This window comes from Gordonia sp. PS3, from assembly GCF_041950545.1.
GTDB classification, from domain to species: domain Bacteria; phylum Actinomycetota; class Actinomycetes; order Mycobacteriales; family Mycobacteriaceae; genus Gordonia; species Gordonia sihwensis.
On the sequence record NZ_CP169524.1, the window covers coordinates 3,201,682 to 3,427,592 of the forward strand.

The window sequence follows — 225,911 nt, forward strand, 5'->3', positions numbered from 1 at the left end:
CAACTGCTTCGGCGCATGGCGGCCGACCGCACCGTGCGCAGTACCGGTGCCGCATGACCGACCGCACCCTCATTCTGATGCGGCACGGCAAGTCCGCCTATCCGGACGGTGTCTACGATCACGATCGCCCGCTGAATGAGCGCGGGATGCGGCAGGCGCAGCTCGCCGGACGATGGATGACCGAGGACCGCCTCGCCGTCGATCAGGTGCTCTGTTCCACCTCGCTCAGGACGAGGATGACCCTCGAACAGACCGGCGTCGCCGCGCCGGTGGAGTTCATCGACGATCTGTACGGCGGGACGCCGTCGGAGGTGTTCGAGGCGGTTCGGATCCACACCCCGCCCGAAGCGTCCACCGTGCTGGTGGTGGGGCACTTCCCCGGCATGCCGGAGACCGCCCTGAGCCTCGATCCGGCCGGCGAGATCGACCGGTTTCCGACCTCCGCCTACGCGGTGCTGCGCATCGGTGTGCCCTGGGATCGCCTCGGGCTCGACGTGGACGCCGACGCCCGGCTCCTCGCGTTCCGGGTACCCCGCTGACCGCGGGGTTCTCCACGGTAACGTCGGCCGCATGACCCACACGATCACCGCACCGACCGACGTGGACCTGGTGCACCTGCGTCGATGCATCACTCTCGCCCGCGAAGCGCTCGACTCGGGCGACGAACCGTTCGGCTCGCTGATCGTCGATGCCGAGGGCATGGTCCGGTTCGCCGACCGCAACCGGGTCGGTGCCGGCGACCACACGCGGCACCCGGAGTTCGCGATCGCCCGGTGGGCGGCGAAGAATCTGACCGAGGAACAACGAGCCGCGGCCACCGTCTATACCTCCGGCGAACACTGTCCGATGTGTTCGGCGGCGCACGCGTGGGTCGGGCTGGGGCGGATCGTCTACGCGGTCGGCGCCCGCCGGCTCAGCACCTGGCGCACCGAGTGGGGTCTGCCCGAGGGCCCGGTCGCGGCCCTGCCGATCAACGAGGTCGCACCGGACGTCCCCGTCTCCGGTCCGGCCCCCGAACTGGCCGACGAGATCCGCGAGTTGCACGCTCGTTCGGCCGGAGTGAACCTCACCTGACCCGCGCCGGAATCCGGCGGCCGCACTGCCGCCGGATTCACTCCGGGTCGAGCAGTTCCAGCCGCACCGCGAGCAGTCTGATCGGCCGGTCGATCTCGAAGGCGTCGAGCAGATCGTCCGCGACAGCCGCGATCGCATCGAGAGACGTCGTCGGAGCCGGCAGCTTACGCATCTTGGTTCTGGTGAAGAATGTGGCCGTCCGTACGGTGAGGCCGACACGGAACGGGGTGCGCCCCTCCGCGACCACCTGTTCGAGCACCTCCTCGGTGAGGGCCCGCACCGCCTCGTGCAGTCGGCCGGGATCGGTGAGGTCGGTGTCGTAGGTCCGCGCCTTCGAATGCGACTTGGCGATCCGCGGCTCGTCGGAGATCGCGTCATCGCCTCCGCCCCGGCACAGCACGTACAGCCAGTCGCCCTGGTGCGGGCCGAACATCGCCGTCAAGTCGTCTCGATCGGCGGCGGCGAGCTGCGCCACAGTGTCGATTCCCGCGGCCGACAGCTTGGCCGCGGTCCGCGATCCCACACTCCACAGTTCGCGGCAGGGACGGTGGTTCATCAGCGAGGCCCAGTTGCCGTCGTCGAGCACGAAGACCCGCTGTTCCTCGCCGGCCTCCGGACTCCGGACGGCCTGCTTCGCGAATCCGGTCGCCGCCTTGGCACGCTGTTTGTTGTCGGAGACGCCCACGCAGCAGTCCAACCCGGTCGCCGCCACCACCGCTCGTCTGATGCTCCGCGCCGTCTCGATGACGTCGGCGGCACTCAGCAGACGCGGGCCCGCGCGGTCTTCGATTCCCAGATAGGCCTCATCCCAGCCCCACACCTCGAGTGCATCGCCGAATCCCCGGAGGACGTCCATCACGCGCTCGGATGCGGCTTCGTACTCCCCCATGTCGAGCGGGAGGAATACCGCGTCGGGCGCCTTCTTGCTCGCGGCGCGCATCGGCATACCTGCCCGTACTCCGTCCGCGCGCGCCTCGTACGAGGCGCAGGTCACCACCTGCCGGGCACGCGTCGGATCGCCGTCCCCGCCGACGATCACCGCCTGTCCGACCAACTCCGGTCGCCGCTGCCGCTCCACGGAGACCTGGAACTGGTCGAGGTCGACGTGGAGCAGCCATCGGTAGCGGGTCGGGACACCCATGCGTCAACTGTATGGGAACACCGGCGGGCGGATCAGCCCGCGAGGGCGGGCTCGGTGGCGGAAGTCTCCGGCGCGGGCTGGTCGCTCGCAGGGGTCTCGCTCGCAGGCGTCCCGGCGGCGGGCTCCTCAGACGGCGAATCCTGGGTCGGCGTCTCCTGGGACGGCGCGGGCGCGACGATCTCGATCGGGGCCGGCTCCGGAGCCGGGTTGACGATCATCGGAGGCAGATTCGTCGACGGTTCGCCGACGACCGCGTCGTCGAGCGCACGCTCGGGAGCGGAGGTGGTGACCGCGGCGAGGGTCGCCGTGTCGTCATCCTGCGTCGGCTCGGCAGGACTCCCCGGCCCTGTCGGCCCTGTCTGCTTCGCAGTGAGCCCGTCGATCAGGTTCTTGGCGAACTTCACGTCGTCGCCGATCGTGACAGTGTTCAGGTAGTTGCGCAGTGTCCCGATGGGATCGAAGGGGTTGTCGAGGCTCAGGGTGCCGAGTCCGAACGGATTGTCCACCTGCACCAGGCTGATCTTCGGCAGTAGGCCGGCGTGCGCACCCTGAGTGATCCTCGTGATCTGCGGCAGTCCGATCAGGTTCGGGCGAGTGCTGCCGTTCACCTCCACCGGCGGGAAGAACACGATCTGGTGTCCGAGCCATTCCACGGTGATCGGGTTGCGCAGTCCGTAATCACTGGTCAGCCAGTGCGCGGTGACGGTCCGCTCCACCACCGGATCGAGGATCGGCGCACCGGACTCATCGGTGGCCTGCTCCATCAGCTGCTTGCCGTCGGGACCGAGCTTGGGCTTCTTCACCGACCTGGTCTTGGTCTCGGTCTTCTGCTCGCCGGTCTCCTCGTCGATGACGGGAGCGCCGTTCTCGTCGACGACCGGCGCCTGGTACTCCTCATTGACCCACTCGTACACGCCGACCATCCGCGGCGCGGTCTTGACCCGCATCACCTGCTTGCCGTCGGCATCGAGCTTCGGGGTCACCCCGTCGGCCTCGAACACCGGTTCCTTGGCGTACACCGTCTGCACGTCCTTGGTGAACCGCACGAAGTCCTTGGCGAACTTGATCCGGTCCTCGCCGGACATCAACGCCTTGAGCATGTCGGCCACGAACGGAGTGTCCATCATCGAGCCGAGGTCGCCGTCGCCCGACAGCAGCGGTGCCATCTGCTTCAGCAGCGCATCGTTGCCGAAGAGCAACGACGTGACGTCGGTCAGTCCCCACTGCTCCTGGCGGTGACCGCCGTCGGTGACCGGACGCAGATCCTTGTAGTAGTCGAACGTGCCGAGGGCGTTGGTACACGAACCGAGGCCCTCCGCCGTCGCCCGCGTCTGGAAGCCGAAGCAGGCCACCTCCTTCAGACCCGGCAGGTTGCCGTTGATGCCGTCGACCAGATCGAGCATTCCGGCGGCGTCGGCCCCGGCCTCACCCGCGAGGCTGGAGTCGAGCAGACCCGCATTGCGCAGCTGGGTGAAGTCGAGTTCCTGTCCGAACCAGGTGAACTTGATGTCGCTGGTGTCCATGTTCACCGCGGACGCGAGACCCAGCTGCGACTGCGCGGTCGACGTCCGCCCGTGATCGGCGCCGGCGAGCGCTACCGCCAGCGCGTTGGCGGTCTGCGCGAGCGCAGTTCCCCCGCGCATCGACAGCGCGACGTTGATGCCGTCGCCGACGATGGTGGAACTGCCGATCGGCTTCACCGGAGCAGGCAGATCCTGCGGCTGGGTGTAGTCGTACTTGTGGTTGGTCAGGTATTCGGCGAGCTTGAGCGCCTCGGTGCGCTTCTCGAGATTGAGATCCTCGCCCTTGGTGACCTTCGTACCGCCGACGAAGAGGCAGCCGCCCAGCACCGTGTTCTTGATCGATCCGTCGTTCTGGAGGCATCCGTCCTTCGCCGCCCTGTTCACCGGCAGGGCCGCGTCGCGCTGGATCTCGGCGTAGGTCTTGTACTTGTCGAACGCGCCCGGATCGACCCTCGGCATGCCCAGCGCGGAGGCAGCGCCCTTCACGAAGTCCCTGCCGAGGGTGACGCCGCCGAGGATCTCGAGCAGGTTCCGCTCCCCCATCCGGTACTTGACGACGAGCAGGTTGATGTCGTCACCGAGGTCGAGCACCATGTTCTCGGCCGCCTGGCCGACCTCGAGAGTCTCGGGCAGCACCAACGCGACGCCCGTTCCGTTGGAGCCCTTGCAGTCCGCGATCGCCTGCGGCGGGGCCGCCGGATCGAACTCCGTGCTCTTCGACGAGTCCGGACCGGTCGCGAGCGCACCCGTCCGGCACATCTCGACGAATTGGGAGACCATCGGATCGTCGAGCATGCCGAGGATCGCGTTCGGGTCCAGATCGCCCAGCCCGGCGATCGCGGTGGTCGAGGTCTCCGCGAAGGCGTGACCCGCGGGAGCCATGGCCGCACCTGCACCCAGAGCCGCGACGGCTCCCACCGCAGCGATCCCCTTCTTCAGCCGGCGTCGGCGCGCGCCTTCGGCGCGATCGAGTGCGCGGCGCTGCGCACGGTTCATGGGCTCAGTCACAGTTCTTCTCCAGAAGGGGGCGGATCTCTTCGCAAATCGGTCGAATCATAATTCGTGCCAGATTCCGGGTTCGTTTCGGCTGAACGGACGACGTGGCACGAATCTGACTTCGCCCAGGTCGAGGTGGCACAAATCCATTCCTCGCGAACGCACGCCGGCGACGGGGGCCGAGTCTCGCGACTCTATCGATTCAGAAACGACCGGCTTTGCCGGTTTCCCATCCGTCACACCCGTCTCGTACGGTGCCCTGTATGGCAGGAACTCGCACTACTCGACGCATGCCCTGGATCGCACGCCTCGCGATCATCGCCCTCGCCGGCACGATGGCGCTCCTGGTGCTGCCCGCCGCTCCGGCCGATGCGGCGCCCCGCGTGACCGCGGAACAACGGATCAGTGCCACCGTCAGCCTGATCTCGGTGTACTCGCCGTCGATGCATCGCACGATCCGCGCGCACGTGTTGCATCCCGCCGGACGGCCGAGCGGACTTCCGACTTTCTACATGCTGCCGGGCGCCGGCGGTGCCGAGGACGGGATCTCCTGGTACAACAACACACCGGTTCGCCGGTTCTTCGCCGATAAGCGCACCAATGTGGTCCTGCCGATCGGCGGACGGTTCTCGATGATGACCGACTGGATCTCCGACGACCCGATCCTCGGCCGCAACAAGTGGCAGACCTTCGTCAACCGGGAGCTCCCCGCAGCGGTGAACCGAGCCTTCCGCACCAACGGAGTCAGCGCACTCTCGGGTGTCTCCATGTCCGCCGGTCCGGCACTCGACCTCGCGACGCAGGCGCCCGGAAAGTACCGCGCCGTGGCCGCGTACAGCGGCTGTCCCGGCGCCGCCGATCCGCTCGGCACCATCGCGGCCACGGCGATCGTCGCCCGCGGCGGCGGCAACGTGCTCAATATGTGGGGACCTCCCGGCGGCCCGGCCTGGCGTGCCCACGATCCAGTGCTCAATGCCGCCAAGCTGCGCGGCACCGCCGTCTACCTGTCGGCGGGTTCGGGCCTGCCCGGTCCCGTCGACGGTGATCCGCTGCGCACCGGCGGCGGGCTCGTCGGCGGCAACATCATGGAGGCCATCGCGCTGCGGTGCACCACGAATATGGCCGACCGGCTGAGCGCCCTGGGTATCCCGCACACCTTCGTGCACCGGCCCGACGGCGTCCACACCTGGGGCCTGTTCTACGCCGACCTTCGCAATTCATGGCCGATGATCGCGCGCGCGATCGGCGCCTGAGCGCACGCCGCGCTCATTCCCGGGCGAGTTCCTCCGCACGTGGCGCCAGAGCCCGCGTCACGGAAGCGAACTTCGCGACGAGCTCCTTGCCGAACAGCAGCTTGACGATGCCCGACGCCGGGCCGGTGATCTCGAAGTGCGACTCGTACCGGCTGCGTCCGTCGCCGAGGTCCACCACGGTGTGCCTGCGCAGGCTGCGCACCGCGCCGAACGGCGCGGGCTTCATCCGATAGGAGAACGACCGGCCCTCGTCGACGGCGTCGATGTACTCACGCGTCCGCTTCAGCCCGCCCGGACCGAGCCGGAAGCGCATGTCGATCGGATCGCCCGGCCGCAGGGTGGATCGGCACTCCACCTGGAAGGGATTCCATTCGCCGTACGCATCGAAGTCGGTCAGCACCTGCCACACCACGGCGGCGGGAGCGTCGATGTCGATCGAACTGTCGGTGATCAGAGCCATGCGGCCATCGTAGAACACGTTCTAAATCGGCGGCGTTCGCCGGGTCGAGGCACGATACGACGAGGGTCCCGCCTCCGGATGGAGACGGGACCCTGCGTTCGGTCGGATCAGCGGAAGTCGCTGCCGAAGCCGTAGTCGTCCAGCGGAACGGCGGCACCGCTCGGGGCACCGAAGGTGCCGTCCGGGCTGTAGTAGGTGTCGTCGTAGGTCGGCAGGGCGTACGCCGCTGCGCGGGCCTCCTCGGTCGGCTGGACCTCGATGTTGCGGTAGCGGTTGATACCGGTACCGGCCGGGATCAGCTTACCGATGATCACGTTCTCCTTGAGGCCGACGAGCTTGTCGCTGCGGTTGTTGATCGCCGCATCGGTCAGCACGCGGGTGGTCTCCTGGAACGACGCCGCCGACAGCCACGAATCGGTGGCCAGCGAGGCCTTCGTGATGCCCATGAGGACCGGTCGGCCGGCAGCCGGCTCCCCGCCCTCGGCGACGACGGCCCGGTTGGCCGCCTCGAACTCGGCGCGCTCGGTGAGCGAACCGGGCAGGAACTCGGTGGCGCCGGAGTCGATGATCGTCACACGGCGCAGCATCTGGCGGACGATCGTCTCCACGTGCTTGTCGTGGATCGACACACCCTGGCTCCGGTACACCTCCTGGACCTCGTTGACCAGGTGGATCTGCACCTGACGCGGGCCCATCACGCGGAGCACCTCGTGCGGATCGGCAGCGCCCTCGAGGAGCTGCTGACCGACCTCGACGTGATCGCCGTCGGCCAGCAGACGCTCGCTGCCGTCCTCGTGGCGGAACACGCGCAGACGCTGACGCTTCGACAGCTTGTCGTACACGACCTCGTCGCTCCCGTCGTCCGGGATGATCGTGATCTTGTAGAACCGGTCGTCGTCCTCCATGCGGACCCGGCCCGAGACCTCGGCGATCGGGGCCTTGCCCTTGGGGACACGGGCTTCGAACAGCTCGGTGACTCGCGGCAGACCACCGGTGATGTCGTCACCGACGCCACCCTGGTGGAAGGTACGCATCGTCAGCTGCGTGCCGGGCTCACCGATCGACTGCGCCGCGATGATGCCGACGGCCTCGCCGATGTCGACGAGCTTGCCGGTGGCCATCGAACGGCCGTAGCAGTGCGCGCACACGCCGGTGCCGGTGGCACAGGTCAGGACCGAACGGACCTTGACCTCGGAGATGCCTGCCGCGAGGAGAGCCTCGATGGCCGGATCGCCCAGGTCGTGCCCGCGCTCCACCACGACGTTTCCGTCCGCGTCGACCGCATCGGCCGCGAGCGTACGGGCGTACGCCGAGGTCTCGACGTGGGCGTCGCGGATGATGCTGCCGTCCGGCTGCTTCTCGCCGAGCGGCACCACGATGCCGCGCTCGGTGCCGCAGTCGGTCTCGCGGACGATGACGTCCTGCGACACGTCCACCAGACGACGGGTCAGGTAGCCCGAGTCGGCCGTACGCAGTGCCGTGTCCGCCAGACCCTTACGAGCGCCGTGCGTGTTGATGAAGTACTCGGCAACGGTCAGGCCCTCGCGGAACGAGGACTTGATCGGGCGCGGGATGAACTCACCCTTCGGGTTCGTCACCAGGCCCTTCATACCCGACAGGTTGCGGACCTGGGTCATGTTGCCCGTGGCACCCGACTTCGGGATCATCGTGATCGGGTTGTCGTCGGGGTAGTAGTCCTCGAGCGCCTTACCGACCTCTTCGGTGGCCTGCTTCCAGATCTCGACCAGGGCGTCGCGACGCTCGTCGGGGGTAAGACCACCGCGCTGGAACTTGCGCTCCAGACCGTCGGCCCGCTCCTCGTAGCGCTCCAGGATCTCTGCCTTGGCCGGCGGCACCAGAACGTCCGACATCGAGACGGTGACGCCCGAGCGGGTGGCCCAGTAGAAGCCCACGTCCTTCAGCTTGTCGACGGTCTGCGCGACGACGATCATCGGGTAGCGCTCGGCGAGATCGTTGATGATCACGGCCTGACGCTTCTTCGGCATCTGCTCGTCGATGAACGGGTAGTCGCGCGGCAGCAGCTCGTTGAACAGCACACGTCCCAGGGTGGTGACGGTCTCCCACGGCTGACCACGGGTCCAGCCCTCCGGGAACAGCTCCGCCTCCACGTCGGCGGGCGGACGCTGGTCGGTCAGCCGCACCTTGATGCGCGACTGGATGGTCAGCGCACCGCGGTCGACGGCCATGATGGCCTCGGCCGGGCTCGAGTAGACGCCGCGCTCCACGTCGCCGTCCGTGGCACCGGTGTACTCGCCGGTCAGACCGTCCTTCTGGGTGGTCAGGTAGTACAGGCCGGTCACCATGTCCAGACGCGGCATGGCCAGCGGGCGGCCCGATGCCGGCGACAGGATGTTGTTCGAGGACAGCATCAGGATGCGGGCCTCGGCCTGCGCCTCCGCGGACAGCGGCAGGTGCACGGCCATCTGGTCACCGTCGAAGTCGGCGTTGAACGCCTCACAGACCAGCGGGTGCAGCTGGATGGCCTTGCCCTCCACCAGCTGCGGCTCGAAGGCCTGGATGCCGAGTCGGTGCAGCGTCGGCGCACGGTTCAGCAGAACCGGGTGCTCGGCGATGACCTCTTCGAGGACATCCCAGACGGCGGGGCGCTGACGCTCCACCATGCGCTTGGCCGACTTGATGTTCTGGGCCTGGTTGAGATCCACCAGACGCTTCATCACGAAGGGCTTGAACAGTTCCAGAGCCATCAGCTTCGGCAGGCCGCACTGATGCAGCTTGAGCTGCGGGCCGACGACGATGACGCTTCGGCCCGAGTAGTCGACGCGCTTGCCGAGCAGGTTCTGACGGAATCGGCCCTGCTTGCCCTTGAGCAGATCGCTCAGGGACTTCAGCGGGCGGTTGCCCGGCCCGGTGACCGGACGGCCGCGACGGCCGTTGTCGAACAGCGCGTCCACCGACTCCTGCAGCATCCGCTTCTCGTTGTTGACGATGATCTCGGGAGCACCGAGGTCGATCAGTCGCTTGAGACGGTTGTTGCGGTTGATGACACGGCGGTACAGATCGTTCAGATCGGAGGTCGCGAAGCGGCCACCGTCGAGCTGAACCATCGGGCGCAGTTCCGGCGGGATCACCGGCACGGCGTCGAGCACCATCGCCTGGGGCGAGTTGCCGGACTGCTGGAACGCCGCCACGACCTTCAGCCGCTTCAGCGCGCGCAGCTTCTTCTGGCCCTTGCCGCTGCGGATCGTCTCGCGCAGCGACTCGGCCTCGGCCTCGATGTCGAAGTTCTCGAGCAGCTTCTTGATGGCCTCGGCGCCCATCGAGCCGGTGAAGTACTCGCCGAAACGGTCCTCGAGCTCGCGGTACAGACGCTCGTCGACGATCAGATCGCCCGGGGTGAGCTTGGTGAACTTGTCCCAGATCTCGTCGAGAGCCTCGACCTCGCGGTTCGCGTGGTCACGCATGCGCTTGAGCTCACGCTCGGCGGCGTCGCGGACCTTGCGCTTGGCGTCGGCCTTGGCGCCCTCGGCCTCGAGCTCGGCCAGATCGGCCTCGAGCTTCTGCTGACGCTCGGCGAGAGCGGCCTCGAGATCGTCGAGGATCGCCTTGCGCTCCACACCGATCTCGGCCTCGCGGGTCGAGAGCTCGGCGTGACGCAGCTCGTCGTCGACGGCGGTGATCACGTAGGCGGCGAAGTAGATGATCTTCTCGAGATCCTTCGGCGCCAGGTCGAGCAGGTAGCCCAGCCGGCTCGGCACACCCTTGAAGTACCAGATGTGCGTGACCGGAGCGGCCAGCTCGATGTGGCCCATGCGCTCACGGCGCACCTTGGCCTTGGTCACCTCGACGCCGCAGCGCTCACAGATGATGCCCTTGAAGCGCACGCGCTTGTACTTGCCGCAGTAGCACTCCCAGTCGCGAGTCGGTCCGAAGATCTTCTCGCAGAACAGGCCGTCCTTCTCGGGCTTGAGCGTGCGGTAGTTGATGGTCTCCGGCTTCTTGACCTCACCGTACGACCAGTTGTGGATGTCGTCGGCCGTCGCAAGGCCGATCTTCAGTTCGTCGAAAAAGTTGACGTCGAGCACTAGTTGCCTTTCAGTGTCTCTTCTAGTCAGGTGAGGATCAGTTGGCGAGATCGTCGACCGTGGCGGACTCGTTGCGCGACAGGTTGATGCCAAGGTTGGCAGCAGCGCGCTCGAGGTCCTCGTCGTCGGTGTCGCTCATCTCGATGGCGGTGCCCTCGCTGGAGAGGACCTCCACGTTGAGGCACAGCGACTGGAGCTCCTTCAGGAGCACCTTGAACGACTCCGGGATGCCCGGCTCGGGGATGTTCTCGCCCTTGACGATGGCCTCGTACACCTTCACGCGGCCGACGACGTCGTCCGACTTGATGGTCAGCAGCTCCTGCAGGGTGTAGGCGGCGCCGTAGGCCTGCATCGCCCAGCACTCCATCTCACCGAAGCGCTGGCCGCCGAACTGGGCCTTACCGCCGAGCGGCTGCTGGGTGATCATCGAGTACGGACCGGTGGAACGCGCGTGGATCTTGTCGTCCACCAGGTGGTGCAGCTTGATGATGTACATGTAGCCGACCGAGACCGGGTACGGGAAGGGCTCGCCGGAACGACCGTCGAACAGCGTCGCCTTGCCGTCCGGACCCACCATGACCTCACCGTCGCGGTTCGGCAGGGTGGAACCGAGCAGACCCGCGAGCTCGTCGTCCTTCGCACCGTCGAACACCGGGGTCGCGGTGTTCGTGTTCGGCGGAGCCGAGTGCATCGCCTCGGGCAGGCGCTTGGCCCACTCCTCCTCGAGCTTCTCCGTGTCGATGTTCCAGCCGGCCTTCGACACCCAGCCGAGGTGGGTCTCGAGGATCTGGCCGATGTTCATACGACGCGGAACACCGTGGGTGTTCAGGATGATGTCGACCGGGGTGCCGTCGGGCAGGAACGGCATGTCCTCCTGCGGGAGGATCTTGCCGATGACGCCCTTGTTGCCGTGGCGGCCGGCCAGCTTGTCGCCGTCCTGGATCTTGCGCTTCTGCGCCACGTAGACGCGGACCAACTCGTTGACGCCGGGCGCCAGGTCGTCGTCCTCGTCGCGGCTGAACGTGCGGACACCGATGACCTTGCCGGTCTCGCCGTGCGGCACCTTCAGCGAGGTGTCGCGGACCTCGCGAGCCTTCTCACCGAAGATCGCGCGCAGCAGGCGCTCCTCCGGGGTGAGCTCGGTCTCGCCCTTCGGCGTGACCTTGCCGACCAGGATGTCGCCGTCGCGGACCTCGGCACCGATGCGGACGATGCCGCGCTCGTCGAGATCGGCCAGCACCTCGTCGGAGACGTTCGGGATGTCCCGGGTGATCTCCTCGGCACCGAGCTTGGTGTCGCGGGCGTCGATCTCATGCTCCTCGATGTGAATCGAGGTGAGCACGTCCTCTTCCACGAGGCGCTGCGACAGGATGATCGCGTCCTCGTAGTTGTGGCCCTCCCACGGCATGATCGCCACGAGCAGGTTCTTGCCCAGCGCCATCTCGCCCTGGTCGGTGCAGGGGCCGTCGGCCAGGACCTGACCGGCCTCCACCCGCTGACCCTCGTCGACGATCGGCACCTGGTTGGCGCACGTGCCGTGGTTGCTGCGCTCGAACTTGCGCAGACGGTAGCTGTCGCGCGTTCCGTCGTCGGCCATCACCGTGATGAAGTCGGCGGAGACCTCCTCCACGACACCGGTCTTGCCGGTGACGATCACGTCGCCGGCGTCGACCGCCGCACGCAGCTCCATGCCGGTGCCGACCAGCGGCGCCTCGCTGCGGACCAGCGGCACCGCCTGGCGCTGCATGTTGGCGCCCATCAGCGCACGGTTGGCGTCGTCGTGCTCGAGGAACGGGATCATCGCGGTGGCGACCGACACCATCTGGCGCGGCGACACGTCGAGGTACTCGACCGACTTGGCCGGAACGAACTCCACCTCGGCGCCCTTGATGCGGACCAGGACGCGCTCGTCGGTGATGGTGCCGTCGGCGTCGTAGTTGGTGTTGGCCTGACCGATCAGGTAGCGATCCTCCTCATCGGCGGTCATGTACTCGATCTCGTCGGTCAGCACACCGTCGACCACCTTGCGGTACGGGGTCTCGATGAAGCCGAACGGATTCACCCGCGCGTACACCGAGAGCGAACCGATCAGACCGATGTTCGGACCCTCGGGGGTCTCGATCGGGCACATGCGGCCGTAGTGCGAGGGGTGCACGTCGCGGACCTCGAGGCCGGCGCGCTCACGCGACAGACCGCCCGGACCCAGCGCCGAGAGACGACGCTTGTGCGTCAGCCCCGACAGCGGGTTGTTCTGGTCCATGAACTGCGACAGCTGGCTGGTTCCGAAGAACTCCTTGATGGCCGCGACCACGGGGCGGATGTTGATCAGCGTCTGCGGGGTGATCGCCTCGGCGTCCTGGGTGGTCATGCGCTCACGCACCACCCGCTCCATACGCGACAGGCCCACGCGGATCTGGTTCTGGATCAGCTCACCCACGGTGCGGAGCCGGCGGTTGCCGAAGTGGTCGATGTCGTCGACCTCGACCGGCACCTCGACGCCGCCCGGGACGGTCATCATGGTGGTGATGTTGGGGTCGGCCTCGTGCAGGCGCACCAGGTACTCGACCGTGGCGATGATGTCCTCGGTGGTCAGCGTGGACTCGCCGACCATCGGGTTCGCCGTGAGGCCGAGCTTCTTGTTGATCTTGTAGCGGCCGACGCGAGCGAGGTCGTAGCGCTTCTCCTTGAAGAACAGGTTCTCCAGCAGGCTCTCCGCGGACTCCTTGGTCGGGGGCTCACCCGGACGCAGCTTGCGGTAGACCTCGAGCAGGGCCTCGTCCTGATTGGTGGTCGCGTCCTTCTCCAGGGTCGACATCATGATCTCGGAGAAGCCGAAGCGTTCGGCGATGTCCTCGTTGGTCATGCCGAGTGCCTTGAGCAGGATGGTGACCGGCTGACGACGCTTGCGGTCGATGCGGACACCCACGGTGTCGCGCTTGTCGACGTCGAACTCCAACCAGGCGCCGCGGCCCGGGATCACCTTCACCGAGTGCAGCGTCTTCTCGGTGGTCTTGTCGATCGTGGAGTCGAAGTAGACGCCGGGGCTGCGGACCAGCTGGCTCACCACGACACGCTCGGTGCCGTTGATGATGAAGCTGCCCTTGTCGGTCATGATCGGGAAGTCGCCCATGAAGACGGTCTGCGACTTGATCTCACCGGTGTTGTTGTTGATGAACTCCGCGGTGACGAACAACGGCGCCGCGTAGGTCATGTCCTTGTCCTTGCACTCATCGATCGAGGCCTTGACCTCGTCGAAGTGCGGATCAGAGAACGACAGCGACATCGAGGACGAGAAGTCTTCGATCGGCGAGAGTTCGCGGAGGACTTCCTCGAGTCCGCCGACCGGGTTCTCCTCACCCCGTGCAATCGCCTTTGCGCGCCACTCGGGCGTACCCACAAGCCATTCGAACGAGTCGAGCTGCAGATCCAGCAGACCCGGAACCTCGAGCGGCTCGTCGATCTTGGCGAAGGAAGCGCGGTGCGGCGCGCCCGGGATGATTCCCGCTGTGGTTGAGGTGGACTGGCGGTCGAGTGCCAAGATGCGTCCTTCCAACACGAAGTTTCTCGGTGCGTGGCCATGGTGGCCTGCGGTGGTCGTGCGACCTGCACAAACATCACACCCGAGAACCGTCCCCGGAGGGAGGGCTGGAAGGATGATCGATCAGCGGACAGGAGGCAGCCAGCGCAACGTCCAACTGTATCAGATATCTATGGCAATGGGTATACCCCTGCCGGAGAATGATTGTCGACGGCTGCCTACCTGGAGACAATCAACTTGTGACAGCGTGACGTGCCGAGGCTGTCACGTCAAGCGAAACGCGCCGAATCGGTCAGAAAAGCCTGTTCAGCGCCCTCGATCAGAACTGTCCGACTTCGCTGATCTTCCAATTCCCGCCATCGTCCTTGGTCAAGGTGTACTGGACATGCGGCACCTGGGAGTCGGCGATCACGCCGTCCCGCGAGGTGCTCACGATCAGTGTGCCGACCACCACCGCGCGATCATCGGTGAGGTCCGACAGGCCGAGAGCGTCGATCTGGCACTCCGACGCCGTCTTGGACTGTTCGATGACACTGCGGTTCGTCTTCAAGAAGGTCTCGAACTGGTCGAGCGCTCCCCCGGTGAAGGTGTCGCGGGTGGACGCGGCCCACTGGTCGAGCTTCTTGTAGTCGAACTGGAAGGGCGCGCACGCGCCGGCCCGCGCCTGGCTGAGCACCTTGTCGGTCTCGCGCTGGTCGACGAACGCACGGTTATCGCTCACGGTGACACCGGGGTGGAATGCGAGGACGGTGGCGATGACACCGAGTACGACGGCGACGGCCCCGGTGATCGCCGCGAGCCGGAGTGTCGACGAGGTGTCGCGCGGGGGGCGCCCCTGGTTCAGGGCAGCGGCGGCGGCCTCGTCCCGGGCCGCCTTCTGCGCGGCCACCTGGCGCTTGCGCTCCACACCGGACACGGTGGTTCCGGCGGTGTCGACGGGCTCGGTAGGAACCGTCGAGTGCTGCATCTGCTCGTCTGTGTCGGCCTGAACCGGCCTCGATACCGTGACGCGCGGCGCCGCTCGGCCCGCGACCTTCGGTGTCCGCTTTCCGGAACCGGGCTTGTTCGGACGTCCGCCGGCCATCAGTTTCCACCCTCCTGCAGCTGCGAGTCCTGCGACTGGTCCGCGGTGCCCTGGCCGGGCGCGGTCGACACCCCGGAGCCGGTGTCGGTGTAGTCGATCGGGTTCAGCGCGACCACCTTGGTCGCCTTACGCACACCGTCGACGTCGACCATCGTCAGGAGAAAGCCCATCTGTTGCTGCGCGACGGGCTGATTGGGGATCGTCGATGCGACGTTCGCGAACACCAGAACGGTGGCGGTGTCGTCGTCGGTGCTCAGCTCCGTGGTGGCGCTGCGCGTGATACGCGACTCGAGTTTGCCGACCTGTCCCCCGGAGGCCGCGACACGCTGCTCGACGTCGGCCACGACGCCGGTGTTCACCTGCTTGAGGGCATCTCCGGTGAGCGACGACTCCAGACGCTTCTTCCAGCCCGCGGTGTCCTTGGGGTCCACCGCGGTGATGTTGAGGACGGCCTGCTCGGCCGCATCGACCGACTCGTTGCGGAGCTGATCGGCCTCCGAGTCGACCGTGTAAGCGCGGATCCCCGTGTAGCCGAAGTATCCGAGACACACCACCGCAGCGATGAGTGCCGCGACCGCGGCAGCCAGTGCCAAGGAGGCGAAGGGCGACCGCGCGGACGCGTCGTCGGTGTCGGCCTCCTCGGTGCCGCTGGACCACCGGGACCAGAACCGCAGGGAACGTTTCGGCGCGGCTGCGTCGTCCTCGGCAGCATCGTCGACGTCTGCCTCAGCGGTCTCCACCTCAGCGGTCTCTGCCTCAGCGGTCTCTGCCTCAGCGGACTTCACCTCGACGGTGTCCGCCTCAGCGGATTCGGACGCGACGGGAGGCTCGGCGGACGTCGCGGCGTCCACCGGTTCGTCCTGCGGCTGGCTGGTGTCTTCGTGTGTCATCGAGCGCAACTGTAGTCATCGCGAGGCACGCCGTGCCAATCCGTCGCCGCCGCGGAGACGGCGACGGATCGGCCGGGCGTCACTTCGGATGCACACCCATCAGAGCGGCCAGCTGGGTCGCGAGCGGATTCAGGTTCAACTTGTCCGGATCCTTCTTCGGCGTGTTGTCCCACGGCTGTGCGATGTACGGATTCGCCAGCGCGGCGCGGTTGGCACCGCGGACCGACGTGGGGTTCCCCTCGGGCACGTTGCAGTTGGCCTTCGTGTTGAACGGGAAATCGTCGTAATTGACGTCGAAGTTCGGGTTGCGCTTCTTCATCTCGGCGATCATCGCCCACGTGCTCTCGTAGCCCTTGGTGCAGCTCACCGGGTTGCCGGTCTCCAGAACGATGCCGAAGTGGATCTGGCCGTCGCCGGGAGCGGCGCTGTGGCTGCCCGCCGACAATGCCGACAGCATCGCGAAGGTGGCACCGGTGGCGAACGAGGCCGGCGCCGCCGCGTGAACGGTTCCGCCGAGCTGATGGATCAGCTTGGTGGTATCCGCACCGTTGTCCTGCAGGAAGGTCGAGAGCGCGGTGCCCGCCGGCGGGCCGTTCGTCAGAATGCGGCGGATCGCCGGATCCGAACTCACCAGCTGGGCGGAGACCCGGTCGAGATTCTTCGACCATGCGAGGATCTCGTCGGACTGGTCGGCCTGCGTCGACAGCACCACATTGGAGTTCTGCAGCAGCTGCGTGATCGGTTCGATGTTCCGGACGCCGTCCTTCGACAGCTTGTCCAGGGACGAGATCAAGTGCGTGAGGTCCTCGCCCTTGCCGTTGAACGCCGTGCCGAGTTCACGGATCACACTGCTCAGCTGATCGACCGGAATGGTCTTGGTGAGGCTGATCGTGTCGGCGATGACGTCCTGCAGCTTCGGGGGCGTCTCGGCGCCCTGGATGCGCGATCCGTTCTCCAGGTAGGGCCCCGCGCTCGTCTTGGGCTGCAGGTCGATGAACTGCTCACCGATCGCCGATCGGTTCGCCAGCACCGCCTGAGCCGAGGCGGGGACCTTGGGTGCGCCGGAGTTCATGTCCAGCGTCACGTCCACGCCGTTCGGCACCATCTTCATGTCACCGACCAGACCCACCGGCACTCCCCGATAGGTCACCTCCGCGTTGGTGAAGATGCCGCTCGCGTCGGGCATGTGCAGGGTCACCTTGTAGGTGGAGACGCCGACCAGCTTGTCGAGCCGGGCGTACTTGGCACCGACGTAGACGATCGCCAGCACACCGATCACCACGAAGACGATCAGCTGAATCTTGACGAGACGACTGGTCACTGGTCACCACCTCCGAGCATCCGCAGCGGCCCGTCCAGGAAGTTCTCGTCTCCCGACGGCATCGGCGAGTACTGAGCCTTCTTGTCCGACGACTTCTTCTGCACCGAGTTCTTCTGGCCCGACTTGCTCTGGGCGGTCCCCGACGACGGATTCATCGGGTACGTGCCACCCGACGGAGGAGTGTTCGGACCCTTCCGCGAGTTGGCCGCCGGCGGAAGCAGCGAGATCGTCGGCCAGCCCCAGCGGGGTCCGTTGCCGTTGATGTACGGGTTGTTCGGGTCGATCTTCGGCGGGCTGACGGTCGGCGCCTGGTACACCGGCTTGCCCTGTCCCACGCCGAGCGCTTCGAGCTGATTCAGCAGCCGGAGGTCGAGGGTCGCGAACAGGTTGGTCGAGTCGCCGTGCACACCGGGCAGCAGATCGTCCGGGAAGGGATGGGTCAGCATCAGCGGCAACGCGGTGACCGCGTCCTGTGCCGACTTCGCGAGCTCCGACAGGATCGGGCGCAGCGCCTTCAGGTCGGTGATGATCTGATCGTGCGCCTTGCCGAGGATGTCGGTGCCGACCTGGCCCAGATCGTCGAGCTTGGTGAGCAGGTCAACGAACTGCGGGCGCTGCTCCTCGAGCACCTTCACACCCGCAGGCAGTTGGTTCAGGATCCGCTCGATCTGAGCCGTCTGCTGATTGGCACGCGCCGACAGCTTGCTGACGCCGTCGATCGCGCTGATGATGTCGTCGCGCTGCTTGTTGAGGCTGTCGATCAACTTCTCCGACTGCTTCAGCAGCGAGCGCACCGTGTTCGGCCGGTCGCCGAGCGCCTCGTTCAGTGAGGTGATGATCGGCTCGAGCTGGTTGATGCCGCCGCCGTTGAGCAGCATCGACAGTGCGCCGAGCAACTGCTCGATATCGGTGACGGTGCGGGTGCGGTCCGATTGGATGGGTTCCGACTCGGGCTGACGCGGCGTCTGCGCCGTCACGCCCTGCGGCTCGGACAGCGCCACGAACTTCTCGCCGAGCAGGTTGGTCTGCTGAACCGAGGCCGAGGCCTCGTCGGAGAGATCGACGCTGTTCTTGACCTTGATCGTCACCAGCGCATCCCAGGCACCGGTGGGCACCTCCACCTTGGTGACCTGGCCGACCGGAATGCCGTCCATCTTCACGACCGACTGCGGGACCAGGTCCAGGATGTTGTTGAACACCACCTTGTAGGTCCGCGGGTTCGACCCCACGTCCACACCGCCCGGCAGAGGTACCGACTGGATACCGGAGCAACCGGTGGTCACCGCGAGAACGGTCGCGAGTGCGGCACCCATACCGGCGACGCGGGCTCGCGTCGACAGTTTCACCTTCATCGCTGTCCTCCAGGAAGACTCGGGTCCGGATTGCCCGGGACGGTACCCGGTGCCGGGTTCTTCTGCTCCTTGTCACCGCTCATGATTCCGAAGGGCAGCACCGGCAGCACCGGTTCCAGAACGCCCTTCGTGATCTGCGTGGCGACGTTCTTGCAGTTGTTGACCAGCGGCGCGAGCTTGCGGCTGAAGTCGACGGCCATCGGATTGCCGGGCAGCAGCTTGCCCAAGTCGAGCAACCGGCAGCCGGCGGCCAGCGGGTCCTGCAACTCCGGGATGTTGACGCGCATCGCGACGGTGCCCGATTCCGCGTCGTAGGCGTTGATCAGGTTGCTGATCGTGACCGGCAGGACGGTGAGGATCTCGAGCAGGTGATCCTTGTTGTCCAGCAGCGCCTGACCCGTCGGCTGCAGGTCGCGGACGGCCTGACCGATCTTGTCGTTGTTGTCGGAGATGAACGTCGCGACATCGCCCAGCGCGTACGACAGGCTGTCGAGCGCCTTGCCCAGCTGGTCGCGCTCGCCGGCCAGGAAGGTGTTGAACGAGGCCATCTGGCTGTTGAACTGCCGGACCTGCGCGTCGTTCTCCTTCAGCGCACCCACGAAGACGTTCAGGTTGCGGATCGTGCTCATCAGGTCGGTGCTGCCGTCGGACAGCGTTCCCGCGGCCTTGGACAGGTTCGTGATCGCCTCGCCCAGCTTCGCGCCGTTGCCGTCCAGATTCTTCGAGAAGACGTCCACGAAGTCCGTGACGGCACCGTTCTGATTCGCGCCCTCGGGTCCGAGCGACTTCGACAGCTTCTGAAGGTTGGCGTAGATCGCGTCGATCTCCACCGGCACCTTGGTCTGCTTGGTCGACAGCGTCACGTCGCTTCCCGCCTGCGCCCCGCCGGAGTAGGCGGGGGTGAGCTGCACGTAGCGGTCGGCGACGATCGACGGGATGATCTGCACGGCCTTGACATCGGCCGGGAGCTTCACACCGCGGTTCACCCGCATGTCGACCTCGACCACATCGCCGCGCGGGGTCACGTCGGTGACCTTGCCGACGTCGACGCCGAGCACCCGGACGTCGCTGCCCTTGTAGATGCCCACCGCGCTGGTGAACGTGGCGTGCACCTTGGTGGTGCCGATCAGGGTCGACGCCCACCAGCCGCCTGCGGCGATGATGAGGACGAGCACCAGACCGAGTGCGCCGTAGACGATGTTGCGCTTGTTGAACAGACCGGAGGTCTGACCTGACTCCGTCATCCGCCGGCCCCCGTTCCACCGTTGTTCAGATTCTTAGTCATGTTCGGCAGCCTGGTCGTGTTCTGCTGCGGCAGTGCGGGCGGCAGCAGGTTGGTGACCGTCGCCTCGAACCAGCGACCGTTGCCGAGCACGTTCGCGTAGACGCGGTAGAACGGCGCCATGTACGTGATCGTGTCGCGCAGATTCTTGTTCTGCCTGGTCAGCATGTCGGTCACGCCCTTGAGGGAATCGAGTGCGGGTCCGATCTGCGCCTCGTTGTCCTTCACGATGCCGCTGAGCGACTTGCTCAGCGTGGTGGTGCTCGCGAGCAGAGCCGAGATGCTCTTCTGCCGGTTGTTCAGTTCCTTGAGCAGGACGCCGGCGCCGGCGATCAGCCGGGTGAACTCCTCGTTCCGGTCCGCGAGGATCTTGGAGGCGTCCTTGGTCGCCTTCAGCAGCCGCTGCACCTCCTGGTCGCGGCTCGCGATCGTGTTCGACAGCCGCGAGATGCCGGTCAACGACGAGTTGATGTCGTCGGCGTTGGTGCCGGAGAAGGCGGCCGACAGCGTTCGCAGCGACTTCGCGACCTCGTCGGTGTCGACGTTCTCGATCTGATCGGCCGCGTCACCGAAGGCCTCGATGACGTCGTACGGCGCGACCGTGTCGGTGAGCTTGACCCGGGGGTCGGCCAGTTCGCTGCCGCGCGGGTTCAGCGCCAGGTACTTCTGGCCGAGCACCGTCTTGATCTGGATAGACGCCTGCGTCTGGTTGCCGATCCAGGTGTTGTTCGCGGTGAAGGTGACGTCGACCTTGTCGTTGTCGAGCGCGACCTCGGTCACCTCGCCCACCTTGACGCCGGCGACACGGACCTCGTTGCCCGCCTTGAGCCCGGCGGCCTCGGAGAACTGCGCGGTGTAGCGCGCTCCCGCGCCCAGCAGCGGCAGGTCCTTCAGATAGAAGGACGACACCGCGGCCATGATCAGGATCAGCAGACCGAGTGCGCCGATGCTCGTCGCACTCCGTCGGCCGGCGAACCGTCGGCTCTTCTTAGGCGTCGTCGGAACTTCCGGCTGCCCGTCGGGTGTGTTCTGTCGGTCGGTCATGCTCACCCCCCGGGCTTCATGTCGCGCCAGCATCGCGTGGCGGCGCTGGTGTAGAGGACGTGGTTGATGTTCGGCAGCGGCACCACCGGCTGCGTCAGCAGGGTGGACTTACCGTTGCCCGCGACGACGTCGATGCCGCACAGATAGAACTGGAACCAGGAGCCGAAGGTCGCGGCCCGGCCGATCTTCTGCAGCTTGACCGGAAGGTTGGTCAGCGCCTTCTCGATGTCGTCATCGCGCGAGTTCAGCTGGTCCGACAGCGACTTGATCCCCGCGATGTCGCCCTGGATGGCCGGTCGCGTCTTGCTCAGGATCGAACCGGTCACCGTGGTCAGGTTCGACACCGACGTGATCGCCGATCCCACCGACCCGCGCTGAGCCGCGAGCCCGGTGATGAGCTTCTCGGTGTTCACCAGGAGGCTGGTGAACTGGTCGTCGTTCCGGTTCACCGTGTTGAGCACCTTGGTCAGGTTGGTGATCATCTCTCCGATCACCTTGTCCTTGTCGGCCAGGGCGTTGGTGAGTCCAGCGGTGTCGCTGATCAGGTCGCCGATGGTGGTGTCCATGTCGCCCTGGAAGACCTTGATCATGGTCTCGGCGAGCTTGTTGATGTCCTCCGGGGTGATCTGCTTGAACAGCGGACGGAAGCCGTTGAACAGCTCGGTCAGGTTCACCGCGTCGTGCGTGCTCTGATGCGTGGGCGAGTTGGTGAAGGTGTATCCGGCGCCGACGGTGTCGTTCGCCGACCCGGGCCCCTTCTCCAGCGCCATGTAACGCAGTCCCGTCAGGTTGCGGTACCGGATGAACAGCTGGGTGCCCTTGGGCAGCCGATCACGGTCGGCGCTGAATCCGACGAGCGCCTTGTTGCGGTCGGTGATCTCCACGCTCTCGACCTGGCCGACGCGGACGCCCGCGATGCGCACATCGTCGCCGGGGTTCAGCATGGCCGCGTCGTCGAACACGGCTTTGAAGCTCGCCTTGCCGCCGGAGCCGGCGTTGGCGATGGTCAGACCGAGCATCGCGGTGGCGAAGATCGTGATGAGGGCGAAGATGATCAGCTTCACCAGGGGTGCGACGACGCCTCTCATTTGACGGTCACCTGCGCTCCCTGCAGCGATCCGGCACCGATGGAGGTGACCCACAGCGGCACCTGCTCCGGGCTCACACCCGACGACGCCCCGTAGAGCACCTGCATCTGGCGCTGGTAGTCGGTCTCCGACACGGTGCCGCTCGGCGTGCCGCTGAACTGCGGCTGAGGCAGATCCGGCCAGGTCTTGGGACCCGGGTTACGCGACGGCGGCTGGTACGAGCCGTCGGGAACACCGCCGCCGGGGTACTGCGGGAACGGGCGGCCGTTGGTTGCGGGCTCGTAGCAGCGGGCGGGCGGATCCACCCACAGCAGCCGGGGCTCGTCCTGGTTGGGCAGGTACCGGCCGCGCGGGTTCACGAACTGCAGGTTCACGTGGACGCCGGGGTTGGCGGTGCCCTTGCCGACGATCGGGCCCACCTTCGGGACGATCGTGGCGAAGTTGTGGAACATGCAGCCGAAGGTCGGCGACTGGCGCGCCGCAGCCTTCAGGAAGGGCTCGGAGTCGATGAACAGGTTCAGCATGTCCTTCTTGTTGGCCTTGAGGAACTTGGTCGTGTCCACCGCGGCCACGCTCAGCGTCTGGATGGTCGACCGAAGATCGCCCTGCCGCTCCACCACGGTGTTACCGGTGATGCGCAGGTTGTCGAGCGCGTCGATGATGTCCGGCACCGCTTCGGAGTAGGTCTGCGAGAACGACGCCAGTCCGCGGATGGTGCCCTGCAGATCGGTCATGTTCGCGTTGACCCGCGTGAAGATCGTGTTGAGCCGATCGACGATCTCGCCGATCTGGTGGCCCTTGCCGCCGATCGCCTGCGAGATCGCGCTCAGCGTCACGTTGAGGTCCTCCGGCGGGATCGCCTTGATGACCGGGAGCAGCGCGTCGAAGAGATCCTCGACCTCCTGCGAGTTGCCCTTCGGGTCGGTCAGGATCACCGATCCGTCCTTCAGCGTGCCGCCGTCCGAGCTCTCCGGGATTTGCAGAGCGATGTACCGCTCACCGAACAGTGTCTTCGGGAGCACCCGGGCCGTGGTGCCGTCGGGGAGATTGTGCATCTGGTCGGGATTGATGCCGAGTTCGACGTTGACCTTGCCGCCGGGCTCCACGTCCACATTGCGCACCGAGCCGACGACCACCCCGTTGGCCTTCACGTCGGCGTTCTTGACCAGCGAGTTGCCCGCGTTGTCCGTACGCAGCGTCACCGTCGAATAGTCGTCGAACGTCCCCCGGAACTTGAGCACCGAGACCGCCAGCAGACCGATGACGACGACGAAGAACAACAGGCCCAGGAGCCTGCGTTTGAGCGTCCCCACGTTTCCTAACCTCCCACTCGGATCGACGTGGTCGTACCCCAGATCGCCAGGCCCAGGAAGAAGTCCATCACCGCGATCAGCACCAGCGCCGTTCGCACGGCGTGACCGACGGCCACACCCACGCCGGCGGGCCCGCCGCTGGCGAAGTAGCCGTAGTAGCAGTGGATCATGATGATGACGAACGCGAATATCAGCACCTTGCCGAACGACCACAGGACGTCGACGGGTGGCAGGAACAGATTGAAGTAGTGGTCGTACGAACCGGTCGACTGACCGTTGAAGACCGTGTTCACCACGCGCGAGGCGAGGTAGGCGGCCATCAGGCCGAGCACGTACAGCGGGATCACTGCGATGAAGCCGGCGATGACCCGGGAGCTGACGAGGAATGGAATCGACGGCACTGCCATCACCTCGAGCGCGTCGATCTCCTCGGAGATCCGCATTGCGCCGAGCTGAGCGGTGAAACCGCAGCCGACCGTCGCCGACAATGCGAGACCGGCCACCAGGGGTGCCACCTCACGGGTGTTCACGTACGCCGACAAGAAGCCGGTCAGTGCCTGCGAACCGATCTGGTCGAGGGCCGCGTAGCCCTGCATACCGACCACGACGCCGGTGAATCCCGACATCAGGACCATCACGCCGATCGTGCCGCCGATGACGGCCAGACCTCCCGAACCGAAGGCGACCTCGGCCAGCAGGCGCATCACCTCTCGGGTGTAGTGCACCAGGGTCCGCGGGATCCAAGCGAGCGTGCGCGCATAGAACGACATCTGTTCGCCGGCGCCGTCGAGGAGCTTGAGCGGACGCCCGAGCTGCTTGCGGGTCTCGTAGAGCAGGTACTCCGGCCGGCTCTTGGCGATCGTCACACCACGAGTCATCACTAACCTACCTTCGGCGGAACGATCTGCAGGAAGACCGCAGTAATGATCAGGTTGGCGAAGAACAGCAGCAGGAAGGTCACGACGACGGACTGGTTCACCGCGTCACCGACGCCCTTCGGGCCGCCCTTCGGATTGAGGCCCTTGTAGGCCGCGACCACACCCGCGATCACACCGAAGATCACTGCCTTCAGCGTCGAGATGTATAGGTCGGGCAACTGAGCGAGCGCGCCGAACGAGGCGAGGTACGCACCCGGCGTACCGCCCTGCACGACCACGTTGAAGAAGTAGCCACCGCCGATGCCGACCACGGCGACGAGGCCGTTGAGCAGGACTGCGACGAGCACCATCGCCAGCACGCGCGGCACCACCAGCCGCTGGACCGGGTTGATGCCGAGCACCTCCATGGCGTCGATCTCCTCACGGATGGTCCGTGAGCCGAGATCGGCCGCGACCGCCGAGCCAGCGGCTCCCGCGACGAGCAGCGAGGTCACCAGCGGCGATCCCTGCTGCACGACGACGAGCACCGACGCCGCACCCGTGTACGACTCGGCGCCGAGCTGCTTGATCAGCGAGCCGGTCTGCAGCGAGACGATGGCGCCGAACGGAATCGCGATGAGCGCGGTCGGCAGAATCGTGACGCTGGCGATGAACCAGGCCTGCTGAATGAATTCGCGCAACTGGAAAGGCCGCACGAAAAGCTGGCGGGCGACGTCGACGAACAACTGGACGATATTGCCGGTTTGGGCAAGCGCGCCCTCACCGGCCTTCGCCAGTTTGTCGACGCCACGCGAGGTGGCACTCGTCATGCCTGGGTACTCCCCTGTCCATCAGACTGGTTGACGGCGGTCTCGATCGCAGCGGTATCGATCGGTTGCGTCTGAGCATCGTCAGCCGCGGTGGCGAGAACGTCGGTCGGACGTTCGATCACCTGGGTGTCAGCCTGGTCCTGCGCGGCCTGTACTGCCGCGGGGTCGCTGAAGTCGGTGTTGGCGAGGGCCACGAGCGTCGCAACGGACTCGGGGGACTGCGCGGCGCGCTCGTCCTCCTCGGCGATCGACGCGCGGATCGCGGCCTGAGCGTTCTCCGGCAGCGAGGGCAGCATGGCCAGCACGTTCGCGCGGTGGCGGATGGCCGCCTTGCGCACCGGCATGCCGGGGTTCGGCTGCACCTGCGCGATGATCTCGGAGAAGTCGTCCTTGGTGCCGCCGCCGGAGATACCCGCGGCCTGCATTGCCGCCTCCGCCGCCGCGACCGCCTCGTCCTTCTCCTCGGACATGCCGATGGGACCGAACCGGTCGCCGGAGAGGAACTGCTTGACCACCGGCTGCTCCGAGGTGAGCAGCTGCTCGCGCGGGCCGAACATGACGAGTTCCTTGCGGAACAGCATGCCGATGTTGTCCGGAATGGTGCGGGCGATGTTGATGTTGTGCGTGACGATGAGGATCGTGGCGTCGATCTCGGCGTTGATGTCGATCAGCAGCTGCGAGATGTATGCGGTTCGCACCGGGTCGAGGCCCGAGTCCGGCTCGTCGCAGAGGATGATCTCCGGGTCCAGGACCAGTGCGCGGGCCAGGCCGGCGCGCTTGCGCATACCGCCCGAGATCTCACCGGGAAGCTTGCCCTCGGCGCCCGCGAGACCGACCAGCTCCACCTTCTCCATTACGATGCGGCGGATCTCGTCTTCCTTCTTCTTCGTGTGTTCACGAAGCGGGAAGGCGATGTTGTCGTAGAGCGTCATCGAGCCGAACAGGGCGCCGTCCTGGAATAGGACACCGAACAGCTTGCGGATCTCGTAGAGTTCCTTGGCGGAGCACTCGGTGATGTCGGTGCCGTCGATGACGACCGAGCCCTGCTCTGGATGCAGCAGGCCGATCAGCGTCTTGAGGAAGACCGATTTACCGGTACCGGACGGACCGAGCAGGGCGTTGACCTCTCCGGCGGGCAGCGTCAGCGAGACGTCTCGCCAGATGTTCTGTGAGCCGAACGACTTCGTCAGTCCCTCGACCTTGACCTCAACACCCACAGTGTTCCTCCAGACCTTTCTAGGTACCACGTAGGTGAGGCGAGGCGCCTCGCTCCCCCTACAGAGTCTTCGCAGCCACCGACCTGGGACGGCTGTGGCTGCGGTCACTCTAACGCACCAGAGGTTCAAGTCACACTTCGGAGTCGGGAGCCGAACTCTGCTCCGAAGTTGCTGTACCCGCTAGTAACATCTTGGTGGCCTGAGAATACCCAAAGAAGCGGCGTGGTCCAAAGCGAACGCCGATCTGAAGCGAGATACCCGTCACACCAGCGGAAAGTGTGCCCAGCGGCCCCTCAGTGGCCCGCGATGTCGGCCCGGCCCCGGCGCCGCCTCGGGCGAAGACCACCCGCCCTGGGGTCGTTCAGCGGCCGCTCCGGCGGTCGCTTCGGCCGTCTCGACAACCGCCTGAGAGAACGACGAAAGCGGGGCTCGCAGGTATCCCTGCGAGCCCCGCCTCGGCGATCGCCTATGCGGCGATCTCGTGATCGTCGATCAGATCACTTGAGCGAGATCGAAGCGCCGGCCTCTTCGAGCTTGGCCTTGGCAGCCTCGGCGTCTTCCTTGCTGACCTTCTCCAGGAGAGCCTTCGGGGCACCCTCGACGAGATCCTTGGCCTCCTTCAGGCCCAGGCCCGAGACGACCTCGCGGACGACCTTGATGACCTGGATCTTCTTGTCGCCGGCCGACTCGAGAACGACGTCGAACTCGTCCTGCTCGGCAGCGGCCTCGGCAGCGGCGGCCGGAGCACCGGCGGCGGCGACGGCGACCGGAGCGGCAGCGGTGACCTCGAAGACCTCTTCGAACTTCTTCACGAAATCGCTGAGCTCCAGCAGGGTCAGTTCCTTGAACTGCTCGATGAGCTCGTCAGCGGTGAGCTTCGCCATGATGGCGTCCTTCCGTTAGATCCCCGCCGGAACGGGGGCGCCTGCGTCGCAGGCTGGTTCATGGGTGATCGGCCGGAGCCGAAGTGGAGAGTGCAGTGAGCTACGCGGCTTCGCCGCCGGCTTCCTGCTTCTCCTGCAGGGCCGCGGCGAGCCGCGCGACCTGCGATGCGGGCTGGGTGAACAGCCCTGCGGCCTTTGCCAAGTTGCCCTTCATGGCGCCCGCCAGCTTTGCCAGCAGGACCTCACGGGTCTCCAGGTCGGCGATCTGCTCGATCTCCGCCACGGACAGCGCACGGCCGTCCATGAAGCCGCCCTTGATGACCAGGTTCTTGTTGTCCTTGGCGAACGTCTTGATCGCCTTGGCGGCCACAACCGGCTCACCTTCGATGAAGGCGATCGCGGTCGGACCGGAGAACAGGTCGTCGAGACCCTCGAGGCCCGCCTCAGCAGCGGCGCGCTTGACGAGGGTGTTCTTGGCGACGGAGTAGGTAGCGCCTTCGCCGAGCGAGCGACGCAGCTCCTGGAGCTGCGGCACCGTCAGTCCGCGGTACTCCGTGATCACAGCAGCGGTGGAACCGTTGAACTGCTCGGTGATCTCTGCAACTGCAGAGACCTTGTCAGCCTTAGCCATACTTCGCCTCCTCTCGTGTCACATTCGTCGTGCCCCGGCGTACCGGGGCACCTCTGTCCAGAGAATGCGGTGGGAGGCGGGGGCGCTCGACGAGGGGTCCGCGAGAAATGAAAAACGCCCCGGGCAGGAGGCACGGGGCGCGCATAGCACGGCACAAAGGCCGTGAGATGGTCTCACCACGTTCATCCTGCGTGGGCCGCCGACTCGCATCGGGCCTTCGATCGGAAACGCTTCCGACAACCAACGGTCTCTGGTTGAACTGACGCAAAGTGTCCGACCTCGTCGGACTCATTGCACCGGCTAATAGGCTAACCGGCATGAGCCCCGATTCCAAATCGGCCGAGGTGCAGGCACAGGACCGAGCCGCCGCCGCACAATCCGCGATCGCCGCTCGCCACCTGCGCCGGGTCGGCGGCTGGCTGCCGTTCACCCGCATCGGCCGGGTCGCCTGGCCGATGCCCGGACGACCGCTCTCGCGCGAGCGCCTGACAGCGTCATGGAACTACTGGTGGCAGGCCCATCTGGTGGACCTGCTCGTCGACGGCGCCGTCCACCGGGAGGACCGGCGCTGCGCCGACGACGCCGCGGCGCTGCTGCGCGGGATCTGGGTGCGGAACGTCGCGCACTGGACCAATGCCTACTACGACGACATGGCGTGGCTGGGCCTGGCTCTCGAACGCGCCGGTCGCCATCTGCACGACACCGCGGGCGCATCGCACCGCCGGGCGCTGCACACGCTGCGGGACCGGATGCACGACGCGTGGTCACCCGAACTCGGCGGCGGAATCCCCTGGCGGACCACCGACTCGTTCTTCAACACCCCCGCCAACGGTCCGGCCGCGATTCTGCTGGCCCGCACCGGCCGACCCGACCGTGCCGTGGAGATGGCCGATTGGATCGAACGCGAACTGCGCCTGCCGTCGGGATTGATCGCCGACGGCGTGTGGTCCCGGCCGGACGGCACGCGTGAGCTGGACTCAACGGTCTTCACCTACTGCCAGGGCGTCGCCCTCGGTGCCGAGACCGAGGCCTTTCGCCTCACCGGTTCACCCGTGCACCTGGACCGTATCGACCGGATCCTGCGAGCAGTCGGCGACCGCATGACCGTCGACGGTGTGATTCGCGGCGCCGGCGGCGGGGACGGCGGCCTCTTCGCCGGCATCCTCGCCCGCTATCTCGCACTGGTCGCGACAGACCTTCCCCGTGAGGCGGCGGGCGCCGGCGAACTGCGTTCAGCGGCGGCGGGACTGGTCCTCACCGCGGCACAGGCCGCGTGGGACAACCGCGCCACCGACCCGCAGGGACTGCCGGTCTTCGGACCGGACTGGCACAGGCCGGCGCGTCTGCCGGACGCGACCGGCGCCGCGGCGCAGAGGATCGGCGGCGCAGTCAAGTCGTCGAGCGTCCCCGAACGGGATCTCTCCGTTCAGATCTCGGCCGGAATCCTGCTCGAGGCGGCTGTCTCGGTCACGATCGGGTCAAGCGAGCACACCGGTTCGGCAACCCCGGATTAACGATCTGGCTGTGCATCGTTTTAGATTAGGGAGGACGCCCGCGTGACTCACGCCACACCGATGCGCTCGGGCCGACTCCAGCCCGCACTGTGACGAATGCAAAGGGGGGACGTGAGAATGACGCTTCAGTACGACCTGGGCGGCCTGGCCGAGGGGCAGAGCGGATTCGCAGTCCCGCAGGAACGTCCGGCTCTGATCCCGGCACCCGACTACCGCGATGCCGCCGGCGGAGTCGCCGGCCTCGAATGGCGTCGAGCCGTCGACGGGCCGAAGCCCTATCCGCGCGTTCACATCGACCGCAGCATTCGTCTCACCATGAGCGACGGGGTCACCCTGCGCGCCACGCTCGTCCGGCCGGCGAATCGGTTCGGTCAGCCGATCCGCACTCCCCTGCCGGCGATCCTCAACATGAATCCCTATAACCGGGCAGTGCTGGACGGGCTCGACCACGCACTGCACGCTCCCGTGATCGGCAAGACCGTCCAGACCGCCAGCGCGATGATGGTCGCCGACGAGGGGCCGCTCGCCGGCGCCACGCGCATCACGCGCACCTTCTCCAAGGGGCTGTGGGACGTCTTCGGCATCAACCGGAATCTGGTGCGCGCCGGGTACGTACAGGTCCTGGTGGACGTCCGGGGCACCGGAACCTCGCACGGCAAATGGCAGATCCTCGGCTCCCGCGAACAGCAGGACAGCCTCGAGGTGATCGACTGGATCAGCGCTCAGGACTGGTACGCCGACGGCGTCGGGATGACCGGATGGTCGTATTCGGCCATCAACTCCCTGCAGACGGCGGGACACCGCCCCGAGGAACTCAAAGCCGTCTTCGCCGTCGAGGGCAGCGAGGACGTGGTCCGCGACATCTACATCACCGGCGGTATGCCGTCGGCCTTCATCCCGCTGTGGCTGGCACTGGTCAACGGGCTCAAGTGGCTGCCGAACCCGGCCACCGCCGTCGCCGACGTGCTGCGCGGCGACGCGTACCGGTGGCTGTCGGCGCGCGTGAAGTCTCCGGCCACGGAGATGCCGTCGCTGATGTGGGGCTTCCTGACCGCTCGAGACGACCGGATCTTCGACGATCCGTACTTCGCCGAGCGCGATCCCGCGATCGAGAACATCGTGTGTCCCACGTTCACGGTCGGCGGCTGGCACGATCTCTTCGGCCGCAGTGCCACGCGCGTCTACTCCAAGCTGCAGATGGAGCCCGGACGCAAGCAGGCGCTCATCGCCGACGGCTACCACCTCGACCCGGGGTTCGGTCACGAGCGCCCGTTCGCACCGCCCCGCCTCGACGTCCTCCAGCGGGCGTGGTTCGACCGCTGGCTCAAGGGCGTCGAGAACGGAGTCGACGCCTACGGACCGGTGACCCTGGAACAGCAGGGCGGCGCGTGGTCGTGCGGACCGTCGTTCCCCCGGCAGGAGGTGGCACCGCGGCGCCTGTTCCTGACCGAGGGGCCCACCGGAACCGCACTGCACGCGCAACACGACGGCACGCTGCGCAGTTCACCGGCCTCCCGGCGCCGCTCCCTGCGGATCCGGCCGAGCCTGCGCGGATTCGTCTCCCGCGATCTCGCGCAGGTGACCGCGGGCGCCGCCATCGTGCTCGGCGACAGCTTCGCGACCGATGCCCGCTTCCAGGAGGAGGCGGCCCTGTCGTTCACCAGCGAGCCGGTCGACCGGCCGACGCAGGTCTCCGGCGAGATGAATCTGCGTCTGAACGTCTCCACGACGGCGCACGAGGGGATCTGGGCCGTGACGGTCAACGACGTCGCACCCGACGGGACGTCGACCGTGCTGACCAACGGCGCACTCACGGCCTCCAACCGCGCGCTCGACCCGTCGCGGTCCACCTACACCGACGACGGCGTGCTGCTCGACGCGTACCACTACCTGACGCGGTCACGCCGGCTGCCCGTTCCCGCGGACGAGCCGGTCCGCATCGACGTCGACCTCGTGCCCACGGACGCGGTCCTGGCCCCGGGCCACCGGCTGCGGGTGGACGTGTACGCGGCGAGCCTGCCGCGCTATCTGACGATCGTCCCCGACCTGATCAAGGCCCGCGGGCGCCGTCAGCAGCTGGTCCTGGACCCGGCGAAGCCCAGCTACCTGACCTTCCAGACCGACGGCGAGCTCGGTGCCGCCCCGGTGCCGATCGTCGCCGCGACCGCGCAGCGGGGTTAGCGCGCCGACAGTCCGCTGTCGCCGAAGACGACGCGGTAGACCAACGCTGCCTCGGGCCCGAGGACCCGCTCGACGAGCCCGATCAGAGCTCCGACGAACGCCGGACCATGGGCCGGAGCGCCCACCTCGTCCAAGTGATGCGCCAACTCGTGCAGGACGACGAGTTCCCGCAGTGCCCAGCGACCGCCGGCCGAGTCCGGGACGGCGATGGTCGCGGTCGCCCGCTCGTAGTGCGCGGCACGTTCGCCTCGTCTCGTCCGAACCCGGACCGGGACGATCGCCCGAGTGAACTCCGCCCGAACCGACGGCAGGGCCAGAACGCGCCGGGCGTACGCGGAGACGTCGTCCACCGAACCGAACCTCGCCTCCGCGGGCAACGTCAGTTCGGTGCCGGCGAGCTGCACCGTATGCGCGCCGCCCGCCCGCTCGAACATCCGCAACACCAGGCGCTCAGCGTCGTACAGCCGTCGGCGCGTCTGGTCGCGGCTCACGATTCGAGCGCGCCGCGCGGCGCACCGAACTCCCGGTCGGCGCCGATGCGCGCGCGCCGGCCGGCACGGTCGCCGGCCTGGCGCGCGGCCGAAGAGTACCCGGCCGTGGCACTGCTCGCACGCCACGTTCCGCGGGCCTTCGATTCGGAGCGGTAGAAGTCCTTGATCTCCAATTGTTTGTCCCGCAGCGCGACCGCCGAGGAGACCGAGCGCGCCGGGCCGCTCTCGGTCTCGATGCGCACCGTCTCCCGCTGCTGTTCGTCGCGCGCCGCGCGGAGCCGGGTGCCGATCCGTGCCGCGAACGCCGATTGGAAGTTGAGCCGGGCGGTGATCGGCGAGAGCGCCTTCTCCTCGACCACACGTCGACGGCGGTAGCCCGCGGTCTTGGTGACCATCTGCCTGGCAGTCTCCCCCTTGTACGCCCCCGACTTCAGGTACGCATCGCTCGCGGCCACCATCTGAATCACCAGCGACGTGTACAGCGCCTCGCAGGCGTCGATGTCGGTCTCGAAGCCGTAAGCGATCACGAAGGTGGAATTGGACGCCACGTCGCATGTCACATCATTGGCCTGTGCGATCTGCACGAACAACTGCACGTATGTCCGCAGTCCCCGCTTGCCCGCCTTGCCGATCTCGATCTGCCGGGTGATCGGCGCGGCGGCCTTCCTGGCTGCGGGATCGTGCGCCCGGGCCATCGCGAGATCGATCGAGGCCGCCGTCGCGAGCCGCTGAGCGGCCGCCATGAACGCCTCCGCCTCGTGCTCGTTGTCCGTGCCCTCCGCCTGCCGCAGGAGACCGCCGATCCGGGTGAGCAGTTTGTCGTCGCGCATGAGTCACAGGCTATCGGGGCACCGTGACGTCTCCCAGGCCGCTGTCCACAGGCCCACGCGTTCGACGCCGGCGCTGTACGGGCCCTGCGCACAATGCGCGAAAGGCGACTAACGCACACAACCTCGACTGTGATTCACGTTACGACCAGAGTGCTCAAGTGGCGGGTCACACGACCTTCCGGAACTTCACGGCACGAAGGAGCACGCAATGTTGGTAGCGCTCGGGTTGGCGATGGTCGCCACCTTCATGTTCCTGATCATCACCAAACGCGCGACACCGGTGGTCGCGCTCATTCTCGTCCCGGTCGCGTTCGCCCTGTTCGCCGGTGCCGGACTCGGGGTCAGCGACATGATCAAGGACGGCATCGCCGACCTCGCCCCCACCGCCGCGATGCTGTTCTTCGCGATCATCTTCTTCGGACTCATGATCGACGTCGGGCTCTTCGACCCCATCGTGCGCTTCATCGTCCGACTGGTACGCAACGATCCCGCTCGCCTGGTGGTCGGCACGGCGGCTCTCGCAGCCGTCGTCTCCCTCGACGGTGACGGATCGACGACGTTCATCATCACCACCGCCGCGCTGCTCCCGCTGTACTTGAAGCTCGGCGTCTCCCCGGTCGTGCTCACCGTGGTCGCCGGTCTCGCGAACGGCACGATGAACATCCTGCCTTGGGGCGGCCCCACCGCCCGCGCCGCGACAGCCCTCAAGATCGATACGAACGCGGTGTTCCTGCCGATGCTTCCGGCGCTGGCGGCGGGCATGCTGGTGGTCTTCGCGTTCGCATTCCACCTCGGTGTGCTGGAGCGCCGCCGCATCGGGCGGATCGAGATCCGGGAATCGGTGCTCGCCTCATCGCGCGGGGCCGGACGCGACGACATGCCTACCGGCGGCTCTGCCTCGATCACCGCCGCCGAAGCTGTCGGAACGCCGGCAGCCGATTCCTCGTGGGGTTCGGACGACGCGAACGACGGAGACTCGGCGCTCACCGGCGTCCTCGATCCCACCCGGACCACTCTTCGTCCCAAGCTGTTCTGGGTCAACGCGGCGCTGACGGTGGCGCTGCTGGCCGTGCTCGGCGCCGACATCATCGCGATCCCGGTTCTCTTCATGATCGCGGCCGCGATCGCCCTCGCAGTGAACTTCCCGCATCTGAAGGATCAGCAGGAGGCGATCACCCGGCACAGTTCGAGCATCGTCTCGGTAGTCGCCATGGTGCTGGCGGCCGCCGTGCTCACCGGCGTGTTCAGCGGCACCGGAATGGTCGACGCGATCGCTCGGTGGCTCGCGGACGGCATCCCCTCCTGGATGGGACCGCATATGGCCGTGGTGATCGGCGTCCTGTCGATCCCGCTCACCTTCCTGATGAGCAACGATGCGTTCTACTTCGGCGTGCTGCCGGTTCTGTCGAAGACCGCGGCCGAATACGGCATCGATCCGACCGAGATGGCTCGGGCGTCGATCACCGGCCAGCCCTTCCACATGCAGAGCCCGCTGGTCCCGGCGATCCTGCTGCTGGTCGCTCTCGCCGGAGTGAGCCTCGCCGACCATCACAAGCAGGTCCTCTGGCGCGCCGCACTGGTCTCGCTCGCGATGCTCGTCGTCGGCGGATTGATCGGCGCGATCCCGCTGTGACCCGGTGGCACGCGGTATCGCGACACTAGGCTGTCGCCATGCGGTTGCGAACTCAGGTGCTGCTGCTGCAGTTGGTCGTCATCGCGGTCAGCCTCGGCGTCGGCTTCGGCGCGGTGATCTCCGGGGCCGACGACCGGGTTCGCGAAGAGTACGGGCAGCGGGCGCTCGCGATCGCCGAGACCGTCGCCGTCGACCCCGACGTGGTCGCCGGCGTCGGCAGCCACCAGGGCACGTCGCTGCCGGCGACAGACTTGGTCGACGGACCGGTCCAGCGCCAGGCAGAAGCGGTCCGTCGCGCGACCTCCGCACTGTTCATCGTGATCGCGAACGCCGACGGCGTGCGATTGGCCCATCCTGACCCTGTGGAGCTGGGCAAGCACGTCTCCACCGACGCCGACCGCGTTCTGAGCGGCAAGACTGACCTGACGACCGACCGCGGCACGCTCGGCGAATCCGTCCGCGGCAAGGTGCCCATCCGTGGCGCCGGCGGACAGGTGATCGGATTGGTGAGCGTGGGCGTCTCCACCGGTCAACTCGCCGGCGAGTCCCGCCGCGACATCCTGACCACCGTCTGGATCGCGCTCGGCGCCATGGCGATCGGCACAATCGGATCGATCCTTCTCGCTCGGCGCTGGCAGCGCCTCACCCTCGGATTGCAGCCCGACCAACTCGCCGAACTCGTCCGGAACCAGGGTGCCGTACTCCACTCCTTGTCGGACGGCGTGCTGGCCGTCGACGCGACCGGCGTGGTGCGTGTGGCCAACGAGACCGCATGCGAACTCCTGTCCCTCCACCACCCGGTGGGGCGCCCGGTCGACGGCATCGGCCTCACGCCGCGGGTTCGCCGAGTCGTGTCCACTCCGACGCCAGATCCCATCGCCGCCACTGTCGGCGACCGGATCGTCCTGGTCTCGTCGCACCGCATCATCACCGAAGGGCAGGACCTCGGCACGGTGGTGTCGGTGATCGACCGCACCGACTTCGAAGCACTGGCGCGCGAGAACGACTCCATCCAGGTGATGAGCACTGCTCTCCGCGCCCAGCGACACGAGACCGCGAATCGGATGCACGTGCTCGCCGGACTCCTGCGGCACGGGCATGTCGACGACGCCCTCGACTATCTCGACGAACTGACCGGAACCGGCGCGAGCGGCGGACTCGACGGCATCGAGAACGTCACCGAACCCCACCTCCACGCGTTCCTCGAGGCGAAGGCGGCGCACGCCCGCGAACACGGCGTCTCCCTCCGTCTCGGCGACCAGACCTGGGTCACCGGAAGCCTCACCGATCCGGTCACCGTCACCGCCGTGGTCGGAAACCTGCTTGACCGTCGCCGACTCCGGCGCGGGCATCCCCTTCTCCGATCCCGAGCAGATCTTCGCCGAAGGGATCACCACCAAGACAGGCGCGGTCCCTGGCGGCCGCGGGTTGGGGATGTCGATCGTGCGACAGTTGGCGCGACGGATCGGCGGCGAAGTGCGCGTCGCGGACCCTGGAGGCCGCGAATCAGGTCACGGCGCGGTGCTGGTGGCCGGCCTTCCCGGCGTGATCGCGACCGAGCAGACCACAGAGCAGACAGCGGAGGATGAATCTGATGACTGAGACCGACTACGGGGTGCTCGTGGTCGACGACGACTTCCGGGTCGCCGCCCTGCACTCCGCGATCGTCGCCGCGGTGCAGGGCTTCCGCGTGGTCGCTCGCGCGGGCTCCATCGCGGCGGCGCGTACGGCACTGGCCGACCACCCCGAGATCGAACTGGTGCTGCTCGACGTGTACCTGCCGGACGGCTCGGGGATCGACCTGATCGGCGAACTCGATCGCGACTGCTTCGTCGTCGGCGCGGAGACCGATTCAGCCGCTGTCCGGTCGGCGATGCGCGCCGGCGCGCTGAGCTACCTGATCAAGCCCTTCGCCGACGCCGACCTCGCGCGCCGCCTCGCCGGATACATCCAGTACCGCCGTGTACTGGACTCCGCGGACGTCGATCAGTCTGCCGTCGACTCAGCGCTCGGAGCGCTGCGCTTCGGGAAGCCTGCCACCGCCAAGCGCAACGACAACCCCTCACCGACCGAGCAGCGCATACTCGACCTGTTCGGCCCGGACTCGGTGCTCTTCGCCGACGACGTGTCGGCCCGAGTGGGAGTCTCCGCGGCGACCGCTCGGCGCCATCTCGCAGCCCTGGTCGACTGCGGCGCGCTCCGGATGTCACTGCAATACGGCGGAACCGGCCGTCCGCGTCAGGAGTATCGCCGCGCCCGATGACGAGAAAAGGGGGCACCGCCGATCGGCGGTGCCCCCTTTTCTCAGGCTCTGCTGAGGATCAGGCCTCTTCGGTGAAGTTGCGCGAGACCGCGGGATCGACCTGGATGCCCGGGCCGGTGTTGGTCGAGACGGTGACCTTCTTCAGGTAGCGGCCCTTGGCGGCCGACGGCTTGGCGCGCATGATCTCGTCGTACGCGGCGCCGTAGTTCTCGGCCAGCTTGGCGGCGTCGAACGACGCCTTGCCGATGACGAAGTGCAGGTTCGCGGCCTTGTCGACGCGGAAGCTGATCTTGCCGCCCTTGATGTCGTTGACGGCCTTGGTGACATCGGTGGTCACGGTGCCGGTCTTCGGGTTCGGCATCAGGCCGCGCGGTCCGAGGACTCGCGCGATACGGCCGACCTTGGCCATCTGGTCCGGCGTCGCGATCGCGGCGTCGAAGTCGAGCCACCCGCCCTGGATCTTCTCGATCAGGTCCTCGGCGCCGACCTCGTCCGCACCGGCCGCAGCCGCCTCGGTGGCCTTGTCACCGGCGGCGAAGACGATGACGCGGGCGGTCTTACCGGTGCCGTTCGGCAGGTTGACGGTGCCGCGGACCATCTGGTCGGCCTTGCGGGGGTCGACGCCCAGTCGCATGGCGACCTCGACGGTGGCGTCGGTGTTCTTCGAAGACGTGTCCTTCGCAAGCGTCACAGCCTCCAGCGGGCTGTACAGCTTGTCGCGGTCGATCTTCTCGGCGGCGGCCTGGTAGGCCTTGCTCTTCTTGCTCATGTGCTCTGTTCCTTCTCCCCGCCGTATCGGCGGGAGTTAGTGGTTAGTGGGCCGAGCGCGGCCCTCCCACGGGGTGTTTCAGGTATCGGTCTCTCGGATGAGGGATTCAGCCCTCGACCGTGATGCCCATCGAACGCGCGGTGCCGGCGATGATCTTGGCGGCCGCCTCGATGTCGTTGGCGTTGAGGTCCTCGGTCTTGGTCTTGGCGATCTCGCGGACCTGGTCCATGGTCACCTTGCCGACCTTGTTGACGTGCGGCTCACCCGAACCCTTCTGCAGACCTGCGGCCTTGAGCAGCAGCTTGGCGGCCGGCGGGGTCTTGAGCTTGAAGTCGAACGAGCGGTCTTCGTACACGAAGATCTCGACCGGCACCACGTTGCCGCGCTGCGATTCGGTCGCGGCGTTGTACGCCTTGCAGAACTCCATGATGTTCACGCCGTGCTGACCAAGCGCCGGCCCCACGGGCGGCGCCGGGTTGGCCTGGCCCGCCTGGATCTGGAGCTTGATGATTCCGGCGATCTTCTTCTTCTTGGGAGGCATGTCCTCTTGTCCTTTTTCCTACAGATCCGCGCACGCTGGATACGCGGAAGTCTCAATTCTGGTCACAGCGCTCGACGGCTGCGGCGCGAGGTCAGAGCTTTTCGACCTGGTTGAAGCCGAGCTCGACCGGGGTCTCACGACCGAAGATCGAGACGAGCACCTTCACCTTGCGCTGTTCGGTGTTGACCTCGCTGATGGAGGCCGGCAGGGTCGCGAACGGTCCGTCCATGACGGTGACCGACTCGCCGACCTCGAAGTCGACCTCGACGAGGTTCGACGCGGCGGCGGCAGCGGCCTCGACGCTCTCGCCCGCAGCCGCGGCGGCCTTGGCGGCCTCCGCCTTGCGGACCTCGGCGCGCGGCATCAGGAACTGCACCACTTCCTTGATCGAGAGCGGCGACGGACGCGAGGTCATGCCCACGAATCCGGTCACTCCCGGGGTGTTGCGGACGGCGCTCCACGATTCGTCGTTGAGTTCCATCCGCACCAGGATGTAGCCGGGAAGCACCTTGCGGTTGACCTTCTTCGGCTGGCCGTTCTTGATCTCGGTGACCTCTTCGGTCGGCACCTCGACCTGGAAGATGTAGTCGCCGACGTCCAGGTTCTGGACGCGCGTCTCCAGGTTGGTCTTCACCTTGTTCTCGTAGCCCGCGTACGAGTGGATGACGTACCACTCCCCGGGCAGGCGGCGCAGCTGCGCCTTCAACTCGGCGACCGGATCGACGGCTTCGGTGACCTCGGCGTTCTGGTTCACGTCGTCAGCGGACACATCCACCGGCGTGGCCTCGGCGGTCTCGTCGCCGATCTCCGGCGATTCGATCTCGTTCTCCGGGGTGCTCACTGCCCCACGCTCCTTCGTTGGTCACTCGGGCTGGCCGCCCTGTAATAGTTGCCTGTCAGCCGAACACCAGCAGGGTCAGCTTGGCGAATCCGATGTCCAGGCCGGCGATGAACGCCGTGACCACCACGACGAACGCGAAGACGGCGATCACGTAGTTGACCATCTCGTTGCGAGTCGGCCACACCACCTTCCGCATCTCCGACACGACCTGCTTGAGGAAGGTCCAGATGCGGACGAACGGATTGCGGCTGACGCCGGTATCGGTCGCGGCGGACTCGGCGGTACGCTCTGCGACCGCGGTCGCAGAGCCGGCACCCCGACGGCCGCGCGCGGAGCGCTTGCCGCTGGGACGCAGTTCGGCGGAGTCGGACTGGGCGACGTCGTCGACCACCAGATCGTCGTTGACGTCTGAAGAAGCCTTGCGATCTCGCTTGGCCACCTTCTCACCGATCCCTTCGTCTGCTAGTGCCCCGGTGGGCAGGGGCGACAGGACTTGAACCTGCAACCTGCGGTTTTGGAGACCGCTGCTCTGCCAATTGAGCTACGCCCCTTTGCGCGGGCCCGTCGACCCACACTTTGATCCAAGGCTAACAAAACCAACGCGCCACCCTCAGGCAGCGCGTGATTCTGAAGCATCAGACTCAGATGAGTGTAGAGCAAAGCTGCCGCTCGCCCCAACTCGCCCCGACTGGGCGGCGTCAGTTGAACTGCACCAGCGCCTGCGCGCGGCCGAAGATCTTCCGCCCGGACTGCTTGGCGACCAGCGCGATCACTCCCCGCCGGGTCTGCGGGTCGAGAGACTTGACCTTGCCGCCGAAGTCCACCTGCGCCGCGCCGACCGCCGGCACGTAGACCGGACTGGTGAACCGCACGTTGTACTCGTGGATGGCCGCGGGGTCTCCGACGAACGAGCCGATGACGCTGGCACCGAGGCCCATCGTCTGCATTCCATGCGCCACCACGCTCTCGAGGCCGACCGCCTCCGCGACCTCCGGCGAGAAGTGGATGGGGTTCGGGTCGCCCGAGACGCCCGCGTAGTTCACCAGGTTTCCGAGCGTGAGGGTCTTGGTGACCTGCGGGAGTTCCTGCCCCACTTCGAGGGTGTCGAAGTCGATAGCCCCGTACGCCTTGGGCTCCACCACCGGGTCGGGCTCGTCGTACCTGCTGAACGGTCCGTGCACGGTCTTCCCGACCGCGGGATCGACGTCCACCTGCATCATCACTTCGTTGAGCTTCGCGACGAGTCCCGGATCCACATCCACCGAGGGTCGGGCGGCCACCGAGGTGAAGGTCGTCATCACCGGCTCCTCGTGCTGATTCCAGATGATGTTCTTGCTGACGAGCAGGTCGGCGCCCATCGACTGCCGGAACGACTCGAGCGAGACGTCGCAGACCAGCCGGTCGCCCAAGCGCATCGGCTGGTGCATGATCAGCCGCTGATCGGTCTGCATGATCTGCCACATGTCGTATCCGGTGATCACGTCGTCGAACAGCCTGCGTTGCGCGATGAGTCCGAGCACCGAGACGAAGGTCGGGTGCGCGAAGAGCGTGTCGTGGCCGAGCTTCGCGGCCTCTGCCTCGTCCCAGAACGCCGGATGGGAGTCCTGGACCGCCCGCGCATGCCTGCGGATGTCCTGACGACCGACTTCGTAGTAGTCGTCGACGGTGTACTTGAAACCGACCATCGACTTGGTGTGTTCAGCGACCTCCGCCGCGGTCGGATCGCCCATCGGCGCAGCCTCCAGTGGGTTGTCGACCCGAATGTCCTCCAGCTGACCGGTCACGGTGTCTCCTCACTCGGCGCGGTCAGGCCGCACGGCCCCGGCGATCGGTGTGGAACAAGGCCTCCGGGAAAACGATTCGCAACTGATTCGTTACGAAGATTGTCCACTCCGATCGGCTCCGGACAAAATCAAACGAGCCGTCTCACCAAGTGAGACGGCTCGTTGAAATGCTCGGGAGGGGTCGCGGAAGCGACGACGCCTCAGCGCGACTCCTTGTGAGTCTCGTGCTTACCGCAGTTCGGGCAGAACTTCTTCAGCTCGAGACGGTCGGGGTCGTTGCGACGATTCTTCTTGGTGATGTAGTTGCGGTGCTTGCACACCTCGCACGCCAAGGTGATCTTCGGCCGCACATCGGTTGAGGAAGCCACTTTGTTGCCTACTTTCGCGTCTTGCAGTTCTTCGGTCCCACGCTTGGGGGCCGAGGTCCCACCGTGCGCAGGCGGTATGTGTAGCGGTGGGGGGACTCGATCCCCCGACCTCACGATTATGAGTCGTGCGCTCTAACCAGCTGAGCTACACCGCCCTGTTCGGCCGCGACCGAGTCGGTCACAACCAAGCGAGCCCCCTGACGGAATCGAACCGTCGACCTTTTCCTTACCATGGAAACGCTCTGCCGACTGAGCTAAGGGGGCGTGCCGTCCGGGTCCAGCCTGCGAACAGTCCGTAACCGAAGAGCCTCAACGAGGTTACACACACGCTCTCAGTTTAACCAAAACCGCTGGTCACGCCGATTATGCGCGGTGCAAGTCCTCAGTGGCAGATATAGGATTCGAACCTATGTAGCTTGCGCGACGGATTTACAATCCGCTCCCTTTGGCCGCTCGGGCAATCTGCCGTGCCGCCGTCCACGAAACCGCTCCGCTCGCGCGGAGAAGCCGGTGAAGGCAACGGGTAGAAGAATACAACGTACCCCGTATGTCCGCGCAAATCTGCTGTTCAGACCGCTGATAGGCTGGTTCTCATGGCTGATTCTTCGTTTGACGTCGTGAGCAAGGTCGACCGCCAGGAGGTCGACAACGCCCTCAACCAGGCGGGCAAGGAACTCTCGCAGCGCTACGACTTCCGCGGCACCAACACCACCATCGACTGGTCCGGTGAAGAGAAGATCGTGATCACCTCCGACGCCGAGGAGCGCGCCCTGGCCGGCCTCGAGGTGTTCAAGGAGAAACTGATCCGTCGGGACATCTCCCTCAAGGCGTTCGACGCCGGCGAGCCCGTCTCCTCTGGCAAGACTTTCAAGATCACCGGAGAGCTGGTCCAGGGCATCGACTCCGAGCACGCCAAGAAGATCTCGAAGAAGATCCGTGACGAAGGCCCCAAGGGAGTCAAGGCTCAGATCCAGGGCGACGAGCTGCGCGTCTCGTCGAAGAAGCGCGACGATCTGCAGGCCGTCATCGCATTGCTCAAAGGCGAGGACTTCGGCATCGCGCTGCAGTTCGTGAACTACCGCTAGCCCTCACAGCTCGTCAGCGACAGACCCCGAGTCAAGCCGACTTGACACACTGATGACAAGTCGGCTTGACTTCTTGCATGCCCGAAACTCCGTCACCGGTGAAGGCGGCACGCACTCGAGCCGGTCTGCGGCAGGCAGATCTCGCCACGGCGGTGGGTGTCAGCCGGCAGACCGTGGTCTCGCTGGAGCGAGGCGACTACGCACCGTCGGTGTATCTGGCGATTCGGATAGCTCGGACCTTGAACAGTTCGGTCGAAGAGCTTTTTCCGCTACCCGAGGAGCACTGACATGTCACCGCAGACGAAGACCCTTCCCGCGCTCCTGCTGCGCAACACCGACGACTCGTGGGGCGACGAGCGCGAACGGGCCGTGATGCTCGAGGCCTACGCCTACGTGTTCATACTGGCGACGATCCTGCTGTGGACGCTGGCCGCGGTGTCCGCGTGGTTCGTTCCCGCCTGGGTCACCGTGGCCTTCTTCCTCGGACTGCTGATCCCGTCGGTCGAGTGGCAGCGGTACTGCCGGGCTCGCGGCGTCGACGCCCACGCCCTCGCCTACGGCGGCGAGTCGTGGGTGCGCACCGCTCTGATCGGCTGCTACTTCGGGGGCTGCGCGGTCTCGATGGCCACAGCCGTCATCGCCGAAATCGATCCCGGCGACGGCGTCGGCGGGGCCGTCGCCGGAGGAGTCGTCGGGGCCCTCGCCGCGGTGCTCGTCGGGCGCTGGGCGGCGAAGCGGAAGCAGGATCAGAACCGCTGACCGCCGTTGCGCGCCATCTCGTGGAGCCGCGCGATCCGGTCGGCGGTCGGCGGGTGCGTGGAGAACAGGCGCGACAGCTTCTCGCCGGGGCGGAACGGGCTCTCGATCATCAGGTGCGACTGGTTCGCCAGATCCGGCGTCGGAGGCAGCGGTGCGGCGGCGATGCCGCCCGAGATCTTCGAGAGCGCGGATGCGAGCGCCAGCGGATCACCGGTGAGCTCCGCGCCCGACGCGTCGGCCTGGTACTCCCGCGACCGGGACACCGACATCTGGATCACCATCGCGGCCACCGGACCGAGGATCGCGATCAGGATCATCGCCAGCGGGTTGGGCCCGTTGTCGCGGTTGCCGCCGAACGCTCCCATCCACATGGCCATGTTGGCCAGGCCGCTGATCACCGCGGCCATCGCGCCGGCGACGGAACTGATCAGGATGTCGCGGTTGTAGACGTGGGAGAGCTCGTGGCCCAGCACCGCCCGCAGCTCGCGCTCGTCGAGCAACTGCATGATCCCGGACGTGCAGCACACCGCGGCGTTCTTGGGATTGCGCCCCGTCGCGAACGCGTTCGGCGACTCGGTGGGACTGATGTAGAGCGCGGGCATCGGCTGGTGCGCCTGGGTGGCGAGGTCGCGCACGATCCGGTAGAGCTCAGGCGCCTGCACCTCGGTCACCGGCTGCGCGTGCATCGCCCGCAGCGACAGCTTCGCGCTGTTGAAGTAGGCGTAGGCGTTGGTGCCCACGGCGAGCAGAACCGAGAACACCAGGATGTTCGGGTTGTGGAACAACGCACCGATACCGACGATGATCGCGGACATCAAGCCCATCAACGCCGCCGTCTTGAGGCCGTTGAAATGCATGGCACCTCACTGTCAGAAGAACACTGTCCTTAGAACTTCATTCACAGTGGCAAACGTGCAGGACCACCCCGATAGTTCCAGCCGTTACCGCAGTCACTACGCGCGAAGAATACGCGAGTCGCGACGGTCAGCCGACGCGGTCGACCGTATAGCGCACGAGTGAGCTGAAAGCGTCGTTCGCCGGTCCCGCGGGCAGACCGGCGAGGAGCCCGTCGGCCTCGTCGGCCATCGCCTCCAGGCGAGCGCGGGCCTGCTTCATGCCCGCCGAGTCGACGAGCAGGTTCAGGGCCTCGTTCACCTCGCCGTCGTCGACGAGTGGTCGTGCCGCTCCGCTCTGCGGGTCGACGAGGAGCTGCGACAACCGCTCGCTGCCCGGCCCGTCGCCCGCGAGCGCCAGCAGCACCGGCAGCGTGTGGACTCCCTCGCGGAGGTCGGTGCCGGGCGTCTTGCCCGAGTCGCCGCTCACGGAGGCGATGTCGATGATGTCGTCGGAGACCTGGAATGCGGTGCCCACCACGTCGCCGAGCCGGGCGAGCGTGTCGACGGTGGTCGCGTCGGCGCCGGCGGTGTACGCGCCGAAGCGCCCGGCGGTCGCGATCAGCGACCCCGTCTTCTCCCACACCACCTTGAGATAGTGATCGATGGGGTCGCCGCCGGCGCTGACGCCGACGGTCTCACGCATCTGCCCGGTCACCAGTTCGGCGAAGGTGTCGGCGATGATCCGGACCGCCTCCGGACCCAGTGTCGACACCAGGTGCGAGGCCCTCGCGAACAGGAAGTCGCCCGCGAGGATCGCGATCGAGTTGGACCAGCGCGCGTTGGCGCTCGGCGCTCCCCTGCGCAGGGAGGCCTCGTCCATGACGTCATCGTGGTACAGGGTGGCCAGGTGGGTCATCTCGATGACGGTGGCCGAGGTGATGACGTCGTCGCTCCCCGGAGTCGTACCGAAGTGCGAGGCGAGGATCGCGAACATCGGACGGAACCGCTTGCCACCGGCCTTGGCCAGATGGGTGGCGGCTTCGACCAGGATGTCGTCCCCTGACGACAGCTCGCTGATCAACAGATCCTCGACGCGCTGAAGCGACTCCTGCACCTGCCCGGCGAACTCGCCGGTCCCGAGGTCCAGTCCGGCAAAAGTGGACTTCACGTGTTTGGCCCAATCCCATCGGTGATCCGAACGCCGCGGATTCGTCGTTCGGCGACACCAGAAGCGTAACTGCTCACGGCGACAGACATACTGGTCGGGTGACAAGCGCGACGCCCGGCGAAGCCGTTCCCGATTCCGCCGACCTTCTGGTGGTGGGCGCCGGACCCGCCGGTGCGGCGGCCGCAGCCCATGCCGCGGCCCGCGGATCGGATGTGGTGCTGCTCGACGCGGCGGTCTTCCCCAGGGACAAGACGTGCGGCGACGGGCTGACGCCGAGGGCGGTGACCGGCCTGCACCGGCTCGGCATGAGCGCTCTGCTCGACGGCCGTCCCCGCATCCGGGGCCTGGAGCTCAACGGCTGGGGCGCACGGCAGCGGGTCGACTGGCCGGCCGCCGACCGTTTCGGCGCGTACGGCAGCGCGATCGCCCGCACCGAACTCGACGACGCGATCCGCCGTTTCGCGCTCTCGCGCGGCGCCCGGATGGTGTCCGGGGCCAAGGCCGTCGGCGCGCAGCTGGTCGGCGGCCGGATCGAGTCGGTGACCGTGGGACGGGACGGTGAACGGCGTCAGATCCGCGTGCGGGACGTGATCGTGGCGGACGGTGTGCGATCGGCGCTCGGAAAGTCGCTCGGGCGCCGGTGGCACCGCGACACCGCGTATGGCGTGGCCGCGCGGTCGTACGTCGACTCGGGGAGGTCCGGCGACGCATGGATGGGCTCGCATCTCGAGCTCCGCGATCCGGACGGTGCGCTTCTGCCCGGTTACGGCTGGGTCTTTCCGCTCGGCGACGGAACGGTGAACGTCGGGGTCGGGGCTCTGGCCACGGCGGGCCGGCCGGCGTCGATGGCTCTGCGCCCGGTGGTGGAGCACTATGCGCGGATGGTGGCAGGTGACTGGCAGCTGACGTCGGCGCCGCAACGGATCGCTTCGGCGCTCCTGCCGATGGGCGGAGCGGTGAGCGGAGTGGCCGGAGCGAATTGGATGCTGATCGGTGACGCCGCCGCGTGCGTCAATCCGCTCAACGGCGAGGGGATCGACTACGCGATCGAGACGGCCGCCCTGGCGGTCGACATGCTGGAGTCGGAGCACGACTACTCGGTCGCGTGGCCGGGGCTGCTGCGGTCGGAGTACGGTGTCGCATTCGCCGCGGCGCGCCGGGCCGCGGGTCTGCTGACCGTCCCGCAGACGGTGCCGCTGCTCGGCCGGCCCGGGATCCGTTCGGCTCGGCTGATGTCGGCGGTGGTGCGCGTGATGGGCAATCTACTGACCCCGGACGACGCCGATCTCATCGCCCGAGCCTGGCGCGGCGCCGGCCGCATCGCTTCGACTCTGGAGGACCGGCCGCCGTTCAGCTGACCGGTCCGGGACTCACGCGGCGGGTTGCGCGCTCTTCACGCCCCGGTGGATCGCCACGATTCCGCCGGTCTGGTTCTGCCAGGTGACCTCGCCGAATCCGGCGTCGCCGATCATCGACGCGAGAGCGGCCTGGTCCGGCCACGCGCGAATCGACTCGGCGAGGTAGACGTACGCGGCGGGATTGCTCGACACCTTCGTGGCGACGGCGGGCAGCGCCTTCATCAGGTACTCCATGTAGACCGTGCGGAAGGGCTTGAGCGTCGGAGTGGAGAACTCGCAGATCACGAGCCGGCCGCCGGGCTTGAGCACCCGATTGAGTTCTGACAGGGCCAGGGGCACGTCGTTGACGTTACGGAGACCGAATGAGATGGTCGCGGCGTCGAAGGAGGCGTCCGCGAAGGGCAGGTGCAGCGCGTCCGCGGCCACCTTCGGCACCTTGCGGTTCGCTCCTGCTCGGAGCATGCCGAGTGAGAAGTCGGCGGCGATGCACGTGGCACCCGAGGCCGCGAGTTCGACGGTGGACACGGCGGTGCCCGCGGCGAGGTCCAGGACCACGTCGCGCGGCTTCAGGTCGAGCGCGCGGCGGGTGTTGCGCCGCCAGAGCCGGTCCTGACCGAATGAGAGCACCGTGTTCGTCAGGTCGTAGCGGCGTGCGACGCCGTCGAACATCTCGGCGACCTCGGACGGCTCCTTCTCGAGGCTCGCGCGCGTTCCGGCGCCGTGGTCGGTGCTGTCTGTCATGGAGTCCAGCCTAATCGCGGCGTGTGCGGCGCCCGGTCTCGGCCACCCCGACCATGAGGACGATCACCACCGCCCAGCCCGCGGCGATCACCGACAGTGCGGGGACGATCGACAACTGGGCATCGCGGCCGACCGGCCGGGCGAGGTTGTCGGGATCGGTGGTGTCGTAGTCGACGAGGATGCGCTGCCCGGTGGACAGATGCGTGGGGTACAGCAGGCCTAGTTTGGGGTTGCGCAGTACCCCGTCCGGGGTCACGAAGTTGACGGCGGCGTGCAGGCGGTCGGCGGAGATCACCTCGGCGACGGCGGTGGCCTTGTTGGCGTCGATCTTCGAGTCGTTGCGGTAGGCGCCGGCGATGATGACCGCGCCGATGAGACTCACCACGACGCCGACGGCCACCAGCGCGATCTGAATGCGCCGCTGCACTGTCCGGGTCATGACTGCTCAGGATAGTCGGGTGCCGCGTCGAGCCCGGCGGCGATCCGGGCGTGGAGTTCGCGCAGACCGTCACGGTTGGTGCGCACCTCGAGAACTTCGATGCCGCCCTCGGGCGCGGGGCCGGTGAGAGCGTCGGACAGCTCGTCGAGTCGCACGCGGCGGTGGCCGATGTTGAATCCCGCGCACATCGCGGCGAGGTCGGTGCGGTGCGGGGTGCCGAAGATCCGGTCGTAGACGCCGAGGTAGGCGTCGCGCGCGAAACGCGGATCGCCCTGTTCCAGGAGGCCGAAGATGCCGCCGCCGTCGTCGTTCGCGACCACGATGCGCAGATCGGCGGGGCGCGGCTCATCCGGGCCGATGACGAGACCGGTGGCGTCGTGGATGAACGTGAGGTCGCCCATCAGCGCGACGGTCCGTCCGCGGGCCAGGGCCGCGCCTATCGCGGTGGCGTTGGTTCCGTCGATGCCGGCGACCCCGCGATTGGACATCACCTTGACTCCGTCGGCGACGGTGCCCGCGAGCGCGATGTCCCGGATCGGGTTCGACGCACCGACCACGAGCGTGTCGCCGGGCGTCATCGCGGCGGCGACGGCCCGAGCCACGTGTAGACCCGTGCTCTGGTGTGAGGCGTCGAGCTCGGTCGTCACCGCCTGCTCCACCAGGTTGTTGACTCGCGCGGCCTCGTCGAGCCATGTCTGCCGGGGATCACCGGTGGCCACCGCCCGGGTGCCGGTTGCGACCACGTTGCCGGACACGTCGGGCCACCGCGGGCCGGTGGTCAGCGCGAATACCTCCACCGACGGATCGGCGAGCAGCCTCGACACGGAGCGGTGCAGAGTCGGGCGCCCGCAGATGATCGCCTGTTTCGGTCTCAGCTTGCCGAGTGCGAGCGGGTGCAGGGGGTTCGCCGCGCTCGGCGCGGTCGGCTCGGCGACGGTCGGCAGCGCTGCCAGTTCGGGATGAACTCCGGCGCCGTGCCCGGACACCACGACGGTGTCGCGCGAGAGGTCGATCTCCAGGGGGATGTCGAGCTTGCCGACCGGCGCGTGGGTCCACGGAGCGTCGCCGGGGCGCCCGGCGAAACGTCCGTCGTCCAGGACCGAGAGGTCGGTGTCCGGAAGGTCCCCCGCGTCGGGCACCAGCGGCTCGCGCAGCGGGATGTCGAACTGCACCGGCCCGGCGTTGCCGGTGCGCGCGCCGCGCGCAGATGCGAGGACCCGGCCCACCGCCGACCGCCACTGGGAGTTGGTGTCGAGGTCTTCCTCCGCGAGCCCGAGGCTGATGGCGGCGCGCACCTGGGTGCCGAACATGCCGAACTGCTCGATGGTCTGATTGGCGCCCGAGCCCAGAAGCTCGTACGGCCGGTTGGCGCTGATCACGACCAACGGCACCCGCGCGTAGTTCGCTTCGAAGACGGCGGGCCCGGTGTTCGCGACGGCGGTGCCGGAAGTCATCACAATCGGCACCGGGCGGCCGGAGGCCACGGCCAATCCGAGCGCGAGGTATCCGGCCGACCGCTCGTCGATGCGGACATGGAGCCGAAGGCGGCCCTGCGTGTCAGCCGCATGCAGCGCGAAGGCCAGCGGCGCGTTCCGCGATCCCGGGCACAGCACGGCCTCGGTGACACCGCCGCGGATCAGTTCGTCGACGATCACACGCGCCTGCAGGGTGGACGGGTTCATGGATATAGACCCTATGCGCCGGGACGAGGCAGCCGATCCGAAGGTCGGCTCCGACTCCGCGCCCTCCGGAAGCGGCCATGAAATATCGTCGGCACATGGGCTTCTACTCCGAGCACGTGCTGCCGCGGATCATCGTCAAGACCTGCGGGATGCCCGCGATGGACGATCTGCGGCGCCGGGCCTGCGAGCCGCTGTCCGGCGATGTGGTGGAGATCGGTTTCGGGTCCGGCTTCAACGTCGGCCGGTATCCGGCGGATGTGAGGCGTGTCGCCGCGGTGGAGCCGAGTGATACCGGTTGGCTGCTCGGGGCCGCGCGGGTCGCGGCGTCGTCCGTGCCGATCGAGCGGGGTGGTCTGGACGGGCAGCGGCTGCCCTTCGACGACGATTCGTTCGACTCGGCGTTGTCGACGTTCACCATGTGCACCATTCCGGAACTCCCCGTGGCGCTCGCGGAGCTGCGACGGGTCGTCAAACCCGGCGGGATTCTCGCCTTCCTCGAGCACGGCAGGGCTCCGGACCCCGGCGTACGCCGATGGCAGCGCCGGCTGGAGCCGATCCAGAAGCGTCTCGGCGGAGGATGCCACCTGACCCGCGACATCCCCGCAATGTTGGCCGAGGCGGGCTGGGAGATCGTGGCGCTCGACTCCTTTTACGCCGACGCGGCGCCGAAGCCCTTCGCGGCGTTCTCGCTCGGCTGGGCCCGGAATCGGTAGCTCGCGGGTCCGCCGGGTTCCGAAGGTCTTTCCGGTGGTGGGCCCGATTCTTGCCGATGCCGTTCTCGCGGGTGCAGGTGCCGTGCTTGTCCTGCGTGGTGGATGGGGTTGAGGCGCCAGGGGTGGTCGGTGGTGGCTGGTCGCCAGGCCATGCGTCCGGTGTGGGGTCCGTCGGTGAGGATGGTGGTTTCCCATTGGCCGCGGTTGGTGCCGACGGCGCGGTTGTGGCGCCCGCACGCGGCGCCGAGGGCGTCGATGTCGGTGCGTCCGGCCGGGGTGATCCAGTCCGGTGCGTGATGGGCTTGAGTTTGGGCGAAGGGGCGGTCGCAGCCGGGGGCGGTGCAACCGCGGTCGCGCGGGCGAACAACGCCAACCGCTGCGCCTTACTCGCAAACCGAACCCCACGGCCCTGGTAGAGGACCTCGCTGGTGTGATTCCGGAAGACCGCCAGGTGCGGCACAGCCTCGGCAGCGAGCCGCACGAGTTCACCGATCGGAACACGGCTACCTGTCGCGGTCAACGCGATTCCGGCATGCGCGGCGAGATCCTGATCGGTGACGGTGATGACGAGTTCGGCCGGTATCCGGTTCGGTGCACCCAGTCCGCCGCGGGCGAGAACGTAATCGCACAGGGCCAGCAGCGCGTCGTGCGTGCGCTGAGCGGCACTGCGCAGATCCCGGCCCCGCGCCGCGGCGAGAGCCTCGGCGTCGATGCCGTCGGCGTTGATGGTTCCAGTCAGTGAGTCGGGGTCGGCGGGGTTGTTCATGCCGGGTGCGGCCCAGGCGGTGAGGATGACTTCGAACTTGGCGCGTAGTTCCGGGGTCATGGCGCCGCGGACTTTGCTCATGAGTTGTCGGTCTTGCGGGAGGATGGTGATTCCGCGTCGGCGTTGCCGGTCGACGTGATCGCTCTCCTGCCCGTCGGGGTCCAGGTGAGCGAGCAGGCGGTCACCGACCTTGCCCAGATCATCCGGATTCAACCCGACGGCTGCGTCGGCCAACTCCGCCTCGGCACGCGCTTTGACCTCCGGCGAGATGCAGCCCGGTACTTTCGCCAGCACCGCGGAGATCACCAACGCGTGTTCGGCGCCGACAGTCCCGGCCGCCACCGACGCGGCGGTGGCGGGCTTGCGGGGAGGCAGGGTTTCACCTTGAAAGTTGGAGAACTCGCCGATGGTCTCAGCCATCCGCAACCGCCGACCCGCCTCCCGGGTTCCCAGCCGCAGCCCTTGCGACAGGTATTGATGCGGATTCAGGTAGCCGGCGGTGCGGTGCGCGTTGCGGTCGGAGACCTCCACCAGCAGCGCCGCGGAGACGCCGTCCCAGCGTCGCCGAATGCGTTCGGCGGTCTGCGTGTGCGCCAGCAGTTCCGGTTCGGTCTCCGGCGACAGCGAGGTCTCGGCGAGTTTGACCGCCGCGGCATCGATCAACGCCAACAACTCCGCGGGCTGGTCCGGCAGCGCACCAATGGCGACGACAGTCGCGACCGAATCAGTGAACGGATCGGTCATCGCTGTCACCTCCCCCGAGTGTTTCAGCTGGTCACACCATATTTTCTTGACCTACCAGAACACTACCAATCGGGTATGACACAACGGATCGATGAATCGAACAGGCAAGCGGATGGTTCGTGCCGGCGGTGTAGATACCGTGTCGGCGGTCGGGATGCCAGTAGGGTCGACCCCATGAGTCGCGAATTCGACGTCGTCGTGTTTGGAGCCACCGGTTTCGTCGGTGAGCTCACCGCCCAGTACCTCGCCGACCATGCACCGGCGAGCACTCGCATCGCTCTCGCCGGGAGGTCGGAGACCAAACTCGCCGCGGTGCGACGACGCCTCGGCGAGCGCGCGCGCGACTGGCCGCTGATCGTGGCCGACTCGGACTCGCCGTCGTCGCTAGATGCGATGTGCGCACGTACGCAGGTGGTCTGCACCACGGTGGGTCCGTACCTGCGCTACGGCGAGAATCTCGTGATCGCTGCTGCGACCGCAGGCACCGACTACGTCGACCTCACCGGCGAGGTCCCGTTCGTCCGGCACTCCATCGACAAGGCCGACGAACTGGCCACCGCGTCCGGCGCGCGGATCGTGCATTCCTGCGGATTCGATTCGGTCCCGTCCGACCTCGGCGCGTATCTGCTGCACCGAACGATCGCCGAAGACGGCGCGGGCGAGATGACCGACACCACCATGGTGGTGACGTCGCTGCGCGGCGGCGTCTCCGGCGGAACGGTCGACTCGGTCCGGGTGATCGCAGAGATGGCGAAAGACGCGGAGACCAGAAGCCTGATCATGAACCCGCAGGCACTCTCCGGCGGGTCGGGTGAGACTCCGCGCGCGGGCCTCAACTCCGAGCCCAGCGATATGACGCCGGTCGACGCGAAGAAGGTCGACCCGAGCCTGCGGGGCACGCTCGCACCGTTCTTCATGTCGTCTTACAACACCCGCGTGGTGCGTCGTTCGAACTACCTTCTCGACGGTGCGTACGGTGACGCGTTCCGCTACCAGGAGACGATGTCGGTCGGCGGCGTGCCCGGCCTGTCGGCCGCACTGGCCGGGATCGTCACCGTCGGAACCGGAGCATTCCTCGGCGCGATGAGCTTCGCGCCCACCCGCAAGGTCCTCGACATGGTGCTCCCCAAGCCCGGCAGCGGCCCCGGAGAGAAGTCCCGCGAGACGGGCAACTTCGTCACCCAGACCTTCACCACCACGACCACCGGACGCCGGTATCGCTCACAGATGCGCGCGCACGGCGACCCCGGATACAAGGCGACCGCCGTGATGCTCGGCGAGGCATCGCTGGCTCTCGCTCTGGATCGTGATCGGCTCCCCGACCGCGCCGGCGTCCTGACCCCCGCGGTGGCGATGGGCGATGTGTTGATCGATCGCTTGCAGGCGGCGGGTTTCGTCGTCGAGGCGCACGAACTGAAGGCGTGAGCCCGACCCGTCGCGGCTACGCCTGACCGGGCCTCAGCTCGATGAAGAGTGCGTCCATCTCCGCGCACAGGCGGTCGCCGTCATGCAGCGTGCCGCGGACGAAGTTCTTGCGACCGTCGTGTTCGTGCACCCAGGTGCGCAGCACGAGGGGCGTCTCCAACGGAGTCAGTGACCGGTAGTTCACCGTCAGATAGGCGGTCCGCGCCGGCCGGCCGGCTCGCAGAGCCGCAGCCATGCCACCGAGGTCGTCGAAGGCGACCGCGACGTGCCCTCCGTGCGCCACACCGTTGCCTCCGAGATGGAACCGCCGGAAGATCACCTCCGCGTCCACCCCCTCCGGCCCACCGTTGCGCACCTCGTACGGCGGCAGGGTGATGTTGCCTCGCGACGGCAGGTCGATCCGGGTCCCCGACGGTGACGTCCACTCGTCGACGAGGGTCGTGTCGAGCTTGGCGTTGAGCTTCTTGAGGTCCTCGATCACCTCGTCGGCCAACTCGGGGGTCGGCGACGCGTACCGCACCTTGTCCATGAACGTGCGGACCTGCTCGACCATCTCGCCGTAGCTCGGTCCCCCGCGTTCGGTCGTGACCTCGAAGTCGGCGCGGAACCCGCCCTGGTGCGGTGACGTCTCCGACGCCTCTGTGCTCGACTGCTGTTCGGTTGCGCCCGTCATCGTTTCACCGTATCTTCCGCGCGACCGCCTCCTGTGGTCGGCTCAGACTTCTCCCTGCGACAGCAGCCTGTCGATCTTGGTCTCGATACGAGCGAGCCTCTCGTCGTCGGACGACCGCCGGGCGTCGGCGTGGCCGGCGCCGATCAGCAGATCGACGATCTGCCGTCCCACATCTGCCGTGTGCACCGGACGCCCGGCGTATCGCTGGCCGCGCGCGCTGTGCTCCAGCGTCCCGAAGATCATGTCGCGCGCCAGCGCCGACGGAAGCGAGGCGTCCACTTCTCCGCACCGCTTCATGTCGTCGATGACCGCGGTGTACAGCCTCGTGTAGCGGCGGTTGGAATCGATGACGACCGACGCCAGCTCCGTGCCGGGAAACGCCTGGGCGGTGTGGATGTACACCTGCACCAGGTCCCACTGCGTCGCCATCACCGCACACCAATCGTGGACCAGTCGGCGCAGCAGTTCCGACGGCGTCGCGCCGTCCTGCGCCAGAACCGCCTCGGCCTGGCCCTGCAGCCCCTCGTAGAACTCCCGGGTGACGGCGGTGAGCAGGCCGAGTTTGCTGGAGTAGTGCAGGAAGACGGTGCCCTCCGACACTCCCGCACGCCGGGCGATCTCGGCGGTGGTAGCCGCCTGAAAGCCCGACTCCGCGAAGCACTCCGCGGCGGCCGCACGCACGGCGCTGCGCGTGCGGTCGCTCTTCGATCCGGCCTGCCCCCGCGCCGCCGTCACGACGCCGGTCCCGTCTCGCGCATCAGCGGTGCTTGAATTCCGGTTCCCGCTTCTCCACGAAGGCCGCCATGCCCTCGGTCTGATCGGCGGTGGCGAACAGCGAGTAGAACAGGCTCCGCTCGGCGCGGACGCCTTCGGTGAGGCTCGACTCGAACGCGCGGTTCACCGCTTCCTTGCCGTACGACGCCGCGATGAACGACTTGCTCGCGATGGTCGCCGCGACCTCGCGAGCGGTGCTGACCACCTCGTCGGTCGGAACCACGCGCGACACCAGACCCGCCCGCTCCGCCTCGTCAACCTTCATCTGCCGCCCGGTGAGGACCAGGTCCATCGCCTTGGCCTTGCCGACTGCTCGGGTGAGTCGCTGCGATCCGCCGATCCCGGGGATCACGCCGAGGTTGATCTCGGGCTGACCGAACCTGGCGTTCTCGCCGGCGATGATGATGTCGCAGAGCATGGCCAACTCGCAGCCGCCGCCGAGCGCGTAGCCCGCAACCGCCGCGATGATCGGAGTGCGGGTGCGCGACAGTTCGTCCCACGCGCCGAAGAACTGCTGGCCGACCACCTCGCTGAAGCTCTTCGACTGCATCTCCTTGATGTCGGCGCCTGCGGCGAAGGCCTTCTCCGAGCCGGTGATGACGATGGCGCCGATCTCCGGGTCCGCGTCGAAGCCGCGCACGGCCGCAACCACTTCGCCCATCAGTTCGGTGTTCAGCGCGTTGAGGGCCTTGGGACGGTTCAGGGTGATGACGGCGACGCGGCCGTCGGTCTCGGTGAGGATGGTCTGGTACTCGGTCATCTGCGGTTCTCCAATGGCTGTCGGGTGCGGTCGGGCATGAGGTTCACGGGTTCACAATGGTGAGTTCGAGCCCCTCGGGCAGCGGCGCGAAGAAGGCGTCCACGTCGGCCTCGGTGACGTCGCCGATCTCCGCGGGACTCCACGACGGATTGCGGTCCTTGTCGATCACCTGCGCCCGGATCCCCTCGGCCATGTCGTGGCTGCGGACGCATCGCACCGACACCCGGTATTCGCGGGCGAGCGCCTCGTCGAGAGTCGGCAGCGGGTTGCGGAGCGCCCGCAGCGTCACCGCGAGGGTCGTCGGGCTCTTGGCCCGGAGCGTCGCGGCCGCCTTCTCCGCCGCTTCGGTGCCGACGGCCTCGCAGCGGCGGACGATCTCGGCGACGCTGTCGGCGGCGAAGGCCTCGTTGATCCAGTCGCGCTGGGCGTACAGATCGGACGCGGGCGGCTTCTGGGCGTAGGTGGCCAGCGCCTCGTCGACGGTGGTCGCGGAGACGGCCTTGACGAAGGCGTCGAGATCTGCGGCGGGGACGTAATGGTCCGCGATGCCGAGGGCGATGGCATCGGCGCCGTTGATCGAGGCCGCCGTGAGGCCCAGGTACACGCCGAGTCGGTCCGGAATCTGCGAGAGAAGGTGCGTGCCTCCGACGTCGGGGACGAAGCCGATACCGGTCTCCGGCATCGCGAGCCGGGTACGGTCGGTGACCACGCGGGTGTTGGCGTGTGCGGAGACGCCGACACCGCCGCCCATGACGATCCCGTCCATCAGCGCGACGTACGGCTTGGGGAACTTCGCGATCTCGGAATTGAGCTGGTACTCCTCGCGCCAGAACACCGCCGACGGGCAGGCCGTAGCCTCTGCGTCGCCGGCGCCGGCATCGACGAGTGCCTTGGCGTCGCGGTGAATCGACACGATGTCGCCACCGGCGCACAGTCCGCGCTCGCCGGCGCCGGAGAGCACCACCGCCTTCACCGCCTCGTCCTCGCGCCACTTACGCAGCGCGGCCGACATCAGATCCACCATCTCGTCGTTCAGGGCGTTGATGGCCTTCGGGCGGTTGAGGATCAACCGGCCGACGCCGCCTTCCTGCGACACCACGACGGGCTGGTTCATCGAGCCTCCTGCTTCTTGATCGACACGTCCTCCGCGAGAAATCGGAGTGACACTCAGTTTGGAACCTAGCATCTGAACATCGGTAATAGAAGATGGAGGTCGCACTCCCAACGACGGACTTGAGCGCCACTGCATCGGTGCCGGCAGACCACCCCGTCACCGTCGCCGCCCACGCCGACTCGCGCCGACCGGGCTCCAACTAGGCTCGGAAGACATGACGACCGACTCCAGCCCCTTCGACCCGTCCGCATGGCGCACCGTCCCCGGCTTCGAGGACCTCACCGACATCACCTACCACCGGCACACCGGTGAAGGCCGCGCCAACGGCATCGTCCGCATCGCGTTCGACCGGCCCGAGGTCCGCAACGCCTTCCGACCGCACACGGTCGACGAGCTCTATCGAGCCTTCGACCACGCGCGTCGGACCCCGGACGTGGGCACAGTGCTTCTGACCGGCAACGGCCCGTCGCCCAAGGACGGCGGCTGGGCCTTCTGCAGCGGCGGCGACCAGCGCATCCGCGGCCGCAGCGGTTACCAGTACGCCACCAGCCACGATTCCGATGTCACCGCGGCGACCGTCGACGGAGTGGACGAGGCGCGGGTCAAGGCCGAGGGCGGACGACTGCACATCCTCGAAGTCCAGCGGTTGATCCGCACCATGCCGAAGGTCGTCATCGCGGTCGTCAACGGCTGGGCCGCGGGCGGCGGCCATTCGCTGCACGCGGTCGCCGATCTGACCCTCGCGTCCCGGGAACACGCCCGGTTCAAGCAGACCGACGCCGACGTGGGCAGCTTCGACGCCGGTTACGGCAGCGCCTACCTCGCCAAGCAGGTCGGCCAGAAGTTCGCCCGCGAGATCTTCTTCCTGGGCGAGGCCTACGACGCCGAGACCATGCATCAGATGGGCGCCGTGAACCGCGTCGTCGATCATGCAGAACTCGAGAACACGGCCGTCGAATGGGCACGGAAGATCAACTCCAAGTCGCCCACCGCGCAGCGGATGCTGAAGTTCGCGTTCAACCTGACCGACGACGGGCTGATGGGTCAACAGGTCTTCGCCGGCGAGGCCACGCGTCTGGCCTACATGACCGACGAGGCGGTCGAGGGCCGGGACGCCTTCCTGGAGAAGCGTGATCCGAACTGGGACTCGTTCCCGTACTACTACTAGACCCGCCAGTATTGAGACCGCCCGCGCATCCACCTTCTGATTGATCTTGGCCTAACACCAAGACACGGTCCGCGCAGCCGGTCGATCTGGTGAGATCGACGCATGACAGGTGCTCCCCCCGGTTCCACCCTGCCCGCAAACACCTCAGCGCCCACCCGCCGGGACTGGATCGGCCTCGCCGTCCTGTCGGTCGGGCTGGGCCTGATCGTGCTCGACGGAACGATCGTCGGCGTCGCGCTGCCGGCGATCATCAGCGACCTGAGTCTCGACCTCACCGACGCCCAATGGGTCAACAGTCTGTACGCGGTGGTGTTGGCGGCACTGCTGCTCTCGACGGGCCGACTCGCCGACCGCTGGGGTCGCAAACGGATGTTCCTGTTCGGACTCACCGTCTTCGTCGCCGGCAGTCTGCTCGCCGCCGCCTCCGGGTCGGCGGGCACGCTGATTGCGGCCCGTGCGGTCCAGGCGGTCGGCGCGGCGTTCATCATGCCCTCGACCCTCTCCACGGTGAACGCCGTCTTCCGCGGTCGCTACCGGGCCGCAGCCTTCGGTGTCTGGGGCGCGGTGATCTCCGGCGCGGCGGCGGTGGGACCGCTCGCGGGCGGCGCCCTGACCCAATGGGCGTCGTGGCACTGGATCTTCCTCGTCAATCTGCCGCTCGGTCTCGTCGTGGCGATCGCCGCGATCTTCACGGTGTCCGAATCGAAGGGCGGCGACGATCGGCCCGGCGCCGATGTCGACGGCGCGATGCTCAGCATGATCGGTTTCGGCGCACTGGTGTTCGCCGTGATCGAAGGGCCCGACCTGGGATGGTGGACGCCGAAGGGCGAGCTGAAGGTGTTCGGATGGAGGTGGCCCGAGCAGGCGCCGATCTCGATCGTCCCGGTGGCCTTCGCGGTGGCGGCGTCGGCTCTGGTCCTGTTCGTCGTCTGGGAGCGTCATCGCCGGAACAACGGGCGGTCGGCGATCCTCGACCTCCGGCTGTTCGGCCTGCCCACGTTCTCGTGGGGCAACGTCACCGCCGCCGCGGTGGCGGTCGGAGAGTTCGGCATCATCTTCGCGCTGCCGCTGTACCTCGTGAACGCGCTCGGCCTCGACGTGATGCAGGCCGGCCTGGTCCTGGCCGCCATGGCGATCGGAGCCTTCGTCTCCGGCGCCATGGCACGACACCTCGCGGCCAGGCTCGGTGCCCCCGCCGTGGTGCTGCTCGGCCTCGGTCTCGAAGTCGCGGGGGTCCTGATCCTCGTAGTGGTGATCGGGAGCTCCACCTCCGGCTGGATCATCGCGCTGCCGTTGATCCTCTACGGCCTCGGTCTGGGGCTGGCTTCGGCTCAACTCACCGGGACCGTCCTCCGCGACGTTCCGGTGGACGACTCCGGTCAGGCGTCGGCCACCCAGAGCACGGTCCGGCAGGTCGGATCGGCACTGGGCACGGCCTTCGCCGGCGCGGCGCTGTCGGTGGCACTCGCGACGACCCTGCCGACCGCACTCGACCACGCCGGCTTCAGCGGCCCCGCCGCGGACCAGGTGGCCGCCGCCACCCGCGAGTCAGCGGGCACCACCATCACGATGCTGCGCGCCGAGGGGGTCCACAGCCCGCTCGGCGACCGGACCGACGCCGCGGTCGGCGCACTCTCGGAGGGATTCGCCGACGCCACCCGATGGTCGATGGTGGTCGCCGTCGCATTTCTCGCGCTGGGCTTCCTCGGCGCGGCACGACTGCGCCGCGCCGCCGCCGCACCCGCGCGGACCTGACGGGCCGGGCTCAGCCGATGAGTTCCTTCAACACCCGCATGTCCTCCACCCGGCGGTTGTGGGACGCGGCGGCCGGCGAGGCCAGCAGCACGCCGACACCGCTGGCGCGGAACCGCTCGACCTGCTCGGCGACCTTCGACCGCGGACCGATGAGGCTGATCGCGTCGATCAGACCCTGGGGAATCGCCGCGGCGGCCTCGTCCTTGCGGCCGTCCAGATACAGATCCTGGATCAGCGCGGCCTCGTCGACGTAGCCGTACCGCTGGACCAGCGAGTTGTAGAAGTTCTTGCCGCGGGCTCCCATGCCGCCGATGTACAGCGCCGAGTGGTGCCGCACCGCGTTCTCCGCCGCCGCGATCTCGTCGGCGTCCTCGGTGATCAGCGCACTGGCCTGAATGACGATGCGCAGTTCCGGCAGATCCGGGTCGCGCTTGGCCCTGCCTGCCGCCAGCGATTCACCGAAGGCGGCCTCGACGTAGTCGGGGTGGTACAGGAAGGGCTGCAGTTCTTCGAACATCTCGGCGGCCAGTTCGACGTTCTTGGGCCCGATCGCCGCGAGCAGCATCGGGATGCGGTCACGGACGGGGTGGTTGATGATCTTCAGCGCCTTGCCGAGCCCGCTGCCGCCGTCCTCCTTCGTCAGCGGCAGCTGGTAGTGCTTACCGCGGTACTCGACGCGCTCGCGGCGCCACACCTTCCGGCAGATCTCGGCGTTCTCGCGCGCCCGGCCGAGCGGGAAGTCGTACTTGACGCCGTGGAAGCCCTCGATCACCTGCGGACCGGAGGCACCGATGCCGAGAACCGCACGACCGCCGCTGATGTAGTCGAGGCCGGCCGCCGTCATGGCGAGATTGGTTGGCGTGCGCGAGTACATCGGCAGGATGCCGGTCTGCAGTTCCATCGTCTCGGTGCGCGCGGCGATGTACCCGAGCTGACTGACCGCGTCGAAACTGTAGGCCTCGGGTACGGTGACCCGGCTGACGCCGACCCCCTCGAAGTCCCGGAGATTATCGATGGTCTCGCGGAAGTCGCCCGCGTAATTGATGGGCATGCCCAGCGTCATCGGCGTCATGGGCTGATTCTGGCACACGTTTTTCACCGGCGATCGGCGAGACCGCCCGCGTCCGGCCGCCACCTGATCGGAGGCCGCGTTCACCTGCCGGTCACCTCTGTTCCACCGGGACGTCGGAAACAACCGGCAACTCCCGGTGGCGCGAAGCCCACCGACAGATGAACTTTCCGTTAACGCACCTCCGGAGAACAGAAATTAGCAGGTCAGAGCACAAAAGTCGGACCTTGGGCGAGTTGACTCGACCCACGGTTCCCCGGTCATAGTGGTCGCATGACCGCAGAGATGCTCATCCTCGTGCTGTTGATCGTCACAGCCCTCGGCTTCGACTTCACGAACGGGTTCCACGACACCGGCAACGCGATGGCGACGTCCATCGCGACCGGCGCTCTGAAGCCGAAGGTCGCGGTCGGTCTCTCCGCGATCCTCAACCTGGTCGGCGCGTTCCTCTCGGTCGAGGTCGCCGCCACCATCACCAAGGACGTGCTGAACATTCAGCAGACGTCCGGTGACGCCAAGGGTGAACTCGTCGCCGGTCTCGACGCGAACAAGGCGCTGATCATCATCTTCGCCGGTCTGATCGGCGCGATTCTCTGGAATCTGTTCACGTGGCTCTTCGGTCTGCCGTCCAGTTCGTCGCACGCGCTGTTCGGCGGCCTGATCGGCTCGGGTCTGGCGGCGATCGGAACCTCGGGCATCAACTGGCACGGGATCCTCGCGAAGGTGATCGTCCCCGCGCTCTTCGCTCCGGTGATCGCATGCATCGTGGCCTCGGTCGGCACACTCATCATCTACGCCATCTCCAACGGCATCTCGGAGAGCAAGCGCGAACGCGGTTTCCGCAACGGTCAGATCGCCTCGGCCTCGCTGGTCTCCCTCGCACACGGCACCGGCGACGCGCAGAAGACGATGGGCGTCATCGCCCTCGCCCTGATCGCCACCGGTCATTTGGATTCGGGAAGCGTGGCTCACGGTCTGCCGTTCTGGGTGGTCCTCTCGTGTGCCGGGGCGATCGCACTGGGCACCTGGATCGGCGGTTGGCGCATCATCCGCACGCTCGGCAAGGGACTGGTCGAGATCCAGGCTCCGCAGGGCATGGCCGCGGAGGCCTCGTCGGCCGCGATCATCCTCACCTCCTCCGCTGCCGGCATGGCGCTCTCGACCACTCAGGTGGCCACCGGATCGATCCTGGGCAGCGGACTGGGCAAGAAGGGCGCGGAGGTCCGCTGGGGCGTCGCCGGCCGCATGGCCGTCGCCTGGATCACCACACTTCCGGCCGCCGCCGCGGTCGGCGCCCTCTGCTACTGGCTCGCCAGCCTGATCGGCGGCGCACCGGGCGCGATCGTCATCTTCCTGATCCTCGCCGGGCTCTCCGGCTACATGTACTACCGGGCTCAGCAGCAGAAGGTCGACGCCGACAACGTCAACGCCGACTGGGACGAGACGACGAACTCGCCGGTTCCCGCAGCCACCGAACAGTCCTGAACCCAGCTTCCGCGAAAGGCACCTCCATGGACATCGTCTCCGCCATCACCAAGGTTCTCGCCGTCGGGCTGTTGTTCGGCGCCGGTCTGCCCGCACTGTTCGCCGTCGGTATGCGCCTGGAGGCAGCCGGGCACGGCGATCTCGGCAAGCCCGCGAACCCCGTCCTCCGCATCATCGGATACCTGATGTTCGCCCTCACCGCGGCCGTCATCGTCGTCGGCATCCTCTGGATCTGCCGGCAGACCCTGAACTACTACTTCGATCTCAGGATCTTCCCGGACTTCGCCTACAAGAGCTGACCGCTGCGCGACCGCTAAGACACGAGGAGACACCATGCCCCCATCGCTGTTTGAGAACGTCATCAAGTGGATCCGCGCCGGGTACCCCGAAGGCGTCCCCGCCACCGAGTTTCCGCCGCTGCTCGCACTGCTCCGACCGGTTCTGTCGGAGAGCGAGATCACCGATGTGATCCTGAGCCTCGCGCTGGAGCACGGCACCGAGACTCCCGCGACTCCCGAGCGGATCCGCGACGCGATCCACGCCGTCACCGAGCAGGCGCCGTCCGAGGAGGAGACGCGGCAGGTCGCCGCACGACTCGCGGCCGCCGGCTGGCCGCTCACCGATCGCGTCCCGGTATCGGACTGAACGGAGGAGTATGGATCGCCCCTCCTTCCTGAGCGGCGTGGTCCGCTGGCTGCGCGCCGGCTATCCCGAGGGGGTGCCGAGCCGCGACTATCAGCCGCTCTTGGCGCTGTTGCGCCGACAGCTCACCGAGGACGAGATCAGGCAGGTCGCTCTCGAGCTCGTCGACACGCGTGCTCCGGAGCCGATCAACCGGATCGATGTGGGCGTCGAGATCTCCAAGGTCACTCAGGAACTGCCCCGCCAGGAGGACGTCGACCGGGTACGGCAGACTCTGAAGGCAGCGGAGTGGCCCTTCGACGACGAGCCGCTCGCGCCGCCCGATCGGCCCGAGAACCCGGAGGAACCGTCCTGAGAGTCCTGCAACCGCTCGAACTGCCGGCGGGACCGGCCGTCCTCGAGGCCCGCCGCGACCTGCTGGCACTCCTGGACGGCGACGCCGCCTATCTCCCGCTTCCCGTCGGCGACGACGCCGAGACGCAGAGGCTCTCGCACGCCCTGGCGCTCGGCGAGCCCATCGACGACGACGCCGCGCTCGTCGTGTCCACCTCGGGGACCACCGGCACTCCGAAGGGCGCGGTGCACACGGCCGCCTCCCTGCGCGCCTCCGCAACGGCGACGGCCGACGTGCTCGGCGGCCCGGGCAGCTGGCTGCTCGCGCTTCCGCCGCACCACATCGCGGGACTGCAGGTGATGCTGCGGTCCCTCGCCGCCGGTCACGATCCCGTCGTACTCGATCTCGCGGCCGGATTCGACCCGTCCGCACTGCCCGGACTCGTCGCCGCCATGCCCGGTGACCGCCGATACACCTCGCTGGTCCCGACTCAACTGCGCAAGGCTCTCGACGTGCCTGCCGCGGTCGCGGCGCTGGGCCGGTTGGACGCCGTTCTCGTCGGCGGCGCGGCCACCCCGCCGGCACTCCTGGCCCGCGCACTCGACGCCGGCCTGCCGATCGTCCGCACCTACGGGATGAGCGAGACCGCCGGCGGTTGCGTGTACGACGGCGTGCCCCTGCCGGGCGCGACGGTCCGGATCGACGGATCCGGCGGCGCCGAACCCGGCCGGGTGGTCCTCGGCGGCGCGACGCTGGCCCGCGGCTACCGCAACATGCCCGACCACCCGGCGTTCGCCGAACCCGGATGGTTCCGCACCGACGACCTCGGCGTCCTCGACGACGGTGTTCTGCGCATCGTCGGCCGGGCGGACGAGGCGATCACCACCGGCGGCCTCACCGTGGTCCCGCAGGTGGTCGAGACGGTCCTGGGCGAGATGCCCGGCGTCGCCGACTGCGCGATCCTGGGCGTCCCCGACGAGCGGCTCGGCGAGAAGGTGGTCGCGGTGATCGTCCCCGTCCCCGGAGCCCGGCGCCCCGGACTCGACGACGTCCGCGAGTTCGTCTCCGACCGCCTCGACCGCTACGCGGCCCCCCGCGCAGTGTTCACCGTCGGAGAACTGCCGCTGCGCGGGCCCGGCAAGGTGAATCGTCGGGCGTTGCGCGAACGGTTCGCCTGACGCGTCACGCCGCCGCGGGAACGTCGGTCGGTTCCTCGGCGGGGTTCGCCGTGTTCGCGGAGTCCGCCTCCGCGGCACCGGTTTCGGCCGCGTCGTCGGACTGCGACGACGGGGCGGCGACACCGGTCTCGGGCGCAGTCGTCGCGGGCGCACTGCTCTCAGGCGCAATCGCCTCGGGGGCGGTCTCCACCGTGCTCGTCTCGGGAGCCGCATGGCGCGGCCCGTCCGACGTCGCACCATTCCGCTGCTGCGGCTCGGCCCATTCGCCGTTCGCGTCGAGCAGCCGGTGCGCTCCGCCGGAGGAGAGCGGGACGTCGACCACCGGAGCCTTCGGATCCGCATCGCCGGCGGTGATCTCATGAGTCGGATAGAAGGACTCCGCTGCCCGGTCCCACTTCTCCAGCCGCTCCTGGGACACCTGGATCCCGACCGCCCGATAGACCATCGCGGTCAGCAGCGCGAGCGGGTGGTACGTGTCGTAGATCTCGTAGGTGGTGTTCCCCTCGACACTCTGCAAGGTCTTGACGTGCTCGAGGTTCTCGATGTGCGCATAGGTGTACTCGCCCGGATCGGAGTGGATCGCGAGGAAGCCCGCCGCGTTGACCAGGACCGAAGCCACGGGGCGGTACCAGATCCACTGTGTGTGGGCGACGGGATCGCCCTGCACGATGACCTGAACGACCTTCACCTCGGCGGAGTCGGCGGGGTTGCGGGCACCGTCGTTGTCGACTCCGAACAAGCCCATCAGCGGCGTCGCGAACGGGGTTCGGCTCAGCCGCGATTTCAGTCCCCAGGGCCCGCGCGGATCGGAGACGAGCAGGATGGTGCTGTCGGATCCGAGCAGCCCCTCCTCTGCCGCCTGCTCCACGGCGTTGCCCAGTGCGTCGGAACCCTGCGAGTAACCGGTGTAGACCACCACCCGATCGGCGTCCTGGAACGCCCGCATCACGCTGAGGGTGTTCGCGGTGCCGACGTCGCGCGACTGGTCGTAGGTCGGCGCGAAGAAGGGCAGCAGCCGACCCGACTTCCCGGAGATGATCGGGCCGAACGATTCGGGGTAGGTCACGATCGTCGACTCACGGCCCCCGACGATTCCGTTGATCCGCGGATAGCGGACGTCATCCGTCCCGGGAACGACGACGACGTGCGCGTCGTCGTCCGCCCCCTGGACCCAGTCACCGAGCACATCGGTGTACTCGGTGACCGCCGGACCGGCAGTGGCGACCGACGGCAGGAAGACCGGAGTGGGTGTCGCGGCGACCGCGGCGGGCGCGGCCAGTCCGAGACAGATTCCGCAGATCGCCGTCGACGTGGCAAGTGTGCGCTTCATGATTCTCTCCCCCGACGCAGAACTGTGCGTCCGCGGCACCGAGCCTCGGACGCACCTGACAGCATTCTATGAGAACATGCCGTGACCTGCGCGGACAGTCCCTGGAAGAGTGACGGTCGAGTGACCGACACCAGACCTGGGGACACCGGGATGAGATGATGTGGCCTGTGGCAACAGTGACTCAGTGGATCGAAGGCGCACGACCGCGCACCCTGCCGAACGCGATCGCCCCGGTGGTCGCCGGGACCGGCGCGGCCGTCCACCTCGGTGACGTCACCTGGTGGAAGGCCGGTCTCGCACTGGTCGTCGCACTGGCGCTGATCGTAGGCGTCAACTTCGCCAATGACTACTCCGACGGAATTCGTGGCACAGATGACGACCGCGTCGGTCCGCTGCGCCTGGTGGGTTCCCGCCTGGCGAGCCCGCGAGCGGTCAAGACCGCGGCGCTCATCTCACTCGGCATCGGCGCGGTCTGCGGACTCGTCCTCGCCGTGGCGACGGCCTGGTGGCTGGTGCTCGTCGGAGCGGTCTGCATCGCCGGCGCGTGGTTCTACACCGGAGGCAAGCGACCCTACGGCTACCTCGGCTTCGGTGAGATAGCCGTGTTCGTGTTCTTCGGTCTCGTCGCGGTGCTCGGTACGCAGTTCGTCGCCGCGGGCTCCGTGGACTGGATCGGCGCCGGCTGCGCTGTGGCCGTCGGCAGCCTCTCGAGCGGAGTCCTCGTCGCGAACAACTTGCGCGACATCCCGAGCGACACCGAATCGGGCAAGATCACTCTCGCTGTCCGGCTCGGCGACCGCCGGACCCGGACGTTCTACCTGCTCCTCTGCGTGATCCCGGTGATCGTCAGCGTCGCCGTCGCAGTCGTCGCCCCCGCCGCCGCTGCCGGCCTGCTGGTGATCGTCCCCCTCGTCAAACCGGTGCGACTGGTCCTGGGCGGCGCCCAGGGACGCGACCTGATCCCGGTGCTCGCGCTGACCGGCATCGCGATGCTCGTGTGGTCCGTGGCGACGGCGATCGGGCTCGCCCTGACATAGGACGAGCCCGATGGGCTGGCGTCAGCCGGCGGTGGTGCCCTCGGGCAGCAGCGCCGTCACCGCGGCACGCAGGTCGTCGACGGTCGTGGCCGACTCCACCACGGCGGTCGCCGCCGGGTCGGCGCCGTCGAGGATCGCCAAGAGGACTCGTTCCACGGTGAGTTCCCGCTCGTTCTCGGCCCGGGCCGTCATCGCGGCCCTGCGGAGCGCCTCGCGGGCCGCCTCCGACATTCGGCCGCCGCGACCGCGGCCACGCGGACCCCGGCGTCCACGGCCGCCCTCCCAGGCGCCGAACCAGATTCCGTCCGGACCGAACTGGGCCTGGAAACCGGGGCCGTCGAACGATGCCGGTCCCCCATGCGGACGTCCGTGATGGGGCCGCCCGCCGCGGCCGCGGCCGCGCTCGGGGCGCTGCCCCCAGCCCTCCGACAGGTCCTCTCCGAAGCGGTCGCCGACCGCCTCGCGCACCTTGTCGAGGTCGATGCCGATGCTGCGCAGGGCCTCCCGGTCCTCTTCGTAGCGGTCGCGAACGTCCTCGACGGGACCGTCGTCGTCGTTTCGCACCACCTTCCGTGCCTCCGCCAGAGTCAGACCCTGGTCGGTGAGCACGGTGAACAGCGGACTGCGAGCATTGCACAGCATTCCGAGGATCAGGTGGTCGGTGCCGATCTGCCGGCTTCCGAGGTCTTTGGCCTCCTGCACCGCGAACATGAAGCTCGCGCGTGCGTCTGAGTTGAAACGGTCAAACATCGTTGCCGTCCTTTCCGGCCGCTTCCGCGACCTCTCGATACGAGTGCTTCTGATGCACCGCTTGACGACTGATCTGCAGGACATCGGCGATCGCCTGCCAACTCCATCCCTGCGACCTCGCCGAAGCCACATGGACGTCTTCGAGCCGGTCGGCGAGAGTCCGCAACGCCCGAACCACACTCAATCCCGTCGCCGGGTCGGCGCTGGCCGCCGACCGAACCATCGGATCGGGGTTGTTCACGCTTTCGTCTGTGTGCATGATGTCAATTTATCTTGACGGAATTGCCCTGTCAAGAAAAATTGACAATTCTTCAGTCGTCCACAAGCGAAGTCGAGATGTTCATCCGCGAGGCCCGCATCGCGGGCACCCCGGCGCCGAGCAGACAGAGCAGCACCGGGATCGCCACGTAACCGAAGGCGCTCCACTGCGGCGCGTACCGGATGTCGATCGACGTGGTCTGTGTGAGGATCACGTCGGCCAGCACATGCAGTCCGCTGCCGAGTATCAGCCCGGTCACCGCGCCGACCAGCGCGATCGACGCGGCCTCGCTGAGCACCATCCGCGACACGAAGCGACGCGAGGCACCCATCGCCCGCAGCACAGCGAGTTCCCGGCGTCGTTCCAGAACCGAGAGCAGCAGCGTGTTCAGGAGCGCGACGGCCGCGGCCCCGGCGACGATCCACTGGATCGCGACGGTGAAGGCACCGGCCTGCTGGGCGCTCCGCTCGGTAGCGACGAGCGCCTCCTGCCCGGTGTACACATGGACCGGCCAGTCTCCGCGGCCCGGATGCCGCGCCGCGATCGCGGTCAGCCGCTCGCGCACCTGCTCGTGATCGGCGCCCGGCGCCACCGTGACCTGCAGGTAGGTATCGCCGTCGCGCCGGAACCACTCGTTCAGGAGCCGGTTCGCCACCGCGCCCACCCCCGAGTCGATGGCCACGTAGTCGACGATGTCGCGTACCACCAGTTCGCGGTAACCGGACGGGGTCGCGAGTCGAACGGTATCGCCCACCCGCACCCCGAGTGATCGTGCGAGGACCTCGGAGAGCAGGATGCCCCGCCCGGCGAGGGTCTCGCGGACCGCATCCTGCGAGGACTTGCGGACGAACGGCGCCGCGGCACCCGGTTCGAGGCCCTGGAGCAGGACGCGCGCGTCGGCGATGTTGACCGTCGCCCACTGTCCGCCCACCACATCGGTGACGCCGGGAACGGCACGGACCTCCTGTGCGATGGCCGGGTCGAGCGCGGGCCCGAGCGGCATCGAGTCCGCGTCGCGCGAGGAGACGTAGAAGTCGGGGTCCGACAGCCCGGTGAGCGAACTGGAGATCGACCCGATCAGGTTGTTCAGCGAACCGGAGATACCCACGCCGACGGCGATCGCCACCGCCACCGTCATCACGGTGGCCCACACGCGGCGCGGTGCGCGTTCGCTGTTGACCGCGGCGAGCCGGCCGGGTCCGCGCAGGCGGTTCGACGCACCGACCACCGCCCGGACCAGCAACGGCATCAGCGCGAAGCACAGAAGGAGCCCGCCGGCCGAGTAGACGGCGCCGGCGACGATCGCGGCACGTCCCGGCACCGTCTCGGCGACGACCCAGGCCACCGCGATCGTCGCCGCCCCCGCGACTCCGCTCGCGATCAGCAGTCCCGCGGCCGGCGGCCGGGCGTCTGCCGCCTCACCCGGAACCATCGCCTCCACCGGTGCCACCGCGAACACCGATCTGGCCGCCAGGACGGTCGCGCCGACGCATGCGACCACACAGGCGGCCACCGCGACCACCGGTGCGTACGCCGGCAGGTGATACCCGACGGCCACCCCGACGGTCTCGGACGTGTCCGGCAACCGCCCGACGATCCACCGTCCCGCGAGCACCCCGACCGGGACCCCCGCCGCACCGCCGACGAGGCCCAGGACCGCCGACTCGGCCAGGAGATCGCCGACGAGGTGCCTGCGCCGCGCCCCGAGCGCCCGCACCATCGCCAGCGACTGCCTGCGAGAGGCGACCGCCATGTTCATCATGTTGAACACCAGGAAGGCCGCGATGATCAGGGAGACCAGCGAGACGAGCAGGGTGGAATCGTGCGTCACCGAGTTGGCCGTCTCGACCTGCGCGACCCGGAAATCCGGATCCACCACGCTCGCGCGGCCGTCGACCACCCGCGCGACCTGCGCGCGCAACCGGGCCTCCGGGACGCCGGGGCCGGGGACGACGAGGATCGAGTCGACCGCACCGTTCAGTCCGGCGAGACGCTCCGCGAGACCGAGATAGGCGAATACGAACCGTCCGCCGTTCAACGCGGTCGCGGCCTGGTCGTCGACCACTCGGACCACGGCCACCGGGATCCCCGACACGGTCAGTCGCTGCCCCTGGCGCAGACCGGTCGCCGCGCCGACGACGATCCCGTCGTCGAGGCGGTCGGCGTCGATTCCGCCGCCGGAGGCGCCGACGGCCGCGCGCAGCCCGCTCGACAGCGATAGCGCGTTCAGATCCGACCCCAGCAGCACCGTCGGGCGCCCGTCGAGCAGCACGGTGTCGCGCACCAGGGGTACCACGGCTCGGGCGTCCGGCACGTCGCGGCGCAGTTCGCCCGCGATCGCGGCGTCCACCCCGCTGTCGGCGATCGCGGCCACCTCCACGGTCGCGTCGCCGGCCACCGCGGCGCTGAACTCCCGCACCGACTCCGACATCGATCCGTACGTGCCGAGGACGGCCACCAACAGCGCCGAGGAGATCAGCACCACGGCCAGGGACGTCGCCACCCGCAGCTTGTGCCCGGCCAGTTCCCGGAGATTGAGGATCCGGACACGCGTCAGTCCCGCGGCGAGCCCGCCCATGTCAGGCGGGCCGCCCGTCTATCCTGCCGTCGCGGACGGTGACGATCCGATCGGAGACCGCGGCGGCGTTCTCGTCGTGGGTCACCATCAACACCAGGCGGTCGGGTTCGTCGTGCGCCACGGACGCGAGCAGATCGAGCACCTCGGCGCCGGTGCGCGAATCGAGGTTGCCGGTCGGTTCGTCGGCCAGCAGGATCTTGGGACCCATCATGAGCGACCGTGCGATCGCCACCCGTTGCATCTGGCCGCCCGAGAGCTCCGACGGACGGTGGTTCACTCGCCCGCCCAGACCCACTCGGCCGAGCAGTTCCTCGGCACGCGGACGCGCCTTCCGCAACGACTTCGAGTCGAGGAGCATCGGGAGTGCCACGTTCTCCCACGCGGTCAGCGTGGGGACGAGGTTGAAGAACTGGAAGATGAACCCGACCCGCCGTCGCCGGAACTCGGAGGCCTCGTCGTCGCCGAGCGCCGCCAGATCGGTACCGTCCACGCGGATGGTGCCGGAGGTCGGGGTGTCGAGCGCGCCGATGATGTGCAGGAGCGTGGACTTGCCCGCTCCCGAGGGGCCGACCACCGAGACGAACTGCCCGCCGTCCAGGGTCAGCGACGCCCCGTCGAGGGCGCGGACCACCTCCGTGCCCATCCGGTACTCGCGAACCAGTCCCGACGCCTCGACGACGGCCACGATCGCCTCCCTCCGCAGGACTCCGCGACGTCAGCCGGCCGACCACACTCCGGTCTCGAAGAACCGCTCGAGAGCCGCCGTCGGCGGGCCGAGGTCGAGCCGCTGCTCGGCCACCCAGTCGTCGTTGAAGTAGGTGTGATCGTAGCGGTCGCCGCTGTCGCACAGCAGCGACACGACGCTGCCGGAGCGGCCCTTTCCGGTCATCTCACCGATGAGCGAGCAGACACCCCAGAAGTTGGTGCCGGTAGATCCGCCGACCCGGCGGCCGAGACGGTCGCTGAGGAAGCGCATCGCCGCGATCGAGGCCGCGTCGGGAACGGCGATCATCCGGTCGATCACCTGCGAGACGAACGACGGCTCGACTCGCGGGCGGCCGATGCCCTCGATCCGCGAGGCCCCCGGTGAGGTGAGGGTTCCGTCGCCGGTCTCGTATGCGGGCAGGAAGACGGAGTTCTCCACGTCCACCACGCACAGCCGCGTGGGGTGCTGCCGGTAGCGCAGGTACCGGCCGAAGGTCGCCGACGTGCCGCCCGTGCCCGCGCCGACGACGATCCACTCCGGAATCCGATGGCGTTCGGCCTCCATCTGTGCGAACACCGATTCGGCGATGTTGTTGTTGCCCCGCCAGTCGGTGGCCCGCTCGGCCATCGTGAACTGGTCGATGAAGTGGCCGCCGAGTTCGCGCTCGAGTCGCTGGGCGACGCTGTAGATCTCCGAGGGCGAGTCGACGAAGTGACAGATCCCGCCCTCGGCCTCGATGAGCCGCGTCTTCGCGGGCGAGGTGCCGCTCACCATCACCGCGATGAACGGGACGCCGATCAGCTTCGCGAAGTACGCCTCCGACACCGCGGTGGAACCCGAGGATGCCTCGATGACGGTGGTGCCCTCGTGAATCCAGCCGTTGCAGAGGGCGTAGAGGAACAGTGACCGCGCCAGCCGGTGCTTGAGCGATCCGGTCGGATGCGTGGACTCGTCCTTCAGATAGAGGTCGATGCCGTCGCCGCGCGCCGCCCAGTCCGGCAGGTCCACCTTCAGCAGATGTGTGTCCGCGCTGCGCCGCGCATCCGCTTCGATGGTCCGTACCGCCCGGCTGGTCCAACTGCGGTCGTACGTCCGCTCCACAACCCGAGTCGCCACGTCGTACCGTCAGTCCTCGCCGCGCAGCCGAGCCTGCAGGTCGGTGCGCTGCGCCGCCCGCTGCTCATCGACTCGAGCGATCTGATCGTTCACCCGGAGGCGAAGCGACTTGAAGACGACCATGCCCAGGGGCAGCGCGATCAGCACCGCGAAGACCGCCGCGACGAGTACCGGCACCTCGACTCCGACGATCTTGGCGCCGAAGATGATCACCAGCGCGATGACGACGACGAGTGCGAGCCGGGCGATCGTGTACAGCGCCACCGCTCCGGCCAACGTCGTCATGGTCGCAGGGGGCTTCGACCCGGCGGTGCCGGAGTCTTCTCGTTCATCTGTCATACAGCCAGGGTACTGGCGTCGCGCGCCTACCTGCGAATACACCGTTCGTACGACACGATCGGGCAGCGTGGGCAAGGCGAAGAATCGAGGCCCATCAGACATTACGGACTCTTTACCAACGCCTGACTGTTCGAGCAACCAGCACAAATGCGTGTACTTGTGGTGTCTAGCGGCGTACGCGCCCGTGTTACCGAAACGCAGTGACCGAAGCCCAGCTAGGACAAGGAGAACCTGATGACTGCACTCGCCGACAACTCCGCCGACACCGGGATGATCACCCCCGCTCTCGCGACGCAGCACAACCTGACGCCCGGTCAGGTCGCCGCGATGTTCAACGTGAACCCGAAGACGGTGGCCCGCTGGGCCTCGTCCGGCGTGCTCAAGTCGATTCGCACCCCGGGCGGTCACCGTCGTTTCCGCGAGGCCGACGTCGTGGAGCTCCTGAACCGCTCCTGACCTCGCGAGGCCGGAACGTCCTTCGGGATGCCCGGTTCGGGCCGATGCCCGGACCGGGCATCGCTCTTTCTCCGGTAGCCTGGCTGACAGCGATTCCACGCGCGTGCGCGCAGTGGTCGTGCGTCAGGAGGTAGTGCGGTCGTGCCGTATTTGTTCGTAGTCCTGGTCGTGATCGTCGCCGCCTACCTGTCGTGGCGGCTGGTCGAGTCCCGGATGCAGGACCAGACCGGTCGTTCCGACCGGTCCAGCGTCCCCCGCGGACCGGACGACGACCCGGACTTCCTGCGCAGGCTCGACGAACGCTGATCCTGACGGGCGCTGTTCCTACAGTCCGGAGTATTCCTACAGTCCGGCGTAGGAGTGCAGTCCGGACACGACCAGGTTGATCGCGAACAAGTTGAACAGCAGGGCCACGAAGCCGGCGACGTTGATCCACGCGGAGGCGTTGCGCCATCCGGCCGTCGCGCGAGCGTGCAGGTAGGCCGCGTAGATCACCCACGCGATGAACGACACCGTCTCCTTCGGGTCCCAGCCCCAGAAGCGGCCCCACGAGGCCTCGGCCCAGATGGCACCGAAGATGATGCCGAGACCGAAGAGCGGGAATCCGATCACGGTGCACTTGTACGCGGTGCGGTCGAGCGCGTCGGCGCTCGGCAGATGATCGAGCAGCCGGCGCAGCGACGCGCCGACACCGGTGGCGAGCTCGTCCGCCTCGCTCCCGACTGCGGGCCATCGGTTCTTCACCAGGTACAGGATGCTGGCCACACCGGCCACCAGCAGCACGCCCGAGGAGATCGAGATGATCGAGACGTGGATCGCCAGCCAGTACGACTTGAGCGCGGGCACCACGGGCGCGGCCTGCGTGTACAGATAGCGGCCCGCGATGAACATCAGCAGGACCACCGGGATGAGGACGAAGCTCAGCAGCGGCCGCGACTCCTTCCGGCGGAGCACCACCAGACCGGCACCGACACAGGCGACGCAGGTCAACGAGATGAACTCGTACATGTTGCCCCAGGGCGCACGATCGGTCGCCATGCCGCGCAGCACGATCGATCCGAGGTGCGCCAGGAACCCGACCCACACCACGGGGTAGGCCATGGCGGCGAGCCGATCGCCGAGCGACCGCCGCGGCGCGGGTCCGGCGACACGTCCGGGCATCCGGTCGTCGGACGAGGATCCCCCGACGCTCGCACCGACGAGTTCCTCACGGCGTTCGTCCAGTTTCGCGTACCGTGCCGCCGCCAGCGCTCCGAGGAACATCAGCATGGCGATCACGTACACGGTGATGCTGGTGGCGTAGAGCCAGTCCGAGTAACGGGCCAGTGTCTCGTTGACGTAGCCGGCGTCGTCGTTCATGAACGCTTCCTCATCTCATCCCACACCGGAGCCATCAGAGCTTGGCCCGGTTCTTCGGCGCATCCGTCTTGAGCAGTCCGCGAGCCTGCTCTTCGAATCCGTCGCCCCAACCCGCCTGGTCGGTCCTGGCCAGGCCGGCCACTTCTACTACAGTACGTCGTTCATCGCCGTCGGCACCAGGCACGATCCGAGCCCAGATACGCCTGCGCCGGATCATGAGCGAGACCACCAGGCCCGCGACCATCACGATCGCGGAGATCAGCACGCCGGTCTGCGCCGGATTGTGCGAGACCTGAACCGACACCCAGCGCTGGTAGCCGTCGAACCGCACCCGAGTGCCGTCGGGGAGAACGGTGTCCGCCCCCTGCGACAGGTTCACCGACGCCTTCTGCTTGAGCCGGCCCTGATCGATCAGGGTCTGGTCCAGCGAGTAAACGTTCTGCGGACGGCCGGTGTCCAGTCCGGTGTCACCCTGGTACACGCGAATGGCGACCGCGGGCTTGTTCGGAACCGGCGAGACCGAGTCGAGCAGGTTCGCGTGCGGGAACACCGCGTCGGGGGCGAACAGCCCCTCGATCGCGACCTGGTGCTTGCGGCGCTCGTCCTCGTCGGGATACAGGCCCGCCGGGGTGTCGAACCGCACCGCGCCCTCCGACAGCATGGTCTGCGTCGACTGCGGGATGAACGGCGTGGTCTCGGTCCTGGTCTGGCCGTTCGGGAAGGTGACGGTGAACGTCGGAGCGAATCCGTTGCCGAGCACGTACACGCGGTCGCCTGCGATCCTCAGCGGCTTGTTGACCTGGACGGACGTCGTCGGCCAAGTGTTCGGCGGAGCCGTCACATCGGTCGTGTACGCCATCGTGGCGTCGTACATGTCGGGCTGCCCGCTGGGCAGGAACTTGGCCTCGAAGTGGTCGATGCGGATGCAGAAGGGCTTGAGCCCGGTCCCGTCGACCATCGATCCGGACCGGAACGAGTCGTATACGGCGGTCGAGGTGTTGCAGAGCACCTGGTCGCCGTCGGCGACCAGCGTTCGGCTGCCCTCGTACCCGAAGAGCTTGCCGACGGCGATCGTGACCAGCAGCGCCAACAGCGCGAAATGGAACACCAGGTTGCCGAACTCGCGCAGGTAGCCCTTCTCCGCGGAGACCTCCACCGCACCCTTCGGGTACCGCGCCGACGGCTCGATGGTGCGGACCTCGGTCCGCCAGCCGCGCAGATTCGAGGTGATCCGATCGGCCACCTCGGCGGGCTCGCCGTCGACGGTCTCGGTGATGTGCCGGGGCATCCGGGCGAGGTTCCGCGGGGCCTTGACCGGCCGGGTCCGCAGCGCCTTGTAGTGCTCCCAGGTGCGCGGCGTGAGGCAGCCGACCAGCGAGATGAACAGCAGCAGGTAGATCGCCGTGAACCAGGCCGAGGAGAACACCTCGAACAGCTGCAGGCGGTCCATCCAGGTGCCGAGCGTGCCGTGATCGGCGATGTACTTGAGCGTCTTCTGCTCGTTGAGGTCGCGCTGCGGGAGCAGCGCCCCCGGGATCGCGGCCAGCGCCAGCAGGAACAGCAGCGCGAGCGCGGTACGCATCGAGGTCAGTCCGCGCCAGGTCTTGCGCAGCGGGGCGACGACGAACCGCGAGAGGACGGACGGTCGGACGGGCTGGGTCATACGGGCAGCTCCACGTCAGTGATCAGGGACATCCGGATCCAGTCCACGAACTCGTTCCACCAGCCGCCCACCAGCATCACGCCGACGACGATCAGCAGTACTCCGCCGATGATCTGGATGGTCCGCGCGTGCCTGCGGACGAAGCCGAGGCTGCGGACCGCCCAGGCCGAGGAGAAGGCCAGAACGATGAACGGGATGCCGAGTCCGAAGCAGTACGCGGCCACCATCAGCGCACCGCGGACCGGGGTGTTGCCGTCGGTGCTCATCGCGACGCCGATCACGGCGCCGAGCGTCGCACTGCTGCACGGGATCCAGCCGACCGCGAACACCGCGCCGAGGATCGGGGCGCCGATGACGCCGGAGTAGCGGCGCGGCGTCATCCGCTTGTCACGCTGCAGGAACGGGATCATGCCGATGAACACCAGGCCCATGACGATGGTGAACACGCCGCCGATGCGCTGCATCAGCTGCAGCCGGTCGGTGTCCAGGAACACCGAGGTGACGCCGAAGAGCGCGGCGGTGGCCAGCACGTACACGATGGTGAAGCCGAGGACGAAGAGCCCGGCCGCCCCCACCACGCGCCAGCGTCCGGCCTTGCGGTCCTCGTCGGCCCTCACCGCCGGTGCCTCGGCGCCGACCAGCCCGGCGAGGTACGAGAGGTATCCGGGGACCAGCGGCACCACGCACGGAGAGGCGAACGAGATCAGGCCGACCAGAATGCACACCCCGAGCGCGAGCAGCAGCGGGCCGCTGGTGACCGTTCCGGCGAAGGAGGCGCCCAGATCGGCCAGGTGAGTCTCGGTCATTGCGGCGCCGGACCTTCCTCGGCCACCTTGACGACCGCATCACGCAGTTCGTCCTCGGTGATCGCACGCAAGTAGACCTTGGCCGGGCGGTGCTGCCGGTCCAGGATCACCGTCGTCGGCACCACTCCCACCGGGACGCCGAGCGCGGCCAGGCTGGCGCCGCCGTAGTCGTAGATCGAGGGGTACGGGACCTTGCGATCGGTCACGAAGTCCTGCGCGCTCGACCGTGAGTCCCGGAAGTTGATGCCGACGAACTGAACACCGCGGTCCTTGGTCTCGTCGTACACCTTCTCCAAGTCGCGGAACTCGGTACGGCACGGCGGGCACCAGGACGCCCAGACGTTGACGACCATCACCTTGTCCTTGAAGTCCGAGAACTTCACGGTGCCGTCGCCCGTCAGATCCTCGCCGCTGACATCGCCGATGTCACGGCGCGAACCCTGGTCGTATTCGATGACGGTCTTACCGCCCGGAGAGACGAACTGATTGCCGTTCTCCGTCGCGACCGCGTCGTCGCCGGTGCTGCATCCCGCGAGAAGGCCCGCCGCGGCGATGACCGCGCACAGTGCGGCGGCGGTCCGCCGGCCCGGCCTCGCCCGACCGCCGGTCATGCTCCCGTGACCCGGGGGTCCGATTCGCCGGCCGGCTCCGAGTAGACGATGTCGACCAGGGCGTCGTCGTCGTAGATGAGCGTGGTCAGCGAGGCCAGGGAGCACTGCCGCACCCGCGGGTCGTGCCAGAGGCGCTGGCCTTCGAGGAAGCGGCGCAGCGTGTACACGGGCAGCTGGTGGCTCACACAGATCGCCTCGTGTCCGCGCGCCGCGTCACGCGCCGTGCTGGCCGCGGCCAGCATGCGGTGTGCGATCTGGATGTACGGCTCACCCCACGACGGGGTGAACGGGTCCCGCAGCTTGAGCCAGTGCCGTGGCTTGCTGAGCGCGCCGTCGCCGACCGAGACCTTCAGACCCTCGAACTGATTGTCTGCCTCGATCAGATCGGTGACCGTCGTGATCTCGAGGCCGTGAGCCTTCGCGATCGGCGTCGCCGTCTCCTGCGCCCGCTGCAGAGGCGACGCGAAGACATGGGTGATGTCATGGTCGGCCAGCGTATCGGCCACCAGCTGAGCCTGGGCCCGGCCCGTGTCCGACAGCCGGTAGCCGGGGAGACGGCCGTAGAGGATGCCCTCGGGATTGTGCACCTCGCCGTGGCGCATCAGGTGGACGATCGTCTTCATCGGACTCCCTCCCCGGGATTGCTCGCGGCGGCCGCGGCAGCCGCGGCGGCCGGCAGTGCGTCGGCGATGATCGAGAAGGCCTCGTCGTCGAGCGCTGCGGATACGAACCACGCTTCGAAGGCACTCGGCGGCGGGTAGACGCCGCGCGCGAGCAATGCGTGGAAGAACGGTGCGAAGCGCCAGGTCTGGGTGGCCTTGACGCCGTCGTAATCGACGATCGGCGTATCGGCCGGGTCGTCGGGATCGGTGAAGAAGACGCTGAACAGGTTCCCGGCCTTCTGGACCCGGTGCGCCACGCCCGCCTCGGTGAGGGCGTCGCCGATCATCGTCGCGAGACGGTCGGCGTTGGCGTCGAGTGCGGCGTACACATCGGCGGTCGCATTGCGCAGGGTGGCGAGACCGGCGGCGACCGCCACCGGGTTGCCGGACAACGTCCCAGCCTGGTACACGGGGCCGATGGGAGCCAGGTGGTCCATCACCTCCGACCGACCGCCGAACGCGGCAGCGGGCAGCCCTCCGCTCATCACCTTGCCGAAGGTGTAGAGGTCGGCGGCCACACCGTCGAGACCGTAGTGACCGGCCGGGCTCACGCGGAAGCCGGTCATCACCTCGTCCATGATGAGCAGCGCGCCGTTGTCGGCGGTCACGCGCCGCAGCCCTTCGTTGAACCCGGCGACCGGCGCGACGGCGCCCATGTTGCCAGCGGCGGCCTCGGTGATGACGGCGGCGATGTCGGGACCGTGCTCGGCGAACGCCCGTTCCACGGCGGCGAGATCGTTGTACGGCAGGACGAGCGTGTCGTGCGCGGCGGCTCCGGTGACGCCCGGCGAGGTCGGCAGGCCGAGCGTGGCGACACCCGAGCCGGCGTCGGCCAGCAGGGCGTCGACATGCCCGTGGTAGCAGCCGGCGAATTTGACGATCTTGGCGCGGCCGGTGAACCCGCGCGCCAGCCGGACCGCGGACATCGTCGCCTCGGTGCCGGAGTTGACCAGCCGGACGCGCGCGACCGGATCGACTCGGTCGATGATCTCCTCCGCCAACTCGATCTCACCGACGGTCGGCGCGCCGAACGACAGACCCGTCCGGGCGGCCTCTCGCACCGCCTCGACGACCGCCGGATGCGCGTGACCCAGGATCATCGGTCCCCACGAGCAGATGAGGTCGACGTAGTCGTTCCCGTCGGCGTCGGTGAGCTTCCAGCCCTGCGCTCGCGTGATGAAACGCGGATCGCCGCCGACCGACGAAAAGGCGCGGACCGGCGAGTTCACTCCTCCGGGAACCGCCTGCGACGCCCGTTTGAACAGTTGTGCGCTGACGGCGGTGTTCTGCACGGGATCGTCGAGAGGTGCGGCCATGGCCTCCAGTGTTCCAAATCAGAGCCGCTCGGCCCAATCGCTGCCTACTCCGTCACACCGCAGTGCCGGTTCTGAGCATATTCCCAGGTTGGTGCGCTAAAGGGGCCTCAGGCACGCCGCGCTAGCGGATGTGCTGCGCGACGGCATCCGCGATCGCGCGCTGACCGGCTTCATTGGGATGCATGACGATCGGCGAATCGGCGCCGATCTGCGGCTCGATCCATCGCATGCCCCGCGGGCTGCACGCCTCGTGACCGATCGAACGGGCGGCCATGTCGATGTACGTCGCACCGGTCTCCCGCGCGGCCGTGGCGATCGCGCCGTTCAGCGCGGCCTCGACCCGGTGGACGTACTCGGCGTCGCCGTCGGCGATACCGACGGCCGGCCGGCAGGTGGTCTTCTCCGGCATCAACCACGGATAGCCGACGATGAAGACCTCCGCCCGGGGCGCCCTGCTGCGGATCTCCCGCAGACCTGCCGCGACGGCCGGTCCGGTCCCGGCCGAGATCTCTCGGAACGGTCGCCTGCCGAGCGCGCTCCGGCACGGTGCTCCGGTGGGATCGTCCTGGGCCAGCCGGGTGCATTCGCCCACCAGCGTGGTGAACAGGGCGGAGTCGTTGCCTCCGATCATCACCGTCACGTATGCGGTGTCCGGTCCCAGTGCGTCGAGTTGCGGAGCCACCCCGTCGTACTGCGAGGCGCTCAGATCGTCGGTGGTCGCGCCCGCGCACGAGACGTCGGTGACCTTCAGGCCGCGCATCCGCCCGACCGTCTCGCCGAAGTTGACCGCCGACCGCTGGCACATCAGCGGGGAATCCTCCACCAGCGGCGACGTGCCCGCACCGGAGGCGTAGCTGTCGCCCAGATGCACGAGTGCGGGGCGCATCGCAGGCGCTGCCGGCTCGGGATGGTCATGGGGCGTCGCATCGATCATCCACACGGCACCGGCGACGATGGCGACGAGCGCCACCACGGCCACCGATGCCGATACCAGCGCTCCCCGCAGCGTCGGTGTCACAGCCAAGAGTTACCGGTTCCCCTTCGGTGGCAGACCCATCTTGACGGCCAGATGAGCCTCGGTCAGTTCGGTTCGCAGACGGTCGACGTCGCGGGCCCAGGCCTGGACCAGCCGGCCGTCTGCCAGCCGCAGGCCGATCCCCTTCCGGCGGCGCGGCACGGCGTGCAGTTCGCCGAGCGCCGGCGCGCTCTCCCAGTCCTGCGGCTCTACGCCGTTGTTCTCCGGGAAGATCTTGACGATGTCGGCGATGTCGATGGTCTCCGTGCCCTCGCGAAGGGTGGTCTCGGTCAGGTGCATCGACACGTGCTGTCGCGCCGCGACCACCTGGAGCAGGGAGAAACCGACGAGGACCACACCGAAGATGGTGAGCACCTCCCAGTGGATGCGTCCCTTGCCCAGGATCTCCATGACGAGGGTCGCGACGATCAGCACCGGCCCGATCGCGACCACCCACCAACTGCCGCCGGGCTCGCGGAGCAGCGTGGCGCCCGGCTCCCGGTGGTCCTCGCTCCGGTCCGGTGCGGCGTCCTCACTCACCGGGACGACCGTCTCCGGGCGAATCGGGCGCGGAGGGAGCGGACTCGGGTGAATCGGGCTCGGGGCAGTCACCGAGTCGACATTTGAACCAACGGTCGGCCTGCGGACGGTACGCGAGCACCGAGCCGAACAGACCCACCACCGCCGATGCCAGCACCAGGGCCAGACCACCGCTCTGGAAGCCGATGGTCAACGGCAGGAGCATCGCGACCACCACGCACGTCAGAGCCGACAGCGACGACCGCCACTGCACCGCTCCCCGATAGGTCTTGGCGCCCAGCAGGAAGTAGGCGAGGCCGAGCAGCATCACCAGCACGTCGATCGCCAGGACCCCGAAATCGAAACCGAGCTTGATCGCGTCGGCGATCACTCCCAGCACGCCCAGCGCGATCAGCAGGGCACCCGAGATCATCCACAGGCGCAGGGCCCACACCACCAGCGCCGGCCGATCCTTGGGATCGGGCCGCTCCGGCCTCCGTCGAGAAGGAATGTCAATCATCGGGCGCCATTCTGCCGGTTGCGGGAACGGTATGCAGCGACCTCACGGCAGAACGCCGCACTGTCGCGGTGCATCAGCGCAGCGAGGGCGCCCACGGCGCAGACACCGCCGAGAATGGTCGGAACCATTCCCCACGCGGGTGCCTCCGGCAGATCCGAACCGCCCTGGGTGTCGACGAACAGACCGATCACCGCGAAGACCAGTTCGACGGTCAGGAACGCGCTCACCCAGCCGAGGAGCAGTCGGGCCCAGGTCCGGCCGGAGTAGGTGAACCACATCAACAGCGCGGCGACGGCGGTCAGCAGTACCACGATGACCACGATCCCGACGAGCACGGTCACGCCCATGTTCTCGGTCAGCGACGGCTCGTTCATCCGGTCGCTGAGTTCTCGGGCCTGCTTCTCGTAGCTTGCCTTGAGGACGTTGAATCGCGACGCGACGGCGACGATCTGGAAGACGATCACAGCCACCCACAGCTGCACCGCCAGCCGGATCGTCTCCGGTCGTCGCGGTGGCGCGGTCGGGTCCGCAGTCGGCAGTCCAGGAGCGGTCATGACTCCAGCCTAATCACCGGCGGGCGAGTCGACGCGCCACCTCGGGCGCGGCGTACGTCAGCACGATCGACGCACCGGCGCGGGCGATCGACAGCACCGATTCGTCGATGGCCGCGTCGAAGTCGATCCAGCCGCGCTCGGCGGCCGCGGCGATCATCGCGTACTCACCGCTGACCTGGTACGCGGCGACGGGCGCGTCGGTCCGGTCGGCGACGTCCCGGACGATGTCGAGGTAGCTCATGGCGGGTTTGACCATCACCATGTCGGCGCCCTCTTCGAGGTCGGCGAGCAGTTCGCGCGCGGACTCCAGCCGGTTCGCCGGATCCTGCTGATATGTGCGGCGGTCGCCGACGAGTGATGAATCGACGGCCTCCCGGAACGGCCCGTAGAACGCCGAAGCGTACTTGGCTGTGTACGCGAGAATGGTCGTGTCGATGAAGCCCTCGGCGTCGAGAGCGTCGCGGATCGCGGCCACCTGGCCGTCCATCATCCCGCTCGGCCCCACCACGTGCGCACCGGCCCGCGCCTGCGCGACGGCGAGCGACTCGTATCGGCGCAGGGTGGCGTCGTTGTCGACGTCACCGCTCTCGGTCAGCACCCCGCAGTGTCCGTGATCGGTGAACTCGTCCAGACAGGTGTCGGCCATCAGGACGGTCTCGTCGCCGAAGTCCGCCCGCAGGGCCTCGAGCCCGCGGTTCAGCACTCCGTCGGGGCGGTCGCCGGCCGAACCGGTCGCATCCTTGTCCTCGGCTCGCGGTACCCCGAACAGCATGAGTCCACCGACTCCCGCGTCGACCGCGTCGTGCGCCGCGGCGCGCAGCGAGTCGACGGTGTGTTGCACCACGCCGGGCATCGAGGAGATGGGCCGGGGCTCGTCGATGCCGTCGGCGACGAACATCGGGAGCACCAGCTGGGACGGATGCAGCCGGGTCTCGGCGACCAGCCGCCGCATGGCGGGGGTCTGCCGCAGCCGGCGCGGGCGGATGAACGGCCCGGTCATCTCGCTAGCTCACCTCACGACCGCGAACGTCGGGACTTCTTGCGCGGCGGAGGCAGCGCCCCCTCGGCACGCAGCTGTGCGGCGTGTGCGGCCAGCGCGTCGACCAGATCGACGATCGACGCCGTCTCGGGCTGCACGTCCACGCGCAGACCGAACTCGACCGCCGTCTCGGCCGTCTTGGGACCGATGCACGCGACGATGGTCCGTGCGTGCGGCTTGCCCGCGATGCCGACCAGGTTCCGGACGGTGGAGCTCGAGGTGAAGCAGACCGCGTCGAAGCCGCCGGTCTTGATCATCTCGCGCGTCTCGGCGGGCGGCGGTGCGGCGCGCACGGTGCGGTACGCGGTCACGTCGTCGATCTCCCAACCGCGATCGCGCAGGCCCTCCGAGAGCGTCTCGGTGGCGATGTCGGCACGCGGAAGCAGGATGCGGTCCACCGGGTCGAAGACCTCGTCGTAAGGCGGGAACACCTCGAGCAGGCCGAGCGAACTCTGCTCGCCGGTCGGCAGCAGTTCCGGCTCCACACCGAACGAGCGGACCTTCGCCGCGGTCCCCTCTCCGACGCAGGCGATCTTCACACCGGAGAAGGCGCGCGCGTCCAGACCGAACTCGGCGAACTTCTCCCAGACGGCGCGAACAGCGTTGGTGGAGGTGAACACGACCCACTGGTACCGGCCGTCCACCAGGCCCTTCACCGCGCGCTCCATCTGCGCCGGGCTGCGCGGCGGCTCCACCGCGATGGTCGGCACCTCCTTGGGGATGGCTCCGTGCGAGACGAGTCGATCGCTCATGTCGACCGCCTGGTCCTTGGTGCGCGGCACCAGGACCGTCCAGCCGTACAGCGCCCGCGACTCCCACCACGAGAACTTGCCCCGCTGGGTCACGATCTTTCCGACGGTGACCACCAGGGGGCCGTTGAGAGCGTTGCCGTTCTCGTTGAGGGTCGCCAGCGTCGCCTCGATGGTCCGCTGCGCGCAGGTGGTGCCGTTCACGGTGATCGCGACCGGTGTCTGCGGCGCGAGACCGTGCTCGGTCAGCGCGCTGGCGAGTTCGGCGAGGTGGCCAGAGGTGGCGTGCAGGATCAGCGGGCCGGGTGCCGCGGCCAGAGCCGCCCAGTCGACGTCGCCGCGCACGTCGGCGACGGTGTGACCCGATCCCAGCGGCATGCCGGCGAAGCTCGGGACGGCGGAGGCCGCCGGAATGCCCGGCAGCACCTCGAAGGGCACGCTGGTCCGGGCCACGGCGGTGACCTCGGCGAGAACGGCGTCGGAGCTCATCGGGTCGCCCGCGACCACGCGAACGACGTTGACTCCGGTCTTGGCCTCGGCGACGAGCGTCTTGGCGACCTGCGCGGGATCACCGAGCGCGGGCTTGGTCACCTCGGGCGCCTCGGACGCCTGCTCGGCGGCGGCCTTGCGGCCGGCCCTGGTCGGCGCGGGCTCGGCCACGGCGTGCGCCGAACCGATCACCGCGAGCACACCGGCGGGCACGTCGGGATCGACGTACGCGGAGGTCGCGTTCACCAGGACGTTTTGCGCTCGCACGGTAAGCAGATCCGGATTTCCGGGACCCGACCCCACGAACAGGATCCGGCCGGGATTAGCATTCTTCGTACGGCTCATGCGTTCGCACTCTCCTGCCCCGCCCCCGGGGCTGCAGTTCGTTCCTACCCCGCCACGGCGGGATAAAGGTTCTCCTACTGCGCGGGTTCGGCGTGGCCGCGGGCTAGTCCCCCTTGGGGACCAGTGCGGCGGCACCGAGCTCGAGCAGTTCGGCGGCGAGGTCCTTGCCGAGTTGTGCGGCCCGATCGACCGGGCCCACCACCGAAGCCCGGATCACTTCGGATCCGTCTTCGGCCGCCACCACCGCACGGAGCGACAGTTCGGCGAAGATGCGCCCATCGTCGTCGATCGATTCGACCACCTCGGCAAGCGCACCGACCGGCGCGGTGCACCCGGCCTCCAGGGCCGCGAGTACCGCACGCTCGGCGTCGACCGCTGCGCGGGTGGACGGATCGTCCAACTCGGCGAGAATTCTCACCAGTTCGGCATCGTCGGAACGACATTCCACAGCCAGGGCGCCCTGTGCCGGTGCCGGCAGCATGACCAAGGGGTCAAGTGCCTCGGTGACGACATCGGCCTTGCCGATCCGCACCAGCCCGGCTCGGGCTACCACAATCGCGTCCAGCTCACCGCTCGCGACTCTGCCCAACCGAGAATCAAGGTTGCCTCTTAGGGGGCGAATTTCCAAACCGAGACCCAGTGCTCTAAGCTGCGCGGCACGTCGGGGCGACGAGGTGCCGATCACCGAGCCGCTCGGCAGCTCACCGAGCACCATGCCACCACGGCTGACCAGCGCGTCTCGGGGATCCACCCGAGTCGGCACCGCACCCATGGCGAGATCGTCCTCGGGCGCGGTGGGCAGATCCTTGTACGAGTGGATCGCGACGTCGCATTCGCCGGCGCGCAACGCCAGCCGGATCGCGGTGGTGAAGACGCCGACGCCGATCTGCGCCACCGGCGCGGTCGACGTATCGCCCGCGGTGCTGATGATCTTCAGCTCCGCGGGGTGCCCGGCCGCCGTGAGCCGGTCGGCGATGTCCTGCGCCTGCGTGGTCGCCAACAGCGACCCGCGGGTCCCGATGCGAATGGTCCGGCTGGCGGAATCCTGCACGATTGACTCGTCCTGTTCTGCTGGATGTGGTGATGCCTGCGCCGACCGGAGCGGTCAGCGCAGTTCGTCGATGCCCGACTCGGAAGCCGCGACGGACTCGGCCGCCCCGGGCTTGAGTTCGAACAGTTCGCGGAGTGCCTCCGCGTAGTGGTCACCGCGACCGGACGACGCGAGTTGCTTGACCCGAACGGTCGGGGCGTGCAGCAGTTTGTCCGCCACGCGGCGCACCGCTTTGGCCACCTCGTCGCGCTGGCCACTGTCGAGGTCCGGCAACCGGCTCTGGAGTCGCAGGATCTCCGCCTCCACCACGTCCGCGGCCCGCTGACGGAGTGCGGCGACGGTGGGGGTGACCTCCGCCTGACGCTGCACCGCGAGGTACTCGGCCAGCTCGCCCGCGACGATGGAGCGGGCCGCGAGCGCATCGGCTTCGGCCGCGCGGGTCTGGTCGTCGCCGCGCAGACCCTCGATGTCGACGATGTGCACGCCGGGCAGCCGGCCCGCGGCTGGATCCACGTCGCGCGGGAGACCGAGGTCGCAGATCATCAGCGGTGCCACGTTGGTCCGTCGAGTCAGCGCGGAGTGCACGTCGCCCACCTGGACCACCGCGGCCACCGAACCGGTACAGGTGACGACGATGTCGGCGTCGGCCATCACCGTCGCGATGTCGTCGAAAGTGGCTCCGCGCGCGGTGATCCCGTACTTCTCCGCCACCGTCGCGGCGACCTCGTCCGCGCGCGCCGCGGTGCGGTTGACGACGGTGATGTCGGTGACGCCGTCGCCGGCCAGCCGGCTCGTCGCCAGCGACCCCATGGCGCCGGCACCGAGAACGACGGCTCGGCGGATCGGCGCCTGATCGCCCCGGATGGCTTTGGCGCGATGGATGGCCACCGAGACCACCGAGGCGCCTGCGCGGTCGATGCCGGTCTCCGTGTGGACGCGTTTGCCGACCCGGAGCGCCTTCTGCGCCAGCTCGTGCAGCGTGCTGCCCGCCGACTGGTTGTCATCGGCGTCGGAGTACGCGGACCGGATCTGCCCGAGGATCTGCTGTTCGCCGACCACCATCGAGTCAAGACCCGCGGCCACGGTGAACAGATGCTCCACCGCCGCCTCCGAGTACCGCACATAGGCGTGGTCGGTGAGTTCGGCGACCGAGAGCCCGCTGTGGTCTCCGATCACCCTGCCGACGGCTTCGAGGGCGGGGTGAAAAGCGTCCACGACGGCGTAGATCTCGACTCGGTTGCAGGTGGAGACCAGCATGGCCTCCGAGACGGTGCGTGAGGACAACAGCGCGTCGACCAGCTTCGGGCGGTCGAAGTCGGAGACGGCGAGTCGTTCGAGGACCGATACCGGAGCACTCCGATGGGACACGCCGAACAACAAGACACTCACAGTGACACGCCTCCCACCCGCCGTCGCCGGAGACACCTCGATGCCCGCCGACCACCCGCCGGTGCTCGCTCCTCTTTCCAGCCCCGGCCCGGTCGGCCGAGTGGACATACAGTTTTCAGGCTAGATCAAGCGCACAGGCAAATGCACGCTCGCACGCACACCGCGGCCGCTACCGCAGGGCCTCCAGGTCGGCACGCAGACGGCCCTCGTCGACTTCCCAGTAACTGTGCTCGACGCCGTTCAGGACGACCACCGGGAGCCGGTCGCCGTACTCGGCGCGCGGCAGCGGGTCGCCCTCCCGTGCACGTCGATCGACGTCGATCACCTGCATCGCCAGCCCGTAGTCGGCCAGGATCCCCCGCAGTTCCTCTTCGGCGCGGGCACACGCCGAACATCCGGTGCGCGACATCAATTCGACGACTGCTTCCACACCGCGAGTGTACGAAAGATCACCGCCGTCCACCCCGCACGGGCCCGGCGCGACCGGCCCCGTCCCGCGATAGGCTGGACTCCGACCGATTCCGCCCAGGAGAAGGAGGGTGGCCCGTGAGCCGCGACTCGATGGACCGTCCCGATTCGGAGGACCTCACCGCCGAGGAGGCGGCCGAGCTCGAGGCGGACCGGCACGAGGCCGCCGAGTTGGAGGCGGAGCAGTACGACGTGGCGCACGACGACGAACCGCGCGAGGACCGGGACGGCGGCCTGCTCGACGGTCCGGACGGGAGCGAAGCCGGCCGTGCGGAGGAGCGCTCGGAGGATGAGGACGCTCGACGGGTCGGCGAATGGATCTCCCAGCGCGCCGGCCGGTTCCGTCAGACGGCCGGCGAACTCCGCCAGGTGCTCGCCGGCGAGGCCGCCGCGAAGGCCGCGATCGAATCACTGCGCGCGCGGACCCCCGACACGGACGGCGGCCAGGTCACCGACCTGACCGGAGCCGCCTTCTTCGACGTCGACAACACGCTGGTGCACGGTGCGTCGATCGTGCTGTTCGCCCGCGGCCTCGCCGCACGGAACTACTTCTCCTACACCGACATCATGGAATTCGCGTGGCAGCAGGCCAAGTTCCGGATCACCGGCAAGGAGAACGCCGGCGACGTCGCCGAGGGCCGAGACAAGGCGCTGTCGTTCATCGCCGGGCGTGAGACCGCCGAACTCGTCCGACTCGGCGAGGAGATCTACGACGAGTACATCGCCGACAAGATCTGGCCGGGCACCGCGGCGCTCGCCCAACGGCATCTGGATGCGGGACAGCAGGTCTGGCTCGTCACCGCCACTCCGGTCGAACTCGCACAGACCATCGCCAAGCGGCTCGGGCTCACCGGCGCGCTCGGAACCGTGGCCGAGAGCGTCGACGGCGTCTTCACCGGCAGGCTCGTCGGCGACATCCTGCACGGTCCGGGCAAGGCTCACGCGGTCCGCACGATCGCCGTCCGCGAGGGCCTCAACCTCAAACGCTGCACCGCGTACTCCGACTCGCACAACGACGTTCCGATGCTCTCGTTGGTCGGCACCGCCGTCGCGATCAACCCGGACCCCGACCTGCGTGAGATCGCCCGCGTGCGGGGCTGGGAGCAGTACGACTTCCGCACCGCACGCAAAGCGGCGAAGTACGGCGTGCAGACCGCCATGGTGGTCGGTGCCGCGGGCGGCGCGGCCGCGGTCGCATCGAAGGTGCTGCGCCGCAGGTGACCCGGCGGTGAATCCGCGTCCCGTCATCGCGGCCGGGCGCCGCCACTCCGTCGGAGTCCGGCGGGACGGCCGCGTGGTCGCCGCAGGCAGGCCGAATGCTCCCGAGTGCGCCGTGAGCCACTGGCGTGAGGTGGTCGCCGTGGCGGCGGGCAACGTCCACGCCGCTGCCAACACCGGCCGCTCGCACACCGTCGGCTTGCGCGCCGACGGGACGGTGACGGCGACCGGGTGGAACGGCGACCGCCAGTGCGAGGTCTCCGACTGGACCGGGGTCGTCGCCATCGCCGCCGGCTGGCGCCGGACCCTCGGGGTCCTGGCCGACGGGACGGTGGCGGCCGCCGGACGCACCGCGGAAGGTGCGTGCGAGGTGGGCTGCTGGAGAGACGTGGTGGCTGTTGCGGCCGGAGACTGGCACTCAGTGGGCCTCCGCCATGACGGCACCGTGGTCGCGACGGGCAACGATCGTCGCGGCCAGTGCGAGGTCGCGGACTGGCGACGGGTCCGCGCTGTCGCCGCAGGCTCTCTGCACACGGTGGCGGTCACCCGCGACGGCCGGGTGCTGACCACCGGCGAAGGCCTGGCCGAGACGGGCCGATGGCGAGGGATCGTCGACATCGCCGCGGGCAGCCACCACGTGCTGGGAGTCGACGAGCGCGGACGTGTGCTGGCCGCGGGGGACGACAGTCGCGGACAGTGCGCCGTGTCGTCGTGGCGGGATGTGGTCGCCGTCGCGGCGGGCGCGGAGCACAGCCTGGGCCTGCGAGCCGACGGAACGGTCCTGGCGGCGGGCAGCGACGCCGATCACCAGTGCGCGGTGGCCGGCTGGCGGTGCCGCTAGCCGAGGTAGACCGAGCCCCTGCGGCTCAGCATCCGGAAGAGGGTCTGCTGAATCTCCTCGCGGACGTGATCGGTGAGGTCGAAGACGGTCATCGGGTCGTCGGCGGCCGATTCGTCGTAACCGTCGGTCCGGATGGGCTTGCCGAAGTGGATGTGCCACTTGGACGGGAGGGGGATCACCCCGAGCGGCCCCAGCCACGGGAACAGCGGCGTGATCGGGAAGTACGGCAGACCGAGTGCCCGCGCCAGCGGTTTCAGGTCGGCGATCATCGGGTAGATCTCCTCCGATCCGACGATCGAGACCGGGATGATCGGCGCACCGGTGCGCAATGCGGTGGTCACGAATCCGCCGCGGCCGAAGCGCTGCAGCTTGTAGCGGTCCTTGTAGAGCTTGCCGATGCCCTTGTACCCCTCGGGCCACACCGCCGTGAGCTCCCCGCGACGCAGCAGCGCGTCGGCGTCGTCGTTGCACGCCAGGGTCGCGCCCACCCGCCGGGCCAGGTCTCCGACCACCGGCGTCTCGAACGCCATGTCGGCGGCCAGCAGTCGGAGGTACCTGCCCTCGGGATGGTTGTCGCGCACGGCGAGCGAGGTGATCACCGCGTCGATCGGGATCGATCCCGCATGGTTCGCCACCAGCAGGCCGGCTCCGGCGGTCGGCAGGTTCTCGACTCCGGTCACCTCTACACGGAACCACTTCTCGTACACCTGGCGCACTGCCGGGAAGAAGACCGATTCGGTGAAGTGTGGATCGAAACCGAACTCGTCCACCTCGTAGTCGCCGGTGAGCCGTTCCCTGATGAACCCGCTGGTGGCGATCAGCGAGTCCGCAATCGCCCCGCGCAGCCCACCGAGACTGAACAGCGGCGAATGCCGCACCGGTTCGACCGGGGCGGATGGTTCGTCGTGGAGTTCGATGCCCTCGTGGATCGGCGTCACGCCGGCGGCGGGGCGGCCGAAACCGTCGGTGTTCGGATGCCCGGTTCCCGCTGAACGTCGTTGCGCGTTCGGATCCGTGTAGAGCGCGATGACCTTCGCCGTACGCGAATCACCGGGCCGTTCGGCCGCTGCCATCTTCGATACCCCCGCTCTGGAAAACCCTGCTCATATCGTATGCGCGCGACACCGGTCTACTGAAGCCGCGTCGCCGCCGCGACGGCCTGATGCTCCAACGCCCGCCACGTGTCCGACGAGATCACCGGCTCGCTTCCGCCCCGCTCGATGAAATCGTCGAGCGTCTCCAGCGACGAATACCGCGGAACGAAGCCGAGCTCGGTCCGCATCCGGGTGGTGTCGAGAACCCGCCCGTAGGACAGGTACGAGGTGTTCTCCGACCGTATGCCCGGCAGGCCGCCGCCCTGCAGCACGCCCGTCAGCGGCGAGATCAACCCTGCCGGCACCGGAAGTTTCAGATGTCCTGCGCGGTACACCGACTGCGACAGCGTCACCACACCGTCGCCTGCGATGTTGAAGGTGCCCGGACGCCGGTTCAGGGTGGCGTGCTCGAGGGCGGCGAGCGCGTCCTCCTCGTGAAGGAACTGGAACCGGGGCTGACGCCCGAAGGCCGTCGGCACCACCGGCAGCGACAGATACGCGCTCATGCGGGTCCGGATCCGCGGGCCGAGGATCGACTGGAACCGCAGGATCGAGACGTCGATGTCCTGTCGGCGCCGCGCGAGTCCGCGCGCATAGCCCTCCATGTCGATCAGGTCGCGACCGTAGCCCCGCCGCGGCTCCTTGCGCGCCGGCGTGCCCTCCGAGAAGAAGCCCGGGTCGCTGGGCCCCGCACCGTAGACCATCGCACTCGAACGCAGCACCAGCCGCCGCACCGACGGGCTCCGCTGACACGCCGCGCAGACCTGCATGGTGCCGACCACGTTGAGTTCCTTGATCGCGGCGGTGTGCTCCACGCTGTCGAGGATCGACGGCGCCGCGTGCACCACGGTGTCCACGTCGTAGCTCGCGATGGCCTTCGCGATCGCCGGACGCCGGATGTCCAGACGCAGGAAGTCGGCGCGTCCCATCCGGCGCATCAGCACCTTGGTCGGCACTCGGGAGTCGACGGCGACGACCCGTTCGATGTCGGGGTTCGCCGCCAATCGGGTGACCAGGTACCCGCCCAGGAAGGTGGACGCCCCGGTCACCAGCACTGAGCGCGGCGGCTGCTCGCCACTCCGGTCCTCGGTCATGGGCCCACTTTATCGCCGACCCCGCAAAGCACAGAACCCGCCACGAGGGCGGGTTCTGAGTGGCTCACTTGCCGAGCTTGCGGCGCTGGACTCGCGTGCGGCGCAGAAGCTTGCGGTGCTTCTTCTTCGACATGCGCTTGCGGCGCTTCTTGATTACGGAACCCATGGGGTCTCCCTCACGATCGGTACTGATGAACTCATGTGGCCTGGCCCGAGGACTCATGCCGGGCCGTCGCCGACAGGGGTTGCAACCAGGCGACAGCGACCTGACGGATAATCTTACCGATCGGACGAACGTGAGGCTAATCAGCCCCACGCCACCGTTCGGGCGGATCCGCCGGAGAGACGCCGAAACCCCCTCGGCGCGGGGCGCGAGGGGGATCGCAGGCGATCTCGACCGGTCAGCCGGCGTCGAAGTACGAGGTCTCCAAGTATTCGTGCACGGCCTTGGCGTGAACGCGGAACGACCGGCCGACGCGCACAGCCGGCAGTTCACCGTTGTGGACGAGTCGGTACACGGTCATCTTCGACACTCGCATCAGCGATGCGACTTCGGCGACGGTGAGGAACTGCGTGGCGGAGGAGTTGCCGACTCCGCGATCAGTGAATTCATTCCGTTCGCCGGGCTTTTCTGCAGCAGCCATGAAAATACCAACCTTCAGTGCACGCATCGCGGCCACCGGCTTCCCCTCCGGCGGACATCAGACACGTACGTGCTGCTAGCAGCCTAGCGTGACCAATGTGAAAAGTGCGACGTGAGTGGCGGAATCCCAGGGGTGCAACTCGCCGCGCCGACGGCAGATCCCGGATAAGCGCAGGCTGAGGCGCTACTGTTGCTCGCTTGCGGTCTCGGCGCCCAGCTGGACACCTCCGCCCGAACCCTCAACTTCCACTCGACGTGCAGTTTTGGCGCTCGTCTCCGCGCAAGCCAGCGTGGCCTCGTTCACCGCATGCCGCAGGCCCTCGCGCTCGAACGCGCGCAACGCCGCCGCGGTGGTACCGGCGGGCGAGGTGACGGCCGCGCGCAGTTCCACCGGCGACAGTCCCGACTCGCTCAGGAGCAACCCGGCTCCCTTGATCGTCTGCACGGCCAGTTCGCTCGCCTGCGGACGGGTCAGTCCGAGCGCCACACCGGCGTCGATCATCGCCTCCACCATCAGGAAGAAGTACGCCGGACCGGAGCCGGAGATCGCGGTGACGGCGTCCATCAGCTTCTCGGGCACCACCATCACCTTGCCGACCGATTCGAGGAGGCGGACGGTGAGCGCCACCTGGTCGTCTTCGGCGTACCGGCCGGGGCTGACCGCCGACATGGCCTCGTTCACCAGCATCGGCGTATTCGGCATCACGCGGATGACCGGCGAACCGGCGGGCAGCGCCGCCTCGTACCGCGGCGTCGGAATACCTGCGACGAGGGTGACCGTGATCCGCTCCAGTTCGCCGTTGTCCTCGGCGACGGACAGCTTCTGCAGCACCATGTCGACGGCGTCCGGCTTCACCGCGATGAAGACCACGCGCGCCCCCTCGACGGCGTCGGGGATGTCGTCGGAGACCCGGACGCCGTAGTCGGCGACCAACTCGGCCGACCGCTCCGGCGAGCGCTCGGCGACCACCAGGTCTTTGACGGGTTTCCCCGCGCTGATCAGTCCGGCGAGGAGTGCCTCGCCGATCTTGCCGCCACCGATAATCGCGACCCGCTCGGTCATGGGCGATCACTACCTTTCACAGTTTGTCGAAGTCTTGCGTATCAGCGCCGGGGAGAGTCATCGCCCGGCGGGGGTCAGTGCCAGTTGCCGCGAGCGAGCCACCGTCGCACCGGTCGAGTCCACCACGATGTGGTCCTCGGCGAACATCCGCTGCCCCACCTCCTGGCTCTCGGCCGCGAATCGCAGCCATCCGGGAGCGGGGACTCTGGTCAGGTAGGTGGTCAGCTGCACCGTGGGAGCCCAGCCGAACATACCGAGGTTCATCACCACCGGAGGAGACAGGTCGCACACCAGGATCGGGAACCCCGCGCTCACGGCGACGGGCAGGCGGTCGGCGCATTTGGGTCGAGTCCAGCCGCGGACCACCGGGTCGCCGGTCTCGCCGCGAAGCGCCGGGAAACGGTCCATGTCCAGAACCACGTCGAGTGCCGCCCCGAGATGCACCACCTCGCCGACCGGCGTGGAGTAGAGGTCGGCCGAACCCGCCGGCGGGGCGGCCGGCAGGTCAGCGACGCTCGAGTGGCCCCGGTAGCGCGCGTCTCCGTGATCCGGGCGCCCGAGCGTCACCGTGGACGTCACGCAGACGCGCTCGTCCTGGCGCACATCGACTCGCACCAGCGACACGGTCGCGCCGGTCTTCACCAACGACACCGTCACGTCGACCTCCGCCGGATCCGGAGCCCGGAGGAAATCACTCGAGACGGCCAGGACCGCCGCCTGCGGGTCCGGCCCGCCCAGATCGCGGTAGGCACGCTCGGCGGCGGCCGCGACCACCATCTGAACGCTCCCGCCGTGCACCTTGGGCCCGATCGTGAAGACCGGATCGATCCGGGCTCGATAGGCCGCGCGGCCGTCCGAGCTCACCCCGATCGGTTCCAGGTCGGTCAGGGAGGCCAGATCAGTCGTCATGCCGAGTGTCCTTCGGGTCGCGGTGAAGATGGGTGCGGGCGAAGTCCAGAGACCGCGCGAGCATCGCGGCGCGCTCGTTCCGGGTCCGCGCCGATCCGGTGTGCACTTCGAGGATCACGGCGCCGGAGAAGTCGCTGTCGGCGAGCCTTTTGCACACTTCGATGCACGGCTGCGAGCCGTCCCCGGGGATCAGATGCTCGTCGTGGGCGGCGCCGGTGCCGTCGGTGAGGTGCAGATGCTCGAGTCCGGCCCCCATCCGCGTCTGCAGAGCGAGGGCGTCGGCGCCTGCCGTCGCGGCGTGGGAGAGGTCGAGGGTGTAGTGCTCGTATCCGTCCACCGTGGGATCGATGGACTTGCCGAAGGCCGACGCGCTCGGTCCCGGAGACCCGCCCCGCTCTGCCATCCGCCTGGCCGCCTTGTGACCGGCGCCGAACAACCTGTCGGCCCGCATCGGGAACATGTTCTCCACGGCCACCGCCACATCGGAGGAGGCCTCCAGTTCTTTGACGAGATCGTCGAAGCCACGCACGTAGTCGCGCTGCCAGCGGAAGGGCGGGTGGACGACGACCGTCGTCGCCCCCAGGTCTTCGGCCGCCTGCACCGATCGCCGCAGCTTGGCCTTCGGGTCACGTCCCCACACGCGCTGCGAGATCAGCAGGCACGGCGCGTGGACCGAGAGCACCGGCACCTGGTACCGAGCGGACAGATGGGCGACGTGGGCGATGTCTTGGCTCACGCCCTCCCCCCACACCATCAACTCGACCCCGTCGTAGCCCAGATCGGCGGCGTAGCCGAACGCTGCTTCGGTGCTCTGCGGGTAGACCGACGCGGTGGACAGCCCGATCGGGATCGGGAAACGCAGTTGCGACACCGGGACCGACTCAGGCCGCCAGAAGGACCAGTGGCCCGATGGTCACCAGCATTCCGACGCCGAGCGCCAACAATGTGGTCGGCAGATCTCGTTTCCGCAGGACGTGGGCGAAGGTGACGATCGCGAAGATCACCACGACGGCCAGGATCAGCGCCAGGTAGATGTAGCGCTTCCACAGTTCGGTGAAGCCCCAGAACAGACCGGCACCGGCAGCCAGACCGATCACCACCTCGGCGATAAGACTCAGCCAGCCCATCAGTGCGGAGGGACTGTGCGACTTCCTGCGCTTCTCCGACTCCTCTTCGGCGAGGTGTTCGGCACGCTGCTGGGCTTCCATCTCGGCCTGGGCCTCTTCGGCCTCCGCGGCCTCCAGATCGGCGGCCGACGCGACACGGCGATGATCGTCGGCGACGTCGTCGCCGGCCACCGGCTCTGCCGCCGAGTCGGTGATCGGGCTCAACTGCGCGGTACCGACCAGATCGGGGTCCGGCTCCGGGCCCGGATCGGTGACGGCCGACCGGTACTCCAGCGGCGGCAGGTCGACGCCGACCAGATCGTCGCCGGGCACCGGCGCCAGCGGCGACTCGTCATCGTCGCCGACGATGGGGATGATTCCGGTCACCACATTCGGATCGGCGTCGTCTACGGGGTCGGGGAGCTTCGGTGCGGCGGGAACGTGCGACGGCATTCCGGATGCCCCGATGACCGGTCGCGTCGGGCGGTCGTCCTCGTCGGACTTGGGAAACGCGGAACCGCTCGACTCGGATCGAGCGATCAGTTCCGAGACCGTGATCGGCTTCGCGCGTGGTTCGGAATCCTTCGCCATACCTGGGGTACCCCCGTAAAAAGTCGATCGACTAGCCGGTGCTCACCATCGCCCCGGCCGGCTCCGCATCCAGACGACGGAGAATGACGCCCTCCCGCAGAGCCCACGGACAGATCTCAAGTGTATCCACACCGGTGGCCCTCATCGCCGCCTCCGCCACCAGTGCGCCGCCCACGATCTGCGCCGCGCGATCGGCGCTGACCCCCTCCAGATCGGCGCGATCGGCGGCCGTCATGCGCGAGATGAACGCGATCAGTTGACGCAGGCCGCTCACGGTGAGCGTCCGTCGCACCCGCGGCCCGGCACCGGAGGGCGCGGCACCGGTCAGACGCGCCAGCGACCGGAAGGTCTTCGACGAACCCACCGACAGATCCGGCTTCCCCGCGGCACGGAGTTCCTTGGCGGGCTGCTTCAGCTCGGCGTCGAGCCAGTCCCGCAGCACCGAGACGTGACGTTTGCTCGGCGGGTCGCCGGGCAGCCATTCGCGCGTCAGCCGCCCGGCGCCGAGCGGCAGCGACAGCGCGACATCCGGCTCCTCGTCGACCCCGTTGGTCATCTCCAGGCTGCCGCCGCCGATGTCGAAGGTGAGGATCCGGCCCGCGCTCCAGCCGTACCAGCGGCGTACCGCGAGGGAGGTCAGCCGCGCCTCGTCGACGCCTTCCAGTACGTCGACGGTGAGCCCGGAGGCCTTCTTGACCTGGTCGAGGACCTCTCCGGTGTTGGTGGCGTCGCGTACCGCGGAGGTCGCGAAGGCCATCACCTGCTCGCAGCCCGAGGCCTTGGCGATCCGGGTGAAGTCCTTGACTGTCGCGGTCAGCGAATCCGCACCGGCCTTGGTCATCTTTCCGGTGCCGTCGATCTCCTCCGCCAGCCGGAGCACCGCCTTCGTCGAACTCATCGGCGTCGGATGACCGCCCCGATGCGCGTCGACCACCAGCAGATGAACGGTGTTGCTGCCCACGTCGAGCACTCCTAATCGCACCTGACCAAAATTACTGCGCGGCGGACGGCGATGCGAGCCGAAGGTCTACCGTGGAGCGTTGTACCGATGGAGGAACCCCGTGTCTGGCTCTAGTAAGAAGCCCGGGAAGAAGCGGCGGAATGACCGCGTCCCCGAAGTGCCCCTCGACTTCCCGCGCGAGTGGTACGAGTTCGTCGACCCCGACGACGACGAGCACCTGATCAGCGCCGACCTGACGTGGCTGCTGTCGCGGTGGAACTGCGTCTTCGGCACCCCGGCGTGTCACGGAATCGTCGCCGGCCGGCAGTCGGACGGCTGCTGCACACACGGCGCCTACCTGACCGACGACGACGATCGCGAGAAGCTCGCCGCAGGAGTGGCGCTCCTGACGCGCGACGACTGGGAGCTCTTCGACCGCGGTTCGGGGCCCGACCCGCTCGGCGACGACGGCTACCTCGAGGAGGCCGAGGATCTGGAGGGCGAACCGTCGCTCAAGACCCGTCTGCACGACGGAGCGTGCATCTTCCTCAACCGCCCGGGATTCCCCGCCGGTCAGGGCTGTGCGCTGCATTCGATGGCGCTGCGCCGCGGCATCGAGCCGCTGACGGTGAAACCCGAGGTCTGCTGGCAGTTGCCGATGCGCCGCGAGCAGGACTGGGTGAGCAGGCCGGACGGCAGTGAGATCCTCAAGACCACGCTCACGGAGTTCGACCGCCGGGGCTGGGGCGAGGGCGGCCACGACCTCGATTGGTACTGCTCCGGCTCACCCGAGGCGCACACGGGCGCCAAGCAGGTCTTCGAGTCGTACCGGCCCGAATTGATCGAGCTCATCGGCGATGCGGCCTACGAGGTTCTCGCGGCGGCCTGCCGCCGGCGCAACGACCTCGGACTCGTCGCGGTGCATCCGGCGACCGCCGCGGCCACCTCCCGCCGAAGCACCGACATCAAGTACGAACAGCTGTGACCGCACCGGCCCGCTGCGCTGTCAGGGCTCGCTGCTCTGTCAGGGCCCGCTGCTCTGTCAGGGCTCGAACTTGTATCCGAGGCCGCGGACGGTGATGAGATGGCGCGGCTGCGACGGATCGGGCTCGACCTTCGAACGCAGACGCTTCACGTGCACGTCGAGCGTCTTGGTGTCGCCGACGTAATCGGCGCCCCACACCCGGTCGATCAGCTGGCTGCGGGTGAGCACCCGGCCGGAGTTCCGGAGCAGATACTCCAGGAGGTCGAACTCCTTGAGCGGCAGCGTGACCTCCTCGCCCGAGACCGTCACGGTGTGCCGCTGGACGTCCATCCGCACCGGTCCCACCTCGACGACGCCGATGGCGGCGTCCTCGTCGTCGGCCACCACTCCCCCGCGCCGCAGGACCGCGCGGATGCGGGCGATGAGCTCGCGTGCCGAGTACGGCTTGGTGACGTAGTCGTCGGCCCCCAGCTCCAGTCCGACGACCTTGTCGATCTCACTGTCACGCGCGGTCACCATGATGACCGGCACCGCCGACTTGGCCCGGATCGACTTGCAGATCTCGGTGCCGGAGACACCCGGCAGCATCAGGTCGAGCAGGACGATGTCGGGATTGACTCGCTCGAAGGTCGAGACCGCCTCCGAACCGTCGTTGACGATGCTGGCCTCGAACCCCTCTTTACGGAGCAGGAAGGCCAGCGGATCGGCCAGCGATTCCTCGTCTTCGACAATCAGTACGTGCGTCAACTCGTGAGTTCCTCTGCGTTCGTCGACCCGTCGTCGCTCGGTGAAGCCGGGTCGATGGGGATGTACAGGCTGAAGGTCGATCCGGTTCCGGGCCGACTCCACAGTCCGATGTGACCGCCATGACTGGCCGCCACGTGCTTGACGATCGCCAGCCCGAGCCCGGTGCCGCCGGTCGCGCGCGACCGCGCCTTGTCGACGCGGAAGAACCTCTCGAAGACCCGCTGCTGGTCGGCGGGTGCGATCCCGATACCGCGGTCGGTGACCGCGATCACGACCATCTCCTCGTCGTCGAGGTTCACCACCTTGCGGCTCACCGAGACCACCTCGCCCGCGGGCGAGTGATTGATGGCGTTCACCAGGAGATTCGACAGTGCGGTCAGCAGCAGGGTGCGGTCGCCCTGGATCTGCAGTCCGCTGGCCGCATCAGCGACGAGTTCGATCTCGGCGACCTCCGCGGAGACGCCGGCGGCGGCCACCGCATCCTCCACCAGCGAGTCGACGTCGACCGCCTGGAACTCGGGAATCCGGCCCTCCTGCAGGCGCGACAGCCCGATCAGCTCGTTGACCAGCGTGCCCATCCGGGTCGCTTCCTTCAGCACCCGACGGCCGAAGTGCTCCACCGCCTGGGGGTCGTCGCGCGACTCGAGCATCGCCTCGGCCATCAGGCTGATGGCGCCGAGCGGCGTCTTCAACTCGTGTGAGACGTTGGCGGCGAAGTCGCGTCGCGTGGCCTCCACCCGTTGATTGGTGGAGTCGTCGTCGCCGAACACCAGGGCGTACCGCTCGCCGTCTCGGGACGCGAGCCGTGCGATGCAGCGGACGTTCTCCACCTGCCGCGGCATGGTGCGGCCCGTCGACAGGAAGCCCAGCGACGAATGCGGCGGAACGAAATCGAAATGCCGATCGATGCCGGTGACGAAGACCTCGGTGACGGCCTCGGCCACTCCGTCGGCGATCGTGTCGCGAACCATGCCGAGTTCGACGGCGCGCTTGTTGTAGAGGACCACGTTGTGGAACTCGTCGACGGCGACCATCCCGGTGGTGGTGTGCGCGACGATCAGTCCGAGGAGGTCGGGCCTTGACCGGCCGTCGTCGACGATCACCAGATCTTCCAGTGGTGTGTCCTCCGAACCGGATTCGTCAGATCGGGTACTCACCGTGATCGCGTCTTCCGCCGCACGACTCCCTGCTTCGCCTCAACGACATTCGAACAGAATGTGTCCGATCGCCGGACACATCCCGAAGCTTACGTCGGATCGACGGGTGTTCGCAGCCTGGGCGAACAGTTTTCGGCGCTCGTTCACGCCGGGTTCTCCTGGGTTGCGGGGAGATTAACGATCAGGAGACGACGATGTCCGAGTACTCGGGGTGCTTCTCGACGTACTTCTGAACATACGAACAGACGGGCACGACCCGCTGCCCGTTGGCGCGAACGTCCTCGAGAACGTGTTTGACCAACTGGGCCGCGAAGCCGCGCCCGCCGAAGCGCTCGTAGACGACGGTGTGGGTCAGCGCGAGCCGATCACCGTCCTGCGTGTAGTCGATGTACCCGACCTCGACCGGTTCACCGTCTCCGTCGGTCAGATGGGCGCGGTAGCGCTCCTGCACCGAGAGATGGGTGACCTCTAGAGTACCGTCAGTCATACGTACCAATGTAGCGCAGGCCACACCGGCGGCGCCATGCGGATTCGGGCTACTTATTGCCCTGCGCCGCAACGGCTGCCGCACCCGCGGCCGCGGCCTCGGGATCCAGGTACACCCCGCCCGCGGTGGTCGGGCGGAGGTCGTCGCCGAGGTCGTAGCGCAGCGGGTTGCCGGTCGGGATGTTCAGCCCGGCGATGTCGGCGTCCGAGATGCCGTCCAGGTGCTTCACCAGAGCCCGCAGAGAGTTGCCGTGGGCGGCGACCAGAACGTTCTTACCGGCGCGCAGGTCCGCCTCGATGGCCTCGGTGTAGTACGGGATCAGCCGCTCGACCACGTCCTGAAGGCACTCGGTGAGGGGCACCTCGATGCCGGCGTAGCGCGGATCGCCGACCTGGCTGTACTCGCTGTCGGGCGCGATCGCGGGCGGCGGGGTGTCGTAGCTGCGGCGCCACAGCATGAACTGCTCGTCGCCGTACTTCGCCTTCGTCTCCGCTTTGTTGAGCCCCTGCAGCGCGCCGTAGTGACGCTCGTTGAGCCGCCAGTCGCGGACCACCGGGATCCAGTGACGGTCGGCGGTGTCGAGCGCGATCTGCGCGGTGGTGATGGCACGGCGCAGCAGCGACGTGTACAGGACGTCGGGCAGCAGATCGTGTTCCACCAGCAGTTCTCCCGCACGGACGGCTTCCGCCCGTCCCTTGTCGGTCAGGGCGACGTCGACCCAGCCGGTGAACTGGTTGGACGCGTTCCATTCGCTCTCGCCGTGTCGCATCAGGATCAGGGTGCCGTTGCTCATGCCGCATAGTTTCCCATACGGCCGCGGCGGTCGAGCGACCGAGTGACGCGCCCCGACCGCCTACTTCCGCAGATCCTTGCGGAGGATCTTGCCGGAGGCCGACTTGGGGACGGCCGAGATGAACTCGACGGCCCGGACCTTCTTGTACGGCGCGACGCGTTCGGCGGTGAACGCCATGACCTCGTCCGCGGTCAGCTCCGCGCCCTCGGCGACCACGACGAAGGCCTTCGGGATCTCCTCGCCGTCGGCGTCGAGCGCGCCGACCACCGCGACGTCGGCGATCTTCGGATGCGTCAGCAGCAGCGCCTCCAGCTCGGCCGGCGGAACCTGATAACCCTTGTACTTGATGAGCTCCTTGAGCCGGTCGACGATCGTGACGCAGCCGGTCGAGTCGACCGTCGCCATGTCGCCGGTGCGCAGCCAGCCGCCCTCGACGATGGTCTCGGCGGTCGCCGCCTCGTTGTTGAGGTAGCCGACCATCACGTTGGGTCCGCGGACCCACAGCTCACCGGGCTCGGACACGCCGTCGGCGGGGATGTCGATGTCCTCCCCGGTGGCCGGATCGACGATCCGGTTCTCCGAGTTCGGTACGGCCCAGCCGACCGACGACAGCGGTGCCTCGACACCGCGCGTGCCCGTACCGCCGTCGAACGGGATCAGGTGGCTCACCGGCGAGAGCTCGCTCATGCCGAAGCCCTGCAGCATGTGCAGGCCGAGACGCTTGGCCACAGCTCGACCCAGTTCCTCGTCCAGCGGCGCCGCGCCGGAGAGCATGGTGTGCAGCGACGACAGATCGTACTGATCGACGATCGGATGCTTGGCGAGCGCGACGGCCACGGGCGGCGCGATGAAGGCATAGGTGACCTTGTGCTTCTGGATGCCCTCGAGGAACTCGACGAGGTCGAAGCGCGGCATCACGAACAGGCTCGCCCGGGCCTTGAGTGCGGCGTTCAGGAGCACCGTCATGCCGTAGATGTGGAAGAACGGGAGGACGGCGAGGATCACGTCGTCGGACTTCATCCCCTGCAGCGGCTCGATCTGCGCGACGTTGGCGACCAGGTTGCGGTGACTGAGCATCACGCCCTTGGGGTTGCCGGTGGTGCCCGAGCTGTACGGCAGCACCGCGATGTGGGTGGCCGGGTCGAAGCTCACCTCCGGTGCGCGATGCCCTCCGCCCAGGAGTTCGGCGGCGTTCGGATGCCCGGTGGCCGCCTGGCCCTGGCCGTCGAGCACGATCACGGCGTCGTCCGCCAGTCCCACCTCGCGGGCCGCCTCGATCGCGGCCGGCGCGAGCAGTGAGATGGTGATGAGCAGTTTCGCCTTGGAGTCGAGGAGCTGCTTCTTGATCTCGGGTGCGGTGAACAGTGCATTGAGCGTGGTGGCGGTCGCGCCGGAGCGGAGCACGCCGTGGAACACCGTGGCGAACGCCGGGATGTTGGGCGACAGGATCGCGACCACGTCGCCGACGCCGAGCCCGCGCGCCGCGATCGCACCCGCCGCGGCGTCGATCTGTCCGACCAACTGCCGGTACGTGGTCTGCGCACCCGACTTCGAGTCGATGAGCGCGACCCGGTCGAGGTCGTTCTCCTCGAGTCCACCGAACAGGTAGTCGTAGACGCTGACGTTCGGGATCTCGACGTCGGGATACGGCGATGCGAAGCTCATGGTGACCCTTCTGGAGATGACGGGATATTCGACAATGGGCATTGTCGTGTTGATCAGGTCCCCACGCTACCCGACATTCGAGACACTACGACGGGGCTGTTCCGGCGTCGCCGACCGACCACACCGGTTCCGCGTCGGGATCGTCGAGGGGCGCGATCTGCGGCAGATCGTCCTCGTCGATCAGGTGCTCGAAGGCCGCGAGGTTCCGCATCGACTCGCCCCGGGCCTTGCGCCAGGCCCATTCGCGACGGATCGAGGTGAGGAAACCGATCTCGAGGATCTGATTGAAGTCGCCGTCGGCGGCCTCGAGGACCTGGCCGAGCACCCGGTCCACCTCGGTGCGCGAGAGCGCCTCCGCGGAGATCCGCCCCACCAGGTAGATGTCGCCGACGTTGTCGAGGGTGTACGCCACCCCGTAGAGCCGGCGATTGCGTTTGAGGAGATACCGGTAGACGGCCTCGAGGTTCTCGTCCGCGCGGCGGCAGACGAAGGCCTCCACTCGGACCCCGTGCGCGCCGGCGGTGAGCAGCACCGTGGTCTTGAGCTTCCGTTCTCCGGGAAGCTCGAGAACGAAGTGCTCGGACTTCGCACCGCCCGACGACTTCCGGACGTACTCGATGCCGGTCTCGTCCAGAGCGGCGCTCAGGGCCGCGGCCGTCTCGTCTGCGTTCACACCATCACCCTCGATCGGTTCCTCCAGCGTCGGATGCCGAATCGCCCGGCATCGCGTCGAACGTCGCCGCCGAACGCCGCGATCGCTCGGTCGTAACTCTCCAGCAGCGCGTCGGTGGTGTGCTCCCACGAGAACTGCCGCGCGTGCAGAGCGGCCGCCCGCCCCATTCCCGCGCGGCGATCCGGGTCGGCGACGAGTTCGGCGAGGCGGTCGGTCCAGACGCCGATGTCGTGACCGTCCACCAGCACACCGGTGCGGCCGTCGTCCACCGCCACGCCGAGTCCGCCCACGCGCGCGGCGATCACCGGCACTCCGCACGCCTGAGCCTCGATCGCGACCAGCCCGAAGCTCTCCGAGTAGCTCGGCACCGCCACCAGGTCGGACGCCCGGTAGACGTGCACCAGCCGCTCCGGCGGCTGCGGCGGCAGGAAGTCGACGCGGTCGGCGATTCCCAGTTGCCGAGTGAGGTCCATGAGTGCCGACGGCTGGGCCAGTCCGCTGCCCGACGGTCCGCCCACCACCAGCACGCGCAGACGCCCGGAGGAGTCGCCCGCGATCAGCGGCGCCATCGCCGAGACCAGGACGTCCGGCGCCTTCAAGGGCTGGATCCGGCCGACAAAGGTGACGAGCACATCGTTCTGATCCAGCCCGAGCGCGGCGCGGGAGGCCGCTCGGTCGCCCGGGGAGTAGCGGTCCAGATCGGCGCCGGGAACCACCACGTCGATGCGGGAGGGATCGGCGCCGTACATCTGGACCAGTTCGCCGACCTCGGTGGCGGTGTTCGCGACGAGACGGTCCGCTTCGTCGACCACCTGCTGCTCACCGACCACACGCAGCATCGGCTCGGCGGCGTCCCCCGCCGCCAGCGAGGCGTTCTTGACCGCGGCGAGCGTGTGCGCGGTGTGCACGAGCGGCACTCCCCAGCGGTCGCGCGCGAGCCAGCCGACCTGGCCCGAGAGCCAGTAGTGGGAGTGGATCAGGTCGTAGTAGCCGGGCTCCTGGGCGGCCTCCGCCCGCAGTACGTTCGCCGAGAACGCGCACAACTGGCTCGGCAGGTCACGCTTGTCGAGGCCGTCGAAGGGACCCGCGACCACATTGCGCACGGTGACCCCGGGGGCGGCCGCGACCACCGGCGCGTCCGCCGACGACGTGGCACGCGTGAAGATCTCGACCTCCACACCGCGGCGCGCCAGCCTGGTGGCCGTCTGCCAGACGTAGACGTTCATTCCTCCGGCGTCACCGGTGCCCGGCTGCGCCAACGGGGAGGTGTGCACCGAGATCAGAGCGATGCGTCTCGGGGCGGAGCCAGCGGTCATGACCCCAGCCTAATGCGGCCGGCCGCGCTCGACACATGCGCAGGCGGCGACTCATGCGCACTTGAGCATCGCTTCGACATCAACGGCACCCCGGTAATACACTTTCCCGGTAACGATTTTCATTATCTTCCAAAGGAACCTCCCGATGACGAAGACCGGGTCCGCGCGCCGCGCCCTCCTGGCGCCCCTCGCCCTCCTCATCGCCGTCGCCACCGCCGCATGCGGCGGCAACGACGGTCCCGCGCCCACCGACAAACCCGTCGTCGTCGCGTCCACCGACGTGTGGGCCTCCGTCGCGAGCGCGGTGGGCGGCGAACACGCCGACGTCAGCGCCCTGTACACCTCGCCCGACGGCGATCCCCACGAGTTCGAGCCGTCGAGTGCGGATACCGCTCGCGTCCAGGACGCCAACCTCATCGTCATGAACGGCGACCACTACGACCACTTCATGGAGGAGGCGGCCGCCGACGCGAAGGGTGCCGAGGTGGTGGCCGCGGACGTGCGGTCGGACAAGACGCGCGGCAACGAGCACGTCTTCTACGACCTCGCCGCCGTCGCCGACACCGCGAACGCGATCGCGAACGAGCTCGCCGAGATCGCCCCGGCCAACGCCGCCTACTACCGCGACCGCGCCGGCGTCTTCAACAGCCAGATCAACGGACTGCGGGCCGCTCTGGCCGACATCAAGGCGCACCACGACGGCGCCGAGGTGGCGTCCACCGAACCGCTCGCCGCGGCCGTCCTCACCGACGCCGGACTGGTCGACATCGCTCCCCCGGGCTTCGTCGACGCCGTCGAGCAGGGACAGTCGCCGTCGGCCGCCGACCGCGCGAAGTTCGATGATCTGCTGACCCAGCACCGCGCCAAGGTCCTGATCTACAACCGCCAGGCCGTCGACCCGAGCACTCAGGCCGTGCTCGACACCGCCCGCAAGGCGGGAATCCCGGTGGTCGAGTTCACCGAGAGCCTGCCCGAGGGCGTGACCGACTACATCGCGTGGCAGCGCGGCCAGATCGACGCGCTGGCGAAGGCGTTGAACGGATGACCGACGCGGTACTCAGCTTTCGCGACGTCGGACTGCAGTTCGGCGACCGCGTCCTCTGGCGCGGCCTCGATCTCGACATCGCGCCCGGCGAGTTCATCGCCGTCCTCGGCCCCAACGGTTCGGGCAAGACCTCACTGCTGCGCGCGATCCTCGGCCAGACCGAACCCACCACCGGGACCATCTCCGCTCACGGCAGTCTCGGATACGTGCCGCAGCAACACGCCGAGGATTCCGACACGATGATGCTGCGCGGCCGCGACCTGGTGGGTTTCGGCGTCGACGGCTCCGCTTGGGGCATCGGGCTGCGCGGTATGTCCCGTCGGCGCACCGCCGTCGACTCGGCGCTCCGACAGGTCGGCGCCACCGGCTTCGCGAACCGGCCGCTGGGGCTGCTGTCGGGCGGCGAGCAGCAACGGCTCCGGATAGCGCAGGCGCTCACCCGCGACCCGGCCATCCTCCTGTGCGACGAGCCGCTCGCCAGTCTCGATCTCGCGAGCCAGCGGGTGGTGGTCGATCTGCTCGACGCCCGGAGGCGGCGTGATGACACCGCGGTCCTGTTCGTCACTCACGAACTCAATCCGGTGCTGCCGTTCGTCGACCGCGTGCTCTACCTGGCCGGCGGATCGTTCCGCATCGGCGCCGTCGAAGAGGTGATGAACACGCGCACCCTGACCGAGCTGTACGGCAGCCCGGTGGAGGTGCTCCGGATCGGCGGGCGGCTCGTGGTGATCGGAGGCGAGGACGATCACCACTGCGTCGCTCATCAGTATCCGGGCGACGTACTCGGGACCGACGCCGGATTCGCGGTCGCCGGGGAGGATCTGTGATCGCGCCGACGACGACCGTGCTCGCCGCCGACATCGGCAACTTCTGGAACTTCTCGCAGACGGCAGACCTGCTCTCCCGCGGCTTCGTTCAGCAGTCGGTGCTCGCCATCGCGTTGCTCGCGCTGCTCGGCGGCCTGCTGGGTCCGATGATCGTCGCACGGCAGATGAGTTTCGCCGTCCACGGTGCCGCAGAGCTCTCGTTCACCGGTGCGGCCGCGGCGCTGCTCGCCGGCGTGGGCGTGAACATCGGCGGCGTGATCGGCGCGGTGTTCGCGGCCGCGGTGTTCGGGCTCCTGGGTCGCCGCGCGAGGGAACGGGACTCGGTGATCGGTGCCGTCATGGCCTTCGGCCTCGGTCTCGGCGTGCTGTTCCTGAGCCTCTACGGCCGCGTCGGCACCGGCTTCGCACTGCTGGCCGGGCAGGTGGCGAGTGTCGGACGCACCGGACTGATCGCCGTCGCGGTGACCGCGGCGGTCGTGGTGGTGGTGTACGCGATCATCTACCGTCCGCTGATGTTCGCCAGCCTGGATCCGCGGGTCGCCGCGGCGTCCGGCGTCCCGGTGCGGCTGCTGTCGGTGGTGTTCGCGATCCTGGTCGGTCTCGCGGCCGCGCAGGGCGTGCAGATCATCGGCGCCCTGCTAGTGATGAGCCTGCTGATCACTCCGGCCGCAGCGGCGGTCCGGCTGTCGGCCAATCCGACGGTCGTGGTGGTGCTGTCGGTCGTCTTCGCCGGAGTCTCCGCCATCGGCGGGCTCATCCTGTCGCTCGCGCCCGAACTCCCGGTGTCGGTGATGGTCACCACCATCTCGTTCGCCATCTACCTCGTCTGCCGCGTGGTGGGGATGCGGTCGCGCGACTGAGGCGGCGGCCGAGCGACGCTCCTCGACTCGCTCGACCGGCCTGGGACCCTCGGTCCCCTACTCCTCCGGACCGCCCGGATTGCAGCGGCTCGAGATCATCTCCTCGGGCGACACCACGGGACGGTTCGGTTCGATGTTCCAGGTCGGCTTGTCCGGCTGGACTATGCGGGCGAACGTCCAGTGACAGTCGAACTGCGCCTTCATCCCCGGGGTGTCCGCGCCCGGATCGAGTCGAAGGACCTCGCGCCACGCCTCGTCGCCCGCCGTCGGCGACTGCACCCTCCGGCCGTTGGGAGTGGGGGCGATCTGCAGGCTCGGTCCCACTTCGGTCTGCACCCAATCGGCCGACGCGATGTACGGCGGCGGAAGCACCGGCGTCGGGGCGCTGCTCGTGACCGAGGACGAGGCCGTGACCCGGGTCGGGGTCGAGTCCGAAGGCGACACCGCCGACTCGTTCCCGCCGGAACATCCCGCGAGCGCGATCGCGGCGGTGCACGTCACCGCCGCGATCATCGCGGGACGTCTCACGAAGGCTCCCCCAGATGAATTCGGTCCCATGCCTCGCGGCGGTCCCGGTCGGGATCGATCTCCACGCGCGTCGGATCGTCCAGCACCATCACCCTGCGATCCTCGCGCGTATAGCGCGGCCAGTCCGGTGCGGGCACGCCGGTGCGCGCGAGCCAACTCCACATCGACTGCATCGTCGCGGTGATCCGCTTCGTCGACCCCCAACTGCCCGCGGCGGCGAGACCGACGCCGATCGGATCCCGGTACGTGCCGAACACCGCCAGCAGTTCAGTCGCGTGGGTCGCACCGATTCCGGTGGCCTTCAGCAGCAGCGGCGCGTAGTCGAAGCGGTACACGTACGTGGGCGCGTGGTCACTGTGATACCCGGCGAACCGGATCGTCGGGGTCCAGAACGTCGCATCGGCAGCGATCATCACATCGCGGCGCTTGACCGGATAGAGGTTCTGCAGCAGATCGGCGTCGCCGGTGTCGCCGAGCCCCACGAGTGCCTGGTCGCTGTCGGGAAGGATGTTCCAGAACCGGGCGAACAGTTCGCCCTCGTCTTTGTTGTTGCCGATGATGGTCGGGACCGAGATGGTGTTGCCGTCGCGCGCCGCGTCGAGCGGATGCTGCGGGAGATAGTCGCCGTCGACCACCGGGGCGAAGGGAATCGGGTCGGTGAGCCGGGCACCGCGGGTGAAGCCGATCAGCTTGTTGCCCGCGCGCAGCAATTCGGTCGCTGTGGCGCCCCCGAGGACGCGTGCCACCAGCGCCGGATCGTGAGGCGGCTCGTCGCGCTCGGGCCCCTTGCGCCGGGTGGGATCGATCAGTATCCGGACGAACTCGTCGGCGAACAGTCGCGCATTGTCCTTGCTGACGATCAGGTCCGGGGCAGGGCTCTGCGAGATGGCTCCCGAGAACAATCCCTTCGCGGACGGCGTGGACAGCAGCGTGAGCACCGCCGACCCGCCCGCGCTCTCACCGAACACCGTCACCCGCGACGGATCCCCGCCGAACGCGGAGATGTTGCGCTGCACCCACTCCAGACCGGCGACCATGTCGCGCAGCCCCACGTTGGCGTCGAACGGCCGCTCGTCGGTCGAGTACTCGCTGAAGTCGAGGAATCCGAGCGGACCGTAGCGGTAGTTCACCGTCACCACGATCACGTCGCGCGCCCGAGCGAGGTACGCGCCGTCGTAGATCGGCGTCGACGTGCCGCCGAGGATGTAGGCACCGCCGTAGTTGAACACCATGACAGGCCGCGGCGTAGCCGAGACGGTCGACGGCGCGAAGACGTTCAGGGTCAGACAATCCTCGCTGCGCGGCTGGAACTTACCGGCCCCGCGCGCCGTGAAGAGCTTGTCCTGGATCGGTGCGGCCCCGTAGTCGTAGCACTCGAGTACCCCCGGCCAGGGTGTCACCGGGCGCGGTGCGCGCCACCGGTGCTGCCGCACGGGCGGCTCCGCGAAGGGGATGCCCCGCCATGAGATGGTGCCGCGACGCGCTCCGCGCCCGCGCTTGCCGTCGACCGCACCGTCGAGGGTCTGAACCACAGTGTCCATTACTGCCATGGCGTCGACCCTAACCCGAGCGTGGTCATTACCATCGACACCGTGGGCCTCTCTTCTCGCGTCATCGATCTGAACGCCGACCTCGGCGAGGGGGTCGGCGACGACTCGGCGATGATCACCCTGGTGACGAGCGCTAACGTCGCGTGCGGCTTCCATGCAGGCACTCCGCGCGAACTGTTGGCCACCTGCCGCGAGGCGGCCGCCGCCGGCGTGCGGATCGGCGCGCAGGTCTCCTACCCGGACCTGTCCGGGTTCGGCCGCCGTTTCATGGACCTCGCCCCCGACGACCTGTTCGCCGACATCGTCTATCAGATCGGCGCTCTGCGGGCGCTCACCGAATCCGTCGGCGCCACCGTGGAATACGTGAAGCCGCACGGCGCGCTCTACAACGCGGTGGTGCATCACACGACGCAGGCCGGCGTCGTCGTCGAGGCGGCGGCCGCGTCCGGCCTCCCCCTCATGTGCCTGCCCGGATCGGAGGTGGAACGGATCGCCGGCTCAGCGGACGTGCCGGTCATCCGCGAGGCCTTCGCCGATCGCGGCTACACCCCCGAGGGCACGCTGGTGCCCCGGTCCGAGCCCGGTGCCCTGCTCACCGATCCGGCCGAGGTGGCCGCGCGAGTGCTCGAGCTGGCGGAGACCGGACGGATCACGGCGATCGACGGCACGGTGGTGGAAGTGGTCGCCGACTCGGTGTGCCTGCACGGCGACACCCCCGGCGCGGTGGAGCACGCCCGTCGTGTCCGCGCCGCGCTCACACGCGCCGGCGTCGACGTGCGCGCTCGGTGAGAACCCCCGTACCCGCCGACAGCGCCCGCGGGGTGGCCGCGGGATTCGGCGCCTACGCGCTGTGGGGCCTGTTCCCGATCCTGTTCGACGCGATGCTCCCGGCCGGTCCGTGGGAGATCCTCGCCAACCGCATCCTGTGGACGCTCGTGCTGTGCGCCGCTATTCTCGCCGTGCTGCGCGACTGGTCGTGGATCGCGCCGCTGCGCCGACGACCCCGGCTGATCGCCGGCGTCACCGCCGCCGCCCTGCTCATCGCCACCAACTGGGTCGTGTACGTCGCAGCTGTCACCTCCGGCCACACCAGCGACGCCGCCCTCGGCTACTTCCTGAATCCGATCGCCACCGTGGCCCTGGGCGTGGTGCTGCTGCGGGAACGCCTGCGGCCACTGCAATGGGCGGCGGTGGCGGTCGGCGTGGTCGCGGGCGGCTATCTCACCTTCGCCGCGGGCGTGTTTCCGACCACGGCGCTGGCCCTGGCCGCGTCGTTCGCCCTGTACGGGCTGGTCAAGAAGAAGGTCGGCGACACTCTGCCCGCGCTTCACGGACTCACCTTGGAGACGGCGATACTGGCGCCGGCCGCGGCCGTCATCCTGGTGGTCGTCGCATTCACTCCGGCCGGTCTCACGTTCGGTGACGGCGTCGGGCACACCGGCCTGCTGGCGTTCTCCGGCGTCGCGACCGCGGTGCCGCTGCTGCTGTTCGCCGCTGCCGCCCGTCGCATCCCGCTGGTGACCGTCGGGCTGATCCAGTTCGTCACACCGATCATGCAGTTGCTGTGCGCGGTGCTGATCCTCGACGAACACCTGCCGCCCGAACGCTGGATCGGATTCGCGATCGTGTGGGTGGCGCTGGCGCTGCTGGCGACCGACAGCGTCCTCAGAGCTTGGTGGAACCGGCCTTCTTCGCCTCGCGCGTGATCGAGGACCAGGCCTCGCTTCCCCAGGTCCGCGCCGCGGCGGCCCATTCGCGTCCCCTCCGCACCATCGGGCCGGCCTCGGCGGGGATCTCGCCGGCCGGGATCCGATCGCGACCGGGGTGCATCTCCACGGTGAGGAAGGCCGCCGCCACCGCGAGCACGGTGGCGATCAGCGCGAGCCCGCCGAGCACACCGCTGTCGGACATCTCGACGGCCAGGTACCGCGTGGCCAGAAGCAGCCCGGAGAAGGCCGCGGTGCCGAAGACGACCACCGCGAGCCGGTGACGCGACCAGCCCAGTTCGGGGCGGGTGAGCGCAGCCTCGAGCGTGAGGGTGAAGATCGCTCCGGCGAGGACGTCGATCGCGTAGTGGAAGCCGAAGCCGAGGGTCGCGCCGGTGGTGCAGATCAACCAGAACGTGCCGAACACCTTCGACAGCACCGGACCCCGCCATCCGTGCAGGAAGATGCACATCGCCCATGCGGTGTGCAGGCTCGGCATGCAGTTCCGTGCCACGCTCTGGTTGTAGTAGTGCGCCGCGGGATCGCCGATCACCGGCAACTGCTGCGGCCACACGTCCTGCCAGTCCGCGCCCAGCAGCTCATGACCGAAGGCGTAGGTGGGGCCGACGACGGGGAACAGGAAGTAGATCACCGGACCGATCAGCCCGATCAGCAGGAAGGTCCGCACGATGTGATGCCGCGGGAAGCCGTCGCGGGCGCTGTTGCGGAGTTGGAAGAAGGCGATCACCGCCGCGGCCACCGGCAGGTACACGTAGACCTTGCTGAGGACCTCGGTGAGCCACGGGGTACCGGAGACCACCGAGCCGATCGCCCACGACGGGCTGCCGAGGGCCCGGTCGGCGAGTTCGACGTATTCGTCGAGCACGTTCGGGTTGGCCCGGCTCGACAGCACCAGCCACACGTCGCCGACGCGACCCATCACGATCAACAGCAGCCCGAGGCCCACCGCCTTGAGAGTTCCGGCCCGCTCGCGCCCGTGCAGTCGCCATCCCGCGAAGGCGGCCGTGCCGATCAACGCGAACAGGATGCCGTTCCCGACGGTCGGGGCGTTGCCGACGATCAGACGCTGCGTGTTCCAGGCGAGTTCGAGTGCGACGGCCGCGCCCACCACGGGCAGTCGCATCCGCGACGGCATGCACACGAGCGCGAGCAGCATGCCCGCGATCTTGATCTCACCGATCTGCGGCCGTCCCACCAGATCGGTGGCGAGGAGATCCAGCGGTCCGCGCAGGTGGTTCACCCGAGCGACGACCTCGATCAGAATGACGAACCCGACCAGGATTCCGACGATGAGCGCCCAGACACGGCCCGAGAACTCGAGACGGCGCCCCGAACGCAGCTGCGCCCACATCGACCGCAAGGAATCCTCAGCAAACATTCCTTACACGTTAGTAAACGAATACTTAACAGTAGGAATCAGAGTGACGCAATCGTCATTCAACCGAACGAACGACGTGACCCGCAGCACTCAGCCGACGCGGCGTTGCCTGGCGAACTCCGCCAGGACCACACCTGCCGCGACCGAGGCGTTGAGGCTCTCCACCTCGCCCGCGATCGGAATCGACAGGATCGAGTCGCAGTTCTCGCGAACCAGACGCGACAGCCCCTTGCCCTCCGACCCGACGACGATCACCGTGGGGCCCGTGCCGTCGTAGTCGTCGAGCGAGACGTCGCCGCCCGCGTCGAGTCCGACGATCTGGGCGCCCTTCTTGGCCCAGTCGAGCAGGGTGCGGTTCAGATTCGGCGTGGCCGCCACCGGCATCCGGGCCGCAGCACCCGCGCTGGTTCGCCACGCGACGGCGGTCATCCCCGCGCTGCGCCGCTGCGGGATCACCACACCGTGTCCGCCGAACGCGGCCACACTGCGGATCACCGCACCGAGGTTGCGCGGGTCGGTGATGTTGTCGAGCGCCACCAGCAACGGCGCCTGCGGCGCGGCGAGGGCATCCGCCATGAGATCGTCCGGGTGCGCGTACTGGTACTCCGGCACCTGCAGTGCGAGCCCCTGATGCAGCCCGTTCGGCGACATCCGGTCCAGTTCCGGCTTCGCGACCTCGAGGATCGAGATCCCGCGGTCTCCCGCGGTGTGCACCGCCTCCTTGACGCGCTCGTCGGCGTCCACTGTCGTCATCACATACAGCGCGGTGGCGGGCACCCCGGCACGCAGACATTCGACGACCGGGTTGCGGCCCACGACGTACTCGGGACCGCCGTCCTCGGACTTGCGGTGATTGCGACGCCCCGCGGCCTTGGCCGCGGCCTTCGCCTTCTTGTGAGCGGGGTGGTAGGTGCGGTCGACGGCCTTCGGAGTGGCTCCGCGGCCTTCGAGACCGCGCCGGCGCTGCCCGCCGGATCCGACGACCTGACCCTTCTTGCTTCCGGCCTTCCTGGTCGCCCCGCGACGCTGTGAGTTTCCGGCCATCAGTGTTCCTTCGATTTGAGCGCCCACTGGGCGCCGTCGGGGGTGTCGGTCACTTCGACGCCGGCTGCGGCGAGCCGGTCGCGGACCTCGTCCGCGGTGGTCCAGTCCTTGGCGGCGCGGGCCTGCGCCCGCCGCTCCAATTCTGCCTTGACGAGCACGTCGAGCGCAGCGTGAGCGTCGTCATCGACGCCCTCGGCGGCCCAGTGCGGGTCGAGCGGATCGGTCCCGAGGACCGCGGTCATGGCCCTCACCTGCGCCGCGATCTGCCTCGCGCGGCCACCGTCGCCCGACTCCAGGGCGGTGTTGCCCTCGCGGACGGCGTTGTGCACGGCCGCGAGCGCGGCCGGAACTCCGAGGTCGTCGTCGAGGGCGGCGGCGAAGTCGTCGTTCACCTCGCCGACCTCGACGTCGCCGACGCGTTCGGCGACGCGACGCACGAACGACTCGATACGCCGATAGCCGGCCGCGGCCTCGGCCAGCGCGCCGTCGGAGTACTCGAGCATTGACCGGTAGTGCGCGCTCCCGAGGTAGTAGCGCAGTTCCACGGCCCGGGCCCGCTCCAGCATCGCCGGGATGGCGACCACGTTGCCGAGCGATTTGCTCATCTTCTCGCCGCTCATCGTGACCCAGCCGTTGTGCAGCCAGTACCGAGCGAAGCCGTCGCCGGCACCGTGGCTCTGAGCGATCTCGTTCTCGTGATGCGGAAAGATCAAATCCATTCCGCCGCAATGAATGTCGAACTCGGCACCGAGCAGCGAGGTCGCCATCGCCGAGCACTCGAGGTGCCAGCCGGGACGCCCGTCGCCCCACGGCGTCGGCCACGACGGCTCCCCGGGCTTGGTGGCCTTCCACAGCGTGAAGTCACGGGGATCGCGTTTGCCGGTGCCCGCGCTCTCACCCTGGTGTACGTCCTCGAGCCGGTGGCCGGAGAGGCTTCCGTAGTCGGGCAGACTGCGCACGTCGAAGTAGACGTTGCCGTCGGCGGCGTACGCGTGACCGCGCTCGATGAGACGCTCCATGTACTGCACCATCTGGGTGATGAAGCCCGTGGCACGCGGCTCCGCCGAGGGCGGCAGCACACCGAGGGCGTCGTAGGCCCGGGTGAACTCCCTCTCGTGCGTGGCCGCCCATTCCCACCACGGACGGCCCGCTTCGGCGGCCTTGTTCAAGATCTTGTCGTCGATGTCGGTGACGTTGCGGACGAAGAGCACGTCCAACCCGCGGTAGGCGAGCCACCGCCGCAGCACGTCGAACGCGATGCCGCTCCGGACGTGACCGATGTGGGGAACGCCCTGAACCGTCGCACCGCACAGGTACACCGATGCCGTTCCGGGACGAAGGGGAACGAAGTCGCGAACCTCGCGGGCAGCCGAGTCGTAGAGGCGTAGAGTCACGGCCTGCGATTCTACTTGAGGGCCAGCAGTGCGGTGGCCACCGCCGCGATGCCCTCGCCGCGTCCTGTCAGACCCAGTCCGTCGCTGGTGGTGCCGGAGACCGAGACCGGTGCCCCCAGCAGATCGGACAGCACCCGCTGGGCCTCCGCACGACGCGGCCCGACCTTCGGCCGCTCCCCGATGATCTGCACCGAGGCGTTCACCGGAGCGAAGCCCGCCTCGTCGAGAAGGCCGCGGACGTGGCCGAGCATCGCCGCGCCGGTGACCCCGGACCACTCCGGTCGCCCCACGCCGAAGACCGCGCCGACATCGCCCAGCCCGGCGGCCGAGAGCAGTGCGTCGCAGAGTGCGTGAACGCCGACGTCGCCGTCGGAGTGCCCCGAGCAGCCGTCGGCGTCGTCGAAGAGCAGCCCCAGCATCCAGCAGGGTCGGCCGGCCTCGATCGGGTGGACGTCGGTCCCGACGCCGACGCGCATGTCCATCGCAGACACTCAGTGCTCCTGTGCGGTGATGAGCCTGGCCAGTGCCAGGTCGAACTGGGTGGTCACCTTGAACGCCATCGCGTCACCCTGGATCACTCGAACCGGGATGCCCAGGGCTTCGACCAGTCCGGCGTCGTCGGTGGCGTCTGCCTGTGCGTCGTGCGCCCGGCGCAGTACCTGTGCGGTGAAACCCTGCGGGGTCTGCACGGCACGCAACTCCGACCGGTCGGGAGTGTCCCGCACCAAGCCGTCGGCGTCGACCCGTTTGAGGGTGTCGGCGACCGCGATTCCCGGGACCACCGCGTCGGCGCCGCCCCGGAGCGCGGTGACCACCGAGGCGAAGAGTGCCGGCGGGGTTAGAGCCCGGGCCGCATCGTGCACCAGGATCAGTTCCGCGTCGGGCACGGCCGCCAGACCGGCCCGGACCGAATCGCTCCGCTCGGCTCCGCCCGGCACCACGACGGCGTCCGGGACGAGCGCCGCGGCGCGGTCGAGCAGTTCCGGAGGTGCGGCCACGACGATGACGTCGACGACGCCGGACCTGCGTGCCGCCGAGGCGCTCAGCTCGAGCAGCGTGACGCCGTCGAGCTCGACGAACGCCTTCGGCACGGTCTCACCGAGACGTGTACCTCTTCCCGCTGCCGGGATCAGTGCGGCTACCGGGCCACTGCCTGCTGTCAGGACGCCGCAGCCAGGATCTCGTCGAGCATGCTGTCGGCCTTGGCGTCGTTGGTGTGCTGTGCGAGCGAGAGCTCGTCGACCAGCACGCGCCGGGCCCGGGTCAGCATGCGCTTCTCGCCTGCCGACAGACCGCGGTCCTGCTCGCGGCGCCACAGATCGCGGACGATCTCGGCCACCTTGATGATGTCGCCGGAGATCAGCTTCTCCTGATTGGCCTTGAATCGGCGGGCCCAGTTGGTGGGCTCCTCCGTGTGCGGTGCGCGCAGCACCTGAAAGACCTGATCCAGACCCTCCTGGCCGACCACGTCGCGCACACCGACGTAATCGAGCTTGCTGGACGGGATCTGAACTGTCATGTCACCGTCGGCAACCTTCAGGACCAGGTACTCGATCTCTTCACCCTTGATGGTCCGAATGACGATGTCTTCGACTCGAGCAGCACCGTGATGGGGGTATACAACGGTGTCGCCAACTTTGAAATTCAATGTCCACTGCCCCTTTCGAATGTAACCAGTCTAACACGCGAGGGCCGACAGCCTTCTCCAACGGTGCAGGTCAACCGAGGTGCAAGCAGGTGAACGACGGTATTTGCGCCCCGCCTGCCACCTTCGGGAAGCACAGTTGCACGCCTGAACCGAACGGCCCGGCGCTAATATCATCGGGACAATCTGGCGACCCGGGCGAACTTTTCCCGGCCTCGCCAACTACGCTGCGTAGTGAGAGTTCGCATCACCGGCGGACAACGCGACGACCACCCCGGAGGAAATGGTGTCAGTGCTCAATCGGTCCACCCGCCGTCTGGCCTCGGCCGCCGCTGTCGGCGCGCTCGGCATCGCGATCGCCCTCGGCACCACGGCCTGCGGTGCGGGAAAGATCTCGCAGACCGCGAATCAGGAGCCGGCCGTCAACGGCGCGAGCGGATCCATCACTCTGACCCCGTCCGAGTACGACGGCCAGGAGATGTCGAACGGATCGATCGCGATCCGCAATGCGCATGTGCTGTACCCGGTCTCGAAGGCCGACCAGATCTTCGGCGACGGCGGACCGTTCGCCCTCGCGTTCAACATCGCCAACGACAGCCCCACTCGCGTGGTCAAGCTGCAGAGCGTCTCGGCGAAGACCGGCAACATCAAGCTGACGCCGCCGACCTCGACCACCGGCGGCGACCCCGCCTCCATCGCCCCCGGAAAGGCCCTGCTGGCCGGACAGCCGTCCGGCTCGGATCCGGATCTGGCCGCCGGAGCGGACAGCCGCTGGACGGTGGAGCTCACCAACGCCGGCGACACCGTCGCCGCCGGTCTGACCGTCCCGATCACCTTCAACTTCGCCGTCTACGACCTGGGCGGCAAGCAGGTCGAGACCGTGTCGACCACCGTCGACACCCCGGTCGACGGCGGCACGCTCAACGAGCGCCAGGACGTCGTCCGCGACGTGCAGGGCGAGAGCGAGCACTGAGCCGCACCGAACTCCTCACAGCGGCGCCCCGGTCACTCGACCCGGGGCGCCGCTCTTGTCGTACCGGTCGCCTACAGTGTCTGCGTGGCCGGACGGACCGGGTGACGAGCGCGTCGGCGGACAGGGGAAGACATGGCTAAGACCCGATCGGTGTTCCGCTGCTCCGCATGCGGTCACCAGGTGGCGAAGTGGTTCGGCAGATGCCCCGAGTGCGGCGAATGGGGAACCATCGCCGAATCGGCGCCGGCGGCCGCCGCCGCACGCACCGGCACCACGTCGGTGGCACCGTCCAGTCCGGCCGTCCGCATCACCGAGGTGGTCTCCGGAGCGGTGGGCTCATGCCCCACCGGCATCGCCGAGTTCGACCGCGTGCTCGGCCGCGGAGTGGTCCCCGGTTCGGTGATCCTGCTCGCGGGCGAGCCCGGGGTCGGCAAATCGACACTCCTGCTCGAAACCGTGAAACACTGGGCGGCGCAAGGCAAGACGGCCCTGTACGTCACCGGGGAGGAGTCGGCCGGCCAGGTCCGGCTTCGCGCCGAACGCACCGACGCGGTGCACGAGAACATCTACCTGGCGTCGGAGACCGACCTCGCGACGGTGCTCGGACACGTCGAGGCGGTGGCGCCCACCCTGCTGATCGTCGACTCCGTGCAGACGATGGTCGCGACGGGCACCGACGGCGTCACCGGCGGTGTCACGCAGATCCGGGCGGTCACCACCGCACTGGTCTCGCTCGCCAAGACGAGCGGAATCGCCGTGATCCTGGTCGGTCACGTCACCAAGGACGGCACCGTGGCCGGTCCCCGCTCACTGGAGCATCTGGTGGACGTGGTGCTGGCCTTCGAAGGCGACCGCCACTCGTCGCTGCGGATGATCCGGGGCATCAAGAACCGATTCGGCCCCTCCGACGAAGTCGGCTGCTTCGAGCAGCGGTCCGACGGCATCCATCAGGTCAGCGACCCGTCGGGCATCTTCGTACACCACCACGAGTCCGATGTCGCGGGCAGCGCCGCCCTGGTCGCGATGGACGGCCGCCGCGCCCTCGTCGGCCAGATCCAGGCGCTGCTCAACGACACCCAGATGACCTCGCCCAGGCGCGCGGTCTCCGGTCTGGACTCGGCGCGTGTGGCGATGATGCTCGCCGTCGCCGAGAAGCACGCGGGCATCAAGGCCAGCACCAAGGAGGTCTACGCCTCCACCGTCGGCGGGATGAAAGTCACCGAGCCGGCCGCCGACCTGGCGATCTTCCTGGCGCTCTACTCGTCGCACCACAACGTCGCGGTACCGTCGTCGACCGTCGCGATCGGCGAGGTCGGCCTCGCCGGCGAGGTCCGCCGTGTGTCGTCGGTGGGCCGCCGAGTCGCCGAGGCCAAACGGCTCGGGTTCGGGCACGCGATCATTCCCGCCGGAACGCAGGACGAGGATCTGCCGCGCGGAATCCGCATCAGCCGGGTCAACAACCTCCTGGAGGCACAGTCGGCGGCGACGGCGCGGTCGGACTACGCTCAGGCCCCGTTCTGATGCCCTGAGGGATGCACCGCGCGATCGCGGTATCCGGCGAAGTGCTTCTCGAGATCGATGGCGATGAACAGCCCGTGCGCCGCGGCGACGGGCTCCTGGGGATCGCCGAGATGGGCGACGGCGCGCGTGTAGACCTTGCGGCGCACGCCCCCGAGGATCTCACCGGTGAACTGCACGGTGGAGCCCAGCGGAATCGGCTTGGCGTAGTCGATCTCCAGGTGCCCGGTCACCACCGGCATGCGGAGCAGCAGCGGCGAGGTTCCCATCACCTCGTCGAAGGCGGTGGAGAGGAGTCCGCCGTGGATCACGCCGGGACCGCCCTGCATCCAGTCCTCCACCTTCATCGATGCGGACACCGTGAGCCCCTCGCCCGCGATCACGTCGATTCGCAGGCTTACCGGCGCGTCGGCGCCGCATCCGAAACACATGCTGTGATGCAGGTTGATTCGACGGCCGGGCGACGTCGCCTTCGGGTCGCGGGACAGTGGCTCGATGTCTGCGGGCAGCACGAATGAGGTCTTCACGTACCGCTACCCTAGTTCAGGTGACCGACACCGTTATCCCCGAGTCCAGCCGCGCCGAGCAGATCCGTTCCGCGCTCCGCCGCGTGGCTCCGGGGACCGGGCTTCGCGACGGACTCGAACGCATCCTCCGCGGCGGCACCGGCGCGCTGATCGTCCTCGGATACGACGACGACACCGAGCGGCTCTGCGACGGCGGTTTCCACCTCGACATCGAGTTCGCCCCCACCCGTCTGCGCGAACTGTCGAAGATGGACGGCGCCGTGGTGCTCTCCGACGACGGCAAACGGATCGTGCGCGCCAACGTCCAGCTGATGCCCGATCCCACCATCCCCACCGAGGAGTCGGGCACACGGCACCGCGCCGCCGAGCGGACCGCCATCCAGACCGGGGTCCCGGTGATCTCGGTGAGTGCGTCGATGTCGATCGTGAGCGTGTACGTGGGCGGGCAGCGTCGCGTCGTCGAGAACCCGGACGCCATCCTCTCGCGCGCCAACGTCGCGCTCACCACGCTCGAACGCTACAAGTCTCGCCTCGACGAGGTCAGCAGCCAGCTCTCGCGCGCGGAGATCGAGGACTACGTGCTGCTGCGCGATGCGATGAGTGCCGCCCAGCGGATGGAGATGGTCCGACGCGTCTCGGTCGAGATCGACGAGTACGTCCTCGAACTCGGAGTCAACGGCAGGCAGGTGTCGCTGCAGTTGGAGGAGTTGATCAACGACAACGACACGATGCGCGAACTGCTGGTGCGCGACTACCACGCGAGCCCGGAGCCGGCCAGCACCGAACAGGTGCGCCAGATACTCGAAGCGGTGGAGTCGCTCTCAGACGCCGATCTGCTCGATCTGACGATGGTGGCCGGGGCCTTCGGCTACCCGACCTCGCTCGAGGCCCAGGACACCGCGATGAGCCCCCGCGGCTACCGTCTGCTGGCCCGCATCTCCCGCCTGCAGTTCGGCCACATCGACCGGCTCGTCCGTCATTTCGGCACCCTGCAGTCGCTGCTCGCGAGCAGCGCAGCCGATCTTCAGTCGGTCGAGGGCATCGGGAGCATCTGGGCCCGGCACATCCGGGAGGGGCTCTCGCGGCTCGCCGAGAGCAGCCTCGAACGGTTCGACTGACGTCGGATCGCTACTGCTGTGCGGGTGCCTGCGCCGGAGCGACGAAGTTGAACGTGATCGGCGCCGACTCGCGCTCGGCCAGCTTCGCGGTGGCCTGGTAGCCGCCCGCCGCCACCTGGACGCGCTTCTTGGTGCATCCGGGATTGCTGGTGGTGCCCGACCAGGTGATGGTGTCGGTGACCTGCTGGCCCGGCGCAAGAACCTGGATGTTCACGCCTTTGTCCGGCGCGCAGTCCTGCGCCGACCACAGCGTCCGGCTTCCGTCCAGCGTGCGGACGATGACGTTCTGGGCGGCCTTGCCCACGTCGCGCGAACAGGCGGCGAGTCCGCCGTTGGTGGTGACGATCGTGAAGACCGGCTGGTCGCCGACGGTGTATGTGGGCTTGTCCGTGTAGAGCACCACCGACAGGCTCTGGTCGGAGCATCCGGGAGCACCGGCGTCCGCGGCGGGTGCGTCGGACTGCTGCGCGGGCGCGGGGGCGGGAGCCGAGGGCGTGGCACTCGGATCGCCGCCCTGGCCGTGCTCGCCTCCGCCGCTTGGCGCCTCACTGCTCGGCGGGGCGCTCTCCACTGCGGTCGAAGGCGCCGCGGGCTCGGTCGAGGACTTCGCCGCGGCGTTCTTCGAGTCGGGGGTGCTGTCGGAACCGCCGCTGAGCCAGACGATCAGGAGGATGACCACAACGATCGCGACGACCGCCCCGACGCCGGCGACGAGGCGCCGGCGCCAATACACCTCGGGCGGCAGTGGTCCTTGCGGTTCAATCACGCCCTCAACGGTATCGCCGCTCCCCTGTCAAGAGCAGCGAGGCCGTCCGGCGTGTCGTCGATTCCGCCGACCGAGGGCTCACTCGCCGATGTCGCCGATCACCTCGACCATCTCGACCTGACCGTCTTCGAGACGGTACGTGAGGCCGACGACGGCGAGCGTCCCCTTCTCGACCCGGTCGGCGATGATCTGGCTGCGGTCCATCAGCAGATGCACCGTCTCCTTCACGTGCCTGCCGATGAACCCGTAGTAGTCGTCGATGCCCTCGGCGCGTCCGGCCAGAATGCTCGGCATCACCTTCTCGACGATCGTCCGCACGTAGCCGTTCGGGAGGGTGTTGTTGTCGAGGGACTCGAGCGTCGAGCCGACGGCACCGCAGCTGCTGTGGCCGAGCACCACGATCAGCGGAACATTCAGAACGTCGGGGCCGAACTCGATGGTTCCGAGAACCGCTTCATCGAGCACATGGCCGGCGGTGCGGACCACGAACATGTCGCCGAGCCCCTGGTCGAAGATGATCTCCGCGGCCAGCCGCGAGTCGCCGCAGCCGAACAGAACCACGTGCGGCTTCTGGCCGGAGACCAGAGCGGCCCGCTGGTCGCTACTCTGGTTCGGATGAATCGACCCCCCACCGACGAAACGCTCGTTGCCTTCTTTGATGACCTGCCATGCTTGCGCGGGGGTTAAGTTCTCCATGAGCGCAAGTATGCCACCGCGCGATGTACTCGATTGGTTCACCCGTGCCCGTCGACCGCTGCCGTGGCGCGAACCGGGCATACCCGGCTGGCACATTCTGATCAGCGAGATCATGCTCCAGCAGACTCCAGTCGCGCGCGTCCTCGAGCCCTGGCAGGAATGGGTGCGGCGGTGGCCGGTTCCGTCCGCGATGGCCGCCGAGACCACCGGAGAAGTGGTCCGCGCGTGGGGCCGGCTGGGGTATCCCCGGCGCGCGATGCGGCTCCACGAATGCGCGGGCGTCCTGGCCGCCGAGCACGGCGACGTGGTCCCCGACGACGTCGACACCCTGCTCGCGCTGCCGGGGATCGGCGACTACACCGCCCGCGCCGTCGCGTGCTTCGCCTACGGCCGATCGGTCCCGGTGGTCGACACCAACGTGCGCAGGGTGATAGCCCGCGCGGTGCACGGCCGGGCGCAGGCCGGAAATCCCGCCAAGCGCGATCTGGCGGAGGCCGCGGCACTGTTGCCCGACGACGGCACCGCGCCGACGTTCTCGGCCGCGGTGATGGAGCTCGGGGCGCTCGTGTGCACTGCGCGCAACCCGCGGTGCGAGGAATGCCCCCTGCTCGGCAGCTGCCGCTGGGTGGCGCGCGGACGACCCGCCCACGACGGTCCCCCGCGTCGCACCCAGAAGTTCGAGGGCACCGACCGCCAGGCCCGCGGACGGCTCCTCGATGTGCTGCGCAGCGGTCGCGGCCCCGTCGAACGCGCCCGCCTCGACCTCGCGTGGACCGCCGACCCCGCCCAGCGCGACCGCGCGCTCGACTCACTGCTCGTCGACGGGCTCATCGAGGTCAACGACGACGGATTGTTCTGCCTAGCCGGCGAGGCCTGACAGGAAGGCCTCCACCGCGCCCCGGTACACGCCGGGGCGGTCGTCGTGAACCAGGTGCCCGGCGCCGGGAACTCGCAGACAGGCCGACTGCGGGTACCGCGCCTGACCGCCGCGGACGGCCATGTCTGCCATCTGCCCGGGCGGCGTCACGGAGTGCTCCGCCTCCACCAGCAGCGCGGGCACGTCGACCGCCTCCCACTGCGCCCAGAAGTCTCTGGTGCCCCACTCCTCGGCTATCGCTGCCCAGACGGGGATGCTGCCGTGGAGGCGACCGTCGTCGAAGGCCTCGTAGAAGTACCGGCCGGCGACGTCTCCGAACATCGCGACCGCCTCGTCGAGCCCGGCGAATCGTTCGGGCCAGCTGTCGAACCACGGGGCCCAGTCGCCGGTGGTGCGGCCGCGGAAATCCGGCGCCATGTCCTCGACCACGATCGCGCTCACCAGTTCGGGGAACTCGGCTGCCGCGCACCACGCGTGCAGCCCGCCCATCGAGTGACCCACGAGTACGGCGGGTCCGCGGTCGATCCAGGTGATCACCTCTCCGACGTCCGCGACGAACCGCTCGGTGGCGATGTCCTCGGGCGCGGGCGGGCGCGAATCGTCGAACCGGCCCTGATGGTAGGCGGCGTCGAAGGTGAACACTCGTCCGTAGCGGCGCAGCCAGGGAATCTGACGGCTCCAGGTGCGTCCGCGGCCCATCAGTCCGTGCAGCAGAACGATCGCCCCGAGCCCGCCCTCGTCCCTGTCGAGGCCGCCGTAGTCCAGGAGTCCATTCACGACTCTCGACCCTAATCCGGCGGGCGGTTCGTCAGTAGGCTGGACGGCATGGCAATTGTGAAGATCAACGCGATCAAGATCCCCGAAGGCGCCGGCCCCGAACTGGAGAAGCGCTTCGCCGCGCGTGCGGGAGTGGTGGACGAGGCCGAGGGATTCCTCGGTTTCCAGCTGCTGCGTCCGGTCAAGGGCGAGGACCGGTACTTCGTCGTCACGCATTGGAAGGACGACGCGAGCTACCAGGCGTGGGCCGGTGGCGATGCCCGCGCCGCGCACAAGAGCGACCGCAAACCCGTCGCCACCGGAGCCGACCTCCTCGAGTTCGAGGTCGTGATCGAGGTCGAGCCGAAGTCCTGACGGATCGTCACGCACACGTCTTTCGCGCCAAGACGCTGGCAGTGATTTAGAACGTGTTCTAGTATCGAGGAAATAAGGTTTCCCGATACTAGGAGCACGTATGACCGAGCCCATCGAGACCACCCAGCTCTACATCGGCGGGAAGTGGGTCGCACCGCATTCCTCGCAGATTCTCGAGGTGTTCTCGCCCGCCACCGGCGAGAAGGTGGGCTCGGTCCCGCTGGCCGACGAGGTCGACGTTGACAACGCCGTCCGCGCCGCCCGCGAAGCGTTCGACTCCGGCGTGTGGCGCAACACGCCGCCGGCCCAGCGAGCTGCGGTGATCCGTCGGGCAGCGGAGCTGATCAATGAGCGCGGCGGCGAGATCGGCGCCCTCGTCTCGGCCGAGATGGGCGCCACTCCCGGCGACGTCGCGACCCTGCAGCAGCTGGCCGGGACCGGGGTCCTGAACGCCTATGCGGACGCCGCCGACGCATACGAATGGGAGGAGAAGCGGACCGGCCTGTTCGGCGAGAGCCTCGTGGTCCGCGAGCCCGTCGGGGTGGTCGGTGCGATCATCGCGTGGAACGTCCCGCTGTTCCTTTTCTGCAACAAGTTCGGCCCCGCTCTGGCGGCCGGCTGCTCCATCGTGCTCAAGCCCGCCCCCGAGACGCCGCTGAACGCGAATCTCCTGGCTGAGATCTTCACCGAGGCGGGCATTCCGGAGGGCGTGATCTCCGTGGTACCCGGCGGCGTCGAGACCGGCCAGGCGCTCGTCGATCACCCCGACGTCGACAAGATCACGTTCACCGGCTCCACCGCGGCGGGCCGCGCCATCGCCGCACGCTGCGGTGACCAGCTCAAGCGCTGCTCGCTGGAACTTGGAGGCAAGTCCGCGGCCATCGTCCTCGAAGACGCCGACATCGCCGCCAGCGCGCCGATGCTCGTCTTCTCGGGCATCCTGAACTCCGGTCAGGCCTGCGTCGCACAGACGCGCGTGCTGGTCCCCCGCAGCAAGCACGACGAGGTGGTCGACGCGATGGTCGCGGTTGCCTCCACCTTCACCCCGGGACTGCCCGACGACCCGGAGACGAAGGTCGGCCCGATCATCAACGACAAGCAGCACGCCAAGGTCACCGGCTACATCGCCAAGGGCAAGTCGGAGGGGGCCACCGCCGTTCTCGAGGTGCCCGCACCGGAGATCGGCACCGGCAACTTCGTCGGTCCCACCATCTTCACCGGCGTCACCAACGACATGACGATCGCCCGCGAAGAGATCTTCGGTCCGGTGATCAGCGTGATCGCCTACGACGATCTCGACGAGGCCATCGCCATCGCCAACGACTCCGACTACGGTCTCGCGGGCTCGGTCTGGACCACCGACATCGACAAGGGTGTCGAGGTCGCCAAGCAGATCCGCACCGGAACGATGGGCATCAACTGGTACGCGATCGACCCGTCGTCGCCCTTCGGCGGCTACAAGAAGTCCGGCATCGGCCGAGAGAACGGCCGCGAAGGACTCGAGAGCTACCTCGAGCACAAGGCCATCCTCATGCCGATGGGTTACACCTCGTAGCGCTCCCTCCCAAGAGCCGGCGCCCGCCTCCGAATCACCCCGGAGGCGGGCGCCATTTCATTCAGCGCCTGCGGCTCACACCCCAGCGAACGCCCGGACAGTCCGCTCCGCCACAGCCGCGACGTACGCGGCATCGGCGACGTCGTCAGTCATCAGGATCCGGAAGTAGAGCGGACTCGCGGCGGTCTCCAGAAACTCCCGCACATCGGTAGTCGACGGGAGTTCCCCTCGAGCGACAGCGCGCTCGACGATGACACCGCTGCGCAGGAACCGCTCATCCCAGAAGGCGGCGCGAGCGCGGCGTACGTCGTCCTCTGCCACGTCCACCGTCACCGCTGCCTGCACGACCGCGCGAATCGCGCGGTCCCCCAGCGCCTCGACGATGCCCGACAGGAGCAGTTCGAGGTCGCCTCGCAACGAGCCGGTGTCGGGCGTCGCGACGTTCGTGCGAGCGAACCGAGTCAGGATGTCGCCGATGAGTGCCGCTTTCGTCGACCATCGGCGGTAGACGGTCGTCTTGTTGACACCAGCGCGATCCGCGACGTTGGTGAGTTGCAGTCCCGCGTACCCGACTTCCGCGAGGATCTCGAGCGTCGCCTGGTGAACCGCTGCGACCACCCGGGCGGAACGACCGCCCGGACGTCGACGTTCGGATACCGCATCGCCGGTCATCTCCGCTCAGCCCCTTTCATCGCCGCACTCGTCGCACCTCCGGACAAACGCAACTATAGTTGCTTTAAATTCCATTGGCGACCGACGGACGGAGCTTTCGAGTGAACGAGAACGATGTGACGATCACAGCCGTGATCGATGGCCGCAGAGTCGGCCGCGACGAAGTGCTCGCCTGGGAGGCGCGCCGGATCCCGCGAGCCTCAAGGAAACTCGGCATGAAGGCTCCCTCGGGTCCGGTCGAAGATATGCGGCGCGCGTTCTGCGATGGCAAGTTCGAGCTGGGGGTCGATGAGATCCGGCGCCGCCTGGCCCGCGACATCCGACTGTCGGATGCGGTCGCACGCGTCACCGGCGGGCTGTCGGGAGGTCGCAGAGCCACCAGCGTCTGTGATCTGTATGTAGAGGGCGGGGACGCTCAGGGGTTCGTGGACTGGTTCTCGGATGCGGGCCGCGACGATTATGCGTGGAGCATGGTCGTCGCGAGTCCGGACCACTTCATCATCGACAGCACGGCGGACGGCAGGCAGGAGGTGATCGAGACGACCGGTGGCAGTCCCTTCGCAACCCGGTTCTTCGTCGACTACGACGACACCTCCCGGCTGACCACCGCGCGGGATCCGGCGTTCGCACTCGAACTCGCCGGAGTCGCTCGGACCGGCGCGGATACGGCAGTCGGCGGCGTACGTCATCAGCTTCGCGACGACAGGTACGGCTTTCACCTCCGCGCGTGCGTGGAGTTCCCGAAACTCATGGCACCGCAGATGGTTAAAGAACACCGCTGGCATCTCGCGTGCGAGTTCAGCAATTGGATCGAAGGAGCCTTCTCCGCCTGACCGGTTGGACGGGCTCGAGTGAGTGCCGCGGTGGCGGCGGCGCTCGAAGACACTGGCACCGTCCGTACGGACATCGTGTCGAGCGGGCAGGCCGTACGCGGCCCAGCGGATGTCACGCGGTTTCGACTCGCTGCGCTCGCTCAACCAGCCTGGGAAGGGCCACTGGACCAGCCTGGGGGAAAGACCGCTCAACCAGCCTGGGAAGAGCCACTGGACCAGCCTGGGATGGACCCGCTCAACCAGCCTGGGACCAGCCTGCCGAGGGCTTCAACCAGACCGGAGCCGCTCGGAGAGCGGCGCGAGGCTCAGCCCGCGGGCGTCGACTGCGGTGCCGGAGAGCTCGGGGCGCTCGGAATGGGCACGGCGTTCGACGGCGGCGTCTCGCCACCGGACTGCACGTTCTTCTGCAGACTGTCGTCGGTGAGGATGTCGATCTCGTTGATCTTCCAGTCGTCGCCCTGCTTCTCCATGCCGAAGATCAGGCGGCTCTTGTCGACCTGAACGTCTTCGGCATTGTTCCGGGTCGACGACTGGTTGATGAACAGCAGCACCTTCGCGGTGTCGCGGGTGTTCTCCATGACGCCGGAGTCCTGAACCGTCACGACGGTCGAGACCCCCTCCTGCTTGACGCCCTCGGCCACCTTCGACTCGACGATGTGCTTCTGATAGTCCTTCTGGGCCCCGCCCGTGAGCCGGCCCATCGTGGTGTTGATGTGCGCGTCGACGGTCTTCGAGTTCCACGAGAACATGTCCACGACGTACGTCTGCGCAGCCGACAGCGCGGAGTCACGCGCCCGCTCCTGCGCGGCCGCGTTCGCGTAGACGATGCCCAGCGCGATCGTCACGCCGACGACGATCACCACGATCAATCCCAGTACCGGCAGCAGCCAGCGCTGCACTCGACTCATCACGCCACCCAATCGAAGTACGTCATCTTCAGCTCACCATTGATGCGTGTCATGTCCACGCGGGCGCGGAAGGTCGTCGACTCGCTGCTCTTCGGGTCGTTCTTCGGGTGGCCCTCCCAGCCGTACACGATGAGCACCGAGCCCTCGTCCTCGTCGGCCTTCGACACCGCGTCGGCGAGAATCGTCGTCTTGGTGACCAGGTCGCCCTTGCGGACCATGTCCGCGACCTGCTTCATGTTCTCCTGGAACATCTGCTTCGCGCGGCCACTGGTCTTGTCGATCGCGTTCTTGTACATCTGGTCGGCGTTCTGCGGGTCGAGCGTGGTCATCGACACCACCATCTGCTGGGCGAAGGTGGAGTATTCGGCCCGCCACTGCCGCTGCTGCTCGATCTGGTGGTACTGGTAGCCGAACACGCCCGACAGCACCGCGCCGATCACCAGGACGAGCGACGTGAGCACCACCGCGACGATCATCAGCTTCGAGCCGTCGCCGGCCTTCTGCCGCGTGGACTTGCGCACCACACCGCGGCTGCGCCGACGCTCACGGTATCCGGCGCTGCGCTCCACCTCTTCGGGGTCGGGCTCCGGTTCCGGTTCGGCGGCCGGGGCCTCGTCGACCGGCTCGGCCGGCTGCTCGGTCTCGGTCTCCACGGCCGGTTCGGCCTCGGACTTCTTCGGCTTCTTGCGTCGTCGGCTCAGCGGACTGGAGCGGCGGACAACGTCGTCTTCGGGCGAGTTCAGGACTCCACCGTCTTCGTGATCAGGTCGTACCATTTCTGCTTCTTGCCCTGCGCCTGCTGATTCTCAGCGGTCACATAGGTCTTTCCGTCGGGTCCGATGAATTGTCCCGTCTGCGGATCGTAGGTGGTCGCGTAGACCGCCGGCGACGGATCGTAGTCGCTCGGGGTTCCCGGCACCACGCGCCCGGCCGGCTGCTTCGGCAGGTCGGTGCCCGGCAGGCCGTTCGGGAAGGCGACGTTGTCGCGCTTGGAGGGAACGAAACCGGTCTTGCACTCCTCGGGTGTCGGAGCACGGCGGCCCGGATACTCGACGCACGGGAAGTTTCGTGCGCCTCGGACCGCGGCCTGAGCGTCTTGCGGAAGCCGGCAGAGCAGGCCCGGCGGCAGGTCGCGGGCATCCTGCTCTGACGGGAAACGCCATTGGTCGGTCGGCATGAACCCGACAGTACAGGTCGGCGGATCCTGGAAGCCGAGCGTGAAGTTCACGTTGGGACCGTGCCGGTTGGAGCCGGAGTTGATCGCGGTGATCAGCGCGGAGAGCACGCGCGGATACAACACGATCGTCTGCCGCAGATTCGGCAGATACACCGCCTGCGTGTGCGCGGCCACCGACAGATTCGAGATCGCCAGCGGGAACGAGTCACTCATGTCCTCGAACAGTTTCTGCGCCTGCGACGCCACACCGGGACCCTTGGCGAGGATGTCGGTGATGTCGGGGCGGCTGGCGCGGAGCTGATCGGTCACCTTCGTCAGATCCTTGGTCCACGAGCGGATCTGGTCGGCGGTGCGGTTCTGGGTCGCCAGTATCGGCCCGGCCTGATCGACCAGATCGATGGTGGCGTCCACGTTCTTGTTCAACGCGCCGACGAAGAGCACCATCGAGTCCATCAATCGCTGAAGATCCTCACCGGTGCCGTTGAACGCGGTGAAAGCCTCGTCCATCACCGAGCGGAGCTTGGTGTCGCTGACCTGGTTGAGCAGCGCGTCGGCTTGGTCGAGCATCGAGGAGATCTCCACCGGGACATCGCTGCTCGTGACCGTCGCACCATTGCCCAGGTTGTCGCTCGACGGGTTCTTGGGCGGCTCGAAGTTCACGAACTGCTCGCCGACCGCCGAGACGCTGCGGACCGAGGCCGCGGAGTTCGCAGGGATGTCGGTGCCGGAGTCGATCGTCAGCGTCGCCGAGACGCCCGTCGGCGTCAGACGGACGCCGGTGACCTTGCCGACGTCCACCCCGCGGTAGCTGACGTTGGCGTTCTCGTAGAGGCCACCGGTCGACGGCAGTTCCAGCGTCATCGTGTAGGTGCCGATCCCGAACATCTGCGGGAGCCGGATGTAGAACACCGCCATCGCGACCATCGAGATGACCGTGACGATGCTGAAGATGATCAGCTGCACACGGACGAAATGCGTGATCTTCATCAGTTGCCGCCCTGGATCTTCGGAAGCAGGTCGAGCGGCGAGGGATTCGCCGAATTCTGCTGCTTACGCTCTGTCGGCCCCTTCTTCAAGGGCGCCGAGTACGGATTCGCACCCTGCTTGGCCCCACCCGCCGGCTTGCCGACGACGGTCTCCGGCCCGGCCGCGGTCACCGAGGCGACCATCGTCTTGCCCAGTCGGTTCCAGGTCAGGTCGAGCACGAGATCGGAGTTGACGTAGTCGCCCTTCACGATCGTCGGAATCAGATCCTCGACGAACGGGAAGGTCAGCAGGATCCGCAGTGAGTTGGTGAGCGCCGGACCCGTCATCGACAGCTGATCGAGCAACTCGCGCACATTCGGCACGATCGTCTTGATGTCGTCGCTGTTCTCGCGGAGCACCTCGTTGGCGGTGGCCGAGAGCTTGCCGACCCCGTCCATCGCGCTGGTCAGATTCTTGCGCTGATCCACGAGCAGTTGCAGAATCCTCGGGCCGCTCTCCAGCGCACGCTGGACGGTCGGCGTCTGGCGGTTGATCGTCTCCGCCAGCCGATCGAGGCCGGACATGGCGTCGATGATGTTGTCCGTCTGCGTGTTCAAGTCGGAGACCAGGGTGTTCAGCCGCGGGATGAGGCTCTTGAGCGTCCCCTCGTTACCTCCGACGATCTGGTCCAATTCGTGGACCACGTCGCCCATCTGCGACAGTCCGCCGCCGTTGAGGACCACCGACAGCGAGCTCAGCACCTGTTCGGTGGTCGGATACATGCACGGATCGACCGTCTGCGCCGAGGTGATGTCGGGGATCTTCTTGGGATCGGTCTGGGCCAGGTTCTGCTGCTCCGGGCAGTTCGGCAGCGCCAACGAGCCGCCTTCACGGAGATACTGCCCGCTCGGGTGGTCGGGCGGAACGATCGCGATGTGCGACGAGCCGAGCACGCTGGTCATCCCGATCATCGCGTGCGAACCGACCGGCACCTTGACGTCCCCGTTCAGTCGGAGCGTCACCTTCGCGGTCCAGTCGTCGATCGTGATGTCGCCGACGCTGCCGACGGTCGCGTCGTTCATCATCACCGGCGCGTTGCGCACCAGGCCCGCGGCCGACGGGATGCGAGCGGTGATCCGGTAGGCGTCCGAACCCGTTCCCGCGGCGCCGACGGCCGACACCGTGGAGATGGTGCCGCTGCTGCAGCCCGCCATGACGGGGACGACGATGAGGCCCGCACACGCCACGGCGGCGACCAACTTCTTCGACCTCATCAGCCCTCACCTCCGAACGGCACCAGCAGCTTCCCCAGCGGATCGGGATTGGCGTTGCGGCTGGCCGCATCGCGCTCACGCACGCCGGCCTGGGCGCGCTGCTTCACGCTCTCGTTCTGGTAGGTGATCTGGTCCGGATTCGCCGTACGCCCGATCACCGGGTTCGCCATGAAGGGCGGGTAGTTGACCACGACGTCCTTCATCACCGGACCGATGATGTCGACGCACTGCTCGATGTCCTTCTCGGTGTCGCCGGGGCGAGCGGTGGACGCCATCGATCCGCACAGCAGCGTGATCAGGTTGTTGCCCATGCCGAGACCGAAGACGCCGTCGAGCGACCCGGTCAGCGGGTTGTAGATGTTGAAGAAGTTGGCGAGCTGGTTGGGTGCGGAGTGCAGCAGGCCGCGCAGTTGCTCGTCCTTGCGCTTGAGCGTGCCGGTCAGCTGCGCCAACTTGCTCATCGTGGAGGTGACGACGCCGCTGTTGGTCCCGAGGAAGCCCTCGAGCTCACCGACCGCCTCGTTCAGATTCGTCATCGCATCGCCGAGATCGTCGCTGCTGCCTTCGAGCACGCTGCTGACGCTGGCCATCCGCCCGTTGAACTGCACCAACTGCTCGTGGCTCGTCGAGAGTGCGTCGGTCAGCTTCTGCAGGCTCTTGATGGTGGCGAAGACATCGTCGCGGTTGTCCGACAGCGTGCCCATGACCGTCGACATCTGCTTGATCGAGTCGGCGATCGCCTGGCCGTTGCCCGACAGGTTCTTATCCATCACGTTGATGGCGTCGGCGGCGGTGCCCGGCTCGGCGCCGTGCGGGCCGACGGCCTTGGTGAGCTCGTCGAGTTGCTTCTTGACGTCGTCCCACTCCATCGGCACGGCCGTCCGCTCCATCGGGATCGAGTCGCCGTCCTGCAGCTTCGCGCCCTTGTCGTACACCGGAGTCAGCTGGATGAACCGGCCGGACACGAGCGACTGCGCGACGATCACGGCACGCGCATCGGCCGGGATCGGGGTGTCGTCGTCGATGCGCATCGTGACCTTGACATCGCCGCGACGGGTCTCGATGGACGAGACCTTGCCGATATTGACGCCGATCACGCGCACCGGGTCGCCGCTGTAGAGGCCGCTCACCGACGGGAAATAGGCGGTGATGGTCCGCGTGGTCGCCTTCTGGACGCCGAGGAACACCCCGACGGCCAGCAGCACCAGTACGACGACTCCGGCGATGATCGCCCACACTCGTTTCGAGATGCCCACGTCAGCCTCCCGTTCCGTGACGCTGGCTGGGGTTCAGGTCATTGTTGTTCTGCGGTTGCTGCGGGATGGGCGTCGGGTACTGACGCTTGGGCGAGGGACGTCCCACGTCCGGGGCGCCCGCATCCGGCCCCTGGTTCCAGTTCTTCGGGAACAGCGGGTTACCCGAGTACTGGTAGAAGTACTTCGCCGCCTCGGGGTACTTGCGCTGCAGGACCTTCAGGAACGTGCCGAAGTAGTCGCCCCACGTCGGCAGTCCGACGAGCGAGGAGAAGTACGGTCCCGAGCTGACCGCCTCACCGAGGATGTTGGCGTACGGACCGAGGTTGTCGATCGCCTTGCCGAAGTTCTCCTCGTTGTCGTTGAGGATGTCGAGCACGCCGTTGAACTTGTCGAGCACCGGCTTCAGCTGAGCGTTGTTGTCTTCGACGAACCCGGTGATCTCGGCGGTGACGTCCTTGGTCCCCTTGATCACCTGACGCAGCGCTTCGCGGCGGATGTTGAGCTCGCCGAGCAGTGCATTGGCGTCGATCAACATGTCGCGGATCTGGTTGCTGCGCTGACCGACGATCTGGGTCACCCCGCGGGCCTGCCGCAGCAGGTCGCTGAGCGCGTTGTCGCGATCCGCGATCGCCTTCGACAGCCGGCTCACCCCCTCGACGGCCCCGCTGACATTGGCCGGTGTCTTCGAGAACGTCTCGGTGAGGGTTTCCAGCGCCTTGTTGAGCTGATCGGTGTCGGTGGTCGCCAGGGTGGAGGTCGCATCCTCCAGAGCGTCCGACAGCGAGTACGGCGACACGGTCGAGTCCACCGGGATCGACCCGCCGGGCTTGATCCGGCCGGTGCCGATCGGTGTGATCGTCAGATTGCGCCGTCCCAGGACGGTCTCGGTCTTGATCGCCGCGCGGGTGCGATCGCCCATGACGACCGTGTCGTTGAGCCGGAACCTGATCTTGGCCTTGAGTCCCTGATCGGTCTCGGCCAGGCTGATGCCCTCGACGGTGCCGACGTTGACGCCGGCCACCAGCACCACGTCCCCGGTGACCAGACCACCCGCGTCGTCGAAGTAGACGTCGTAGGTGCTGATCTGCGAGAGATACGGCAGCCGGTCCATCTGCATGGCCATGATCACGACCATCGCGGTGATGAGTGCGCCGATGATTCCGACCTGATACTTGGGCCGCCCCGCACGGTGGAAGGGCTTGGTCTCGGCCTGTGTGACGTCGACGTCCGGATCCTGCGACTCTGCGGGCTCGGGATTCACGTTCTCACTCAACTCGCGCACCTCCCGCCCGCTCTGGTCTGATCGCCCATCGCGTCGATCGCCGTGAAGTAGTACTGGGTGTTGCCCGGACCGGGCAGCAGCAGCCGGATACGGCAGAAGTAGATCTGCAGCCAGGCCCCGTAACTGCCGAGGTTGGAGAGCATCTTGAAGTCGCCGGGCAGGCGACCGAGCAGATTGCGGATGAAGGGCTCGGCCTTGAGCGCCTGCTCGCTGGTCCGCCCGAGCGCCGACACCGTCTCCTTGAGATCCGGGCGGGTGGCGTTCATCAGGCTCGCCAATCCGGTGGTGGCCTGGCTCGCCTGGCTGATCGCCTCGCCGTACACACCGCGGTCCTGGGCGAGTCCGGAGATCAGCTTCTGCATCCGGTCCACGCTCTGGTCCAGGCCCTTGTGGTCGGCCTCGAGCGTGGAGAGCGTCTTGTTGAGGTTGTCGATGACGCTGCCGATCAGCTGGTCGCGGTCGGCGATCTTGTTCGTGAACTCCGAGGTGCTGGCGAGCAGCGTGTTCAGTCCCGCGCCCTGCCCCTGGAAGATCGCGATCAGCGAGGAGGTCAGCTGATTGACCTCATCGGGGTCCAGCGTCCGGAACAGCGGCTTGAATCCGCCGAGCAGGTTGTCGAGGTCCAGAGCGGGCTCGGTCTGCTTCAGCGGGATCTGATCGCCCGCCGACAGCGTCTGGCTCATGTCGCCGGTGCCCGGCTGCAGCTCCAGATAGCGGTCGCCGGTGAGATTCTGGTACCGGATCCGGGCCTGCACCGACTTCGGCAGCCGGTAGTTGTCGTTGACCGTGAACGTGACCTCGGCCTGGTTGTCGCGATTGAGTTCCACCGAACTCACGGCACCGACGTCGACGCCCGCGATCTTGACGACGCTGCCGGACTTCATGGCGGAGGCGCTGGCGAAGACGGCGCTGTACTTGTCACTGCTTCCGCCCTGGTAACGGCTGAACACCAGCACCAGGCCGACGAGCACCAGGATCATGGCGAGGGCGAAGGCGCCGAGCTTGATGACGGTCGCGCGGAATGCGCGTGCGCGACTATCCACGGGGGGTACCTCCGAACAGCAACTGGAAGAGCTTGCGCGACTCCACCTTCGGGGTGGTGCGCGGCTGATACGGCTGCGGCGCGTTGTCGATGACGTAGAACGGGATGTGTTCCTTGGACTGCACATCGGTCAGTCCGGCCTGGCAGGTCGGCGGGCCGTCGCCGTGGACCTCGGGCAGGTCCTGCGGGTAGCGGTACGGGTCCTGACCGGGGATCAGTCCGGCGTCGAGCAGCAGCATGCCGTTGCGCCCGCCGAGCAGCGGCGTGGCGATGTCGGTGGCGTCCGACGCCGCGGTGATGAAGCACCGCAGTCCCGGCGCCTGCCTGCCGAGCAGCCGGCTGACCGGGTTGAGATCGGTCAGAGTGGAGATGAGGTTCTTCTTCGACGCCGTCAGCACGCCGTTGACGGTGTTGGTCATGCCGGTGACGTTGATGAGCAGCGCGTCGAGGTTCGCGGCGTTGTCGACCAGGGTGTTCCCGACGACGGTCGCGTTGTCGAGCACGCGCATCAAATCGGGCATCGCGTCGGCGTAGACGTTGGTGGCGCCTGCACCCTCGCGGAGCAGCCGGTTGAGCTCGGGCAGGTGCGGGTTGGTCTTGCCGAGCACGTCCGTGAGCTGGACCAGCGCGTCGCCGATCTGCTTCCCGCGTCCCGAGAGGGCCTCGTCGACGGCGCCGATGGTGACGTTGAGCTTGTCCGGCTGCAGCTCGGCGAGCACGTTGACCAACTGCTGGTACACCGTGTTCAGCTCCACGACCACGTGGTCGGCGGTGATGACCGAGCCCGCCCGCAGCTGTCCCTCCGGCCCGGACTCCGGCACCACGAGGTTCACGGCCTTGGCCCCGAAGATCGTGTTCGACTTGATGTCGGCCTTGACGTTGGCCGGAACCATGCCGATCTGGTCGGAGGCCATGTCGAGCTTGAGTTCGGCCCGGTCACCGAGGGTGGTCACCGAGGCGACGCGCCCGACCTCCACCCCGCGGAGCTTGACCTTCGCGTCGGGATTCATCACCAGTCCCGCGCGCGGCGCGAAGAGGGTGACCGTCTCGGTGCTGGCGAACCATCCGAGGAACTGCCCGGACGCCAGCGCGACGATGCCGGCGAGCACGCCGACCATGATGACGGCTGCGAGCTTCCGGGTGCGGTCGCTGTAGCCTCTGCTGTTCTTCTTCGCCATCCGTTCAGCCCGCCAGATTGAACTTGCCGTCGGCGCCGTAGATCGCGAGCGACGTCAGAAGGGTGATGACCACGACCACGACCAGCGAGGCGCGGACCGCGTTGCCGACCGCCACACCGACGCCGACCGGACCGCCGGACGCGTTGAATCCGTAGTAGGTGTGGATGAGCATGACCGCGACGGCCATGCAGATCGCCTGTACGAACGACCACAGGATGTCCGACGGGATCAGGAACGTGGAGAAGTAGTGGTCGTACACGCCGGAGGACTGGCCGTAGAGCACCACGGTCGCGAACCGGCTGGCCAGGAACGACGCCAGCGCCGCGAGGGAGTACAGCGGAATGATCGCGACCAGTCCCGCGACGATGCGCGTGCTCACCAGGTAGGGCACGGACGCGATCGCCATCACTTCCAGGGCGTCGATCTCCTCGGACACTCGCATCGCGCCGAGCTGAGCGGTGGCCCCCGCGCCGATCGTCGCCGCCAGGGCGATGCCGGCGATCACCGGGACGGCGATTCGCACGTTGATGAACGCGGAGAAGAAGCCGGTGAGGGCCTCGACGCCGATGTTCGCGAGCGAGTTGTATCCCTGGACGGCGATCGTGCCGCCGGTGAACAGGGTCAGGAAGCCGACCACGACCACCGTGCCGCCGATCATCGCGAGCGCACCGGTACCCATGGAGATCTCCGCGATGAGGCGGAGCGTCTCCTTCTTGTAGAGCCGGACGGCACGCGGAATCGAGGCGATCGCGTCCCAGTAGAAGAGGGCCTGATCACCGATCTTGTTCCAGTCCTCGCCGGCGCGCTTGAGCGCGACACGGGCAGTGAGCAGACGGGTAGTACCTGGCAGAACCATCAATTATCCCATCGTCGCCTTGAGACCGACCGCGGTGACGACCACGTTCACGACGAACAGCGCCATGAACGAGTAGACGACGGTCTCATTGACGGCGTCACCGACGCCCTTCGCTCCGCCCTTGACGTTGAGGCCGCGGTAGCAGCCCACCAGTCCGGCGAACAGGCCGAAGAGCGCGGCCTTGATCATGGAGATCACCAGTTCCCCGAGACCGGTGAGCAGCGTGAGGTTGGCGATGAAGGCGCCGGGATTCACGTCCTGCAGATATACGGAGAAGATGAAGCCGCCCGCGATGCCGATGGTGCACACCAGGCTGTTGAGCAGCAGCGCCACCCCGGTCGAGGCGATGATGCGCGGCACCACCAGCCGGTGGACGGGGTTGATGCCGAGCACCTCGAGCGCGTCGATCTCCTCACGGATGGTGCGCGCACCGAGGTCGGCGCAGATCGCGGTGGCGCCGGCACCGGCGACGATGAGCACCGTGACGATCGGGCCGATCTGGGTGATCGTTCCGAGCGCGGCACCGGCGCCGGAGAGGTCCTGCGCACCGATCTCCCGGAGCAGGATGTTGAGCGTGAAGCTCACCAGCACCGTGAACGGGATCGCGACCAGCAGGGTGGGCACGAGTGAGACGCGGGCGATGGCCCACGACTGCTCGACGGTCTCACGCCACTGAAAAGGACGTCGAAAAAGCTCACGGGCGGATTCCACACCCAGGGAGACGAACTCTCCCACGCCGTTCATCGGGGCAGCGAGTCTGCTCGTCAAGGCCCCTCCTCCCGCTCCGATGCTGGCAACCTATCACGTACGAAAATTGTGCTCTGCGTTACAAGCCGAGCCGACACACTCTAAAGAGAGGTGTGCTAGTCCATCAAATCCGAGGCCGAGAATGTGCCGACCTTCTCCGGCTCGGCGAAGTACGCCGAGACGACGTCGCCGAGCGCCTCGGGCGACCACTGGTCGCCGTCCGCGGCGAAGACCTCTTGCACTTTGGGAGCGGCCATCAGACTGACCTTGGGGCCGTAGACTACGAAGACCTGTCCGGAGACATTCTGCGCCGAGGGACCGGCGAGGTAGCGGACCAGGGTCACCACATGCTCGGGCGACAGCGGGTCGACGGCGTCCTCGGGGGCTGCACCGAAGACGTCCGCGGTCATCGCCGTGCGCGCACGGGGACAGATCGCATTGGCGGTGGCGCCGTAGCGGGCCAGTGCGCGGCTCGCGGAGACCGTCAGCATCGAGATGCCGGCCTTCGCCGCGGAGTAGTTCGCCTGGCCGGCGCCACCGAGGAGCGCCGCTTCCGACGATGTGTTGATCAGGCGGCCGTACACGGGCGCACCGGAGGCCTTGGACTCGGCGCGCCAGTGTGCGGCGGCGTTCCGGTTGAGCAGGAAGTGACCCCGCAGGTGGACGCGCTGCACCAGATCCCACTGCTCATCGGTCATGTTGAAGAGCATGGCGTCGCGGGTGATGCCCGCGTTGTTCATGACGACGTGCAGACCGCCGAGGTCCTGCGTCGCGACACGCATGATCTCGGCCGCGGTGGCCGAGTCGGCGATGTCGCCTGCCACCGGAACCGCCTTGCCGCCCACACCGGCGATCTCGTCGAAGACGTCGCTGGAGTCGAGCGCCGACTGAAGGTCGTTCACGATGACGGTGGCCCCGTCGCGCGCGAGACCGATCGCCTCCGCACGCCCCAGACCCGCACCCGCACCGGTGACGACTGCTACCCGACCGTCCAACGACTGACTCACTTCTATCCCTTCGACGCGAAAACTAGAACTTGTTCTAACACAGATCCCTGCGAGCATCCACTCGATCGGGAAATGAGTGTTGTCAGTCGTCGACGATGGACAGTGCCGAGCGGGGGCAGCTGGCGACCACCTGACGCATCTCCTCGCGCCGGGTCTCGGCCACGTCGTCCTGCAGAATCACCAGGTAGTCGTTGTCGTCGAGCTCGAAGACGTCGGGTGCCATACCGACGCAGACAGCGTTCGACTCGCACAGATCGAAGTCGCATTTGATGTGCATCTATTCCTCCTCCGCTTGCAGCCCGAACAGTTGACGGGCTCGCGTCCTACACGTTAGAACGTGTTTCAATACTAGGGAAGCAGTATTGCGCCCCGATTGGGAAACAGCAACGGCGGGAGAGCCATGCGGATCGCCTACACGCAGGAACAAGAGCAGCTCAGGAGCGAACTTCGCGCCTACTTCGACGCCTTGATGACGCCGGAGCGCCGAGCCGCACTCACCGGCGGTGACGGAGAACTCGGAGAAGGCGATGCCTACCGGGACGTCGTCCGCCAGATGGGGCGGGACGGCTGGCTCGCGCTGGGCTGGCCCACCGAGTACGGCGGAGCCGACCGCTCGATGATGGATCAGCTGATCTTCACCGACGAGGCGGCAATCGCGGGCGCCCCCGTCCCGTTCTTGACGATCAATTCGGTGGCGCCGACGATCATGCACTTCGGCACCGACGAACAGAAGAAGTTCTTTCTGCCGAAGATCGCGGCCGGCGACCTGCACTTCTCGATCGGCTACTCCGAGCCCGGTGCGGGCACCGACCTGGCAGCGCTGCGCACCACCGCGGTCCGGGACGGCGACGAGTACGTCATCAACGGGCAGAAGATGTGGACCTCGCTGATCCCCTACGCCGATTACGTCTGGCTGGCCTGCCGCACCGATCCGGAGGCGAGCAAGCACAAGGGGATCTCGATGGTGATCGTGCCGACCACCGCCGAGGGCTTCTCGTACACCCCGGTCCACACGATGGCGGGCGTCGACACCAGCGCCACCTATTACCAGGACGTACGCGTTCCGGTCACGAATCGCGTCGGCGAAGAGGGCGGCGGATGGAGCCTGGTGACCAACCAGCTCAACCATGAGCGGGTGGCGCTGTGCAGTGCCGCCCCCATCCAGACCGCACTGCGGGAGACGCTGGCGTTCGCCACCGCGGAGACCGACGGTCGGCGGCCGGCCGATCAAGCCTGGGTCCGGGCCAACCTCGCACGTGTCCACGCCAAGGTCGAGTTCCTCAAGCTCGTGAACTGGAAGATCGCGTCGATCGCCGCCTCGGGCGGCTCGCCGTCGCCCGCCGACGCCTCGGCGACGAAGGTGTTCGGCACCGAGTTCGCCACCGAGGCCTACCGGTTGCTGATGGAGGTGGTCGGACCCGCCGCCACACTGCGGCAGGGCAGTCCGGGAGCACATCTGCTCGGCCGGCTGGAGCGCTTCGCGCGCACCTCCCTGATCCTCACCTTCGGCGGCGGCACCAACGAGATCCAGCGCGACATCATCGGCATGCTCGCATTGAAGCTCCCGCCGGCCCGCCGCTGAACCGCCGCCGTACTCAAAGGACGAACCCATGGACTTCAACCCCACCGAAGCTGCGACCGACCTCGCCAAGCTGACGTCCGACATCGTCGACCGGCTCAGCCCCGCCGAGCGGGTCGCCGAACTCGAGAGCGATCGCGCGCCGATCGACCGGCGGCTCTGGACCGAGATCGCCGCGGCCGGCCTCCTCGGCCTGGCCGCACCCGAGGCCGTCGACGGCGCCGGTCTCACCACGTTGGAGACCACCGCGGTGGCCACCGAACTGGGCCGCGGCCTGGCCCGAGTGCCGTTCGGTCCGCACGCGGTGGCCGGCGTTCCGCTGCTCTGCGCGCACGCGAGCGACCGGCTCCGATCCGAACTGCTGCCGCGGGCCGTCTCCGGCGAGCAGGTGCTGACCGCCGCGGTCGAGGAGGACGGCGCCTACGGACCCGTCGACGGGCTCACCGCATTCGACGGCTCGGCTCTCACCGGTTCCAAAGTCAACGTCCCCTACGCGGCGGCCGCGGACACCCTCCTCGTCACCGCCGCGAGCGCGGGCGGGCCGCTGATCGCCGTCGTACCCGCGGACCGGTCCGGCGTGCGCATCACCGAGACCGTCACGACCGGTCTCACCCCGACCTATCTCGTCGAGTTCGACGCGGTGGAGGTGGCGGCCGACGAGATCCTCGACGGCGGCGCCGCCACCGTCGATCGAGCACTCGACCTGCTGCGGCTGGCCGTCAGCGCGGACCAGGCCGGCGTGATCGCCGGAGCCCTCGACGCCACCGCCCGTTACGCACGCGAACGAGAGCAGTTCGGAAGGCCGATCGGTTCGTTCCAGGCCGTGGCCGCGCGCCTCGCCGACGGTTACATCGATGTCCAGGCACTCACGCTGAGCGTGCTGCAGGCCGCCTGGCTGCTGTCGGGACTCGCCGACACCGACGCCGACGGGGCCACCGCCGCGGTCGACACCGCCAAGTTCTGGGCGGCCGAAGCCGGACACCGCGTCGCCCACACCTCGGTTCACGTGCACGGTGGCGTCGGTCTGGACACCAGCCACCCGGTGCACCGGTACTTCCTGCGCGCCAAGCAGAACGAATTCACGCTGGGCAGCGCCCCGGTGGTGCTCGCCGAACTCGGCGACCTGCTGACGGCGACGCGGTGATTCGGTGACCGCGCCGCCCGCCGCCGTCACCGACGCCCGCTGCCTGTCGGACCTCTACGCCTCGCTGTCGGAGGTCACCGACCGCGGGATGCATTTCGAGGGCGGGTTCACCCCGTGGCGCGATCACTTCACTGCGACCAGGAAACGTGCTGCGGCGCTGCGCGAACGACTCGATCCCGTCCGTCCTCCGCACGTCGGCGTGCTGCTGCCGAACGTCCCCGAGTTCAGCTTCCTGTTCGGAGCGGCCGCACTAGGCGCGTTCGTCCTCGTCGGGCTCAACAGCACGCGCCGGGGTGCGGCGCTGGCCGCGGACGTGGCCCGGGCGGACTGCCAGATCGTGATCGTCTCGGACGAGACGGCCGAGCTGATTCCGGCGGATCTCCCGGTCCCGGTGCTCAACGTCGACGGCGCCGAGTGGGCCGAGACGGTCTCCGCGGCGTCGTCCGACGGGTTCGCACCGGCGCCCGTGCGACCCGACGATCTGGTGATGCTCATCTTCACCTCCGGCACTACGGGCGACCCCAAGGCCGTGCGCTGCAGTCAGCGCAAGTTCGGTGCGCCGGGAGTGATGCTGGCGCAGCGTTTCGGACTCGGACCCGACGACGTCGCCTACCTGTCGATGCCGATGTTCCACTCCAATTCGCTGATCGCCGGATGGTCGGTGGCGGTGGCCGCCGGCGCGTCGATCGTCCTTCGCAGGAAGTTCTCGGCGACCGGGTTCTGCGAGGACGTGCGTCGGTACGGTGTCACCTACGCGAACTACGTCGGCAAGCCGCTGCGCTATGTCCTGGCCACGCCCGAGCGCGACGACGACGCCCGCAGCACCCTCCGCCTGGTGTACGGAAACGAGGCCGGGGCCGCCGATCGCACCGAGTTCGCGCGCCGGTTCGGCGCGCGCGTGGTCGACGGTTTCGGGTCCACCGAGGGCGGTGTCTCGATCACCCGCACCGCGGACACCCCGGACGATGCGCTCGGGCCGCTCACCGCCCCGAACGCCGTCGTCGACCCGGACACACTCGAACCCGTCGCCGCCGGACGGATCGGCGAGATCGTCAACACCGCCGGTGCCGGACTCTTCGACGGCTATTACGGCGATGAGGAGGCGACGGCGCAGCGCCTGCGCGGCGGCGTGTACCGCACCGGAGATCTGGGATGGGTGGATGACGACGGGTACGTGCACTTCGCCGGCCGTCTCGGCGACTGGCTGCGGGTGGACGGCGAGAATCTCGGTACCCGTCCCATCGAGCAGATCCTGCTGCGCCATCGGTTGATAGCCGACGCCACCGTGCTGGGCGTCCCCGACGACATCGGCGACGCCGTCGGTGCCGTGCTGGTGGCACCGGGACTGACGCGGGAGTCGCTGGTGGAGTTCTTGAAGGCGCAGACCGATCTCGGGCCGAAGCAGTGGCCGACCCTGGTCTGGCTCACCGATTCGCAGCCCGAGACCGCGACCTTCAAGACCGCCCGCGCCGCCCTCGCCGCGTCGCTCGGCGAGCCGACCTGGCGCCTGGCCGGCTGAGCGTCAGGGCAGCAGCGCCATCTCCCGCGCATTCCGCACCGCGACCGCGAGGCGGCGTTGCTGCTGCACGGACAAGCCGGTGACCGATCGCTTCCGGATGCGGCCGCGGTCGGTCAGGAAGCGCCTGAGCGTCTGCGTGTCCTTGTAGTCGAAGGTCAGGTTCGGACCGGCGGTACGCCGTTTCACCTCACGCATCACCAGCTCGCCTTCTGAATGCCGGGCAGCTCGCCGCGGTGCGCCATCTCACGGAATCTGATGCGCGACACTCCCGCTTTGCGGAGGTAGCCGCGCGGCCGGCCGTCGACCGCGTCACGATTGCGCAGCCGGGTGGCGCTGGCGTCGCGCGGCTGCTTCGACAACTCCGCCTGAGCCGCCCGGCGGGCCGCGGGCTCGGCGCTCGCATCGACGACGATCCGCTTCAGCTCGGCCCGCCGCTCGGCGTACCGCTCGACCACCGCGCGCCGCTGCCCGTCACGGACGATCTTCGACTTCTTCGCCATCAGCGGTCCTCCTTGAAATCCACGTGCCGCCGCACGATCGGGTCGTATTTGCGCAGGACGAGACGATCGGGGTCGTTCCTGCGGTTCTTGCGCGTCACGTACGTGTATCCGGTACCGGCCGTCGACCGGAGCTTGATCACCGGCCGCAGATCAGTGCTGCTCGCCATCAGACCCGCTCCCCTCGCCGCCGGATGCGACCGACGACCGCATCGATCCCGTCCCGATCGATCTCCTTGATCCCCTTGGCGCTGACCCGCAACGTCACCCGGCGACCCAGACTGGGCACCCAGTACGTCTTCCGGAACAGATTGGGCTGCCATTGACGCGACGTCCGACGGTGCGAGTGAGACACCGACTTCCCGAATCCGGGTACCGCCCCCGTCACCTGGCATCTCGCTGACATGAAGCCTCCTTACTGACAACTATTCGCATTAATTTCGCCGATGACGGTACAGTGAAATCCGAAATTAATGAAAACCATTACAAGTAAGGAATGAGTCGAGATGCCGCAGGAACGTTCGCACAGAACACCGTTGACCCTGGTCACCGGCCTCGATCGCACTATCTCCGCCAGAATCGCCCACACCCTGGCCACTCCCGGGACCGCGGTGGTGAGCCACGATCTGCGTGACGTCGAGCGCGGCCGCGTCACGCGAACCGTGCATCGGATCGACACCGACGGCCACGACGAGTTCAGTCTCGACGACATCGACCTGGAACACGGATGCGTGTCGTGCACACTCCGACTCGATCTCCTCCCGCTCCTGCGCACCCTGCACCGCGAGACGCAGGTGTCCCGGATCGTGGTGGTTCTCGATCCGGTGGCGGAACCGGAGAACGTCGCGCTCGAGGTCCACCAGACGGTCGTGCACGTGCCGGGGCTGCCACCCGCCCCCGCGGGCGACGACGTGTGCCTGAGCCACACCGTCTGCGGCGTCGACGCGGCACGGTGGCTCGCCGACGCCACCGGCGATCTCACGCTCGCTGAGGCGGGACTCTCGGCCGCCGAGGACGAGCGCACCCTCGCACAGGTGGCCGTCGGGCAGGTGCGATTCGCCGACACCGTGATCGTGGAGCGCGCCGACTCGGCCGCGGGTGCATGGGAGCTCGCACGACTGCACGCCGTGCTCGTCCGGTTGGCGCCGGCCGCGGGAATGCGCACGCTCAACAGCAGGCAGCCGCTCGACGCCGCACTGATGGCGCGGGCGCTCGCCTCCGGCACGGCGGAGTCACCTCACGGACGCCCGCGCCGCCCGTTCGATCCCCTGCTGTCGGGACGACCGGACCTCACCGCCGACTGCGGCGTGGAGCTGATGACGATCGAAGCGACGCGCCCGTTCCACCCTGAGCGGCTGCACGTGGCGCTCGACGCCTTGCTCGACGGCGTCGTGACCGCGCAGGGTCGGCTGTGGATCGCGGCGAATCCGAACGACGTGCTGTGGCTCGACTCGGCCGGCGGCGCCCTGGGCATCCGCCGCGTCGGCACCTGGCTGGCCACCGATCCCGCGGCCGCCGCGGATCCGCAGCAGTCCGCGACGGCGGCGTTCTACTGGGACGACGTGCACGGTGATCGCCACACCAGCATCGTCGTCCTGTGCCATCGGGCCGCGCCCGACGAGATCCGCGCCGCCTTCGACGCGGCGCTCGTCACCGATGACGAACTGGCCGCTGGGCCGCGGGCCCTGGCGAACCTGCCGTCCCCGTTCGGCACCGACCATCGCGACCCGTGCGACGACCTCGAGACCACCGACCGGTCCGCCACCGTGGACCAGACCGAAGGGGAGAACCGATGAAGCCCGGAATCCACCCCGAGTACCGCCACGTCGTATTCCGCGACGCGACCACCGGCACGAGTTTCCTCACCCGATCGACGGCCGCCTCGGACGCGACCGTCGAGTGGGAGGACGGCGAGGTCTACCCGCTGATCACCGTCGATGTGACGAGCGATTCCCATCCGTTCTGGACCGGCACCCAGCGTCTGGTGGACGCCGAGGGCCGCGTCGAACGGTTCAAGCGGCGGTACGGGCTGTAGAGCCGACCCGGACGCTCAGTCCAGGGTGGCGTTCATCCTCGCGACCGCTTCGCGGTACTCCGAGACCAGTCCGTCGATCAGTTTCTCCACCGGGGTGATCTCGTTGCAGCGCCCGACGATCTGTCCGGCCGGCATCGCCACCACCTTCGGGTCGTCGGATGCCGAGATCCGCGCGTGCGCCTCGCCCACCAGGAGATTCTGCAGCGGCATCGGCAGCGGTTCCGGGGCGCCGGGAGCGTCCCACGCGTCGGTCCACGCCGTCTTGAGCAGGCGCGCCGGCTTGCCCGAGTAGATCCGACGCCGGACGGTGTCGCGCGAGGTCGCGGCCAGCAGTGCCTGCTGAACGGTCGACGGTTCGCCCGGCTTGTGCGCGCCGAGGTTGTACTCGGCGGCGGTGAGCCAATAGGTGCCCATCCACACGCCCTGCGCACCGAGCGCGATGGCGGCGGCGATCTGCCTGCCGCTGCCCACACCGCCCGCGGCGAGCACCGGAGCCTCACCGGCGGCGTCGACCAACTCCGGCCAGAGGACCATCGACGTGACCTCGCCGGTGTGCCCGCCGCCCTCATAGCCCTGCGCGATGACGATGTCGACGCCGGCGTCGAGGTGGTGCAGCGCATGCTCCCGCGCTCCCGCGAGCGCCGCGACCGCCACACCGTTGTCGTGCGCGATGCCGATGACGTCCTCGGGAGGCGAGCCGAGCGCATTGGCGATCAGCTTGATCTGCCCGTACTTGCGCGTGTGCTCCATCGCGATGTCGACATGCGAGCGTGCGACCGAGTGCAGCCAGCCGAGCACGCCGGTGTTCACCCGATCGCCGCCGTCCGGCAGCTGCGGCACTCCGAGATCGTCGAGCGTCCGCTCGACGAACGCACGGTGCTCGGGCGGGATCATCGCGTCGAGGTCCATCTTGGATCCCTCGGTGGGGATCTTGGCGGGCATCACGACGTCGACGCCGAAGGGCTTCCCGTCGGTGTTCTCGTGCATCCATTCCAGGACCGCGTCGAGTTCATCCGGCTCGTTGAACCGCACGCATCCCAGGACGCCGAGGCCGCCCGCGCGGCTGATCGCGGCGGCCACCTCCTCGCTGGGGGTGAAGCCGAAGATCGGGTATTCGATCCCGAACCGCTCGCACAATGGGGTTTTCATCGATGTCCTTGTCGTAGAAGAGATTGTGTAAAGGAGATGGTCGTAGAGGCGATGGTCGTAGAAGGGATGGGAGTCACGGGTTCAGAGAGCGTGGTCGGCTTCGCGGGAGCCGGTCACCTCGCGCGCCCACCGATAGTCGGGTTTGCCCGCGGGTGAGCGCTTCACCTCGTCGACGAACCAGACGCTCCGCGGGCACTTGTACCCCGCGAGTTCGGCGCGGACGGCCTCGTTGAGGGTCACCAGGTCCGGCCGGACCCCGTCGCGGGTCTGCAGCACGGCCGCGACCCGCTGACCGAAGCGATCGTCCGCCACGCCCACCACGACTGCGTCGAAGACGTCCGGATGACCCTTGAGCGCGGCCTCGACCTCCTCGGGGAAGACCTTCTCGCCGCCGGTGTTGATCGACATCGACCCGCGGCCGAGCATCGTGATCGTGCCGTCGGCCTCGATGGTCGCGAAGTCGCCCGGCATGGAGTAGCGGACACCGTCGTAGACGACGAAGGTCTCGGCCGATTTGACCGGATCGTTGTGGTAGCGCAGCGGAATGTGACCCGACCGCGCCAGGCGCCCCACCTCCCCGCTGCCCGGCTCCAGACGGCGACCGTCCTCGGCGAGGACGTGAGCGCTCGGGTCGGCCTTCACCGTCGGCGCACCTACCCGGCTCTGACCCTTCACCGCCACTCCCATGCCGCCGAAGCCGGTCTCCGACGATCCGATCGCGTCGACGATGACCGCGTTCGGCAGACACTCCAGGTAGCGGTCCTTGATCGACGCCGAGAACAGGGCCGCCGACGAGGCCACCGACACCACCGTCGAGGTGTCGTAGCCACCCTTCTCGAGTTCTTCGATCATCGGCCGGCCCATCGCGTCACCAGTGATGAACACGACGTTCACACCGTGCCGTTGCACCGCCTTCCACACCTCGGCGGCGTCGAAATCCGGGTAGACCACCGCCTTCCCGCCGGCGAACAGGGACTGGAACACCGCCCACTGGCTGCCGCCGTGGATGAACGGCGGAATCGGGAAGCGCACCAGCTGGCCGCCCTGCGATCCGGTCCGCGCGTGCTCCCATTCGTCCTCGACAGGCCGTCCGGTGTACCAGTCGATCCCGCCCCCGAGCACCCGCCACACGTCCTCCTGACGCCAGACGACGCCCTTCGGCTTTCCCGTCGTGCCGCCCGTGTAGAGCAGGTAGAGATCGTCGTCCGACCGCTCCTCGAAATCGCGTTCCGACGACGACTCGGCGATCGCCGCCTCGTATCCGACGACCGAGACGCCGGCCGCGTCCGAACACTCGGCAGGCGCGTCGGATCCGTCTTCGACGACGATGCGCGCGGTGATGTCGGTGGTCGCATTCGATAACACGTTGCAGACCTTCGCGGCGTACTGGCGCTCATGGATCAGCACCGTCATCTGCGAATCGGTGAAGATGTGCTTCAGCTCGTTCTCCACGTAGCGGTAGTTGACGTTCACCATCACTGCCCGCGCCTTGAAGATCGCGATCATCGACTCGACTGCTTCGATGGTGTTTCTGCTGTACAGGCCCACCGCCTCGCCGGGTGCCACGCCGAGCGACCGCAGCCGGTGCGCCAGCGCGTTGGCCCGGCGATCGAGCTCGGCGTAGGTCAGCGAGCGGTCGCCCGATTCCAGCGCCACGCGGTCGGGCATGAGGTCCACAGCGTGCTCGAAGAGGTCCGCGACAGTGAAGGCCATGCGTCAAAACTAGAACGTGTTACTGTTCGCGGCAAGGAAAACGTCGGGCCAGGAGGAAACATGTCCCCAGAAAGCGCTGCCGCCACCACCGCCGCCGCACCGGAGTGCCTCGTCGAGAAGCGCGGCCACGTGCTGATCGTGACGATGAACCGACCCGAGGCGCGCAACGCACTGTCGGGTCCGATGATGCGGATCATGGAGCAGGCGTGGGACCAGGTGGACGACGATCCGGACATCCGGGTCGCGATCCTGACCGGAGCGGGCGGCTACTTCTGCGCGGGCGCCGACCTCAAGGCCATGAACCAGTCGGCACCTGGCGACTCCTTCGCGAAAGGCGGATGGGACCTCACGCGGCTCCCCGCACTGCTCAAGGGACGCCGGCTGTCGAAGCCGTTGATCGCCGCGGTCGAGGGCCCGGCGATCGCCGGCGGAACCGAGATCCTCCAGGGCACCGACATCCGCGTCGCCGCCGAGAGCGCGAAGTTCGGCGTCTCCGAAGCCAAGTGGGGCCTGTTCCCGCTCGGCGGCAGCGCCGTCCGGCTGGTCCGCCAGATCCCCTACACCGTGGCGGCCGACATCCTCCTGACCGGCCGTCACATCACCGCCGCCGAGGCCAAGGAGTACGGACTCGTGGGCCACGTGGTTCCGGACGGCACGGCGCTGGACAAGGCTCTCGAGATCGCCGACCAGATCGCGGCCAACGGCCCGCTCGCAGTCCAGGCCATCCTCAAGACCATTCGCGACAGCGAGGGCCTGCACGAGGAGGAGGCCTTCAAGATCGACGCCGAACTCGGCGCCAAGGTCTTCGCGTCCAAGGACGCCAAGATCGGCCCGCGCGCCTTCGCCAACCGCGAGAAGCCGGTGTTCACCGGCGAGTAGGAGCGGCTGCGTTGCCCATCGGTCCGTCCCGGCCTACGGTCGTTGCCATGCCGAAAGCGAGCCGCACCGCCGTCCTGGTCTGCCAGGCGCGCGCCGTCGCGGACGGGCGCATCGCGATCGGACGGTTCAGCGATCCCATCGCCATCGACCTGCTCGACGACGACGAGCGCAGAGAGGTCGAGACGGCACGCGGGCCGGCCCCGAGACACTGGCGTGACCGTCCGGCCTATGAACTGCTGACGGCGACCGTGGAGATCCTGGCGGCGCGCACCGTCGCGATCGACGACGCCGTGCGCCAGCGGCGGCACAGCCAACTCGTCGTCCTCGGAGCGGGCCTGGACGCCCGGGCCTGGCGGATGCGAAAGCTGCCGCAGACCACCGTCTTCGAGGTGGACCGCCCCGCATCGCAGGCCGACAAGCGCAGGCGCGTCCGGAATCTGGAGCCGGTCACCGAGGAACTCACCTTCGTCCCGGTCGAGTTCGGCACCGACAGTCTCACCGGCGCCCTGGAATCAGCCGGCCATCGCTCCGAACTCCCCACCACGTGGATCTGGGAGGGCGTGCTGCCGTATCTCACGACGGACCAGGTCCGTGCCACCCTCGCGGACGTCGCCGAACGCTCGGCTCCGGGATCTCAGCTGATAGCGACCTATCCGCAACGCCACACGGTGAGCCGTCCGGCGCACTATGCGCTCAAGACGGTCTTCGCGATCGCCGGGCGGCCCGATCCGATGGGCGAGGAACGCCATGTCTCGGCCTGGAGACCGGCGGCGATGCGCGACCTGCTGGAGGATTTCGGGTTCACCGTCGTCTCCGATCGCGATCTGAAATCGATCGCCGACGACGTCGGCGTCCGGACTCGGCACCCGCGCAGACTGGCGAACGGCCACGTCGTGGTGGCCGAGGTCTCGTTCCCGTCCGACCGCGAGACCTGACGCCCGGGGCTCACCGATTCTGTGATCCGGCTAACAGATCGCCCCCTCGGCGTCGACATACCGGGTACGAAGCCACGCGACGAGCCCGCCGAGGAGAAGCTCATGCCCACCCTGCCGACACATCGTCGTTCACTCCGGACCCGTGTCCTCGCCGCGGCGGTCGCCGCCGCTGCCGTCGTCTCGTCGCTTCTCGCCGGAGCGGGAAGCGCCGGCGCCGTGACACGCGAGTACCCGCTCCACGGCTGCCTCAACGTCAGTCCGAACATCGTCGACATGCCCTACCGGCCCTTCCGCGCGATCGTCGCCGAGTACGCCGGGACCACGTATATCCAGATCGACTACGGCAGCCTCTGGATCGGGGTCGGATACGACTCGGTGGCCCGCCTGGACTGGCACAACCTGCAGACCGGGCGGAAGGGCACGATGATCGACCACAGCCAGGTGCGGCCGCCGAACACCGGGGTGCACAACTTCAGCCTCCCCCGCAGCACCTTCGGGCCCGGCAGAGTGCAGTTGCGGCTGAGCACGGTGAACCGCAACGCACTCTGGGCGATACCCGCGCGCAGCTGCGGCGGCGTGGTGGTCGCGCCCTGAACCGCTCGCCGCTGCGTCGCTAGACCAGTTCGCCGAGTGCTCGCACGGTCTGCACATCGCGCGCGGTCACCATCAGCGTGGTGACCCCTGCGGCCTCCCACAACCCGATCTGTTCGCGCACCTCGTCGGCGGTGCCGACCAGCATCGTCTCGCGGACCATCTCGTCGGGCACCGCAGCCAGAGCCTCCTCCTTGCGGCCGGACCGGAACAGCCGGCCGATGTCGTCGACCGCCTGGCCGTACCCCATACGCCGATAGAGGTCGGCGTGAAAGTTCTTCTCCGCCGCCCCCATCCCGCCGACGTAGAGCGCGGTCGACGGCCGATAGCGGTCGATCGCCGCGGCGACGTCGTCGGTGATCACACACTGAACGGTAGCCGAGATCTCGAAGTCGGCACGCGATCGGCGCGCGCCGGGACGGGCGAAGCCCTCGTCGAGCCACTCGTCGTACATGCCCGCGAGCCGCGGCGTGTAGAAGATCGCGAGCCAGCCGTCGGCGATCTCGGCGGTCTGCGCGACGTTCTTGGGACCTTCGGCTCCCAGCCAGATCGGGATGTCCGCGCGCAGCGGATGGGTGATCGGCTTGAGCGACTTCCCCAGACCGGTGACCCCCTCGCCCTCCCGCCGCGGCAGCGGGTAGTGGGGTCCGTCGCTGACCACGGCGCCCTCGCGCGCCAGCACGTCGCGGACGATCCGCACGTATTCGCGGGTGCGCGCCAACGGCTTGCCGAACGACTGCCCGTACCAGCCCTCCACCACCTGCGGCCCGGAGACGCCGAGACCGATGATGTGCCTGCCGCCCGAGAGATGGTCGAGGGTCAAGGCCGCCATGGCCAGGGTGGTGGGCGGCCGGGCCGACAGCTGGGCCACCGCCGTGCCGAGCCGCAGGGTCGCGGTGGCCGCTCCCCACCAGGCCAGCGGGGTGTACGCATCCGATCCCCAGGACTCCGCGGTGAACACCGAGTCGAATCCCGACTCCTCCGCGGCCACCAACATCTCCGGGACGCCCAGCGGCGGTTGCGCACTCCAATACCCCAGATGTAGGCCAAGTTTCACGCGAGAACCCTTCCGTCGAACCCTTGCGACACATACTAGAACGTGTTCTACTTTGGTGGTGTCCAATAGTGCAACCCACCCGACTCCCGAGGTGCAGGTCCCCGCACCCGAGTCACGAATCCTGTCCGCGAAGCTGACCAACACCTTCGCCTACACACGCTCGCTCGGACCGGTCCTGTCGCAGTTCGCCCTCGCCCTGCGCGACGGCCGCATCGTCGGAAGCCGCGGCTCCGACGGCCGCGTCACGGTTCCTCCCGCCGAGTTCGACCCCTCCTCCGGGGAGCCGACGACCTCGCTTGTGGAGGTCGCGCCGGTCGGCACGGTCGAGAGCTGGTCCTGGCAGCCGGAGCCGCTCGACGGCCAGATCCTCGACCGGCCGTTCGCCTTCGCCCTCATCAGGCTCGACGGCGCCGACACCGCGCTGCTGCACGTGGTGGACGCCGACGAGCCGTCGCAGATGAGCGTCGGCGCACGCGTCCACGCCGTGTGGCATGCGGCGCGCAGCGGAGCGATCACCGACATCGCCCACTTCAGCCTGGGTGAGACACCGGAGACCGCACCGGAGGCGACCGGCGAGATGATCGTCGACGACGCGGGCGACGTCATCATCACCACGCCGATCACCACCGACATCATGCATTCGGCCGCGGAGTCCGAGAGCTGGTACCTCGAGGGCCTCAAGGCAGGCCGTCTCATCGGCGGTCGGGTGCGTACCGGCGAGGTGTACTTCCCACCCCGGTACGTGAGCCCGGCCGACGGCAGCCCGACCGTCGAGCGGGTGGAGCTGCCCGACACCGGCACCGTCACCACTTTCTGCATCGTGAACGTGCCCTTCCTGGGGCAGCAGATCAAGCCGCCCTACGTCGCCGCCTACGTTCTGCTCGACGGCGCCGACATCCCGTTCCTGCACCTGATCCTCGACTGCCCCGCGGAAGAGGTACGCATGGGCATGCGGGTCAAGGCCGTATGGCGTCCCGAGGCCGAATGGGACTACACCATGCGCAATATCAGCCACTTCGCCCCGAGCGGCGAACCGGACGCCGACTTCGACGCGTACCGGAATCACCTCTGAGCGGGAAGGAGCTATTCACATGAGCAACAGCACACTCCCGCGCATCGCAGTCGTGGGATTCGCGCACAGCACCAACGACCCCGCATCGACCGGCACCACCAACGGCGTCGAGATGCTGATCCCCTGTTTCCAGAAGCTGTACGCCGATCTGGGCATCAGCCGCACCGACATCGACTTCTGGTGCAGTGGATCGTCGGACTACCTGGCCGGCCGCGCGTTCTCCTTCATCTCCGCGATCGACGCCATCGGCGCCGTTCCGCCGATCAACGAGTCGCACGTCGAGATGGACGGAGCCTGGGCTCTGTACGAGGCGTGGGTCAAGATCGCGACCGGCGAGGTCGACATCGCACTGGCCTACGGATTCGGCAAGGCCTCGGCCGGCGACTCCGACCGTACGCTCGCGATGCAGACCGACCCCTACACGGTGGCTCCGCTGTGGCCGGACGCCCGGTCGCTCGCGGGCCTGCAGGCTCGCGCAGGCCTGGAGTCGGGCGCCTGGACCGAGGCCGACATGGCGGCGGTCGCCGCGCGCACCACCGGAGCCTCGGTCGAGGAACTGCTGGCCGCCGACTACGTCGCCGATCCGCTACGCGCTCACGACATCGCGCCGTACGCCGATGCCGGTGCCGCCGTGGTGTTGGCCTCCGAGGCCCGCGCCCGTGAGCTGGTCGCGAACCCGGCGTGGGTGACCGGCTGGGATCACCGCATCGACACACCCAATTTCGGTGCACGCGACCTGACGCGGTCGCCGTCCACCGAACTCGCCGCGAACACCGCGTTCGGCGACCGCTCGCGCGATGTGGACGTCGCCGAGATCCACGCCACCTACACGCATCAGGAACTGATCGTCGCGCGCGAACTCGGGCTCGGCGCCCGCACCAGAATCAACCCGTCGGGCGGCGCCCTGACCGGAAACGCCCTGTTCTCCGTGGGTCTTCAGCGCATCGGCTACGCCGCGCACGAGATCCTCGCGGGCAACGCGCGCACCGCGGTCGCTCACGCGACCAGCGGACCGCTGTTGCAGCAGAACATGGTCGTCACACTCGCAGGAGGAGAGAACTGATGGGCCGCAATCGCGTCGCCGTCCTCGGAACCGGCCAGACCAAGTACGTCGCCAAGCGCACCGACGTGACGATGGCGGGCATGGTCCGCGAGGCGATCGACCGTGCACTCGCCGACGCCCACGTCTCGATCGACGACATCGACGCCATCGTGATCGGCAAGGCACCCGATCTCTTCGAGGGCTCGATGATGCCGGAGCTGGCGATGGCCGAGGCCATCGGCGCGGTCGGCAAACGACTGATCCGCGTGCACACCGCGGGCTCGGTGGGAGCGTCCACCGCGATCGTGGGCTCCTCCCTGGTCAGCAGCGGCGTCCACGGACGCGTGCTGGCCGTCTCCTGGGAGAAGCAGTCGGAGTCGAACGCCATGTGGGCGCTCTCGATCCCGGTGCCGTTCACGATGCCGGTCGGTGCCGGCGCGGGCGGATTCTTCGCCCCGCACGTGCGCGCCTACATCAACAATTCGAAGGCGCCGGCGCACATCGGCGCGATGGTCGCCGCCAAGGACCGCCGCAACGGCGCGAAGAATCCGCTCGCGCATCTGCACCAGCCCGATATCACCGTCGAGAAGGTGATGGCCTCGCAGATGCTGTGGGATCCGATCCGTTTCGACGAGACGTGCCCGTCGTCCGACGGAGCGTGCGCGGTGGTGCTCGGCGACGAGCGATCCGCGGACGATGCGATCGCCGAAGGACGCCCCGTGGCGTGGGTGCACGCGACCGCCATGCGCACCGAGCCGCTCTCGTACTCGCACCGCAATGTGGTCAGCCCGCAGGCCGGACGCGACGCCTCGGCCGCGCTGTGGAAGGCCGCCGGGATCACCAATCCGCTGGAAGAGGTGGACACGGCCGAGATCTACGTGCCCTTCTCCTGGTTCGAGCCGATGTGGCTGGAGAACCTCGGCTTCATGCCGGAGTACGAGGGCTGGAAGCTCACCGAGGCGGGAGAGACCGAGATCGGCGGGAAGCTCCCCGTCAACGCGTCCGGCGGCGTGCTGTCGTCGAACCCGATCGGCGCCTCGGGCATGATCCGGTGCGCTGAGGCTGCGATCCAGGTGATGGGCAAGGGCGGCGATCACCAGGTGCCCGATGTCCGCAAGGCCTTCGGCCACGCCTATGGCGGCGGCTCACAGTACTTCTCGATGTGGCTTCTCGGCGCGGACAAGCCCTAGCCGCGCCGCGCGGGCGTCAGACGTACGCCTGCGCGGGCATGTTGTTCTGAACAGCCTCCACCAGGGCGCGCACCGCGCGCGCCACCTCCACCCCGGAGTCGGTCAGCGAGTACTCCGGGTGCGACGGCCTCTCGTCGGACATCGTCCGCACGACGAGGCCGTCGTTCGTCAGCGTCTTCAACGTCTGCGTCAGCATCCGGTCGCTGATGCCCTCCACCTGCTCACGCAATTCACAGAAACGCTGCGGAACGGTCTTCAGCTTGCCCAGCACGAGAGCTCCCCAGCGGCCGGTGACGTGCGAGAACACCTCCCGGGACGGGCACTGCTTCGCGAAGACGTCGAACGGGATCATACCTCGATACTAGCCCTGACCTTTTGCGCTTACGAAAAGTAAGTGATTGAATTCCGGTGACCCCACACATCTCGGTGGGCGAGAACAGAACGATCCCACAAGGAGTCACCTCGACCATGACCTACTTCAAGCAGGGCCAGGGCCTGGCCGTCAGCATCGCCCGGATCATCCTCGGCGTCATCTTCTTCGCCCACGGCTGGCAGAAGTTCTTCACGTTCGGCATGGACGGAGTCAAGGCCAACTTCGAGATGATGGGCGCGCCGGTCCCCGGTGTGAGCGCCTGGCTCGCCGCGCTGGCCGAATTGATCGGAGGCGGCCTGCTGATCGTGGGCCTCGCGGTTCCGGTGGTGTCGGTGATCCTGATCGTCGACATGATCGGCGCGATCTTCATCGCCCACATCGACGCGGGCTTCTGGGCCTCGGACGGCGGTTACGAACTGGTCCTGGGCCTGATCGCCGGCCTGCTGGCCGTCGGTTTCGCCAAGCAGGGAGTGCTGGCCGTCGACACCCACCTCCTCAAGGCGGTCTCCGCGGACAAGGCTCCCGGGGAAGGTCGGCGCCGACAGCTGAACGGCCGTTGATTCCAGCAGCGCATCGAGGCGGCCTCGATACGTCCTCGGCTAGCGCCTCGTCCTACTCGGCTACCCTGGGGCACCGCTAAGGCCAGTCGAGTAAGCGCAGGAGCGAAGCGACGAAGCGCATCGAGACGGCCCCGCGTCAGCCTCGATACGTCCTCGGCTAGCGCCTCGTCCTACTCGACTGCCCTGGGGGTCGCTCCGTCAAGCCAGCCGAGTAAGCGGGCCGTTCCGCCAGGGCAGTCGAGTAAGCGCAGGAGCGGAGCGACGGAGCGCATCGAGACGGGCGTCAGCCTCGATACGGCCTCGGCTAGCGCCTCGTCCTACTCGACTGCCCTGGGGCACCGCTCAGGGCCAGTCGAGTAAGCGCAGGAGCGGAGCGACGGAGCGCATCGAGACGGACGCGGGTCCGTCGGGCGCAGCCGCGAGGCTCGACATGAAGAAGTCCCGGCGACCATCTCGGTCGCCGGGACTTCTTCGCCCGTTACTGCATCCGCAGACCTACTGGGGCCGGAACGACTTCATCGTCGCCTCGACCTCCCAGAACGCGCGGAGCGCCTCCAGGTCTCCGTTCTCGTCCGCCTTGTAAGTGAACACGCCTTCGGCCTCGGAGATGTGGCCGCCGATCCGGGTGACGATGGTGCCGATGTAGGCCACCTCGCGACCACAGATGATCTCCTTCTCGAACTGGAAGTCGATGCTCTCGGTCGGTGCGATCGCCTTGTCCCAGAACGCCGACAGCCCGTCGGCGCCACGATGACCCCGCCCTTCCTCGTCGAACATCGACGGGCCGACCGGATCCTCGACGGATCCGTTCGCGGCGAAGTTCGCCAGCCATGCCGCCTTGTCACGAGCTTCGACGGCCTCCCGCGAGCGCCGCCCGGCGAGTACCGCCGGATGGTTCGCGCGGTCGATGTTCAGATACGCGGGAGAGTTCTGGGTGTCGGTCAAGACTTCGTCCCATAATCGACCTGCAGTTCCTTGATGCCGTTGATCCAGCCGTGACGCAGCCGGCGCGGCTGCTCGAGCTTGGTGATGTCGGGCACCAGGTCGGCGAGCGCGTTGAACATCAGGTTGATCTCCATGCGAGCCAGGTTGGCGCCGATGCAGAAGTGCGTGCCGTTGCCGCCGAAGCCGACGTGCGGGTTCGGATCGCGCAGGATGTTGAACGTGAACGGATCCTCGAAGACGTCCTCGTCGTAGTTCGCCGAACCGTAGAACATGCCCACGCGCTGACCGGCCTTGATGTCGACGCCGCCGACCTGGGTGTCGTGCTTGGCCGTGCGCTGGAAGACGTTGACCGGAGTCGCCCACCGGACGATCTCGTCCACCGCCGTGGCCGGACGCTCCTTCTTGAACAGCTCCCACTGATCCGGGTTGTCCAGGAAGGCGTTCATACCGTGCGTGATGGCGTTGCGGGTGGTCTCGTTGCCCGCGACCGTCAGCAGGATGAAGAAGAAGCCGAACTCCGCCTCGGTGAGACCGTGACCGTCGATGTCGGCCTCGATCAGCTGCGTGACAATGTCGTCGGCCGGGCACTTCTTGCGCTCCTCGGCCATGTTGTAGCCGTAGCCGAGGATCTCCATGTTCGCGGTGAGCGGGTCCGTGGTGAACTCCGGGTCATCGGCGTTCATCATCGAGTTCGACCAGTCGAATAGCTTCATCCGGTCCACTTCGGGCACGCCGAGCAGATCGGCGATCGCCAGCAGAGGCAGGTCGACGGCGACCTGGTGGACGAAGTCGCCCTTGCCCTCGTCCGCGGCCTTCTGAACGATCTCTCGCGCGGCGGCGTCGAGCTTCTCCTCCAGCGCGTGGACCGCCTTCGGCGTGAACGCACGGGAGACCACCTTGCGCAGGCGCGTGTGCTCGGGCGGATCGTGGTTGATCAGCAGGGTCTTCGTGACCTCGAGCTGCTCCGGGTCCATGTCGTCCTCGAAGCGGATGATCACGCCGTTCTCGTTCGCCGACCAGTCGTCGGCGTTCTTCGAGATCTCACGGATGTGCTCGTGCTTGGTGACGGCCCAGTAGCCGCCGTCATGGAAGCCGCCGCCCTTGCCGGGCAGCTGAGCGTTCCACCACACCGGCGCGGTCTTGCGGAGCTCGGCGAACTCCTTGACGGGAATACCCTCGACCAGGAGGTCCGGGTTCGTGAAATCCCACCCCTCCTGATGCATGAACGGACACGTGCCGGACGCTTCAACGCTCTGCGCCTGAGTCACGTCATCACCTCAATTCTCTGGCCATGTTCTCCGGTCTCGATCGGAACGAGAACCCGTTACAATTTGCGTAACTCACACTCTGCCACACTGGATAGACGCGAACAAGAACTTGTTCTAGTTTTGACGGAGAAACGTTTCTCGAACAAGGAGTTGGCATGGGTGTACCGGTGATCGTCGAAGCGGTCCGTACTCCGATCGGCAAGCGCAACGGCTGGCTGTCGGGCCTGCATGCGGCGGAGATCCTCGGTGCGGCACAGCGCGGCGTCGTCGAACGCGCGGGAATCGATCCGGGCCTGGTGGAGCAAGTGGTCGGCGGCTGCGTCATGCAGGTCGGCGAGCAGGGCAACAATGTCACACGCACCGCGTGGCTGCACTCGGGCCTACCGTGGCAGACCGGCGCCACCACCATCGACTGCCAGTGCGGATCCGCACAACAGGCCAATCACATGGTCGCCGGCCTGATCGCGACCGGCACCATCGACATCGGCATCGCTTGCGGCGTCGAATGCATGTCACATGTGCCGCTCGGCGCCAACGTCGGCACGGATGCGGGCCCCCGCCGCCCCGATTCGTGGGACATCGACATGCCCAACCAGTTCGACGCCGCCGAGCGGATCGCCAAGCGCCGGGGCATCACCCGCGCCGACGTCGACGCACTCGGGCTCGCCTCGCAGACCAAGGCCAAGCGTGCGTGGGACGAGGGCCGCTTCGACCGCGAGGTCCTCACGGTCAAGGCGCCCGAGCGCACCAAGGAGGGCGAGCTGACCGGTCAGATCCTCGAGGTGAACCGCGATCAGGGTCTGCGCGACACCACGGCCGAGTCGCTGAACGGACTCAAGGCGGTGATCGAGGGCGGCATCCACACCGCCGGCAACTCGTCGCAGATCTCCGACGGCGCGGCGGCCGTGCTGCTGATGGACGAGGACAAGGCCAAGGCCCTCGGCCTGCGTCCGCGGGCCCGGCTGGTGAGCCAGGCGCTCGTCGGAGCCGAACCGTACTACCACCTGGACGGACCCGTTCAGGCCACCGAACGAGTCCTCTCCCGCTCGGGGATGAATCTCAACGACATCGATCTGGTCGAGATCAACGAGGCCTTCGCCTCCGTCGTCCTCAGCTGGGCCCAGGTGCACGGTGCCGACATGGACAAGGTGAACGTCAACGGCGGCGCCATCGCCCTCGGGCACCCCGTGGGAAGCACCGGCTCCCGGCTGCTCACCACCGCGTTGCACGAACTCGAGCGCAGCGACAAGCAGACCGCGCTCGTCACGATGTGCGCCGGCGGCGCGCTGGCGACCGCGACCATCATCGAACGGATCTGATTTGGAGGCGAGCTCCCGACCGGCCCAACTCGATTCGCCGGTGGTCGCGCGGATCATCAGGATCGGTTCACGGCTCAACACCCGGCTGTACCGGCTCACGCGCGGACGGCTGGGCGGGACCTGGCGAGTCGGTGCCGCGCTGCGCCGCCCCACACCCGTCTGCCTGCTCACCACGACGGGGCGCAAGTCGGGACAGGAGCGCACCGTTCCGCTCCTGTTCCTGCGCGACGGCGAGTCGATCGTGCTCGTCGCCTCGCAGGGCGGACTGCCGAACAATCCGGCCTGGTACTACAACGTGCGCGATGAGCCGAACGTCCGGATCCAGATCGGCCGGGAAGAGCGCAACTATCTGGCGCGAATCGCGGGCGACGCCGAACGCGCCGAACTCTGGCCGCGGCTGGTCGAGATGTACGCGGACTTCGACACGTACGCCGCGTGGACCGACCGCGAGATCCCGGTCGTGATCTGCGAACCGGTGTGATCGCTCACGGCGTCATCGCGGCGATCGGGCCGTCGGACATGATCACGCCGGTGTCCACCTCCGGTCGGGACGTCCGGGAGAGCGACCCGTCGGCCCCGATCCGATAGGTGGTCACCCTCGAGGTCAGCCGTGCGGTCAGCACGTCGATGTCGTACAGGTAGCGCCCGTTCGGGTGCAGGAGCACCTGCCCGGGGAGGGTTCCGGCCGGCCCCGGGTAGGGCGAGCCCGCGATCGGCGTCAGCCGCCCGTCGGCGTGGGCGTTGTACGCGGCGATCGATGTGCCGACCGCGTTCGGGACGTACAGGCGCTTGCCGTCCGGCGTCATGACGATGCCGTGCGGGACGCCTCCGGTGGGGTACGGAGACCCCGGTGTCCGTGTCACGGAGCCGTCGTCGCCGATGCGGAATCCCGACAGTCCCATGGAGAACTCGTCGCTGACGTACAGGAACCGACCGTCGGGCGAGTAACCGGGGGCGACCGGCCCGAGCCCCACCTGCGTCACACCGAGACGGCGGATGCCGCCGCCCGGGCCGAGGGCGTAATTCGTCATCGTGTTGCCGATGTAGCTGACCACGCGCATCCGGGTGCCGCTCGGGTCGATGCCGCCCATACCGACCATGCTGAACCCGTCGACCGGCGCGGTCGGCTTCCCCGTCGCGATCAGCGCACCGCTGCCGGTGACGCGATACGACGTCACCCGGCCGGGGACGCCGCCGAGAACCACGTACAGATACTTGCCGTCGGGCGTGAGCCGGGCGGCCGTCGGCGCGCCGCCCACCTTCACATCGGCACCCGGGATCGGAGTGAGCCGGCCGCTGCCGGAGATCCGGTAACCGCTGACCCCGCCATCGAGTGCGTGCGGAACGTAGACCTTCTCTCCATCCGGACTCACCACGAGCGACAGCACCCCGAGACCGGTGGCGAAGGGGCTGCCCGGGACCGGGGTGAGTGCACCGTCGTCGTGCACGCGCAGGACGCTGATACCCTGGGACGCGGTACCCGCGGTCAGCAGGAAGCGCGGATGCGGGGTGCCGGCGTGTGCCGTGCCCGGCGCCCCGGCGGTCAGCAGGACGAGGCCGGTGAGAAGAGCCGTCAGCCGGACGCGGACACCGTTCGGGAGAATAGCCATGTCAGGACTTTCGCTGTCGGTGGCCCCGAGAGGCGAGGCCGGTTCGGGCTCATCGTCTCCCGGCCTGCGACGCCGGAACTGTCACGATTCCTGCACACTCGTCCGGCTCCTGTCCCGCCGAACTATCCGACGGCGCGGCCGGCACCCTCCCAGAACTGCGCGCGCAGGGCCTTCTTGTCCGGCTTGCCGAGCGCCGTCAACGGCAGCGATTCGGCGAACACGACCTGTTTGGGCGCCTGCACCGCACCCTTGCGTTCCTTGACCGCGGCCTGGATGTCCGCGGCGATCTGCGTCTGCGCCGCGTCCCCGGCATCGGCGTCGGGGCGCAGGACCACCACCGCGGTCACCGCCTCTCCCCATTTCTCATCGGGCACGCCGATCACCCCGACCTGTGCGACCGCGGGATGCTCGGCGACCACGTCCTCCACCTCGCGGGGGAACACGTTGAATCCGCCGGAGACGATCATGTCCTTGGTGCGGTCGACGATGAACCAGAAGCCGTCCTCGTCCTCGCGGGCGACGTCGCCGGTGTGCAGCCAGCCGTCGACGAAGGTCTCGGCGGTCTGCTCGGGCAGCCCGAGATAACCGCCGGCCAGCAGCGGACCGGACACGCAGATCTCACCCGGCTCACCCCGCGCCACGCGGTTGCCCTCCGAATCGAGCAGGGCCGTGCGCAGGAACGCCGACGGGCGTCCGCAACTGCCGAGGCGGGCCTTGTCGTGTTCGTCTTTGCGCAGGTAGCTGATGACCATCGGCGCCTCGGACTGGCCGTAGTACTGCGCGAAGATCGGCCCGAACCGCTCGATCGCCTCCGCCAGCCGGACCGGATTCATCGGCGACGCACCGTAATAGACGGTTTCAAGGGACGAGAGATCGCGGGTGCGGGAGTCCGGGTGGTCCATCAGGGCGTACAGCATCGACGGCACGAGCATGGTGGCGGTGATCCGCTCCCGCTCGATAGTCTCGAGGACCAGCGCCGGATCGAACTTGCTCAGGACCAGCATCGTGCCGCCCTTGATGAGGGTGGGCACGAAGAAGGCCGCGCCCGCATGCGAGAGCGGAGTGCACATCAGGAACTTCGGCCGCTCGGGCCATTCCCACTCGGCCAGCTGGATCTGCGTCATCGTCGACATCGCGCGGGCGGTCCCGATGACGCCCTTGGGCTTTCCGGTGGTGCCGCCGGTGTAGGTGATCGAGACGACGTGGTCGGGATCGAGCACCGCGGCGGTCAACTCTCGGACGGGGTACTCCTGAGCGGCGGCGACGATGTCCACGCCGATGTCGGTGAGCTCAGCGGGCACCGGGCCGAGAGTGAGGACCCGGGTGAGCCCGTCGACCCGCTTCACCAGTTCCACCGCTCGCTCGACGAACATCGGATTCGGATCGATGACCAGCGTCGACACGCCGGCGTCCGAGAGGACGTAGGCGTGATCGTCGAGCGACCCGAGCGGGTGCAGCGCCGTTCGGCGCCAGCCCTGCGTCTGGCCCGCTCCGATCACGAACAGCACCTCGGGGCGGTTCAGTGCGAGCAGCCCGACGGCGGTTCCCGTGCCTGCACCGGCCGCCTCGAAGGCCTGGATGTAGCGACTGATCTGGTCGGCCATCTCACCGCCGGTGAGTTCGGCGTCGCCGAGCTTCAGAACCGGCTTGTCCCGGTGACGGCGCAGGGCCGCGACCATCAGGTCGCCGAGGTGGACGGGGTTGCGCAGCGCGTCGGCCGCAGTCATTTCGGATCCCATGTGCGCAAATACTAGAACGTGTTCTAGCTGACTGGAAGCACTCGATCGAAAACTGTTGCCGCACAGACTCTCTCGAGACGTCTCCGATTCGGGATCCCGTCACGAAAAGAGCGCCGAGATCGCGACCGGCGAAAAGAAGTCCAACCGTTCGGCCGGGATCGGACCTAGTATCGAGATATGACGGATCTGGACCAGGCAGCAACCCGACGAGACATCACCGACGCGCTGTTGACCGCGATGGAGCGGCGGCACGAGGTACTCGACGCGATCGTCGACGCAGAGGATCGCGATGCCGCGGCGACCGCGATCGCCGACCTTCTCGGCAAGTCGAAACTGGGCGCGGAAGCGGTCCTGAACATGTCCTTCTACCAGCTCACCAAGACCGAGCGGCGCCACAACCAGGCCGAACTCGACAATCTCAACGAGGAGATCACCTTCACGCTCGCCGAGCGGCCGGCGAGTTCGGGCGACAGCCTCGACCTCCGTCCCTTCTCCGCCGACGACGACGCCGATCTGTTCGCCGAACGCACCGCCGAACAGGGTGTCGCAGGCGACGGGTCGGGCGCGCCGGCCGGGGACGTCGCAGACGAGATCACCAAGGGCGTCGACCGCGTCGACGCCGAAGACGCCGTCTGGCTGGTGGCCGTGGAAGGCGACCAGAAGGTGGGCATCGTCTTCGGCGAACTGAACGACGGAGAGGTCGACGTCCGCATCTGGATTCGCCCGGAATCGCGCAAGCGCGGCTACGGCACTGCGGCGCTGCGCAAGTCGCGCTCGGAGATGGCAGCGCTGTTCCCCGGCGTCCCGATGGTGGTGCGGGCCCCCAGCGCCTGACGCGGCACCCTGCAGACCCTCAGGCGGGCCCGGTCCACGACGGACCGGGCCCGTCGCCCATTGCGCCGGCCAGCATGGACTCGAAACCGAACCGCAGCGCGTCCAGCGAATCGACCGTCCCCATCTGGTAGCCGATGAGCAGGTACATGGCCACCTGCGCGAACTTCTCCGCCCTGTCGGCGTCACCGATGACCTCGGCCGACGTCTCGCGAATCACCTCCGCGCGCTCCCGGTCGACCTCCGCCAAGTGCGCCAGCACCCCGGAATCGTGGGTCGACCAGACCCGGATCGCCGCTTCGGAGGCACGGTCGAGCCCGAGGCCGACGCCGATCAGGAAGTCGATCCGCTCCCTGGGGTCGTCGACGGCGATCGCGTCTCCGATCGGTCTGCGGCTGTGTTCCTCTCGCCAGTAGTCGATCAGCGCCGACTTGTACTCGGCCCAGTCCGCGAAGGCGTGATAGAAGCTGCCCGTCGTCGTGCCGGCGACCCGGCAGACCTGCGCCAGTTTGAGACCGGCGTGCCCGTGCTCCCCCAGCACCGCCAGGCCCGCGTCCAGAAACCGCCTGCGCGCATGCTCGGACGGCACCGATTGCTTCTTCACCATGCGAACCCGCCTCCCGCACCTGCGACGTGACCCGTTGCACAAAACTATAACTCAACTTACAGTGAGCTCACCGACAGGCAGGAGCCGACCGATGACACTCAAGACGCTGGTCCAGACACCGTCCCGGACCGCGGGCATGGATCCGGAGACCGAGTTCCACGAGATCTACCGTGCCCTGGCCACGTACGAGTTCCCCTGGGACATCAATCAAGCGCTGAGCTTCGCCCTGTTCCGGACGTACGCGGTCCCGAGCATCGGCGACCTCCTCGACCGGACCGGCGAGTTCCGCGACCGACCGCAGAAGCGGTACGACGACACCGCCGTCCTGCTCGAGGTGCCGCTCCTGAAAGGCTTCGACAGCACCGACGGCAGGGCCGCGATTCGCCGGATCAACCAGATGCACAAGATGTTCGAGATCAGCAACGACGACATGCGGTACGTACTGGCCACCTTCGTCGTCGTGCCGGTCCGCTGGATCGCCGATTACGGCAGACGCCCGCTCACCGACGACGAGATCCGCGCGACCGTGCTGTACTACCGGCAACTCGGCAGACACATGGCGATCAAGGACGTACCGGAGACCTACGAGGAGTTCGCAGCTCTGATGGACTCGTACGAAGCCGCCCACTACCGGTCCGGCGGCACCGCGGGCGTCCGCCGCACCGGCGACGCGACGATCGACCTGTTCAAGACCTTCTACCCGGCGCCGCTGCGACCGTTGATCGGCGCCTTCAGTCTGTCGGTGATGGACGACGCACTGCTCGACGCCTTCGGCTACCGGCGTCCGCCCGCCGCGCTGCGGTTCGCGTCGAGGGCAGGCCTCCGAATCCGGGGCCGGCTGGTCTCACTGCTGCCCCGGCGTCGGCGGCCGCGACATGTTCACGATCTGCCCCGGATCAAGAGCTATCCGAACGGCTTCGACATCGAGCGGATGGGCACCTTCGCACCGCCCGGATGCCCGGTCAGGCACTGATCGGACCGCCGATACCCGAGACCTACTCTCCGCGCCAGACCGGTTCGCGCTTCTCGGCGAACGCGCGCGGTCCCTCCCTCGCGTCAGCGGAGGCGAGGACCGTGAGCCCGGCCTCCTGATTGACGGCCCAGGGCTCTTCGGCGCCCCATTCGGGGTCCCACTCCGACCGGCCCTGATGTGTCCGGTAGACGGCGCGTTTGCTGAGCTGTACCGCCAGCGGTGCGTTGGCCGCTATCCGGTGCGCCAACGCGAGCGCGGTGTCCAGGACCTCGGCGGCCGGGACGACGCGGTTGACCAGTCCCCACTCGCAGGCGGTCGCGGCGTCGACCCCGTCGCCGGTGAGGATCATCTCCAGGGCCCGCTTGAGCGGAAGCTGCCGCGCCAGCCGGATCACACCGCCGCCACCGGCGATCAGTCCGCGTTTCACCTCGGGCAGTCCGAAGACCGCGGAGTCGGCGGCGACCACGAGATCGCAGGCGAGAGCGAGTTCGGTCCCGCCGCCGAGCGCCGTTCCGTTGACCGCCGCGATGAGCGGCTTGTCGGTCCAGTGCCGCACCAGCCCCGCCAGCCCCCACTCCGGATGGGTGTCGTCGATGATCGGCTCACCGCGTGCGACGGCCTTGAGGTCGGCCCCCGCGCAGAAGGCTCGGCCCGCTCCGGTGAGCACCACCGCCCGCACCGCGCGATCGGCGGAGGCCCTCTCCAGCGCCTCCCCCAGCCCGGTCGCGACTGCCCCGTCGATCGCGTTCAGCGCCTCGGGCCGGTTCAGCGTCACCACGGCGACGCCGTCGCACGCTTCGTAGCGGACCGATCCCTCCGCGGTCTCAGACATCTGCGAGCCCTCTCAGCGGGCGCCGTATGCCTTGACTTGGACCGGTGAAGCGTCGATCAGCTCGGCGACCACCGGAGTCAGCTCCGCGACCTCCCAGCGCGCGCCCTTGTCGCGCGAGGCCGCACGCTGCCAGCCGTCGAGCACCGTGACGCGGCCGCCCTCGACCTCGAAGAGCCGCCCGGTGACGGAGGCCGACGCCGGCGAGCCCAGCCACACCACCAGCGGCGAGATGTTCGCGGGATCCATCGCGTCGAAGGAGCCGTCCTCCGGCGCCGCCATCTGCGCGGCCATCGCCTCGCCCGCACCCATCGTCATCTGAGTGCGTGCGGCCGGGGCGATGCCGTTGACGGTGACCCCGTATCCGCCGAGTTCGGCGGCCGCTTGAATCGTCAGTTCGGCGATGGCGGCCTTGGCGGCGGCGTAGTTGCCCTGCCCCACCGAGCCGAAGATGCCGGCTCCCGAGCTGGTGTTGATGATCCGGGCCTGCACGCGTTCACCGGCTTTGGCCTGGGCGCGCCAGTGCGCTCCGGCATGACGCAGCATCACGAAGTGCCCCTTGAGGTGCACGCGGACCACCGAATCCCACTCGTCCTCACTCAGCGAGAGCAGCATCCGGTCCCGCAGGAATCCCGCGTTGTTGACCAGCGCGTCGAGACGGCCGAAGGCATCGATCGCAGTCGCGACGATCGCGGCGCCGGTGTCCCAGTCGGCGACGTCGCCCACCGCCGCGACGGCCTCGCCGCCGGCCGCCCTGATCTCGTCGACGACGGCCGCGGCCGATTCCGCCGCGTAGTCGTTGACCACCACCTTGGCGCCGTCGGCGGCGAAAGCGTGCGCGTGTGCGCGCCCGATCCCTTGGCCGGCACCGGTGACGATGACGACGCGGCCCTCATTGGTCTTGTTGCTCAATGCTCTTCACTCTCTCTCGGAAGTCTGCGGCGGTTACCCGACCGTCGCGGTTCTCAGGCGTCGTTGCCGGCGTTCGCGGCGGACAGGAAGGCCGGCTTCTCGCCGCCGCCGTGGACGGTGACGGTGGAACCGGTGATGTACTGCGACAGCGGCGACAGCAGAAAAGCCACCGCGTTGCCGATGTCGGCGGGCCGGGCCATGCGGCCCATCGGGATGGTGGCGCCGACGGCGGCCACCCCCGCCTCGTCGCCGAAGTGCAGATGCGCCAGCTCGGTCTGCACCGGGCCGCAGACCACCGAGTTGACCCGCACCGACGGCGCCCATTCGACGGCGAGCGTCTCGGTGAGATTGTCCAGACCGGCCTTCGCCGCACCGTAGGCGGCGGTGCCCGGGGACGGCCGGTGCCCGCTGACGCTCGACACGTTGACGATGGCGCCGCCGCCGTCCTGGGTCGACATCACTCGGTGCGCGGCGCGCGCGACGATCAGCGGCGCGACGAGATTGAGTTCGACGATCTTCCGGGAGAAGTTGTCGGAGGCATCCGCGGCCGGCGCGAACGGCGAGCCGCCCGCGTTGTTCACCACGCCGTCGAGCCTGCCGTGCGCGGCGACGATCTGCTCGATCATCGAGGCCACCGCATCACCGTCGCGGACGTCGCAGGGATAGAACTCGCGGTCGTCGTCGCCCGGGCGTCGAGCGCAGACGACGGGCGTGGCGCCGAGGTCGTCGAGCACTTGCGCGATTCCCGCGCCCACCCCGCGGACACCGCCGGTGATCAGGACGATTCTCCCTGCCAGCCCCAGATTCACCGGGCCGTGCACTGCTTCGGTCATGGTGCTACTGTAACAAACAACCAAGCATTTGCTTGGGTGGCTCGTCAGAGCCCCACCCAGCCCAGACAAAGGAGTCGGTGTGCCGATCACCACCGCCCGCGCCGAATCCGGCATCGTCACCGTGACGGTCGACTTTCCGCCGGTCAACGCGCTGCCCAGCGCCGCATGGTTCGAACTCGCCGACGCGATCAGTGCCGCAGGCGCCGATCCGGAGACCTCCGTGGTCATCCTGCGAGCAGAGGGACGCGGCTTCAATGCGGGCGTCGACATCAAAGAGATGCAGCAGACCACCGGTTTCGGTGCCCTGATCGACGCCAACCGCGGGTGCGCTGCGGCGTTCTCCGCCGTGTACGACTGCGAGGTCCCGGTGATCGTCGCGGTCAACGGCTTCTGCGTGGGCGGCGGCATCGGCCTGGTCGGCAACGCCGACGTGATCGTCGCCTCCGACGACGCCGTCTTCGGCCTGCCGGAGGTCGATCGCGGTGCGCTCGGCGCGGCCACGCATCTGGCACGCCTGGTGCCGCAGCACCTCATGCGGACGCTGTACTACACCGCGCAGAACGTGACCGCGCAGCAGCTGGTGCAGTTCGGCTCCTGCTACAAGGCCGTCCCACGAGAGGAACTGCTGGAGACCGCGCTCGAGGTCGCCCGTCTGATCGACGCCAAGGACACGCGTGTCATCCGGGCGGCCAAGGCGGCGATCAACGGTATCGATCCGGTGGACGTCAAGACCAGCTATCTGCTCGAGCAGCGCTACACGTACGAACTGAATCTGGCCGGAGTGGCCGACGAGCACCGCGACGCGTTCGTCGAGACCGGTAAGACACTGAAGGGGAACTGACACCGAATGGCCACCAAGACTGACAAGACGTCGAGCCTCGACGACGTGGTCGCCGAACTGCGCGACGGCATGACGATCGGCATCGGCGGCTGGGGCTCCCGGCGCAAGCCGATGGCGCTGGTCCGCGCCATCGCCCGCTCGGATGTGAAGGATCTGACCGTGGTGACCTACGGCGGCGCCGACCTCGGGCTGCTGTGCGCGGCGGGCAAGGTGAAACGCGCGTACTACGGCTTCGTCTCCCTCGACGCCGCACCGTTCTACGATCCCTGGTTCGCCAAGGCGCGTCTGTCCGGCGCCATCGAGGCCCGCGAGATGGACGAGGGCATGGTCAAGTGCGGCCTGGAGGCCGCCGCCGCACGCCTGCCCTTCCTGCCCATCCGCGCCGGACTCGGCTCCGCCGTCCCCGATTTCTGGGAAGGCGAGCTCAAAACCGTCGAATCCCCGTATCCGGATGCCGACGGACGCACCCAGACTCTCATCGCGATGCCCGCGCTCGAGCTCGACGCGGCATTCGTCCACCTCGACATCGCCGATCCTCACGGGAACGCCGCCTACACCGGAGTCGATCCGTACTTCGACGATCTGTACCTGGCCGCGGCGCGGCGCCGCTATCTGGAAGCCGACCAGGTGGTCCCCACCGAGGAACTGGTGGACTCCGTCGCCCGCGAACGTCTTCTGATCAACCGGATGAACGTCGACCGCGTGGTCCACACCCCGAACGGCGCACACTTCACCTTCGCGGGCGGATACGGCCGCGACAACGCGTTCCTGAAGCACTACGCGACCTCTGCGGCAGACGACGAGAGCTGGTCGGCGTTCAAGACCCGCTTCCTCGACGTCGACGAGGCCGGATACCAGACCGAGGTCGCCAAGTGGCAGGCCGAGCAGGAGGAAGCCAAGTGAGCAGTCCCGAGACCACCGCTGTCATCACCCGCGCCGAGTACTGCGTCGCGGCGTGTGCCGACATCTTCACCGGCGCGGGCGAGATCATGGCGTCGCCGATGGCCACCACTCCGCTGATCGGCGCCCGGCTGGCGCGACTGACCACCGAACCCGATCTGCTCATCACCGACGGCGAAGCGCTCATCCTGGCCGACACACCCGCGGTGGGCCAGTCGGGTCCGGTGGAAGGGTGGATGCCCTTCCGCAAGGTGTTCGACGTGGTCGCCTCCGGCCGGCGGCACGTGGTGATGGGCGCCAACCAGATCGACCGCTACGGAAACCAGAACCTCTCGGCGTTCGGTCCGCTGCAGCAGCCGACTCGCCAGATGTTCGGCGTGCGCGGCGCTCCCGGCAACACCATCAACCACCCGACCAGCTACTGGGTCGGGAACCACACGGCTCGGGTGTTCCCGGAGCGGGTCGACATCGTCTCCGGCGTCGGCTTCGACAAGGTGGACGAGCGCAATCCCGCCTTCGACGATCTGAACATCCACCGAGTGGTCACCAACCTCGGCGTTTTCGACTTCCGCGGACCCGGCCACACCATGCGGGCCCTGTCGCTGCATCCGGGCGTGACGCCGGAGGCGGTCGCCGACGCCACCGGCTTCCCGGTGGCCGACCTCGAATCGGCCCCGGCCACCGCGGACCCGACCGACGAACAGTTGCGGATCATCCGCGAGGTCCTCGACCCCAGGAATCTCCGTGACCGCGAGGTCCGGTCGTGACCGCGCCTCACAACGGACCGGCGCCCGCGGCTCCGCTGCCGACTCGCTTCACCGAGCTGGTCGGCATCGACTATCCGATCGTGCAGACCGGCATGGGCTGGGTCTCCGGACCGTCACTGACGGCCGCCACCGCCGAAGCCGGCGGACTGGGCATCCTCGCATCGGCGACGATGACCTACGACGAACTCGAGTTCGCGATCAAGAAGACCAAGTCGCTGACCGACAAGCCCTTCGGGGTCAACCTGCGCGCGGACGCGACCGATGCGGCCGAGCGCGTGGATCTGATGATCCGCGAAGGCGTGAAGGTCGCCTCGTTCGCGCTGGCTCCGAAGAAGGAGCTGATCGCGAAGCTGAAGGACAACGGCCTGGTGGTGGTGCCGTCGATCGGCGCCGCCAAGCACGCGGTGAAGGTCGCGTCATGGGGCGCCGACGCCGTCATCGTGCAGGGCGGCGAGGGCGGCGGCCACACCGGCGGCGTGGCGACCACGCTGCTGCTTCCGTCGGTGATCGACGCCCTCGGCGGCGGCGACGGGACGACGTCGATCCCGGTGATCGCCGCCGGCGGCTTCTTCGACGGTCGCGGTCTGGTGGCCGCACTCGCCTACGGCGCCGAAGGCATAGCGATGGGCACCCGGTTCCTCCTGACCAGTGACTCCGCCGTCCCGGACAGCGTCAAGCGCGAATACCTCAAACGGGGACTGAACGACACGGTGGTGTCGCTCAAGGTGGACGGCATGCCGCACCGCGTGCTGCGGACCGAGCTCGTCAACGCCCTCGAAAGCGGTTCCCGCGCGAAGGCGCTGCTGGCCGCGGCGCGCAACGCCAACGAGTTCAAGCAGCTCACCGGTATGAAGTGGACCACCATGCTGCGCGACGGTGCATCGATGAAGAAGTCGGGCGAGCGGACCTGGCAGCAGATCATCATGGCAGGCAACACCCCGATGCTGCTCAAGGCCGGATTGGTCGACGGCAACACCGACGCCGGCGTGCTCGCGTCCGGCCAGGTGGTCGGCATGATCGACGATCTGCCGTCCTGCGCGGAACTGATCACCTCGATCATGACGCAAGCGCACGCGCGCCTGGCCGCGCTTCCCCGCTGAGCGTCTCCCACGCTCCGCAGACAACGAATCGGCCCCGGCACTCTCTCGAGTGTCGGGGCCGTTTCGGCGGACCGGAACTACTTCTCGGTCGGCGCAGCCTTCTTGGCGGGCGCGGCCTTCTTGGCCGGGGTGGCCTTCTTGGCCGGAGCCGGCTTGCGCGCGGCAGCGGTGCTCACCTTCTTGGCGGCGGCATCGGCGTCGGCCTTGGCCTTGGTGCCGGCCTTCTCGATGTCCGCCGCGGTCTCCTGCAGCTTCTCGGAGACCTCGTCGGCGGCGACAGCCGCATCCTCGACGCGGTCGGCGGCGCGGCCGGCGAGTGCGGCAGCGCGCTCGCCCACGGCACGGGTCTGGGTCGAGACGGCGCCCAGGGCGTCCTCGGTCAGGTCGACGGCGTCGTTGTAGACCTTCTCGACGCGAGCCAGGTTCTCCTCGACGTACGGGGTCTGGCGAAGACGCTCCACGGCGCTCTCGCCGCGCTCGGCGAGCGAGTTGTACAGGCCGGTGGTGGCCTCGATGTAGGGCTCGGCGACCTTGCGCAGTTCGTCAGCGGTCAGCTTGGCGCGCAGTTCCTCGATCGACGGGAACTCGGTCGGCAGATCGGTGATCCGGCTACGGGTCTCGTCCAGGCGGCTCTGGGTGCGCTCGCGCGAGGCCTGGGCGCGGTTCTTCAGCTCGGCGAGGGCGTCCTTGACTTCCTGGACGGCGACGTCGCCGGCGCCGACGACGGCGTAGACCGGGGTGGGCAGAGTACGTTCGGCGGTGCTCATGGCAACTCCTTGCTTGCTTTAACTTGCACCACCAGTGTGCGTCAATGTGCTAGCAAATGCTAGCGCTAGGAGCGTGTGAGTGGTCGATGTCACTGCTACTGAAAGTACTTCCGCCTGCAATAAACGTCGTGTTCACCGTGGTTTCTTGCGCAACTACCACCCGTCCGCTCCAGCGCAACCCTTTAGTTCGCTGCTAGCAGAATCTACGCCTTAGGCGCTTTGTCAGCGTCCATCCGACGCCGCAACCTGCGTGCTGCAGCAACCATGTTGCGGAGTGCCGGTTCCAGTTGCCAGTAGTGCCGCGTCTTCAATCCGCCGTCCGGGTTGGCCCAGAGCCGATCGATCGGAATCGCCGACGCGGCCCGGGTGAGACGGTCGTCGATCGTGTCGATGTCCGGGATCACCGCGCTGCGGCTCTCGTAAACCCCCGGCCCCACCCCGCGCTCGATGGCGGTGCCGTGCTCGGTCAGTTCGCTCAGCACCCAGTCGATGGACCGCGTCGCCACGATCGACGTGACGTCGGCGTCCATCGCGTTGAACGCCTCGACAACTTCGGCGATCGAGGAGTAGCCGAGGTGCGTGTGGATCTGCGTCTCGGGTTTCGCGCCGCCGACCGCCAGTTTGAACGCCGCGACCGCCCAGTCGAGATAGCCTTCGCGGCCCCGTTCGCGCAGAGGCAGCAACTCCCGGATCGACGGCTCGTCGACCTGGATGATCTTGATTCCCGCCCGCTCCAGATCCGCCACCTCGTCGCGGACGGCCAGCGCCAGTTGCTCGGCGGTCTCGTACAGCGGCTGGTCCTGCCGGACGAACGACCGTGCGAGCATCGTGACCGGGCCGGTGAGAATGCCCTTGACGGGCTTGTCGGTCAGCGACTGCGCGTAGGTGATCCATTCGATCGTCATCGGACCCCGCCGCTTCACATCGCCGTAGAGGATCGGCGGCCGGACGTATCGCGAGCCGTATACCTGGACCCAGCCCATGTGGGTGAAGGCGTAGCCCTCCATCAGTTCGGCGAAGTACTGGATCATGTCGTTGCGCTCGGGTTCACCGTGGACGAGGACGTCGAGCCCGATGTCCTCCTGCAACTCGATGACCCGCCGGATCTCCTCGCGGAGCCGCTCGGCGTACTCGTCCCAGGTGAGCCGACCCTGCCCGTAGTAGTACCGGGCGCGTCGGATGTCCGCGGTCTGCGGAAACGACCCCAGCGTGCACGTCGGCACCGGCGGCAGCCCGAGGACTGCGGCCTGGGCCCTCCGGCGTTCGGCGTACGGAGCTCGTTCGCGCTGGTCCGGTCGGATATTGGCGACTCGTTGACGGACCTCGTGCTTGAGCTTGAAGTGGACGGTCGCCGGACGCGTGTACCAGTGTTCGGGCGCCCCCTCGGAGATCGCCTTCGCCAGCGCGATCACCTCGGCGACCTTCTGCTTGGCGAACGAGAGCCGGTCGGCCACATCGCCGGGAAGGTCGGGTTCGATGAGCTTGTCGACCGGGACGTGCATCAGGGTGCACGACGTCGACACGACGAGATCGGGGATCACCTTCTTGATCTGGAGCAGGTAGTCGAGCTTCCCGCCCTTGGCCGCCTTCCAGACGTTGCGGCCGTCGATCACCCCCGCGTACAGCCGCTTGCGGCGGAGCCCGGCGATCTCCATCAGCATGCTCGGCGTCATGGGCGCGGACACGAGATCGAGACCGATCGCCTCGATCTTGGACGCCGCGAGAATCGGGAGCGCCGGGCCCAGATCGCCGTACTCGCCGGTGACGAGGATCCGCGGACGCAGCCCCGCGCCGCCGAGTCGGTCGTAGGCGCGGGCGAGCGCCGCGAGATCGGCGTCGGTGCGGTCGGAGGTGAAAGCGGGCTCGTCGAGCTGAACACACTTGGTGTTCTGCTTGGCCAGCTTCTCGAACAACTCGATGTACACCTCGAGCAGGTCGTCGAGCCGGTCGAGCGGACGGAACCCGTCCGGTGCGTCGGCCGCAGGCTTGCTCATCAGCAGCAGGCTGACCGGCCCCAGCATGATCGGTCGCAGTTCGATGCCCGCTTCCGCGGCGCGCGCATGCTCGTCGAGCAGGTTCTCGCTGAGCCAACTCGCTCGGCCGAGCGAGAACTCGGTGTCCGGGCCGACCTCCGGCTGCCGGTAGTAGTAGTTGGTGTCGAAGTACTTGATCAGCTCCAACGGCGGGAAGTCGGGCTTGCCGCGAGCCATCGCGAAGTAGAAGTCGATCGGATCGAGCTCGGCGTGCAGCGGCTCGAAGCGACGCGGCACCATCCCGAACATCAGCGCGTTGTCGAGAACGTGGTCGTAGAACGAGAAGGTGTTGCCCGGAACCTGCTCGAGACCGGTGGCGGCGAGCTCACGCCACGTCGACTCGGCGAGCTCACGGCCGGCGGCGAGGAGCTTCCCGCGATCGCCGGAGCCGTGCCAGTAGTCCTCGAGCGCGAATTTCAGTTCGCGGCGCGCACCGATTCTCGGGTACCCGAGAATCGATGACCCGTACTCGATGCCGTCAGCGCGTGTCATGGCGCACGCCTACTTGGCCGCGCCGTCGCCGTACTGATAGAAACCGCGACCGGACTTCTTACCCAGACGCCCTGCCTCGACCATGCGCAGCAGCAGCGGCGGCGGCGAGTACAGCGGTTCCTTGAACTCCTCGTACATGCTGTCGGCGATCGCCTTGACGGTGTCGAGCCCGACGAGGTCCGTGAGCTTGAGCGGACCCATCGGATGTGCGCAGCCGAGCACCATCGCCTTGTCGATGTCCTCCACCGTGGCGAATCCGCTCTCCACCATGCGCACCGCCGACAGCAGGTACGGCACCAGCAGCGCGTTGACCACGAAGCCGGAACGGTCGGACGAGCGGACCACCTGCTTGCCGAGCACGTCGTGCGCGAAGGCCTCGGCGCGCTCGCTGACCTCGGTGGAGGTCATCAGCGTGGTCACCAGTTCCACGAGGGGCAGCACCGGGACCGGATTGAAGAAGTGCATGCCGATGACCCGGCTCGCGTTCTCGGTCGCCATGCCGAGCTTCATGATCGGGATCGACGAGGTATTGGAGGCCAGCACCGCGTTGGGGTCGGTCACCACCTTGTCGAGTTCCCGGAAGATCTGTGTCTTGACCTCCTCGTCCTCGATGATCGCCTCGACCACCAGCTGGCGGTCGGCGAAGTCTCCGAGGTCGGAGGTGAATCGCAGGCGCCACGAGGCCTGCTCGCGCTCGCGCTCGGTGAGTTTGCCGCTGCTGACGCCGCGGTCGAGGGAGCGGAGGATACGGGAGCGGCCGGCCGCGGCGAGTTCGCGCGTCGACTCGTAGACGAGGACGTCGGCGTTCGCGCGGGCACACACTTCGGCGATACCTGCACCCATCTGACCTGCGCCGATGATACCGACGCGTGAAATCTTCTCACCTGCCATTATGAAGGCTCCTGAAGTGTTGTCTGACGTGTCGCGCCGCGCGAACGGCGGAGTACTACCTGTTTAGCAATGATCCCGGGGCAGTTGGGGTTCAATACCCCACTGCCCCGGGATCATCACGAGATCGTCAACCTTTCAAGCGAAGGTCGCGTCGGTTCCTAGTGGAACTGTCCCTCTTCGGTCGAGCCCTTCAGAGCCGCGGTCGAGGTGTTCGGGTCGACGGTGGTGGCGATCTTGTCGAAGTAGCCGGCACCGACCTCACGCTGGTGCTTGGTAGCGGTGTAACCGCGCTCCTCGGCAGCGAACTCGCGCTCCTGCAGGTCGACGTACGCCTTCATCTGCTCGCGAGCGTAGCCGTAGGCCAGATCGAACATCGAGTAGTTGAGGGCGTGGAAGCCGGCCAGCGTGATGAACTGGAACTTGAAGCCCATCGCGCCCAGCTCGTTCTGGAACTTGGCGATGGTGTCGTCGTCCAGGTGCTGCTTCCAGTTGAAGGAAGGCGAGCAGTTGTAGGCCAGGAGCTGGTCCGGGTACTCGGCCTTGACGGCCTCGGCGAACTGCTTCGCGAGGGCCAAGTCGGGCTTGCCGGTCTCCATCCAGATCAGGTCGGCGTACGGAGCGTAGGCCTTGGCGCGAGCGATGCAGGGCTCGATGCCGTTCTTGACGTTGTAGAAGCCCTCGGAGGTGCGCTCACCGGTGATGAACGGACGGTCGCGCTCGTCGACGTCCGAGGTGATCAGGGTGGCGGCCTCGGCGTCGGTGCGGGCGACGACGACGGTCGGGGTGTTGGCGACGTCGGCGGCCAGACGCGCCGAGGTCAGGGTGCGGATGTGCTGCTGGGTCGGGATCAGCACCTTGCCGCCGAGGTGGCCGCACTTCTTCTCCGAAGCCAGCTGATCCTCCCAGTGGGTGCCTGCGGCACCCGCGGCGATCATGGCCTTCTGCAGCTCGTAGACGTTGAGAGCGCCACCGAAGCCGGCCTCACCGTCGGCCACGATCGGCACGACCCAGTTGTCGACCGAGTCGTCGCCCTCGACGCGAGCGATCTCGTCGGCGCGCAGCATCGCATTGTTGATGCGGCGGACCACCGACGGCACCGAGTTGGCCGGGTACAGCGACTGGTCCGGGTAGGTGTGGCCCGAGAGGTTCGCGTCACCGGCGACCTGCCAGCCCGACAGGTAGATGGCCTTGAGGCCCGCGCGGACCTGCTGCACGGCCATGTTGCCGGTCAGTGCGCCGAGCGCGTTGATGTAGCTGTCGTCACCCTTGGTGACGCCTTCCCACAGGATCTCCGCGCCGCGGCGGGCGAGCGTGTGCTCCTCGACGACGTTGCCCTGGAGCTCAGCGACCTGCTCCGCGGTGTAATCGCGCTTGATGCCCTTCCAGCGGGGGTTGGTGTCCCAGTCCTGCTGGATCTCGGCGGCGGTACGCGGCTTTCCGACGTTGCTCATAGCCTTCGCTTTCGTTAGAACTGCTCGATCGCAGTGCTTTGAGGGTTTACGGCCCCATCCGATTCTTGCGAACCGGTTGACACCTTGAGGCGATGCCTGACATCAGGTTGCCATAGGGAAAACCTGCAGTTCAATCCCTACATGGATGCAAATAACGGGCATGTTACCGACGGGTTTTGCAAAGCTTGTAAATATTGATGTGTGAACCTCACGGGCCGAATCTCAAAAAAGTACGCGCGTACTGGGAAAACTCGTCGCGGGACGCTCGGCCGCGCGACACCGACCGCGGCACTCGGCGGCTACGGGCACCGCGGCCGAAAGTGCGGCACTTCACAGACGGCGGCGGCGCGAAAGGACGGAAGATCAGCGTGCGGCACGCGTGACGGCGTCTCGAACGAGCCGCACGAACTCGTCGTCGGTCACCGGCGCCGCGACGAGCGCCGAACCCGGAACCACCGCCGCGCGCTCCTGCTCGCTGACGGCGCGTTCGTCGGTCGACAGGCCCAGCTGCAGCGTGACGGTCTCGCCGCTGGGCCGCCGGACCAGGATGTTGCCCATCAGACCCGCGCGGGCGCGGACGGCGCCGCCGGGCAGCGTGGTCACCGAATCGCTGCGCACCAGGAACGACTGCTCCACGGCCGAGTCGCGGAGCGCGGGCAGTTCCACCGTCGTGGTCACGATGTGCGCCCCGGCCAGCGTGCCCTTGCTGGGAACCGCCGTCACGACCGCGCACGGGCCCGTCGTCGCACGACGGTCCGCATCGATGTCGCGGCGGACGCTAGAGAGCAGTTCACTGAAGACTCCGGTGTCCGATCGCGCCACCAGCAGAGCCGAGTTGTCCTCGGTCAGTTGCGGATTGAACTCGGCATCAGCGGTGGGCGCGCACTCCGGCGGGGTGAAGGCCACCGTCTTCGACTGTTCCAGCGTGCTGCGATTCGACACGATCAGATCGTTGACCATCATCGGAACCGCGGTGAAGTCCGGCGGCAGCTGATCGCTGGTGAGCAGCAGGCTGGGCAACGTCGGCTCCTGCGCACTGCCGTCCCCGCATCCGGCGACGCCGATCAGACCCGCGCAGGCGGCCGCGAGTGCGGTGGTACGGGCGAGTGCGGAACGGGACAGAATGGAGCGAAGCACACCGGCACCGTACCCGGCGGAGAGCCGCGGGGAGGGAGGCACATCGCGTGAGCACTGAACACCCGGCCGGCCAGAAGATGTTCGTCGGCGGGCGGATCCGCGGGCTCCGCGCCGACCGCGGACTCTCGCAGCAGGCCCTGGCGGGCATGCTGGGCATCTCCGCGTCGTACCTGAACCAGATCGAGCACGACAACCGGCCGCTGACCGGCCCGGTCCTGGCGAAGATCACCGACCTGTTCGGACTCGACATCGACTTCTTCGACCCGCAGGACGACGTCCGGCTCGTCGCCGAACTGCGGGAGGCACTGCTGGACGAGGACCTCGACTTCGATCCCGCCGCCAGCGAGGCGGGTGAGGTGGCGTCGCTGGTCGGCAGCCACCGGGCGATCGCCGAAGCACTGGTCGGGATCTACCAGCGGTACCGCGTGGTCTCCGAGCAACTCGCGGCGGCGACGGCCGGTCGCGGCGACTCCGGCACGCGCGGAACCATCAGCGCCCCGCACGAGGAGGTCCGCAACTTCTTCTACCAACGTCGCAACTACGTGCACGAACTGGACGAGGCCGCCGAGGACCTGACCTCGCGGATGCGCATGCACTCGGCCGACATCCGCGCCGGCCTGGCCTCGCGCCTCGAGGACCGGCACGGCGTGCGGATCATCCGGCGCGTCGACCTGGGCGACGACGTGCTGCACCGGTTCGACCCCGAGCGGCGCCAGCTGGAATTCTCCGCGGCGCTCTCCGCCGGCCAGCGCACCTTCAAGATCGCCGCGGAACTGGCCTACCTCGAGTTCGGCGATCTGATCGACGAACTCGTGGCCGACGGCGGGTTCACCACAGACGACGCCGTGGCCCTCGGCCGACAGGGGCTGGCCAACTACTTCGCCGCCGCCGCGATGCTGCCCTACGGGCAGTTCCACGGTGCGGCCGAGGACTTCCGCTACGACATCGAACGGCTCTCGGCCTTCTACGCCGTCTCGTACGAGACCATCTGCCATCGGCTCTCGACGCTCCAGCGGCCGAGTCTGCGCGGAGTCCCGTGGACCTTCGTCCGCGTCGACCGCGCCGGGAACATGTCCAAGAGGCAGTCGGCCACCGGCTTCAACTTCTCCTCCAGCGGCGGCACCTGCCCGCTCTGGAACGTGTACGAAGCATTCGTCTCGCCGGGCAAGATCCTGACCCAGATCACCGAGATGCCGGACGGCCGCGAGTACTTCTGGGTGTCGCGCACCGTGGAGCGGCGCGCTGCGCGGTACGGGCAGCCCGGCAAGTCGTTCGCGATCGGCATGGGCTGCGAACTGCGCCACGCCGGACGCATCGTCTACTCCGACGGCACCGAGATCGGCACCGATGCGCGAACGACGCCGATCGGCGCCGGGTGCCGGGTCTGCGACCGTCTCAACTGCCCCCAGCGCGCCTTTCCACAACTCGGTGCCAATCTGGCGATCGACGAACACCGCAGCACGGTTTCTCCGTACATGCCGGGGTGAGCCGCGGCTGGACTACCTTGGGTCGACATGAACACACCTCGCGTCGCCCCCGGCACTCTGCGCGAACTCGGCCCGGTGAACTGGCTGGTGGTCCGCGCGATGGGCCTGGCCACCGGCACCGACGACCCGCACATCTTCGCCACGCTCGGCCGCAGCCGGGGCCTGTTCCGCGGTTGGTTGCACTACTCGTCGCGCATGATGCCGTTCGGCGAACTGTCGCGCAAAGAGACCGAGATGATCATCATCCGCGTCGCCCACCTGCGCTCCTGCGACTACGAGCTCGACCACCATCGACGCCTGGGGGCACGCGCGGGGATCACCGCTGAGGCGTTCGAGCAGATCCTCGAGGGACCCGACGCCGGCTGGGGCGACCGCGAGCGAACCCTGCTGTCGGCCGTGGACGAACTCGTCGCCGAGCGCGACCTGGGCGATCAGACCTGGCAGGCGCTGCGCCGGCACCTCGACGAGCGCCGCGCCGTCGCCTTCGTCCTGCTGGTGGAGCAGTACGACGGGCTCGCGACCACCATCACCGCGCTCCGCGTCCAGCGTGACGAGTTCCGGGGAAGCGGTCGCCGATGACCTCCGTGGCGCAACGACTCATGGGCAACCCGGCGTTCTCGCAGATCTACGAGCGCCTCTGGCGGCCGGTGTTCACCAGGGGCTTCAGCCTCGGCGGATCGCAGACTCTGGACTACGACCGCGCGCTGCGCGCCTACCTGGCCAGGCCCGGCGAACGGCTCGTCCTCGACGTCGCCTGCGGCCCCGGCAACTACAGCCGGGACGCCGCCTCGGGGCTCACGGGCGACGGCCGGTACGTCGGCCTCGACTTCTCCGCGAGCATGCTCGAACAGGCGCAGCGCGATCACCGCGACGACCGCATCGCCTACGTCCGCGGCGACGCCCACCGACTGCCGGTGCCGGACGCGTCGTTCGACACCGTGATGTGCCTCGCCGCGCTCTACCTGATCCCCGACCCGCTCCCTGTGCTCGACGAGATGGCCCGCGTGGTGAAGCCGGGCGGCGAACTGATCGTCTTCACCTCCGTGCGATCGTCGATCGCCGCAGTCCCCGGCGCCGATCTCGTCGCCAGGCTGTCGGGACTGCGGATCTTCGGGCGCCGGGAGTTGCTGGACCGGTTCGACGATCTCGGGATGACACACGTGGAGCAGACCATCACCGGCGTCGGCCAATACGTTCACGCGCGGCGACCTCGCGTCTGACCCCTAGGCAAGCGAACTAGCTTAGGCTAGCCTATTTAAAGGAATTTATTCCGCTGAATAGGCAGGAGTGGTCATGTCCGATCCGCATACAGGAGAGCTCCCTCTGTCCGACCGCCGGGACGAGGATCTGCCCGGCCACTGGCTGCTCGCCAAGGTCGGCAAGCGCGTGCTGCGGCCCGGCGGCCGCGAGCTCACCGCCGCCTTGCTCGACGATGCCGCGCTCGCCGGCGCCGACGTGGTGGAACTGGCACCGGGCCTCGGCAAGACCGCGGTCGAGATCCTCGGCCGCCGGCCGCGGAGCTACCTCGGCGTGGAAGCCGATGAGCAGGCCGTCGCACTGACCGCGGCCGCGATCGGCGACCGCGGCCGAGTGGTTCACGCCGACGCCGACGACACCGGGCTCGATGCGGCGAGCGCCGACGTCGTGGTCGGCGAGGCGATGCTGACCATGCAGTCCGATCGAGGCAAATCCGCCATCATCGACGAGGCGTTCCGAGTGCTGCGTCCCGGAGGCCGATACGCCGTGCACGAGTTGTCGCTGCATCCCGACACCCTGCCGGACGACGCGAAGACCGAGATCCGCAAAGCGCTGGCACGCTCGATCAAGGTGAACGCCCGCCCGCTCACCGAGGCCGAGTGGCGCGAGGCTCTGGAGCGATCGGGGTTCGTCGTCGAGCGCGTGCGGTTCGCGCCGATGGCGCTCCTGGAACCCGCACGGATGATCGCCGACGAGGGTGTGGCCGGGACGGCGAGGATCGCCTTCAACGTGGCCCGCAACCCGTCGGCGCGCAAGCGGATCCTGGGGATGCGCAAGGTGTTCGCGAAGTACCGTGACCAGATGGCCGCCATCGAAGTGATCGTGAGGAAACCCGATGTCGAGCAGTGAGACAGCGGGCAGTGAGACGGCGGCGGCGCCGTTCACCTATCTGACCGGACTGAACGCACCCAACACCGGGGACACCGGGTCGAAGCCGGCGGTGAAGCGGATCCATCGGAGCGATACCGAGACCGTCGTTCGGCTCTCCTTCCGCGCGGGACAGGAGATGCCCGACCACCTCGCCGCCCACCCGATCGTGGTGCTCGGCCAGTCGGGCGCCGTGGACTTCACGGTCGCGGGCGCCACCGTCCGGCTCGAACCCGGCACCGCGATCCGGGTCGACGCCCGGGTGACCCACTCGCTGCACGCGGTCACCGACGGTGCGGTAACACTGGTGATGATCCACGGAAGCTGACATCAGGAGGGGGTCGCCATGCCCGTGCGCCCTCGAGACCGAGCCCGCGCGCTCCTCGCCGACGCCCCGGACGGAATGGACGCGCATGAGGTGGCCGATGCGCTGGGCGTTCACGTCACGACCGCCCGGTTCCACCTGAACAACCTGGTCGACGAGGGTTCGGCCGTCACCGAGACCACCGAACCCCGCGGCGTCGGGCGGCCGCGCGTGGTCTACCGCATCGTGCCCGCCCCGTCCGCCGACGAACTCGTGCACCTGCTGCTGCGCCGCATCGGCGAGACCGAGGCCGAACGCGAACGGGTCGCCGCGGAGACCGGCCGACTCTGGGCACGCGGCCGACGTGGTGCCGACGTCGATGCGGTCGCTGTCCCCGACCCGGTGACGGTGGTCGAGGCGATGCTGACGCGGCTCGGCTTCCGGGTGACCGATGCGCTCAGCGCATTCGGCGAGCACCAGTTGTCGGTCTGCGGCTGCCCGCTGCAGAGCATCGCGTCACGTAATCCCGAGATCGCCCACGGCATCGTCCGCGGCGCGGTGGAGTTCGCACTCGAGCAGGCGTCGCCGGCACTGGGAGGCGCCTATGCCGTCGACGTCTCGCCCGATTCGGCCGGCGACTGCGAACTCGTGCTGCGGTTGTCCGGAGTTCACACCCCTGCAGTTCGCACCACCTGAAGTTCGCACCCCTGCACGCTGACTCGGATGTCAGAACGAGCGGTAGTCGCGCACCGGCATCCGCGGTCCGCGACGGGCCGGCATCCCCGCACCCAGCTCGCACAACCGGATCACCCGATAGCGTTGGCCCGCATACGGTTCCAGCAACTCCAGCATCCCGTCGTCGTCGACCCGCTCGCCGATCAATGCGAGTCCGACGACCGACGGAGTGTGATAGTCGCCCACCGGGACCGCGTCCGGGTCACCGACCGCGCGTATCCGGGTGTGCGCGGCGGTCCACGGGCCGATGCCGCGAAGGGCGGTGAGGCGGTCCGCCTTCCGCTCCACGTCGACCGTCGCGGCGGCTCTGACGGTCCGAGCGCGCACCGGTTCGAGCCCGCTCCGGTGCCAGTCCGACTCGGTGATCTCCCGCCACCTCGGGCGCGGCGGCGGCACCCTCATGTCGGCCGGGACCGGCCCGGGCGCGCGGTCGCCGTATCGGGTCAGCAGATAGCGCCAGGCCCGGTAGGCCTCGTCGCCCACCACCTTCTGTTCGAAGACCGCCGCCACCAGGGCCTCCCAGACGCGGTCGGTGCGCCCGATGCGGAGGTCGGGAACCCGTTCCGCCAGACGTGCGACCGCCCGATCGAGGGGGGTCAGCGCCGCGGGGTCGTCGTGCGCACCCAGCATCGCCGGCACGTTCTCGACGAGCCAGCCCGCGCCGGGCCCCCACGCCCGGGCGAGCACCGAACCGTCGGCGCGGCCCGCGACCGCGAGCGTGCCGGGACCGTCGGGCGTGTGGACCGCGCGCCACACGGATCCGTCGGTCGCCACCCGGTACGCCGGATCGGCCCGCCCCCGGCGGTGCAGTGAGAGCATCGCGCGCACCGGAACACGCCATCCGGGCGTCCACTCGCGCTGCAGCATGCCACCCATTGTGCGCGCGGACCGCAGACGCGAGGGCGCCGCACCGGGTGTCGGTGCGGCGCCCTCGCCGAGCGGATCTGAGCGGGTGTCGCTACAGGTTGATCATGTGACCGATCGCGCCGTGGAAGGTCTCCTGGAGAGCCTCGCTCATCGTCGGATGGGTGTGGACGTTGCGGGCCAGTTCACGAGCGGTGAGGTCCCACTTCTGCGCCAGCGTCAGTTCGGGCAGCATCTCGGAGACGTTGTCGCCGACCAGGTGGCCGCCGAGCAGTTCCTCGGTCTCGGCATCGGTGATGAGCTTCACGAAGCCGGCCGGGGCGGCCAGGCCCTGAGCCTTGCCGTTGGCGCTGAACGGGAACTTGGAGACGGTGATCCGGTAGCCCTCGGCCTCGGCCTGCTCCTCGGTGAGACCGAACGACGCGACCTGCGGCTGGCAGAACGTGGCGCGCGGCATCATCCGGTAGTCGCCCAGCGTCATCGTCTCGGCGCCGGCCATGGTCTCGGCGGCCACGACGCCCTGCGCCTCGGCCACGTGGGCCAGCTGCAGTTTGGCGGTCACGTCGCCGATCGCGTAGATGCCGGGAACGTTGGTGCGCATGTGGTCGTCGATCGCGATGGCGCCGCGGTCGGTGAGTGCGACACCGGTGTTCTCCAGGCCGTAGCCCTCCACCCGGGGAGCGAAGCCGACCGACATCAGGACCTTGTCGACGGTGATGCTTCCGTCGGCGCCCTTGGCGTCCTTGTACGTCACCGTGACGTTGTCGCCGTTGTCGTCGACGCTCTGCACACCGGTGCCGGTGAGAATCTTGACGCCGAGCTTCTTGTAGGCCTTCGCGATCTCCTTCGAGACGTCGGCGTCCTCGTTCGGCAGCACGCGCGGCATGAACTCGATGATGGTGACGTCGACGCCGTAGTTGGCGAGTACGTACCCGAACTCCATGCCGATGGCGCCGGCACCCACGATGACGATCGAGCCGGGCAGATCGCGGGTGAGGATCTGCGTCTCGTAGGTCACCACGTTGTCGCTCAGCGCGACGCCCGGGAGCAGCTTGACGGTGGAACCGGTGTCGATGATGACGTTGTCGAAGGTGATCTCCCGATCTCCGACGACGATCGTCTCAGCGTCGCGGAAGACGCCGTATCCGTCGATCTCGGTGATGCCGTTCTTCTTCATCAAGAAGTGAACGCCCTTCACGATGCCGTCGGACACCTTGCGGCTGCGGTCGAAGGCGGCTCCGAAGTCGAAGCTCACCTCACCGCTGATACCGAAGGTCTTGGCCTCGTGATTGAAGACGTGTGCGAGTTCGGCGTTGCGCAGCAACGCCTTCGAGGGGATGCACCCGACGTTGAGACAGACACCTCCCCACCACTTCTCCTCGATGACGGCGGTCTTCATGCCCAGCTGGGCGGACCGGATCGCGGCCACGTACCCACCGGGACCGGCTCCCAGGACAACTGTTTGAAAATGTTCAGCCACGCAGTTCAGCGTACTTCTCCCCTGTGTGCCACGCAGGTGTCCGGTCACGCTCAGTCACGCATCACAATTCAATCAGTGATTGAAACGCTGATTGAAATGTGATCTGCTCAACAGATGCCCGTCGACCCGACTGCCGCCACCACACGCTCGCGCCTGTTGGACGCGGCCGAACGACTCCTCACCGCCGTGCCCTACGACGACCTGTCGGTGCGGGCGGTGTGCGGCGAGGCCGGCGCCAACCCCGCGGCCGTGCACTACCACTTCGGATCGAAGGAGGCCCTGGTCGCCGCGCTGCTCCAAGACCGCCTCGAACCGGAATGGTCCGACCAGCTCGACACACTCCAAGCGGGTCCGCGCACCGTCACCGACATCGTCGAGGCGATTCTCGACCCGCTCATCGCGTTGCAGGCCGCCCCCGAGACCGCACCCCTGGTCCGCACCCTCGCCCAATTCGTGCTCACTCATCCGCGAGCGCCGTGGGACAGCCGGTGGTTCCAGCTCGACGTGTGGACCGAACTGCTCACCGCCACCGTGCCCGGCCTGGACCCCGACGTCGCACGACGCCGCTGGCGCTTCGCGTTCGGCCTGATGATGACCGAGTTCGCCGCACCCCGGGAGATCTCCCCCGACAACGTCGCAGCCCTGTCCGACTTCCTCATCGCCGGCCTCGCCGGCCTACCGAAAGGCATTCGATGACCACCAGCCCGAATCCGAAAGATCCCGCACCGAGAGCCGGGAACGACCCGCTGAGCCCAGCTGTGCTCGGACCGCTCACGCTCCGGAACCGGATCATCAAGTGCGCGACCTTCGAGGCCATGACGCCCGACGCACTGGTGACCGACGAGCTCATCGAGTTCCACCGCGAGGTGGCCGCGGGCGGCGCGGCGATGTCGACGGTCGCCTACTGCGCGATCGCGCCCGAAGGCCGCACCGACCGCCATCAGATCTGGATGCGACCCGAGGCGGTCCCGGGCCTGCAGCGGCTCACCTCGGCGATCCACGCCGAAGGCGCTCTGGCCGCAGCTCAACTCGGGCACGCCGGGCCGGTCGCGAACGCCGTGTCCAACAGGCTTCCGGCGCTCGGTCCGGGCCGGATCCCCGCGCCGATGGGCATGTCGCTGACCGCGAAGGTCGCGCGCGACGACATCCCCGGACTGGTGCGCAAGTTCGCCACCGCCGCGCGGCTGGCCGTCGACAGCGGGTTCGACGGCTTGGAGATCCACTGCGGCCACAACTACCTGCTCAGCGCATTCATGTCACCGCTGCTGAACCACCGGCGCGACGAATACGGCGGCTCGGCCGTGAATCGCGCCCGGTTCGCCCGCGAAGTCCTCGAAGCGGTGCGCAACGAGGTCGGCGACGAGGCCGCTGTCTGGGCCAAGCTCAACATGTTCGACGGCCTCGGCAAACCCGCCCGCGGACGCGGTGGCAGACCTTGGAGCTGCACCAATCTCGACGATGCGATCAAATACGCCGAACTGTTCGAGAGCGACGGGTTCATCGACGCCATCGAGCCCACCGCGGGGAGTTCGCTGCTGAATCCGATGTACCTGTTCCACGGCGAGCCGCCGCTGGAATCGTTCGCCGAGGCGATGGCCGGACCGGTCAAGACCGGTATGAAGCTCGGCGGCCGTCTGTTCCTGAAGCACTATCCGTACACCGACACCTACCTGCTTCCGCTCGCCCGCGAACTCCGCAGGGCGGTGTCCCTGCCGCTGATCCTGCTCGGCGGCGTGACCGATCACGCATCGATGCGGACGGCGATGGACGAGGGCTTCGACTTCGTCGCGATGGGCCGCGCGCTGCTGCGCGAGCCGGATCTGCCGCACCTCATCGAGGCGGACCCGTCCACCCGCAGCAAGTGCGTGCATTGCAACCTCTGCATGCCGACCATCTACTCCCACACCCGCTGCCCGATCCGGACCGGAGAGGTCCCCGATCCGCTGACCGCCGCAGGCTGATTCCGGCCGTCGCGCGGACCGCGGGACCACCCGCCCCGCGGTCCGCGCGGTTTCCACTGGTCCGCGAAACGTGATAGGCAGGATTAGTCCGTTCGGGTCACTGACCCGAGAGTCGATGGGCCCTACCGGCCGGGGGAAGTGGTAGTCAGATCCGCGGCGCTCCACGTCGCCGCCGTCGAATGAATCCAGTTCGCCCGACCCGAGAAACGACTATCGACAATTCGGAGGTCAGATGACTGACTCGACCGTCTCCACCGACGCCACCTCCACGGCGACGCTCCGGAAGGCGATCGCGGCGTCCGCGATCGGCAACGCCACCGAGTGGTACGACTACGGCGTCTACGCCGCGACCACCACCTACCTCACCCAGGCGTTCTTCCCCGGCCACCTCGGCACCATCGGCACCATGCTCGGCTTCGCCGTCTCCTTCGTGCTCCGGCCGCTCGGCGGCTTCGTCTGGGGACCGATCGGCGACCGCCTCGGCCGCAAACACGTCCTGGCGCTGACGATCCTGCTGATCTCGCTGGCCACCGCGCTGATCGGCGTACTGCCGACCCACGCGTCGATCGGTATCTGGGCTCCGATCCTGCTGATCGCACTGCGAGTGGTGCAGGGCTTCTCGACCGGCGGCGAGTACGGCGGCGCGGCCACGTTCATGGCCGAGTACGCGCCGGCCGACAAGCGCGGACGGTACGGCAGCTTCCTCGAGTTCGGCACCATGGCCGGCTTCGCCTCGGGAACCGCCATCGTCCTGCTGATGAACCTCGGCCTGAGCGAGTCGCAGATGCAGGAATGGGGCTGGCGCATCCCGTTCCTGATCGCTCTCCCCCTGGGTCTGGCCGGCCTCTACCTGCGGTCGCAGCTCGACGATCCGCCGCTGTACACCGATGTGGAGAAGAAGGTCGCCGATCCGGGCGGAATCACCGGTCAGCTGCGTCAGACGCTGGTGCACTACTGGAAGCCGATCCTCATCATGTTCGGCATGGTGGTCGCGCTCAACATCGCGAACTACACCCTGCTGGCCTACCAGCCGCAGTACCTCAAGGGCACCATCGGCCTGAGCGAGGACACCGCCTCGGTGGTGGTCCTGATCGGCCAGGTGGTGATGATGCTGCTCATCCCGGTGTTCGGCATGTGGTCCGACAGCACCGGCCGCAAACCGATGTGGCGGGTCTCCCTCGTGGGTCTGTTCGTCTTCGCGCTGCCGATGTACTGGCTGATGGGCCAGGGTTTCGGATGGGCGATCGTCGGATTCGTCGTGCTCGGCGTCCTCTACATCCCGCAGCTGGCGACCATTTCGGCGACCTTCCCCGCGATGTTCCCCACTCACGTGCGCTATGCGGGCTTCGCGATCTCGTACAACCTGTCCACCGCCGCCTTCGGCGGTACGGCACCCCTGGTCAACGACGCCGTCGTCGACCAGACCGGCTGGAACCTTTTCCCGGCCGTGTACATGATGGCCGCGTGCGTGGTGGGCGGTATCGCCCTCAGCTTCCTGCGCGAGACCGCCGGTTGCTCGATCGCCGGAACCAAGACTCCGGGTGCCGAGCCGGTCGAGGACGCTGTCGAGACCTCGCGGGTGGGCGCGTAGCCCGCCACCGGAAGGCCGCCGCGCCGGCGCCGGTACGTTGGACGCCGTGACCGACGACGATCCGTACCTGTGGCTCGAAGACGTGACCGGCGACGACGCCCTGCGGTGGGTGCGTGAGCACAACGCTCCCACCGTCGCCGAGCTGACCGGCTCGGAGCGCTTCGCCGAACTCGAAGCCGGCGCCCTCGAAGTGCTCGACAACGACGAACGCATTCCGTACGTGCGCCGGCGCGGCGGCTTCCTCTACAACTTCTGGCGCGATTCGGCGCACCCGAAAGGTCTCTGGCGGCGTACCACTCTCGACAGCTACCGCTCCGCCGAACCCGAATGGGACGTCCTGATCGACGTCGACGCCCTCGCCGCGGCGGAGGGTGAGAACTGGGTGTGGTCGGGCGCCACCATGAACCGGCCCGAGTACGACCGCGCGCTGATCTCGCTGTCGCGAGGCGGGGCCGACGCGGCAGTGGTGCGGGAATTCGACGTACTCGCGCGGGACTGGGTGGACGACGGCTTCGTCCTGCCGGAGGCCAAGTCGTCCGTCAGCTGGATCGACCGCGACACGGTGTACGTCGGCACCGACTTCGTCGAGACGCCGGACGGGCTGGCCGCGCTGACCTCCTCCGGTTATCCGAGGACCGTCCGGCGCTGGTCGCGTGGCACCGACGTGGCGGACGCCCCGACGGTCTTCGCGGGCGAGGTGTCCGACGTCGCCGTCGGCGCAGCCTGCGACCGGACGCCCGGCCATGTGCGGCACTTCGTCTCCCGGTCGGTGGACTTCTTCAACGAGATCGCCTACGAACTGCGCGGCGACGAACTCCTCCGCATCGACGTGCCGACCGACTCGCACTTCGACGTCCGGCACGACTGGCTGACCGTCCTGACGCGGTCGCCGTGGACGGTCGACGGCCAGGAGCATCCGGCCGGAGCGCTGCTGCTCTTCGATTACCCCTCGTACCTGTCGGGCGACCGCACCCACCGCGTGCTGTTCACTCCCGACGCGCACACCAGCCTGCAGGACCTCGCGTACACCCGCTCGCACCTGGTGATGGTGACGCTGCACGACGTGGCCACCCGCGTCGAGCTTCTCCGCTTGGGCACCTGGGAGTCCGAGCCGCTGAACGGGCTGCCCGAACTCGCGACGATCGGCGTGCTCGACACCGACCCCGATCACAGTGACGAGATCTGGTTGTCGGCCAGCACCTTCGTCCAGGCCCCGAGCCTGCTCCAGGGTTCCACGTCCGAGGGGGTGTCGGTCATCAAATCGTCCCCCGAGTTCTACGACGCGTCCGCCGTGTCGGCGCAACAGTTCTTCGCCACGTCCGACGACGGCACGGCCATCCCCTATTTCGTCGTCAAACGCGACGACGTGGCGTCCGGTCCCACCCTGCTCTACGGATACGGCGGCTTCGAGAACTCGATGACGCCCAGCTATCTCGGTATCGCCGGGCGGAGCTGGATCAGCCGGGGCGGCATCTACGTGATCGCGAACATCCGCGGGGGCGGCGAGTACGGCCCGGCCTGGCACACGCAGGCGCAGAAGGCCGGCCGACACCTGGTGTACGAGGACTTCGCGGCGGTGGCCCGCGACCTCGTGGGGCGCGGACTGACCACCCCGGCCCGGTTGGCCGCGCAGGGTGGCTCCAACGGCGGTCTGCTGATGGGGGTCATGGCCACCACCTATCCGGACCTGTTCGGCGCGCTGGTGTGCCAGGTCCCCCTGCTCGACATGCGCCGGTACCACCTGTTGCTCGCCGGAGCGTCGTGGATGGCCGAGTACGGCGATCCGGACGATCCGGACGAGTGGGAGTTCATCTCGAGGTACTCGCCGTATCAGCGGCTGAGTGCCGACGCCGCCATGCCCGAGATGCTCGTGACCACCTCGACTCGGGACGACCGCGTGCACCCCGGCCACGCCCGGAAGTTCGCGGCGCGGATGGAGGAACAGGGTCACCCGGTCCGGTACTACGAGAACATCGAGGGAGGGCACGGCGGCGCGGCCGACAACCGCCAGGCGGCGTTCAAATCGGCGCTGGCCTACGAGTTCCTGTGGCGCACAGTCGGAGCCGCGGCTCCGGAGCGCTGACGGAGCCGGCGCACCGTCGCCTCGACGTCCAGCATCGGCCGTCCCCGGGCCATCGGATACCACGCGAAACCGATGAGCAGCGCGCTCGCGTGACCGATCGCCGTGAAGGTCACGGGAGCCACCGCCAGCGGTGCGCAGAAGGCGACCGTCGCCCCGGCGACGTACACCCACCGCCACGGCCGCGGAAACCGGTAGGCCAGGATGCCGATCACCGATGCCATGAAGTAGCTGACCCCGACGTCGATGGCGTAAGTGAGCGACGGATTGGCGTCGCCGCGCGCGATCTCGGCGCCGACGAGCCCCTGGCTGACCAGGGTCGCGAGAATGTGTCCGCTCAGGCCGACGACGACGAACCGCCGACTGCCGAGCCAGCGTTCCGCGGGCACCAGGAAGACGGTGAATCCGACGACGTACGGAATCCAGTACGCGCCGTCGAGCCAGAACAGGCTGCCGAAGATCGCACGGACCGGATCGTGCAGCAGGTTGTCGATGTTCGTCGACCGTTTGCCCAGGATCCGGTCCAGCCGCTGCGGCGACACCCGGTGCGCCACGATGGTGGTGGCCAGCAGGATCACCAGCCACGCGTAGGTGACCGGCGCGCTCCGAATCCATCGCGCGACGGCGCCGAGGCCGCGGCGCCACCTGCTCCGAACGCTGGTCACCGTCTCACGGTAGGCCCGCCGACCACCGCGCGCCAGATCTGCCCGCGAACCGCGCGTGTTAGATTTGCGCCGTCCAGCACGCGATGCCAGACGAGGAAATCCGGTGCGATTCCGGTGCGGTCCCGCCACTGTGGTCTGCCCGGCAGGAGACGATCCCCGCGGGCGGCAGCCAGACCCTCCTGCGTCGCGCCACCGAGATCCCGGGGGCGGAGCCTCCCCGAGGGAGGTCTGCACGTGCGATCACCACGCATCGGCGCCCTGCTCGCGAGCATCGCCGTCCTCATTCCGCTCGGTGCGAGCGCTTGCTCGTCGCCGGCGCCCCGCTCCGCGGGAGCCGCACGCGACTGCATCACCGACTTCGACCCGTCGAAGGACTACTTCCCGGAGAAGTCGACGATCGAGGACGCCACCGGCCTGACCATCGAGTATCACCGCTCGTACCAGGTCGTTACCGTGGCGCATCCGGCGCAGGGAGCGCCGCCCGCGTCGTACGTTCTGGTGCGATGCGGCGCCCCCGCCCCGGAGCTGACCGGAGAACTCGCGGACGCGCCTCAGGTCGAGGTTCCCGTGCGGACCGTCTACGCGGGCTCGACGACGCATCTGCCGGGACTCGCCGCTCTCGGCGCGGCCGATGCGGTGACCGGGGTCGCGACCACCGGCTTCGTCTCCACTCCCGAGATCGTCGAGCGGATCGACGCAGGGAAGGTGCAGCAGTTCACCGACGCCGGCGCCGTCAACGCTGAGAAGGTGATCGCCGGACGCCCGGACGTGCTCGTGACCGACGGCAGCGACAGTCCGGCCTTCGGCAAGATCCGCGACGCGGGCATTCCCGTCCTCGCCGACGCCGACTGGCTGGAGGAGAGCCCACTCGGCCGCGCCGAATGGCTCAAGTTCTTCGCCGCCCTCACCGGCACCGAGAAGCAGGCCTCGAGCGTCTACCAGAACATCAAGTCCCAGTACCGCAGCGTGGCCGACCGGCTGTCGGGAGTGCCGAAGACGCCGGTCCTGCTCGGCTCGATCGCCAACGGCTCGTGGACCATGCCCTCCGGGGGCAGCTACTTCGGCAAGCTCGTCGCCGACGCCGGCGCCACCTATCCGTGGATCGACGATCGCGCCGCGGGCAGCCTGCAGTTGTCGATCGAATCGGTCATCGCCCGCGCCCGTGATTCCGCCGTGTGGCTGCTGAGCGACCCGACGGTGAACTCTGTGGCCGATCTCGACAAGCAGGATCCGCGGTACCGCGCCTTCGCCGGTCCGGCGAAACAAGCGTGGAACAGCACCAAGGCCGTCAATTCCGGTGGCGGCAACGACTACTGGGAGACTGGTGTGCTGCGCCCGGACCTCGTGTTGGCGGACATCGCCGCAATTGCGCACCCGGATCTCTTCCCGGGTCATGCCTTCGAGTTCTACCTCCATCTGCCGCAGCGATGACACCGGTCCGGACCTCGGCGGCAGCCCGGCGACCACGCGCCCGATCCGGGGTCTGGGTCGGACTCGCCGTCGCACTCCTCGCGTCGCTGCTGGTGGCCGCCGCGGTCGGATCGGTCGCGATCCCGCCCGCGGAGACGCTCCGGGTACTGACCGGCGGTCACGCGCTGGACGCGGGGAGCGACTTCATTCTGCGCGAGGTGCGGCTGCCGCGGATCGCGACTGCCGCGCTGGTCGGCGCCGCGCTCGGAGTGGCCGGGCTGCAGATGCAGACCCTGTTCCGGAACCCCCTCGCCGATCCCTATGTGCTCGGCGCCAACTCCGGCGCCAGCCTGGGCGTGGCGCTGGTCGCACTGGGCGGCGGAGTCACCGGCGCCGCGACCTTCGCCGGCGGCCTCGCGGGCTGGGGACGAGCGGGAAGCGTGGTGGCCGCCGCCTTCGGTGCCGCGGCGGTGCTGGGACTGATCCTGCTGTTCGCGGTCTGGGTCCGCAGCGCGGTGACCCTGCTGCTGATCGGCGTGATGATCGGTGCCGTCACCGGCTCGCTCGTCGCAGTCCTCATCGTCTACGCCGATCCCGACTCGGTCCAGAAGTACATGATCTGGGGCCTGGGGACCTTCTCCGCGACGTCGTGGTCCGACCTGCGCGTCGCCGCACCTGTGATCCTCGGTGCCGTCCTGTTGTCGTCGACCTCGATGCGAGCGCTCAACGCCCTGCTGCTCGGCGAAGAGTACGCGCGGTCGATGGGCGTCGACCTGCGTCTCACCCGCACCGTCACGCTGCTGTCGGCCGCGGTTCTCACCGGTGTGGTCACCGCGTACTGCGGACCCGTCGGATTCCTCGGTCTCGTGATTCCGCATCTCGCGCGCGGAGTGTTCCGCACCTCGAATCATCGGGTGATTCTGCCCGGATGCGTCCTCGTGGGAGCGCTGCTCGCGATCTGGTGCGGCATCGTCGCAGATCTGCCGGGTAAGGACAGTTCGCTGCCCCTCAACGCGGTCACCGCTCTGATCGGCGCGCCGGTGGTCATCACCGTTCTGCTGCGCGGTCGTGGGAACGGCGGTGCGGTATGACGGCCGGTCTCACCCTGGCCGGGCTGACCATCGGCTACCGGGGCCGACGGCCGGTCACCATCGCCTCCGATCTGACCGCCGAGGCGCAGGTGGGCCGGTTGACGACGCTGATCGGTCCGAACGGCGCCGGAAAGTCGACACTGCTGCGGACCGTCTGCGGTCTGGAGCGACCACTGTCGGGATCGGCTCTCCTCGCCGACGGCACCGACGTCACACGCATGAGGCCGGCCCGGCTGGCTCGCCGGATCGCGACCGTCGGGACCCAGATCGTCGACCCGGGCCGGCTCACCGCGCGAGAAGTGGTGGAGCTGGGCCGGACTCCCTATCTGGGCGCCACCGGCCGGCTCGGCGCCCATGATCGCCTGCGCGTCGACTGGGCGCTGGAGGCCGTTCGCGCTGCGGCGCTGGCCGACCGCCCCTTCCACGACCTGTCCGACGGCGAGGCGCAGCGCGTCCTCGCCGCCCGCGCCCTCGCGCAGGATCCGGAACTCCTCGTGCTCGACGAGCCGACCTCACACCTGGACGCACCGTCGCGCGTCGAGTTCTTGGATCTGCTGAGCACGCTGGCCCGCGAGCAGCATCTCACGGTCCTGGTGTCGTCCCATGAACTGGAGCTGGCGATGCGCCTCTCGGACGCGATCTGGCTCCTCGCCCCCGGCGGCGTGATGCACACCGGCACCCCGCTCGACGTGGCCTCCTCCGGCGCCGTCTCCGCCGCCTTCGATCGAGGCCGGCTCCGCTTCGATCCGGAGAGGTTCGTCTTCGAGGTGAAGGACGGTTCGTCGCAGCGTCCGGCGGTCGAGCCTCCGCCCGCCGGCTGACCGAGCCTCCCGCCCGCCGGCTGAGCGAGCTTCCCGCCCGCTGGTTGAGCGAGCCTCCCGCCCGCCGGCCGAGCGAGCTTCCCGCCCGCTGGTTGAGCGAGCGCAGCGAGTCGAAACCATCCGCACCCGCACGCCCACCCACCGTGACACACCCCGCCCCCTGCCCTCTCCTCCCGCCGCCTCACTCCAAATCACCACTGTTACCCGCCCCACTCCCGACATACCGGGCTTGCCTCGCTTCCGACCCCTGCGTTTAACATCAGCAAGCACCGACGGTCACGACGTCATCGCAGATCGTCGGCATTCTTCTGCCGTCAATTCCTACGCTCCTGGATGAATCGCGGGCGTTCGAACTCTTCCGACCGGAAAGGGACTGCATGCCGCCGCTCAGTCGTCTCGTGCGCACCAGTTGATCGTCGTGCTGCTGATCGGATTGGTGGCGTCGGTCTACGGCGGCATCCGATACGCGCGCCTCGATCAGGCGGCAGGCGTCGGGGTGTACCACGTGACCGTGCGCATGCCCGACTCCGGCGGACTGTTCGAGCAAGCGCAGGTCACCTACCGCGGCGTCGAGATCGGCCGGGTGCAGAAGATGTCGCTCGTCCCGGGCGGGATCGACGTCACTCTGGCCCTCGACTCGAGCGAGGCGAAGGTTCCGGCCTCGGCGGTCGCCGTCGTCTCCGACCGATCGGCGATCGGAGAACAGTTCCTGGATCTGCAGCCGCCCTCCGACGCGGGACCGTACCTGCGCGACGGCTCGGTGATCGACGAGAACCGGCTGCCGCCTCGGCTCGACGAAGTGGTGCGGTCGGCCATCGACCTGACCGACACGATCCCCGTCGATGCGCTGCGCAGAACCGTCACCGAACTGGGCGCGGCGTTCAACGGCCGCGGAGACGACATGAGCCGGCTCGTCGACTCCCTCGACCGTCTGTCGAAGGAGGGCGTCGAGAGCCTCGACGAGACGATCGGGCTCATCACCTCCGCCGACTCGGTTCTGGCGACCCAGAACGAGCAGTCCGACGAGATTCTGCGCTGGTCGAAGAATCTCGACGCGGTCACCGCGACGCTGGCGTCATCGGATCCGGCGGTCCGCCGGATCCTCACCGACGGTCCGCGCGCTGCGTCTGCGCTCTCCCGTCTCCTCGACGAGACCGGCGACGAGGCCACCGAACTGATCGGCCGGCTCGGCGGGACGGTCCACGCGATCGCTCCGGCGTCCTATGCCGCCGAGCCGACGTTCTGGATGCTCTCGGCACTGTCGGCGGGCAGCCATACGGCGGCCTCGCCCGACGGTTCGATCCGATTCGGAATCGTGCTCGAAACGGGGAATCCGCCGTCGTGCACGCGCGGTTACGAGAGCACCGCGAGATGATCGCCGAGATCAAGCGCAAGAACCCGGATTTCGACCAGCGCTACGACGACTTTCGGTTCAACACCGATGTGCACTGCACGGTGCCGACCGGCAGCCCGACGGCGGTCCGCGGCGCGAACAACGCTGCACTCGCCGATCCCGCCTACGCGCAACCGTGGGATCACACGGCCAAGAAGGATCCGGACAAGTTGAACCTCAACCCCCTCGCCACTCAGCTCGCGCAACTCATGGGCGTGCGACCGCGATCGTGATGGGGGGTCGGGGGTTTCGACTCGCTCCGCTCGCTCAACAAGCCTGAAATAACAAAACACGACCCGCTCAACCCCATGGAAGGGATGCGGCTGGCTCGACTCGACTGACACGGGCTCGCCTTTCCGCTGGTTGAGCGAGCGGAGCGAGTCGAAACCGCCGGACCGACCCCGGTACCGCTACGCGTAGCGTCGTCCCGCCGCGACGCGCGCGATGACGCCCACGACCGCCACCACCGCGCCGGCGACCCCGACGAATAGCGACACCGTCGTGAGGTGATCGGCGATCACCCCGACCACCACCTCGATGGTGGAGCGCGCGGCCTGCTCGGTGTCGGCCAGCCGCTCGCTCACGATGTGCTTGGTGAATGCCGCCAGCCCCCAGCCGGCCACGCCCGCCAGGACCGCACCGACGCCGAGCCACGCGAGGACGGTGCTGCGGCGGTTGGCCACGAGCAGTGCGATGACCGCCGCGATCACGGCGCCGATCACCGTCACCCACGACACGACGTCGATGATCTTTCCGCTGTCTTCGAGCGACCCCGCAGTGATCTGGCTCTGATCGATCGTCACGATCACCGGATGACCGATGGACACGGGCACCGGGATGGGGGCCGACGCGATCACCCGATTGATCATCGGACTGATGTCGAGTTCCATAATGTGCAGGTCGGCGTCCGGTGCCGGAGCGGTGAAGAGCCAACTGTGCTGCTGCCTCGCGACCTCGGAGAAGTCCTCGACGAAGCCGTCGCTGCGCGCGTAGTTCTTCGCGGCGGGCAGTACCAGGTCGCTCGCGACCTTGGATCCGGTGTTCTCCTCCACCGACGCCGCGACCTTCTGGGCGAAGTAGTCCTGCACTTCGGAACTGTGCGCGGCTTCCGCCGCCGAAGAGGTGAACCCGTCCGACGACACGACTCTCTGTGACAGCCACATGCTCGGCACCGCGACGATCATGCAGATCATCGCGACCACGGTGAACAGGCCGGAAACTACGCTTCGCACGGTGCCGAGGCTACCGGGTGATCGCGGCGGACTGCCAAGCCGACGAGGCCGGGGTCATTCACCGATCACATCGCGCGCGCGGCCCACGATCGCCGGATCGGGGACTCCCACCAGCGCCTCGTCCTTGCCGTCGTACTCGTGCAGACTCAGCACGTACCGCATGGCGTTGATGCGGGCCCGCTTCTTGTCGTTGCTCTTCACGACGGTCCATGGCGCGAAATCGGTGTCGGTGTCGGCGAACATCTGCTCCTTGGCCTCGGTGTACGAGTCCCAGCGATCGAGCGACGCCAGATCCATCGGCGAGAGCTTCCACTGGCGCACCGGGTCGATCTGCCGGATCGCGAACCGGGTCCGCTGTTCCAGCGGCGTCACCGAGAACCAGAACTTCACCAGGTGGATGCCATCGTCGACCAGCATCTTCTCGAACGCGGGCGCCTGCTGCATGAACTGCGCGTACTGCGCGTCGGTGCAGAAGTTCATCACCCGCTCCACGCCGGCCCGGTTGTACCAGGAGCGGTCGAAGAAGACCATCTCTCCGGCTGCGGGCAGATGCTGGACGTACCGCTGGAAATACCACTCGGTGGCTTCGCGCTCGGTGGGCTTCTCCAGGGCGACGGTCCTGGCACCGCGGGGATTGAGGTGCTCGTTGAACCGCTTGATGGTGCCGCCCTTGCCCGCCGCGTCGCGCCCCTCGAAAACGAGCAGATGCCGCTGCCCGGTCTGCTTGGTCCACTTCTGCAGCTTCAGCAGTTCGATCTGCAGACGGCGTTTGGTGACCTCGTACTCGCGGCGGCTCATCCGCTCGTCGTACGGGTAGTCCTCGCGCCAGGTGTCCACCACGTTCCGGGTCGGGAGAGTCAGCAGGATGGGATCGTCGTCGTCATCGTCGACGACGGCGAACCCGGCGGTGTTCCGCAGGTCCACGAGGTGCTGCAGAGCCTCGCGCCCGGAGACCAGGCTGAGGTCGGGTCCCACGTGCTGAACGGGGTTGCTGTCGCCGGTGATTCCATCCACGTCCGTCAGATTAGCCCGGTTCGGCGGCTCCGGCACCAGCAGCGTGTCGGGGTCAGCCCGGCGCGCGGTGCACACCCGGCACGAAGCGGACGATCACCAGCAGGATCCAGGTGATCAGGACGTACGGCCACGTGAAGAGCGGCACCTGGGTTCCGAGCATGAGCCGCTCGAGCAAGACCGCCAGCAGTGCTCCGATCACCGCCATCACCCACGGCATCCACCGTCCAGAGAGGAACACGCACGCCATCGCGATCGCGACCAGCACCGACGAGTAGCCGTCGAGTCCGTGATAGTCGCGCAGCGGCGAGGATCCGATCGCGACGGCGAAACCGGCGGCCAGCGCGCTGCCCAGGAGCGCCGCCAGACCCACCCGCCAGCCCGCGACGGTCAGGCCGACGAGGATCAGCAGACCGGAGATCGGATCGTCGATCAGAACCACCTGCGAGATCCCGCTGAGGATCGCGTGCACGGCGACCTCGAAGCGGTTGCCGTCGATCTCCGCCAGCGCGCCCGCGGGCTCCTGCAGCGGCTCGGTGGCGTAGTGGACGGCCTCGGCCACCAGGCAGAACGGCGCCGTCGTCGCGGGCAGCGCGAACTGCGCGAATCCGCGGGCGGCGAACAGCGCGACGAAGGCGACGGTGATCGGACCGCACAGCAATCCGCCGACCACCGTGGCGATCACACCGGCCCAGCCCGCTCCGAGCATGGTGAAGGCCGCCGCACCCACGAGAATCCCGCAGAAGCCGTGCATTCCGGCGCGCAGCGCCGAACCGTCGGGCGACCCGGGGAAGCGGTCGCGCAGGGCGACCCCCGCGGCGGTCGAAGCCGCCAGCCCGATGACGCCCAGCAGCGCCATTCCCCAGTCCGCGACCGCGAATCCCGCCAGGATCAGCAGACCGCACCACACGTTCGGCTGGAAGTAGATCTGACCGATCCCGTTGAGTGCGGTGGCCGCCGCGTCGCGCGGCGACCCGAAAGGTTCGGCCGGAGCGTCCGTCCGCGTCTCGACGTCACTCACTGCGGACCTCCTGCTTCCAGCGGTTCTCGATATCGCCGAAATGCCAGATCGCCAGTGCCGCGGCCCATGCGGCGACGAACACCCCGACGATCACGAATCCCGCGTAGTCCAAGTCGATTCCGGCGACCCACGCCAGCGGCCCGGACTCGACGTGAGTCTCGTCGGCGAGCACCCCGGCCAATTCCACCGTGCCGATCCCGAGAGCCGCCGCCACGGAGATCGAGGTGATCGTGATGTTGTAGTAGACCTTCCGCACCGGCCGTGCGAAGGCCCAGCCGTATGCCGCGTTCATGAACACCCCGTCAGCGGTGTCCATCAGGCACATCCCGGCGGCGAACAGGATCGGCAGCACGAGGATCGCGTAGAACGGCAGGTAGAACGCCGCCGCACCGCCCGCGAGCACCAGCAGGCCCACCTCGGTGGCGGTGTCGAAGCCGAGACCGAACAGCACGCCGACGGGATAGATGTGCCACGGCTTGCGCACCGACTTCGCCAGCCCGCCGAGCAGTCGGTTCATGAAGCCGCGCTTGTTGAGCTGCTCCTCCAGTGCCTCCTCGTCGAACTCACCGCGCCGCATCTCGCGAAAGACCCTGACGATGCCGATGAGCACCACGAGGTTGGCCGCCCCGAGGATCCACAGGAACACTCCCGACACCGACGCCCCGATCACACCGGTGATCGAATGCAGGGTCGACGAATCGTCCTCGATCTGCCCGGCGAGTGCCCGAACGCCCACCGCCAGCAGGACCGTCAGCCCGAAGACGATGGTCGAGTGCCCCAGCGAGAACCAGAACCCGACCGAGAGGGGCTTCGGCCGGGCGGGCAGTCCGTCGGCCCGGCGATCGGCGTCGTCCGCCAGCAGTTTCCGGGTGGCGTTGTCGACCGCGGCGATGTGATCGGCGTCGAAGGCGTGCCGGAGGCCGAAGGTGTACGCCAGCATGCCCACGCCGACGGTGAACTCGGTGTGGGCACCCCCGAGTTGGAAGTGCTCGGGCGCCGCCAGACCCACGAGCATACCGATGCCCACCACGTGCAGGAGCACCACCACCGCGGTCATACCGCCGAGTGACAGGCGGTCGCGCGCCGACAGTCCGCCCCAGAGGGCCTGCAGACGGCGCACCGGTCCCGGCCGGGAGTCCGTCGAGGCGGTCACGGCCGCGCCGCCGACGGATCATCCGCCCGCGCGGGCCTGAGCAGAGAGGAAGGGAGAGTGAAGGAACCGATCCGCACTACCGTCATTCGCGAAGCATAAGCCGGATCGGCCGACTTCGTCTCAGTGCACGTACAATTCGCCCCACCGGAAGCAGCCCCGACCGGTGGTCGTGTCGTAGGTGGCGGCCATGCTGCCCAGGCACGCGACGCCGTCGCCGGTGGCGAACGCTCCGCCCGCCGCTCCGGACACCGCGACCGTGGTACCGCCGCTGCGGCCCTGCGCCACCGACGTGGAGTACGGGCCCATCGTGTACGCGTAACCGTTGCCCCGGTGGATGCCGCTCGCGAGCGCCGACGAATTGACGCCGTTGTTCTGCGCCGTCGCCGTCCCTCCGGTCGTCGCGACGGCGAGCGCCGCACCGTTGTTCGTGGTGTCCTGCGCCGAGGCGCGGCTGCCCGGACCGGCGTTCGCGATGCAATGACTCTGGCCGTTGGCGCGCTCGACGCGCTGGTTGTCGTTCGCGGTGCAGTTGGTCGACGCCGCGGCGTGACCACCGCCCAGCAACGACGTCAGTCCGAACGCCGCGGCGACGGCGGCGATCCCGAACACGACACGAAAGAACAACGACCCGATTCGCATGACTGTCCCTCTCAACAAGACGCGACTGTGCGGCCGCTCACCGGCGCACGATGCAGCCGCCACCCTACTCGCGAGTTTCGCGATTCCAGGTTCCTCACAGCCGATCGTGACCGGACTGATTCCTGCCGTGGCATCGGGCCGTGGTCGCCCCACCCGCAGGCGCGACGCGAGACGACAGAACCCCCGTCCGGGACGGGGGTTCTGTCGTCGAAGTTCGCGTCTACTGTGAGCGTCTCGAGTCCGAGTCGCGCTCAGCTGCGGCGCTTGACCTCCTCGGTGAGTCCCTTCTTGGCGGTGTCGACCGCCATCTTCTGGGCTCGCTTGACGATGAGTCCGGGGAGCTTGATCTTCAGGTCGACGGTGAGGTCGAACTTCACGTGCGTCGTATCGCCGTTCTCGGTGAGCGTGTAGACGCCGTGCTGCTCGCTGAGCTGATCGCTCTCGACCAGATCCCAGGTGCAGGTGTTGTCGGTCCAGGAGTAGTCGAGGGTCTGGTTGTCGGTCATGCCGACCGCACTCACCGAGACCTCCACGCGAGCGGGCCGCCCGTCGGCGTCCTCGGTGAGGATCTTCGCCGACTTGTGCGGGCCCGACCACTCCGGCAGGGACTCGACGTCGAGCAGCACCTCCATCACCAGCGCGAGCGGGGCCTTGAGGTCGAATTCTGTTGATGCAGAGACAGCCATGGACAGAACCTACCCCAGCCGGTGACGATGGACCCGGCCGCCGCCGGAATCTTCACTCTCCTCAGCGCGGTTCCGCATCGGTCACGGTTTCGGGAACGGGGCGTCGAACCAGCTCGTTCAGCGTGAGCACGACGCGGTCGAGCGGCTCGACGCTGCGCCGCGCTCGGCACAGAACCACCGCGCCTTCGATGCCCGACAGGACCGCATCGGCGAGTTCGTCCGCGCGCCGGTCGTCGAAGCCCTCCTCACGGAACCGGGCCGCCAGCAGATGCGTCCACTGCAGAAAGACCTCTTCGCCGGCCTGGGCCGCCTCAGGGTCGCGCTCGCGTGCCTGCGCACCCGCCGCCACCGGGCAGCCGACCTCGAAGTCGGTTTCGATCAGCCTCCGGCGCCAGATGCCGGCGACGGCGGCCACCGCGTCGGGAAGCGGCCGCCTACGGGCGCGATTCAGCTCCGCCCCGAGTACCTCGCCCGCGAAGTAGACGGCCTCGGCCATCAGCTGAGCGCGACCGCCCGGAAAGTGGTAGTAGACCGATCCGCGGGCGGCGTCGGCAGCTGCCAGTACGTCGCCGATCGAGGTACCCGCGACTCCGTGGCGGGCGATGAGGTCGGCCGCGCACCGAACCATCGCGGCCCGCGGCGAGTCCGGCTCCGGCGATCTCACAGCCTCAGGCCTCGAGGAACCGCTCTCGCAGTTCGGACTGCGCGGCGGAGTCGATTCCGAGAGCCTCGGCGAAATACGCCTCCATGCCGCCGTGAACCCGATCCACCTCGTCGAACGCCGCCGCGAGATACTCCGGCCGCACACCCAGGACCTGCCTCAGCGCATCCGCGTCGCCGCCCGCAGCCGTGAACTTCTCGAACACCGGGGCCAGGGCCGGAACCAGACGGTCGTTGGTGAGCAGATAGTCGCTGAAGACGTCGTCGCGGGCGACGCCCATCAGCGACAGGAAGGACGCCGAGGCCCAGCCGGTGCGGTCCTTGCCGGTGGTGCAGTGGAACAAGGCCGGCGATCGGTCCTCGCCGAGGAGCCCCTCGTAGAAGCGGCGGTAACCGGTCTTCGCGCTGTCGAGGGTGATCATCTGGCGATACGTGCCCGCCATCGTCGAGATGGCGCCGCCGCTCTCGAGCACCCGATTGATCTCGGCGACACCCGCCGGATCGGTCAGGACGGTCGCCAGGTTGGCGGGTACGGCGGTCTGCGCATCGGCCAGGACGTCCAGGTGCACTTCGGCGACGTCGGCCCACACCGGGTCCGGCATCGCTTCGGTCTCGCCGGCCGACCGCAGATCGTAGACGGTGCGGAGGCCGAGAGTCGCGGCGATCTCGGCGACCGCCGAGGAGTCGTGAACGATGGTCCGGAAATCGGTGGACCGGAACAGCATTCCGTGGCGGACCGGCCGCCTCTCGACTCCGACCCATCCGCCGAGATCACGCAGATTGGGGAGCACGGGGAACGGACTGGGGGCGCCGGGGACCCGGGTCTGCTGGTCGGTCATGAAGTCTCATTATGCTCAGCCGAGGCTCGGCACGCTGTCTAACATGGCGGATGTGAGCACTCTCCCAGACGCCCACGACGGCGAGCCGCTGACCGATTCCCTCCCCGCAGACCTCGTCGCCGACGTGGACCGGATCATCGACGCCGACACCGACCGGCTGGTGGAGACGTTCAAGGACATCCACCGCGATCCCGAACTCGGATTCGCCGAAGTCCGGACCGCCCGCATCATCGAGCTGGCCCTGCAGAACCTCGGCTTCGACATCACGACCGGGATCGGTACCACGGGGGTGGCCGCCATCTACCGCAACGGCGACGGTCCGGTGGTGATGTACCGCGCCGATATGGACGCACTGGCGGTGCAGGAGGAGACGGGCGTCGAGTACGCGAGTGAGAAGCGGGTCACGCGCGAGGACGGCACCGAGGTGCCGGTGGCCCACGTCTGCGGCCACGACGCGCACGTCACCTGGATGCTGGGGATGGCGCACGCACTGATCGAACTCAAGGACCGCTGGTCCGGGACCCTGGTCCTGATCGGTCAACCCGCAGAGGAGCCGATCACCGGAGCCAAGGCGATGGTGGACGACGGTCTGTACAACTTCATCCCCAAACCGGACGTGTTCATCGGCATGCACACCGCGCCCGCCCCGGTGGGGGTGGTCGTCTCGTCTCCGGGTCCGCGGCTCGCGGGCACCGATCAGCTCGACATCCTCTTCCACGGTGTCGGAGGCCACGGCTCCATGCCGCAGAAGGCGAAGGACCCGGTGCTGATGGCCGCGATGGCCATCGTGGAGTTCCAGACCATCGTGTCGCGGATGATCGATCCGCAGCAGACCGCCGTGCTCACCGTCGGCGCCGTCCACGCCGGCTCCGACAACAACGTGATCCCCACACAGGCCCTGCTCAAGGCGAATCTGCGCTGGTACGACCCCGCGGTCCGGGAGATCATGCTGTCAGCGGTCGAGTCGGTCGCCGACGGGATCGCCAGGACGTACGGGATGCCCGAGGACAAGCTGCCGGAGATCACCCTGAAGGGCGGGTCGAGTCCGCTGGTGAACGACCTCGAGTTGTCCGAACGCATGGCCCGAACGCTCGCGGCGGTCCTCGGCGACCAGCAGATCGTCACCGACATGCCGCGAGCCACCGGTTCGGAGGACGTCCAGCTGCTGAAGGGCCCGTACCCGGAGATGCCGTTCAACTACCTCCTGGTCGGCATCGCGAACCATGAGACCTTCGCGGCGGCCCAGGCGCAGGGCGAGCCGTTCCCGTTCGCTCCGCACAACCCGAACTACCTGGTGGACCTGTCGGCCATCCCCTTCGGCGCCAAGGTCGCCGCCTACTCGATGCTCGGCCTGTTGAACCGGAGCTGACCCCGCGACGCCGAAGGCCGGCCACCCCTTCGGGTGACCGGCCTTCGTTCTGCGTGGAATCGCAGGGGATTCTGAATCAGATCAGAAGCCCATGCCGCCCATCTCGTCGGCACCCGGCATGGCCGGAGCGGCCTTCTCGGGCTTGTCGGCGACGACGGCCTCGGTGGTGAGGAACAGACCGGCGATCGAAGCCGCGTTCTGCAGCGCCGAGCGGGTGACCTTGACCGGGTCGTTGATGCCCGCGGCGAGCAGGTCCTCGTAGGTGTTGGTCGACGCGTTCAGGCCGGTGCCGAGCGGCGAGTTGCGGACCTTGTCCGCGACGACGCCCGGCTCGAGGCCTGCGTTGACGGCGATCTGCTTGGCCGGAGCCTCCAGAGCGACCTTCACGATGTTGGCGCCGGTGGCCTCGTCGCCCTCGAGAGCGAGACCGTCGATGGCAGGCTCCGACTGCAGCAGGGCCACGCCGCCGCCGGCGACGATGCCCTCTTCGACGGCAGCCTTCGCGTTGCGGACGGCGTCCTCGATGCGGTGCTTGCGCTCCTTGAGCTCCACCTCGGTGGCAGCGCCGGCCTTGATGACTGCGACACCGCCGGCCAGCTTGGCCAGACGCTCCTGCAGCTTCTCACGGTCGTAGTCGCTGTCGCTGTTCTCGATCTCGCCGCGGATCTGTGCGACGCGACCCGAGATGGCGTCGGCATCGCCGGCACCGTCGACGATGGTGGTCTCGTCCTTGGTGACGACGACCTTGCGGGCGGTGCCCAGCAGCTCCAGGCCGGCGCTCTCCAGCGACAGGCCGACCTCTTCGCTGATGACCTCGCCACCGGTGAGGATGGCGATGTCGGCCAGCATGGCCTTGCGGCGGTCACCGAAGCCCGGGGCCTTGACGGCGACGGACTTGAAGGTGCCCTTGAGCTTGTTGACGATCAGGGTCGAGAGAGCCTCGCCCTCGACGTCCTCGGCGATGATCACCAGCGGCTTACCCGACTGGATGACCTTCTCCAGCAGCGGCAGGAGGTCCTTGATGGTCGACACCTTGCTCGAGACGAGCAGGATGTACGGATCCTCGAGGACGGCCTCCTGGCGGTCGGCGTCGGTGACGAAGTAGCCCGAGATGTAGCCCTTGTCGAAGCGCATGCCCTCGGTGAGCTCCAGCTGCAGACCGAAGGTCTGAGCCTCTTCGACGGTGATGACACCCTCGTTGCCGACCTTGTCCATCGCCTCGGCGATCAGGTCGCCGATCGACTGGTCGCCGGCGGAGATGCCCGCGGTGGCAGCGATCTGCTCCTTGGTCTCGACCTCCTTGGCCGACTTCAGCAGCGACTCGGTGACGGCCGCGACGGCCTTCTCGATGCCGCGCTTGAGGCCGAGCGGGTTCGCGCCGGCCGCGACGTTGCGCAGCCCCTCGCGGACCAGCGCCTGTGCCAGAACGGTGGCGGTGGTGGTGCCGTCGCCGGCGATGTCGTCCGTCTTCTTCGCGACTTCCTTGACCAGCTCAGCGCCGATCTTCTCGTACGGGTCCTCGAGTTCGATCTCCTTGGCGATCGAGACACCGTCGTTGGTGATGGTGGGGGCGCCCCACTTCTTCTCCAGGACGACGTTGCGACCCTTCGGTCCAAGGGTGACCTTGACGGTGTCGGCGAGGCTGTTCAGGCCGCGCTCGAGTCCGCGACGGGCCTCTTCGTCGAAAGCAATCTGCTTTGCCATTGGTAAGTGATCCTCCGGTAGGGGGTGACACTAAGTCTTCTGGGCCGGACTCGATGCCCGCGACGGACGACCGGGGTGTCTGTTGGACCGATCTCACCGTTCCGACCTGGCACTCACACTCCGTGAGTGCCAGACTCCGTTTTAGCACTCGCATGGTGAGAGTGCAAGGTCTGGCCCCGGAGCTCGACGGCCGCCGCTTCGGCGCGTATAAGCAGGTCAGCAACCACGTCCAGGGCCGCTACCTCTTGGTGCGGTCGAGTCCCAGCTGGTCGGTGATGTAGAAGAACGGATCGGTCTGATCGCTGAGGCCGACGACGTTGGCCGCACCCGGACCGTACGCCGCGATCCGGACCTGCCCGCCGGTGTGCTGCTCCTCCCCCGGCTCGAGCGAGGTCCCGTAGTTGACCGCGATCGGGTCGCCGTCGCGACCGGTCAGCAGCCGGGTGAGTCCGGGCATCGGCAGCTCCGGATGCGGTTCCACCACCTGGCTGGTGTGCGCATGGTCGCCGGTGACGATCACCAGCGTGTTCTTGTCCTTCTTCGCGAAGTCGAGCGCCTTGCTCACCGCATCCGACAACTGCACCGTCTCGCCGATCTGACCGCACGGATCGGCGTCGTGGTTGGCCTTGTCGACCGACCCGGACTCCACCTGCAGGAAGAACCCCTTGTCGTTCTTCAACAGGTCGATCGCCTTCTGAGTCATGTCTCCGAGCTTGGGCGTGGCCGAGGTGAACGCTGGATTGGGCGCGCACCGGACCGGCGGCTGCTCGATGCCGTCCTTGACGGCGGTCGCCTTGTCCCAGATGCGCGGCAGGTTGCCGTCGGCGAAGACACCGAGCACCGGCTTGTCCTGGTCCGCTACGGTCACATCGTGCATCTCGTCCGCCGAGCGGACGATCTGATAGCCGCGCTCCTTGGCCTGCGCCTCGAGCGTCTTCCCCTGGTATCGGCCCGCCGTGGCCGTCTGCGCGAAGGTGGCCCACCCGCCGCCGAACGTGACGTCGGGGCGGGCCGCCAGGAGCTGTTCGGTGATCGATCCCGCGCCGCCGTTCTCGAGCGCGTTCTCCGGGCACTTCTCGGTGGTCTCCTTCGGGCCGTAGCACTTGCGCTGAGTCACGTGGGCCACCTGCACGGCAGGCGTCGCATCCTGCAGCTCGGTGGTCGTGACGTCTCCGGTGCGCAGACCGTTGGCGCGGGCGATCTCCAGGATCGTGCGTTGCGGCACCCCGTTCACGTCGACGCCGACAGCGCCGTTGTACGTCTTCGTCCCCGTCGACCACGCCGTGCCGGAGGCCGCCGAGTCGGTCGTGTAATCGGGCTTGTGGGTGTCCTTGTTCAACGAGTACGTGGTGTAGTCACCGCTCAGCGGAAGCTCGTCGATACCGGGGATCGCGCCGGCCGCACCCCACTGGTAGTTGCGAGCCAGGGTCAGTTCCTGGTTCGCGGTGCCGTCACCGATGATCAGGATGACGTTCTTGGCTCCCGACTTCTGAATCGAATCGGCGATCGCCTGCGTCTGATCCTCCGCCAGCCGCCGGGCACCGCCGTGCACCGTGATGTCGCCGGTGGCCGCGCGCGAGATGTCGACGTCTGCGGCCTTGTCGCCGTCGACGCCGACCGAGCACGCGCCGAGCACTCCGGTGAGTCCGAGAGCTGCTGCCGCGAGTGCGCCCGCTCTGCGGGCCTTCTTCTCCAGGTTCTGAGCCATGAAAGGTATGCCAACAGTCGCATATGAACGGCCGTCGGCCTCGAACCGAACTCCATTCGACGAGCGGGTGCCCGCCCGAGTCGATCCGGCGTACCGGAGGCGAACGCCCGGTGAATCCGCCTGCGGCCCGGCGATCCGGCGTCGACCGCGAGACACGCTTGCTAGCGTCGATTCGTGATTGCGCATGTCGGGTGAGTTGATCGCGATCGCCGTTCTCGGCGTCGCGCTGGCGACGGTCCTGATCGTCGTCGCACTGCGCACGCGCCGAGTGGTGAGCACACCCCACGAGCGCGCCGTGCACGACACCCTGCACACGGCGGCGCTGGCCGCCCGGCCGCTCCGCCGCGGTCTCACCGCCGAGTCGGCGGCAGAGGCGGCCGGCCCGTTGCGGGCGCTCACCGGCGCCGACGGACTCGCGCTCTACGACGCCGAGGGATCGCTCCTGACCTTCGACGGCGACGAACAGCTGTGGACCCCGCCGATGCGCTCGGCGGCCGCCGCGCTGGCCGCCGACACGCTCGCGAACGGCCGCCACTGCGTGCAGCGAGATCCCGCGGACGGCGTCGGTCCCCTGCGCAGTCTCCTGGCCGCGCCGCTGATGGCCGACGGCATCGGCATCGGCGCACTGGTCGTGGCATCGGTGACCGAGCCCGGCCCCGGCCGTATCGGCGCCATCACCGAGGTCGCACGCTATGCGGCCAGCCAACTGCAGCTCGCCGAGCTCGACGCCTCCCGCGCGCGACTGGATCGCGCCGAGGTCCTCGCCCTCCGCGCACAGATCAGCCCGCATTTCATCTACAACGCACTGAACACGATCGCATCCTTCGTCCGCACCGATCCCGACCGCGCACGCGAGCTGATCCTCGACTTCGCCGACTTCACGCGCTACTCCTTCCGCGCCGCGGGCGAGTACACGGTACTGGCCGACGAACTCCGCAACATCGACCGCTACCTCACGCTCGAACGAGCGCGTTTCGGGCCCGGGCTGACGGTGAAGGTTCAGGTGGCACCCGAGGTCCTCGGCGTCGTCGTGCCCTTTCTCGCACTGCAGCCGCTGGTGGAGAACGCCGTGCGGCACGGCCTCGCCGGGCGCCGGGACGGAACCATCTCGATCGTCGCGCGCAACGCGGGACCCGACTGTCTGCTGAGCGTGGAGGACGACGGCGTCGGCATGGATCCGGAACTGCTGCGCACGGGTGCGATCGACGCGCTCGACCCGGCCGGACCGCGAGAGTCCGACGGCGCACACGTCGGACTGACGAACGTCGACCAGCGGCTGCGCGCGGCGTTCGGCAACGACTACGGCCTGGTCGTCGAGACGGCGGTGGGAGCGGGAACCAAAGTCAGCATGCGCATCCCGAAGTTCGCCGCGGGCATCCACGCCGGAGGCCCGGCCGCCGCGCTACGGTTTGACGGACGGGAGGAGAGCAGCCGATGACCGACCTCACCGTGCTCGCCGTGGACGACGAGATCCCCGCCCTCGACGAACTGACCTACCTGCTGAACCGTCACGACGCGGTGTCGGCGGTGCACAAGGCGTCCGACGCGACCCAGGCGCTGCGCGAACTCGCCGAGCGCCGGATCGACGCGGTGTTCCTCGACATCTCCATGCCGGGACTCTCGGGCATGGAGCTGGCGGCGGTCCTGGCCAACTACTCGGCGCCGCCGCCGATCGTCTTCGTCACCGCGCATGACGACCGCGCGGTCGAGGCCTTCGACGTCGGTGCCGTCGACTATCTGCTCAAACCACTGCGAGCCGAACGGCTCGATCAAGCGGTGGGCCGCATCCTCGCCTCCCTCGCCGGCGGCGAGGGTCCGGTCCGGACCGAGGAGCCGGACGAACCCGCCGACGATGTGATTCCGGTGGAGTCGGGCGGGATCACCTCGCTGGTGCAGCGCGACTCCATCTCGTGGATCGAGGCGGTCGGCGACTACGCCCGACTGCACACCGACACCGGCGCGTACCTCGTCCGAGTCACTCTCTCGACCCTCGAATCACGCTGGGGAGGAGCAGGTTTCGCACGCGTTCACCGTTCGTACCTGGTGGCGCTGCCAATGGTGACCGGCCTGCGGTCCACCGGGGCGTCGACCATGGTCCGGGTCCGGGCCAACGGCGCCTCGCCCGCGGTGGAACTGCCGGTGAGCCGCAGGCAGGTGCGCGAGTTGAAGGACCGATTGGTCCGTGACCCGATGCGGACCTTCCGTTCCGGGCGGGACGGCTGATCCGTGGCGCCCGACTCCGCCCGTGAACCGGCCCCACAGCGCGAACGCGTCGTCCTGTCCGAGCGGCGAGGCGCGCGCATGGTCCGCACCCGAGTGCAGGTGGCCGAGCAGACCGGCGTCGGCGAGCATCTGGTCCGCGGACTGGTCCGCGCCCAGTTGGCGCTGGCGCTGCGGCTCGGCGTGGCCGTCCTCGCGATCTTCGTCGCCATCCCGCTGATCGGCGCGACCGTCGAACCGTTCGCCGACGCGACGGTCTTCGGTCTGCGCCTGAACTGGCTGATCCTCGGCCTGCTGCCCCTTCCGCTCCTGTATCTGGCGGGTCGCCTGTACATCCGGCTGGCCGAGCAGGCCGAACGCGACTTCGTCCGGCTGGTGGACGCCGACTCCGACAGCGGCGACGACCCGGGCGGCGGTACGCGATGATAACCGAGCACGTCGCGGCACTGACGGTGGCCGCCGTCCTACTCGCGGCCCTCGGCACCGTCGCGGTCGGCGCCTACGGCGGACGCGGCTCGCGGTCGACGTCCGACTTCCTGGTCGCCTCGCGCAGCATCGGCGCGGGATGGAACGCCGCGGCGATCGCCGGCGAGTACCTGTCGGCGGCGTCGTTCCTCGGCGTGGCCGGATTGGTCGCCAAGTACGGTGCCGACGCGCTCTGGTATCCCATCGGATTCACCGCCGGCTACCTCTCGTTGCTGCTCTTCGCCGCCGCTCCGCTGCGCCGGTCGGGCGCGTACACCGTGCCCGACTTCGCCGAGTTCCGGCTGGCCTCGACTCGGGCGCGCAAGGCCGCGATGGTCGTGGTGATCGTGATCTGCGTGCTGTACCTGGTGCCGCAGTTGCAGGGCGCCGGGCTGACCCTGAACATCCTGCTGCACGTGCCGCCGTGGGTCGGGGTCACCGCGACCGGACTGCTGGTGATCGTGAACGTGGTCGGCGCTGGCATGCGATCGGTGACCTTCGCGCAGGCGATCCAGTACTGGCTCAAGCTCACCGCCGTCGCGATCCCCGCGCTGGTGCTGGCCGCGGTGTTTCTGAACAGCCCGCAGCGCCTCGGCGATCCGCTGCCACCGCGGGTGTCCGCGGACACCACCGTCCGGGTCGACACCCCGGTGGAGGTGACGGTGACCGACCCGGCGGGCGTTCGGGCGACCGGCGACGTGGACCGCGTCGCGGTCGTCGACCAGCCGTTGAGCGCGGGCACGCACCGTCTCGATCGCGGCGCGGTCATCGACCTCGCCGAGGGCGCCGCGACCCCGGTGGTGGCGAACGCGCCGCAGACCGGGTCGGCCTGGATGGAATCGGGCGGCGGCCTGGGCGGGGGCCATCCGCTCTATCAGGTGCTCTCGCTGATCGTGGCGACCTTCCTGGGCGCGATGGGCTTGCCGCACGTGCTCGTGCGGTTCTACACCAATCCCGACGGCCGTGCGGCGCGGCGGACGGCGTTGAACGTGATCGCGGCGCTGGCGGTCTTCTACCTCTTCCCGACCGTCCTCGGCGCACTCGCCCGCGCGTGGGTCCCGCAGGTCTTGGCGACCGGCACCGCCGACGCCGCCGTCCTGCTGCTGCCCGCCTCCGCGCTGCACGGGGCCTGGGCGATCGGGCTGTCGGCGCTCGTGGCCGCCGGCGCCATGGCCGCCTTCCTCGCCACCTCGTCCGGACTGCTGGTCAGCATCGCCGGCGTGATGTCGACCGACCTGATGCCCCCGGGAGTCCGCAGCTTCCGCATCTGCGCTCTGCTCGGCGGGGCGGTGCCGATCGTGATCGCCCTCAACGCCGGGACACTGGAGTTGTCACGGTCGGTGGGCCTGGTCTTCGCGGTCTCGGCGTCCACGCTGTGCCCACTGCTGGTGCTGGGAATCTGGTGGCGCGGACTCACCGCCGCCGGTGCGATCGCCGGACTCTGCGTGGGCGCGACCACGTCCGCGCTGGCGGTCGGAGTAGCGGTGACCGGGGCGATCGACGAGGGTGCGGGCGCCGGCTGGCTGTCGGTGATCGCCGGGTTCCCCGCGGCGGTCACCGTTCCCCTGACCTTCGCCACGATGGTCCTCGTCAGCCTGGCCACCAGGTCGCGGATCCCGGCGGTCACCGGCGCGGCCTTCGCTCGGATGCACGTGCCCGAACGGCTCGGGCTCGGGGTGGAACGGACCCCGTCGGCGCAGGACTGACCGCTACCGTTCATCGGGCGGCGGCGACCGTTCACCGCACGGCCGCCATGGCTCGTCGCTCAGGTCACAGACGACATTACCCGTGACTGTCGTCTCACTCATGCTTTGTGCAGCTACATCCCCGCAGCACACCAGCAAAGGAGTGATCGTGACCGTCACCGATCATGCCGCGCCGAAGGACGTCAGTCCTTCCCAGGACGAGTTCCTCGTCGCGCAGGCCAGCCCAGAGTTCCAGAGGTTGCGCACCGCGCTGCGCCGCTTCGTCTTCCCGATGACCGCCTTCTTCCTCCTCTGGTACGCGGGCTACGTCATCCTCGGAGCCTTCGCGCACGACTTCATGGCCACCCCGGTCTGGGGCAACATCAACGTGGGCCTCATCCTCGGACTGCTGCAGTTCGTCACCACGTTCGGCATCACATTCCTGTACGTCCGGTTCGCCAACCGCGATCTGGATCCGCAGTCGGAGGCCATCCGCGAGAACTTCGCGGACGGCACCTACTCGACGGCCGGAAAGGCGCAGCGATGAACCACGTGCTCGCCGCCGAGACCGTCGGCAACCCGGCCATCAACATCTCGATCTTCGTCGCATTCGTCGCGGTGACCATGATCGTCGTCATCCGCGCCAACCGGAAGAACGCCTCGGCCTCCGAGTTCTTCACCGCCGGCGGCGGGTTCTCCGGCCCGCAGAACGGCATCGCCATCTCGGGCGACTACCTCTCGGCCGCCAGCTTCCTCGGCATCGCCGGCGCGATCGCCGTCTACGGCTACGACGGATTCCTGTACTCCATCGGCTTCCTGGTGGCCTGGCTCGTCGCGCTGCTGCTGGTGGCCGAACTGCTGCGCAACACCGGCCGGTTCACGATGGCCGACGTGCTGAGCTTCCGGCTCAAAGAGCGGCCGGTCCGCATGGCCGCCGCACTCTCGACCCTGGTGGTGTCGCTGTTCTATCTGCTCGCGCAGATGGCGGGAGCCGGCGGCCTGGTCGCACTGCTCCTGGACATCCACGACCGCACCGGACAGTCCATCGTCATCGCCGTCGTCGGCGTGCTGATGATCGCCTACGTGCTGATCGGCGGCATGAAGGGCACCACCTGGGTGCAGATCATCAAGGCGGTCCTGTTGATCGCGGGTGCCGCGGTGATGACCTTCCTGGTCTTGGGCAAGTTCGGTTTCAACGTCTCGGAGATCCTCGGTCAGGCGCAGAACGCCATGGGCGATTCGGCGGACAAGGCCGTCGCCTCGCGCGACGTCCTCGCGCCCGGTGCCCAGTACGGCGGATCGACGATGTCGAAGGTCAACTTCCTGTCGCTGGGCCTGGCCCTCGTTCTCGGCACCGCCGGTCTGCCGCACGTGCTGATGCGCTTCTACACCGTTCCGACCGCCAAGGAGGCCCGCCGCTCGGTGGTCTGGGCGATCTCCCTCATCGGCGCCTTCTACCTGTTCACGTTGATCCTCGGCTACGGCGCCGCCGCGCTCGTGGGCCCGGACCGGATCCTGTCCGCCGCGGGCAAGGAGAACGCCGCCGCTCCGCTGCTGGCCCTCGAACTCGGCGGAACGGTGCTGCTGGGTGTGATCTCCGCCGTCGCGTTCGCGACCATCCTGGCCGTGGTGGCCGGGCTCGCGATCACCGCCTCGGCATCGTTCGCCCATGACATCTACGCGTCGGTCATCAAGCGCGGCAAGGCATCCGAGGACGATCAGGTGCGAGTCTCGCGTCGCTGCATCGTGGTGCTCGGCGTGGTCAGCATCATCCTCGGCATCCTCGCCAACGGTCAGAACATCGCCTTCCTCGTCGCGCTGGCGTTCGCGGTCGCGGCGTCGGCGAACCTGCCGACCATCGTGTACTCGCTCTACTGGAAGCGGTTCAACACCCGCGGCGCACTGTGGAGCATGTACGGCGGCCTGATCTCGTGCATCGTCCTGATCGTCTTCTCCCCCGCCGTCTCCGGCGGCGCCAAGGCGATGATCCCCGGAGCCGACTTCGCCTGGTTCCCGCTGTCGAATCCCGGCATCGTGTCGATCCCGCTGGCCTTCGTGCTCGGCATCGTCGGGACGCTGACGTCGCCCGACCGCGGCCGGCCCGGCCGCAACGCCGAGATGGAGGTCCGTTCGCTCACCGGAGTGGGCGCCGAAGGCGCACTCGCTCACTGACCCCCGATACGCACTGTGCCCCGTCCGCAAGGGCGGGGCACAGTGCGTTCGGCGTGGGCCGCGTTCGGCGTGGGCCGCGTTCGGCGTGGGCGGAGACATGGGCGGAGACGCCCGGTGGATCAGTCCTGGATGCGGGCGAACGGCCGGGCGGCCTCGAGTTCGAAGGCGAGTTCGAGCAGTGTGCGCTCGCCTCCGAGGTCGGCCGAGAAGTGCATCCCGAGCGGCAGACCGTTCGCACTCCGGCCGAGCGGCAGCGTGATGGCCGGGGTGCCGCTGCTGTTGTTCGCGGGGGTGAAGGCGACGTAGTCGACGAGCCGGGCGAAGATCTCGTCGAAGTCGCCGTCCGGCGCCAGGTAGCCGATCTCCGGCACGGCGTGCGCGAGCGTCGGCGAGAGGATGACGTCGTACCCCTCGAACGCGCTGCGGAATCTCGCCGTCGCCCGCTTGAGCCCCATCACCGACGCCGGCAGGCGGTAGAAGTGCTTGAGGAAGGCCGCCGACAACCCCTTGGTGAACGGGTCCAGTCGCGAGCGGTCGAATCCCTTGCCCACCGACCTGCCGCCCATGCGATCGATGCCGAACGCCAGCAGCGCCCAGTAGTCGGTGAACTGGGCGATGTACGAGCGGTCGACGGGCATCGGAACCGATTCCACGCGGTGCCCGAGCGATTCGAGCAGTTCGACGGTCGCCGCCAGCTCGCGATCGGTGTCGTCGTCCAGGAGCCGGCCGGTCAGAGGCGTGTTGATCAGTGCGACGCGGAGCCGCGCCCGGCCCGGACCTTCGACCAGGCCGATCGGCGGCAGCGAGGCGACCTCCCGCTGCCGTTCCAGATCCGCGTAGTAGTGCGCGGTGTCGCGAACCGACCGCGTGACGACGCCGTTGCTCACCAGGTCGATCGGCAGGCCGTGCATCTGCTTGGCCTGCGCCACCCGCCCCCGCGTGGGTTTGAGACCGACCAGCCCACACGCCGCCGCGGGGATGCGGATGGAGCCGCCGCCGTCGTTGGCGTGCGCGATCGGCACCGCCCCCGCCGCGACCAGCGCCGCGGCACCGCCCGACGACGCACCGCAGGAGTAGTCGGTGTCCCACGGATTGCGGGTCGGCGGCCGGTCGGCGAACTCGGTGGTCGCGGTGAGACCGAAGGCCGGCATCGTCGATGCACCGAGGATGTTCAGCCCCGTGCCGACGAGCTCACGCGTCACGGCCTCGTCCGCGCGCGCGGGGACGTTCGCCACCGCCGCCGAACCGTGGAGCGTCGGGATCCCTGCGAAATCGGTGTTGTTCTTGATCAGCGAGGGCACACCGGCGAACACGCCGGTGAAGTCGTCGGCCTCCGCCCGCGCCAACGCGCGTTCCCGATCGTCGACGGCCACCGCCGACAGTCGCGGCTCCACCGCGTCGATCCGGGCGAGCGCGGCACGCGCCGCCTCGGCGGCCGAGATCGCTCCGGAGGCGATGGACGCGGCCAGCCCGACCGCGTCGAGGTCACCGAGGCAGTCGTCGGCGAATGAGTGAACGTGTTTCATGCCGATCACGCTAGCCGAGGCCGCCCGCCTCCGGCCCCCGCCCGAGTCAACTCGCGCGAGCCCTTCTCCCGACCCGGCCGAGCGGGTAAGACTACAGAGATGCAGCTGCAATTCACTCCCGAGGAAGAAGCCTTCCGCCGAGAACTCCACCACTACTTCACCACCGAGATCCCCGCCGAGATCCGCCAGAGATGTGAGGCCGGTGCGCTGAACTACCCCGAAGACATCGTCACCACCACCCGGATTCTGAACAAGGCGGGCTACGCCGTGCCGCACTGGCCGGTGGAGTGGGGCGGTCGGGACTGGACGCCCATCCAGCATCACATCTGGCGCGAGGAGATGTCTCTCAACTTCGTGCCCGACCTGCTCCCCTTCAACGCGGGCATGGTGGGCCCGGTCATCGCGCAGTTCGGGTCGCAGGAGCAGAAGGAGAAGTTCCTGCCCGCCACCGCGAACCTCGACATCTGGTGGTGTCAGGGCTTCTCCGAACCCGAGGCCGGCTCCGACCTCGCATCGCTGAAGACCCGCGCGGTCCGGGACGGCGACCACTACGTCATCAACGGACAGAAGACGTGGACCACGCTGGGGCAGTACGCCGACTGGATCTTCGCTCTGGCCCGGACCGACCCGGACGTGAAGAAGCAGGCGGGCATCAGCTTCTTCCTCTTCCCCATGGACACGCCCGGTGTCGAGATCCGGCCGATCCAGTTGATCGACGGCAGCTATGAGGTCAACGAGGTCTTCTTCTCCGACGTCCGCGTCCCGGCGGAGAACCTGGTCGGCGAGGAGAACCTCGGCTGGACGATCGCGAAGTTCCTCCTCGGCAACGAGCGGTCGGGCATCGCCCGCGTCGGATGGACCAAGACCAAGGTCGCCGGGGCCAAGAAGCTCGCCGCCCGGACTCGCACCGCCGCCGGCACGCTGCTGGACGATCCGCTCTTCGCCGCGCGGCTCGCGAACCTGGAGAACGAGCTGCTGGCGCTGGAGATCACCCAGCTCCGGGTGGTCGCCGGATCGGCCGACGGGAAGCCGAATCCGGCGTCGTCGCTGCTGAAGCTCCGCGGCTCCCAGCTGCAGCAGGACGCCACCGAACTGCTCGCCGACATCGCCGGACCCGACTCGCTTCCGGTGTCGGCGATCGACTCCGCCGCGGAGGGCGACCCCGCGGAGATCCTGAGCCCCGACTGGGCCCAGCTGACCGTCCCGGCGTATCTCAACCACCGGAAGGTGACGATCTACGGCGGGTCCTCGGAGGTCCAGCGGCAGATCATCGACAAGGCCGTACTCGGCCTCTGATCGCGCAGACACCCCGACTCCGATACCACTTCACAAGGAAGACAATGGAATTCGAACTCTCAGAGGAACAGGTCCTGCTGCGCGACACCGTCCGCGACGTACTGGGCAGAAAATACGGCGACATCGAGAACCTGCGCGCGGTCACCGACACCGAACTGGGCTGGAGCCGCGACGTGTGGTCGGCGCTCGCCGAGATCGGCATCCTGGGTCTGGTATTCGACGAGGCCGACGGCGGCACCGGCGCCGGACCCGAGGAACTCGCACCGGTGATGGGCGAGTTCGGCGCGACGATCGCACCCGAACCGTTCCTCGACGCCGTCGTGGTACCCGGACTGCTGGTGACCCGCACCGCCGACCCCGAGACCCGAGCCGAACTCATCGGCGGCCTCTCGTCGGGCGAGCGGCTCTGCGCCTTCGCCCACCACGAGAACGGTGATCGCTGGCCGGCGTTCGCGATCGCCACGTCCTTCGCCGACGGCCGGTTGACGGGCACCAAGTCGCTGGTCGCCGCGGGCGACTGCGCCGACACCCTGGTGGTCTCGGCCCGCGACGAGGCCGGCCAGGTGGGTCTCTACCTGGTGGACGGGACGGCCGAGGGCCTGACGCGCACCGGCTACCGCACCCACGACCGCCGCCGTGGCGCACAGATCGAATTCGACGGTGCGCCGGCCACCCGCCTCGGTTCCGGCGACGCCACCGCCGTCATCGCCGAGGTGGAGGTACTCGCCCAGACCGCCCTGTGCGCGGAGGCGGTCGGAGCCATGCGGGCGTCGCTGGAGATGACCACCGGATATCTGAAGACCCGCAAGCAGTTCGGCGTTCCGCTGGCGACCTTCCAGGCGCTGACCCACCGCGCCGCCGACATGTACGTCTCACTCGAGCTGGCCACCAGCCTCAGCGTCTACGCGACGGCGGCGCTCGCGGAGGGCCGCGTGGACCCCGTCATCGCCTCCCGCGCCAAACTGCAGATCTGCCGTTCGGGCAGGCACATCGGGCAGGAGTCGATCCAGATGCACGGCGGCATCGGAATGACGGCCGAGTATCCGGTGGCGCACTACGTCAGCCGGCTCACCGCGATCGGGCACACCCTGGGCGACGCCGACAGTCATCTCCAGCGGCTTTCGGCGTCGATCGGCGAGTGGGACATGGTCACCGTGGGTTGAGCCTGCGCCCGGCCCGAACGCCGGGCCACCGAATCTGTGACCGTCGGTCACATGTACTAAGGTGACCGAAACCCCAGCGCCGAGCCGCTCGGCGCGATCGAAACGGAGGCAACAATGGCCGCACCCCTCATCGAGGACTCCATCGAGATCGACGCCAGCCCGGAGAAGGTCTGGTCCGTCGTCAGCGATCTGCGCCGCATGGGCGAATGGAGCCCCCAGTGCAAGAAGATGATCATCTTCGGCGGTGACGTGAAACTCGGCACCACCACGCTGAACGTGAACCGCCGCGGCCCGCTCGTGTGGCCCACGCGATCGAAGGTCGTCACCTTCGAGCCCAACAAGGAGCTGGCCTTCCGCGTGCTCGACAACCGGACCGTGTGGTCGTTCCGGATCGAGCCGACCGACTCGGGCGTGCGACTCACGGAGAGCCGCACGGTGCCGGGCGGGCAGACCACCAAGATCTCCTCCACCCTCGTCGACAAGGTGATGGGCGGCGAGAAGTCGTTCGAGGCGGAACTGGCCGCGGGAATCCGCGAGACCCTCGGCAAGATCAAGCGCGCTGCGCAGACCGCCTGACCACCGCCATCTGCGCGCATTCGGGCGCGCATGGACCGAACCCACAGATCCCCGCTCAGCCACCGCCCGCCGATCCCGGCGGCGGCCCGCTGAGCGGGGATCTGTGTGCGTGCTCGACGAGATGCGACCCGCGGCCCGCGGACGATTAAGCTGAAAGCACTTGCGCTGCGACCTGAACGACCCGACGCAGCGACCTCGAACTAGGAGCGCAGAACCGGTGGCCCGACGTCCCGCCCGACCCGACGACCGCGAAGGCCTCGCCCACATCGTGGACCTGATCCGCGAAACGGTTCCACCGCTGCATCCGGCGGGCGTGCCGTTCGTCGCCGCCCCGGCCGCCCTCGCGCTGCTGGGCCGCAGGCACCGCTGGATCGCGCGACCTGCGTGGGCCGCCGCGGGCGCCTCCGCGCTGTTCTTCCGGCACCCGAACCGTGTGCCTCCGACCGGCGACGGGCTGGTGGTCGCGCCCGCCGACGGCACCATCGCCCTCGTCGACGAGGCCGTGCCGCTGCCCGAACTGGGGCTCGGCGACCGGCCCGTACCGCGTGTGTGCACCTTCCTGTCGGTCTTCGACGTCCACGTCCAGCGGGTTCCGATCGCCGGCCGGGTGCTGTCCGTGCAGCACACCCCCGGCAAGTTCCTGTCCGCCGACCTCCCGGAGGCGAGCAGTGAGAACGAACGCACCGCGATGACCATCGCCACCGGCCCAGACGGAACCGGTCCGCGAGTCGGCGTGGTGCAGATCGCCGGACTTCTCGCCCGCCGCATCGTCTGCGAACCCGCCCCGGGCGAGGTCCTGAGTCTCGGCGACACCTACGGACTGATCCGGTTCGGCTCGCGTGTGGACGTCTACCTCCCCGAGGGCAGCGACGTCCGGGTCGCACTCGGCCAGCGCGCGGTCGGCGCCGAGACCGTTGTCGCGGAGCTGCCCTGATGGCCAGGAGCCGTCCGCACCGTAATCCCACCAACAAGTCCGGCAGACGACTGCGGCGCCGCACGTCGACGCCGTCGTCCGACCCCGAGGCCCGCTCGCGGGCCTCCCGTGCCGCCCGGTCGGCGCGCGCGGGACGCATGCTGGTCCCGTCCACGCTCACGATCCTCGCGATCTGCTCCGGCCTCACCGCCGTGCGTTCGGCCGATGCCGGCCAGGTCGACCTCGCGATGGGTCTGCTGGTCCTGGCCGCCGTCTTCGACGGACTCGACGGTCGCGTCGCCCGCATGATGGACGCCTCGACCAAGATCGGTGCCGAGGTCGATTCACTGGCCGACGCCATCAACTTCGGCGTCGCCCCCGCGCTGATCGTGTACTCGGTGGTCTTGCGCGACAACGCGGGCTCTGCGGCGCAGGATTTCGGCTGGGTGCTCGCGCTGCTGTTCTGCGTGGCGGTGGTCCTGCGACTGGCCCGGTTCAACACCCTTCTCGACGACGACAGCGCGCCCAGCTACACCAAGGACTACTTCGTCGGTGTGCCGGCGCCGGCGGCGGCGGTGATGGCGCTGCTGCCGATCGGGCTGCAGCAGCACTTCGGTCACGGATGGTGGGTGTCGGTGCCCGCGGTCGGCGCCTGGCTGCTGTTCATCGGGTTCCTCGCCGTCAGCCGCATCCCGACCCTGTCGCTCAAGTCGGTCAAGATCAGGCCGAGTTCACTGGCGGGTCTGCTGTTCCTGGTCGCAGCGGCCGGAGCGCTGCTGTTCACGTTCCCGTATCTGCTGATGGTGATCGGCGTGGCCGCCTACCTCATCCACATCCCGTTCGCCTGGCGCACGCAGCGCTGGGTGGCGGCGCACCCGGAGCACTGGGAGGCCCCCGCCCGCGACCGCAGGCTCCAGCGCCGAGACGAGCGCCGGCAGGCGGTCGCGGACGGCACCCGCAGGCGAGTGATCCCCGCGCGTTCCAATGCGCGGCTGGGTCTGCGCCGACCCCCGGCGCGGCGCGAGGACTGACGGTGAACCCGACGCTGACGCTCACCGCCCGGCTCAACACCTCCGCGGCCGACTCGCGCCGCGGCATCGTACGGGTGCATCCGGAGGTGCTCGCCGCCCTGTCGCTGCGTGAATGGGACGCTGTCTCGCTGGTCGGCGCGCGCACGAGCGCGGCGGTCGTCGCCGCCGCGCCGCCCGGTTCCCCCACCGGTCTGGTCCTGCTCGACGACCTGACGCTGTCGAATCTGGGGATCCGCGAGAACTCGGGGGTCGCGGTGGCACCGGTGGTGGTGCACGGCGCCGCGCGCGTGAGTGTCCGAGGCTCACGGCTGGCGAGTGCATCGGTGAGCGAGGCGACGCTGCGCCGGGCTCTGCTCGGCAAGGTCGTGAGCGTCGGCGACACCGTCTCGCTGCTGCCCCGCGATCTGGGTCCCGAACTCACCGCCGCCGAGGCCACCCGGTCCCTCGCGCGTTCGGTGGGGATCACCTGGACCAACGAGTTGCTGACCGTGACGGCCACCGCCCCCGCCGGCCCGGTGAGCGTGCAGACCAACACCGCGGTCCTGTGGGAGACGGACGCCCGGACTCCGGGCGCGGTGCCTCCGGCCCCGACCGCCGCGGCGACGCCGGCCACTCCGAGCACCCTCACTGCCCCGACCGCGACCGCCGCGGAGCCGGACGCGCACGTCCGACCGGTGTCGGAACTGGTCGGGGTCGACACGCAGGTCGCCAGGCTGAGCGAATGGCTCCAGGTGACTCTCGACAATCCGGACGTACTGCGCGCCCTCGGCGCACAGCCTCGGCTCGGCGTCCTCGTCTCGGGGCCCGCCGGAGTCGGAAAGGCGACGGTGGTCCGGGCCGTGTGCGCCCGCCGCCCGCTGGTCGAGGTCGACGGGCCCTCCACCGGCGCTCTCGCCGCCGACGACCGACGCGCCGCCGTCACCGGCGCTCTGAGCCGGCTCACCGGCGGCGGTGTGCTGCTGGTGACCGACATCGACAAGCTCTTGCCCGCACAGGCCGACCCGGTGTCGACGCTGATCCTGCAGGACCTGCGCGCCGCCGTCGCCGACGGTGCCGTCGCGCTCGTCGCCACCACGTCCGACCCGTCCGGCCTCGACAGCCGGGTCCGCGAGCCCGATCTGTGCGACCGCGAACTCGCCATCGGTCTGCCCGACGCCGCCCAACGCGCCAAACTGCTCGGTGCGATCCTCTCGCAGGCACCCACCGACGGCCGCCTCGACCTCGACTCCGTCGCCGCACGCACTCCCGGTTTCGTGGCCGCAGACCTCGCCGCCCTGACCCGCGACGCCGCACTGCGGGCGGCCGCGCGCGCCACGCGCGACGGCTCTCCCGCCGCCTTGCGCACCGACGACCTCGATGCCGCGCTCGGCGTGATCCGCCCGGCGTCCCGACTCGAATCCCCCGACGTGGCACTCGGATCCATCACGCTCGACGACGTCGGCGACATGGTGGAGACCCGGCAGGCCCTCACCGAGGCGGTGCTCTGGCCGCTGCAGCATCCCGACACCTTCACCCGCCTGGGTGTGCAGCCGCCGCGCGGCGTCCTGCTGTACGGACCGCCCGGCTGCGGCAAGACCTTCGTCGTCCGGGCACTGGCCGCGTCGGGCCGGCTGTCGGTCCACAGCGTGAAGGGCGCCGAACTGCTCGACAAGTGGGTCGGATCGTCCGAGCGCGCCGTCCGCGACCTCTTCGACCGCGCCCGCGAGAGCGCGCCGTCGATGATCTTCCTCGACGAGGTCGACGCCCTCGCGCCCCGCCGCGGCGGGTCCACCGACTCCGGCGTCGCCGATCGGGTGGTGGCCGCGCTGCTCACCGAACTGGACGGGGCCGAGCCGCTCACCGACGTCGTCGTCCTCGGCGCCACCAATCGGCCGGACCTCGTCGACCCCGCACTGCTGCGGCCCGGACGCCTCGAACGCCTCGTCTTCGTGCCGCCGCCCGATGCCGCCGCCCGCGCCGACATCCTCCGCGCCGCCGCCCGCAGCATTCCGATGCCGGACGTCGACCTCGAGGCGCTCGCCGCCGAACTGGAGGGGTATTCGGCGGCCGATTGCGCCGCCGTCCTGCGGGAGTCGGCACTGGCCGCCATGCGCCGGGACATCGACGCGGCGACGGTGACCGCCGACGACGTCGCGACCGCCCGGCGAGCGGTCCGGCCGTCGCTGGATCCTCAGCAGGTCGCCGAACTCGAGGCCTACGCCGAGCGCCGCGATCGAGACAATTAGTAGGAAGCCCTAGTAATTCGTGTCACTTCTGGGCGACACTTACTGGGAATGCCCAGTAACCCTCCCGAGGAGTACACGTGACCACTGGTTTCAGCGTCGAGACCACGCGGGCGATCGACGTCGCCCGCTCGCACACCATCGGCGGACTGCTACGCCGCACCGCCCTGCGCAGCCCGGACAAGACCGCCGTCGTCAACGGCGACACCACGCTCACCTTCGCCGAGTTCGACGACGCGGTGAACCGCTGCGCCAACGCCCTCACCGCCCGCGGACTCGGCAAGGGCGACCGCCTCGCTCTGGTGAGTCACAATTGCTGGCAGTTCGCCGTGCTGAACTTCGCGGTGGCCCGGCTCGGCGCGATTCTGGTGCCGATCAATTTCGGCCTCGGCGTCGACGAGATCGCGTTCATCCTCTCGCACTCCGGATCCCGCATCGTCGTCTCCGAAGACGCGCTCACGGAGACCGTCGGCGCGGCGGTCGACGCCTCCTCCGGCGGCGACGCGGTGCGCGGCGTCATCAACCTCGCCGGCGGTACGACAGCCGGCTGGGAGGATGTCGCCTCCTGGATCGCCCACGACGACGCCTCGGTCCCCGACGTTCTCGTCGAAGACGATGATCCGGTGCGGATGATGTTCACCTCCGGGACCGAGTCTCGTCCCAAGGGCGTGCTCTTATCCTCGAAATCACTGGTGTCCCAGTACGTCTCGTGCATCATCGACGGCGGCATGTCCGCCGACGACATCGAGGTGCACTCCCTGCCCCTCTACCACTGCGCCCAGCTCGACTGCTTCCTGTCGGTGGACGTCTACCTCGGCGCCACGAGCATCATCCTGCCGAGCCCGGAGCCGGCGGCCCTGCTGGCCGCGATCGAGACGCACCGCGCCACCAAACTGTTCTGTCCGCCCACCGTGTGGATCTCACTGCTGCGCCATCCCGACTTCGACACCCGAGACCTCTCCTCGCTGAAGAAGGGTTACTACGGGGCCTCGCCGATGCCCGTCGAGGTCCTGCGGGAGATGAGCCGGCGCCTGCCCGACGTCCGGCTCTGGAACTTCTACGGCCAGACCGAGATGAGTCCGCTGGCCACCATCCTGCAACCACACGAGCAGATCGAGCGCGCCGGATCGGCCGGCCGCGCCTCGCTCAACGTGGAGACCCGCGTGGTCGACGACGAGGACAATCCGGTGCCGACGGGCGAGGTCGGCGAGATCGTTCACCGCAGTCCGCACGCCTGTCTGGGCTACTTCAACGACGAGGAGAAGACCGCGGCCGCATTCCGAAACGGCTGGTTCCACTCCGGCGACCTCGGGATCATCGACGCCGACGGCTACCTCTCGGTGGTCGACCGCAAGAAGGACATGATCAAAACCGGCGGTGAGAACGTCGCCTCCCGCGAGGTGGAGGAGGCGATCTACCTGCTCGACGGCGTCGCCGAGGTCGCGGTGTTCGGTGTTCCCCATCCCAAGTGGATCGAGGCGGTGACGGCGGTGATCGTGAGCAAGGACGGCGTCGAGCTGACCGAGGACGACGTGAACGCCCACCTCGAAGGCGTCCTCGCCGGTTACAAGCGGCCGAAGTACGTCATCTTCGCCGACGCCCTGCCGAAGAACCCGTCGGGCAAGATCCTGAAGAAGGACCTCCGGACGGCGCATGCGGCGGTGGCCTCGCAGGACTGACGCGTCACGGCGCCGGCGTGTCGGTCTCAGGCCCGCCGCCGGTACCCGACCACCAGCGGCGCGTGATCCGACAGACGCTCATCCGGCGAGGGCTCCTTGTCGACCGTCACCCATCGCGCCCGGGACGCCAGCCCCGGTGACGCGAGTTGGTGGTCGATGCGCCATCCGACGTCCTTCACGAACGACTGCCCGGCCCAGCTCCACCAGGTGAGCGGGCCGGGCCGGTCGCCGTACAGTGTCCGGACCACGTCGATCAGCCTGCGCGGCGAGAGCTGCCGATCGAGCCACTCGCGCTCCTCCGGCAGAAACCCCTCCATCTTGCGTGCGGCGCGCCAGTTGGTGACGTCGTGCTCGCAGTGGGCGATGTTCAGGTCGCCGATCAGCAGGAACTCCCGACCGGCGCGGCGAGCGGCGAGTCGGTTGCGCTCCAGTTCGCGCGCGAAGCCGGCCAGGAACGCCATCTTGCGCCGGTACTTCGCACCGCCGTCGGGCTTCTCCCGGATGTTCCCGGGACGCTGCAGTTCCGCGGGCAAGCCGCCCTTCGGCAAGTACAGACAGGCCACCGTGATCGGCTCATCGGCGAGGTCGACTTCCAGATAGCGTCCGTGCGAGGCGTGCGCGGACAGCCCGCGGGCCCGCGGCGGGTCGGTGGCCCAGCTCCGCACCGACGCCGGCGGCTGCCGGGTCGCGATCGCCACGCCGTTGCGCCCCGGAATGGTCCCCGTGTCGAAAGACACCGTGTAGCCGGGGAATTCGCCGATCTCCTCGGGCGGGCAGCGGAGCTCCTGCAGTCCCACCACATCCGGTGCCCGATCTGCCAGCCAC

General features: G+C 68.2%; 222 protein-coding genes, 4 tRNA genes, 3 pseudogenes and 1 riboswitch (2 of these 230 only partly in view). Of the genes and pseudogenes, 89 read left to right on the top strand and 140 right to left on the bottom strand.

The features are described from left to right. The 3 genes in view from ACE11G_RS14780 to ACE11G_RS14790 are tightly spaced (at most 31 nt apart) and all read left to right on the top strand, a layout consistent with a single transcriptional unit that may run on beyond the window. Positions 1 to 57, top strand: partial view of a hypothetical protein gene (locus ACE11G_RS14780; RefSeq protein ID WP_346074722.1) — the final stretch only. It extends 213 nt beyond the left edge of the window; the window shows 57 of its 270 coding nt (coding positions 214–270); its start codon lies off the left edge, out of view; the stop codon is at positions 55 to 57. Further along, positions 54 to 539 (top strand): histidine phosphatase family protein, encoded by a 486-nt coding sequence (locus ACE11G_RS14785; protein ID WP_006894417.1) that lies wholly within the window; start codon positions 54 to 56, stop codon positions 537 to 539. The genes ACE11G_RS14780 and ACE11G_RS14785 overlap by 4 nt, the downstream gene beginning before the upstream one ends. 31 nt (positions 540 to 570) lie before the next feature. Next, positions 571 to 1,074, top strand: coding sequence for a nucleoside deaminase (locus ACE11G_RS14790; protein WP_045536606.1), 504 nt, complete (start codon positions 571 to 573; stop codon positions 1,072 to 1,074). 37 nt (positions 1,075 to 1,111) lie between these two features. Here the strand turns inward: ACE11G_RS14790 and ACE11G_RS14795 are convergent, their stop codons facing one another. Both ACE11G_RS14795 and ACE11G_RS14800 read right to left on the bottom strand, forming a co-directional pair. Next, entirely contained in the window at positions 1,112 to 2,215 is a 1,104-nt protein-coding gene (locus tag ACE11G_RS14795; protein WP_062367410.1) for a DNA polymerase IV, read from the bottom strand. Between the two features lie 32 nt (positions 2,216 to 2,247). After that, positions 2,248 to 4,746, bottom strand: a complete 2,499-nt coding sequence (locus tag ACE11G_RS14800; RefSeq protein ID WP_375002715.1) for a hypothetical protein — start codon at positions 4,744 to 4,746, stop codon at positions 2,248 to 2,250. Between the two features lie 251 nt (positions 4,747 to 4,997). On the opposite strand from ACE11G_RS14800, the gene ACE11G_RS14805 reads away from it, so the two are divergent. Continuing rightward, entirely contained in the window at positions 4,998 to 5,987 is a 990-nt protein-coding gene (locus tag ACE11G_RS14805; protein WP_375002717.1) for an alpha/beta hydrolase, read from the top strand. Positions 5,988 to 6,000: 13 nt separating this feature from the next. On the opposite strand, the gene ACE11G_RS14810 is transcribed toward ACE11G_RS14805, so the two are convergent. The 16 genes from ACE11G_RS14810 to rplJ all read right to left on the bottom strand — a co-directional run bounded on the left by ACE11G_RS14810 (position 6,001) and on the right by rplJ (position 27,842). Continuing rightward, positions 6,001 to 6,447, bottom strand: a complete 447-nt coding sequence (locus ACE11G_RS14810) for an SRPBCC domain-containing protein (protein WP_045536598.1) — start codon at positions 6,445 to 6,447, stop codon at positions 6,001 to 6,003. A 107-nt stretch (positions 6,448 to 6,554) separates the two neighbouring features. After that, positions 6,555 to 10,511: a DNA-directed RNA polymerase subunit beta' gene (locus ACE11G_RS14815; RefSeq protein ID WP_006894411.1), complete on the bottom strand. Its 3,957-nt coding sequence runs from the start codon at positions 10,509 to 10,511 to the stop codon at positions 6,555 to 6,557. 37 nt (positions 10,512 to 10,548) lie between these two features. Beyond that, a complete protein-coding gene (locus tag ACE11G_RS14820; RefSeq protein WP_006894410.1) occupies positions 10,549 to 14,049 on the bottom strand; it encodes a DNA-directed RNA polymerase subunit beta in 3,501 nt (1,166 codons plus the stop codon). A gap of 319 nt (positions 14,050 to 14,368) precedes the next feature. Next, positions 14,369 to 15,133, bottom strand: a complete 765-nt coding sequence (locus ACE11G_RS14825) for a hypothetical protein (protein ID WP_375002720.1) — start codon at positions 15,131 to 15,133, stop codon at positions 14,369 to 14,371. Then, entirely contained in the window at positions 15,133 to 16,023 is an 891-nt protein-coding gene (locus ACE11G_RS14830) for a hypothetical protein (protein ID WP_375002722.1), read from the bottom strand. Before ACE11G_RS14830 ends, ACE11G_RS14825 begins: the two co-directional genes overlap by 1 nt. Positions 16,024 to 16,102: 79 nt before the next feature. Beyond that, entirely contained in the window at positions 16,103 to 17,344 is a 1,242-nt protein-coding gene (locus ACE11G_RS14835) for an MCE family protein (protein ID WP_006894407.1), read from the bottom strand. Beyond that, the gene (locus ACE11G_RS14840) at positions 17,341 to 18,696 is read right to left on the bottom strand and encodes an MCE family protein (protein WP_006894406.1); all 1,356 of its coding nucleotides are present in this window, start codon (positions 18,694 to 18,696) and stop codon (positions 17,341 to 17,343) included. Before ACE11G_RS14840 ends, ACE11G_RS14835 begins: the two co-directional genes overlap by 4 nt. Continuing rightward, complete coding sequence (locus ACE11G_RS14845; protein ID WP_006894405.1) at positions 18,693 to 19,940, bottom strand: MCE family protein; 1,248 nt, start codon at positions 19,938 to 19,940, stop codon at positions 18,693 to 18,695. The genes ACE11G_RS14840 and ACE11G_RS14845 overlap by 4 nt, the downstream gene beginning before the upstream one ends. Then, positions 19,937 to 21,022: an MlaD family protein gene (locus tag ACE11G_RS14850; protein WP_006894404.1), complete on the bottom strand. Its 1,086-nt coding sequence runs from the start codon at positions 21,020 to 21,022 to the stop codon at positions 19,937 to 19,939. The genes ACE11G_RS14845 and ACE11G_RS14850 overlap by 4 nt, the downstream gene beginning before the upstream one ends. 2 nt (positions 21,023 to 21,024) lie before the next feature. Next, the gene (locus ACE11G_RS14855; protein WP_006894403.1) at positions 21,025 to 22,110 is read right to left on the bottom strand and encodes an MCE family protein; all 1,086 of its coding nucleotides are present in this window, start codon (positions 22,108 to 22,110) and stop codon (positions 21,025 to 21,027) included. Beyond that, the gene (locus ACE11G_RS14860; RefSeq protein ID WP_006894402.1) at positions 22,107 to 23,423 is read right to left on the bottom strand and encodes an MCE family protein; all 1,317 of its coding nucleotides are present in this window, start codon (positions 23,421 to 23,423) and stop codon (positions 22,107 to 22,109) included. Before ACE11G_RS14860 ends, ACE11G_RS14855 begins: the two co-directional genes overlap by 4 nt. A gap of 5 nt (positions 23,424 to 23,428) precedes the next feature. Then, entirely contained in the window at positions 23,429 to 24,301 is an 873-nt protein-coding gene (locus tag ACE11G_RS14865) for an ABC transporter permease (RefSeq protein WP_045536585.1), read from the bottom strand. Positions 24,302 to 24,303: 2 nt separating this feature from the next. Continuing rightward, positions 24,304 to 25,110, bottom strand: coding sequence for an ABC transporter permease (locus ACE11G_RS14870; protein WP_006894400.1), 807 nt, complete (start codon positions 25,108 to 25,110; stop codon positions 24,304 to 24,306). Beyond that, a complete protein-coding gene (locus tag ACE11G_RS14875) occupies positions 25,107 to 26,327 on the bottom strand; it encodes an ABC transporter ATP-binding protein (RefSeq protein WP_045536583.1) in 1,221 nt (406 codons plus the stop codon). Before ACE11G_RS14875 ends, ACE11G_RS14870 begins: the two co-directional genes overlap by 4 nt. Before the next feature lie 497 nt (positions 26,328 to 26,824). Continuing rightward, complete coding sequence (rplL, locus tag ACE11G_RS14880; protein ID WP_006894398.1) at positions 26,825 to 27,211, bottom strand: 50S ribosomal protein L7/L12; 387 nt, start codon at positions 27,209 to 27,211, stop codon at positions 26,825 to 26,827. A gap of 100 nt (positions 27,212 to 27,311) precedes the next feature. Further along, complete coding sequence (rplJ, locus tag ACE11G_RS14885; RefSeq protein ID WP_006894397.1) at positions 27,312 to 27,842, bottom strand: 50S ribosomal protein L10; 531 nt, start codon at positions 27,840 to 27,842, stop codon at positions 27,312 to 27,314. Positions 27,843 to 28,159: 317 nt separating this feature from the next. On the opposite strand from rplJ, the gene ACE11G_RS14890 reads away from it, so the two are divergent. Both ACE11G_RS14890 and ACE11G_RS14895 read left to right on the top strand, forming a co-directional pair. Then, positions 28,160 to 29,356, top strand: coding sequence for a glycoside hydrolase family 76 protein (locus tag ACE11G_RS14890; protein WP_045536580.1), 1,197 nt, complete (start codon positions 28,160 to 28,162; stop codon positions 29,354 to 29,356). 117 nt (positions 29,357 to 29,473) lie between these two features. Then, positions 29,474 to 31,537: a CocE/NonD family hydrolase gene (locus ACE11G_RS14895; RefSeq protein WP_045536578.1), complete on the top strand. Its 2,064-nt coding sequence runs from the start codon at positions 29,474 to 29,476 to the stop codon at positions 31,535 to 31,537. On the opposite strand, the gene ACE11G_RS14900 is transcribed toward ACE11G_RS14895, so the two are convergent. Beyond that, positions 31,534 to 32,031 (bottom strand): TIGR04338 family metallohydrolase, encoded by a 498-nt coding sequence (locus tag ACE11G_RS14900; RefSeq protein ID WP_039866641.1) that lies wholly within the window; start codon positions 32,029 to 32,031, stop codon positions 31,534 to 31,536. The two genes, ACE11G_RS14895 and ACE11G_RS14900, sit on opposite strands and share 4 nt — an antisense overlap. Continuing rightward, positions 32,025 to 32,858, bottom strand: coding sequence for a DUF2786 domain-containing protein (locus ACE11G_RS14905; protein WP_006894391.1), 834 nt, complete (start codon positions 32,856 to 32,858; stop codon positions 32,025 to 32,027). Before ACE11G_RS14905 ends, ACE11G_RS14900 begins: the two co-directional genes overlap by 7 nt. Before the next feature lie 208 nt (positions 32,859 to 33,066). Here ACE11G_RS14905 and ACE11G_RS14910 point away from each other — a divergent pair, with 208 nt between their 5' ends. From ACE11G_RS14910 to ACE11G_RS14920, 3 genes and pseudogenes are all read left to right on the top strand, one after another. Continuing rightward, the gene (locus tag ACE11G_RS14910; RefSeq protein WP_045538059.1) at positions 33,067 to 34,491 is read left to right on the top strand and encodes a CitMHS family transporter; all 1,425 of its coding nucleotides are present in this window, start codon (positions 33,067 to 33,069) and stop codon (positions 34,489 to 34,491) included. Between the two features lie 38 nt (positions 34,492 to 34,529). Continuing rightward, positions 34,530 to 36,093, top strand: a pseudogene (locus ACE11G_RS14915) (ATP-binding protein). Next, positions 36,086 to 36,754 (top strand): response regulator, encoded by a 669-nt coding sequence (locus ACE11G_RS14920; RefSeq protein ID WP_039866639.1) that lies wholly within the window; start codon positions 36,086 to 36,088, stop codon positions 36,752 to 36,754. The pseudogene ACE11G_RS14915 and the gene ACE11G_RS14920 overlap by 8 nt, the downstream one beginning before the upstream one ends. Positions 36,755 to 36,812: 58 nt before the next feature. On the opposite strand, the gene rplA is transcribed toward ACE11G_RS14920, so the two are convergent. The 10 genes from rplA to ACE11G_RS14970 form a co-directional block, all read right to left on the bottom strand. After that, on the bottom strand, positions 36,813 to 37,523 hold the full coding sequence (rplA, locus tag ACE11G_RS14925; protein ID WP_006894385.1) for a 50S ribosomal protein L1: 711 nt from the start codon (positions 37,521 to 37,523) through the stop codon (positions 36,813 to 36,815). Positions 37,524 to 37,629: 106 nt separating this feature from the next. Beyond that, complete coding sequence (gene rplK, locus ACE11G_RS14930; RefSeq protein WP_006894383.1) at positions 37,630 to 38,064, bottom strand: 50S ribosomal protein L11; 435 nt, start codon at positions 38,062 to 38,064, stop codon at positions 37,630 to 37,632. Between the two features lie 91 nt (positions 38,065 to 38,155). Further along, complete coding sequence (nusG, locus tag ACE11G_RS14935; RefSeq protein WP_045538057.1) at positions 38,156 to 38,905, bottom strand: transcription termination/antitermination protein NusG; 750 nt, start codon at positions 38,903 to 38,905, stop codon at positions 38,156 to 38,158. 55 nt (positions 38,906 to 38,960) lie between these two features. Next, a complete protein-coding gene (gene secE / locus ACE11G_RS14940) occupies positions 38,961 to 39,344 on the bottom strand; it encodes a preprotein translocase subunit SecE (protein WP_006894379.1) in 384 nt (127 codons plus the stop codon). A 39-nt stretch (positions 39,345 to 39,383) separates the two neighbouring features. Beyond that, positions 39,384 to 39,456: transfer RNA gene (locus ACE11G_RS14945), tRNA-Trp, on the bottom strand. Between the two features lie 147 nt (positions 39,457 to 39,603). Continuing rightward, positions 39,604 to 40,689 carry a fused (3R)-hydroxyacyl-ACP dehydratase subunits HadA/HadB gene (locus tag ACE11G_RS14950; protein WP_006894377.1) on the bottom strand — a complete coding sequence of 362 codons (1,086 nt, stop codon included), beginning with the start codon at positions 40,687 to 40,689 and terminating at the stop codon, positions 39,604 to 39,606. Positions 40,690 to 40,889: 200 nt separating this feature from the next. Next, on the bottom strand, positions 40,890 to 41,057 hold the full coding sequence (gene rpmG / locus ACE11G_RS14955) for a 50S ribosomal protein L33 (RefSeq protein WP_006894375.1): 168 nt from the start codon (positions 41,055 to 41,057) through the stop codon (positions 40,890 to 40,892). Positions 41,058 to 41,138: 81 nt separating this feature from the next. Further along, a tRNA-Met gene (locus ACE11G_RS14960) sits at positions 41,139 to 41,212 on the bottom strand. 36 nt (positions 41,213 to 41,248) lie between these two features. Continuing rightward, positions 41,249 to 41,321 (bottom strand) — tRNA-Thr (locus tag ACE11G_RS14965). Between the two features lie 122 nt (positions 41,322 to 41,443). Continuing rightward, positions 41,444 to 41,524, bottom strand: a tRNA-Tyr gene (locus ACE11G_RS14970). Positions 41,525 to 41,650: 126 nt separating this feature from the next. Between ACE11G_RS14970 and ACE11G_RS14975 the strand changes: the two genes are divergently transcribed. The 3 genes from ACE11G_RS14975 to ACE11G_RS14985 all read left to right on the top strand — a co-directional run bounded on the left by ACE11G_RS14975 (position 41,651) and on the right by ACE11G_RS14985 (position 42,901). Further along, on the top strand, positions 41,651 to 42,142 hold the full coding sequence (locus ACE11G_RS14975; RefSeq protein ID WP_006894373.1) for a YajQ family cyclic di-GMP-binding protein: 492 nt from the start codon (positions 41,651 to 41,653) through the stop codon (positions 42,140 to 42,142). 77 nt (positions 42,143 to 42,219) lie between these two features. Next, entirely contained in the window at positions 42,220 to 42,429 is a 210-nt protein-coding gene (locus ACE11G_RS14980; protein WP_045538055.1) for a helix-turn-helix transcriptional regulator, read from the top strand. A 1-nt stretch (position 42,430) separates the two neighbouring features. After that, positions 42,431 to 42,901: a hypothetical protein gene (locus ACE11G_RS14985; RefSeq protein WP_006894372.1), complete on the top strand. Its 471-nt coding sequence runs from the start codon at positions 42,431 to 42,433 to the stop codon at positions 42,899 to 42,901. On the opposite strand, the gene htpX is transcribed toward ACE11G_RS14985, so the two are convergent. Both htpX and ACE11G_RS14995 read right to left on the bottom strand, forming a co-directional pair. Next, positions 42,889 to 43,758, bottom strand: coding sequence for a zinc metalloprotease HtpX (gene htpX / locus ACE11G_RS14990; RefSeq protein WP_045538053.1), 870 nt, complete (start codon positions 43,756 to 43,758; stop codon positions 42,889 to 42,891). The genes ACE11G_RS14985 and htpX overlap by 13 nt on opposite strands. A gap of 127 nt (positions 43,759 to 43,885) precedes the next feature. After that, entirely contained in the window at positions 43,886 to 44,905 is a 1,020-nt protein-coding gene (locus ACE11G_RS14995; protein WP_006894368.1) for a polyprenyl synthetase family protein, read from the bottom strand. A 98-nt stretch (positions 44,906 to 45,003) separates the two neighbouring features. Here ACE11G_RS14995 and ACE11G_RS15000 point away from each other — a divergent pair, with 98 nt between their 5' ends. Then, positions 45,004 to 46,263, top strand: coding sequence for a geranylgeranyl reductase family protein (locus tag ACE11G_RS15000; RefSeq protein ID WP_045538051.1), 1,260 nt, complete (start codon positions 45,004 to 45,006; stop codon positions 46,261 to 46,263). A gap of 12 nt (positions 46,264 to 46,275) precedes the next feature. Here ACE11G_RS15000 and ACE11G_RS15005 read toward each other — a convergent pair whose 3' ends face one another. From ACE11G_RS15005 to menD, 3 genes are read right to left on the bottom strand one after another with little or no spacing between them, the layout of a single operon-like run. Further along, positions 46,276 to 47,004, bottom strand: a complete 729-nt coding sequence (locus tag ACE11G_RS15005) for a demethylmenaquinone methyltransferase (protein WP_006894365.1) — start codon at positions 47,002 to 47,004, stop codon at positions 46,276 to 46,278. Between the two features lie 10 nt (positions 47,005 to 47,014). After that, positions 47,015 to 47,443 (bottom strand): hypothetical protein, encoded by a 429-nt coding sequence (locus ACE11G_RS15010; protein ID WP_006894363.1) that lies wholly within the window; start codon positions 47,441 to 47,443, stop codon positions 47,015 to 47,017. Beyond that, a complete protein-coding gene (menD, locus tag ACE11G_RS15015) occupies positions 47,440 to 49,125 on the bottom strand; it encodes a 2-succinyl-5-enolpyruvyl-6-hydroxy-3-cyclohexene-1-carboxylic-acid synthase (RefSeq protein WP_045538049.1) in 1,686 nt (561 codons plus the stop codon). Before menD ends, ACE11G_RS15010 begins: the two co-directional genes overlap by 4 nt. A gap of 95 nt (positions 49,126 to 49,220) precedes the next feature. On the opposite strand from menD, the gene ACE11G_RS15020 reads away from it, so the two are divergent. Then, positions 49,221 to 49,838: a class I SAM-dependent methyltransferase gene (locus ACE11G_RS15020; RefSeq protein WP_045538047.1), complete on the top strand. Its 618-nt coding sequence runs from the start codon at positions 49,221 to 49,223 to the stop codon at positions 49,836 to 49,838. On the opposite strand, the pseudogene ACE11G_RS15025 reads toward ACE11G_RS15020, so the two are convergent. Beyond that, positions 49,775 to 51,276, bottom strand: a pseudogene (locus tag ACE11G_RS15025) (DUF222 domain-containing protein). The gene ACE11G_RS15020 and the pseudogene ACE11G_RS15025 sit on opposite strands and share 64 nt — an antisense overlap. Here ACE11G_RS15025 and ACE11G_RS15030 point away from each other — a divergent pair. Together ACE11G_RS15030 and ACE11G_RS15035 are read left to right on the top strand one after the other, a co-directional pair. Further along, on the top strand, positions 51,173 to 51,427 hold the full coding sequence (locus ACE11G_RS15030) for a hypothetical protein (protein ID WP_375004191.1): 255 nt from the start codon (positions 51,173 to 51,175) through the stop codon (positions 51,425 to 51,427). The pseudogene ACE11G_RS15025 and the gene ACE11G_RS15030 overlap by 104 nt on opposite strands. A gap of 95 nt (positions 51,428 to 51,522) precedes the next feature. Further along, the gene (locus tag ACE11G_RS15035; protein ID WP_006894357.1) at positions 51,523 to 52,773 is read left to right on the top strand and encodes a trans-acting enoyl reductase family protein; all 1,251 of its coding nucleotides are present in this window, start codon (positions 51,523 to 51,525) and stop codon (positions 52,771 to 52,773) included. 16 nt (positions 52,774 to 52,789) lie between these two features. Here the strand turns inward: ACE11G_RS15035 and ACE11G_RS15040 are convergent, their stop codons facing one another. Genes ACE11G_RS15040 through ACE11G_RS15055 form a run of 4 tightly spaced genes read right to left on the bottom strand, consistent with a single transcriptional unit; the run spans position 52,790 to position 56,094 of the window. Next, positions 52,790 to 53,446: a PaaI family thioesterase gene (locus ACE11G_RS15040; protein ID WP_006894355.1), complete on the bottom strand. Its 657-nt coding sequence runs from the start codon at positions 53,444 to 53,446 to the stop codon at positions 52,790 to 52,792. 42 nt (positions 53,447 to 53,488) lie between these two features. Next, on the bottom strand, positions 53,489 to 54,181 hold the full coding sequence (locus tag ACE11G_RS15045) for a TetR/AcrR family transcriptional regulator (protein ID WP_006894354.1): 693 nt from the start codon (positions 54,179 to 54,181) through the stop codon (positions 53,489 to 53,491). Positions 54,182 to 54,203: 22 nt separating this feature from the next. Beyond that, on the bottom strand, positions 54,204 to 54,980 hold the full coding sequence (locus tag ACE11G_RS15050) for an enoyl-CoA hydratase (protein WP_006894353.1): 777 nt from the start codon (positions 54,978 to 54,980) through the stop codon (positions 54,204 to 54,206). A 43-nt stretch (positions 54,981 to 55,023) separates the two neighbouring features. Beyond that, positions 55,024 to 56,094: an enoyl-CoA hydratase/isomerase family protein gene (locus ACE11G_RS15055; protein WP_006894351.1), complete on the bottom strand. Its 1,071-nt coding sequence runs from the start codon at positions 56,092 to 56,094 to the stop codon at positions 55,024 to 55,026. A gap of 214 nt (positions 56,095 to 56,308) precedes the next feature. On the opposite strand from ACE11G_RS15055, the gene ACE11G_RS15060 reads away from it, so the two are divergent. Next, positions 56,309 to 57,262 (top strand): 1,4-dihydroxy-2-naphthoyl-CoA synthase, encoded by a 954-nt coding sequence (locus ACE11G_RS15060; protein ID WP_006894349.1) that lies wholly within the window; start codon positions 56,309 to 56,311, stop codon positions 57,260 to 57,262. Between the two features lie 102 nt (positions 57,263 to 57,364). Further along, complete coding sequence (locus tag ACE11G_RS15065; protein WP_006894348.1) at positions 57,365 to 59,017, top strand: MFS transporter; 1,653 nt, start codon at positions 57,365 to 57,367, stop codon at positions 59,015 to 59,017. 10 nt (positions 59,018 to 59,027) lie between these two features. Here ACE11G_RS15065 and ACE11G_RS15070 read toward each other — a convergent pair whose 3' ends face one another. Then, positions 59,028 to 60,089: an LLM class F420-dependent oxidoreductase gene (locus tag ACE11G_RS15070; protein ID WP_039866581.1), complete on the bottom strand. Its 1,062-nt coding sequence runs from the start codon at positions 60,087 to 60,089 to the stop codon at positions 59,028 to 59,030. Between the two features lie 270 nt (positions 60,090 to 60,359). On the opposite strand from ACE11G_RS15070, the gene ACE11G_RS15075 reads away from it, so the two are divergent. From ACE11G_RS15075 to menE, 5 genes are read left to right on the top strand one after another with little or no spacing between them, the layout of a single operon-like run. Continuing rightward, the gene (locus ACE11G_RS15075) at positions 60,360 to 61,571 is read left to right on the top strand and encodes an inorganic phosphate transporter (RefSeq protein WP_006894345.1); all 1,212 of its coding nucleotides are present in this window, start codon (positions 60,360 to 60,362) and stop codon (positions 61,569 to 61,571) included. Between the two features lie 26 nt (positions 61,572 to 61,597). Next, positions 61,598 to 61,870 carry a hypothetical protein gene (locus ACE11G_RS15080; RefSeq protein ID WP_006894343.1) on the top strand — a complete coding sequence of 91 codons (273 nt, stop codon included), beginning with the start codon at positions 61,598 to 61,600 and terminating at the stop codon, positions 61,868 to 61,870. Positions 61,871 to 61,904: 34 nt separating this feature from the next. After that, entirely contained in the window at positions 61,905 to 62,216 is a 312-nt protein-coding gene (locus ACE11G_RS15085) for a DUF3349 domain-containing protein (RefSeq protein ID WP_006894341.1), read from the top strand. Positions 62,217 to 62,226: 10 nt separating this feature from the next. Continuing rightward, on the top strand, positions 62,227 to 62,568 hold the full coding sequence (locus ACE11G_RS15090; protein WP_006894337.1) for a DUF3349 domain-containing protein: 342 nt from the start codon (positions 62,227 to 62,229) through the stop codon (positions 62,566 to 62,568). Then, on the top strand, positions 62,565 to 63,725 hold the full coding sequence (gene menE, locus ACE11G_RS15095) for an o-succinylbenzoate--CoA ligase (protein WP_039866636.1): 1,161 nt from the start codon (positions 62,565 to 62,567) through the stop codon (positions 63,723 to 63,725). The genes ACE11G_RS15090 and menE overlap by 4 nt, the downstream gene beginning before the upstream one ends. Positions 63,726 to 63,729: 4 nt before the next feature. Here menE and ACE11G_RS15100 read toward each other — a convergent pair whose 3' ends face one another. Continuing rightward, positions 63,730 to 65,055 carry a PE-PPE domain-containing protein gene (locus tag ACE11G_RS15100; RefSeq protein WP_375002738.1) on the bottom strand — a complete coding sequence of 442 codons (1,326 nt, stop codon included), beginning with the start codon at positions 65,053 to 65,055 and terminating at the stop codon, positions 63,730 to 63,732. Between the two features lie 167 nt (positions 65,056 to 65,222). Between ACE11G_RS15100 and ACE11G_RS15105 the strand changes: the two genes are divergently transcribed. Next, positions 65,223 to 66,092, top strand: a complete 870-nt coding sequence (locus tag ACE11G_RS15105; RefSeq protein WP_006894328.1) for a 1,4-dihydroxy-2-naphthoate polyprenyltransferase — start codon at positions 65,223 to 65,225, stop codon at positions 66,090 to 66,092. A 21-nt stretch (positions 66,093 to 66,113) separates the two neighbouring features. On the opposite strand, the gene ACE11G_RS15110 is transcribed toward ACE11G_RS15105, so the two are convergent. Genes ACE11G_RS15110 through ACE11G_RS15135 form a run of 6 tightly spaced genes read right to left on the bottom strand, consistent with a single transcriptional unit; the run spans position 66,114 to position 71,840 of the window. Continuing rightward, positions 66,114 to 66,842 carry a Clp protease N-terminal domain-containing protein gene (locus ACE11G_RS15110; RefSeq protein WP_006894327.1) on the bottom strand — a complete coding sequence of 243 codons (729 nt, stop codon included), beginning with the start codon at positions 66,840 to 66,842 and terminating at the stop codon, positions 66,114 to 66,116. Beyond that, complete coding sequence (locus ACE11G_RS15115; RefSeq protein WP_375002741.1) at positions 66,835 to 67,101, bottom strand: helix-turn-helix domain-containing protein; 267 nt, start codon at positions 67,099 to 67,101, stop codon at positions 66,835 to 66,837. The genes ACE11G_RS15110 and ACE11G_RS15115 overlap by 8 nt, the downstream gene beginning before the upstream one ends. Positions 67,102 to 67,153: 52 nt before the next feature. Continuing rightward, positions 67,154 to 69,679: an FtsX-like permease family protein gene (locus ACE11G_RS15120; RefSeq protein ID WP_006894325.1), complete on the bottom strand. Its 2,526-nt coding sequence runs from the start codon at positions 69,677 to 69,679 to the stop codon at positions 67,154 to 67,156. 1 nt (position 69,680) lies between these two features. Further along, positions 69,681 to 70,364, bottom strand: a complete 684-nt coding sequence (locus tag ACE11G_RS15125; RefSeq protein WP_006894322.1) for an ABC transporter ATP-binding protein — start codon at positions 70,362 to 70,364, stop codon at positions 69,681 to 69,683. Positions 70,365 to 70,394: 30 nt separating this feature from the next. Continuing rightward, complete coding sequence (locus ACE11G_RS15130) at positions 70,395 to 71,501, bottom strand: PLP-dependent cysteine synthase family protein (protein WP_006894320.1); 1,107 nt, start codon at positions 71,499 to 71,501, stop codon at positions 70,395 to 70,397. A gap of 9 nt (positions 71,502 to 71,510) precedes the next feature. Continuing rightward, positions 71,511 to 71,840 (bottom strand): DUF4229 domain-containing protein, encoded by a 330-nt coding sequence (locus ACE11G_RS15135; RefSeq protein ID WP_039866578.1) that lies wholly within the window; start codon positions 71,838 to 71,840, stop codon positions 71,511 to 71,513. Positions 71,841 to 72,074: 234 nt separating this feature from the next. Between ACE11G_RS15135 and ACE11G_RS15140 the strand changes: the two genes are divergently transcribed. Both ACE11G_RS15140 and ACE11G_RS15145 read left to right on the top strand, forming a co-directional pair. Continuing rightward, positions 72,075 to 72,296, top strand: coding sequence for a BldC family transcriptional regulator (locus ACE11G_RS15140; RefSeq protein ID WP_006894318.1), 222 nt, complete (start codon positions 72,075 to 72,077; stop codon positions 72,294 to 72,296). A 141-nt stretch (positions 72,297 to 72,437) separates the two neighbouring features. Then, complete coding sequence (locus tag ACE11G_RS15145) at positions 72,438 to 72,602, top strand: hypothetical protein (protein WP_006894317.1); 165 nt, start codon at positions 72,438 to 72,440, stop codon at positions 72,600 to 72,602. Between the two features lie 36 nt (positions 72,603 to 72,638). On the opposite strand, the gene ccsB is transcribed toward ACE11G_RS15145, so the two are convergent. The 15 genes from ccsB to ACE11G_RS15220 all read right to left on the bottom strand — a co-directional run bounded on the left by ccsB (position 72,639) and on the right by ACE11G_RS15220 (position 86,792). Further along, on the bottom strand, positions 72,639 to 73,655 hold the full coding sequence (gene ccsB, locus ACE11G_RS15150; RefSeq protein WP_006894316.1) for a c-type cytochrome biogenesis protein CcsB: 1,017 nt from the start codon (positions 73,653 to 73,655) through the stop codon (positions 72,639 to 72,641). Positions 73,656 to 73,689: 34 nt separating this feature from the next. Then, the gene (locus tag ACE11G_RS15155) at positions 73,690 to 75,318 is read right to left on the bottom strand and encodes a cytochrome c biogenesis protein ResB (RefSeq protein WP_006894315.1); all 1,629 of its coding nucleotides are present in this window, start codon (positions 75,316 to 75,318) and stop codon (positions 73,690 to 73,692) included. Next, on the bottom strand, positions 75,315 to 76,124 hold the full coding sequence (locus ACE11G_RS15160) for a cytochrome c biogenesis CcdA family protein (RefSeq protein WP_006894314.1): 810 nt from the start codon (positions 76,122 to 76,124) through the stop codon (positions 75,315 to 75,317). Before ACE11G_RS15160 ends, ACE11G_RS15155 begins: the two co-directional genes overlap by 4 nt. Beyond that, positions 76,121 to 76,735 (bottom strand): TlpA disulfide reductase family protein, encoded by a 615-nt coding sequence (locus tag ACE11G_RS15165; RefSeq protein ID WP_006894313.1) that lies wholly within the window; start codon positions 76,733 to 76,735, stop codon positions 76,121 to 76,123. Before ACE11G_RS15165 ends, ACE11G_RS15160 begins: the two co-directional genes overlap by 4 nt. Then, positions 76,732 to 77,358, bottom strand: coding sequence for a histidine phosphatase family protein (locus ACE11G_RS15170; RefSeq protein WP_006894312.1), 627 nt, complete (start codon positions 77,356 to 77,358; stop codon positions 76,732 to 76,734). Before ACE11G_RS15170 ends, ACE11G_RS15165 begins: the two co-directional genes overlap by 4 nt. Continuing rightward, positions 77,355 to 78,713, bottom strand: coding sequence for a glutamate-1-semialdehyde 2,1-aminomutase (hemL, locus tag ACE11G_RS15175; protein WP_006894311.1), 1,359 nt, complete (start codon positions 78,711 to 78,713; stop codon positions 77,355 to 77,357). Before hemL ends, ACE11G_RS15170 begins: the two co-directional genes overlap by 4 nt. Before the next feature lie 121 nt (positions 78,714 to 78,834). Next, on the bottom strand, positions 78,835 to 79,731 hold the full coding sequence (locus ACE11G_RS15180; RefSeq protein ID WP_233500205.1) for an SGNH/GDSL hydrolase family protein: 897 nt from the start codon (positions 79,729 to 79,731) through the stop codon (positions 78,835 to 78,837). Positions 79,732 to 79,740: 9 nt separating this feature from the next. Next, on the bottom strand, positions 79,741 to 80,268 hold the full coding sequence (locus ACE11G_RS15185; protein WP_006894309.1) for a hypothetical protein: 528 nt from the start codon (positions 80,266 to 80,268) through the stop codon (positions 79,741 to 79,743). Beyond that, positions 80,261 to 80,767 (bottom strand): hypothetical protein, encoded by a 507-nt coding sequence (locus ACE11G_RS15190; protein ID WP_006894308.1) that lies wholly within the window; start codon positions 80,765 to 80,767, stop codon positions 80,261 to 80,263. Before ACE11G_RS15190 ends, ACE11G_RS15185 begins: the two co-directional genes overlap by 8 nt. Next, positions 80,764 to 81,321 (bottom strand): hypothetical protein, encoded by a 558-nt coding sequence (locus ACE11G_RS15195; protein ID WP_006894307.1) that lies wholly within the window; start codon positions 81,319 to 81,321, stop codon positions 80,764 to 80,766. Before ACE11G_RS15195 ends, ACE11G_RS15190 begins: the two co-directional genes overlap by 4 nt. A 13-nt stretch (positions 81,322 to 81,334) precedes the next feature. Continuing rightward, positions 81,335 to 82,321 (bottom strand): porphobilinogen synthase, encoded by a 987-nt coding sequence (gene hemB, locus ACE11G_RS15200; RefSeq protein ID WP_006894306.1) that lies wholly within the window; start codon positions 82,319 to 82,321, stop codon positions 81,335 to 81,337. 14 nt (positions 82,322 to 82,335) lie between these two features. Beyond that, entirely contained in the window at positions 82,336 to 83,943 is a 1,608-nt protein-coding gene (locus ACE11G_RS15205) for a bifunctional uroporphyrinogen-III C-methyltransferase/uroporphyrinogen-III synthase (RefSeq protein ID WP_006894305.1), read from the bottom strand. Positions 83,944 to 84,046: 103 nt separating this feature from the next. Continuing rightward, positions 84,047 to 84,994: a hydroxymethylbilane synthase gene (gene hemC, locus ACE11G_RS15210; protein ID WP_006894304.1), complete on the bottom strand. Its 948-nt coding sequence runs from the start codon at positions 84,992 to 84,994 to the stop codon at positions 84,047 to 84,049. A 54-nt stretch (positions 84,995 to 85,048) separates the two neighbouring features. Then, on the bottom strand, positions 85,049 to 86,383 hold the full coding sequence (locus tag ACE11G_RS15215; protein WP_006894303.1) for a glutamyl-tRNA reductase: 1,335 nt from the start codon (positions 86,381 to 86,383) through the stop codon (positions 85,049 to 85,051). Positions 86,384 to 86,552: 169 nt separating this feature from the next. After that, positions 86,553 to 86,792 carry a glutaredoxin family protein gene (locus ACE11G_RS15220; protein WP_006894302.1) on the bottom strand — a complete coding sequence of 80 codons (240 nt, stop codon included), beginning with the start codon at positions 86,790 to 86,792 and terminating at the stop codon, positions 86,553 to 86,555. A 137-nt stretch (positions 86,793 to 86,929) separates the two neighbouring features. Here ACE11G_RS15220 and ACE11G_RS15225 point away from each other — a divergent pair, with 137 nt between their 5' ends. Together ACE11G_RS15225 and ACE11G_RS15230 are read left to right on the top strand one after the other, a co-directional pair. After that, positions 86,930 to 88,072: an HAD family phosphatase gene (locus ACE11G_RS15225; RefSeq protein WP_006894301.1), complete on the top strand. Its 1,143-nt coding sequence runs from the start codon at positions 86,930 to 86,932 to the stop codon at positions 88,070 to 88,072. Positions 88,073 to 88,079: 7 nt separating this feature from the next. Next, positions 88,080 to 88,910 carry a chromosome condensation regulator gene (locus ACE11G_RS15230; RefSeq protein ID WP_062366313.1) on the top strand — a complete coding sequence of 277 codons (831 nt, stop codon included), beginning with the start codon at positions 88,080 to 88,082 and terminating at the stop codon, positions 88,908 to 88,910. Here ACE11G_RS15230 and ACE11G_RS15235 read toward each other — a convergent pair. From ACE11G_RS15235 to ACE11G_RS15275, 9 genes are all read right to left on the bottom strand, one after another. Continuing rightward, positions 88,907 to 89,983: a lysophospholipid acyltransferase family protein gene (locus ACE11G_RS15235; protein ID WP_006894299.1), complete on the bottom strand. Its 1,077-nt coding sequence runs from the start codon at positions 89,981 to 89,983 to the stop codon at positions 88,907 to 88,909. The two genes, ACE11G_RS15230 and ACE11G_RS15235, sit on opposite strands and share 4 nt — an antisense overlap. Before the next feature lie 56 nt (positions 89,984 to 90,039). Continuing rightward, positions 90,040 to 91,098 (bottom strand): NAD-dependent epimerase/dehydratase family protein, encoded by a 1,059-nt coding sequence (locus tag ACE11G_RS15240; protein ID WP_062366311.1) that lies wholly within the window; start codon positions 91,096 to 91,098, stop codon positions 90,040 to 90,042. A gap of 64 nt (positions 91,099 to 91,162) precedes the next feature. Continuing rightward, the gene (locus tag ACE11G_RS15245; protein ID WP_003402602.1) at positions 91,163 to 91,264 is read right to left on the bottom strand and encodes a 30S ribosomal protein bS22; all 102 of its coding nucleotides are present in this window, start codon (positions 91,262 to 91,264) and stop codon (positions 91,163 to 91,165) included. Positions 91,265 to 91,499: 235 nt separating this feature from the next. After that, complete coding sequence (locus tag ACE11G_RS15250) at positions 91,500 to 91,742, bottom strand: helix-turn-helix domain-containing protein (RefSeq protein WP_039866574.1); 243 nt, start codon at positions 91,740 to 91,742, stop codon at positions 91,500 to 91,502. A 183-nt stretch (positions 91,743 to 91,925) separates the two neighbouring features. Next, on the bottom strand, positions 91,926 to 92,804 hold the full coding sequence (proC, locus tag ACE11G_RS15255) for a pyrroline-5-carboxylate reductase (protein ID WP_006894296.1): 879 nt from the start codon (positions 92,802 to 92,804) through the stop codon (positions 91,926 to 91,928). Positions 92,805 to 92,861: 57 nt separating this feature from the next. Continuing rightward, positions 92,862 to 93,713: a thioesterase family protein gene (locus ACE11G_RS15260; protein WP_375002958.1), complete on the bottom strand. Its 852-nt coding sequence runs from the start codon at positions 93,711 to 93,713 to the stop codon at positions 92,862 to 92,864. Then, positions 93,703 to 94,584 (bottom strand): sugar phosphate isomerase/epimerase, encoded by an 882-nt coding sequence (locus ACE11G_RS15265; protein ID WP_062366301.1) that lies wholly within the window; start codon positions 94,582 to 94,584, stop codon positions 93,703 to 93,705. Before ACE11G_RS15265 ends, ACE11G_RS15260 begins: the two co-directional genes overlap by 11 nt. A 10-nt stretch (positions 94,585 to 94,594) precedes the next feature. Beyond that, positions 94,595 to 95,410, bottom strand: coding sequence for a hypothetical protein (locus ACE11G_RS15270; protein ID WP_278126076.1), 816 nt, complete (start codon positions 95,408 to 95,410; stop codon positions 94,595 to 94,597). Positions 95,411 to 95,441: 31 nt separating this feature from the next. Then, positions 95,442 to 96,392, bottom strand: coding sequence for a Ppx/GppA phosphatase family protein (locus tag ACE11G_RS15275; protein WP_006894292.1), 951 nt, complete (start codon positions 96,390 to 96,392; stop codon positions 95,442 to 95,444). Positions 96,393 to 96,471: 79 nt separating this feature from the next. Between ACE11G_RS15275 and ACE11G_RS15280 the strand changes: the two genes are divergently transcribed. Next, complete coding sequence (locus ACE11G_RS15280; RefSeq protein ID WP_375002961.1) at positions 96,472 to 97,335, top strand: hypothetical protein; 864 nt, start codon at positions 96,472 to 96,474, stop codon at positions 97,333 to 97,335. A gap of 57 nt (positions 97,336 to 97,392) precedes the next feature. On the opposite strand, the gene ACE11G_RS15285 is transcribed toward ACE11G_RS15280, so the two are convergent. The 7 genes from ACE11G_RS15285 to mshA all read right to left on the bottom strand — a co-directional run bounded on the left by ACE11G_RS15285 (position 97,393) and on the right by mshA (position 104,173). Further along, the gene (locus tag ACE11G_RS15285; RefSeq protein ID WP_006894290.1) at positions 97,393 to 98,082 is read right to left on the bottom strand and encodes a response regulator transcription factor; all 690 of its coding nucleotides are present in this window, start codon (positions 98,080 to 98,082) and stop codon (positions 97,393 to 97,395) included. Continuing rightward, positions 98,079 to 99,239: a cell wall metabolism sensor histidine kinase WalK gene (locus ACE11G_RS15290; protein WP_006894289.1), complete on the bottom strand. Its 1,161-nt coding sequence runs from the start codon at positions 99,237 to 99,239 to the stop codon at positions 98,079 to 98,081. Before ACE11G_RS15290 ends, ACE11G_RS15285 begins: the two co-directional genes overlap by 4 nt. 181 nt (positions 99,240 to 99,420) lie before the next feature. After that, positions 99,421 to 99,726, bottom strand: coding sequence for a GNAT family N-acetyltransferase (locus tag ACE11G_RS15295; RefSeq protein WP_006894288.1), 306 nt, complete (start codon positions 99,724 to 99,726; stop codon positions 99,421 to 99,423). A 49-nt stretch (positions 99,727 to 99,775) separates the two neighbouring features. After that, entirely contained in the window at positions 99,776 to 100,519 is a 744-nt protein-coding gene (locus ACE11G_RS15300) for a phosphoglyceromutase (RefSeq protein ID WP_006894287.1), read from the bottom strand. Between the two features lie 60 nt (positions 100,520 to 100,579). After that, positions 100,580 to 102,184 (bottom strand): AMP-binding protein, encoded by a 1,605-nt coding sequence (locus ACE11G_RS15305; protein ID WP_375002964.1) that lies wholly within the window; start codon positions 102,182 to 102,184, stop codon positions 100,580 to 100,582. Between the two features lie 85 nt (positions 102,185 to 102,269). Beyond that, a complete protein-coding gene (locus tag ACE11G_RS15310; RefSeq protein ID WP_006894284.1) occupies positions 102,270 to 102,857 on the bottom strand; it encodes a YbjN domain-containing protein in 588 nt (195 codons plus the stop codon). Next, positions 102,854 to 104,173: a D-inositol-3-phosphate glycosyltransferase gene (gene mshA / locus ACE11G_RS15315; RefSeq protein WP_006894283.1), complete on the bottom strand. Its 1,320-nt coding sequence runs from the start codon at positions 104,171 to 104,173 to the stop codon at positions 102,854 to 102,856. The genes ACE11G_RS15310 and mshA overlap by 4 nt, the downstream gene beginning before the upstream one ends. Positions 104,174 to 104,318: 145 nt before the next feature. Here mshA and ACE11G_RS15320 point away from each other — a divergent pair, with 145 nt between their 5' ends. The 3 genes from ACE11G_RS15320 to ACE11G_RS15330 are packed head-to-tail and all read left to right on the top strand — an operon-like array spanning position 104,319 to position 106,905. Beyond that, complete coding sequence (locus ACE11G_RS15320) at positions 104,319 to 105,218, top strand: metal ABC transporter solute-binding protein, Zn/Mn family (protein ID WP_045536871.1); 900 nt, start codon at positions 104,319 to 104,321, stop codon at positions 105,216 to 105,218. Next, the gene (locus tag ACE11G_RS15325) at positions 105,215 to 106,045 is read left to right on the top strand and encodes a metal ABC transporter ATP-binding protein (protein ID WP_045536869.1); all 831 of its coding nucleotides are present in this window, start codon (positions 105,215 to 105,217) and stop codon (positions 106,043 to 106,045) included. Before ACE11G_RS15320 ends, ACE11G_RS15325 begins: the two co-directional genes overlap by 4 nt. Then, complete coding sequence (locus tag ACE11G_RS15330) at positions 106,042 to 106,905, top strand: metal ABC transporter permease (protein ID WP_278126064.1); 864 nt, start codon at positions 106,042 to 106,044, stop codon at positions 106,903 to 106,905. Before ACE11G_RS15325 ends, ACE11G_RS15330 begins: the two co-directional genes overlap by 4 nt. Positions 106,906 to 106,962: 57 nt before the next feature. Here ACE11G_RS15330 and ACE11G_RS15335 read toward each other — a convergent pair whose 3' ends face one another. Next, positions 106,963 to 107,418, bottom strand: a complete 456-nt coding sequence (locus ACE11G_RS15335; RefSeq protein ID WP_375004170.1) for a DUF2599 domain-containing protein — start codon at positions 107,416 to 107,418, stop codon at positions 106,963 to 106,965. Positions 107,419 to 107,429: 11 nt separating this feature from the next. After that, the gene (locus tag ACE11G_RS15340; protein ID WP_375002968.1) at positions 107,430 to 108,983 is read right to left on the bottom strand and encodes a carboxylesterase/lipase family protein; all 1,554 of its coding nucleotides are present in this window, start codon (positions 108,981 to 108,983) and stop codon (positions 107,430 to 107,432) included. 42 nt (positions 108,984 to 109,025) lie between these two features. Here ACE11G_RS15340 and ACE11G_RS15345 point away from each other — a divergent pair, with 42 nt between their 5' ends. Both ACE11G_RS15345 and rarD read left to right on the top strand, forming a co-directional pair. After that, on the top strand, positions 109,026 to 109,772 hold the full coding sequence (locus ACE11G_RS15345) for a LamB/YcsF family protein (protein WP_375002970.1): 747 nt from the start codon (positions 109,026 to 109,028) through the stop codon (positions 109,770 to 109,772). Next, positions 109,769 to 110,689 (top strand): EamA family transporter RarD, encoded by a 921-nt coding sequence (rarD, locus tag ACE11G_RS15350; protein WP_278126059.1) that lies wholly within the window; start codon positions 109,769 to 109,771, stop codon positions 110,687 to 110,689. Before ACE11G_RS15345 ends, rarD begins: the two co-directional genes overlap by 4 nt. On the opposite strand, the gene ACE11G_RS15355 is transcribed toward rarD, so the two are convergent. The 6 genes from ACE11G_RS15355 to ACE11G_RS15380 form a co-directional block, all read right to left on the bottom strand. Next, the gene (locus ACE11G_RS15355) at positions 110,649 to 112,088 is read right to left on the bottom strand and encodes a phosphatase PAP2 family protein (protein ID WP_233500115.1); all 1,440 of its coding nucleotides are present in this window, start codon (positions 112,086 to 112,088) and stop codon (positions 110,649 to 110,651) included. The two genes, rarD and ACE11G_RS15355, sit on opposite strands and share 41 nt — an antisense overlap. 90 nt (positions 112,089 to 112,178) lie before the next feature. Continuing rightward, entirely contained in the window at positions 112,179 to 113,132 is a 954-nt protein-coding gene (gene rlmB / locus ACE11G_RS15360) for a 23S rRNA (guanosine(2251)-2'-O)-methyltransferase RlmB (RefSeq protein ID WP_006894272.1), read from the bottom strand. Next, complete coding sequence (gene cysS, locus ACE11G_RS15365) at positions 113,132 to 114,526, bottom strand: cysteine--tRNA ligase (protein ID WP_375002973.1); 1,395 nt, start codon at positions 114,524 to 114,526, stop codon at positions 113,132 to 113,134. Before cysS ends, rlmB begins: the two co-directional genes overlap by 1 nt. An 11-nt stretch (positions 114,527 to 114,537) precedes the next feature. Beyond that, positions 114,538 to 115,002 carry a 2-C-methyl-D-erythritol 2,4-cyclodiphosphate synthase gene (ispF, locus tag ACE11G_RS15370; protein WP_062366353.1) on the bottom strand — a complete coding sequence of 155 codons (465 nt, stop codon included), beginning with the start codon at positions 115,000 to 115,002 and terminating at the stop codon, positions 114,538 to 114,540. 15 nt (positions 115,003 to 115,017) lie between these two features. After that, complete coding sequence (gene ispD / locus ACE11G_RS15375; protein WP_375004172.1) at positions 115,018 to 115,689, bottom strand: 2-C-methyl-D-erythritol 4-phosphate cytidylyltransferase; 672 nt, start codon at positions 115,687 to 115,689, stop codon at positions 115,018 to 115,020. Continuing rightward, positions 115,686 to 116,174, bottom strand: a complete 489-nt coding sequence (locus tag ACE11G_RS15380; RefSeq protein WP_006894267.1) for a CarD family transcriptional regulator — start codon at positions 116,172 to 116,174, stop codon at positions 115,686 to 115,688. The genes ispD and ACE11G_RS15380 overlap by 4 nt, the downstream gene beginning before the upstream one ends. A gap of 280 nt (positions 116,175 to 116,454) precedes the next feature. On the opposite strand from ACE11G_RS15380, the gene ACE11G_RS15385 reads away from it, so the two are divergent. Together ACE11G_RS15385 and radA are read left to right on the top strand one after the other, a co-directional pair. Continuing rightward, positions 116,455 to 117,144: a hypothetical protein gene (locus ACE11G_RS15385; RefSeq protein ID WP_062366282.1), complete on the top strand. Its 690-nt coding sequence runs from the start codon at positions 116,455 to 116,457 to the stop codon at positions 117,142 to 117,144. A gap of 132 nt (positions 117,145 to 117,276) precedes the next feature. Beyond that, positions 117,277 to 118,665: a DNA repair protein RadA gene (gene radA / locus ACE11G_RS15390; protein WP_062366280.1), complete on the top strand. Its 1,389-nt coding sequence runs from the start codon at positions 117,277 to 117,279 to the stop codon at positions 118,663 to 118,665. On the opposite strand, the gene ACE11G_RS15395 is transcribed toward radA, so the two are convergent. Beyond that, positions 118,650 to 119,189, bottom strand: coding sequence for a PaaI family thioesterase (locus ACE11G_RS15395; protein WP_045536852.1), 540 nt, complete (start codon positions 119,187 to 119,189; stop codon positions 118,650 to 118,652). The genes radA and ACE11G_RS15395 overlap by 16 nt on opposite strands. 20 nt (positions 119,190 to 119,209) lie before the next feature. Between ACE11G_RS15395 and disA the strand changes: the two genes are divergently transcribed. After that, positions 119,210 to 120,307, top strand: coding sequence for a DNA integrity scanning diadenylate cyclase DisA (disA, locus tag ACE11G_RS15400; protein ID WP_006894261.1), 1,098 nt, complete (start codon positions 119,210 to 119,212; stop codon positions 120,305 to 120,307). A 10-nt stretch (positions 120,308 to 120,317) separates the two neighbouring features. Here disA and ACE11G_RS15405 read toward each other — a convergent pair whose 3' ends face one another. Beyond that, a complete protein-coding gene (locus tag ACE11G_RS15405; RefSeq protein ID WP_045536848.1) occupies positions 120,318 to 121,073 on the bottom strand; it encodes a hypothetical protein in 756 nt (251 codons plus the stop codon). A gap of 78 nt (positions 121,074 to 121,151) precedes the next feature. Next, complete coding sequence (locus tag ACE11G_RS15410) at positions 121,152 to 121,769, bottom strand: carbonic anhydrase (protein WP_006894259.1); 618 nt, start codon at positions 121,767 to 121,769, stop codon at positions 121,152 to 121,154. Here ACE11G_RS15410 and ACE11G_RS15415 point away from each other — a divergent pair. Next, complete coding sequence (locus ACE11G_RS15415; protein WP_045536846.1) at positions 121,768 to 122,646, top strand: A/G-specific adenine glycosylase; 879 nt, start codon at positions 121,768 to 121,770, stop codon at positions 122,644 to 122,646. The genes ACE11G_RS15410 and ACE11G_RS15415 overlap by 2 nt on opposite strands. Here ACE11G_RS15415 and ACE11G_RS15420 read toward each other — a convergent pair. Next, positions 122,629 to 123,423: an alpha/beta fold hydrolase gene (locus tag ACE11G_RS15420; protein ID WP_375002978.1), complete on the bottom strand. Its 795-nt coding sequence runs from the start codon at positions 123,421 to 123,423 to the stop codon at positions 122,629 to 122,631. The genes ACE11G_RS15415 and ACE11G_RS15420 overlap by 18 nt on opposite strands. 48 nt (positions 123,424 to 123,471) lie before the next feature. Between ACE11G_RS15420 and ACE11G_RS15425 the strand changes: the two genes are divergently transcribed. Together ACE11G_RS15425 and ACE11G_RS15430 are read left to right on the top strand one after the other, a co-directional pair. Continuing rightward, entirely contained in the window at positions 123,472 to 123,777 is a 306-nt protein-coding gene (locus ACE11G_RS15425) for an antibiotic biosynthesis monooxygenase family protein (RefSeq protein ID WP_375002980.1), read from the top strand. Between the two features lie 100 nt (positions 123,778 to 123,877). Further along, positions 123,878 to 125,332, top strand: a complete 1,455-nt coding sequence (locus ACE11G_RS15430) for an aldehyde dehydrogenase (RefSeq protein WP_062366278.1) — start codon at positions 123,878 to 123,880, stop codon at positions 125,330 to 125,332. Between the two features lie 75 nt (positions 125,333 to 125,407). On the opposite strand, the gene ACE11G_RS15435 is transcribed toward ACE11G_RS15430, so the two are convergent. Next, complete coding sequence (locus tag ACE11G_RS15435) at positions 125,408 to 126,004, bottom strand: TetR/AcrR family transcriptional regulator (RefSeq protein ID WP_062366276.1); 597 nt, start codon at positions 126,002 to 126,004, stop codon at positions 125,408 to 125,410. A 116-nt stretch (positions 126,005 to 126,120) separates the two neighbouring features. On the opposite strand from ACE11G_RS15435, the gene ACE11G_RS15440 reads away from it, so the two are divergent. Next, the gene (locus tag ACE11G_RS15440) at positions 126,121 to 126,837 is read left to right on the top strand and encodes a hypothetical protein (protein ID WP_039866630.1); all 717 of its coding nucleotides are present in this window, start codon (positions 126,121 to 126,123) and stop codon (positions 126,835 to 126,837) included. 305 nt (positions 126,838 to 127,142) lie between these two features. On the opposite strand, the gene ACE11G_RS15445 is transcribed toward ACE11G_RS15440, so the two are convergent. The 12 genes from ACE11G_RS15445 to ACE11G_RS15500 all read right to left on the bottom strand — a co-directional run bounded on the left by ACE11G_RS15445 (position 127,143) and on the right by ACE11G_RS15500 (position 138,807). After that, positions 127,143 to 127,745: a hypothetical protein gene (locus ACE11G_RS15445; protein WP_006894251.1), complete on the bottom strand. Its 603-nt coding sequence runs from the start codon at positions 127,743 to 127,745 to the stop codon at positions 127,143 to 127,145. After that, complete coding sequence (locus tag ACE11G_RS15450) at positions 127,745 to 128,521, bottom strand: hypothetical protein (RefSeq protein ID WP_006894249.1); 777 nt, start codon at positions 128,519 to 128,521, stop codon at positions 127,745 to 127,747. The genes ACE11G_RS15445 and ACE11G_RS15450 overlap by 1 nt, the downstream gene beginning before the upstream one ends. After that, positions 128,485 to 129,909 (bottom strand): MCE family protein, encoded by a 1,425-nt coding sequence (locus ACE11G_RS15455; RefSeq protein WP_006894248.1) that lies wholly within the window; start codon positions 129,907 to 129,909, stop codon positions 128,485 to 128,487. Before ACE11G_RS15455 ends, ACE11G_RS15450 begins: the two co-directional genes overlap by 37 nt. Continuing rightward, positions 129,909 to 131,162: an MCE family protein gene (locus ACE11G_RS15460; RefSeq protein ID WP_062366274.1), complete on the bottom strand. Its 1,254-nt coding sequence runs from the start codon at positions 131,160 to 131,162 to the stop codon at positions 129,909 to 129,911. The genes ACE11G_RS15455 and ACE11G_RS15460 overlap by 1 nt, the downstream gene beginning before the upstream one ends. Next, positions 131,162 to 132,418 (bottom strand): MCE family protein, encoded by a 1,257-nt coding sequence (locus ACE11G_RS15465; RefSeq protein WP_006894246.1) that lies wholly within the window; start codon positions 132,416 to 132,418, stop codon positions 131,162 to 131,164. Before ACE11G_RS15465 ends, ACE11G_RS15460 begins: the two co-directional genes overlap by 1 nt. Before the next feature lies 1 nt (position 132,419). Continuing rightward, on the bottom strand, positions 132,420 to 133,691 hold the full coding sequence (locus tag ACE11G_RS15470) for an MCE family protein (RefSeq protein WP_006894245.1): 1,272 nt from the start codon (positions 133,689 to 133,691) through the stop codon (positions 132,420 to 132,422). Then, the gene (locus ACE11G_RS15475) at positions 133,688 to 134,743 is read right to left on the bottom strand and encodes an MCE family protein (RefSeq protein WP_006894244.1); all 1,056 of its coding nucleotides are present in this window, start codon (positions 134,741 to 134,743) and stop codon (positions 133,688 to 133,690) included. Before ACE11G_RS15475 ends, ACE11G_RS15470 begins: the two co-directional genes overlap by 4 nt. Further along, complete coding sequence (locus ACE11G_RS15480; RefSeq protein WP_045536833.1) at positions 134,736 to 135,920, bottom strand: MCE family protein; 1,185 nt, start codon at positions 135,918 to 135,920, stop codon at positions 134,736 to 134,738. Before ACE11G_RS15480 ends, ACE11G_RS15475 begins: the two co-directional genes overlap by 8 nt. Before the next feature lie 4 nt (positions 135,921 to 135,924). Continuing rightward, positions 135,925 to 136,776 (bottom strand): ABC transporter permease, encoded by an 852-nt coding sequence (locus ACE11G_RS15485; protein WP_006894242.1) that lies wholly within the window; start codon positions 136,774 to 136,776, stop codon positions 135,925 to 135,927. Between the two features lie 3 nt (positions 136,777 to 136,779). Continuing rightward, on the bottom strand, positions 136,780 to 137,544 hold the full coding sequence (locus ACE11G_RS15490; protein ID WP_006894241.1) for an ABC transporter permease: 765 nt from the start codon (positions 137,542 to 137,544) through the stop codon (positions 136,780 to 136,782). Between the two features lie 95 nt (positions 137,545 to 137,639). Continuing rightward, positions 137,640 to 138,530: a 3-oxoacyl-ACP reductase gene (locus ACE11G_RS15495; RefSeq protein WP_006894240.1), complete on the bottom strand. Its 891-nt coding sequence runs from the start codon at positions 138,528 to 138,530 to the stop codon at positions 137,640 to 137,642. 82 nt (positions 138,531 to 138,612) lie between these two features. Further along, the gene (locus tag ACE11G_RS15500; protein WP_006894238.1) at positions 138,613 to 138,807 is read right to left on the bottom strand and encodes a ferredoxin; all 195 of its coding nucleotides are present in this window, start codon (positions 138,805 to 138,807) and stop codon (positions 138,613 to 138,615) included. 123 nt (positions 138,808 to 138,930) lie between these two features. Between ACE11G_RS15500 and ACE11G_RS15505 the strand changes: the two genes are divergently transcribed. From ACE11G_RS15505 to ACE11G_RS15515, 3 genes are read left to right on the top strand one after another with little or no spacing between them, the layout of a single operon-like run. Then, entirely contained in the window at positions 138,931 to 140,112 is a 1,182-nt protein-coding gene (locus ACE11G_RS15505) for an acyl-CoA dehydrogenase family protein (RefSeq protein WP_006894237.1), read from the top strand. Between the two features lie 28 nt (positions 140,113 to 140,140). Next, positions 140,141 to 141,253 (top strand): acyl-CoA dehydrogenase family protein, encoded by a 1,113-nt coding sequence (locus ACE11G_RS15510; protein WP_375002988.1) that lies wholly within the window; start codon positions 140,141 to 140,143, stop codon positions 141,251 to 141,253. A gap of 4 nt (positions 141,254 to 141,257) precedes the next feature. Continuing rightward, complete coding sequence (locus ACE11G_RS15515) at positions 141,258 to 142,772, top strand: AMP-binding protein (protein WP_062366268.1); 1,515 nt, start codon at positions 141,258 to 141,260, stop codon at positions 142,770 to 142,772. 3 nt (positions 142,773 to 142,775) lie between these two features. Here ACE11G_RS15515 and rpsR read toward each other — a convergent pair whose 3' ends face one another. From rpsR to rpmB, 4 genes are read right to left on the bottom strand one after another with little or no spacing between them, the layout of a single operon-like run. Continuing rightward, entirely contained in the window at positions 142,776 to 142,967 is a 192-nt protein-coding gene (gene rpsR, locus ACE11G_RS15520; RefSeq protein ID WP_062366267.1) for a 30S ribosomal protein S18, read from the bottom strand. After that, positions 142,967 to 143,272, bottom strand: a complete 306-nt coding sequence (gene rpsN, locus ACE11G_RS15525; protein ID WP_062366260.1) for a 30S ribosomal protein S14 — start codon at positions 143,270 to 143,272, stop codon at positions 142,967 to 142,969. Before rpsN ends, rpsR begins: the two co-directional genes overlap by 1 nt. Next, positions 143,272 to 143,439 carry a 50S ribosomal protein L33 gene (gene rpmG, locus ACE11G_RS15530; RefSeq protein ID WP_006894231.1) on the bottom strand — a complete coding sequence of 56 codons (168 nt, stop codon included), beginning with the start codon at positions 143,437 to 143,439 and terminating at the stop codon, positions 143,272 to 143,274. The genes rpsN and rpmG (ACE11G_RS15530) overlap by 1 nt, the downstream gene beginning before the upstream one ends. After that, positions 143,439 to 143,675, bottom strand: a complete 237-nt coding sequence (rpmB, locus tag ACE11G_RS15535) for a 50S ribosomal protein L28 (RefSeq protein WP_062366258.1) — start codon at positions 143,673 to 143,675, stop codon at positions 143,439 to 143,441. Before rpmB ends, rpmG (ACE11G_RS15530) begins: the two co-directional genes overlap by 1 nt. A 100-nt stretch (positions 143,676 to 143,775) precedes the next feature. Between rpmB and mrf the strand changes: the two genes are divergently transcribed. Both mrf and ACE11G_RS15545 read left to right on the top strand, forming a co-directional pair. Beyond that, on the top strand, positions 143,776 to 145,065 hold the full coding sequence (gene mrf / locus ACE11G_RS15540) for a ribosome hibernation factor-recruiting GTPase MRF (protein ID WP_375002992.1): 1,290 nt from the start codon (positions 143,776 to 143,778) through the stop codon (positions 145,063 to 145,065). Then, entirely contained in the window at positions 145,062 to 145,304 is a 243-nt protein-coding gene (locus ACE11G_RS15545; RefSeq protein ID WP_062366254.1) for a type B 50S ribosomal protein L31, read from the top strand. The genes mrf and ACE11G_RS15545 overlap by 4 nt, the downstream gene beginning before the upstream one ends. A 15-nt stretch (positions 145,305 to 145,319) precedes the next feature. Here ACE11G_RS15545 and ACE11G_RS15550 read toward each other — a convergent pair whose 3' ends face one another. After that, positions 145,320 to 146,453, bottom strand: a complete 1,134-nt coding sequence (locus tag ACE11G_RS15550) for a nitronate monooxygenase family protein (protein ID WP_006894226.1) — start codon at positions 146,451 to 146,453, stop codon at positions 145,320 to 145,322. Positions 146,454 to 146,534: 81 nt separating this feature from the next. Continuing rightward, entirely contained in the window at positions 146,535 to 148,166 is a 1,632-nt protein-coding gene (locus ACE11G_RS15555) for an acyl-CoA synthetase (protein WP_375002995.1), read from the bottom strand. Positions 148,167 to 148,226: 60 nt separating this feature from the next. Between ACE11G_RS15555 and ACE11G_RS15560 the strand changes: the two genes are divergently transcribed. The 3 genes from ACE11G_RS15560 (at position 148,227) to ACE11G_RS15570 (ending at position 150,574) form a co-directional block, all read left to right on the top strand. Further along, positions 148,227 to 149,045 carry a crotonase/enoyl-CoA hydratase family protein gene (locus ACE11G_RS15560; protein ID WP_006894224.1) on the top strand — a complete coding sequence of 273 codons (819 nt, stop codon included), beginning with the start codon at positions 148,227 to 148,229 and terminating at the stop codon, positions 149,043 to 149,045. 47 nt (positions 149,046 to 149,092) lie between these two features. After that, positions 149,093 to 149,980 carry an SAM-dependent methyltransferase gene (locus ACE11G_RS15565; protein WP_062366248.1) on the top strand — a complete coding sequence of 296 codons (888 nt, stop codon included), beginning with the start codon at positions 149,093 to 149,095 and terminating at the stop codon, positions 149,978 to 149,980. 102 nt (positions 149,981 to 150,082) lie between these two features. Beyond that, a complete protein-coding gene (locus ACE11G_RS15570; protein ID WP_045537561.1) occupies positions 150,083 to 150,574 on the top strand; it encodes a hypothetical protein in 492 nt (163 codons plus the stop codon). A 19-nt stretch (positions 150,575 to 150,593) separates the two neighbouring features. Here ACE11G_RS15570 and ACE11G_RS15575 read toward each other — a convergent pair whose 3' ends face one another. After that, a complete protein-coding gene (locus tag ACE11G_RS15575) occupies positions 150,594 to 151,628 on the bottom strand; it encodes an LLM class F420-dependent oxidoreductase (protein WP_062366246.1) in 1,035 nt (344 codons plus the stop codon). A gap of 55 nt (positions 151,629 to 151,683) precedes the next feature. On the opposite strand from ACE11G_RS15575, the gene ACE11G_RS15580 reads away from it, so the two are divergent. From ACE11G_RS15580 to ACE11G_RS15590, 3 genes are read left to right on the top strand one after another with little or no spacing between them, the layout of a single operon-like run. After that, a complete protein-coding gene (locus tag ACE11G_RS15580) occupies positions 151,684 to 152,700 on the top strand; it encodes a Zn-ribbon domain-containing OB-fold protein (protein ID WP_006894220.1) in 1,017 nt (338 codons plus the stop codon). A gap of 19 nt (positions 152,701 to 152,719) precedes the next feature. Then, the gene (locus ACE11G_RS15585) at positions 152,720 to 153,763 is read left to right on the top strand and encodes a thiolase domain-containing protein (protein WP_062366244.1); all 1,044 of its coding nucleotides are present in this window, start codon (positions 152,720 to 152,722) and stop codon (positions 153,761 to 153,763) included. Then, a complete protein-coding gene (locus ACE11G_RS15590) occupies positions 153,763 to 154,932 on the top strand; it encodes a thiolase domain-containing protein (RefSeq protein WP_006894216.1) in 1,170 nt (389 codons plus the stop codon). Before ACE11G_RS15585 ends, ACE11G_RS15590 begins: the two co-directional genes overlap by 1 nt. A gap of 16 nt (positions 154,933 to 154,948) precedes the next feature. Here ACE11G_RS15590 and ACE11G_RS15595 read toward each other — a convergent pair whose 3' ends face one another. Continuing rightward, entirely contained in the window at positions 154,949 to 155,284 is a 336-nt protein-coding gene (locus tag ACE11G_RS15595) for a helix-turn-helix domain-containing protein (protein ID WP_006894215.1), read from the bottom strand. 116 nt (positions 155,285 to 155,400) lie between these two features. On the opposite strand from ACE11G_RS15595, the gene ACE11G_RS15600 reads away from it, so the two are divergent. Beyond that, positions 155,401 to 155,865 carry a DoxX family protein gene (locus tag ACE11G_RS15600; protein WP_006894213.1) on the top strand — a complete coding sequence of 155 codons (465 nt, stop codon included), beginning with the start codon at positions 155,401 to 155,403 and terminating at the stop codon, positions 155,863 to 155,865. A gap of 495 nt (positions 155,866 to 156,360) precedes the next feature. On the opposite strand, the gene ACE11G_RS15605 is transcribed toward ACE11G_RS15600, so the two are convergent. Both ACE11G_RS15605 and ACE11G_RS15610 read right to left on the bottom strand, forming a co-directional pair. Next, positions 156,361 to 156,810 (bottom strand): nuclear transport factor 2 family protein, encoded by a 450-nt coding sequence (locus tag ACE11G_RS15605; RefSeq protein ID WP_006894212.1) that lies wholly within the window; start codon positions 156,808 to 156,810, stop codon positions 156,361 to 156,363. After that, a complete protein-coding gene (locus ACE11G_RS15610) occupies positions 156,807 to 158,033 on the bottom strand; it encodes a cytochrome P450 (RefSeq protein WP_081598037.1) in 1,227 nt (408 codons plus the stop codon). Before ACE11G_RS15610 ends, ACE11G_RS15605 begins: the two co-directional genes overlap by 4 nt. A gap of 200 nt (positions 158,034 to 158,233) precedes the next feature. On the opposite strand from ACE11G_RS15610, the gene ACE11G_RS15615 reads away from it, so the two are divergent. Both ACE11G_RS15615 and ACE11G_RS15620 read left to right on the top strand, forming a co-directional pair. Further along, a complete protein-coding gene (locus ACE11G_RS15615; RefSeq protein ID WP_375003000.1) occupies positions 158,234 to 159,397 on the top strand; it encodes a steroid 3-ketoacyl-CoA thiolase in 1,164 nt (387 codons plus the stop codon). Between the two features lies 1 nt (position 159,398). Then, entirely contained in the window at positions 159,399 to 159,878 is a 480-nt protein-coding gene (locus tag ACE11G_RS15620) for a nitroreductase family deazaflavin-dependent oxidoreductase (RefSeq protein ID WP_062366238.1), read from the top strand. Positions 159,879 to 159,882: 4 nt separating this feature from the next. Here ACE11G_RS15620 and ACE11G_RS15625 read toward each other — a convergent pair whose 3' ends face one another. Next, positions 159,883 to 161,007 carry a beta-propeller fold lactonase family protein gene (locus tag ACE11G_RS15625; RefSeq protein ID WP_062366236.1) on the bottom strand — a complete coding sequence of 375 codons (1,125 nt, stop codon included), beginning with the start codon at positions 161,005 to 161,007 and terminating at the stop codon, positions 159,883 to 159,885. Between the two features lie 122 nt (positions 161,008 to 161,129). After that, positions 161,130 to 162,734 carry a fatty-acid--CoA ligase FadD8 gene (gene fadD8, locus ACE11G_RS15630; protein WP_375004175.1) on the bottom strand — a complete coding sequence of 535 codons (1,605 nt, stop codon included), beginning with the start codon at positions 162,732 to 162,734 and terminating at the stop codon, positions 161,130 to 161,132. A 189-nt stretch (positions 162,735 to 162,923) separates the two neighbouring features. Between fadD8 and ACE11G_RS15635 the strand changes: the two genes are divergently transcribed. Beyond that, positions 162,924 to 163,580: a GNAT family N-acetyltransferase gene (locus tag ACE11G_RS15635; RefSeq protein ID WP_006894206.1), complete on the top strand. Its 657-nt coding sequence runs from the start codon at positions 162,924 to 162,926 to the stop codon at positions 163,578 to 163,580. 19 nt (positions 163,581 to 163,599) lie between these two features. Here ACE11G_RS15635 and ACE11G_RS15640 read toward each other — a convergent pair whose 3' ends face one another. Continuing rightward, complete coding sequence (locus ACE11G_RS15640) at positions 163,600 to 164,184, bottom strand: TetR/AcrR family transcriptional regulator (RefSeq protein WP_375003003.1); 585 nt, start codon at positions 164,182 to 164,184, stop codon at positions 163,600 to 163,602. 91 nt (positions 164,185 to 164,275) lie between these two features. Here ACE11G_RS15640 and ACE11G_RS15645 point away from each other — a divergent pair, with 91 nt between their 5' ends. After that, positions 164,276 to 165,157, top strand: coding sequence for an oxygenase MpaB family protein (locus ACE11G_RS15645; RefSeq protein ID WP_045537550.1), 882 nt, complete (start codon positions 164,276 to 164,278; stop codon positions 165,155 to 165,157). Positions 165,158 to 165,179: 22 nt separating this feature from the next. Here ACE11G_RS15645 and ACE11G_RS15650 read toward each other — a convergent pair whose 3' ends face one another. The 3 genes from ACE11G_RS15650 to ACE11G_RS15660 are packed head-to-tail and all read right to left on the bottom strand — an operon-like array spanning position 165,180 to position 167,731. Continuing rightward, complete coding sequence (locus ACE11G_RS15650) at positions 165,180 to 165,989, bottom strand: crotonase/enoyl-CoA hydratase family protein (protein WP_006894202.1); 810 nt, start codon at positions 165,987 to 165,989, stop codon at positions 165,180 to 165,182. Between the two features lie 12 nt (positions 165,990 to 166,001). Further along, a complete protein-coding gene (locus ACE11G_RS15655) occupies positions 166,002 to 166,898 on the bottom strand; it encodes an SDR family oxidoreductase (RefSeq protein ID WP_006894201.1) in 897 nt (298 codons plus the stop codon). A 53-nt stretch (positions 166,899 to 166,951) separates the two neighbouring features. Beyond that, entirely contained in the window at positions 166,952 to 167,731 is a 780-nt protein-coding gene (locus ACE11G_RS15660) for an SDR family oxidoreductase (RefSeq protein ID WP_006894200.1), read from the bottom strand. A 79-nt stretch (positions 167,732 to 167,810) separates the two neighbouring features. Here ACE11G_RS15660 and echA20 point away from each other — a divergent pair, with 79 nt between their 5' ends. The 4 genes from echA20 to ACE11G_RS15680 are packed head-to-tail and all read left to right on the top strand — an operon-like array spanning position 167,811 to position 171,339. Beyond that, positions 167,811 to 168,572 (top strand): (7aS)-7a-methyl-1,5-dioxo-2,3,5,6,7,7a-hexahydro-1H-indene-carboxyl-CoA hydrolase, encoded by a 762-nt coding sequence (gene echA20 / locus ACE11G_RS15665; protein ID WP_006894199.1) that lies wholly within the window; start codon positions 167,811 to 167,813, stop codon positions 168,570 to 168,572. A gap of 6 nt (positions 168,573 to 168,578) precedes the next feature. Next, complete coding sequence (locus ACE11G_RS15670) at positions 168,579 to 169,475, top strand: CoA transferase subunit A (RefSeq protein WP_006894198.1); 897 nt, start codon at positions 168,579 to 168,581, stop codon at positions 169,473 to 169,475. Beyond that, positions 169,472 to 170,239: a CoA-transferase subunit beta gene (locus ACE11G_RS15675; protein ID WP_006894197.1), complete on the top strand. Its 768-nt coding sequence runs from the start codon at positions 169,472 to 169,474 to the stop codon at positions 170,237 to 170,239. The genes ACE11G_RS15670 and ACE11G_RS15675 overlap by 4 nt, the downstream gene beginning before the upstream one ends. Next, the gene (locus ACE11G_RS15680) at positions 170,236 to 171,339 is read left to right on the top strand and encodes an NAD(P)H-dependent flavin oxidoreductase (RefSeq protein ID WP_375003008.1); all 1,104 of its coding nucleotides are present in this window, start codon (positions 170,236 to 170,238) and stop codon (positions 171,337 to 171,339) included. The genes ACE11G_RS15675 and ACE11G_RS15680 overlap by 4 nt, the downstream gene beginning before the upstream one ends. A 77-nt stretch (positions 171,340 to 171,416) precedes the next feature. Here the strand turns inward: ACE11G_RS15680 and ACE11G_RS15685 are convergent, their stop codons facing one another. From ACE11G_RS15685 to ACE11G_RS15705, 5 genes are all read right to left on the bottom strand, one after another. After that, the gene (locus ACE11G_RS15685; RefSeq protein ID WP_006894195.1) at positions 171,417 to 172,106 is read right to left on the bottom strand and encodes a hypothetical protein; all 690 of its coding nucleotides are present in this window, start codon (positions 172,104 to 172,106) and stop codon (positions 171,417 to 171,419) included. 203 nt (positions 172,107 to 172,309) lie between these two features. Then, positions 172,310 to 174,631, bottom strand: coding sequence for a 5-methyltetrahydropteroyltriglutamate--homocysteine S-methyltransferase (gene metE / locus ACE11G_RS15690; RefSeq protein WP_375003010.1), 2,322 nt, complete (start codon positions 174,629 to 174,631; stop codon positions 172,310 to 172,312). Positions 174,632 to 174,640: 9 nt separating this feature from the next. Continuing rightward, positions 174,641 to 175,522, bottom strand: a complete 882-nt coding sequence (locus tag ACE11G_RS15695; RefSeq protein WP_006894193.1) for a 3-hydroxybutyryl-CoA dehydrogenase — start codon at positions 175,520 to 175,522, stop codon at positions 174,641 to 174,643. 158 nt (positions 175,523 to 175,680) lie between these two features. After that, complete coding sequence (aceA, locus tag ACE11G_RS15700; RefSeq protein WP_006894192.1) at positions 175,681 to 176,973, bottom strand: isocitrate lyase; 1,293 nt, start codon at positions 176,971 to 176,973, stop codon at positions 175,681 to 175,683. Positions 176,974 to 177,336: 363 nt separating this feature from the next. Then, complete coding sequence (locus ACE11G_RS15705) at positions 177,337 to 178,110, bottom strand: hypothetical protein (protein ID WP_052692381.1); 774 nt, start codon at positions 178,108 to 178,110, stop codon at positions 177,337 to 177,339. A gap of 77 nt (positions 178,111 to 178,187) precedes the next feature. Here ACE11G_RS15705 and ramB point away from each other — a divergent pair, with 77 nt between their 5' ends. From ramB to ACE11G_RS15735, 6 genes are all read left to right on the top strand, one after another. Next, positions 178,188 to 179,597 carry an acetate metabolism transcriptional regulator RamB gene (ramB, locus tag ACE11G_RS15710; protein ID WP_082083902.1) on the top strand — a complete coding sequence of 470 codons (1,410 nt, stop codon included), beginning with the start codon at positions 178,188 to 178,190 and terminating at the stop codon, positions 179,595 to 179,597. A gap of 27 nt (positions 179,598 to 179,624) precedes the next feature. Beyond that, positions 179,625 to 180,176: a carboxymuconolactone decarboxylase family protein gene (locus tag ACE11G_RS15715; protein WP_222110947.1), complete on the top strand. Its 552-nt coding sequence runs from the start codon at positions 179,625 to 179,627 to the stop codon at positions 180,174 to 180,176. Then, positions 180,173 to 180,817 carry a class I SAM-dependent methyltransferase gene (locus ACE11G_RS15720; RefSeq protein ID WP_375003014.1) on the top strand — a complete coding sequence of 215 codons (645 nt, stop codon included), beginning with the start codon at positions 180,173 to 180,175 and terminating at the stop codon, positions 180,815 to 180,817. The genes ACE11G_RS15715 and ACE11G_RS15720 overlap by 4 nt, the downstream gene beginning before the upstream one ends. A gap of 73 nt (positions 180,818 to 180,890) precedes the next feature. Continuing rightward, a complete protein-coding gene (locus ACE11G_RS15725; protein WP_045537569.1) occupies positions 180,891 to 181,703 on the top strand; it encodes a class I SAM-dependent methyltransferase in 813 nt (270 codons plus the stop codon). Continuing rightward, a complete protein-coding gene (locus ACE11G_RS15730) occupies positions 181,690 to 182,049 on the top strand; it encodes a cupin domain-containing protein (RefSeq protein WP_045537542.1) in 360 nt (119 codons plus the stop codon). Before ACE11G_RS15725 ends, ACE11G_RS15730 begins: the two co-directional genes overlap by 14 nt. Before the next feature lie 18 nt (positions 182,050 to 182,067). Further along, positions 182,068 to 182,721 carry a metalloregulator ArsR/SmtB family transcription factor gene (locus ACE11G_RS15735; protein ID WP_278125995.1) on the top strand — a complete coding sequence of 218 codons (654 nt, stop codon included), beginning with the start codon at positions 182,068 to 182,070 and terminating at the stop codon, positions 182,719 to 182,721. A 30-nt stretch (positions 182,722 to 182,751) separates the two neighbouring features. Here ACE11G_RS15735 and ACE11G_RS15740 read toward each other — a convergent pair whose 3' ends face one another. Next, the gene (locus ACE11G_RS15740) at positions 182,752 to 183,627 is read right to left on the bottom strand and encodes a DNA-3-methyladenine glycosylase (protein WP_006894184.1); all 876 of its coding nucleotides are present in this window, start codon (positions 183,625 to 183,627) and stop codon (positions 182,752 to 182,754) included. 91 nt (positions 183,628 to 183,718) lie between these two features. Next, a complete protein-coding gene (gene lpdA, locus ACE11G_RS15745) occupies positions 183,719 to 185,104 on the bottom strand; it encodes a dihydrolipoyl dehydrogenase (protein ID WP_006894183.1) in 1,386 nt (461 codons plus the stop codon). A gap of 114 nt (positions 185,105 to 185,218) precedes the next feature. Between lpdA and ACE11G_RS15750 the strand changes: the two genes are divergently transcribed. The 4 genes from ACE11G_RS15750 (at position 185,219) to ACE11G_RS15765 (ending at position 190,739) form a co-directional block, all read left to right on the top strand. Then, the gene (locus ACE11G_RS15750; protein WP_006894181.1) at positions 185,219 to 185,800 is read left to right on the top strand and encodes a TetR/AcrR family transcriptional regulator; all 582 of its coding nucleotides are present in this window, start codon (positions 185,219 to 185,221) and stop codon (positions 185,798 to 185,800) included. Further along, entirely contained in the window at positions 185,797 to 187,065 is a 1,269-nt protein-coding gene (locus ACE11G_RS15755; RefSeq protein WP_006894179.1) for an NADH:flavin oxidoreductase, read from the top strand. The genes ACE11G_RS15750 and ACE11G_RS15755 overlap by 4 nt, the downstream gene beginning before the upstream one ends. 232 nt (positions 187,066 to 187,297) lie before the next feature. Next, positions 187,298 to 188,656, top strand: a complete 1,359-nt coding sequence (locus ACE11G_RS15760; RefSeq protein WP_006894178.1) for an MFS transporter — start codon at positions 187,298 to 187,300, stop codon at positions 188,654 to 188,656. A gap of 37 nt (positions 188,657 to 188,693) precedes the next feature. Next, on the top strand, positions 188,694 to 190,739 hold the full coding sequence (locus ACE11G_RS15765) for a prolyl oligopeptidase family protein (RefSeq protein WP_375003018.1): 2,046 nt from the start codon (positions 188,694 to 188,696) through the stop codon (positions 190,737 to 190,739). Here ACE11G_RS15765 and ACE11G_RS15770 read toward each other — a convergent pair. Beyond that, positions 190,691 to 191,401 carry a rhomboid-like protein gene (locus ACE11G_RS15770; RefSeq protein ID WP_375003020.1) on the bottom strand — a complete coding sequence of 237 codons (711 nt, stop codon included), beginning with the start codon at positions 191,399 to 191,401 and terminating at the stop codon, positions 190,691 to 190,693. The two genes, ACE11G_RS15765 and ACE11G_RS15770, sit on opposite strands and share 49 nt — an antisense overlap. 94 nt (positions 191,402 to 191,495) lie before the next feature. Further along, a riboswitch (cobalamin riboswitch) is annotated at positions 191,496 to 191,552 on the top strand. Between the two features lie 83 nt (positions 191,553 to 191,635). On the opposite strand from ACE11G_RS15770, the gene ACE11G_RS15775 reads away from it, so the two are divergent. The 4 genes and pseudogenes from ACE11G_RS15775 to ACE11G_RS15790 all read left to right on the top strand — a co-directional run bounded on the left by ACE11G_RS15775 (position 191,636) and on the right by ACE11G_RS15790 (position 196,349). Continuing rightward, positions 191,636 to 192,832: an ABC transporter substrate-binding protein gene (locus ACE11G_RS15775; RefSeq protein ID WP_006894175.1), complete on the top strand. Its 1,197-nt coding sequence runs from the start codon at positions 191,636 to 191,638 to the stop codon at positions 192,830 to 192,832. Beyond that, entirely contained in the window at positions 192,829 to 193,902 is a 1,074-nt protein-coding gene (locus tag ACE11G_RS15780) for an iron ABC transporter permease (RefSeq protein WP_006894174.1), read from the top strand. The genes ACE11G_RS15775 and ACE11G_RS15780 overlap by 4 nt, the downstream gene beginning before the upstream one ends. Then, on the top strand, positions 193,899 to 194,723 hold the full coding sequence (locus tag ACE11G_RS15785) for an ABC transporter ATP-binding protein (protein WP_375003023.1): 825 nt from the start codon (positions 193,899 to 193,901) through the stop codon (positions 194,721 to 194,723). The genes ACE11G_RS15780 and ACE11G_RS15785 overlap by 4 nt, the downstream gene beginning before the upstream one ends. A gap of 377 nt (positions 194,724 to 195,100) precedes the next feature. After that, positions 195,101 to 196,349, top strand: a pseudogene (locus ACE11G_RS15790) (MCE family protein). 177 nt (positions 196,350 to 196,526) lie between these two features. On the opposite strand, the gene ACE11G_RS15795 reads toward ACE11G_RS15790, so the two are convergent. From ACE11G_RS15795 to ACE11G_RS15830, 8 genes are all read right to left on the bottom strand, one after another. Further along, positions 196,527 to 197,348 (bottom strand): hypothetical protein, encoded by an 822-nt coding sequence (locus tag ACE11G_RS15795; protein WP_006896939.1) that lies wholly within the window; start codon positions 197,346 to 197,348, stop codon positions 196,527 to 196,529. Between the two features lie 54 nt (positions 197,349 to 197,402). After that, positions 197,403 to 198,353 carry a polyphosphate kinase 2 gene (gene ppk2, locus ACE11G_RS15800; protein ID WP_039867673.1) on the bottom strand — a complete coding sequence of 317 codons (951 nt, stop codon included), beginning with the start codon at positions 198,351 to 198,353 and terminating at the stop codon, positions 197,403 to 197,405. A 61-nt stretch (positions 198,354 to 198,414) separates the two neighbouring features. Further along, positions 198,415 to 199,380, bottom strand: coding sequence for an urea transporter (locus tag ACE11G_RS15805; protein WP_006896941.1), 966 nt, complete (start codon positions 199,378 to 199,380; stop codon positions 198,415 to 198,417). Continuing rightward, on the bottom strand, positions 199,373 to 200,533 hold the full coding sequence (locus tag ACE11G_RS15810; RefSeq protein WP_375003025.1) for a HoxN/HupN/NixA family nickel/cobalt transporter: 1,161 nt from the start codon (positions 200,531 to 200,533) through the stop codon (positions 199,373 to 199,375). Before ACE11G_RS15810 ends, ACE11G_RS15805 begins: the two co-directional genes overlap by 8 nt. Positions 200,534 to 200,653: 120 nt before the next feature. Continuing rightward, positions 200,654 to 201,157: a DUF6764 family protein gene (locus tag ACE11G_RS15815; RefSeq protein WP_231650280.1), complete on the bottom strand. Its 504-nt coding sequence runs from the start codon at positions 201,155 to 201,157 to the stop codon at positions 200,654 to 200,656. Positions 201,158 to 201,423: 266 nt separating this feature from the next. Further along, positions 201,424 to 201,858: an SRPBCC family protein gene (locus tag ACE11G_RS15820; protein WP_006896945.1), complete on the bottom strand. Its 435-nt coding sequence runs from the start codon at positions 201,856 to 201,858 to the stop codon at positions 201,424 to 201,426. Between the two features lie 61 nt (positions 201,859 to 201,919). Continuing rightward, a complete protein-coding gene (locus ACE11G_RS15825; RefSeq protein WP_341337452.1) occupies positions 201,920 to 202,522 on the bottom strand; it encodes a TetR/AcrR family transcriptional regulator in 603 nt (200 codons plus the stop codon). A gap of 4 nt (positions 202,523 to 202,526) precedes the next feature. Next, positions 202,527 to 203,357, bottom strand: coding sequence for a tyrosine-protein phosphatase (locus ACE11G_RS15830; RefSeq protein ID WP_375003029.1), 831 nt, complete (start codon positions 203,355 to 203,357; stop codon positions 202,527 to 202,529). Between the two features lie 43 nt (positions 203,358 to 203,400). Between ACE11G_RS15830 and ACE11G_RS15835 the strand changes: the two genes are divergently transcribed. After that, positions 203,401 to 204,726 (top strand): amidohydrolase, encoded by a 1,326-nt coding sequence (locus tag ACE11G_RS15835; protein WP_278125974.1) that lies wholly within the window; start codon positions 203,401 to 203,403, stop codon positions 204,724 to 204,726. A gap of 81 nt (positions 204,727 to 204,807) precedes the next feature. On the opposite strand, the gene groL is transcribed toward ACE11G_RS15835, so the two are convergent. Next, entirely contained in the window at positions 204,808 to 206,430 is a 1,623-nt protein-coding gene (gene groL, locus ACE11G_RS15840; protein WP_006896949.1) for a chaperonin GroEL, read from the bottom strand. Positions 206,431 to 206,668: 238 nt separating this feature from the next. Next, positions 206,669 to 208,138 carry an alkaline phosphatase gene (gene phoA / locus ACE11G_RS15845; RefSeq protein WP_375003031.1) on the bottom strand — a complete coding sequence of 490 codons (1,470 nt, stop codon included), beginning with the start codon at positions 208,136 to 208,138 and terminating at the stop codon, positions 206,669 to 206,671. 184 nt (positions 208,139 to 208,322) lie between these two features. Between phoA and ACE11G_RS15850 the strand changes: the two genes are divergently transcribed. The 6 genes from ACE11G_RS15850 to ACE11G_RS15875 all read left to right on the top strand — a co-directional run bounded on the left by ACE11G_RS15850 (position 208,323) and on the right by ACE11G_RS15875 (position 214,680). Then, positions 208,323 to 209,576 carry a sensor histidine kinase gene (locus ACE11G_RS15850; RefSeq protein ID WP_278125972.1) on the top strand — a complete coding sequence of 418 codons (1,254 nt, stop codon included), beginning with the start codon at positions 208,323 to 208,325 and terminating at the stop codon, positions 209,574 to 209,576. Further along, positions 209,573 to 210,361, top strand: coding sequence for a LytTR family DNA-binding domain-containing protein (locus tag ACE11G_RS15855; protein ID WP_006896952.1), 789 nt, complete (start codon positions 209,573 to 209,575; stop codon positions 210,359 to 210,361). The genes ACE11G_RS15850 and ACE11G_RS15855 overlap by 4 nt, the downstream gene beginning before the upstream one ends. 78 nt (positions 210,362 to 210,439) lie before the next feature. Further along, entirely contained in the window at positions 210,440 to 210,784 is a 345-nt protein-coding gene (locus ACE11G_RS15860) for a hypothetical protein (RefSeq protein WP_169317719.1), read from the top strand. Then, entirely contained in the window at positions 210,781 to 212,529 is a 1,749-nt protein-coding gene (locus tag ACE11G_RS15865) for a cation acetate symporter (protein WP_278125970.1), read from the top strand. Before ACE11G_RS15860 ends, ACE11G_RS15865 begins: the two co-directional genes overlap by 4 nt. A gap of 148 nt (positions 212,530 to 212,677) precedes the next feature. Further along, a complete protein-coding gene (locus ACE11G_RS15870; RefSeq protein WP_006896955.1) occupies positions 212,678 to 213,055 on the top strand; it encodes a DUF485 domain-containing protein in 378 nt (125 codons plus the stop codon). Then, positions 213,052 to 214,680: a cation acetate symporter gene (locus ACE11G_RS15875; RefSeq protein ID WP_006896956.1), complete on the top strand. Its 1,629-nt coding sequence runs from the start codon at positions 213,052 to 213,054 to the stop codon at positions 214,678 to 214,680. Before ACE11G_RS15870 ends, ACE11G_RS15875 begins: the two co-directional genes overlap by 4 nt. A gap of 119 nt (positions 214,681 to 214,799) precedes the next feature. Here ACE11G_RS15875 and ACE11G_RS15880 read toward each other — a convergent pair whose 3' ends face one another. Then, positions 214,800 to 216,206 (bottom strand): amidase, encoded by a 1,407-nt coding sequence (locus ACE11G_RS15880; RefSeq protein ID WP_006896957.1) that lies wholly within the window; start codon positions 216,204 to 216,206, stop codon positions 214,800 to 214,802. 99 nt (positions 216,207 to 216,305) lie between these two features. Between ACE11G_RS15880 and ACE11G_RS15885 the strand changes: the two genes are divergently transcribed. From ACE11G_RS15885 to ACE11G_RS15915, 7 genes are all read left to right on the top strand, one after another. Beyond that, the gene (locus ACE11G_RS15885) at positions 216,306 to 217,502 is read left to right on the top strand and encodes an acyl-CoA dehydrogenase family protein (RefSeq protein ID WP_375003036.1); all 1,197 of its coding nucleotides are present in this window, start codon (positions 216,306 to 216,308) and stop codon (positions 217,500 to 217,502) included. Between the two features lie 44 nt (positions 217,503 to 217,546). Next, a complete protein-coding gene (locus tag ACE11G_RS15890) occupies positions 217,547 to 218,665 on the top strand; it encodes an acyl-CoA dehydrogenase family protein (RefSeq protein ID WP_222110932.1) in 1,119 nt (372 codons plus the stop codon). Positions 218,666 to 218,779: 114 nt separating this feature from the next. After that, the gene (locus ACE11G_RS15895) at positions 218,780 to 219,241 is read left to right on the top strand and encodes an SRPBCC family protein (RefSeq protein ID WP_006896960.1); all 462 of its coding nucleotides are present in this window, start codon (positions 218,780 to 218,782) and stop codon (positions 219,239 to 219,241) included. Positions 219,242 to 219,458: 217 nt separating this feature from the next. Beyond that, entirely contained in the window at positions 219,459 to 220,175 is a 717-nt protein-coding gene (locus ACE11G_RS15900) for a phosphatidylserine decarboxylase (protein WP_006896961.1), read from the top strand. After that, positions 220,175 to 221,185 carry a phosphatidylcholine/phosphatidylserine synthase gene (locus ACE11G_RS15905; protein ID WP_006896962.1) on the top strand — a complete coding sequence of 337 codons (1,011 nt, stop codon included), beginning with the start codon at positions 220,175 to 220,177 and terminating at the stop codon, positions 221,183 to 221,185. Before ACE11G_RS15900 ends, ACE11G_RS15905 begins: the two co-directional genes overlap by 1 nt. Before the next feature lie 2 nt (positions 221,186 to 221,187). Then, positions 221,188 to 223,410 (top strand): AAA family ATPase, encoded by a 2,223-nt coding sequence (locus tag ACE11G_RS15910; RefSeq protein ID WP_006896963.1) that lies wholly within the window; start codon positions 221,188 to 221,190, stop codon positions 223,408 to 223,410. 77 nt (positions 223,411 to 223,487) lie between these two features. Then, positions 223,488 to 225,086: an acyl-CoA synthetase gene (locus tag ACE11G_RS15915; protein ID WP_346076653.1), complete on the top strand. Its 1,599-nt coding sequence runs from the start codon at positions 223,488 to 223,490 to the stop codon at positions 225,084 to 225,086. Positions 225,087 to 225,112: 26 nt separating this feature from the next. Here ACE11G_RS15915 and ACE11G_RS15920 read toward each other — a convergent pair whose 3' ends face one another. Next, a protein-coding gene (locus ACE11G_RS15920; protein ID WP_006896965.1) for an exodeoxyribonuclease III crosses the window boundary here: on the bottom strand, positions 225,113 to 225,911 show its 3' portion. It continues 77 nt past the right edge of the window; 799 of the gene's 876 nt are visible here — the last part of the coding sequence; its start codon lies off the right edge, out of view — the gene reads right to left on this strand; its stop codon occupies positions 225,113 to 225,115.

Bases quoted from the DNA above. Each gene is read 5' to 3' on its own strand.
- ACE11G_RS15425 (WP_375002980.1), top strand. From the start codon at position 123,472: ATGGCAATTGTGAAGATCAACGCGATCAAGATCCCCGAAGGCGCCGGC.
- ACE11G_RS15550 (WP_006894226.1), bottom strand. From the start codon at position 146,453: ATGAAAACCCCATTGTGCGAGCGGTTCGGGATCGAATACCCGATCTTC.
- ACE11G_RS15485 (WP_006894242.1), bottom strand. From the start codon at position 136,776: ATGGTTCTGCCAGGTACTACCCGTCTGCTCACTGCCCGTGTCGCGCTC.
- radA (WP_062366280.1), top strand. From the start codon at position 117,277: ATGGCTAAGACCCGATCGGTGTTCCGCTGCTCCGCATGCGGTCACCAG.
- ACE11G_RS15510 (WP_375002988.1), top strand. From the start codon at position 140,141: ATGGACTTCAACCCCACCGAAGCTGCGACCGACCTCGCCAAGCTGACG.
- ACE11G_RS15450 (WP_006894249.1), bottom strand. From the start codon at position 128,521: ATGGTACGACCTGATCACGAAGACGGTGGAGTCCTGAACTCGCCCGAA.
- ACE11G_RS15670 (WP_006894198.1), top strand. From the start codon at position 168,579: ATGGCCACCAAGACTGACAAGACGTCGAGCCTCGACGACGTGGTCGCC.
- ACE11G_RS14790 (WP_045536606.1), top strand. From the start codon at position 571: ATGACCCACACGATCACCGCACCGACCGACGTGGACCTGGTGCACCTG.
- ACE11G_RS15645 (WP_045537550.1), top strand. From the start codon at position 164,276: ATGACACTCAAGACGCTGGTCCAGACACCGTCCCGGACCGCGGGCATG.
- ACE11G_RS15060 (WP_006894349.1), top strand. From the start codon at position 56,309: ATGACGACCGACTCCAGCCCCTTCGACCCGTCCGCATGGCGCACCGTC.
- ACE11G_RS15750 (WP_006894181.1), top strand. From the start codon at position 185,219: ATGCCCGTCGACCCGACTGCCGCCACCACACGCTCGCGCCTGTTGGAC.
- ACE11G_RS15410 (WP_006894259.1), bottom strand. From the start codon at position 121,769: ATGGAGAACTTAACCCCCGCGCAAGCATGGCAGGTCATCAAAGAAGGC.
- rplK (WP_006894383.1), bottom strand. From the start codon at position 38,064: ATGCCTCCCAAGAAGAAGAAGATCGCCGGAATCATCAAGCTCCAGATC.
- rlmB (WP_006894272.1), bottom strand. From the start codon at position 113,132: ATGGCCGGAAACTCACAGCGTCGCGGGGCGACCAGGAAGGCCGGAAGC.
- ACE11G_RS15040 (WP_006894355.1), bottom strand. From the start codon at position 53,446: ATGACGGGCGCAACCGAACAGCAGTCGAGCACAGAGGCGTCGGAGACG.
- ACE11G_RS15640 (WP_375003003.1), bottom strand. From the start codon at position 164,184: ATGGTGAAGAAGCAATCGGTGCCGTCCGAGCATGCGCGCAGGCGGTTT.
- aceA (WP_006894192.1), bottom strand. From the start codon at position 176,973: ATGAGCAACGTCGGAAAGCCGCGTACCGCCGCCGAGATCCAGCAGGAC.
- ACE11G_RS14840 (WP_006894406.1), bottom strand. From the start codon at position 18,696: ATGAAGGTGAAACTGTCGACGCGAGCCCGCGTCGCCGGTATGGGTGCC.
- proC (WP_006894296.1), bottom strand. From the start codon at position 92,804: ATGACCGAGCGGGTCGCGATTATCGGTGGCGGCAAGATCGGCGAGGCA.
- mshA (WP_006894283.1), bottom strand. From the start codon at position 104,173: ATGACCGCTGGCTCCGCCCCGAGACGCATCGCTCTGATCTCGGTGCAC.
- ACE11G_RS15830 (WP_375003029.1), bottom strand. From the start codon at position 203,357: ATGACCGACCAGCAGACCCGGGTCCCCGGCGCCCCCAGTCCGTTCCCC.
- ACE11G_RS15240 (WP_062366311.1), bottom strand. From the start codon at position 91,098: ATGACCGAGGACCGGAGTGGCGAGCAGCCGCCGCGCTCAGTGCTGGTG.
- ACE11G_RS15120 (WP_006894325.1), bottom strand. From the start codon at position 69,679: ATGGGCGGGCTCGCCGCGGGACTGACGCGTGTCCGGATCCTCAATCTC.
- ACE11G_RS15085 (WP_006894341.1), top strand. From the start codon at position 61,905: ATGCCCCCATCGCTGTTTGAGAACGTCATCAAGTGGATCCGCGCCGGG.
- ACE11G_RS15590 (WP_006894216.1), top strand. From the start codon at position 153,763: ATGGGCCGCAATCGCGTCGCCGTCCTCGGAACCGGCCAGACCAAGTAC.
- ACE11G_RS15615 (WP_375003000.1), top strand. From the start codon at position 158,234: ATGGGTGTACCGGTGATCGTCGAAGCGGTCCGTACTCCGATCGGCAAG.
- ACE11G_RS15635 (WP_006894206.1), top strand. From the start codon at position 162,924: ATGACGGATCTGGACCAGGCAGCAACCCGACGAGACATCACCGACGCG.
- ACE11G_RS15865 (WP_278125970.1), top strand. From the start codon at position 210,781: ATGATAACCGAGCACGTCGCGGCACTGACGGTGGCCGCCGTCCTACTC.
- rplL (WP_006894398.1), bottom strand. From the start codon at position 27,211: ATGGCGAAGCTCACCGCTGACGAGCTCATCGAGCAGTTCAAGGAACTG.
- hemB (WP_006894306.1), bottom strand. From the start codon at position 82,321: ATGACCGGGCCGTTCATCCGCCCGCGCCGGCTGCGGCAGACCCCCGCC.
- ACE11G_RS15160 (WP_006894314.1), bottom strand. From the start codon at position 76,124: ATGACCGAGACTCACCTGGCCGATCTGGGCGCCTCCTTCGCCGGAACG.
- ACE11G_RS15270 (WP_278126076.1), bottom strand. From the start codon at position 95,410: ATGGCGAAGGATTCCGAACCACGCGCGAAGCCGATCACGGTCTCGGAA.
- ACE11G_RS15430 (WP_062366278.1), top strand. From the start codon at position 123,878: ATGACCGAGCCCATCGAGACCACCCAGCTCTACATCGGCGGGAAGTGG.
- ACE11G_RS14830 (WP_375002722.1), bottom strand. From the start codon at position 16,023: ATGACACACGAAGACACCAGCCAGCCGCAGGACGAACCGGTGGACGCC.
- ACE11G_RS15855 (WP_006896952.1), top strand. From the start codon at position 209,573: ATGACCGACCTCACCGTGCTCGCCGTGGACGACGAGATCCCCGCCCTC.
- ACE11G_RS15740 (WP_006894184.1), bottom strand. From the start codon at position 183,627: ATGCTGCAGCGCGAGTGGACGCCCGGATGGCGTGTTCCGGTGCGCGCG.
- ACE11G_RS15020 (WP_045538047.1), top strand. From the start codon at position 49,221: ATGGGCTTCTACTCCGAGCACGTGCTGCCGCGGATCATCGTCAAGACC.
- ACE11G_RS15010 (WP_006894363.1), bottom strand. From the start codon at position 47,443: ATGACCCGGACAGTGCAGCGGCGCATTCAGATCGCGCTGGTGGCCGTC.
- ACE11G_RS14785 (WP_006894417.1), top strand. From the start codon at position 54: ATGACCGACCGCACCCTCATTCTGATGCGGCACGGCAAGTCCGCCTAT.
- ACE11G_RS15100 (WP_375002738.1), bottom strand. From the start codon at position 65,055: ATGAAGCGCACACTTGCCACGTCGACGGCGATCTGCGGAATCTGTCTC.
- ACE11G_RS15065 (WP_006894348.1), top strand. From the start codon at position 57,365: ATGACAGGTGCTCCCCCCGGTTCCACCCTGCCCGCAAACACCTCAGCG.
- ACE11G_RS15195 (WP_006894307.1), bottom strand. From the start codon at position 81,321: ATGACCGCTCCTGGACTGCCGACTGCGGACCCGACCGCGCCACCGCGA.
- ACE11G_RS15245 (WP_003402602.1), bottom strand. From the start codon at position 91,264: ATGGGTTCCGTAATCAAGAAGCGCCGCAAGCGCATGTCGAAGAAGAAG.
- ACE11G_RS15070 (WP_039866581.1), bottom strand. From the start codon at position 60,089: ATGACGCCGATGACGCTGGGCATGCCCATCAATTACGCGGGCGACTTC.
- rplA (WP_006894385.1), bottom strand. From the start codon at position 37,523: ATGAGCAAGAAGAGCAAGGCCTACCAGGCCGCCGCCGAGAAGATCGAC.
- ACE11G_RS14905 (WP_006894391.1), bottom strand. From the start codon at position 32,858: ATGCGCGACGACAAACTGCTCACCCGGATCGGCGGTCTCCTGCGGCAG.
- ACE11G_RS15480 (WP_045536833.1), bottom strand. From the start codon at position 135,920: ATGGCGAAGAAGAACAGCAGAGGCTACAGCGACCGCACCCGGAAGCTC.
- ACE11G_RS14855 (WP_006894403.1), bottom strand. From the start codon at position 22,110: ATGAGAGGCGTCGTCGCACCCCTGGTGAAGCTGATCATCTTCGCCCTC.
- ACE11G_RS15080 (WP_006894343.1), top strand. From the start codon at position 61,598: ATGGACATCGTCTCCGCCATCACCAAGGTTCTCGCCGTCGGGCTGTTG.
- ACE11G_RS15570 (WP_045537561.1), top strand. From the start codon at position 150,083: ATGCCCACCCTGCCGACACATCGTCGTTCACTCCGGACCCGTGTCCTC.
- ACE11G_RS15695 (WP_006894193.1), bottom strand. From the start codon at position 175,522: ATGGCAGGTGAGAAGATTTCACGCGTCGGTATCATCGGCGCAGGTCAG.
- fadD8 (WP_375004175.1), bottom strand. From the start codon at position 162,734: ATGACTGCGGCCGACGCGCTGCGCAACCCCGTCCACCTCGGCGACCTG.
- ACE11G_RS14865 (WP_045536585.1), bottom strand. From the start codon at position 24,301: ATGACTCGTGGTGTGACGATCGCCAAGAGCCGGCCGGAGTACCTGCTC.
- ACE11G_RS15600 (WP_006894213.1), top strand. From the start codon at position 155,401: ATGACCTACTTCAAGCAGGGCCAGGGCCTGGCCGTCAGCATCGCCCGG.
- ACE11G_RS15595 (WP_006894215.1), bottom strand. From the start codon at position 155,284: ATGATCCCGTTCGACGTCTTCGCGAAGCAGTGCCCGTCCCGGGAGGTG.
- ACE11G_RS15625 (WP_062366236.1), bottom strand. From the start codon at position 161,007: ATGGCTATTCTCCCGAACGGTGTCCGCGTCCGGCTGACGGCTCTTCTC.
- ACE11G_RS15850 (WP_278125972.1), top strand. From the start codon at position 208,323: ATGTCGGGTGAGTTGATCGCGATCGCCGTTCTCGGCGTCGCGCTGGCG.
- menD (WP_045538049.1), bottom strand. From the start codon at position 49,125: ATGAACCCGTCCACCCTGCAGGCGCGTGTGATCGTCGACGAACTGATC.
- ACE11G_RS15880 (WP_006896957.1), bottom strand. From the start codon at position 216,206: ATGAAACACGTTCACTCATTCGCCGACGACTGCCTCGGTGACCTCGAC.
- ACE11G_RS15005 (WP_006894365.1), bottom strand. From the start codon at position 47,004: ATGACAGACAGCACCGACCACGGCGCCGGAACGCGCGCGAGCCTCGAG.
- ACE11G_RS15720 (WP_375003014.1), top strand. From the start codon at position 180,173: ATGACCTCCGTGGCGCAACGACTCATGGGCAACCCGGCGTTCTCGCAG.
- ACE11G_RS15250 (WP_039866574.1), bottom strand. From the start codon at position 91,742: ATGGCTGCTGCAGAAAAGCCCGGCGAACGGAATGAATTCACTGATCGC.
- ACE11G_RS15445 (WP_006894251.1), bottom strand. From the start codon at position 127,745: ATGAGTCGAGTGCAGCGCTGGCTGCTGCCGGTACTGGGATTGATCGTG.
- ACE11G_RS15735 (WP_278125995.1), top strand. From the start codon at position 182,068: ATGCCCGTGCGCCCTCGAGACCGAGCCCGCGCGCTCCTCGCCGACGCC.
- ACE11G_RS15355 (WP_233500115.1), bottom strand. From the start codon at position 112,088: ATGTTTGCTGAGGATTCCTTGCGGTCGATGTGGGCGCAGCTGCGTTCG.
- ACE11G_RS15205 (WP_006894305.1), bottom strand. From the start codon at position 83,943: ATGAGCCGTACGAAGAATGCTAATCCCGGCCGGATCCTGTTCGTGGGG.
- rpsR (WP_062366267.1), bottom strand. From the start codon at position 142,967: ATGCGTGAGGTGAAACGGCGTACCGCCGGTCCGAACCTGACCTTCGAC.
- ACE11G_RS15890 (WP_222110932.1), top strand. From the start codon at position 217,547: ATGGAATTCGAACTCTCAGAGGAACAGGTCCTGCTGCGCGACACCGTC.
- ACE11G_RS15545 (WP_062366254.1), top strand. From the start codon at position 145,062: ATGAAGCCCGGAATCCACCCCGAGTACCGCCACGTCGTATTCCGCGAC.
- ACE11G_RS14920 (WP_039866639.1), top strand. From the start codon at position 36,086: ATGACTGAGACCGACTACGGGGTGCTCGTGGTCGACGACGACTTCCGG.
- ACE11G_RS14870 (WP_006894400.1), bottom strand. From the start codon at position 25,110: ATGACGAGTGCCACCTCGCGTGGCGTCGACAAACTGGCGAAGGCCGGT.
- ACE11G_RS15415 (WP_045536846.1), top strand. From the start codon at position 121,768: ATGAGCGCAAGTATGCCACCGCGCGATGTACTCGATTGGTTCACCCGT.
- ACE11G_RS15820 (WP_006896945.1), bottom strand. From the start codon at position 201,858: ATGGCTGTCTCTGCATCAACAGAATTCGACCTCAAGGCCCCGCTCGCG.
- ACE11G_RS14795 (WP_062367410.1), bottom strand. From the start codon at position 2,215: ATGGGTGTCCCGACCCGCTACCGATGGCTGCTCCACGTCGACCTCGAC.
- ACE11G_RS14805 (WP_375002717.1), top strand. From the start codon at position 4,998: ATGGCAGGAACTCGCACTACTCGACGCATGCCCTGGATCGCACGCCTC.
- ACE11G_RS15725 (WP_045537569.1), top strand. From the start codon at position 180,891: ATGTCCGATCCGCATACAGGAGAGCTCCCTCTGTCCGACCGCCGGGAC.
- ACE11G_RS14985 (WP_006894372.1), top strand. From the start codon at position 42,431: ATGTCACCGCAGACGAAGACCCTTCCCGCGCTCCTGCTGCGCAACACC.
- hemL (WP_006894311.1), bottom strand. From the start codon at position 78,713: ATGGCCGCACCTCTCGACGATCCCGTGCAGAACACCGCCGTCAGCGCA.
- ACE11G_RS15165 (WP_006894313.1), bottom strand. From the start codon at position 76,735: ATGACCGGCGGTCGGGCGAGGCCGGGCCGGCGGACCGCCGCCGCACTG.
- ACE11G_RS15050 (WP_006894353.1), bottom strand. From the start codon at position 54,980: ATGACCGAGTACCAGACCATCCTCACCGAGACCGACGGCCGCGTCGCC.
- ACE11G_RS15190 (WP_006894308.1), bottom strand. From the start codon at position 80,767: ATGATTGACATTCCTTCTCGACGGAGGCCGGAGCGGCCCGATCCCAAG.
- rpsN (WP_062366260.1), bottom strand. From the start codon at position 143,272: ATGGCGAAGAAGTCGAAGATCGTCCGTGACGGGCAGCGGCGCGCGGTG.
- ACE11G_RS15340 (WP_375002968.1), bottom strand. From the start codon at position 108,983: ATGGCAGTAATGGACACTGTGGTTCAGACCCTCGACGGTGCGGTCGAC.
- ACE11G_RS15325 (WP_045536869.1), top strand. From the start codon at position 105,215: ATGACCGACGCGGTACTCAGCTTTCGCGACGTCGGACTGCAGTTCGGC.
- ACE11G_RS15905 (WP_006896962.1), top strand. From the start codon at position 220,175: ATGGCCAGGAGCCGTCCGCACCGTAATCCCACCAACAAGTCCGGCAGA.
- ACE11G_RS15110 (WP_006894327.1), bottom strand. From the start codon at position 66,842: ATGTTTGACCGTTTCAACTCAGACGCACGCGCGAGCTTCATGTTCGCG.
- ACE11G_RS15565 (WP_062366248.1), top strand. From the start codon at position 149,093: ATGCCGAAAGCGAGCCGCACCGCCGTCCTGGTCTGCCAGGCGCGCGCC.
- rpmG (WP_006894231.1), bottom strand. From the start codon at position 143,439: ATGGCGAGCAGCACTGATCTGCGGCCGGTGATCAAGCTCCGGTCGACG.
- ACE11G_RS15320 (WP_045536871.1), top strand. From the start codon at position 104,319: ATGACGAAGACCGGGTCCGCGCGCCGCGCCCTCCTGGCGCCCCTCGCC.
- rpmB (WP_062366258.1), bottom strand. From the start codon at position 143,675: ATGTCAGCGAGATGCCAGGTGACGGGGGCGGTACCCGGATTCGGGAAG.
- ACE11G_RS15235 (WP_006894299.1), bottom strand. From the start codon at position 89,983: ATGGCAGCGGCCGAACGGCCCGGTGATTCGCGTACGGCGAAGGTCATC.
- ACE11G_RS15260 (WP_375002958.1), bottom strand. From the start codon at position 93,713: ATGACGACTGATCTGGCCTCCCTGACCGACCTGGAACCGATCGGGGTG.
- ACE11G_RS15895 (WP_006896960.1), top strand. From the start codon at position 218,780: ATGGCCGCACCCCTCATCGAGGACTCCATCGAGATCGACGCCAGCCCG.
- ACE11G_RS15760 (WP_006894178.1), top strand. From the start codon at position 187,298: ATGACTGACTCGACCGTCTCCACCGACGCCACCTCCACGGCGACGCTC.
- ACE11G_RS15560 (WP_006894224.1), top strand. From the start codon at position 148,227: ATGTCCCCAGAAAGCGCTGCCGCCACCACCGCCGCCGCACCGGAGTGC.
- ACE11G_RS14975 (WP_006894373.1), top strand. From the start codon at position 41,651: ATGGCTGATTCTTCGTTTGACGTCGTGAGCAAGGTCGACCGCCAGGAG.
- ACE11G_RS14980 (WP_045538055.1), top strand. From the start codon at position 42,220: ATGCCCGAAACTCCGTCACCGGTGAAGGCGGCACGCACTCGAGCCGGT.
- ACE11G_RS15030 (WP_375004191.1), top strand. From the start codon at position 51,173: ATGCGTTCGGCGGTCTGCGTGTGCGCCAGCAGTTCCGGTTCGGTCTCC.
- ACE11G_RS15435 (WP_062366276.1), bottom strand. From the start codon at position 126,004: ATGACCGGCGATGCGGTATCCGAACGTCGACGTCCGGGCGGTCGTTCC.
- ACE11G_RS15055 (WP_006894351.1), bottom strand. From the start codon at position 56,094: ATGAACCAGCCCGTCGTGGTGTCGCAGGAAGGCGGCGTCGGCCGGTTG.
- ACE11G_RS15500 (WP_006894238.1), bottom strand. From the start codon at position 138,807: ATGCACATCAAATGCGACTTCGATCTGTGCGAGTCGAACGCTGTCTGC.
- groL (WP_006896949.1), bottom strand. From the start codon at position 206,430: ATGGCAAAGCAGATTGCTTTCGACGAAGAGGCCCGTCGCGGACTCGAG.
- ACE11G_RS15220 (WP_006894302.1), bottom strand. From the start codon at position 86,792: ATGTCGCGCACCGGATGTTCGGCGTGTGCCCGCGCCGAAGAGGAACTG.
- ACE11G_RS15035 (WP_006894357.1), top strand. From the start codon at position 51,523: ATGAGTCGCGAATTCGACGTCGTCGTGTTTGGAGCCACCGGTTTCGTC.
- ACE11G_RS15300 (WP_006894287.1), bottom strand. From the start codon at position 100,519: ATGAGCAACGGCACCCTGATCCTGATGCGACACGGCGAGAGCGAATGG.
- ACE11G_RS15305 (WP_375002964.1), bottom strand. From the start codon at position 102,184: ATGAGCTTCGCATCGCCGTATCCCGACGTCGAGATCCCGAACGTCAGC.
- ACE11G_RS15090 (WP_006894337.1), top strand. From the start codon at position 62,227: ATGGATCGCCCCTCCTTCCTGAGCGGCGTGGTCCGCTGGCTGCGCGCC.
- ACE11G_RS15295 (WP_006894288.1), bottom strand. From the start codon at position 99,726: ATGACTGACGGTACTCTAGAGGTCACCCATCTCTCGGTGCAGGAGCGC.
- phoA (WP_375003031.1), bottom strand. From the start codon at position 208,138: ATGGCTCAGAACCTGGAGAAGAAGGCCCGCAGAGCGGGCGCACTCGCG.
- ACE11G_RS15155 (WP_006894315.1), bottom strand. From the start codon at position 75,318: ATGACCCAGCCCGTCCGACCGTCCGTCCTCTCGCGGTTCGTCGTCGCC.
- ACE11G_RS14845 (WP_006894405.1), bottom strand. From the start codon at position 19,940: ATGACGGAGTCAGGTCAGACCTCCGGTCTGTTCAACAAGCGCAACATC.
- ACE11G_RS15385 (WP_062366282.1), top strand. From the start codon at position 116,455: ATGGTGTCAGTGCTCAATCGGTCCACCCGCCGTCTGGCCTCGGCCGCC.
- ccsB (WP_006894316.1), bottom strand. From the start codon at position 73,655: ATGAACGACGACGCCGGCTACGTCAACGAGACACTGGCCCGTTACTCG.
- ACE11G_RS14850 (WP_006894404.1), bottom strand. From the start codon at position 21,022: ATGACCGACCGACAGAACACACCCGACGGGCAGCCGGAAGTTCCGACG.
- ACE11G_RS15455 (WP_006894248.1), bottom strand. From the start codon at position 129,909: ATGAAGATCACGCATTTCGTCCGTGTGCAGCTGATCATCTTCAGCATC.
- rplJ (WP_006894397.1), bottom strand. From the start codon at position 27,842: ATGGCTAAGGCTGACAAGGTCTCTGCAGTTGCAGAGATCACCGAGCAG.
- metE (WP_375003010.1), bottom strand. From the start codon at position 174,631: ATGACACGCGCTGACGGCATCGAGTACGGGTCATCGATTCTCGGGTAC.
- ACE11G_RS15460 (WP_062366274.1), bottom strand. From the start codon at position 131,162: ATGAGGTCGAAGAAGTTGGTCGCCGCCGTGGCGTGTGCGGGCCTCATC.
- ACE11G_RS15885 (WP_375003036.1), top strand. From the start codon at position 216,306: ATGCAGCTGCAATTCACTCCCGAGGAAGAAGCCTTCCGCCGAGAACTC.
- ACE11G_RS15335 (WP_375004170.1), bottom strand. From the start codon at position 107,418: ATGATCGCGGCGGTGACGTGCACCGCCGCGATCGCGCTCGCGGGATGT.
- ACE11G_RS14890 (WP_045536580.1), top strand. From the start codon at position 28,160: ATGAGCCCCGATTCCAAATCGGCCGAGGTGCAGGCACAGGACCGAGCC.
- ACE11G_RS15650 (WP_006894202.1), bottom strand. From the start codon at position 165,989: ATGTCTGAGACCGCGGAGGGATCGGTCCGCTACGAAGCGTGCGACGGC.
- ACE11G_RS15755 (WP_006894179.1), top strand. From the start codon at position 185,797: ATGACCACCAGCCCGAATCCGAAAGATCCCGCACCGAGAGCCGGGAAC.
- mrf (WP_375002992.1), top strand. From the start codon at position 143,776: ATGCCGCAGGAACGTTCGCACAGAACACCGTTGACCCTGGTCACCGGC.
- ACE11G_RS15875 (WP_006896956.1), top strand. From the start codon at position 213,052: ATGAACCACGTGCTCGCCGCCGAGACCGTCGGCAACCCGGCCATCAAC.
- ACE11G_RS14825 (WP_375002720.1), bottom strand. From the start codon at position 15,133: ATGGCCGGCGGACGTCCGAACAAGCCCGGTTCCGGAAAGCGGACACCG.
- ACE11G_RS15785 (WP_375003023.1), top strand. From the start codon at position 193,899: ATGACGGCCGGTCTCACCCTGGCCGGGCTGACCATCGGCTACCGGGGC.
- ACE11G_RS15660 (WP_006894200.1), bottom strand. From the start codon at position 167,731: ATGACCGAAGCAGTGCACGGCCCGGTGAATCTGGGGCTGGCAGGGAGA.
- ACE11G_RS15555 (WP_375002995.1), bottom strand. From the start codon at position 148,166: ATGGCCTTCACTGTCGCGGACCTCTTCGAGCACGCTGTGGACCTCATG.
- ACE11G_RS15585 (WP_062366244.1), top strand. From the start codon at position 152,720: ATGAGCAACAGCACACTCCCGCGCATCGCAGTCGTGGGATTCGCGCAC.
- ACE11G_RS15140 (WP_006894318.1), top strand. From the start codon at position 72,075: ATGACTGCACTCGCCGACAACTCCGCCGACACCGGGATGATCACCCCC.
- ACE11G_RS15835 (WP_278125974.1), top strand. From the start codon at position 203,401: ATGGCGGATGTGAGCACTCTCCCAGACGCCCACGACGGCGAGCCGCTG.
- ACE11G_RS15135 (WP_039866578.1), bottom strand. From the start codon at position 71,840: ATGACAGATGAACGAGAAGACTCCGGCACCGCCGGGTCGAAGCCCCCT.
- ACE11G_RS15610 (WP_081598037.1), bottom strand. From the start codon at position 158,033: ATGCATCAGGAGGGGTGGGATTTCACGAACCCGGACCTCCTGGTCGAG.
- ispF (WP_062366353.1), bottom strand. From the start codon at position 115,002: ATGCGCGTCGGCGTCGGGACCGACGTCCACCCGATCGAGGCCGGCCGA.
- ACE11G_RS15780 (WP_006894174.1), top strand. From the start codon at position 192,829: ATGACACCGGTCCGGACCTCGGCGGCAGCCCGGCGACCACGCGCCCGA.
- ACE11G_RS15115 (WP_375002741.1), bottom strand. From the start codon at position 67,101: ATGCACACAGACGAAAGCGTGAACAACCCCGATCCGATGGTTCGGTCG.
- ACE11G_RS14910 (WP_045538059.1), top strand. From the start codon at position 33,067: ATGTTGGTAGCGCTCGGGTTGGCGATGGTCGCCACCTTCATGTTCCTG.
- ACE11G_RS15860 (WP_169317719.1), top strand. From the start codon at position 210,440: ATGGTCCGCACCCGAGTGCAGGTGGCCGAGCAGACCGGCGTCGGCGAG.
- ACE11G_RS15685 (WP_006894195.1), bottom strand. From the start codon at position 172,106: ATGAGCACCGCCGAACGTACTCTGCCCACCCCGGTCTACGCCGTCGTC.
- ramB (WP_082083902.1), top strand. From the start codon at position 178,188: ATGTTCGTCGGCGGGCGGATCCGCGGGCTCCGCGCCGACCGCGGACTC.
- ACE11G_RS15730 (WP_045537542.1), top strand. From the start codon at position 181,690: ATGTCGAGCAGTGAGACAGCGGGCAGTGAGACGGCGGCGGCGCCGTTC.
- ACE11G_RS15505 (WP_006894237.1), top strand. From the start codon at position 138,931: ATGCGGATCGCCTACACGCAGGAACAAGAGCAGCTCAGGAGCGAACTT.
- ACE11G_RS14895 (WP_045536578.1), top strand. From the start codon at position 29,474: ATGACGCTTCAGTACGACCTGGGCGGCCTGGCCGAGGGGCAGAGCGGA.
- htpX (WP_045538053.1), bottom strand. From the start codon at position 43,758: ATGCATTTCAACGGCCTCAAGACGGCGGCGTTGATGGGCTTGATGTCC.
- ACE11G_RS15170 (WP_006894312.1), bottom strand. From the start codon at position 77,358: ATGAAGACGATCGTCCACCTGATGCGCCACGGCGAGGTGCACAATCCC.
- ACE11G_RS15715 (WP_222110947.1), top strand. From the start codon at position 179,625: ATGAACACACCTCGCGTCGCCCCCGGCACTCTGCGCGAACTCGGCCCG.
- ACE11G_RS15075 (WP_006894345.1), top strand. From the start codon at position 60,360: ATGACCGCAGAGATGCTCATCCTCGTGCTGTTGATCGTCACAGCCCTC.
- ACE11G_RS14810 (WP_045536598.1), bottom strand. From the start codon at position 6,447: ATGGCTCTGATCACCGACAGTTCGATCGACATCGACGCTCCCGCCGCC.